General features: G+C 44.5%; 194 protein-coding genes and 9 pseudogenes. 180 read left to right on the top strand and 23 right to left on the bottom strand.

Annotated features, from left to right (window positions below):
• From I2H39_RS29610 to I2H39_RS06090, 4 genes are all read left to right on the top strand, one after another.
• On the top strand, positions 1 to 1,464 hold a 1,464-nt coding region (locus I2H39_RS29610; protein WP_347708569.1), incomplete at its 5' end, for a substrate-binding domain-containing protein.
• A 252-nt stretch (positions 1,465 to 1,716) separates the two neighbouring features.
• Positions 1,717 to 3,303 carry a response regulator gene (locus I2H39_RS06080; protein WP_195626089.1) on the top strand — a complete coding sequence of 529 codons (1,587 nt, stop codon included), beginning with the start codon at positions 1,717 to 1,719 and terminating at the stop codon, positions 3,301 to 3,303.
• Positions 3,296 to 4,378 (top strand): sensor histidine kinase, encoded by a 1,083-nt coding sequence (locus I2H39_RS06085; RefSeq protein WP_347708570.1) that lies wholly within the window; start codon positions 3,296 to 3,298, stop codon positions 4,376 to 4,378. Before I2H39_RS06080 ends, I2H39_RS06085 begins: the two co-directional genes overlap by 8 nt.
• Entirely contained in the window at positions 4,375 to 5,889 is a 1,515-nt protein-coding gene (locus I2H39_RS06090; RefSeq protein WP_195626091.1) for a sugar ABC transporter ATP-binding protein, read from the top strand. The genes I2H39_RS06085 and I2H39_RS06090 overlap by 4 nt, the downstream gene beginning before the upstream one ends.
• Before the next feature lie 62 nt (positions 5,890 to 5,951).
• Here I2H39_RS06090 and I2H39_RS06095 read toward each other — a convergent pair whose 3' ends face one another.
• Positions 5,952 to 6,956, bottom strand: a complete 1,005-nt coding sequence (locus I2H39_RS06095) for an ABC transporter substrate-binding protein (RefSeq protein ID WP_195626092.1) — start codon at positions 6,954 to 6,956, stop codon at positions 5,952 to 5,954.
• A gap of 357 nt (positions 6,957 to 7,313) precedes the next feature.
• On the opposite strand from I2H39_RS06095, the gene I2H39_RS06100 reads away from it, so the two are divergent.
• From I2H39_RS06100 to I2H39_RS06140, 9 genes are all read left to right on the top strand, one after another.
• Positions 7,314 to 7,910 (top strand): class I SAM-dependent methyltransferase, encoded by a 597-nt coding sequence (locus I2H39_RS06100; protein ID WP_195626093.1) that lies wholly within the window; start codon positions 7,314 to 7,316, stop codon positions 7,908 to 7,910.
• Positions 7,871 to 10,360, top strand: coding sequence for a DEAD/DEAH box helicase family protein (locus I2H39_RS06105; RefSeq protein WP_195626094.1), 2,490 nt, complete (start codon positions 7,871 to 7,873; stop codon positions 10,358 to 10,360). Before I2H39_RS06100 ends, I2H39_RS06105 begins: the two co-directional genes overlap by 40 nt.
• A 595-nt stretch (positions 10,361 to 10,955) precedes the next feature.
• Positions 10,956 to 11,687, top strand: coding sequence for a DUF5058 family protein (locus I2H39_RS06110; RefSeq protein ID WP_227146748.1), 732 nt, complete (start codon positions 10,956 to 10,958; stop codon positions 11,685 to 11,687).
• A 13-nt stretch (positions 11,688 to 11,700) separates the two neighbouring features.
• On the top strand, positions 11,701 to 12,390 hold the full coding sequence (locus I2H39_RS06115) for a hypothetical protein (protein ID WP_138307554.1): 690 nt from the start codon (positions 11,701 to 11,703) through the stop codon (positions 12,388 to 12,390).
• Between the two features lie 104 nt (positions 12,391 to 12,494).
• Positions 12,495 to 13,601: a M20/M25/M40 family metallo-hydrolase gene (locus I2H39_RS06120; RefSeq protein WP_138307556.1), complete on the top strand. Its 1,107-nt coding sequence runs from the start codon at positions 12,495 to 12,497 to the stop codon at positions 13,599 to 13,601.
• 24 nt (positions 13,602 to 13,625) lie between these two features.
• Positions 13,626 to 14,963 (top strand): amidohydrolase, encoded by a 1,338-nt coding sequence (locus I2H39_RS06125; RefSeq protein WP_195626095.1) that lies wholly within the window; start codon positions 13,626 to 13,628, stop codon positions 14,961 to 14,963.
• 49 nt (positions 14,964 to 15,012) lie between these two features.
• Entirely contained in the window at positions 15,013 to 16,317 is a 1,305-nt protein-coding gene (locus I2H39_RS06130) for a hypothetical protein (RefSeq protein ID WP_195626096.1), read from the top strand.
• 100 nt (positions 16,318 to 16,417) lie between these two features.
• The gene (locus I2H39_RS06135; RefSeq protein ID WP_138307562.1) at positions 16,418 to 17,227 is read left to right on the top strand and encodes a Cof-type HAD-IIB family hydrolase; all 810 of its coding nucleotides are present in this window, start codon (positions 16,418 to 16,420) and stop codon (positions 17,225 to 17,227) included.
• A gap of 177 nt (positions 17,228 to 17,404) precedes the next feature.
• The gene (locus I2H39_RS06140) at positions 17,405 to 17,725 is read left to right on the top strand and encodes a YerC/YecD family TrpR-related protein (RefSeq protein ID WP_002565896.1); all 321 of its coding nucleotides are present in this window, start codon (positions 17,405 to 17,407) and stop codon (positions 17,723 to 17,725) included.
• An 86-nt stretch (positions 17,726 to 17,811) separates the two neighbouring features.
• Here the strand turns inward: I2H39_RS06140 and I2H39_RS06145 are convergent, their stop codons facing one another.
• On the bottom strand, positions 17,812 to 18,429 hold the full coding sequence (locus I2H39_RS06145) for a DUF1836 domain-containing protein (protein WP_138307564.1): 618 nt from the start codon (positions 18,427 to 18,429) through the stop codon (positions 17,812 to 17,814).
• A 312-nt stretch (positions 18,430 to 18,741) separates the two neighbouring features.
• Between I2H39_RS06145 and pcrA the strand changes: the two genes are divergently transcribed.
• The 44 genes and pseudogenes from pcrA (at position 18,742) to I2H39_RS06370 (ending at position 54,342) form a co-directional block, all read left to right on the top strand.
• The gene (gene pcrA, locus I2H39_RS06150; protein ID WP_138307566.1) at positions 18,742 to 21,084 is read left to right on the top strand and encodes a DNA helicase PcrA; all 2,343 of its coding nucleotides are present in this window, start codon (positions 18,742 to 18,744) and stop codon (positions 21,082 to 21,084) included.
• 236 nt (positions 21,085 to 21,320) lie between these two features.
• Entirely contained in the window at positions 21,321 to 21,638 is a 318-nt protein-coding gene (locus tag I2H39_RS06155; protein ID WP_138307568.1) for a DUF4366 domain-containing protein, read from the top strand.
• 207 nt (positions 21,639 to 21,845) lie between these two features.
• The gene (gene rlmD, locus I2H39_RS06160; protein WP_195626097.1) at positions 21,846 to 23,246 is read left to right on the top strand and encodes a 23S rRNA (uracil(1939)-C(5))-methyltransferase RlmD; all 1,401 of its coding nucleotides are present in this window, start codon (positions 21,846 to 21,848) and stop codon (positions 23,244 to 23,246) included.
• A 415-nt stretch (positions 23,247 to 23,661) separates the two neighbouring features.
• A complete protein-coding gene (locus I2H39_RS06165; protein WP_227146750.1) occupies positions 23,662 to 24,321 on the top strand; it encodes a hypothetical protein in 660 nt (219 codons plus the stop codon).
• Between the two features lie 93 nt (positions 24,322 to 24,414).
• Positions 24,415 to 24,843, top strand: a complete 429-nt coding sequence (locus I2H39_RS06170; RefSeq protein ID WP_117634167.1) for a hypothetical protein — start codon at positions 24,415 to 24,417, stop codon at positions 24,841 to 24,843.
• A gap of 63 nt (positions 24,844 to 24,906) precedes the next feature.
• Positions 24,907 to 25,290 carry a hypothetical protein gene (locus I2H39_RS06175; protein ID WP_202883001.1) on the top strand — a complete coding sequence of 128 codons (384 nt, stop codon included), beginning with the start codon at positions 24,907 to 24,909 and terminating at the stop codon, positions 25,288 to 25,290.
• A 169-nt stretch (positions 25,291 to 25,459) separates the two neighbouring features.
• On the top strand, positions 25,460 to 26,155 hold the full coding sequence (locus tag I2H39_RS06180; protein WP_240305370.1) for a hypothetical protein: 696 nt from the start codon (positions 25,460 to 25,462) through the stop codon (positions 26,153 to 26,155).
• The gene (locus I2H39_RS06185) at positions 26,149 to 27,783 is read left to right on the top strand and encodes a hypothetical protein (RefSeq protein ID WP_117634164.1); all 1,635 of its coding nucleotides are present in this window, start codon (positions 26,149 to 26,151) and stop codon (positions 27,781 to 27,783) included. Before I2H39_RS06180 ends, I2H39_RS06185 begins: the two co-directional genes overlap by 7 nt.
• Before the next feature lie 67 nt (positions 27,784 to 27,850).
• Complete coding sequence (locus tag I2H39_RS06190) at positions 27,851 to 28,054, top strand: hypothetical protein (RefSeq protein ID WP_117634163.1); 204 nt, start codon at positions 27,851 to 27,853, stop codon at positions 28,052 to 28,054.
• A gap of 45 nt (positions 28,055 to 28,099) precedes the next feature.
• Positions 28,100 to 29,281 (top strand): hypothetical protein, encoded by a 1,182-nt coding sequence (locus tag I2H39_RS06195; RefSeq protein WP_117634162.1) that lies wholly within the window; start codon positions 28,100 to 28,102, stop codon positions 29,279 to 29,281.
• 15 nt (positions 29,282 to 29,296) lie between these two features.
• Positions 29,297 to 30,247 carry a DNA adenine methylase gene (locus tag I2H39_RS06200; RefSeq protein WP_333490851.1) on the top strand — a complete coding sequence of 317 codons (951 nt, stop codon included), beginning with the start codon at positions 29,297 to 29,299 and terminating at the stop codon, positions 30,245 to 30,247.
• On the top strand, positions 30,234 to 30,614 hold the full coding sequence (locus I2H39_RS06205; RefSeq protein ID WP_117634160.1) for a hypothetical protein: 381 nt from the start codon (positions 30,234 to 30,236) through the stop codon (positions 30,612 to 30,614). Before I2H39_RS06200 ends, I2H39_RS06205 begins: the two co-directional genes overlap by 14 nt.
• Positions 30,614 to 31,042, top strand: coding sequence for a hypothetical protein (locus I2H39_RS06210; protein WP_117634159.1), 429 nt, complete (start codon positions 30,614 to 30,616; stop codon positions 31,040 to 31,042). The genes I2H39_RS06205 and I2H39_RS06210 overlap by 1 nt, the downstream gene beginning before the upstream one ends.
• Positions 31,035 to 31,325, top strand: a complete 291-nt coding sequence (locus I2H39_RS06215) for an AbrB family transcriptional regulator (protein ID WP_117634158.1) — start codon at positions 31,035 to 31,037, stop codon at positions 31,323 to 31,325. The genes I2H39_RS06210 and I2H39_RS06215 overlap by 8 nt, the downstream gene beginning before the upstream one ends.
• Positions 31,315 to 31,890, top strand: a complete 576-nt coding sequence (locus tag I2H39_RS06220; RefSeq protein WP_117634157.1) for a hypothetical protein — start codon at positions 31,315 to 31,317, stop codon at positions 31,888 to 31,890. The genes I2H39_RS06215 and I2H39_RS06220 overlap by 11 nt, the downstream gene beginning before the upstream one ends.
• Before the next feature lie 164 nt (positions 31,891 to 32,054).
• Positions 32,055 to 33,212: a hypothetical protein gene (locus tag I2H39_RS06225; protein ID WP_227146752.1), complete on the top strand. Its 1,158-nt coding sequence runs from the start codon at positions 32,055 to 32,057 to the stop codon at positions 33,210 to 33,212.
• A gap of 131 nt (positions 33,213 to 33,343) precedes the next feature.
• Positions 33,344 to 33,901 (top strand): YodL domain-containing protein, encoded by a 558-nt coding sequence (locus I2H39_RS06230; RefSeq protein WP_117634171.1) that lies wholly within the window; start codon positions 33,344 to 33,346, stop codon positions 33,899 to 33,901.
• A 55-nt stretch (positions 33,902 to 33,956) separates the two neighbouring features.
• Entirely contained in the window at positions 33,957 to 34,187 is a 231-nt protein-coding gene (locus tag I2H39_RS06235; protein WP_118077430.1) for a DUF6133 family protein, read from the top strand.
• 41 nt (positions 34,188 to 34,228) lie between these two features.
• Entirely contained in the window at positions 34,229 to 34,573 is a 345-nt protein-coding gene (locus tag I2H39_RS06240) for a SpoVG family protein (protein WP_117634776.1), read from the top strand.
• Position 34,574: 1 nt separating this feature from the next.
• The gene (locus tag I2H39_RS06245) at positions 34,575 to 34,970 is read left to right on the top strand and encodes an A24 family peptidase (protein ID WP_117634778.1); all 396 of its coding nucleotides are present in this window, start codon (positions 34,575 to 34,577) and stop codon (positions 34,968 to 34,970) included.
• A gap of 258 nt (positions 34,971 to 35,228) precedes the next feature.
• Positions 35,229 to 36,098, top strand: a complete 870-nt coding sequence (cpaB, locus tag I2H39_RS06250) for a Flp pilus assembly protein CpaB (RefSeq protein ID WP_117634781.1) — start codon at positions 35,229 to 35,231, stop codon at positions 36,096 to 36,098.
• Positions 36,099 to 36,911 carry a ParA family protein gene (locus I2H39_RS06255; RefSeq protein WP_117634783.1) on the top strand — a complete coding sequence of 271 codons (813 nt, stop codon included), beginning with the start codon at positions 36,099 to 36,101 and terminating at the stop codon, positions 36,909 to 36,911.
• Positions 36,905 to 38,545, top strand: a complete 1,641-nt coding sequence (locus I2H39_RS06260) for a CpaF/VirB11 family protein (protein ID WP_117634785.1) — start codon at positions 36,905 to 36,907, stop codon at positions 38,543 to 38,545. Before I2H39_RS06255 ends, I2H39_RS06260 begins: the two co-directional genes overlap by 7 nt.
• Positions 38,542 to 39,471: a hypothetical protein gene (locus I2H39_RS06265; RefSeq protein ID WP_117634787.1), complete on the top strand. Its 930-nt coding sequence runs from the start codon at positions 38,542 to 38,544 to the stop codon at positions 39,469 to 39,471. Before I2H39_RS06260 ends, I2H39_RS06265 begins: the two co-directional genes overlap by 4 nt.
• Positions 39,472 to 39,476: 5 nt before the next feature.
• Positions 39,477 to 40,349, top strand: a complete 873-nt coding sequence (locus tag I2H39_RS06270) for a secretion protein F (protein WP_117634788.1) — start codon at positions 39,477 to 39,479, stop codon at positions 40,347 to 40,349.
• A gap of 28 nt (positions 40,350 to 40,377) precedes the next feature.
• Positions 40,378 to 40,707: a hypothetical protein gene (locus I2H39_RS06275; RefSeq protein WP_117634790.1), complete on the top strand. Its 330-nt coding sequence runs from the start codon at positions 40,378 to 40,380 to the stop codon at positions 40,705 to 40,707.
• Entirely contained in the window at positions 40,695 to 41,099 is a 405-nt protein-coding gene (locus tag I2H39_RS06280; RefSeq protein ID WP_117634792.1) for a DUF4320 family protein, read from the top strand. Before I2H39_RS06275 ends, I2H39_RS06280 begins: the two co-directional genes overlap by 13 nt.
• The gene (locus tag I2H39_RS06285) at positions 41,096 to 41,641 is read left to right on the top strand and encodes a hypothetical protein (RefSeq protein ID WP_117634794.1); all 546 of its coding nucleotides are present in this window, start codon (positions 41,096 to 41,098) and stop codon (positions 41,639 to 41,641) included. The genes I2H39_RS06280 and I2H39_RS06285 overlap by 4 nt, the downstream gene beginning before the upstream one ends.
• Before the next feature lie 105 nt (positions 41,642 to 41,746).
• Positions 41,747 to 42,364: a DUF6550 family protein gene (locus tag I2H39_RS06290; RefSeq protein WP_117634796.1), complete on the top strand. Its 618-nt coding sequence runs from the start codon at positions 41,747 to 41,749 to the stop codon at positions 42,362 to 42,364.
• Positions 42,365 to 42,449: 85 nt separating this feature from the next.
• A pseudogene (locus I2H39_RS06295) lies at positions 42,450 to 43,643 on the top strand (hypothetical protein); the annotation flags it as partial.
• A 778-nt stretch (positions 43,644 to 44,421) separates the two neighbouring features.
• Positions 44,422 to 44,898: pseudogene (locus I2H39_RS06300) on the top strand (hypothetical protein); the annotation flags it as partial.
• Between the two features lie 87 nt (positions 44,899 to 44,985).
• Positions 44,986 to 45,324, top strand: a complete 339-nt coding sequence (locus I2H39_RS06305) for a DUF3852 domain-containing protein (RefSeq protein ID WP_117634802.1) — start codon at positions 44,986 to 44,988, stop codon at positions 45,322 to 45,324.
• Positions 45,325 to 45,372: 48 nt separating this feature from the next.
• Positions 45,373 to 45,960, top strand: a complete 588-nt coding sequence (locus I2H39_RS06310; protein WP_117634804.1) for a DUF4259 domain-containing protein — start codon at positions 45,373 to 45,375, stop codon at positions 45,958 to 45,960.
• A 161-nt stretch (positions 45,961 to 46,121) separates the two neighbouring features.
• The gene (locus I2H39_RS29075) at positions 46,122 to 46,703 is read left to right on the top strand and encodes a hypothetical protein (protein WP_227146754.1); all 582 of its coding nucleotides are present in this window, start codon (positions 46,122 to 46,124) and stop codon (positions 46,701 to 46,703) included.
• 24 nt (positions 46,704 to 46,727) lie between these two features.
• On the top strand, positions 46,728 to 47,183 hold the full coding sequence (locus I2H39_RS29080; protein WP_227146756.1) for a hypothetical protein: 456 nt from the start codon (positions 46,728 to 46,730) through the stop codon (positions 47,181 to 47,183).
• Positions 47,162 to 48,064: a conjugal transfer protein TrbL family protein gene (locus tag I2H39_RS06330; RefSeq protein ID WP_195626098.1), complete on the top strand. Its 903-nt coding sequence runs from the start codon at positions 47,162 to 47,164 to the stop codon at positions 48,062 to 48,064. The genes I2H39_RS29080 and I2H39_RS06330 overlap by 22 nt, the downstream gene beginning before the upstream one ends.
• Positions 48,065 to 48,086: 22 nt before the next feature.
• Positions 48,087 to 48,488, top strand: coding sequence for a DUF4406 domain-containing protein (locus I2H39_RS06335; RefSeq protein WP_117634839.1), 402 nt, complete (start codon positions 48,087 to 48,089; stop codon positions 48,486 to 48,488).
• 22 nt (positions 48,489 to 48,510) lie between these two features.
• Positions 48,511 to 49,023, top strand: a complete 513-nt coding sequence (locus I2H39_RS06340; protein ID WP_117634808.1) for a hypothetical protein — start codon at positions 48,511 to 48,513, stop codon at positions 49,021 to 49,023.
• A 10-nt stretch (positions 49,024 to 49,033) separates the two neighbouring features.
• Complete coding sequence (locus I2H39_RS06345) at positions 49,034 to 49,294, top strand: hypothetical protein (protein ID WP_002565937.1); 261 nt, start codon at positions 49,034 to 49,036, stop codon at positions 49,292 to 49,294.
• On the top strand, positions 49,291 to 49,893 hold the full coding sequence (locus I2H39_RS06350) for a hypothetical protein (protein ID WP_092361610.1): 603 nt from the start codon (positions 49,291 to 49,293) through the stop codon (positions 49,891 to 49,893). Before I2H39_RS06345 ends, I2H39_RS06350 begins: the two co-directional genes overlap by 4 nt.
• Positions 49,894 to 50,033: 140 nt before the next feature.
• Positions 50,034 to 50,798: a Fic family protein gene (locus I2H39_RS06355; RefSeq protein WP_092361608.1), complete on the top strand. Its 765-nt coding sequence runs from the start codon at positions 50,034 to 50,036 to the stop codon at positions 50,796 to 50,798.
• Positions 50,799 to 50,947: 149 nt separating this feature from the next.
• Complete coding sequence (locus tag I2H39_RS06360) at positions 50,948 to 52,711, top strand: DUF87 domain-containing protein (RefSeq protein ID WP_333492608.1); 1,764 nt, start codon at positions 50,948 to 50,950, stop codon at positions 52,709 to 52,711.
• Positions 52,712 to 52,727: 16 nt separating this feature from the next.
• Positions 52,728 to 53,813 carry an amidoligase family protein gene (locus I2H39_RS06365; protein WP_117634814.1) on the top strand — a complete coding sequence of 362 codons (1,086 nt, stop codon included), beginning with the start codon at positions 52,728 to 52,730 and terminating at the stop codon, positions 53,811 to 53,813.
• A gap of 13 nt (positions 53,814 to 53,826) precedes the next feature.
• The gene (locus I2H39_RS06370) at positions 53,827 to 54,342 is read left to right on the top strand and encodes a gamma-glutamylcyclotransferase family protein (protein ID WP_117634816.1); all 516 of its coding nucleotides are present in this window, start codon (positions 53,827 to 53,829) and stop codon (positions 54,340 to 54,342) included.
• A 41-nt stretch (positions 54,343 to 54,383) separates the two neighbouring features.
• On the opposite strand, the gene I2H39_RS06375 is transcribed toward I2H39_RS06370, so the two are convergent.
• Positions 54,384 to 54,746: a helix-turn-helix transcriptional regulator gene (locus I2H39_RS06375; RefSeq protein ID WP_347708571.1), complete on the bottom strand. Its 363-nt coding sequence runs from the start codon at positions 54,744 to 54,746 to the stop codon at positions 54,384 to 54,386.
• Between the two features lie 179 nt (positions 54,747 to 54,925).
• On the opposite strand from I2H39_RS06375, the gene I2H39_RS06380 reads away from it, so the two are divergent.
• The 11 genes and pseudogenes from I2H39_RS06380 (at position 54,926) to I2H39_RS06430 (ending at position 66,499) form a co-directional block, all read left to right on the top strand.
• Complete coding sequence (locus I2H39_RS06380) at positions 54,926 to 55,930, top strand: C40 family peptidase (RefSeq protein WP_117634820.1); 1,005 nt, start codon at positions 54,926 to 54,928, stop codon at positions 55,928 to 55,930.
• Positions 55,931 to 56,355: 425 nt separating this feature from the next.
• Entirely contained in the window at positions 56,356 to 56,490 is a 135-nt protein-coding gene (locus I2H39_RS29450) for a hypothetical protein (RefSeq protein ID WP_264469643.1), read from the top strand.
• Positions 56,491 to 56,706: 216 nt separating this feature from the next.
• Entirely contained in the window at positions 56,707 to 56,982 is a 276-nt protein-coding gene (locus I2H39_RS06390; protein ID WP_117634822.1) for a DUF6103 family protein, read from the top strand.
• On the top strand, positions 56,979 to 57,242 hold the full coding sequence (locus I2H39_RS06395) for a hypothetical protein (RefSeq protein WP_117634824.1): 264 nt from the start codon (positions 56,979 to 56,981) through the stop codon (positions 57,240 to 57,242). Before I2H39_RS06390 ends, I2H39_RS06395 begins: the two co-directional genes overlap by 4 nt.
• 327 nt (positions 57,243 to 57,569) lie before the next feature.
• Positions 57,570 to 58,007, top strand: a complete 438-nt coding sequence (locus I2H39_RS06400; RefSeq protein ID WP_118077425.1) for a ribbon-helix-helix domain-containing protein — start codon at positions 57,570 to 57,572, stop codon at positions 58,005 to 58,007.
• Positions 58,008 to 58,575: 568 nt separating this feature from the next.
• Positions 58,576 to 58,938: a hypothetical protein gene (locus tag I2H39_RS06405; protein ID WP_147418943.1), complete on the top strand. Its 363-nt coding sequence runs from the start codon at positions 58,576 to 58,578 to the stop codon at positions 58,936 to 58,938.
• Positions 58,939 to 58,950: 12 nt separating this feature from the next.
• The gene (gene mobP3 / locus I2H39_RS06410; RefSeq protein WP_118077423.1) at positions 58,951 to 61,821 is read left to right on the top strand and encodes a MobP3 family relaxase; all 2,871 of its coding nucleotides are present in this window, start codon (positions 58,951 to 58,953) and stop codon (positions 61,819 to 61,821) included.
• 18 nt (positions 61,822 to 61,839) lie between these two features.
• On the top strand, positions 61,840 to 62,820 hold the full coding sequence (locus tag I2H39_RS06415) for a DUF3991 and toprim domain-containing protein (protein WP_118077422.1): 981 nt from the start codon (positions 61,840 to 61,842) through the stop codon (positions 62,818 to 62,820).
• Positions 62,821 to 62,902: 82 nt separating this feature from the next.
• Positions 62,903 to 63,928, top strand: a pseudogene (locus I2H39_RS06420) (type IV secretory system conjugative DNA transfer family protein); the annotation flags it as partial.
• A 1,548-nt stretch (positions 63,929 to 65,476) separates the two neighbouring features.
• Positions 65,477 to 66,229, top strand: a pseudogene (locus I2H39_RS06425) (TraM recognition domain-containing protein); the annotation flags it as partial.
• 12 nt (positions 66,230 to 66,241) lie between these two features.
• On the top strand, positions 66,242 to 66,499 hold the full coding sequence (locus I2H39_RS06430) for a helix-turn-helix domain-containing protein (RefSeq protein WP_118077420.1): 258 nt from the start codon (positions 66,242 to 66,244) through the stop codon (positions 66,497 to 66,499).
• Between the two features lie 196 nt (positions 66,500 to 66,695).
• Here I2H39_RS06430 and I2H39_RS06435 read toward each other — a convergent pair whose 3' ends face one another.
• Positions 66,696 to 66,842, bottom strand: a complete 147-nt coding sequence (locus I2H39_RS06435; RefSeq protein WP_156703686.1) for a hypothetical protein — start codon at positions 66,840 to 66,842, stop codon at positions 66,696 to 66,698.
• 73 nt (positions 66,843 to 66,915) lie between these two features.
• On the bottom strand, positions 66,916 to 67,470 hold the full coding sequence (locus I2H39_RS06440) for a putative ABC transporter permease (protein ID WP_118077419.1): 555 nt from the start codon (positions 67,468 to 67,470) through the stop codon (positions 66,916 to 66,918).
• Between the two features lie 1,289 nt (positions 67,471 to 68,759).
• Here I2H39_RS06440 and I2H39_RS06445 point away from each other — a divergent pair.
• The 11 genes and pseudogenes from I2H39_RS06445 (at position 68,760) to rpmG (ending at position 78,961) form a co-directional block, all read left to right on the top strand.
• Positions 68,760 to 69,080, top strand: coding sequence for an ACT domain-containing protein (locus tag I2H39_RS06445; protein ID WP_118077418.1), 321 nt, complete (start codon positions 68,760 to 68,762; stop codon positions 69,078 to 69,080).
• Positions 69,081 to 69,460: 380 nt separating this feature from the next.
• Positions 69,461 to 69,868: a transcriptional repressor gene (locus tag I2H39_RS06450; protein ID WP_118077417.1), complete on the top strand. Its 408-nt coding sequence runs from the start codon at positions 69,461 to 69,463 to the stop codon at positions 69,866 to 69,868.
• 472 nt (positions 69,869 to 70,340) lie between these two features.
• On the top strand, positions 70,341 to 70,652 hold the full coding sequence (locus tag I2H39_RS06455) for an AraC family transcriptional regulator (protein WP_118077416.1): 312 nt from the start codon (positions 70,341 to 70,343) through the stop codon (positions 70,650 to 70,652).
• Between the two features lie 182 nt (positions 70,653 to 70,834).
• Positions 70,835 to 71,929, top strand: a complete 1,095-nt coding sequence (locus I2H39_RS06460; protein WP_002571365.1) for a metal ABC transporter substrate-binding protein — start codon at positions 70,835 to 70,837, stop codon at positions 71,927 to 71,929.
• 23 nt (positions 71,930 to 71,952) lie between these two features.
• Positions 71,953 to 72,659: pseudogene (locus I2H39_RS06465) on the top strand (metal ABC transporter ATP-binding protein).
• Positions 72,646 to 73,443: a metal ABC transporter permease gene (locus tag I2H39_RS06470; protein ID WP_002565713.1), complete on the top strand. Its 798-nt coding sequence runs from the start codon at positions 72,646 to 72,648 to the stop codon at positions 73,441 to 73,443. The pseudogene I2H39_RS06465 and the gene I2H39_RS06470 overlap by 14 nt, the downstream one beginning before the upstream one ends.
• A 199-nt stretch (positions 73,444 to 73,642) precedes the next feature.
• Positions 73,643 to 74,968, top strand: coding sequence for a polysaccharide deacetylase family protein (locus I2H39_RS06475; protein WP_227146765.1), 1,326 nt, complete (start codon positions 73,643 to 73,645; stop codon positions 74,966 to 74,968).
• A gap of 43 nt (positions 74,969 to 75,011) precedes the next feature.
• Entirely contained in the window at positions 75,012 to 75,986 is a 975-nt protein-coding gene (locus I2H39_RS06480) for a GTP-binding protein (protein WP_022512821.1), read from the top strand.
• Positions 75,983 to 77,542 (top strand): permease, encoded by a 1,560-nt coding sequence (locus I2H39_RS06485; RefSeq protein WP_118077413.1) that lies wholly within the window; start codon positions 75,983 to 75,985, stop codon positions 77,540 to 77,542. Before I2H39_RS06480 ends, I2H39_RS06485 begins: the two co-directional genes overlap by 4 nt.
• Positions 77,539 to 78,492 (top strand): TIGR03943 family protein, encoded by a 954-nt coding sequence (locus I2H39_RS06490; RefSeq protein ID WP_118077412.1) that lies wholly within the window; start codon positions 77,539 to 77,541, stop codon positions 78,490 to 78,492. Before I2H39_RS06485 ends, I2H39_RS06490 begins: the two co-directional genes overlap by 4 nt.
• Before the next feature lie 319 nt (positions 78,493 to 78,811).
• The gene (rpmG, locus tag I2H39_RS06500; RefSeq protein WP_118077411.1) at positions 78,812 to 78,961 is read left to right on the top strand and encodes a 50S ribosomal protein L33; all 150 of its coding nucleotides are present in this window, start codon (positions 78,812 to 78,814) and stop codon (positions 78,959 to 78,961) included.
• A 504-nt stretch (positions 78,962 to 79,465) separates the two neighbouring features.
• On the opposite strand, the gene I2H39_RS06505 is transcribed toward rpmG, so the two are convergent.
• The gene (locus I2H39_RS06505) at positions 79,466 to 81,958 is read right to left on the bottom strand and encodes a clostripain-related cysteine peptidase (protein ID WP_118077410.1); all 2,493 of its coding nucleotides are present in this window, start codon (positions 81,956 to 81,958) and stop codon (positions 79,466 to 79,468) included.
• 69 nt (positions 81,959 to 82,027) lie between these two features.
• Complete coding sequence (locus I2H39_RS06510) at positions 82,028 to 82,612, bottom strand: class I SAM-dependent methyltransferase (protein ID WP_118077409.1); 585 nt, start codon at positions 82,610 to 82,612, stop codon at positions 82,028 to 82,030.
• Between the two features lie 233 nt (positions 82,613 to 82,845).
• On the opposite strand from I2H39_RS06510, the gene I2H39_RS06515 reads away from it, so the two are divergent.
• The gene (locus I2H39_RS06515; RefSeq protein ID WP_195626100.1) at positions 82,846 to 83,235 is read left to right on the top strand and encodes a tyrosine-type recombinase/integrase; all 390 of its coding nucleotides are present in this window, start codon (positions 82,846 to 82,848) and stop codon (positions 83,233 to 83,235) included.
• Positions 83,236 to 83,581: 346 nt separating this feature from the next.
• Here I2H39_RS06515 and I2H39_RS06520 read toward each other — a convergent pair whose 3' ends face one another.
• From I2H39_RS06520 to I2H39_RS06530, 3 genes are all read right to left on the bottom strand, one after another.
• The gene (locus I2H39_RS06520; protein WP_118077407.1) at positions 83,582 to 84,085 is read right to left on the bottom strand and encodes a DUF3955 domain-containing protein; all 504 of its coding nucleotides are present in this window, start codon (positions 84,083 to 84,085) and stop codon (positions 83,582 to 83,584) included.
• A gap of 809 nt (positions 84,086 to 84,894) precedes the next feature.
• Positions 84,895 to 85,413: a diguanylate cyclase gene (locus tag I2H39_RS06525; RefSeq protein WP_207746771.1), complete on the bottom strand. Its 519-nt coding sequence runs from the start codon at positions 85,411 to 85,413 to the stop codon at positions 84,895 to 84,897.
• Positions 85,414 to 85,773: 360 nt separating this feature from the next.
• A complete protein-coding gene (locus I2H39_RS06530; protein WP_227146767.1) occupies positions 85,774 to 86,268 on the bottom strand; it encodes an ABC transporter transmembrane domain-containing protein in 495 nt (164 codons plus the stop codon).
• 660 nt (positions 86,269 to 86,928) lie between these two features.
• On the opposite strand from I2H39_RS06530, the gene I2H39_RS06535 reads away from it, so the two are divergent.
• Entirely contained in the window at positions 86,929 to 87,342 is a 414-nt protein-coding gene (locus tag I2H39_RS06535; RefSeq protein ID WP_227146770.1) for a hypothetical protein, read from the top strand.
• Positions 87,343 to 87,356: 14 nt separating this feature from the next.
• Here I2H39_RS06535 and I2H39_RS06540 read toward each other — a convergent pair.
• The 4 genes and pseudogenes from I2H39_RS06540 to I2H39_RS06560 form a co-directional block, all read right to left on the bottom strand.
• A pseudogene (locus I2H39_RS06540) lies at positions 87,357 to 88,244 on the bottom strand (DUF4300 family protein).
• A gap of 19 nt (positions 88,245 to 88,263) precedes the next feature.
• Positions 88,264 to 88,590: a hypothetical protein gene (locus tag I2H39_RS06550; RefSeq protein WP_147418940.1), complete on the bottom strand. Its 327-nt coding sequence runs from the start codon at positions 88,588 to 88,590 to the stop codon at positions 88,264 to 88,266.
• Between the two features lie 124 nt (positions 88,591 to 88,714).
• Positions 88,715 to 89,752 carry a HAMP domain-containing sensor histidine kinase gene (locus tag I2H39_RS06555; RefSeq protein WP_182464869.1) on the bottom strand — a complete coding sequence of 346 codons (1,038 nt, stop codon included), beginning with the start codon at positions 89,750 to 89,752 and terminating at the stop codon, positions 88,715 to 88,717.
• Positions 89,745 to 90,443, bottom strand: coding sequence for a response regulator transcription factor (locus I2H39_RS06560; protein ID WP_117634835.1), 699 nt, complete (start codon positions 90,441 to 90,443; stop codon positions 89,745 to 89,747). Before I2H39_RS06560 ends, I2H39_RS06555 begins: the two co-directional genes overlap by 8 nt.
• A gap of 277 nt (positions 90,444 to 90,720) precedes the next feature.
• On the opposite strand from I2H39_RS06560, the gene I2H39_RS06565 reads away from it, so the two are divergent.
• On the top strand, positions 90,721 to 91,887 hold the full coding sequence (locus tag I2H39_RS06565; RefSeq protein ID WP_195626101.1) for an IS110 family transposase: 1,167 nt from the start codon (positions 90,721 to 90,723) through the stop codon (positions 91,885 to 91,887).
• Between the two features lie 1,714 nt (positions 91,888 to 93,601).
• On the opposite strand, the gene I2H39_RS06575 is transcribed toward I2H39_RS06565, so the two are convergent.
• The gene (locus I2H39_RS06575) at positions 93,602 to 93,871 is read right to left on the bottom strand and encodes a tyrosine-type recombinase/integrase (protein ID WP_117635004.1); all 270 of its coding nucleotides are present in this window, start codon (positions 93,869 to 93,871) and stop codon (positions 93,602 to 93,604) included.
• Between the two features lie 876 nt (positions 93,872 to 94,747).
• Here I2H39_RS06575 and I2H39_RS06580 point away from each other — a divergent pair.
• The 7 genes and pseudogenes from I2H39_RS06580 (at position 94,748) to I2H39_RS06605 (ending at position 102,078) form a co-directional block, all read left to right on the top strand.
• Positions 94,748 to 95,905, top strand: a complete 1,158-nt coding sequence (locus I2H39_RS06580; RefSeq protein ID WP_117635000.1) for a TlpA disulfide reductase family protein — start codon at positions 94,748 to 94,750, stop codon at positions 95,903 to 95,905.
• A gap of 82 nt (positions 95,906 to 95,987) precedes the next feature.
• The gene (locus I2H39_RS29615; protein WP_333490840.1) at positions 95,988 to 96,074 is read left to right on the top strand and encodes a CD1871A family CXXC motif-containing protein; all 87 of its coding nucleotides are present in this window, start codon (positions 95,988 to 95,990) and stop codon (positions 96,072 to 96,074) included.
• On the top strand, positions 96,074 to 96,916 hold the full coding sequence (locus tag I2H39_RS06585) for a 4Fe-4S binding protein (protein WP_118077283.1): 843 nt from the start codon (positions 96,074 to 96,076) through the stop codon (positions 96,914 to 96,916). The genes I2H39_RS29615 and I2H39_RS06585 overlap by 1 nt, the downstream gene beginning before the upstream one ends.
• A 78-nt stretch (positions 96,917 to 96,994) precedes the next feature.
• Positions 96,995 to 98,029 (top strand): hypothetical protein, encoded by a 1,035-nt coding sequence (locus I2H39_RS06590; RefSeq protein WP_117634085.1) that lies wholly within the window; start codon positions 96,995 to 96,997, stop codon positions 98,027 to 98,029.
• A gap of 142 nt (positions 98,030 to 98,171) precedes the next feature.
• Positions 98,172 to 99,497 carry a DUF3440 domain-containing protein gene (locus I2H39_RS06595; protein WP_117634086.1) on the top strand — a complete coding sequence of 442 codons (1,326 nt, stop codon included), beginning with the start codon at positions 98,172 to 98,174 and terminating at the stop codon, positions 99,495 to 99,497.
• A complete protein-coding gene (locus I2H39_RS06600) occupies positions 99,487 to 100,071 on the top strand; it encodes a ParB/RepB/Spo0J family partition protein (RefSeq protein WP_118077281.1) in 585 nt (194 codons plus the stop codon). The genes I2H39_RS06595 and I2H39_RS06600 overlap by 11 nt, the downstream gene beginning before the upstream one ends.
• 703 nt (positions 100,072 to 100,774) lie before the next feature.
• Positions 100,775 to 102,078: pseudogene (locus I2H39_RS06605) on the top strand (Na+/H+ antiporter NhaC family protein).
• 1,581 nt (positions 102,079 to 103,659) lie between these two features.
• Here I2H39_RS06605 and I2H39_RS06610 read toward each other — a convergent pair.
• Positions 103,660 to 104,598: a LysR family transcriptional regulator gene (locus I2H39_RS06610; protein WP_181988624.1), complete on the bottom strand. Its 939-nt coding sequence runs from the start codon at positions 104,596 to 104,598 to the stop codon at positions 103,660 to 103,662.
• 299 nt (positions 104,599 to 104,897) lie between these two features.
• Here I2H39_RS06610 and I2H39_RS06615 point away from each other — a divergent pair, with 299 nt between their 5' ends.
• The 13 genes from I2H39_RS06615 to I2H39_RS06680 all read left to right on the top strand — a co-directional run bounded on the left by I2H39_RS06615 (position 104,898) and on the right by I2H39_RS06680 (position 129,381).
• Positions 104,898 to 106,094: a M20 family metallopeptidase gene (locus tag I2H39_RS06615; protein WP_227146773.1), complete on the top strand. Its 1,197-nt coding sequence runs from the start codon at positions 104,898 to 104,900 to the stop codon at positions 106,092 to 106,094.
• Positions 106,095 to 106,105: 11 nt separating this feature from the next.
• Entirely contained in the window at positions 106,106 to 107,491 is a 1,386-nt protein-coding gene (locus I2H39_RS06620) for a YfcC family protein (RefSeq protein WP_117634090.1), read from the top strand.
• A 981-nt stretch (positions 107,492 to 108,472) separates the two neighbouring features.
• Positions 108,473 to 109,363 (top strand): tyrosine-type recombinase/integrase, encoded by an 891-nt coding sequence (locus I2H39_RS06625; RefSeq protein ID WP_117634091.1) that lies wholly within the window; start codon positions 108,473 to 108,475, stop codon positions 109,361 to 109,363.
• Positions 109,364 to 109,879: 516 nt separating this feature from the next.
• The gene (locus I2H39_RS06630) at positions 109,880 to 110,356 is read left to right on the top strand and encodes a transglutaminase domain-containing protein (protein WP_227146780.1); all 477 of its coding nucleotides are present in this window, start codon (positions 109,880 to 109,882) and stop codon (positions 110,354 to 110,356) included.
• Positions 110,323 to 111,402 carry a 3D domain-containing protein gene (locus tag I2H39_RS06635; RefSeq protein WP_240305378.1) on the top strand — a complete coding sequence of 360 codons (1,080 nt, stop codon included), beginning with the start codon at positions 110,323 to 110,325 and terminating at the stop codon, positions 111,400 to 111,402. The genes I2H39_RS06630 and I2H39_RS06635 overlap by 34 nt, the downstream gene beginning before the upstream one ends.
• Positions 111,403 to 111,552: 150 nt before the next feature.
• Entirely contained in the window at positions 111,553 to 113,181 is a 1,629-nt protein-coding gene (locus tag I2H39_RS06640; protein WP_330640811.1) for a hypothetical protein, read from the top strand.
• A gap of 35 nt (positions 113,182 to 113,216) precedes the next feature.
• Positions 113,217 to 119,516 (top strand): hypothetical protein, encoded by a 6,300-nt coding sequence (locus I2H39_RS06645; protein ID WP_117634094.1) that lies wholly within the window; start codon positions 113,217 to 113,219, stop codon positions 119,514 to 119,516.
• 11 nt (positions 119,517 to 119,527) lie between these two features.
• The gene (locus I2H39_RS06650; RefSeq protein ID WP_118077280.1) at positions 119,528 to 124,012 is read left to right on the top strand and encodes an InlB B-repeat-containing protein; all 4,485 of its coding nucleotides are present in this window, start codon (positions 119,528 to 119,530) and stop codon (positions 124,010 to 124,012) included.
• A gap of 122 nt (positions 124,013 to 124,134) precedes the next feature.
• Positions 124,135 to 124,689 carry a hypothetical protein gene (locus I2H39_RS06655; protein WP_117634096.1) on the top strand — a complete coding sequence of 185 codons (555 nt, stop codon included), beginning with the start codon at positions 124,135 to 124,137 and terminating at the stop codon, positions 124,687 to 124,689.
• A gap of 175 nt (positions 124,690 to 124,864) precedes the next feature.
• Positions 124,865 to 125,284, top strand: a complete 420-nt coding sequence (locus I2H39_RS06660; RefSeq protein ID WP_227146789.1) for a hypothetical protein — start codon at positions 124,865 to 124,867, stop codon at positions 125,282 to 125,284.
• Between the two features lie 165 nt (positions 125,285 to 125,449).
• Positions 125,450 to 125,878, top strand: coding sequence for a hypothetical protein (locus tag I2H39_RS06665; RefSeq protein ID WP_117634097.1), 429 nt, complete (start codon positions 125,450 to 125,452; stop codon positions 125,876 to 125,878).
• A 911-nt stretch (positions 125,879 to 126,789) separates the two neighbouring features.
• Positions 126,790 to 128,346, top strand: coding sequence for an O-antigen ligase family protein (locus tag I2H39_RS06675; protein ID WP_117634100.1), 1,557 nt, complete (start codon positions 126,790 to 126,792; stop codon positions 128,344 to 128,346).
• A 702-nt stretch (positions 128,347 to 129,048) separates the two neighbouring features.
• Positions 129,049 to 129,381, top strand: a complete 333-nt coding sequence (locus tag I2H39_RS06680) for a hypothetical protein (RefSeq protein WP_118077279.1) — start codon at positions 129,049 to 129,051, stop codon at positions 129,379 to 129,381.
• 684 nt (positions 129,382 to 130,065) lie between these two features.
• Here I2H39_RS06680 and I2H39_RS06685 read toward each other — a convergent pair.
• Positions 130,066 to 130,917, bottom strand: a complete 852-nt coding sequence (locus I2H39_RS06685; RefSeq protein WP_117634102.1) for an AraC family transcriptional regulator — start codon at positions 130,915 to 130,917, stop codon at positions 130,066 to 130,068.
• A 212-nt stretch (positions 130,918 to 131,129) separates the two neighbouring features.
• On the opposite strand from I2H39_RS06685, the gene I2H39_RS06690 reads away from it, so the two are divergent.
• The 8 genes from I2H39_RS06690 (at position 131,130) to I2H39_RS06725 (ending at position 141,151) form a co-directional block, all read left to right on the top strand.
• Positions 131,130 to 132,923, top strand: coding sequence for an L-fucose isomerase (locus I2H39_RS06690; RefSeq protein WP_117634103.1), 1,794 nt, complete (start codon positions 131,130 to 131,132; stop codon positions 132,921 to 132,923).
• Positions 132,924 to 132,935: 12 nt separating this feature from the next.
• Positions 132,936 to 134,405: a rhamnulokinase family protein gene (locus I2H39_RS06695; protein WP_117634104.1), complete on the top strand. Its 1,470-nt coding sequence runs from the start codon at positions 132,936 to 132,938 to the stop codon at positions 134,403 to 134,405.
• A gap of 37 nt (positions 134,406 to 134,442) precedes the next feature.
• Positions 134,443 to 135,147, top strand: a complete 705-nt coding sequence (locus tag I2H39_RS06700; RefSeq protein ID WP_117634105.1) for a class II aldolase/adducin family protein — start codon at positions 134,443 to 134,445, stop codon at positions 135,145 to 135,147.
• Positions 135,141 to 135,590 (top strand): RbsD/FucU domain-containing protein, encoded by a 450-nt coding sequence (locus I2H39_RS06705; protein ID WP_117634106.1) that lies wholly within the window; start codon positions 135,141 to 135,143, stop codon positions 135,588 to 135,590. Before I2H39_RS06700 ends, I2H39_RS06705 begins: the two co-directional genes overlap by 7 nt.
• 50 nt (positions 135,591 to 135,640) lie before the next feature.
• Positions 135,641 to 137,134, top strand: coding sequence for a sugar ABC transporter ATP-binding protein (locus tag I2H39_RS06710; RefSeq protein ID WP_112482572.1), 1,494 nt, complete (start codon positions 135,641 to 135,643; stop codon positions 137,132 to 137,134).
• Between the two features lie 16 nt (positions 137,135 to 137,150).
• Positions 137,151 to 138,167, top strand: a complete 1,017-nt coding sequence (locus tag I2H39_RS06715) for an ABC transporter permease (protein ID WP_117634107.1) — start codon at positions 137,151 to 137,153, stop codon at positions 138,165 to 138,167.
• Positions 138,168 to 138,214: 47 nt separating this feature from the next.
• Positions 138,215 to 139,363, top strand: a complete 1,149-nt coding sequence (locus tag I2H39_RS06720) for an ABC transporter substrate-binding protein (RefSeq protein ID WP_117634108.1) — start codon at positions 138,215 to 138,217, stop codon at positions 139,361 to 139,363.
• Positions 139,364 to 140,761: 1,398 nt separating this feature from the next.
• Positions 140,762 to 141,151 carry a hypothetical protein gene (locus tag I2H39_RS06725; RefSeq protein ID WP_092364881.1) on the top strand — a complete coding sequence of 130 codons (390 nt, stop codon included), beginning with the start codon at positions 140,762 to 140,764 and terminating at the stop codon, positions 141,149 to 141,151.
• A 229-nt stretch (positions 141,152 to 141,380) separates the two neighbouring features.
• Here I2H39_RS06725 and I2H39_RS06730 read toward each other — a convergent pair whose 3' ends face one another.
• The 3 genes from I2H39_RS06730 to I2H39_RS29620 form a co-directional block, all read right to left on the bottom strand.
• Positions 141,381 to 143,138 carry a S8 family peptidase gene (locus I2H39_RS06730; protein ID WP_117634109.1) on the bottom strand — a complete coding sequence of 586 codons (1,758 nt, stop codon included), beginning with the start codon at positions 143,136 to 143,138 and terminating at the stop codon, positions 141,381 to 141,383.
• A gap of 763 nt (positions 143,139 to 143,901) precedes the next feature.
• Positions 143,902 to 144,876 carry a choloylglycine hydrolase gene (gene bsh, locus I2H39_RS06735; protein WP_092364887.1) on the bottom strand — a complete coding sequence of 325 codons (975 nt, stop codon included), beginning with the start codon at positions 144,874 to 144,876 and terminating at the stop codon, positions 143,902 to 143,904.
• 394 nt (positions 144,877 to 145,270) lie between these two features.
• Entirely contained in the window at positions 145,271 to 145,561 is a 291-nt protein-coding gene (locus I2H39_RS29620) for a hypothetical protein (RefSeq protein ID WP_319638389.1), read from the bottom strand.
• Between the two features lie 430 nt (positions 145,562 to 145,991).
• On the opposite strand from I2H39_RS29620, the gene I2H39_RS06745 reads away from it, so the two are divergent.
• The 40 genes from I2H39_RS06745 to I2H39_RS06940 all read left to right on the top strand — a co-directional run bounded on the left by I2H39_RS06745 (position 145,992) and on the right by I2H39_RS06940 (position 196,414).
• Entirely contained in the window at positions 145,992 to 146,432 is a 441-nt protein-coding gene (locus tag I2H39_RS06745; protein ID WP_082082497.1) for a DNA starvation/stationary phase protection protein, read from the top strand.
• A gap of 178 nt (positions 146,433 to 146,610) precedes the next feature.
• Positions 146,611 to 148,356: an ABC transporter ATP-binding protein gene (locus I2H39_RS06750; RefSeq protein ID WP_092364890.1), complete on the top strand. Its 1,746-nt coding sequence runs from the start codon at positions 146,611 to 146,613 to the stop codon at positions 148,354 to 148,356.
• Positions 148,353 to 150,074 carry an ABC transporter ATP-binding protein gene (locus tag I2H39_RS06755; RefSeq protein WP_118077278.1) on the top strand — a complete coding sequence of 574 codons (1,722 nt, stop codon included), beginning with the start codon at positions 148,353 to 148,355 and terminating at the stop codon, positions 150,072 to 150,074. Before I2H39_RS06750 ends, I2H39_RS06755 begins: the two co-directional genes overlap by 4 nt.
• Positions 150,075 to 150,375: 301 nt before the next feature.
• Positions 150,376 to 150,921, top strand: coding sequence for a DUF6176 family protein (locus I2H39_RS29090; RefSeq protein ID WP_240305385.1), 546 nt, complete (start codon positions 150,376 to 150,378; stop codon positions 150,919 to 150,921).
• Between the two features lie 1,488 nt (positions 150,922 to 152,409).
• Positions 152,410 to 153,531 carry an ABC transporter substrate-binding protein gene (locus I2H39_RS06765; RefSeq protein ID WP_092364899.1) on the top strand — a complete coding sequence of 374 codons (1,122 nt, stop codon included), beginning with the start codon at positions 152,410 to 152,412 and terminating at the stop codon, positions 153,529 to 153,531.
• Between the two features lie 40 nt (positions 153,532 to 153,571).
• Positions 153,572 to 154,348 carry an AAA family ATPase gene (locus tag I2H39_RS06770; protein ID WP_092364902.1) on the top strand — a complete coding sequence of 259 codons (777 nt, stop codon included), beginning with the start codon at positions 153,572 to 153,574 and terminating at the stop codon, positions 154,346 to 154,348.
• On the top strand, positions 154,345 to 155,670 hold the full coding sequence (locus tag I2H39_RS06775) for a nitrogenase component 1 (protein ID WP_117634113.1): 1,326 nt from the start codon (positions 154,345 to 154,347) through the stop codon (positions 155,668 to 155,670). The genes I2H39_RS06770 and I2H39_RS06775 overlap by 4 nt, the downstream gene beginning before the upstream one ends.
• A gap of 39 nt (positions 155,671 to 155,709) precedes the next feature.
• Positions 155,710 to 156,894: a nitrogenase component 1 gene (locus I2H39_RS06780; protein WP_092364908.1), complete on the top strand. Its 1,185-nt coding sequence runs from the start codon at positions 155,710 to 155,712 to the stop codon at positions 156,892 to 156,894.
• Positions 156,894 to 157,940 (top strand): iron ABC transporter permease, encoded by a 1,047-nt coding sequence (locus tag I2H39_RS06785; protein WP_002565657.1) that lies wholly within the window; start codon positions 156,894 to 156,896, stop codon positions 157,938 to 157,940. The genes I2H39_RS06780 and I2H39_RS06785 overlap by 1 nt, the downstream gene beginning before the upstream one ends.
• Positions 157,937 to 158,749 carry an ABC transporter ATP-binding protein gene (locus I2H39_RS06790; RefSeq protein WP_092364911.1) on the top strand — a complete coding sequence of 271 codons (813 nt, stop codon included), beginning with the start codon at positions 157,937 to 157,939 and terminating at the stop codon, positions 158,747 to 158,749. The genes I2H39_RS06785 and I2H39_RS06790 overlap by 4 nt, the downstream gene beginning before the upstream one ends.
• Complete coding sequence (locus tag I2H39_RS06795) at positions 158,746 to 159,339, top strand: class I SAM-dependent methyltransferase (protein ID WP_117634114.1); 594 nt, start codon at positions 158,746 to 158,748, stop codon at positions 159,337 to 159,339. The genes I2H39_RS06790 and I2H39_RS06795 overlap by 4 nt, the downstream gene beginning before the upstream one ends.
• Before the next feature lie 36 nt (positions 159,340 to 159,375).
• Positions 159,376 to 159,606 (top strand): hypothetical protein, encoded by a 231-nt coding sequence (locus I2H39_RS06800; RefSeq protein ID WP_092364917.1) that lies wholly within the window; start codon positions 159,376 to 159,378, stop codon positions 159,604 to 159,606.
• A 2,656-nt stretch (positions 159,607 to 162,262) separates the two neighbouring features.
• Entirely contained in the window at positions 162,263 to 162,673 is a 411-nt protein-coding gene (locus I2H39_RS06805; RefSeq protein WP_048931283.1) for a sigma-70 family RNA polymerase sigma factor, read from the top strand.
• 934 nt (positions 162,674 to 163,607) lie between these two features.
• Positions 163,608 to 163,952 (top strand): type II toxin-antitoxin system PemK/MazF family toxin, encoded by a 345-nt coding sequence (locus I2H39_RS06810; RefSeq protein WP_048931282.1) that lies wholly within the window; start codon positions 163,608 to 163,610, stop codon positions 163,950 to 163,952.
• 94 nt (positions 163,953 to 164,046) lie between these two features.
• Entirely contained in the window at positions 164,047 to 164,457 is a 411-nt protein-coding gene (locus I2H39_RS06815) for a recombinase family protein (RefSeq protein WP_048931281.1), read from the top strand.
• Positions 164,458 to 164,603: 146 nt separating this feature from the next.
• Positions 164,604 to 164,765 (top strand): SHOCT domain-containing protein, encoded by a 162-nt coding sequence (locus I2H39_RS06820; RefSeq protein ID WP_181988625.1) that lies wholly within the window; start codon positions 164,604 to 164,606, stop codon positions 164,763 to 164,765.
• 77 nt (positions 164,766 to 164,842) lie between these two features.
• Positions 164,843 to 166,450 carry a recombinase family protein gene (locus I2H39_RS06825; protein ID WP_048931280.1) on the top strand — a complete coding sequence of 536 codons (1,608 nt, stop codon included), beginning with the start codon at positions 164,843 to 164,845 and terminating at the stop codon, positions 166,448 to 166,450.
• Between the two features lie 2 nt (positions 166,451 to 166,452).
• Positions 166,453 to 167,454: a recombinase family protein gene (locus tag I2H39_RS06830; RefSeq protein WP_048931279.1), complete on the top strand. Its 1,002-nt coding sequence runs from the start codon at positions 166,453 to 166,455 to the stop codon at positions 167,452 to 167,454.
• Positions 167,378 to 169,033: a recombinase family protein gene (locus tag I2H39_RS06835; protein WP_048931278.1), complete on the top strand. Its 1,656-nt coding sequence runs from the start codon at positions 167,378 to 167,380 to the stop codon at positions 169,031 to 169,033. The genes I2H39_RS06830 and I2H39_RS06835 overlap by 77 nt, the downstream gene beginning before the upstream one ends.
• A 157-nt stretch (positions 169,034 to 169,190) precedes the next feature.
• Positions 169,191 to 169,652, top strand: coding sequence for a hypothetical protein (locus I2H39_RS06840; RefSeq protein ID WP_048931277.1), 462 nt, complete (start codon positions 169,191 to 169,193; stop codon positions 169,650 to 169,652).
• 65 nt (positions 169,653 to 169,717) lie between these two features.
• Positions 169,718 to 171,328 carry an antirestriction protein ArdA gene (locus I2H39_RS06845; RefSeq protein WP_347708572.1) on the top strand — a complete coding sequence of 537 codons (1,611 nt, stop codon included), beginning with the start codon at positions 169,718 to 169,720 and terminating at the stop codon, positions 171,326 to 171,328.
• Between the two features lie 140 nt (positions 171,329 to 171,468).
• Entirely contained in the window at positions 171,469 to 171,912 is a 444-nt protein-coding gene (locus I2H39_RS06850; RefSeq protein WP_048931275.1) for an N-acetyltransferase, read from the top strand.
• A gap of 76 nt (positions 171,913 to 171,988) precedes the next feature.
• Entirely contained in the window at positions 171,989 to 173,494 is a 1,506-nt protein-coding gene (locus tag I2H39_RS06855) for a DUF3800 domain-containing protein (RefSeq protein WP_118077277.1), read from the top strand.
• 150 nt (positions 173,495 to 173,644) lie between these two features.
• On the top strand, positions 173,645 to 174,379 hold the full coding sequence (locus tag I2H39_RS06860; protein ID WP_048931273.1) for a DUF5131 family protein: 735 nt from the start codon (positions 173,645 to 173,647) through the stop codon (positions 174,377 to 174,379).
• Positions 174,380 to 174,678: 299 nt separating this feature from the next.
• A complete protein-coding gene (locus tag I2H39_RS06865; protein ID WP_048931272.1) occupies positions 174,679 to 175,101 on the top strand; it encodes a hypothetical protein in 423 nt (140 codons plus the stop codon).
• 183 nt (positions 175,102 to 175,284) lie between these two features.
• Complete coding sequence (locus I2H39_RS06870) at positions 175,285 to 176,172, top strand: phosphoadenosine phosphosulfate reductase family protein (RefSeq protein WP_048931271.1); 888 nt, start codon at positions 175,285 to 175,287, stop codon at positions 176,170 to 176,172.
• 813 nt (positions 176,173 to 176,985) lie between these two features.
• Positions 176,986 to 177,330, top strand: a complete 345-nt coding sequence (locus I2H39_RS06875) for a hypothetical protein (protein WP_002566037.1) — start codon at positions 176,986 to 176,988, stop codon at positions 177,328 to 177,330.
• Positions 177,331 to 177,405: 75 nt separating this feature from the next.
• Positions 177,406 to 178,776, top strand: coding sequence for a hypothetical protein (locus I2H39_RS06880; protein ID WP_002566036.1), 1,371 nt, complete (start codon positions 177,406 to 177,408; stop codon positions 178,774 to 178,776).
• A gap of 116 nt (positions 178,777 to 178,892) precedes the next feature.
• Positions 178,893 to 182,033, top strand: coding sequence for an SIR2 family protein (locus tag I2H39_RS06885; RefSeq protein ID WP_048931269.1), 3,141 nt, complete (start codon positions 178,893 to 178,895; stop codon positions 182,031 to 182,033).
• A gap of 206 nt (positions 182,034 to 182,239) precedes the next feature.
• On the top strand, positions 182,240 to 183,904 hold the full coding sequence (locus tag I2H39_RS06890; RefSeq protein ID WP_048931268.1) for a reverse transcriptase domain-containing protein: 1,665 nt from the start codon (positions 182,240 to 182,242) through the stop codon (positions 183,902 to 183,904).
• Between the two features lie 264 nt (positions 183,905 to 184,168).
• Complete coding sequence (locus I2H39_RS06895) at positions 184,169 to 184,528, top strand: hypothetical protein (RefSeq protein ID WP_240305388.1); 360 nt, start codon at positions 184,169 to 184,171, stop codon at positions 184,526 to 184,528.
• 215 nt (positions 184,529 to 184,743) lie between these two features.
• On the top strand, positions 184,744 to 186,759 hold the full coding sequence (locus I2H39_RS06900) for a P-loop NTPase fold protein (protein WP_117634117.1): 2,016 nt from the start codon (positions 184,744 to 184,746) through the stop codon (positions 186,757 to 186,759).
• Positions 186,760 to 186,771: 12 nt separating this feature from the next.
• Positions 186,772 to 187,623 (top strand): Qat anti-phage system associated protein QatB, encoded by an 852-nt coding sequence (qatB, locus tag I2H39_RS06905; RefSeq protein ID WP_048931265.1) that lies wholly within the window; start codon positions 186,772 to 186,774, stop codon positions 187,621 to 187,623.
• On the top strand, positions 187,620 to 188,888 hold the full coding sequence (gene qatC / locus I2H39_RS06910) for a Qat anti-phage system QueC-like protein QatC (protein WP_048931264.1): 1,269 nt from the start codon (positions 187,620 to 187,622) through the stop codon (positions 188,886 to 188,888). Before qatB ends, qatC begins: the two co-directional genes overlap by 4 nt.
• Positions 188,885 to 189,631 carry a Qat anti-phage system TatD family nuclease QatD gene (gene qatD, locus I2H39_RS06915; protein WP_048931263.1) on the top strand — a complete coding sequence of 249 codons (747 nt, stop codon included), beginning with the start codon at positions 188,885 to 188,887 and terminating at the stop codon, positions 189,629 to 189,631. The genes qatC and qatD overlap by 4 nt, the downstream gene beginning before the upstream one ends.
• Before the next feature lie 595 nt (positions 189,632 to 190,226).
• Complete coding sequence (locus I2H39_RS06920) at positions 190,227 to 191,651, top strand: hypothetical protein (RefSeq protein WP_048931262.1); 1,425 nt, start codon at positions 190,227 to 190,229, stop codon at positions 191,649 to 191,651.
• A 439-nt stretch (positions 191,652 to 192,090) separates the two neighbouring features.
• On the top strand, positions 192,091 to 192,696 hold the full coding sequence (locus I2H39_RS06925; protein WP_195626102.1) for a hypothetical protein: 606 nt from the start codon (positions 192,091 to 192,093) through the stop codon (positions 192,694 to 192,696).
• Complete coding sequence (locus I2H39_RS06930; protein ID WP_195626103.1) at positions 192,696 to 193,745, top strand: DUF262 domain-containing protein; 1,050 nt, start codon at positions 192,696 to 192,698, stop codon at positions 193,743 to 193,745. Before I2H39_RS06925 ends, I2H39_RS06930 begins: the two co-directional genes overlap by 1 nt.
• A 205-nt stretch (positions 193,746 to 193,950) precedes the next feature.
• The gene (locus I2H39_RS06935) at positions 193,951 to 194,973 is read left to right on the top strand and encodes a virulence RhuM family protein (RefSeq protein ID WP_195626104.1); all 1,023 of its coding nucleotides are present in this window, start codon (positions 193,951 to 193,953) and stop codon (positions 194,971 to 194,973) included.
• 409 nt (positions 194,974 to 195,382) lie between these two features.
• Positions 195,383 to 196,414, top strand: a complete 1,032-nt coding sequence (locus I2H39_RS06940; RefSeq protein ID WP_195626105.1) for a virulence RhuM family protein — start codon at positions 195,383 to 195,385, stop codon at positions 196,412 to 196,414.
• Between the two features lie 351 nt (positions 196,415 to 196,765).
• Here the strand turns inward: I2H39_RS06940 and I2H39_RS06945 are convergent, their stop codons facing one another.
• From I2H39_RS06945 to I2H39_RS06960, 3 genes and pseudogenes are all read right to left on the bottom strand, one after another.
• Entirely contained in the window at positions 196,766 to 197,302 is a 537-nt protein-coding gene (locus I2H39_RS06945; protein ID WP_195626106.1) for a hypothetical protein, read from the bottom strand.
• Positions 197,303 to 197,324: 22 nt separating this feature from the next.
• Positions 197,325 to 198,314, bottom strand: a pseudogene (locus I2H39_RS06950) (creatininase family protein).
• A gap of 898 nt (positions 198,315 to 199,212) precedes the next feature.
• Complete coding sequence (locus I2H39_RS06960; RefSeq protein WP_195626108.1) at positions 199,213 to 199,695, bottom strand: hypothetical protein; 483 nt, start codon at positions 199,693 to 199,695, stop codon at positions 199,213 to 199,215.
• Positions 199,696 to 200,258: 563 nt separating this feature from the next.
• Between I2H39_RS06960 and I2H39_RS06965 the strand changes: the two genes are divergently transcribed.
• From I2H39_RS06965 to I2H39_RS07110, 30 genes and pseudogenes are all read left to right on the top strand, one after another.
• Positions 200,259 to 200,975: a LytTR family DNA-binding domain-containing protein gene (locus I2H39_RS06965; RefSeq protein ID WP_227146801.1), complete on the top strand. Its 717-nt coding sequence runs from the start codon at positions 200,259 to 200,261 to the stop codon at positions 200,973 to 200,975.
• Between the two features lie 260 nt (positions 200,976 to 201,235).
• Entirely contained in the window at positions 201,236 to 201,922 is a 687-nt protein-coding gene (locus I2H39_RS06970) for a hypothetical protein (protein WP_195626109.1), read from the top strand.
• 348 nt (positions 201,923 to 202,270) lie between these two features.
• Positions 202,271 to 202,945 carry a response regulator transcription factor gene (locus I2H39_RS06980; protein ID WP_138307578.1) on the top strand — a complete coding sequence of 225 codons (675 nt, stop codon included), beginning with the start codon at positions 202,271 to 202,273 and terminating at the stop codon, positions 202,943 to 202,945.
• On the top strand, positions 202,933 to 204,072 hold the full coding sequence (locus I2H39_RS06985) for a HAMP domain-containing sensor histidine kinase (protein ID WP_195626110.1): 1,140 nt from the start codon (positions 202,933 to 202,935) through the stop codon (positions 204,070 to 204,072). The genes I2H39_RS06980 and I2H39_RS06985 overlap by 13 nt, the downstream gene beginning before the upstream one ends.
• 59 nt (positions 204,073 to 204,131) lie before the next feature.
• Entirely contained in the window at positions 204,132 to 204,806 is a 675-nt protein-coding gene (locus I2H39_RS06990) for an ABC transporter ATP-binding protein (protein ID WP_195626111.1), read from the top strand.
• Positions 204,803 to 207,283 (top strand): ABC transporter permease, encoded by a 2,481-nt coding sequence (locus I2H39_RS06995; RefSeq protein ID WP_195626112.1) that lies wholly within the window; start codon positions 204,803 to 204,805, stop codon positions 207,281 to 207,283. The genes I2H39_RS06990 and I2H39_RS06995 overlap by 4 nt, the downstream gene beginning before the upstream one ends.
• Positions 207,284 to 207,629: 346 nt before the next feature.
• Positions 207,630 to 208,127, top strand: a complete 498-nt coding sequence (locus I2H39_RS07000) for a hypothetical protein (protein ID WP_195626113.1) — start codon at positions 207,630 to 207,632, stop codon at positions 208,125 to 208,127.
• 1 nt (position 208,128) lies between these two features.
• A complete protein-coding gene (locus tag I2H39_RS07005; protein ID WP_243281781.1) occupies positions 208,129 to 209,181 on the top strand; it encodes an SMI1/KNR4 family protein in 1,053 nt (350 codons plus the stop codon).
• A 53-nt stretch (positions 209,182 to 209,234) separates the two neighbouring features.
• Positions 209,235 to 209,888 carry a hypothetical protein gene (locus I2H39_RS07010; protein ID WP_195626114.1) on the top strand — a complete coding sequence of 218 codons (654 nt, stop codon included), beginning with the start codon at positions 209,235 to 209,237 and terminating at the stop codon, positions 209,886 to 209,888.
• 307 nt (positions 209,889 to 210,195) lie between these two features.
• A complete protein-coding gene (locus I2H39_RS07015; RefSeq protein ID WP_195626115.1) occupies positions 210,196 to 210,738 on the top strand; it encodes a YcxB family protein in 543 nt (180 codons plus the stop codon).
• A gap of 60 nt (positions 210,739 to 210,798) precedes the next feature.
• On the top strand, positions 210,799 to 211,296 hold the full coding sequence (locus I2H39_RS07020; RefSeq protein WP_195626116.1) for a hypothetical protein: 498 nt from the start codon (positions 210,799 to 210,801) through the stop codon (positions 211,294 to 211,296).
• 25 nt (positions 211,297 to 211,321) lie between these two features.
• Positions 211,322 to 211,465: a hypothetical protein gene (locus tag I2H39_RS07025; RefSeq protein ID WP_171042572.1), complete on the top strand. Its 144-nt coding sequence runs from the start codon at positions 211,322 to 211,324 to the stop codon at positions 211,463 to 211,465.
• The gene (locus tag I2H39_RS07030; RefSeq protein ID WP_138307595.1) at positions 211,462 to 211,797 is read left to right on the top strand and encodes a PH domain-containing protein; all 336 of its coding nucleotides are present in this window, start codon (positions 211,462 to 211,464) and stop codon (positions 211,795 to 211,797) included. The genes I2H39_RS07025 and I2H39_RS07030 overlap by 4 nt, the downstream gene beginning before the upstream one ends.
• Positions 211,798 to 212,292: 495 nt before the next feature.
• Positions 212,293 to 214,305 (top strand): EAL domain-containing protein, encoded by a 2,013-nt coding sequence (locus I2H39_RS07035; RefSeq protein WP_240305391.1) that lies wholly within the window; start codon positions 212,293 to 212,295, stop codon positions 214,303 to 214,305.
• Between the two features lie 611 nt (positions 214,306 to 214,916).
• Positions 214,917 to 215,651, top strand: a pseudogene (locus I2H39_RS07040) (DUF4261 domain-containing protein); the annotation flags it as partial.
• Between the two features lie 109 nt (positions 215,652 to 215,760).
• On the top strand, positions 215,761 to 215,979 hold the full coding sequence (locus I2H39_RS28815) for a hypothetical protein (RefSeq protein ID WP_171042573.1): 219 nt from the start codon (positions 215,761 to 215,763) through the stop codon (positions 215,977 to 215,979).
• Positions 215,980 to 216,096: 117 nt separating this feature from the next.
• Positions 216,097 to 216,768 carry a response regulator transcription factor gene (locus I2H39_RS07045; protein WP_195626118.1) on the top strand — a complete coding sequence of 224 codons (672 nt, stop codon included), beginning with the start codon at positions 216,097 to 216,099 and terminating at the stop codon, positions 216,766 to 216,768.
• Positions 216,765 to 217,949 (top strand): HAMP domain-containing sensor histidine kinase, encoded by a 1,185-nt coding sequence (locus I2H39_RS07050; RefSeq protein WP_138307605.1) that lies wholly within the window; start codon positions 216,765 to 216,767, stop codon positions 217,947 to 217,949. The genes I2H39_RS07045 and I2H39_RS07050 overlap by 4 nt, the downstream gene beginning before the upstream one ends.
• A gap of 64 nt (positions 217,950 to 218,013) precedes the next feature.
• Positions 218,014 to 218,694 carry an ABC transporter ATP-binding protein gene (locus I2H39_RS07055; RefSeq protein ID WP_195626119.1) on the top strand — a complete coding sequence of 227 codons (681 nt, stop codon included), beginning with the start codon at positions 218,014 to 218,016 and terminating at the stop codon, positions 218,692 to 218,694.
• A 347-nt stretch (positions 218,695 to 219,041) separates the two neighbouring features.
• Complete coding sequence (locus I2H39_RS07060) at positions 219,042 to 220,913, top strand: ABC transporter permease (protein ID WP_347708573.1); 1,872 nt, start codon at positions 219,042 to 219,044, stop codon at positions 220,911 to 220,913.
• Positions 220,914 to 220,931: 18 nt separating this feature from the next.
• Entirely contained in the window at positions 220,932 to 221,579 is a 648-nt protein-coding gene (locus I2H39_RS07065) for a flavin reductase (RefSeq protein ID WP_195626121.1), read from the top strand.
• Positions 221,572 to 222,228: a nitroreductase family protein gene (locus tag I2H39_RS07070; protein ID WP_330640814.1), complete on the top strand. Its 657-nt coding sequence runs from the start codon at positions 221,572 to 221,574 to the stop codon at positions 222,226 to 222,228. The genes I2H39_RS07065 and I2H39_RS07070 overlap by 8 nt, the downstream gene beginning before the upstream one ends.
• Before the next feature lie 43 nt (positions 222,229 to 222,271).
• Positions 222,272 to 222,892 carry an NUDIX hydrolase gene (locus I2H39_RS07075; RefSeq protein WP_138307614.1) on the top strand — a complete coding sequence of 207 codons (621 nt, stop codon included), beginning with the start codon at positions 222,272 to 222,274 and terminating at the stop codon, positions 222,890 to 222,892.
• A 329-nt stretch (positions 222,893 to 223,221) separates the two neighbouring features.
• A complete protein-coding gene (locus I2H39_RS07080) occupies positions 223,222 to 224,043 on the top strand; it encodes a hypothetical protein (RefSeq protein ID WP_195626122.1) in 822 nt (273 codons plus the stop codon).
• A 141-nt stretch (positions 224,044 to 224,184) separates the two neighbouring features.
• Entirely contained in the window at positions 224,185 to 224,820 is a 636-nt protein-coding gene (locus I2H39_RS07085; protein ID WP_138307618.1) for a TetR/AcrR family transcriptional regulator, read from the top strand.
• Positions 224,817 to 226,112, top strand: coding sequence for an MFS transporter (locus tag I2H39_RS07090; RefSeq protein ID WP_138307620.1), 1,296 nt, complete (start codon positions 224,817 to 224,819; stop codon positions 226,110 to 226,112). Before I2H39_RS07085 ends, I2H39_RS07090 begins: the two co-directional genes overlap by 4 nt.
• A complete protein-coding gene (locus I2H39_RS07095; protein WP_195626123.1) occupies positions 226,087 to 228,399 on the top strand; it encodes an ABC transporter permease in 2,313 nt (770 codons plus the stop codon). Before I2H39_RS07090 ends, I2H39_RS07095 begins: the two co-directional genes overlap by 26 nt.
• A gap of 3 nt (positions 228,400 to 228,402) precedes the next feature.
• Positions 228,403 to 229,161 carry an ABC transporter ATP-binding protein gene (locus I2H39_RS07100; protein ID WP_195626124.1) on the top strand — a complete coding sequence of 253 codons (759 nt, stop codon included), beginning with the start codon at positions 228,403 to 228,405 and terminating at the stop codon, positions 229,159 to 229,161.
• Between the two features lie 60 nt (positions 229,162 to 229,221).
• Entirely contained in the window at positions 229,222 to 229,917 is a 696-nt protein-coding gene (locus I2H39_RS07105) for a DinB family protein (RefSeq protein ID WP_195626125.1), read from the top strand.
• A gap of 133 nt (positions 229,918 to 230,050) precedes the next feature.
• Positions 230,051 to 230,509, top strand: coding sequence for an ASCH domain-containing protein (locus I2H39_RS07110; RefSeq protein WP_195626126.1), 459 nt, complete (start codon positions 230,051 to 230,053; stop codon positions 230,507 to 230,509).
• Positions 230,510 to 230,686 lie beyond the last annotated feature (177 nt).

The following is a 230,686-nucleotide window of genomic DNA, read 5'->3' on the forward strand; positions in this document are numbered from 1 at the left end:
GTCAAAATCGTATATGTAGACTCCCCGGCCAACGTGGATGCAGAGGCAACCTTCTCCACGGACAACAAAGCGGCAGGCAGGACAGCGGGCGGAGAAATGCTTAAGGCCCTGAAGGATGCAGGGGTAGCATCCGGTTCCATCGGCATTATCAATGTAAATGCAGCAACTGATTCCTGCGTCATGCGTGAGGAGGGATTCCGTTCCGCATTTGAGGGAAGCGGCTTTACCCTGTTGGAAACGCAGTACGGCGAAGGCGATGCGGCCAAGTCACAGAGCATTGCGGAAAATTATATAACCCAGGGCGTTGTGGGTATCTTCGGCTGCAACGAGGGCTCCACAACAGGAGCAGGCAATGCAATCAAGGCCTCCGGCAAAGACGGAATCATCGGCGTCGGGTTTGACAAGTCCGATGCAATCCTGGGCCTGATTGACGACGGATACCTGCTGTGCACCATGGCCCAGAACCCGGATGTAATGGGATATGAGGGCGTAAAGGCAGCTGTGGCAGCTGTTGGGGGCGAATCGTTAGGCGGCAAGGTAACTGACACAGGCGTATCTGTTCTTACGGCACAGGGCAGCGCTGCGGGCCAGGCAGACGCCAATGCAGCAGGCGGTGCAGGCGCAGCCGTAAAGGCAAGCAAAGAATATAAGATTGCCCTGATTACCATGGATTCCATTGACCAGCACTGGGTGACCCTGAACGAGGGCGCGCAGAAAGAAGCAGAGGCACTGGGCGTGACCGTGACCTTCATGTCCCCCAATACAAAGGACGATGCGCAGCAGATTGAGTGTGTGAACAATGCAGTGGCAGGCGGCTATGAGGCCATTATGGTAGCGGCCAACGGCCCGGACGCCATTTCATCCGCATTAAAAGAAGCTGAATCCTCCGGTGTCAAAATCGTATATGTAGACTCCCCGGCCAACGTGGATGCAGAGGCAACCTTCTCCACGGACAACAAAGCGGCAGGCAGGACAGCGGGCGAGGAGATGCTTAAGGCATTTAAGGATGCAGGAGTGACATCCGGTTCCATCGGCATCATCAATGTAAATGCAGCAACTGATTCCTGTGTCATGCGTGAGGAGGGATTCCGTTCCGCATTTGAGGGAAACGGCTTTACCCTGTTGGAGACACAGTACGGCGAAGGCGATGCAGCCAAGTCACAGAGCATTGCGGAAAATTATATAACCCAGGGCGTTGTGGGTATCTTCGGCTGCAACGAGGGCTCCACCACAGGAGCCGGCAATGCAATCAAAGCCTCCGGCAAAGACGGAATCATCGGCGTCGGCTTTGACAAGTCTGATGCAATCCTGGGCCTGATTGACGACGGATACCTGCTGTGCACCATGGCCCAGAACCCGGATGTAATGGGCTCCAAGGGAGTGGAAGCATGTGTGAAGGCTCTGGAAGGCGAATCCTTAGGAGGAACTGTGACGGATACGGGAGTTTCTGTATTGAAGAAGTAAGGACATAGACAGGGAACGCCAGAAAGGAATCGTCAGGAAAGAGGCATTAGGAACGCAGTGCCGGGAAGAAACGTGTCAGGAAAGAAGCCTCGGGAAGGACAACACCCGCAGGGAATCATCAAGAATGGATATAACAGGAACGCCGCTCAAAGGAACGGCGTTCTTGTTGAAATGTAAAATAGGGCATGTTATGATTAAAGTCAGAGGAAGTGCACGGGTATGGCCCGGAAGCAGTCTTGGGGGGAGTGGCATATGTTAAAGGTAATAATAGCGGACGATGAGCGCCTGATATGCAGGCTGGTGCAGACGCTGGCGGACTGGGACTCGCTGGGCATGGAAGTGGTGGCAATGGCGGAAAACGGGCTGGAGGCGCTGGAGCTGGTGCAGTCCGAGCGTCCCGACATACTGATTACGGATATCCGTATGCCTGGCTGCGACGGACTGGAGCTGATACGGAGCGCCAAACAAATCATGCCGGACCTGGAAGTGGTAATCATCAGCGGCTATGCCCATTTTGAGTATGCCCAGAGCGCCATGCGGTATGGGGCCGGCTACTATCTGTTAAAGCCTATCAAACAGGCAGAGCTGATGGAAACACTGGAAAAAATCCGCGAAAAATGTGAATCCAGGCTGGAGACAATGGCATCCATCAGCAGGCAGCACCAGAACAGCCAGAAGGATTTAAGCCGTATCCGTGAGACACTGGTAAAGGATTTGATGGCCAGCCCCACGGAGCTGACAGCAGAAGCCCTGAGGGACATCTACCACGTGGAGACATACGGCGGCATGTACCAGGTATTTATGGTTAAAATGGACGGCAGCCCTGACCAGGTCAGCCGTTCCGGCCTGGAAATTATGCAGGAGAAGATAAAGGACATCTTCAGTAACTCCCTGGCCCCCATCTGTCATGATATGCTGCTGTATTTCCAGTCCTGCACCGGCTGCGGCGTCATGAATTACGACCCTGCCAAAAAGGATGAGGTGCGCAGGGGGCTGAGGGAGTGCCTGAACCACCTGGAAGTGAAGAAGAGCCTGCTGGGCCCCTTTGATTTTTCCGTTTCCCTGGGAACTGCCGTGGACGCGCCGGAGAAAATGCCCCTGTCCCTGGAATCAGCCAGGAACGCCATGACAGAGCGCCTGATTCAGGGAACCGGAAGGCTGCTGGATACAGTGCCGCCGGGCTCCGGCATAGAAAAGCAGAACCTGCTGGACAAATACATAAAGGTGATGGAGCATTCCGTGGACAGCCTGAGCACGGCAGAGGCAGGGGATGCCTGCCGTATGCTGGAGACAGAGGCTCTGGGGCTGGACAACATATGCGGAAGGGAGATATTGGAGCTGGTGCTGTCCGCAGGCCGTCTCTTCATTGCCCGCACAGCCCTGAGCAATGTGGAGGAAATCCAGCAGGAATTTGTGAACAGCTGCAGCCAGTGCAGGACAGCCGCAGAGCTCTTCGGCCGGCTGGCACAAATACAGGAGCGTCTGCTGTCTGAGGCCAGGGAGCTTCGAAGCAGCGAGGCAGCCAGGCCCATCCGCATTGCAAAACAGTATGTAATGCAGCATTTTGACGAGCCGATTACCCTGGAGACAGTGTGCGAGGACATAGGCTTCAGCGTCAATTATTTCAGTATGCTGTTCAAGCGTGAGACAGGGGAAGGATTTGCAAAGTACCTTACCAGGGTCCGGATTGAAGAAGCCAAGACACTGCTTCGGGAGACCGGCCTTCCCATTGCGGAGATATGCGAGAAGGTGGGATACAGCGACAGGAAGCATTTTACCCATACCTTCCATAAGGCCACGGGACTGAATCCGGTGGAGTACCGGAAACTGTATGGATAAAAGGAGCGGGAAGGGAGGCCGGGAAATGGAACAAAACAGGTTCAGATATCTGTCCGTGCGGGTCATGGCGCTGCTGATAGCAGCCCTGTGTTTAACGCTGTTTCTGACCGGGGTCTGCCTGGTCCAGGCGTTCCGGGGAAATGCACCCTTCTGGCCCGGCATCATGGGCGCTGTGCTGCTGCTCCTTTCCATATGGGCCTTCAGTACATGGATTCTCAGACCCTACCTCCAATTGGAACGGACCATGCACCTGTTCCTGGACGGATACACCACCACTGGCCTGACCCACCTGTGCCAGGTGCCCCCGACGCCCATGGTGTACCGGATGCTGGAACACATGATGAAAATTATGGACTCGTCGGAGCTTCTTAAGCTCAACAAGCGGCAGGCCCAGTATCTGGCGCTTCAGAACCAGATTAACCCTCATTTCCTGTACAATACCCTGGAGAGCATACGCAGCGAGGCCCTGATTGCAGGGCTTACCAGCGTGGCGGATATGACGGAAGCCCTGGCCACATTTTTCCGCTACACCATCAGCAAGGTGGAAAATCTGGTGTCCGTGGAGGAAGAGCTGGAGAACTGCCGGACCTATTTCCGGATACAGCAGTACCGGTTTGGTTCCCGGCTGAGCCTGTCCATAGAATGCGACCCGGAGGACCGGGAGGAAATATTCGGCTGCCGCCTGCCAAAGCTGACCATGCAGCCTATTCTGGAGAACAGCATCATCCATGGCACGGAGTGCAAGATAGGCACAGGACATCTGACCATCCAGCTGGAACGGAGCGGGAAACGGCTGCTGATATGTATTTCCGACGACGGGGTGGGAATGGATGAGGAGGTATTGTCCAGAATGAACGAGCGTCTGGGAAAAAGCGGTCAGGCATTTGCCTCCCAGGGCTCAGAAACGCGGGGCGGCATAGCCCTTGTAAATGTAAATAACCGGATTCATCTGCTCTTTGGAGAAGAATACGGGCTTCATGTATTCTCCATGCCGGGAGTTGGGACAGATGTGGAAATCAACCTGCCGGCCATTACCAATGACAGGGACTTGAAGAATAAAGAGGCGTTAAAATGAGGGAAGAGATACTGCGAATGGAGCGGGTGACTTACCGGGAACAGGGAGCAGCCCTGCTGGAGAATTTCAGTATGACTATCTGGGCAGGCGAGATACTGGGCCTGGTGCCGGTAAACCATCTGGGCCTGTCCGCCCTGGTGCGTCTGCTGCAGCAGAATCTTCCCCTGCATTACGGTTATGTGTATTACAAGGAAAAGCTGGTAAATGACTGGAGATTTCCATGTACAGGCGTGAATCAGACTGGTATAAACCGGACTTCCATGAACCGAATCAGCGTGATTCGCAACCGCAGCTGCCTGGCGGAGGGACTGACCGTGGCCGACAACATTTTCGTGCTCCGTCCCGGATTCAAGAAGCGGCTGATGCAGCCCCATATATTGAAGGAACAGCTAAAGCCCTTTATGGAGGACATCGGCGTGGAGATTCCGGCGGACGCCTATGTGGAGGAGCTGACCAACTTTGAACGGTTTGTGGTGGAACTGCTTAAGGCTGTAGTGGCAGGAAATCATCTGGTGGTGCTGGAGGACATCAGTACCTTTATCAGCGACGCGGAGCTGGAGCAGCTGAGCGGAATCCTGCGACATTATGCAAAACGGGGCATGTCCTTTCTCTACATTGCCGCCCATTTCGAGGAAGCGCGCCAGGTATGCGGCCGGACCGCCCTTATGCTGAACGGACAGATTACAAAATGCTTCCAGGCAGAGGACAAAGCGCCGGACCCATTTTTTCTGCACTGCACCGAGGACTTTGACCGCTATGTGCGGGAGCAGATGGAGCAGAGGCCAAGACCTGAGGAAAACCAGATTGTGTTCCAGGCAGAGGGAGAATGTACGTTTTCCGTGGCAAGGGGGGAATGTCTGGTGATGCAGGATTTGGATAACTGCATAATACAGGAACTGATTCCGGTCCTGTCCGGCGAAAAAAAGCTGTCAGCGGGACAAATTCTCATCGAAGGAACACCCCTGGGAGGGAAAAGTGACCGCCGCATTGCAGTTATCCAGGAACTGCCGGTGCACTCCATGCTGTTTTCCAACCTGAGCTATCTGGATAACCTGTGCTTTACGCTGGACCACCGGGTCCGCGGCGTGTGGGGAAGCAAGCGCATTAAGAAAAGCCTGCGCCAGGAGTACGCCGGACTTCTGGGGGAGGAGGTATTTGACCTGCCTGTGGACCGTCTGACGGAATGGCAGAAATACGACCTCATATACACCCGCATATACCTGCAGAATCCCAAAATCGTGTTCTGCGTGCAGCCTTTTAAGAGTGCTGAGGTGTCCCTCCGCATCCACATCATGGAACTGCTGGAGCGCTTCTTAAATAAGGGAATCCCGGTGGTCATCATGGCAGTAAATCTGGCTGATTCCCTGGCCCTGGCGGACCGGCTCCTCCGGGTGCGCCGGGGCGGGCAGGCGCAGGAGTATCACAGGGATGAGTTTGCGGCATTGCCGGTGAATACGCCGTGGCTGTATTTGTATCAGGAGAAGTTTTCGGACTGCCGAATATCTATATGAAATGAATCAAGCCTGTCATATTCCGGGACTTCCGGATACGGCAGGCTTGATTAGGAACAGGACTATTTTACTGCTGCCTCAGAAAATTCTGTGGTTACAAGGTCCTCATAAGGAACCCGTGCAGACAGCTCGCCTGCCTCTTCCAATATGTTTTCCAACAGCTCAAAGCTTTCCTTCTCAAATACAGTGTCATCTTTCCAGGTATCCTGGTCCTTATAACGGCCTACGATGACAGCAAGTTTATCTGCCGGCGTTTCCTTGAACTGAGGCTGAATGGTCTTGGCAATTTCTTCGGCTGAATGGGAGTTTACGTAGTCCATGCCTTTTTGGATGGCATTGGTAAACTTCTGAATGATTTCCGGATTCTGCTCTACATAGCTCTTTCTGGCGCAGTAAGCGGTGTAAGGGACATATCCGGATTCTGTTCCAAGAGAGGCCACCACGTATCCGCTGCCCTCGCTTTCCAGAGTGGTTGCAAAAGGTTCAAATTCCACGGTATAGTCCGCGTCATTGCTGGTAAATGCAGCTGCGGTCAGGCCAAAGTTAATGCTCTGGTCAATGGACAGGTCTGTCTTTGGGTCCATGCCGTGTTTCTTCAGGATATACTCAAAGACCATCTGGGGCATGCCGCCTGCGCGTCCGCCCAGGACCTTCCTGCCCTTCAGATTTTCCCATTTAAAATTGTCCTCAGGCTGGCGTCCCACCAGGAAGTTGCCTGCCCGCTGGGTCAGCTGGGCGAAGTTCACCGCATAGTCCTGGGAACCTTCCTGGTATACATAGATGCTGGCTTCAGAGCCCATGAAACCGATTTGGGCGTCCCCGGAGATAAGGGCGGTCATTACCTTATCTGCTCCGGCGCCGTTGACCAGGGTCAGGTCGATGCCTTCGTCTTCAAAATAGCCCAGCTCAATGGCTGCGTATTGGGGGGCGTAGAAGATGGAATGGGCTACTTCGTTGAGGACCAGGGGGGTGCTGCCGGAGGATGCACTGCCGGATGATTTTGAACAGCCGGTTAGGGCAGCGGCGGTCAGGGCTGCTGCCAAAAGAATGCTAATTGCTTTTTTCATCAATATGCTCCTTATATGATTTGATATAGTATAGTTTATTAGGGGCGGGTGGAATCGGTGAATAAAACCTTGGGAACCGAGAAATAAAATAACAGCATGAATGCCTGTTTTACATTGGTCTTACAGGCTGGCTATGTTCTAATTGCCTATGTTATCAAAAAATGGTATGATTAATTGTAATCCTGTTGAAAAAGATATGGCTGCGCTGGCGGGCGGATACCATGTTATTTTCGTTGCGGGTCAAAGAAAAACAGGTGAATAGCGGATGTTGACCTTCTGCTTATCTGTGCAGGCAATATGTATTTAAAAGTAAGAATTACAGCGTATGGATTTTTAGGAAAGGAAGCATTGGTATCCATGAATGATTCATTACAATACTATAACCAACATGCAAAAGAATTTTTTGACAACACAATAGATGTGGAGTTTAAGGAGATGCAGGAGCGTTTTCTTAAATATTTAAAACCAGGAGCCAGGATTCTGGATTTCGGATGTGGTTCCGGCAGGGATACGAGATATTTTCTGGACAGGGGTTTTAAAGCAGATGCCATAGATGGTTCTGAAGAACTGGTCAAAATCGCATCTGAATATACAGGAATTGTGGTAAAGCAGATGTATTTTCAGGATTTAGATGAAAATGAGGCGTATGATGGTATCTGGGCATGTTCCTCCATACTGCATCTGGCCTATGAGGAACTGGAGGATGTATTTGTCAAAATGGCCCGCGCTTTAACGCCTGGCGGAGTGCTGTATACCTCCTTTAAATACGGAACAGCAGAGGGGGAGCGGAATGGCCGCTATTTTACGGATATGACGGAAGAAAAGATGAATGAGCTGTTAAATGACGTAAATGCATTCAACATCATGGATATATGGGTAACGGCTGATGTGCGGCCGGGGAGAGCAGAAGAAAAATGGCTGAATATGATATTGAGAAAAAGACAGACGCGTTGAAACAACTACAAAAGGATACTGAGCCCTGTGAGGTTATTACCGGGGGAAGGGACACAAACCGTTTTCTGCTTTATCAGTTAGAACTCAGTATGTTAAAGGCTGAGCGGATTGATATGATTGTGTCATTTCTCATGGAATCCGGCGTGCGTATGATTCTGGATGATTTGGAGCAGGCGCTGAAACGCGGAGTGAAAATCAGAATTTTGACTGGAAATTATCTGGGGATTACACAGCCAGGGGCATTGTGTCTTATAAAGGACCGGCTGGGCGGACAGGTGGACCTTCGGTTTTACAACGAAAAGGGACGGTCATTTCACCCCAAAGCTTACATATTCCGAAGAAAGGATTTTGGGGAAATATATATTGGCTCGTCTAATGTATCACGCAGTGCCCTCACATCAGGGATTGAATGGAATTATCATTTTGATGACAGGAGGGACAGTCAAAGCTTTCACCAGTTTTGCAATACGTTTGAAGACTTATTTTATAACCACTCCATCATCATAAATGATGAGGTCTTGAAACAGTATTCCAGGGAATGGAAAAGGCCGGCGGTTGCCCGGGATTTGGAGCAATATGACAGTTTTGAAGCTGAGGCGGACACGGAGACAGAATATCAGCCAAGGGGGGCGCAGATTGAAGCGCTGTATGCGCTGAAAAACAGCCGTATGGAAGGTTCGGACAAGGCGCTGATTTGTGCTGCGACCGGTATAGGAAAGACATATCTGGCTGCATTTGATTCTCAGCCCTATAAGAAGGTTCTGTTTGTAGCCCACAGGGAAGAAATACTGAAGCAGGCAGCAGAGAGCTTCAGGAATGTGAGACATTCAGATGATTACGGGTTTTTTACGGGAAAAGAGAAAACAAAGGATAAATCTGTTATTTTTGCTTCTGTTTCCAGTCTGGGAAAAATGGACTATCTCAATGAGGCATATTTTGCCCGGGATTATTTTGATTATATTGTGATTGATGAATTTCACCATGCCGTGACGGACCAGTATAAAAAAATCATGGAATATTTTAAGCCCCGGTTTCTGTTAGGGTTGACAGCCACGCCGGAGAGGATGGATGGAAGAAATATATATGCGCTATGTGATTATAACGCGCCCTATGAGATTGGCCTGAAGGATGCCATTAATAAAGGAATGCTGGTACCATTTCATTATTACGGAATTCTGGACGAGACGGTGGACTATTCCGGAATTCGTATTGTAAAAGGAAAATACGATGAGGAAGAACTGACAAAGGGGTTCATAAAGGGCAGGCAGTATGAGCTGATTTATAAATATTATATGAAATACCAATCCAAAAGGGCGCTGGGATTTTGCTGTTCACGCAGACATGCGGAGCAGATGGCAAAGGAATTCTGCCGCCGCAAGGTTCCGGCTGCGGCTGTATACAGCGATTCAGACGGCGAGTATGCTGTTGAGAGAGGTGAAGCCATAGAGAAACTTAGGAGTGGTGAGATAAAGGTTATTTTTTCTGTGGATATGTTCAATGAAGGGTTGGATATCAGTGAAATTGATATGGTTATGTTTTTGAGACCCACAGAATCCCCGGTGGTATTTCTCCAGCAGCTTGGGCGTGGGCTTCGTAAAAGCAGAGATAAGGAATATCTGAACGTGCTGGATTTTATCGGGAATTATGAAAAGGCTGGCTCGGCACCGTTCTATTTAAGCGGAAGAAGTTATTCAAGTGAGGAAGCCGGAAGAATGCAGCCGCCGGATTTTGAGTATCCGGATGGCTGTCTGGTTGATTTTGACCTGCGTTTGATTGATTTATTCCATGAGATGGCAAAGAAGAGGGCGAAAAAGGAGGAACGGGTTCGCGGTGAATACTTCCGAATTAAGGAGATGCTGGGAGGCAGAGTGCCTGCACGCATGGATTTGTTTACGTATATGGAGGAAGAAATATTCCAGTTGTGCAGCGGATTGAAAAATAGTCCGTTCAAGCATTATCTGAGGTATTTGGAAAGCCTTGGTGAGCTGGAAGACAGAAATCGCGCAATTTTTAATAGCATTGGCAACGATTTTCTGGAAATGCTGGAGACCACGCAAATGAACAAGTCCTATAAGATGCCGGTCCTTTTGGCATTTTATAACAACGGAAATGTCAAGACCCAGATTGATGAGGATGATATATACCGGGGCCATAAGGAGTTTTATTATACAGCAAATAACTGGAAGGACCTGGAGAAGGATAAGAGCACAAGCGATTTTCGCACGTGGGATAGGAAACGCTGCACCAGTGAAGCCTTAAAGAATCCGGTGCACTTTCTGCTGCAGTCGGGAAAAGGATTTTTTGTGCGTAAAGAGGGGTATGTACTGGCCTTGAATCCGCAGCTGCATGAGGCGGTGGAGATGGACGGCTTTGCCGGACAGATGAAGGACGTAATAGATTATCGGACAATGGATTATTATCGGAAGCGGTATGAAGGGAAGACAAGGTAGTTTTCTCCGATTGCGTCTGCTCTAAACCAGAAGTTGATATCATTACTACAATAGGAAAATGAAGTAGTGATATCAACCCATTGTTTCAATTCGTCTGATTTTGTACCATATCCTATTTTTCGATTGTTCCCATGCACAGTTACGTCTTAAGCCGGACAATTCACAGAAAAACGGACAGCTTATGGGCATTGGATGGTATTATGATGGCACCTGCTATACCTTTTGCAGAAGCCATATTAAGAAATATTTTTCACTTGAATGTGCGGTAACGCAGACAGATTAATAGGTGGATACAAAGAGCCGGTATTATTGCTGTGATATGTTTATGCGGCAATAATACCGGCTCCTTTACGCTATATTCCACCTGCCCACCCCTCACCCCCCCCCCCAACACCCCCCCTCTTCTGATTATGATATTCTGCACTAAAACCACCCGTTTTTATTCCGTAATATATCCAAAAAACCAACAAAAACTCTTGACAATGCCGAGAATATGTAGTAAATATAAATATAAGGACATGTTATGGACATGACCGAAACTAGAAAATCCAAAAGACTGCAGCTTTTGGAAAGGGGAATAACCAAGGAGGTCAGAATGAACGAAAGTGTTAATTATTTGGATTATGCCAACAGCCCTCTGATGTGGGCGGCAGCGGCTTTGGCAGTAGCAGTGGTAGTGTTTCAGTCAATTCTGTTTATGAAGAGGTCCATGAAGGCAGCCAGTGAGTCAGCCCTTACCACGGACCAGGTACATAAGGCAATTAAGAGCAGCGTGATATCATCCATTGGCCCGTCCGTAGTCATATTGGTCACCATGATATCCTTGCTGGTTACCATGGGTGCGCCGGTGGCGTGGATGCGTCTGTCATTTATCGGCTCTGTAAACTATGAGGCCATGGCGGCTGGATTTGGAGCACAGGCCATGGGCAAGACACTTCAGACCATGGATACCATGGCATTTGCCTGCGGCGTCTGGACCATGGTGTGCGGTTCCCTGGGCTGGCTGATTTTCACCTTCCTGTTCTGTGATAAGATGGACAAGGTTAACCACCTGATGTCAAAGGGCAATGCCAAGATGGTCCCCATCATTTCCGCAGGCGCCATGCTGGGAGCATTTGCAAATCTGGCCTCCGGCAATTTCTTTACGGCCGAGGGTTCCCTGACCTTTACAAATGCACCGGCAATCGCTACCATATCAGGCTGTGTCATCATGATGGTGCTGGTGAAGCTGTCCAGGGCAAAGGATATCGGATGGCTTAAGGAATGGGCGTTCGCAATTGCAATGTTCAGCGGCATGTTCATCGGATATGCTGTCAGCGTAATCTAAGGAGGGTTAAAAGATGAAAAACGATTATTATTCTGGTACATACATCCCCGGAATCGTAAAATGGGGAAAGATTACCCTGCTGCTGGGCATTTTTGCAGGATTTCTTCCTGCGCTGGTAATGGCCTTCAGGGGCTACATGCCTCCGGTGTCCGCCATTATCGCAGGCACCCTGATGCAGATTAGCGTAAGCGGGGCATTTTACATTGTTGAGCCCATTTCCTATTTCCCGATACTGGGTATTCCGGGTACCTACCTGACCTTCCTTTCCGGCAATACATCCAACATGCGTGTGCCATGTTCTTCCGTGGCGCAGGAGGCAGCCGGAGTGGAGATGGGGACAGAGGAAGGCTCCATTATTTCCACCATCGGTATTGCCACATCCATTCTTGTCAATATCGTGATTCTTACCGTGGGAGCTGTTGCCGGAAGCGTTATCCTGAACATCCTCCCGGCACCGGTGAAGGAAGCGCTTAATTTCCTGCTTCCGGCACTTTTTGGCGCTGTGTTCGGACAGTTTGCCGCAACACGTCCAAAACTGGGCGTGGTAGCTGCCATCATCGCCATTGGAATGAACTGGCTCATGAAACTGGGCTTATTAAGCTTCATACCAGGCAATCCATCCTATGTGGTAATTCTGGTGGCTGTATTTGGCTCCATTTATGCAGGCAAGCTTCTCTATAAAAAAGAGCTGCAGGCTGACTGACAGGCGGAAACGGATAAGGAAACAGGGATAGAATATTTTTGCACAAGCGCCCAAAGCATGGGCGCTAAGTGCACATAAAGGCTTATATAATGAGGAGGATGATTATGCTGTCACGTGAACGGATGCAGGAACGTTTTTTGGAATTGGTTCAGATTTACAGTCCTTCCGGCAATGAGAAGGAACAGTGCCGGTGGCTGATGGACTATTTTAAGGAAAGGGGAATTGAGGCTTCCATAGATGAAGCGGGAAAGGCGTATGGAGGCAATGGAGGAAATATTATTGCCCATGTCAAGGGGGAGCCGTGCAATCCTCCCTTCTGTTTTGTGGCCCATCTGGACCAGATTGAACCGTGTAAGGATGTAAGACCGGTGGTGGACGGACATATCATCCGCACAGACGGCACCACTACCCTGGGGGGCGATGATAAAGGGGCAGTGGCCGCCATACTGGAAATCGTGGAGGACATTGTAGAGTCCGGCAGACCTCACAAGGAGTTCTACATCATGTTCACTGTCTCCGAGGAGACAAGCATGCTGGGAACCAAGCATATGGACCCGTCCCGTCTGCCATGCAAAGATATGGTCATAGCAGATGCAACCGGACCCGCGGGCATCATTGCCTACAAGGCCCCGGCCATGGAGGCCATAAAGTGTACGGTGAGAGGCCGTAAGGCCCATGCGGGCATTGAACCTGAAAAGGGAATCAACGCCGTTGTGGCAGCGTCCAGGGCAATCAGCCGGATGCATATCGGACGCATTGACCAGGAAACCACATCCAATATCGGACGGATTGAGGGAGGGTCGGCCACCAATATTGTGACCGATGAAGTGACTTTTACCGCTGAAATCCGCTCCCACAGTATGGATAAGCTTAAAAGCGAAGTGTCCCACATGGAAGAATGCCTGAAGGCAGCCTGCCTGGAGATGGGAGCTTCCTGTGAAATGGAACATGAACTGGCCTATCCCTCCCTGGAGGTAAGCCTTGACAGTGATTTGTACCGCATGACAGCCAGGGCCATGGAGAAGGAAGGAATCGAACCTGTGCCCATGGTGATTGGAGGAGGCAGCGACGGCAATATATTGGCCGGATACGGCTGCAGCAGCCTTATATTAAGTGTCGGCATGATGGATGTACATACCGTACAGGAAGCGCTGGACATGGACGAACTGTGGAAGGCTGCCAGGATTATGAGCCGTATGACGGAACTGTAAGTATAGACGACAAGGAATGATAATATGGACAAAGAAGAACTGAAACAAAAATGTCTCAAAGCAATTGAGGAACACCAGGAGGAAATTATTGCCCTGGGAATGGAAGCCTATAAGACGCCGGAGCTGGGATATAAGGAGTTCAGAACAGGAAAACTTATGGAGGATGCCTTCAGGAAGCTTGGACTGGAGCCGGAAACCGGCATATCCTACACGGGCTGCCGCGTGTCCTCAGGTCCCAAGGGAAATGGTCCCAGAGTGGCTGTGATGGGTGAGCTGGACTGTATTATGTGCGATTCCCATCCGGATGCAGCGGAGGGAGGCCTGATTCATGCCTGCGGGCATAATGTGCAGCTGGCAAATCTGTACGGTGCAGCCATTGGAATCCTTACATCAGGCGTAATGGAGCATTTGGACGGCGCAGCTGACTTTATAGCCATCCCGGCGGAGGAATGCGTGGATTATGAGTATAGAAACCGTCTCATAAGCCAGGGAACCATCCGCTATCTGGGAGGAAAACAGGAGCTTATGTACCGCGGCGGCCTGGATGACACGGATATGGTGCTCCAGTGCCATATGATGGAGATGGAGCCGGGAAAGTGCTGTATCCTGGACACAAAGGGAAATGGATTTATCAGCAAGACCGTTCATTTCCTTGGAAAGGCGGCACATGCCGGATTTGCCCCGGAACAGGGAGTCAACGCCCTGAATATGGCGGAGCTGGCCATGAACAATATACACGCGCTGCGGGAAACCTTCAGGGATGAGGATAAGGTGCGGGTAAGCATTGTAATCAAGGAGGGCGGCGGCCTGGTAAATGTGGTGCCGGAACGGGTCACCATGGAAATCATGGTCCGGGCCTTTACCATTGACGCCATGGAGGACGCTTCCCATAAGGTGAACAGGAGCATGAAGGCAGCTGCCATGGCGCTGGGAGGCAGGGTGGAGATTCACGATTGTATCGGATACCTTCCCCTGAACACGGACCGGCAGATAGCCCGGCTGTACCGGGATAACATGATGGCTTACGAACATGTGGGAAAGGACGCGTTTGTGGAGGACTGGGAGACAGCCGGCTCCACGGACCTGGGAGACATATCCCAGCTCATGCCCTGTATGCATATATGGGCCGGCGGCATAAAAGGCGGCCTTCACACGGAGGCTTACAGGATGGATGACCCCTACACCGCCTATATTGTGCCTGCCAGGATGATGGCCCTTACCATGATTGACCTGCTGTGGGACGCAGGCGCAAGGGGAAAGGAAATCATAAAGGAGTTCCGCCCTGCCCTGACAAAGGAAGAATACCTAAATCTTTTAAAAGACCATCAGGTGGTTGATTTATACGACGCTTCTGATTTATAATCGGTATAAGGCGCATTGTGCGCGGAAAATCGGGAGGTTGACAGTATAAATGATAGTGGGAGTAGTGGGGCCAAGGGAATCCTGCGGTATTATCAGGAAAGCGATTCATCAGATTGACCGGAGTCATGAGGTACGTTTATATACAAGAGAGCTGGTAAGGGAAGCTGTGGATGTCATTGACACCTGTGAGCAGGAGTGCGACGGTGTAATATTTACCGGAAGCGGCATCTGCGACTATGTGCTGGGTCATCACCAGATGCAGAAACCTTACACATACATCAAGCGGTCTGCCAGCAGTATAGCAGAAGTATTTCTGAAAATGGTCAGGGAAGGGCGGGAGATTGACACCTTCAGCATTGACGTGGTGGAGAAGCAGATTATCGAGGATATCCTGGACGCCTTTCACATACAGCCCAGGAATATATATACCTGTCCGCTGCTTGCAGGCGTGGCGGAGGAAGAGTATGTTGCATGGCATATGGGGCTGCTGGAGGAGAAGATGACCGATGTGGCGGTCACGGCTTATGTGGCGGTTTACCATATGATAGAGGAAAAGGGCGGCAGGGTCTTTTACCTGGAGCCCAAGCGCTCCCAGGTCAGGGATGCCCTGGCCGACCTGGAAAAGGGCTGGGCCCTTGCCCAGGCAGAATACTCCCAGATTGCAGTGGAATTGATTCAGATGTCCAACTTCCCTGAGAAGGAGGACCAGTATTACAATGCCATGGCAAGCAAGGCGGAATTTGAAGTGGAACTGATACGTTACGTAAGGGGAATCCAGGGCTCTGTATTCCCCTTTGGGCGTGATGAATATGTAATTTATGCCAACTCAGGCGTGGTGAAGGGCAAGAAAAATCATAAGGACCTGAGAACCCTTCAGGAGGAGGGAAAGAATTTGGGCCTGGTGGTGAACGCGGGTCTTGGCATGGGGGTGACGGCTTATCAGGCGGAGATGCATGCCAGGAAGGCACTGGAGTATTCCCTTGGAAAGGGAGAGGGAGGAATTTTCCAGATTGATGAGGATGAGAAGATCCAGGGGCCCCTGGGACTGGAGCAGCAGCTTCAGTACAGCATGATATCCTTTGACCCGAGAATCCAGACGATTTCCGAAAAAACAGGACTGAGCATGGAATCTATTTTAAAGATTCAGGCCATTGCGGATGTGAGGAAGAGCTACGTGTTTGACGCCTCGGAGCTGGCCGAATGCCTGGGCATCACAGTCAGGAGCGCCAGACGGATTCTCAGCAAGATTCAGGCAGCGGGCCTGGGAACAGTCTGCGCCAGGGAGAGCGCTGCCAAGGGCGGACGCCCCAGAGCTCTGGTGGAGCTGAAATTCGGACTCAGGGAAATGGAATAACACCTGTTCCGGTTGTCACTGCGCTGTATTTCTGATAAAATGGTTCCATGGAATTGACAATAGAACGAACTACAGAATCGGATACAGGAGAGAAAAACCAATGGACTACAAGATAATCGTACTGGACCTGGACGGAACGCTGACCAACCGTGATAAAATCATCACACCCAGAACAAAAGAGGCCCTGATGAAGGCTCAGGAAGCAGGAAACATTGTGGTGCTGGCATCAGGCCGTCCCACAGCAGGAGTGGAGCCTCTGGCAGGGGAGCTGGAGCTGTCCCGGTTCGGCAGTTATATCCTGTCTTACAACGGCGGGATGATAACCAACTGCAAGACAGGCGAAACCGTGTTTTCTTCCTTGCTGCCCGGGGAGTCCAACCGGAAAATCATCGGGCTGGCAGAGGAGCACAGGGTAGACATCCTTACATATGACGGAGGGGAAATCATCACCAACAATGCGGAATGCCCCTACGCCATTGCGGAGTCCAACATCAACCATCTTCCCCTGCGTCAGGTGGAGGACATGAAATCCTATGTGGATTTCCAGGTGCCCAAGTTTCTGATGCTGGATGACGGTGATTACCTGGTGACCGTGGAGCCTAAGGTAAAGGCCGCCATGGGGCGTGATTTCAGCGTGTACCGTTCCGAGCCTTATTTCCTGGAAATCATGCCAAAGGGAATTGATAAGGCACAGTCGCTGGCCCGTCTGCTGGAGGTAGTGGGGCTTGACCGTGAACAGATGATAGCCTGCGGCGACGGCTACAATGACCTGACCATGATTAAATACGCGGGCCTGGGTGTTGCTATGGAAAATGCAGTCCTTCCGGTGAGGCAGGCCGCTGATTATATTACTGCATCCAATAACCACGACGGTGTCGGACTGGTGGTTGAGAAATTTATGCTGTCCTGAAATGGGAGGGGAAAACAGAAGAAAAAATCCCCTTACAAAATCTCCGGCCATGTATGGACTTTCGGACTTTAATATGCTAAAATGAACAAGTATGGGGCTTATATGACCTGTAATCATTTTACAATACACATACGGTGGGGGAAGGCCGTATGAATTATAAGGAGAGAGAACCAGGACATGAACAAGAAAATCAAAACAGAAGCAGTGGACCATCTATTTGATGCCATACTGACCTTAAAGACTCCGGATGAATGTTATAAGTTTTTTGAGGATGTATGCACCATCAATGAACTGCTGTCGCTGTCCCAGCGCTATGAAGTGGCCAAAATGCTGCGGGAAGGCAAGACCTACCTGGAGATTGCGGAGAAGACAGGCGCATCCACAGCTACCATCAGCCGGGTAAACCGTTCGCTGAATTATGGCAGCGACGGATACGACATGGTATTCGCCAGGCTTACAGGGGGAACGCAGGCAGACAAAGGGGATAATGAAAGCTGAGTATGATAAAGGCTGTATTTAAAAAACGGATATTGCGGCAGGGATTTGCCGCGATATCCGTTTTTGGGTTTATGGAGTCATGAAACCTATTTTTTACGGGGAGCAGGAGCATCCTCCCGGAGCTGGTCCGCAATCATCTCAATCATCTGCGTCTTCAGATACACGTCAAAGGACAGCTCGCAGATAAAGGCAAAGAGCTTCAGGTATTCCCTGTCCTCATCGTCCACAGGCGCGTCCGAAAATGTATCCTGGGCCCGTTCAAACTTGGCTGCCACATCCGACTTCAGATTGTTCATCTCACCCTTTTCCAGAGTGAAGACCTCGTTATAGATGTCTTCCAGGGACAGCTGTGAGGTCTGTCCTGTGAAATGCTTGGACGTAATGGGGCGGAACAGTTCCTCGATATCGCTGAAGGACAGAAGGTTTTTAAAATAATATATGAACACAAGCATCAGCATGTGGTCCTTGGAGTACTTCTTCTTCACCGGAGGGGGAAGGAGGTTGTTCTTGGCGTAGTTGTTAATCATGGTTTTGGTCAGAACCTTATCACCCGGATGCCGCCTCATGTCTTTTAAATGGCTGTCCATGAAGGTGGTTACCTGGTCCATGTACAAATCAATATCAGGAATCTCGTCCGCCTTGACATGGGACAGGTTCCCCAGATAGGAAAACAGGTCCTGCAGACGTTCTTCATTTGTCTTCATCTATGTGTCACCTCTGTCATTCTTATCACATTACTATATCTATTATATAGTATTCAATACTAGATGACAAGGGGGAAATGAAATTCTGTATTGGACTCAGAAATAAAAGCCGGTATCAGCTGTAGGATGGTTAGGAACAGGGAGAGAGAAAAGAAAACGGAGAATAAAAGCGAAAAACAGGGAAGCCGTTGAGCTGGCGCCCATAATGCGCAGAAAGATACCCGGACATCCAAAAGGCAGGTCTTGCAGGATAGGATTCAGAATGGTATACTTAATAAACATAATTGGAGTTAAGAAGGCGGTACATAGTTTATGAGTATTTACGATTCATTGAATCCCATGCAGAAGGAGGCGGTCCTTCATACAGAAGGGCCTCTCCTTATTTTAGCTGGTGCAGGCTCCGGAAAGACCCGGGTGCTGACCCACAGGGTGGCGTACCTGATTGAGGAAAAGCAAGTGAACCCATGGAACATCCTGGCCATCACATTTACCAACAAGGCAGCCGGTGAGATGAGGGAAAGGGTGGACCAGCTGGTAGGCTTTGGGGCTGAGAGCATCTGGGTAAGCACCTTCCATTCCACCTGCGTGCGCATTCTGCGCAGACATATAGAGTATCTGGGATATACCACGAATTTTTCCATCTATGACAGCGATGACCAGAAGACGCTGATGAAGCAGGTGTTCAAGGCCATGGATGTGGATACCAAGCAGTTTAAGGAGCGCTCCGTACTGGGCACCATATCCTCGGCAAAGGACAAGCTCATCGGCCCGGAGGAATTTCTGCTGAATGCAGGTCAGGACTTCAGGCAGCGCAGGATTGGAGAGATATATAAGGAATACCAGAAGCGCCTGAAGAAGAACAATGCCCTGGACTTTGACGACCTCATTGTAAAGACCGTGGAGCTGTTCCAGAATAACAGCCAGGTCCTGAATTATTATCAGGAGAGGTTCAGGTATATTATGGTGGACGAGTATCAGGATACCAACCTGGCCCAGTTTAAGCTAATCAGCCTGCTGGCCTCCAGGTACAGGAACCTGTGCGTTGTGGGTGATGACGACCAGTCCATATACCGGTTCAGAGGGGCGGATATAGGGAATATACTGAGCTTTGAAGAGACATTTCCAGGGGCAAAGGTCATTAAGCTGGAGCAGAATTACCGTTCTACCCAGAACATACTGAATGCAGCCAACGGTGTCATACGCCACAACCGGGGACGTAAGGATAAGACCCTGTGGACTGCCAATGGCGAGGGGGATTTAATCCGCTTTAAACAGTTTGACACGGCCAGGGAGGAAGCTGACTTTGTGGCCAGGGAGATAAGGGACAGCAGCTATGCCTATCAGGACCAGGCCGTGCTCTACCGCACCAATGCCCAGTCGCGTCTTCTGGAGGAACGGTGTATATTTTACAATGTGCCTTACCGCCTGGTGGGAGGCGTGAATTTCTATCAGAGGAAGGAAATAAAGGATATCCTGGCCTATTTAAAGACCATAGCCAATGGCGTGGATGATTTGTCCGTGCTGCGCATTATCAATGTACCCAAGCGGGGAATCGGCGCAACCACCATGGGGAAGGTAACCATCTTTGCCTCTGAACATGGCATGAGCCTGTATGACGCTCTCAGGGAGGCACGGCAGATTCCGGGCATTGGAAAGGCTGCTGAGAAAATTACGAATTTCATAGGGCAGATGGAGAGCTTCCGGGCCAGGGCACAGTCAGAGGATTACACCATCCAGGATTTGATAGAGGGCATCATGGACGAGACAGGCTACCAGCAGGAGCTGGAGGCAGAGGGAGAGGTGGAGTCACAGACCAGGCTGGAGAACATAGAGGAACTGGTGAACAAGGCAGTGAGCTACGAGGAGGACAGCGAGCATCCTACCCTGGATGAATTCCTGGAGCAGGTGGCTCTGGTGGCTGATATAGACAACATGGATGAATCCGAGAACCGCGTAACCCTTATGACCCTGCACAGCGCCAAAGGTCTGGAGTTTCCCAAGGTGTATCTGGTGGGGCTGGAGGACGGGTTGTTTCCCAGCATGATGTCCATTAACTCTGATGACAAGACAGACATGGAGGAAGAGCGCCGTCTCTGCTATGTGGGTATCACAAGGGCCAAGAATGAGCTGGTGATTACCAGCGCCAGGCAGAGGATGGTCAACGGCGAGACCAGATACTGCAAACCCAGCCGCTTCATGGAGGAAGTGCCTGGTGAACTGCTGGATGAGGAGCGTCTGGAGCCGGTGCTGGGAAGCTTTGGCAGCCGCAACAATGCAGACAGTGCAGGCGGATTCGGCAAGTCCGGTATCTCCGGCGAGGCAGGTCTGCCGTGGAACCAGCCGGCCGGTGGAAGTGCCCGCACAAGCACCTTTGGAAAGGGTTACAATGCCTATGCATCCGGCACATCCCAGCCTTCATCCGGCCCCGGCGCCGGCAGGACAGGGGGAAATCCGGGATTTGGAAAGGCATTTACGGTGCAGAAGGCAGCCTCTCTGGATTACAGCGAGGGAGACCGGGTCAGACATATTAAATTCGGCGAGGGAACGGTGAAATCTATAAAGGACGGCGGCAAGGACTATGAAGTCACGGTGGTGTTTGACACCGCGGGACAGAAGAAGATGTTTGCATCCTTTGCAAAGCTGACAAAAGCCTGATGCAGGCCTGGCAGAAGGCACCGGTGCAGGTGATATCCGGTTGAAATGTTGCTCCGGCATATCGGATTTGTGTCTGGTTTGCATTTCCATTTAACTTCATTAAAACAATTGGAATTAAGACAATTGGATAAAATTTGAATAAATTGGGATAGTAAATCAAGAGCTTCCATGATATAATAATTAAAAAGTAAGCAAGAGGGCAGAGGTGCTTATATATAAGAAAGGACGTGGATAGAATGAACAGATTCGACAGAGACAGGTTTGACCAGATGGGAAAAGAGGCGTTAAGCCGTGTAGAAGAACTGATGAATTCCAGCAGAATCAATGAACTGCTTCACAAGAGAGAAGAGGACGAAAAGAAAAAGAACTGCATACTCTGGGTGCTGGCCATTATCGGTGCCGTGGCAGCTGTGGCCGGCATTGCATATGCTGTTTATCGTTTCTTTACTCCGGATTACCTGGAAGATTTTGAGGATGATTTCGACGATGACTTTGACGACGACTTCTTTGAGGATGAGGAGCCGGAGGAGAAGAAGACAGATAAGGCTGAATAGCAGTGGATGCAGGCCGGGTTATGTTGAATCCGGATTCAGCATCAGTTACGTTGATGGATAATATAACAGGATAGTTGTTGGGACCGCCGCGGATGTGGCGGTCCTTTTTGGGTCCGGCTTGATGTGAGCCCTATTGCATGATATAATGATACGGCAAAAGAGAACCATAAGAAAATGCCAATGCGGCAGACAGAACGGAGATATTTTATGAAAAAGGGCGATATTTACGAAGGAATAGTGGAGAAAATCGAATTCCCGAATAAGGGTATCCTGCATATAGACGGCGAGAGGGTGGTGGTGAAAAATGCCATACCTGGCCAGAAGATTCAGTGTGTTATCACCAAGCACAGAAAGGGAAAGTCCGAAGCCCGGACATTGGAGATACTGGAGCCTTCGCCGGTAGAACAGCCGGAGAAGGCCTGTCCTCATTTTGGGATATGCGGCGGCTGTATTTACCAGAGCCTGCCCTATGAAGAGCAATTGAATATTAAAAAGGAGCAGGTAAAATCCCTGTTGGACAGCGTGGTGGAGGACGGCACCTACGAATTTCAGGGAATCAAGGCCAGCCCAGCCCATCTGGGCTACCGCAATAAGATGGAATTTTCTTTTGGCGACGAGGTAAAGGATGGTCCATTGGCGTTGGGGATGCATAAGAGAGGAAGCTTTTACGATATTGTGACCACCCCGGAGTGCCGGATTGTGCACCCGGATTTTTGCAGAATACTGGTGGCAACCAAGGAGTATTTTGAGGAAATAGGAACCGCATTTTACAAGAAATTGCAGCACCAGGGGTATCTTCGCCATCTGCTGGTCCGCAGGGCGGTTAAGACAGGGGAGATTCTGGTAGACCTGGTGACCAGCACCCAGAGGGAGTATCTGGGCGGAAAGCCCGAGGAGGAGGTACTGTCAGCATGGAAGGAAAGGCTTTTAGGCCTTCCTCTGAAAGGCAGGCTGGCGGGAATCCTGCACACGGAGAATGATTCCCTGGCAGATGTGGTGCAGAGCGATGAGACCCATATCCTTTACGGACAGGACTACTTTTATGAGGAGCTGCTGGGACTGCGTTTCCGCATCTCGCCCTTTTCCTTTTTCCAGACCAATTCCCTGGGGGCAGAGGTTTTGTACGACACGGCCAGAGAATTTGTGGGGGACACAAAGGATAAGGTGGTATTCGACCTTTACAGCGGAACAGGAACCATTGCTCAGATACTGGCGCCTGTGGCCAGAAAGGTTGTGGGGGTGGAAATTGTAGAAGAAGCCGTCAGGGCGGCCCAGGTAAATGCTGAGCTCAATGGACTGGAGAACTGCCAGTTCCTGGCCGGGGATGTGCTGAAGGCGATTGATGATGTGGAAGATAAGCCGGATTTGATTGTGGTAGACCCGCCCAGGGATGGGATACATCCCAAGGCACTGGGAAAAATCATTGATTTTGGAGTGGACCGGATGGTGTATATATCCTGTAAGCCAACCAGTCTGGTGAGGGATTTGGTGGTGCTGCAGGAGAGAGGGTACCGGGTGGAGAAGGCTTGTGCGGTGGATATGTTTCCGGGGACTGGGAATGTCGAGGTGGTAATAATGATGCGGAATTGTGGTTTGAAGGGAAAATAGAGGGGTTAAACCACAAGATATAGTGGTTTTGGCGAAAAATCGAGGGAAAAATCGGGCAAAAAATGGCCGTTTTTGACCCCGATTTTTTGGCCTTTTCATAGATGTGAGACGAGTAAAAGAGGATATGGAGTGAAATTTCAGGTCAGCCAGATCAAAAAATGGCTGGCCTTTTTTAATAGAGTATCAAAAATAGAATCGGCTATGCGGAGGGATAGAGAGGGGAAATTAAATGTTTAAGATTTATTTGAGCCGGACAGTAAGCCCCGGTGTAGGTATCAGTTTGCCGGCTACAATTGAAGAAATGAGAGAAGCCTATTCTCTTCTGAATGGAACGGATACAGTTCCGTTGGAAACCGCTACCGCCTATGTGGAATCGTCCATTCCAAATCTGCGCCAGTACCTGTATGAGGTCCCGGTGACAGAAAAAAGATTGGAGGAACTGAACTACCTGGCCTATCGTGTGAAATGGATGGACAGCCAGGATGAGGCGGTATTCGGAACCGTGATTGAGATGATGAAACCGGAGACACTCCATGATATGATCAATCTTTCCTGCAACATGGATAAATTCAGATATCTGCCGGGGGTGACAACAGAAGCAAAATTAGGAGAATATTTGCTGAAGAGAAACGCTGATATGACTATGGAGGAGCAGCCAGCCAGATTTGATTATGAAGGGATTGGAAAAGATTATATAAAAAAACACGGTGGTATGTTTCATGCATTTGGCTATACCAGCGGGATTCAAGAAGAGCTGGAGCCCATCTATAGAGGGAATGAGTTACCAGATCCGGATTTCAAACAGACTTGTAGTTTTAAAGTATGGATCTATAAAGGGAATCCTTATGATAACTATACATTGAGCCTTCCGGCAACCGAAAGCAAAATGGATGCGCTCAAGAGCGCTATGGGAATTTCAAACTGGAGCGAATGTAAACAGTTAGCCATCCAGTGCAGAGTGCCAACGCTGTGGGATTGGCTGCCGGAGTATGGTTCCATAGAAGAGTTGAATGATTTGGTGACTGAGCATTGTCAGAGCATGGAGAATCAGCAGGCGCCAGTATTGGAGATGTAAATGAAAAGGTCATAGAATAAAAAATCCAGGTCAGCCAGATTAGAAAATGGCTGGCCTTTTTAAATAGATTATAAAAAATGAAGGAGGAATTTCATGCAGATCACAACCGATGAGTTACGCAGAATGACAAATCAGGAAGGTCTGATTCTCCAGGGCTGCGGAGGGGATGCGCAGGAGTGGATAGACGGAATCAACGAACTGTTAACACAGGAAGGCATTTTATTGGAGGGGACAGAGTTTAAGCATGTGAAGTCATTTTGCCATGAGGGATTGACCAACCTGCTGTTTCCGTTTGAGGGTGTGAAACTCGATCTTGGAAAGCTGGCGATATGGAGAATTAAGAGCCATGAGACGTTTGGGGGTACTTGGCTGTCTGATTATGTTCCGAACCGGTTGGGAGGTTTTCTGGACGAGGCGCCTGCACAAAAGACAGAGGAGATTCAACAGCCGGGTGAACACCCGTCTCATTCTGCATGGGAAGGCGAGGAAGCTGGTCTGGGCGGGATGTCGATGAAGCAGTGAATAGGTGGTTAATTAATCGGAATCCACACAGTCAATACATCAAGAGGGATAGTGAATTATAAATTGAAAGATTATACAGTGAACACAGCCATAACCTTTCATACCGGCTTTGATGACAGGGAGAATAACTGCCTGATGTATGAAGGGATGAAGGAAAAGATTAAACATGATATCCAGACCGCATTCTTAAATGATGAGAGCCTTAAGGGTTATATCACCAGCGATCTGACGCTGCGGTTTCTGGACGGCTACAAGGTACGGGTGGAGTATGAGTTTTCCTGTTACGATGAGAATAAACAGGAGGCGGAAGGATTTTCCAACTACTGTGTAAAAGGAGTCCAGAGCAGACTGGAAGAACTGGGGTACCGTATGGAGAGTATCAGTTCAAAAGCAGAAGAGATGGATATGGGGTGGCTGGATGAATTGGAATCCATGGTATTCCGTTAGAGAGAAGAGCTGGAAATTTAATCAGCCGGACTTTGGTAGGAACGTGTTGACGGCTGGTGAGACCGTGGAACCGCAGTTATGTCTTTTTAAATAAGGGCATAGCTGCTTTTTTTGTGTCAAAATTCCACTGATTTGAAAGAAAGGACTGAGAATCATGACTGTAAGATTTATGAAAGGGACGTCAATCGCAGAGCTGGAGCGGGAAATGCAGCAGGTGCCAGGGTTCAGGCCACGTAAAAGCGGAATCATCCGGAGCCGGCAGGCTGGAGAGACAGCGGGGATTGGAAGCTGCCGGTATGTCAATGTGTGGAGAGCAGAAAAAGAACAGGGTAGGGACGGCCATCTGTATACCGCAGCGGATGAGGAAATGCCTTCTGCATTCTATCAGATTTTACTCAGACTGTTGACAGAGGAGCTACCGGGATCAGCCCTGACGGTCCGGGTAGGGAAGCTCCGGGAGGAAGGGGAGAAAGGGATTATGTTTTTTAAAAGTGAGGAACACAGGCGGCGGTTTCGGGCGCTCATGCGCTGCGGTTTATATCCGGGGCTTGTGACGGAACCGGGATTCGCTGCCGCCGTGTTTCTATTGAGCAGCGAGGAGAGGCTTTGGGAAAAGGCCGGGCCATTTGTGCAGGAGCGGACGATTGACTACAGCCGATTCCGCCTTCGCGGGGCTGATTTGGACAGCTATGCAACGTTCTGTGTGGCAAAGGAATTATGTACTGGAAAACCTTATGTGTCTTTATCAGAGTTAGGGGATCCGGAGTTGTTCCATGACGGGCTGTTGCGTCTGATTATCCATGCGATCTTAATCAGCCGGCATGGAATAGGGACTGTCTTAAATGAGGAGGAAGTGGAATGTTAGAAATCCGGATTGGCTATGGGGATATGGTTTCAGAGCTGATGAGAATTCCTATGTCGGCTTCAGACTTTGAGGCTGCAAAAAAGATACTGGACGAGGGGAAAGCCGGGAATCAGACGGTGACGGTCCGTTCTCTGGTTTCACCGGTTCAGCCACTGTCAGAGATGATTACAGGGATGGATTACGGAGATGAGATGATGCGGAAGGAACTGGACTTCCTGGATTTGCGGCTGCGGCATATGACAAGGAAAGAACAGGACATTTTTTCTGTGGCGCTTAAATTGGAAGCGCCCGGAACGCTGAAGGAGATCATCAATCTTTCCTTTAACCTGGATTTCTATGATCTGTTGGAGGATATCAGTGATCCGGGGCGAATTGCGGCAGAGCTATTACGCAGGGGGAAACAGATTGAGATACCAGAGGTACTGTATCCTATGCTGGATTTTGGACGGATCCGAGATTCCTATTTTGCAGACCACAGAGGGGATTACTGTCCAAGTGGTCTGGTTCTAAAGCGTGAGGATACTGTTTATAAAGAAGTGTATCAGAACTACCTTCCGGATCCGGGATATGATAAAAATTCGCTATTTCTGCTTCATCTGCGCCGCCCCTCGCAAAATGGAATGGTAAACGTTTCTCTGGCAATCCCGGCAGATAAAGAAAAAATGGAACTGGCCAAAAAGGAACTGGGGATACTGGAGTTTTCCGAATGCCAATGGAATCAGTACGGAGGACCGCTTGATGAACTGCGTCATTATCTTCCGGTAGGGAGTGAGATAGAAGAACTGAACCGGTTTGCCTGGTTTTTAAAAGAAAAGGTGTTGGACGGCACGGAACAGATCGTGGAAAAGCTGAAAGCGGTGTTAACCGCGGAATGCCCCCGCAGCCTGGATGAGGCCACGGATGTTTTAAGTGACCTGGATCATTATCAGATCCTTTCAGAATTTAGAACACCAGAAGACTATGCCAGATGGCGGATGAAAGATGACGGTTCGCTGTATGTTTCCCGGTTTTGTGAAGCATACCTGGATTGGAACAGTCTGGGAAAGGCGCTGATGAAGCGGGATGGAACCAGGTGGTCGGAACAGGGAACCGTGCTGTGTGATGAGTGGCATTGCAATGAACTGTGCGAGAACGATTCCATTATCAGACTATACAGTCCACTGTTGGCAGAATTGGTGGATGAAGATGAGTATTCCTCTTCTCTTTCCTCTGTTGGATTGATTTCTTATGAGGAGGATATCCGGGAGGCGATTGCCGCAGATGATATCTTAAAAACAGAAAAAGGACTTGGAGAGTACCTGGATAATCAACTTTTAAAACAAAGGGTAATCAGTATGCGCCCAACCGTAGAACGTTATCAATATAATCTTTGGGGTGTGCTGGAAATCAAGAGCCATGGGGAGTTGAATCCAGAAGAACTGGAGGTCCTCAAACGGGAATGGGTCGGACAAGCTTGTGATGGCTGGGGAGAATGTTTTTCACAGGAAGGCATCGAGTGTGAGTCGGATTGTGATCTGTATGTCTATTTTGGCCATTCTAAATTTCGTGTACAGACGGAACAGGAGCTGAAGGGGATTGTCTCGGAGCAGGAACTGACAGGCATGGAGGGGATGGGCGGCATCTCATAAAAAGAAGGGAAGGAGCCAGTCGACAGCTGTGAAACGATAAATCTGAAAGAGGAGGTGAGGGAGATGGATGTATTATGAACGTGTCCGCAGCGATTTGCAGCAGGCAGAAAGGACGATCATCATAGCATTGCGATCAAATATAGATTTAGAGACAGAAAAGAGAGCTCTGGAGGAATCGCTTAATCTGGTACAGGAGGTAGCGGAGAAATGCCGCTTGGTGCAAGCTGAGTCTGTCCAGAAGACATTTTCGCAGGGAATGAGCATGGAGTGAACCATGCAAGAGGAAGAGGGAGAAAAGGAAAGGAGGATGAGAGGTATGAGTAAACCCATGAAGGTATGGATCTATGCCTTCCAGTTTGAGGAAGATCCTGCTTATCAGGGAAGTGTTCTTTCTCTGCCGGCTCACCAGGAGGCGGTAAAGGATGCGTTTCAGAGGGCCAGACTAAAGGAGGGGGAGCCTTATCTTTTGGACCGCGGAGGGTACTGGCCGGGTTTTATCGAATCGGTTCTGGAGCGCTACAATCATACACTGGAGGAATTAAATCTGTTAGCTTATAAGCTGTCACAAATGACAGAGCGGCAGATTGAAGTTTATGAAGGGGTTTTAAAGGTTCTTCCGGAGCAAAATATGAAGCAGGTTATCAATGGTCTGTATAACCTGGAGCGGTTTGAATTCCTCCCAGGGATCCGATGTGACAGTGATATCGGGGAAATGACCATTGAAAATGATCTGGATCCACTGTTAAAGGAGCTGCCAGGAGACATTTACCCGCTTTTAGATACTGAAAAGGTTGGAGCATATGTAAGAGAAACGGAAAACGGCGTGTTTACATCCAGGGGCTACTGCTACCGTGTTTCAGATCAGTGGCAGGAAGTCTATGACGGGAAGCAGCTTCCGGAACAGGTAGAGATTCACCAATCTCTGTTTTCTCTGTACCTTGTCCCAGAGGCAACGAACCCGGAAGATTTAGGAGTGGGAGTTTGGTTGGAACTTCCGTATGATGAAGCGACAAAAGTCCAGGTGTTCGAGAGTTTGGGACTGGAATCATTCAAGTATTGTAGGATTGCCAAAGTGCGTTCTGCTGCTCCGCTTTTTGAGCAGTTAACAGGGCAAGATCATGACATAGAACGGTGGAACTACCTGGCGGTGAAGGTAACGTCCATGACGGAGAAGGAGCTGCTGAAATACAAAGCAGTGGCTGAGTTTGAAAGCTGTTCCAGTTTAGAGCAGGCTACTGAGCTGACAGATAGGTTGGCTCAGTATGCGTTTGATCCGGCACAGGTGACTTATGCCACCTACGGCAGGGAATGTCTGGAGCAGATGGGAGCAGACCTGGAGGCACAGGCATTTCGGAGGTTTGACTTTGAAGGTTATGGGAAAGAACTGTATGTCCAGACCGGAAGGAAGCTCACAGCCTATGGGGCGGTCTCAAAGGAGCCCGACCTGGTGGAAGTTCAATCGGAGGACCATGCCATGATGACGCAGGAAATGGGATAGAGGAGGCGAGGTAGTATCAACAGTTTTATATCCTGGGTGGGGGGCAAAAAGGCGCTGCGGAACACGGTGTATGAATTGTCTCCGGCCAGTTTTGAACGCTATATTGAGGTGTTCGGAGGCGGCGGCTGGGTGCTGTTCGGGAGACCGCCGGATCCAAAGGTGATGGAGGTCTATAATGATTTCAATTCCAACCTGACCAATCTATATGCCTGTGTGAAGAACCACACCATGGAGTTTTTGCGCCAGCTGGGATTCCTGCCTTTAAACGGAAGGGACGAATTCCTTGTGCTGCGAAGGTTTTTAGAGGGACAGGAGTTTGCAGGAACTTTTCTTGCACAGGAATTGGAGCTGGCAAGGCATAACCTGCCGCCCCTGGAGTTCGAGGAACTGCGTTCCCTCTTTCTGGAACGCGCAGAGCCGGGGGATGTCCAGAGGGCGGCGGCATTCTACAAAGTAATCCGGTACAGCTATGGAAGCGGCTGCACATCCTTTGGCTGTCAGCCCTTTGATGTGAGAAAGACCTTCCACCTGATCTGGCAGGCGGCGGACCGGCTGGCGAATACGGTCATCGAGAATAAAGACTTTGAGGCGCTCATCCGGCAGTACGACCGGGAGAACGCCTTTCTTTATTGCGATCCGCCTTATTTTATGACGGAGGATCACTATGAGGTGGAGTTCCCGAGGCAGAACCATGTGAGGCTTCGGGAAACTCTGGCAGGCTGCCAGGGAAAATGGATGGTCAGCTATAACGATTGCGACTATATCCGGGGACTGTACGAGGGCTGCCACATCACGGCGGTCAGCCGGATCAATAACCTGGCCCAGCGCTATGACCGTGGGTGTGAATTCCCGGAGGTAATCATTACCAACTATGATCCCCAGGAGCGGAAGAAATGGGGCCCACAGCAGATGAACCTGTTTTCTGCCGGGCTGTTGGGAGGTGAGACGGAAGATGGAAGGAATTGAGAAACTCTGGTGGGCAAAGCATCGGCTGGAGGAACAGACAGAAGGAAAACAGCGCCTGATTATTGGAGCTGGAGGACACCTCTTCGTGAAGGTAGATGACAGCTGTCTGGCGGCTTGTTACTTTGCCATGGTCAGGAATCAGAAAACCGGGCAGTATCACGCGGACGTAAAGGGCTATTTGCGGACGTTCAGCGGGTACTGCAATGGAACACGGCTGGAACAACTGTCGGAGGAAATAAGCGGGCTGGCGGCGCTTGTGAAGGAACTGGAGGCCGCGCAGCTTAGTGTGAGTGAAGAGGAACTTTGCCGGTTCTGTTATGAGTTGGAAATACAGGAAACAGCAGAAGGAGAGGAAAGGGAGGCGTGATGAGAAACGTGAAAATCAATGGAAGAGTGGCGGAGGATGGAAGCATCATCCTGCCGCCAGGTGTATTGGAAAGCATGTGCCTGCCCCCGGGGAATCTGGTAACGCTGGAGTTTGCCCCCACCAGTCCGGTAAAAGAAGCTAACGGCTATGGGCCGCGGTTTCAGGTGGAAACGGGGATCTGTGAGACGGATATCATTGCCGATGAGGAGGAAGCAGCGTTAGTAGTCCCTCATGATTTACTGAACGATGCCCATATCCCAATGGATGCAGGGCTGGTGGTGCAGACGATTCCGGGGGCGATTTTAATCGGTGATACGGATCCCATGGCGGCGGTCCAGGCGCCGCTTCTGGAGATCCTGTCCCTGTTTGGGATATCTGCGGAGGAAGCGTACAAGACAATCGAAGAAGGAGGGTACTACGATGAGTAAGCTGGTATATAAGGTGATGGACAGTAAGGGAAGAGTGTTAATTCCGCGGGAACTGCGTCTGGCGGCCGGTATGTGCGGCGGGGATATCCTGGCCCTTCAGCTCCAGGATGGAAAGGTATCCGTGCGTAAGGTAGAAATCGTGGAGGTGGGGGACCAGTCACCGGAAGCAGTAGAAGCCTACGTCCGCGCCGCCATTAAAACCATGCCAGATGCGGTCCGCTTAAGCCTGATTTCAGACCTGTCCGGGCTGGTACGGGAGAAAGAGGAATACCATGTCGGATAGTCGGATTTATGCAGACAGGGATTGTGTGGAGACAGGAAGTGGCTGTTCTCTGAAGGGGAAGGTGATTGTCCTGAAAGAATCTGCCCAGGAGGCTGGCTTTGGCCGGCAACTTTATTACTGCACAGGCGGGAAAGGAGCCAATGCGAATGCCCTGGGAAAGTCTGTGTTTCTGGTGAATTTAAAGAACGGAGAGTTTGAACGCTGCATTCGGGATCATGTGCTTGGGGTGTTAAAGCCGGAATTGCTGCCGGATGAGGAGAAGCTGCAGCTTTCCCAGATCCGCCCACTTGGAGCCCTGCCTTTGGAGAACCATGAACCCCAGTACAGCGGATACAGCTTTCTGGAGGATGGAAGGTATGCGGCCGGGGTGTGGCTCTGCAATGAAAAGGAAGCCATGGAATATGTGGAAATGCAAAAATCCTATCAGCACCGGATCATGCTCTGTGACCGGAATGATTTCTGTGTTTGGGAGGTGCGGGATGGCAGGCAGGTTTACCCCACACAGGAAGAGTTGGATCAAATGCGCCAGGGATTGGAAGGCAGTCCGGGACCAATGCAGATGTAAGAAGAGAATTGCGATTTAGCACACTGAGCGGCCCATGGTTTTGCCAGGTCTGCTGCATGTTCTTATCCAATGTTTGTTGGTTTTTGTGAATCGCTTTCCGGCGTACAGCATGGTATGGTGTTGAGTTGATACAGTAGGTAGAAGTAGGAAAGTGAGGGCAGCGGATGTCTAAATACGTGGACAAAATGAACCTTCCCCAGTACCGGTTTTACAACCACATGGTGGGGGAAGGGGAGGAGCGGAAAGAACTAGTCAGCGACCTGTTGACAGCGGAAATGATACTGGAGAGGGGGAGCAAGAAAGAGCGCAGCCAGGCGTTAATAACGCTGGCAACCAAGAAAAAACGTCTGGCGGATTTTATTTACAGCCAGGAGGAGGACCGAAAACGCTGTCTGAAGGATCTGACAGGGCGGGACATGAAGCAGTTTCGGAAGCGCCTGGACCATTATCTGGATATGCTGCTCATGATCCCATTTTTTCAAGGACAGTCAGAGAAGAAACGGCGGTATGTGGATGAGAAGTCTGCCTCATCCATCCTGCCGGAGCAGAGAAGCCGACATTTTCAATACGATAGGGAGAAGGGAAAATATTATACCGAATATGACTGTGTTCCCAAGCTTCTGCTGATCAATGAGCGGCTCTATGAAGAATACGGTTACTATGAGATGACCCAAACAGATAAGGAGAGCCTGAACCGGCTGGTGGCAGATGATGTGCATTATATTATTAACATACAGGGAAGCAGTGGCGTAGATTGTGCCTATCTGGTAGAGAAGGATGAAGATCTCTGTATTAAAATCCTAGACCGGTTGAAGGGGAGCAGGAAAATTCCCATTGAAAACCTGGTCGGAAAGACGGACGGTGTGACGGCGGTGTTCTTAAGTCTCCTGGATTATTTGCAGGAAATGGAACTGGCAGAGCAGAGACGGCGCAAGTATCTGGAGGAGCATCCCAGAAAGTCGGAGTATGCAGGAAAGGCGATTCAAAGTCAGCGGTTTGTAGACAAAAACAGTATCAAGGTGTTCGATATGAAACAGGAAGGAGCAGCCCCGGATTCCATCGGAGCTGTCTATTTTTTTAGCAAGAAGAACAGCGGAAGAGGCGGATTTAGGAGAACGGGGTATGAAATGCTGCCTCACACCAGGAGAGGACATTACCGGAAATACAAAGACGGAAAAACCATCTATGTGAAAGCAGCCATTATCCACAAGGAGAAATATGAAGGGATCCAGTCAGCCCACCGGATGAACCAATCGGGAGGGAAAAACAGGATGGAACAGGAGGAGAGCGGTACCGCTCTTTCACAAGGCATGAGTCTGTAACTGTTAGGAGGAACTTGAGATGTGGCATGGTTTTTGAGCCAGGGACGCTGCAAATGGGAGTAATAACGCTTGGGAAAGACGCCGTTGGCAGTAAAGAAGTGATTGAAACAACAAGAAGGGAGTGAATGCCCATGCGTGGGATTCGGGTGGAAAACGGGAGGATTTTATACTTTGGAAACCCAGCCGGATATGTTGCCGGGAGCCAGGCGGTGGTGGACCCGATCTTTAAGGGAAAGGAACTGGAAGCCTATCTGGAACGGCAGGGCGGGATTGAAGCCGTGGTATGGAAGGGCGGCGTATACGATCGGCTGATGAATGGACAGGCAGAGACTCAGGGCTGTGAACCCTTGAAGAACTGCCGGATCTGGCAGTTGAAGTCCGATGTCAATATCCATATGAAATTCATTGGCTATGATACGCTGGTTACGAGATTCGGAGAACCGGCCCCACAGAATTACCACATGGTCTATGACGGGGAAATAGAGACCAATGAGTTGGATAGGATCTACGAGAAATTTGATGGAGGGCAGGAGGTTCCAGGCTATACGGGACATTCCCTCTCGGTGTCAGATGTGATTGAGCTATACGATGAGGACACCAGTGAATTCTATTACGTGGACTATAGGGATTTTAAACCGGTTGCATTTGGGGGACCGGAACCGATCCAGTCCCAGGTGCTTCAGTTGTAAAGATGGAAATCAGGCAGCGAAAGGCTGCCTTTTATCATGAGAGGAGGATTAATTTATGAGAGCAGGATTTGAGCGTGTAAAACGTGCGGCAGAGTGGAACATGTGTAAAGTACGGGCAGTCATTGCAGACCGTTCCGGTGAAAATTTCATCGATAGTGCTATCAAAATCTTGATGGCTGTGGTGATCGGTGCTTTGCTGCTGGCGGGTCTGTACGCATTATTCTCTGAAAATGTGTTACCCACGTTGTCCCGGCGCATTACCGAGATGTTCAACTATGCAGGCTGACAAAAAACGCAGAAAGATAAAGAAAGAAGGAGGAACTTTATATGCCTACTGTAGACGTAAGGATTACATCCATGTACCCGCCAGGAGAGGCGGGAAGTATCCGGGGATATGCATCCGCTACCATCGACAGTTGTATTGGAATCCGGGGGATCAAAGTAGTGGATGGAGGAGAGCGTGGACTCTTTGTTTCCATGCCCAGCCGGAAGACAACGGAAGGATATAAGGAAGTGTGTTTCCCGGTAACGGCAGAGTTCCGGGAACAGCTTCACAATGCAGTGTTATCGGCCTATCAGCAGGCGCTGGAGCAGTCTGTTGCCCAGCAGACTGGCACTACTCAGGCGGATGCGGCGGAACAGGCCGGGGAACAGCCGAGCCTACAGATGTAGGGTGCAGGGAGTTCTGTTTCTCTATCTGTTGCTGGCCGCTGCCTTTGTGGATCTGAAACGGCGGGAGATTCCGGACTGGGTGAGCGGCGGCATCGCCGCCCTCTTCCTTATGCACGCTCAACCGGAATGTCTGTTGGGGCTTATTCCAGCGCTGTTTTTCCTGGTAGCGGCAGTAAAAGGGGGAATCGGCGGCGGAGATGTGAAGCTGGCTGCAGCTTGCGGCCTTGTGCTGGGACTGCCGGGTGCCTTGATGGGAATGGTAGTAGGATTAATGCTTCAGCTTCTGTTTCATATGTGCTCAAAGTGCGTGTTGCTGTTTTTCAGAAAGCAGGTAAGCTCTGCGTATCCAATGGCTCCATTCCTGGCGATTGGATACGCTGCCGCCTATTATATTTAGGAGGAGTTGGAAAATGAAGAAGAGGGTTCTTAGGTTGTTTGTACTGATTGGCTGTGTGAGTGTTTTCTGTTTTCGGTTCAGAAAAAAGGCAGATTTATCTGCAGTAAGGTAAGGAGAATCAATATGGAAATTGAGAGAGCCAATGCATTCACCATGTATTATGAACCGTTTGAACTGGAGGAGAAGGCAGATGGCCCTGTAATATCCGAGACAGCTGAATTTTGTATGGTCCAAGGATAGAGAAGAAGGGAGAGAGATATGAATTTCTTTAAGAACAGAACCGTGATCGGCTTACTTTGCATTGTACTGTCCCTGGTGATCTGCTTTGCAATCACGCCGATGTTTAACCGGACGATCAGCGAGAAAACAGAGATTGTCCGGGTCACAAAAAACATCTGGATTGGGGATGAGATCACAAAGGATATGGTGAAATCCGTGGAGGTGGGAGCTTACAACCTGCCGGAGTCTGTTGTGCACAATCTGGATGAAGTGATTGGCAAGTATGCATCGGCGGATATGGCTCCTGGTGACTATATCGTCCGTTCCAAGGTGGCGGAGGAACCGGCAGCGGAGAATGCATATCTTTATAATCTGAATGGGGAAAAGCAGGCCATTTCTGTCAGTGTGAAGGCCTTTGCCAATGGGTTATCCGGAAAACTGATCAGTGGTGACATTGTATCTGTGATTGCGCCGGATTTTAGAAAGCAGGGTTCTACAATTATTCCGCCGGAGCTGCAGTATGTGGAGGTTATTGCAGTAACGGCAAACAGCGGATATGACGCCAATACCGGGGAACGGGGCGATGAGGAGACGGAGAAAGAACTGCCGGGAACCGTGACCCTTTTGGTTACACCGGAGCAGGGAAAGGTTCTTGCGGAACTGGAGGCGGAAGGGAAGTTGCATTTATCCCTGGTGTACCGGGGGACAAAGGAAAATGCCCGGAAGTTTGTGGAGGCCCAGGAAATCATACTGGAAGAACTATATCCGCCAGAGGGTGAGGGAACGGAAGAGAATACGGAGAAGGAAAGCGGAAACGAAGAAACAGAAACAGTAGAAGAAGCCGGTGGAGAAACAGTACAGGGAGAGGAGACAGGGGCAACCGCAGAAAGCGAGAGCGGGGTGGAGTAAATGCTGAATTTCAAAAAAGGAAGTATTTTCGACCGCTCGGCAAAGGCGCAGGAGGACTTCGTGGATGAGCCGGGGAATCAGATCCTGGCGGTCTGGGGGAGTCCGGGAAGCGGTAAATCCACAGTGGCTGTGAAGCTGGCAAGGTACCTGGCTGGAAAGAAGCGGAACGTGGTCCTCCTGACCTGTGATATGACGGCTCCCATGCTGCCCTGTATCTGCCCTCCGGCAGACCTTGAATGTGAACATTCCCTGGGGAGTGTGCTGGCGGCAGCCCAGGTGACACAATCCTTGGTCCGCCACAATCTGATTACCCATAAAAAGTATGACTACCTGACCCTGATGGGGATGCTGCGGGGAGAGAATGAATATACCTATCCGCCTTACAACGCGAAGCAGGCAACAGAGCTGATTACGTGTCTACGGGAAATGGCCCCTTATGTGATCATCGACTGTGGAAGCTACATTGCCAATGATATCCTGTCGGCCATTGCTCTGATGGAGGCCGATGCGGTTCTCCGCTTGGTAAACTGCGATTTGAAGAGTATCAGCTACCTTTCCAGCCAGCTGCCCCTGCTGCGGGACAACAAATGGGATGCGGATAAACAGTACAAGGTAGCCAGCAACATCAAGCTCAACGAGGCCAGCGAACATGTGGAGCAGGTGCTTGGAAGCGTGACATTTAAGCTGCCGTATTGTGCGGAACTGGCGGCGCAGAGTCTGGCCGGGGATCTTCTGGCGGATCTATCCTTGCGGGAGAGTAAAGGGTTCCGAAAGGCGATTGAAGCAATCAGCAGGGAGGTGTTTGGATGTTAGGGGAAAAGCGCTCCGGGGATATATTTGGGCCGGGATCAAAGCAGGAAGTTGGTGTACCGGCAGCAATGGCAGAAGTGGCTGGTGATGATCAGGAAGTAGAACTGCAGAAATATAGTGATTCCAAGAGACGCGAAATAGAATACAAGGACAAATCAGAACAGAGAGAAAAAAGCGAGGCAGTTGTGCCAGAAAAACAGCCTGCCCCGGGTGAAATGGAGCCAGAGGAATCAGATGATATAGAGGAGCCAGGAGATGATAGGGGACCTCTTCTTTCCGAGGTACGGGCTCCGCTCGCCCACAACCTGTTCTTTTCTCCAGAAGGAGAAGGCCGGGAATTTACGGATGTTTTAAAAGAAGTGCAGGAGTACATTTCCAGCAAATATTCCACGCTGATCATTGACCAGGGAAGCGAGGACGTGAAGGATCAGATTAAGCGCTATATCACCAAGTATGTGCAGGACTACCGGATTGCAGTAAAGGGAATGGACCGTCAGGACCTGGTGGATACCATTTATACTGAAATGGCGGAGTTCTCCTTCCTCACCAAGTATGTGTATGGGACAGGGATTGAGGAGATTGACGTCAACAGCTGGCGGGATATCGAAGTCCAGTATTCCGGAGGCGTTACGAAGAAACTGACCGAGCGTTTTGAGAGTCCTCAGCACGCAATCAATGTGATCCGCCGTATGCTCCATACGTCCGGCATGGTTCTGGACAATGCCAGCCCGGCAGTGCTGGGGCATCTATCCAAAAACATCCGAATTGCAGCCATGAAAACGCCGCTGGTGGATGAGGACGTAGGGATTGCAGCCTCAATCCGTATTGTAAATCCACAATCCATGAAGCAGGAAGATTTTATAAACGGGGGAACGGCCACCCAGCCGATGATGGACTTTTTGACCGAGTGTCTGCGATATGGGATATCCATCTGTGTGGCAGGGGCGACAAGTTCTGGGAAGACAACACTGCTCGGATGGCTTTTGACCACCATACCGGATAACAAGCGAATTTACACCATTGAGAGCGGTTCCAGGGAGCTGGCTCTGGTGCGCGAGAAGGAAGGTGTGGTAACGAATTCCGTCATCCATACCCTGACCCGGGACAGTGAGAATGAGCGCCAGAGGGTGGATCAGATTGCCCTGCTGGACATGGCGCTGCGGTTTAACCCGAATATTATTGTGGTGGGGGAAATGCGCGGGCCGGAGGCCAATGCGGCTCAGGAGGCGGCCAGGACCGGCGTGGCGGTGGTAACCACCATCCATTCCAACAGCTGTGAAGCCACATACCGGCGTATGGTGTCCCTGTGCAAACGTGCGGTGGATATGAGCGATGAGACTCTCCTATCCTATGTGACGGAGGCCTATCCAATCGTGGCATTCTGTAAACAGCTGGAAAACCGGGAACGGCGTCTGATGGAAATCCAAGAGTGTGAAATCCGTCTGGATGGAACCAGAAGCTACCGGCCGCTGTTCCAGTACAAGATCACGGAAAACCGGGTGGAAGACGGGAAATTCATCATTGAAGGTCACCATGAGCAGGTACATGCCATATCGGACGGGCTGGCGAAACGGCTGTTGGAGAACGGGATGCCGGGCGAGACGCTGAAACGATTGAGGGGAGGTGTGAATGTATGACATTGATGCAGCTTTTGGCCTGTGCCGGTATGATAACCGGCGCTTTTTTGATTCTGGGATTAAAACCGATGGAATTTACAGACGGCCTGTTTGGTTTTCTGATGCAAAAGCCCAGGACGATAAAGGAGGAAATCAACGAGGCCACCAGCCGGAAGAAGCCGGGGGTGTTTCGCAGGGAAATCCGCACAGCTCAGGAGATCCTGGCTATGACGGGCCGGGAAAGCCGTTTTTCCATGATTTGTGCAGCCAGCCTGTCCTTGTTCTGTCTTGGCGGCTCCCTGGCAATCCTGATGGGGAATTATTTTCTGGCCCCGGTCCTGGCGGTGGGCTTCCTGTTCTTCCCCTTCTGGTATGTGCGGCTGACGGCCGGCCATTACAAGAAGAACGTGGCGGCGGAGCTGGAGACCGCCCTGTCTATCATTACTACAGCGTATTTGAGAAATGAGGATATCCTGACTGCGGTGGAGGAAAACCTGCACTATTTAAATCCGCCGGTTCGCAACGTGTTCCAGGAATTTTCGACCCAGGTGCGGATGGTGAATCCTGATGTGGAAGCCGGGCTGCAGGCACTGAGAGGGCGGATTGAGAACGATGTGTTCGAGGAGTGGTGTAATGCACTGTGTGACTGTCAGTATGACCGTAGCTTAAAGACCACGCTGACGCCGATTGTGAGCAAGTTATCAGATATGCGGATCGTGAATGCGGAGCTGGAGCTGTTGGTGACGGAACCCAGGAAGGAATTTATTACCATGGTGATCCTTGTCATTGGAAATATCCCGTTAATGTATTTCTTAAACCGAAGCTGGTATGAGACTCTGATGTTTTCTTATGTGGGACAGATCATCCTGGCAGTATCAGCGGCTCTTATCTTTGTCAGCACGGCATGTGTGATCCGTCTGACTAAGCCGCTGGAATACAGGAGGTGACGGGGATGATTGGATTACTGGTTTGCTTTGGCGGACTGCTGGCTGCCGGATTATTTTTCTTGGCAGCGGACTTGCTCCGGCTGCCGTATTTAAAGACATCGAAGGCAATGATTAATACAGGGAGGGAAAACAGAAGGGCAGCAAAGAGCATGGAAACGTACTTCCTTTCCCTGGCAGTGAAGCTGGCGCCTTATATCCACATGGATGAATATAAACGGGGACGGCAGAAGAATATTCTGAAGGCCAGCGGGCTGAACATGGAGCCAGAGGTATATCAGGCTTATGTTATTTCCAAGGCAGGACTTGTGCTGCTGGGAGTCATTCCCTGTCTGCTGGTCTTTCCGCTGCTGGCTGTGATTGATGTGATTCTGGCGGTGATGGTGTATTTCAAGGAACAGGAGCGGGCGGATGATCTGCTGGCGAAGAAGAGGGGAGAGCTGGAAGGCGAGCTGCCCCGATTTGTGTCAACCATTGAGCAGGAACTGAAGAACAGCCGGGATGTGCTGTCCATTGTGGAGAACTATAAAAAGAACGCCGGGGAAGAATTCGCCAATGAATTGGAAATCCTGGCGGCGGATATGCGCTCCTCCAGTTACGAGGCAGCGCTCACCCGGTTTGAGGCTAGGCTCAACTCTCCTATGTTCTCCGATGTGGTTCGTGGGCTGATTGGCGTGCTCCGCGGCGATGATGGGGCCATGTATTTTCAAATGCTGTTTCATGATTTCAAACAGATGGAGCTGCAGCGGCTGAAAAAGGAAGCCCAGAAGATCCCGCACAAGATCCGTGTGTTCAGCTTCCTCATGCTGGTGTGTTTTATTATCACTTACCTGGCGATTATCGTATTTGAGATTCTAAAGTCCATGGAAAGTATGTTTTAGAAAAGAAAAAAGATGGAGGCGCGAGGACATGAGCAGCGTGGAGAATGAGACAGGAGCGACTGGGACGGTGCGGGAGTTTTTGGAGAGACATCCCGAAGAACCTGTATTTATGATGACGCCTGGTGGATATGTGTATTTGGTCCCGGAGCAGATAGGGAATCTTTTGGCGGGTCAAGCCGTCCAAGGAAATCCCTATAGTTGGAGGGAATGTGTCCAAATCAAGGCGGAGGAACTTTTACAGCAGAAGGTGAAGTCAATGAACCATGCGGATGGCACCTGGTATGTGTTGACGCGATTAAATGAGCCGGAAGTGATTCCTGCCAGAACCAGTGAGGAGGGAATGGTGTGTCGCATTTAAAGAAGATACTTGCCGGACAAGACGGGGAAGGGTACATTGATGTGGCAGTTTTAATCCTGTGTGTGATGCTGGTCCTTGCTCTTTCTGTAAAGATTCTGCCAGTATTTATAGCAAAACAGCAGCTGGATACCTTTGCGACAGAGCTTTGCAGGGAGGCGGAGATTGCGGGCCAGATTGGGAACGAGACGAACCGGAGGGCGGCTGCCCTCAGAGAGAAGACAGGACTTAACCCCGAGATCCATTGGTCAGCCAGTGGTCGGATTCAGCTCAATGAGGAAGTAACCGTGCAGCTGACCTGCCGCTATGATCTGGGGCTGTTTGGAGGACTTGGTTCCTTCCCCGTCACCCTGCGGGCTGCAGCAACCGGAAAGTCTGAGGTGTATTGGAAATGAAAAAATGGCTGGTGTGTTTGAAAGATAAACGTGGGACTGCGTTCCCTCTGGTAATCGCGGTGACTCTGGCCTGCCTTTTGATTCTGTGCGGAATCATGGAATTTTTCCGTCTGAGCCTGATTGCCTCTGGGGTAAAGGAAGCCCTGCAGGATGCAGTGGTTGTGGTGGTAAATGACAACTATGCCAATGTATATCATGGGGTACGGGAAGGATACTCAGGAGGATATTATACGGAAGGATACGGCTTTGAGGAATCGGTGGATACCGGGGATATTTATTACCACTTGGGTGAAACTCTGGGAACCCGGCGGGAGGGAGGAAAACGTGTAAAATATACCGGAGGTGCCCTGGAGTACAAAATAACTGGGCTGGACGTTACAATCCGCAATGCACCCCTGGCACCCTCCGACCCTGCAAATGCTCAACGGTTTGAAGCAGATGCCGTGGTCTGGCTGGAGGTTCCGGTGCGATTTGCAGGGAAGACATTTCCTCCCATGAAGATGAAAATTAAGGTACAGGCGGGTTATATTGAAGTATTCTGAAAAATAGGGGAGAAAGAGGGGGGAATGGGAAAAGTCGCTGGACTTTTAGAGAGGGTTACTGTATGCTATGTCGTACAAAGATAAAAGTATGAGGAGGCGTAATCAATGAAACTGAATGAGCGAATGAAGCGGCGGCTGGCTGTCCTTGGTTGCGTGGTCGTGGGAGCTGTATTGATTGCAGCAATCGGCAGCCAATTCAGAGGAAAGGCACAGGGAGGCAATCAGTCGGAGGAGCAGACAGAACAGACGGAAGCGGTGACAGTAGTGGTAATACCGACTGAGACAACAGAGGCAGCAACAACAGAGGAAGAAACAGAGACAAGCAAACCGCATATCATGGTGAGAACCGAACCGGCAACGGAACCTTCCAGAGCAGGGACAACGGAGCCAACAGCGGCTCTGCCGGCACAGACGGACCGGACGGAACAGGCTGTGCAGCCGGCTCCAGAAAAACCAACTGCTCCTCCAGAAGAGGTGTTAAAAAATCCTACCCAAAAGCCGGATGGAGAGTCCGTAGAAGGTACTCTGGAGGCCATGCCTCATGAGGAGGTGGTGCAGCCCAGCGAGGCACCCACACAAGCTGGGGAGCCGCAGTATGGAGACACACAAAATGGGAAGATTTATGTACCGGGATTTGGCTGGATTGATGAGATTGGTGAAGGGCAGGGAACGGTAGCTGAGGATATGTATGAGAATGGAAATAAGATTGGCATTATGGATTAAAAGGATTGTGACGAGACACCGCTTCGGCGGTGTTTTTTCTTTGAAAATGTGTAGGAATGGGGCAAAGATACTGGCTGTGCTGGCAATGGCTTTGATGCTTATGTCTCCTCTCACTGCATATGCAGTCGGGGAAGGGAATCTGGATGGAGGCGGCGGGTCCATGGGACAGGGAACCTCACAGAACAAGTGGACGCCCGGCATGGAGGGCGTGAGGGTGACGGTCATCTTGGCGGATACCAGGACCCCGGTGACACAGCCCATTGACTTTACTAATAAAAGGCCGACCAATATCCAGCTGCACTTTAGGAAGGTTAGCAAGCTGTCCTATAACAAAAGGACTGCGCTGAGTGCAAGCGGTGAGGCTTATACGTTCGTAAATCCGAGACAGTCCCTGCCGCGGATCATCAGCTCCCAGAGTCTTGGTGCGGCCAGTATTGAGGCGATAAAAAGCTATTTTACTGACGAGCAGGTCATCCGTAGCATTGCGAACCTGACAGGAATGGACTTTGAAGTGCTGACAAACGGCAAGTATAAGCTGATGCTGGAACCGATTGCCTACGTTGTGTTTCAGGGGGTGAACGTGGCAATGACTGCCACGGAAGCTGCCCTGTATGATCAGACGGTAAACGGCGCTATGCGGGCAATGCTCCCTACGGTTGCATTTCAAAATCTGCCTCTGTCCATGTTTTTGGAGACCGCAGATTTAGGCTATCCTGCCTGGAGCGGACCAAAGTCTGGTGTGCGCTCCAACCGGGAAATCATCACGTCCCTGGGGCTGGGAATTGTGCGTTTTAATGAGACAACCACGCCGCCAGCCGTGGATGCATTTGACTATGAGTACCGGGTGAATACGGAAGTTATCACCGCTGTGACTGTAAGAGGAGGCCAGTCAGATCCGGATCACCCGGTCTCGGTTACCTTCCGGGTGGCCGGAAAGACGATGCGCGTGGATCACGTATATTATCCGGATGGGGACAGTCAGATTGCCTGGATTCGCTGGACCACACCTTCCACACCGCAGACCATGACCATACATGTCACGGTATCCGGCGGGGGAAGGACCGACAAAAACACGATTACAGCCAATATCGTAGACTTGAGTAAGAATCCTCCTCCGGATCCTAATGCGGATGATCGGAATGACGGATTTACAATCCTATCAGTTCCAAGTAGGGAACAGGTGACGAGAGCCGATTGGGGTGTGTGGAGGCCATGGTGGTATTCTTACTGGGTCTGGCACAGTGGTGACGATGATGACGATGGATATTGGTGCGACCATGCGCGCTTCGTTTTCAGTTAATCTGTGTAGAAATGCACAATAAAGCTGAACAGATTTGCAAAGGAAATCTGAACTCTGTATTTGAATCGGCAGGTGTAATTCCTGCCTGACCTCGTGTGAGAGGTGACAAAATCTCTAATACTCCGACATGCGCTGGCAGGCAATGAGTCCAGTGTATGAAGCTCGGTGAAGAGCGGTAAAAACGCCTGTGATGGGGCAAGTAACCGCGGGGGCTAAAAAACAGTCATGCTTAGTATGTCGAAAGGCTGACGAATACTTGAACGTACAGCTCGTAACACCAAGGATACCAAAATAAGAAGGTATTTGCCCCGAATGGGGTACTGTCGTTGGACGGCATCTGTGGTCGTCCCGTCCAACAGAAAACCATAGGGAAACCGTGGTCGAATGTCTTTAGCAAGCGTCACACCGGTTAAAGATGGCAGTCGGGCTACAGAGTAGAGCTAAAACTGTTATATAAAGCTAGAATGCAGGGAACGAAGGAACCGCAGCAGAGAACGGTAAGTCGTTAAAAGAGTTATTGCACTCGCTCTAACAGGTAGGAAATGGCCTGTGAAGCTGTGGGACGGCAGCCCGTAGTAGTGAGGAAGCATCGTAATGGGTGTGGAGCGAAGGGGCATAGTCTGTACAGGAATCGCAACTGTATAGATGGAGCGCCGTGTGAGGGGAAACTCTCACGCACGGTGCGAACCGGGGGAAAAGCCCTCTGACTGCCTGTTCGCAATATGTGGACAGGTAAAAGATGTGGCTTACCTATCGGTACGGCTGGTGGGAATTCGATTATGACCGTTACCATGCCAGTCTATCTGCCGAGATGAAAATCCATCCAGATGAGAAATCCCCGACCGCTTCCGGAGATACACTGAAGTCAGGATATGGCATCCAGGAGACAGTGACAGCAGGGGTGAGCACCAATCAAAGCCATGCAGTGACAGAAGCCCAGAATGCTATCACATACTTTCCAGAATTTGATTATCAGAACTACTGGCGTGTACTGGAGCGGATGGGGCGGGGATACCAGACACGGTTTGGGTTTGAGGAAAACCCATTCAGTACCTATGGGCGGAGGACACATTTTCTGCCGATCTGGTATCCCGATGGCAGATACACGCCCTATACCTGGCTGATTGACTGCTGGACGCCGGCGGGGATGCTGTCTATGAATCTGACGGATTCGGTCCAGGTGCGAGGGAATCTTTGGCAGGATTGGCATATTTCGCCTCAGAAACCGAGGTAGGATAACGGTTTTTAGGGTATAAAAATAGGTAAATAAAGTGAGGGCTGCAGGATTTCTGCGGCTTTTTCCATATGAGAGGAGAGCCATATGAAAAAGTTTAAATGGATGATTGCACTGATTGTTGTTTTACTTCTGACTACCATGTTTGGAATGACTGCCTTTGCAGCTAACACTGGGAACGTAGCAGGAGCAGTGGAAAGCACCTGGAAAGCGGCCTCGTCCCAGATCAAGACGGTGGTCAACAACGTGGTGTTCCCGGCGATTGATCTGGTATTGGCGTTACTATTTTTCATCAAAGTAGCTACTGCCTATATGGATTACCGAAAGCATGGTCAGATTGAATGGACTCCGGCCGCTATTTTGTTTGCAGGGCTGGTATTCAGTCTATTTGCTCCGATGTATGTGTGGCAGATTGTTGGAATCTAAGAAGTGAAATAAGATTTTGTTTGGAATAAGGATATGGGAGGAAGAAGAATGGGGTGCTGGGGAATCACGGCATTTGAGTCGGATGAAGGTCTGGATGCGATAGATTTTATCAGGGAGAGTCTTCCGGAGAATGGTAAACTGGAGCTTGAAACATTGCTGGAAGCCCTGAAGCGAGACTCATGGAATGCGCCTCCGGATGTAGAGATGGCAGGGGCCCACACCAGTGTGATGGCGTTGGCGGAATTGATGTTGAAGTTTGTAGATAGGGCTGTCAAGAGCCTGGACGATGAGGAGGACTGGAATACGGAAGAGCATAAGTTTTGTTCAATCACTTCTTTCACCGCATCCAGAGAAACGGTCCATTGGATTCGGAACTATATTTTTGACACACTCCATGCTATAAAGAAATATGCTGAGTCCCAAACAGGGGATGGTGCGAAATGGGGAGGCTGGTTTGAGGAAAAGAATTGGATTGACTGGCAGGAGCATATGGCGGAACTGGTCAGCCGTCTGGATATATTTCTCGAATCTTCAGAGGCCGAAATAGAGCTGATTCCATTACAAAGTCCAGAGGATCAGGAGATGGAAAATAACAGAGAGGCGGAATGGCCTTTACAGAATAAACTTGGACTGTGAGGCACAATGGGATGTCAATTGCAGAAAATCAGGAGAAAGATATGGTATCAAATGACAGACAGGATAAGTTACTGATGGAAACGTGTATTAAGCATTTGACCCAATACGCAGCTATGATCAAAACGAACCAAGGAGCGCAAAGCGATGAGAGCATTGGTCGGTTGAGGAAAATGATCGGGGAGATGGAGGCATATTGGGATTTAAGTGATCGAAGGGACCGTGAAGAGCAGTTTGACAAAACGCTGCAGCGTGCAGTCCAGACGGGCAGGACGAATCGGATATCAGAGGAACAGAAAATTGCCGCTGTGAATGGATTATACCGTTATGCGAGTGAAATGGTTTCCGCACAAGGTGTGGAGGCGGCAGAGCGGGTGAAAGAGGTTCAAGCGGTTATCAGGGAATTGGCAGATGGATGGGACATGGATAAAGCATGGGCGGCTCATCTGTGTTCCCTCATTGGGAGTATGGCAGGATATAAAGAACAGCCGCCATCAGAAACAAGGGAAGAGAGCCGCTTTTTTAAAGACATTTCAGCCGTGGCTGAGAAAATGGGGTTTGAGGTAAAAGGAGTAGAGAACGGATTGCTGCAGCTGTATCTGGAGGGAAGCCGTGTGGCGGAGGTTGATGAAAGCGGGAGCATGTTGTACCGTCCTAATCCGAACGTATTCAAACTGATGGATGAGATCGAAGCATGGAAGAGCAGAGAAGAAAACCTGCATATGCAGGACGGACTCCAAATGTAACACAGGCAGGGAGGGACGCTGCTTATGAAATCATTAAACGAACACTTGGCGTATTATGACCCGATGAGGGAATCCAATGAGCGCTATCTGCCGGAGGATCAGGAAACGCTCCGGTACTCCCGGGTATCTGTAATTGCAGATGGAAAAGTAATAGGGGCATCCCTCTATCCGGATCACGTACTGGATATGGCATTTTTAGAAACACCTTTTATGAGGCAGATCTGTCGGGATTATCAGTACACAAGGAAGCTGGAAGTCAGGATTGAGTGTTATGAACACAGTGGAGAGGGAGAAGGTCGGGGACTGGTCGGCGGTGAATTTACGCTGTTCTGTCTGGGAGCGTTGGATTTGAAGATAGTATCCACCCGGAACATCTGCTTGTGGGAAGGAGGACGGATGTCCAGTCTGTTCGGGAAAGAGACCGGAAATATGAGGATTAAGAAAGAGGTGATGGTTCGATGTTTATCTGGGACTTCGTAGCGGATACGGTTCTCGGCCAGATCGTGGACTGGATCTATGGCCAGATGATTGGGGTTCTGGGAAATTTTTTCTCGCTCATGGGGCAGATGGGGGCAGAGCTGTTCGAACTGGATTGGATCCAGGCGATTGTCCTGTTTTATTCACAGCTTGCCTGGGTGCTCTATGTGGTGGGACTTGTGGTGGCGGTATTTGAATGTGCCATTGAATGCCAGAGCGGCAGGGGAAGCGTCCGTGATACGGCGCTGAATGCATTAAAAGGTTTTATGGCGGCCGGTCTTTTTTCCGTTGTGCCGGTAGAACTTTACAAATTCAGTGTGTCCCTCCAGGGAGAGATTACCAGAGGAATAACAGGGCTGGGTGGTGATTTCGGTTCCATGGCAGGGAATATCATTGACAGCCTGGCGAACTCGGGAACCCTGCAGGATGCGATGGTCAGCGGGGTGTTCGGTGGGATCAATACAATCACGAATCCAATCCTGATGATTTTTATCCTGTTTATGATGGGGTATTCCACGATTAAAGTGTTTTTTGCCAATCTGAAACGGGGCGGGATTCTGCTGATACAGATTGCGGTGGGAAGCCTGTACCTGTTCAGCGTTCCAAGGGGGTATATAGATGGCTTTACGAATTGGTGTAAGCAGGTAATTGGTATCTGTCTGACTGCTTTTTTACAGGCCACGATGCTGATTGCCGGCCTGATGGTGCTGAGCAAGAATGCCCTTCTGGGGCTGGGGATTATGCTGGCGGCAGGGGAGGTGCCGAGGATTGCCGGACAGTTTGGATTGGATACCAGTACCAGGGCAAACCTGATGAGCAGTGTGTATGCGGCCCAGAGCGCGGTGAATCTGACCAGGACCATTGTACAGGCAGCGGCGAAATAGGAGGAACTGATTGGAGAGCAGGATGATTTATATCTGTTCCCCCTATGCGGGGAATACAGAAGAAAATATAGCATTTGCAAGACAGGCATGCGGTTATGCCATCCGGCAGGGAGCGGTTCCTCTGGCACCCCACCTGTTATATCCACAGATACTGAATGATTCCGTGCCGGAAGAGCGGGAGACAGGAATCCGCCTTGGGCTGGAGATGCTGGAGCGGTGTGAGGAACTTTGGATATGCGGGGACCGGATGTCGGCGGGAATGAAGCGGGAAGCGGCATATGCCAAAGCCAGGGGGATTCCGGTGCGCCGGATTCCTGTATGTGAGATCATGGGAAATCAAACGGTTCAGGAGATGGGGGAAGCTATAAGGGAAGGGCCGGATACCAGCCAATCGCACCAGAAAAATGTCCAGTTTGGGATGTGACCGCGGGAAGGAGGTGGAGTTCTTGCACTTATATTTTCATACCAACACAGAGATGGCACTGTATTATATCAAGGCGTTATTGCGGGATGGGGATGAGCATCCCATGTCGGAAATCTATGATTATGTGATGGAAAACTGTAAAGGCCATGCCGTGATGGGGGAGCCGATGCGTGCAACGGTCATATCTTCGGCGCTCTGGCGGCTGGCGCATACGGACGGAAGCGGTTACTGCCGTCTGCGAAGAGGCGTGTATCAGATGGGGGACCCGAAAAAAACCATGAAGGAGACGCCGTCCATTTATGAACGGGCCATCCGAATTGTAAGCAGGGCGGAGCGGGAGCTGGCAGGCAGTTTCTATGTGAACCTGGACCAGGGATTGGATTTAAAAACATCCATCGAGGCCCAGAACACTGGCCGGGAGGTGCTTGACAAGTTGGGACAGATTAAGGCGGAACTGGCGGCCATGCAACAGGAATTTACAAACGAAATGGAGTGTGGACAGGACCAGACGTCCGGTATGTCCATGGAACTGTAGGAGGTGGAGGATGTATATTTACCCGGAACATTTGAAGGCAAGGGCTGTCATGTGGCTGTGGCAGCTTCGGGATCTGACCGTGATTGGGGTGGGAGTATTGTTTTCTGTGCTTGCGGCGGTCCAGACCGGGGTGATTATCCCGGCGCTGATTACGGCTGCCTATGCCTTTTTAACCATCCGTTTTGAGGATACCAGTATCCTGGATTTTATCAGCTATGCCTGTGCTTATTTTTTCAGGCAGCAATTTTTTGAATGGAGGATGACCAGATGAGCAGAAAAGGGAAACGGGAGGGGAAGACAACAGCTAAACAAAGGCTCTCCACCAGGCAGCTGATGAACACTAGGAGGATTACAGAGTACAGCCTGGAGACCTATGACGGGGATGAACTGGTGTACTTCATGATTCGCCCCACCAACCTGTCGGTCTTATCAGAATCCAGTGTAGGGGCAAGGGTGTATGCCCTGATGAATGTGCTCAAGGGTGTGGCGGAGATTGAGATGCTGTGCTTGAACAGCCGGGAAAATTTTGAGGAGAACAAGGGATTTCTGCGTAGGAGGGCGGAAGAAGAACGCAATCCGGTCATCCGCCAGCTGCTGGAGCGGGATCAGATTTTCTTAGACCGGATTCAGGTACAGATGGCAACGGCCCGTGAATTTTTAATCCTGATCCGGCTTAGGAATCAGAAGGGGAAAGATGTGTTTTCGTATCTGGACCGCATTGAAAAATCCCTAAAGGAACAGGGATTTGATTCCAGACGGGCGGATGAGGAAGACATTAAACGGATTCTGGCAGTGTATTACGAGCAGAACGTGACCAGTGAGAAGTTCGAGGATTTTGATGGGGAGCGGTGGATCATTCCGGATGATTAAAGGCGGGAGGCTGAAGAAATTTCAATAGGAATCGTAAAGCCAGCCTTGATGGGAACAGTAAATTGATGGTTACGATTCAATCAAACTGTGGTATACTGTAAAAGAAATGCAATTATCGTGAGAAGGAAGGAGTGGATTGTTTGAATTACCCGGAATTATTGAGAAAAAGGGATTTATACCAGTCTGGCAGGGCGTCCATCCCAGAGTTGACGCTGCAGTCCTACGAGCAGGCGTTTGAGATAGAATATACCCATAACTCTACCGCCATTGAGGGAAATACCCTGACTCTTATGGAGACAAAGGTGCTGTTAGAGGATGGGATTACCATAGGCGGAAAGAGGCTGCGGGAGATTTATGAGACCGTCAACCACCAGAAGGCATACCGCTATGTGAAGGAGTGTATCGCAAAGGAGCAGCTTCTGGATGAAAAAATCGTTAAGGATATCCATGCACTGTTGATGGAGAATATCTTTGTGGGAGGGATTTACCGGAACGTAGACGTGTACATTTCCGGAGCGCAGCATACCCCGCCATCACCTGGTGAAATGTACCGGCAGGTCAAAGATTTTTATGCCGATCTCATATGGAAGGGGAAAGAAATGAATCCCATTGAACTGGCGGCATGGACCCACGCTGAGTTTGTGCGAATCCATCCTTTCCCGGATGGCAATGGGAGGACCTCACGTCTGATTATGAACTATCAGCTTTTGGCAAATGGATTTCCTGCTGTGTCTATCGCAAAAGAGAACCGGCTGGATTATTTCAATGCCCTGGAAGCCTATGCGGTAGAGGGTAATCTGGTCCCGTTTGCAGAAATGGTTGCAGGTTTGGCCGACCAGCAGCTGGACCGCTACCTGGGCATGATGGAGCCTTCGCAGGACATGCAGCAGAATCCAAAGATGTAACAACAGAAGAACAAAACGGCATGACGCCGGATGCAGAGATGTGTCCGGCGCTTTTTTTGCGCCAAAATCAAGGAGGGAGAACGTTGAAACATGCAAAAACCACCCCGGTGGCGGAAAAGGAGGACGTACGCATCCAGGAATTTCTGGACATGATTGCGCCCTCCGTCATCAAGTTTGAAACTGACTACTTCATCTGTGGCAACACATACCGCTGTGTCTGGGCGCTGAGGGAGTACCCGACTTCCACAGAGGAGCAGGCAATCTTAAAACGGCTGGGAGAAAAGGATGGGGTCACTTTAAAGATTTATACCCGCCATGTCAGCGCAGCGGAGGAGAGGAAAATCATCAGCAATGCCGCCAGTAAGAACCGGCTGAATCAGTCCAGTACCAATGATTTGCAGCAGACGGTCCAGGCGGAGAGCAATCTCCAGGATGTGGCGATGATTGTGGCAAGGACCCACCGCAACCGGGAACCGCTCCTGCATACGGCTGTTTACATGGAACTGACCGCCAATGAATACGACCGCCTGAAGCTGTTACAGACGGAGGTGCTGACCGAGCTTATTCGTTCAAAACTGAACGTGGACCGGCTTCTCCTGCGTCAACAGCAGGGCTTTCAGTGTGTGATGCCAAGTGGGAGAAATGTGTTCCGGGATCAGTTTGAGCGGGTTCTGCCGGCCAGCAGTGTGGCAAATCTCTATCCCTTTAATTACAGCGGAAAGACGGATCCCCATGGTTTTTATGTGGGGCGGGATAAGTTTGGGAGTAACATTCTGGTGGATTTTAACCAGAGGGCGGACGATAAGACCAACGGTTCCATCCTCATCCTGGGCAACAGCGGCCAGGGAAAGTCCTATCTGTTAAAGCTGCTCCTGTGCAACCTGCGGGAAGCCGGACTGGATGTCATCTGCCTGGATCCGGAAATGGAATATGAGGACCTGACCAACAATCTTGGGGGCTGTTTTATCGATCTGATGGGCGGCCGTTTTTTGATTAATCCCCTGGAGCCAAAGGTATGGGATGAAGGGGAGGGCCCGGAGGATCCGGATGCGCCGGAAACCTTCCGGATCCGGAGCCGGCTGAGCCAGCATATCAGCTTTTTAAAAGACTTTTTCCGCTCGTATAAGGACTTTACGGACCGGGAGATTGACGTGATTGAGATTATGGTCCAGCGCCTCTACGCCAAGTGCGGGCTTACGGATGAGACGGATTTTCAGAGGCTGGGCTCAAAAGATTACCCCACCCTTTCCGAACTGTACGAACTGATTGAGGCGGAATATAAAGGATTTGACAGCAGGGAGCGGCAGTTGTATACCGCGGAACTGTTACAGAACATCCTTCTGGGGCTCCACTCCATGTGCAGGGGACCGGAAGAAAAGTTTTTCAACGGCCATACCAATATCACGGATTCCAGCTTCGTTACTTTCGGTGTAAAAGGGGTCCTGCAGGCCAGCCGGAACCTTCGTGATGCCCTGTTGTTTAACACCCTTTCGTTCATGAGCAACCGGCTTCTGACGGTAGGGGATACGGTGGCAGGACTGGATGAATTTTACCTGTTCCTATCCAACCTGACAGCGGTGGAGTATGTCCGAAACTTCATGAAACGTGTGAGAAAGAAAAACTCCTCTGTGATTCTGGCCAGCCAGAACCTGGAGGATTTTAATATTGAGGGGATCCGGGAATATACCAAGCCGCTGTTCTCCATTCCCACCCACCAGTTCCTGTTCAATGCAGGGGCTGTGGACGAGAAGTTTTATACGGATACCCTGCAGTTAGAGGCGAGCGAATTCAGCCTGATCCGCTATCCCCAGCGCGGTGTGTGTCTCTATAAATGCGGGAATGAGCGTTACAACCTAATGGTGACGGCGCCGGATTATAAGGCAAAGCTGTTTGGAAAGGCAGGCGGACGATGAGCCGGGAGGTGGTTCCATGGACATGAAACAGCAGCGGTTTGGGATTGAGATTGAGCTGACGGGGATCGCCAGGAAACGTGGGGCGGAGATTGCAGCTGCCTATTTTGGCACCCAGTCCTACTATGAAGGAACTTATTACGACACCTATGTTGCGCTGGATTCCCAGGGCAGGGAATGGAAATTCATGAGTGACGCCAGCATAAAACCGGAGAGAAAAGAGGGAAAGAGCCGCGTGGCAGCCAGTGACAGCTATAAAACCGAGATGGTGAGCCCCATCTGCCGTTATGAGGATATCGAGACCATACAGGAACTGGTGCGGAAGCTGCGGGAGGCAGGAGCCCTGGCGAATTCCAGCTGTGGGATCCATGTGCATATCGATGCCTCATCGTTTGACGCAAGGACTCTGCGCAACATCACTAATATCATGGCGGCAAAGGAGGATTTGATCTATAAGGCGTTGCAGGTATCTGTGGCCAGACAGAATCGCTGGTGTAAACCGGTGGAGGAGCGTTTTTTGGAGGAACTCAACCAGAAGAAACCGGGGACACTGGAAGAAGTGAGACACATCTGGTACAACGGGGCCAGCCGGCAGCGGGATCATTATGATGAAAGCCGTTATCATTGTCTGAACCTTCATAGTGTGTTCCAGAAAGGGACTGTAGAGTTTCGATTGTTTAACGGGACGACTCATGCAGGTAAAATCAAGGCATATATTCAGCTCTGCCTGGCTATCGGGGCCCAGGCCCTCAACCAGACCAGCGCCAGCCGGAGGAAAACGCAGACAACCAATGAGAAATATACCTTCCGTACCTGGCTGCTTCGGCTGGGATTAAACGGGGATGAGTTTAAGACAGCGCGGCTTCACCTGCTGAAACATCTGGATGGCTGTATTGCTTGGAAGGATCCGGCCCAGGCTGAGGCCCAGAAAGAACGTCTTAGACTGAAACGGGAGAAGGAACAGCAGATGCGGGAGGAGAGGGGGACCTTTGGATCAGAATCAGACAATGAATCAGAAATAAGGGAGCAAGTAATACAGGAAGAAAATATGCACATAGAGGCCGAGGCACAGTCCCCGGTCTTTTCTATGATGACAGGAATGTAAAGGAGAAACAGGAATGGCAAGAAGGACAGGAAAAAATGCAACACAGGAGCGGCTGTACATTGCTTACGGCAGCAACTTAAATCTTCCCCAGATGGAGCGGCGCTGCCCGACTGCAAAGGTGGTGGGAACCAGTGAAATCAAAAACTACGAGCTGTTATTCCGTGGTGTGGCTACTGTGGAGCCGAAGGAAGGAGCGAGTGTTCCAATTCTGTTATGGAAGATTGAGACTCTCGATGAGGCTGCATTGGACCGGTATGAGGGCTGGCCTCATCTGTACCGGAAGGAGATGATGGATGTAGAGCTGGAAGGAAAAAGTGTCTCCGCTATGGTTTACGTGATGAATGACGTGCGCTTTCTCGGGATGCCCTTGGAATCCTATTACAAGGTAATTGAGGAGGGATACCAAACAGCCGGATTCGATACGGCTGTGCTGGAACATGCCCTGGAGCGGACAGAGGAGCGAATGAAACAGGAGGAGTCCCAGTATCACCAGCAGCGTTTTCATGATCTGGACGGCTTTCATTTATAAGGCAAGCAAAAAAGCTGCTCATACAGCGGCAGCTTTGCGCGTTAATCATTCTGATTTTCAGCAATCGTAATCGTTTTAAGATAGGCACCCAAAAGTTCCTTGAGTTCCGGAAGATACTTTCCATCCAGACCGGAAAGCATGTCTGTGATGGCGCTGACATCGGTGACCTGTTCGGTTCCGAACAGGATATAGTCGGCAGAGAGTCCAAGTACACGGGCTAGCCTTCCCAGCAATGCAACGGAAAAGCCCCGGTCACCGCGCTCAATATCGGAAAGAAAGGAATTGGATATTTCGGAAAGCTCAGCCAGCCGTTCCCGGCTATAACCAAGGGCTTTCCTCTGGCGGCGGATGCGCAGGCCGATTTCCTTTGCGTTGTTTTCAGTCATATGTTCACCCCGTTTCATACACGATATCAACAGTTTAACCTACTTTATTGCACATATACAGCGTGTTAATCGGTTGAATAAAACCGATATAATGTATAACGGAGAACGGATATAGCGACACATGGAAGGAGCGTGCCGGTTTTATCCCTGCCATCTTAAAGCGAAGAAAAAAATAGAGTAGAAAGGAGAGAAACGATATGGCAGCTCCAGCGGCGCTTCTTGCTGTCAAGGCGGCAGTAGCTGTGGCGGTGGATAAACGTGGGAGGAATGTGATTGCCTCGGTTGTGGCGGCGGTTCTGGTACCGTTTGTTTTAGTGATCATTATGCTGTTAAGCATTATGGACGGGACCAGCTCCCATAACGTGTCTGCGGTTGACCAGGTGTTCCGGGACGGAATCATTTCCAGCCAGGTGCCTGAAGAATACCGGAAGTACATTGTGGACATGCGGACCAGCTTTACCTCCCTGGAGGATTTGATCGCAGGGATCGATCATGTGGAAGATGGGGAACTGGATACGGAACGAATCAAATCTGTTTTTTATGCCATGTATTTTGGCAGCGCACAGCCGTCACTCTTGGCACAGAAAGAATTTGTGGACTGCTTTGTGGAGTACGAGGAGCGGGAGGATGAGGACGGGGATTCCTACACGGCGGCTATCCCTATCACAGACCTCAGCACTGTGTATGATAACATCAGGCAGCGCCTGGGGCTGGAAATCGGGGCAGAGCAGGAGGCAAATGCCCAGAGAATCTATACCGTTGCAGTATACGGTTCGGCTGTTCCGGGAGGGATGATGGCCGGAGCTGCCATGGGAGATGGCAGCTACCAGGCACTGTTTACAGAGGCAAGCAAGTACATTGGATTTCCTTACCGGTGGGGCGGTTCAAACCCGCAGACTTCCTTTGACTGCAGCGGTTATATCTGTTGGATTTATACCCAGTCCGGAGCGTACCAGCTGCCACGGACATCAGCCCAGGGAATCTTTGACCAGTGCGCTGTGATTCCAAGGAAGGAAGCGAAGCCGGGGGATCTGGTGTTCTTCACAAAGACCTATGCTTCCTCTACTCCGGTCAGTCATGTCGGCTTGTATGTTGGCGGGAATCAAATGTTACATTGCGGGGATCCCATCGGTTATGCAAACATTGATTCCAGCTATTGGCGCAGCCATTTTTATGCATTTGCCAGACTTCCGGCCGCTTAGGTGTTGAGTAACTGATAAAGTTGCAAAAAAGATTGATAATTTACAATAAAAAATGATAAAAGCTGTTTCAACAAAAAAGTGACAAATGGCTTGATAAAAACAGTATGAAAAAGACAATTATGTTTGATAATGCAGGGCCGTTTCTGAAACGCATATCTGCTTGAAACAAATATTTTAGAGTGAGCACGTTTAAGTATAGCTTTGCTTTTATGCCGGATGAAATCAAACGGTATTTTATCAAACATAATTGTAAAAATTGTGCTGGAAATTATCAGTTTTAATTGTAAACAGACATTGGGTTTGATTGCTTTTCGCGAATATCTTTGGTGGTTTTATGTATCGACTTGTGAATCAGTATAAGATATGTTGGCTGGTAAAAGGAGGTGAGGAATCATAAATGAGCTGGAAGAGCAGGCAAAAAACTGATGGCAACGCGTGTTCGGGAAGTCAGAGATGAATACAGGATGAGCAGGTCCAAGACCTATGATTTACAGGTGAAGGAGCATGTGGCAAGAATGGACCGCATCCTTCATTCACTGTCAGATGAGGACCACGAATGACTGGACAATCAGCTGCTTGATAAGTTCTGCATATGCGAGACGGAATGCCGGGAGTTATATATGGCCGGTTTCCGGGATGCCATGCGTTTGCTCATGACGATTGGTCTTTAACAAACAGAATATGAATCGGAGTAGGGCCGCTATGGATAGTAGCATAGCGGCCTGTTCTGATTGTGAAAACTTTGAAGTCACATACTCATGAAAGGGGAAGTCGGAATGAAAAATACTACATTGACGCTGACCTTCAACACGGAGCGGCTAGATGCCCTGACCTATCATATGGGCAAAAAGGAAGCGGATCTGAAGGAGGAGTTAGGCGATTACCTGCAGAAGATGTATGAGAAATATGTGCCGCAGGCCACCCGGGAGTACCTGGATGACAGGATTTCCAGGGAAGGAGCAGCAAAGCCGGCCAGGCCGAGACGGCAGGCAGAAGAGAGCCATGCAAGGAATCAGACGTGCCAGGAATTGGGACAGGCGGGCAGTGTATGAGGTATCAGGATCAGCATGGCAATGAGATTACCGAGGGCATGTATCTCCGGTTTGAGGATGGCAGTGTAGAGCAGGTCTATGCCTGCCAGACAGGAGATGAGAGCGATCTTGGGATTAATGCCAGCAATGAAGCCTATCTGCAGGCTCACGGTTTGGGGGATTTTCCCCATGAATTATACCCGCTTTCCGAGTTTGATCTGTCAGAAGTGGAGATTTGCGAGCCGGAGCTGGAACTGCGGCAGCCTGGCATGATGGGATAGAGCATCCATTCCGGGAACGTGAGCCTGTATTTGGCCGTTTGTGCCGCTTTGGCAGGCGGAGTGGGACTGGGATACCCCGGCAGGAATGACGGCCTTGTTGGGCCTTTGTAGCCGGAGGTTATACGGACAGGTAGCTGCAGGACTGGTTGGGTCGAAAGTGGTGCAGGTTAAAGGGGTTATGCTGCTTTTGCAGCCTAACCCCGAGAAACACCGGCCGGCAAAGCCGTCCGGAGATTCTGGTTTGAATACTTTGTTGGCGATAAGAGGAAAATATGGTGCTGATGGGGCAAGAAAATGGCGTAAGTACAGGGAAGCTGCGGCATTTTTATGATTACCGAAGGAGGGGAGGAACTGGAGGAGGAAACAAAGAAGGTGCGCATAGGCGTTTACATGGAGAAGGAGTTGGTAGACCGGGCCGATGAGCTGTTGAATTTTGCCGGAGCCCGCTCCAGAAATGAGTTCGTGGCGGAAGCGGTAAAGTTTTATATCGGATATCTTCATTCTAGAAAAGCGGAGAACTATCTGCTTCAGACATTATCTTCCGTCCTCACCGGTACGGTACATGACAGTGAAAATCGTCTGGCCCGGATGGATTTTAAACTGGCAGTGGAGTTGTCCAAGCTGGCGCATGTGATCGCGTATTCCCATGACGTGGATGAGGAAGCGCTGCACAGACTGCATGTGAAATGCGTGGAGGAAGTAAAGCGGATCAATGGTGCGATTGAGTTCGAGGATGCTTATCGGTATCAGAAACGGGAAGTTTAAGTAATGATAAAATAAAAAGAATGATACGAGAGAAGATTCAATATGGCACAGGATCAGAGGATGGAGGTTATCATCCACCGGTTAGCGAGAGAGGCGTTGCAGAATCGGAGAGCCGAAGCCAAAGGATCGGGAGCTGCTGGATGAACTGGAGACATTGGGTACAGAGGTTAAAGCATTGATGGAACAGCTTCCGGCTTTAATCACTTTCAACAGGTCATAGTGGGAGGTGAAAATACAATGAAACAATGGAACTTTATAAGAGGCGGTGCCGGGCTTATGCTGTGCGTGATTCTGATGGCTGGATGTGCAAAATAAATGCCCCTATCCAATGGAAGCAGCGGCGCTGTGGTTCCGGAACATGTTCCGGAGCCGGCTTATATTTCTGATACCTCACCGTCAGACTGTTAGCTCTGCGGGGAGGGGAGGGACTCTGATTCCGGCATATTGGGAAGAAGATAACATTGGAATCATTGACTTAAATCCGTTCTGAATTTCTCATATCAGCATCAATGAATATGATGATCATGGCAGAAGAATTAAAAATGGCTGGAGCGGTTCTAGTTTCAACATGCTGACAACAGGAGAAGATGGTATGTCCGTGTGGGGAAGTACAGACAACAGCCGGGGCTACTATTCCGGGCAGGCCAGTATGAAAAGCCATATAGGTTTGGACTTGGAGGAGGTATCTGGGTTTCTCTGTACCGGCTGCCTCAATACACTGTTGGATGAGTGCTATGATGAAACGTATTACAATCTCGGAATTGTAAATTTTAAAACACGTGAAATCCTTCTGTTGGAGAAGAGGGTGACAGCATTTGTTTTTGATAACTTTTATATAGACTGCAACTATTATGAAGACGAACCGGGAGAGGGTGAATACGGCTTTGATTTATTGATATTTTATTGCCCACCGCGCTATAAGAGTTCATAGAAGGAACATGTTATGCCTAAAATCATTTTTACCAGCCGCTATATGAAGGCTGCACCAGCTGCTCAGCTTGCAAACTATGTGAAATACATCGCTACCAGGGAAGGGGTAGAAAAGATTGATGAGAGCAAGCGGGAACTCCCGGCAACCGTAGCACAGAAAAAACTGATTTCCCAGCTTCTCAAGGATTTTCCAGATGCCAAAAATATGTTAGAGTATGAAGATTTTAAAATACATCCAACAATTGGAACTGCGTCTGAATTTATTTCCACTGTGTTGGAATGGAACCAGGATCAGCTCTCGGACCGGGAGAACTATGTGGACTATTTGGCGAACCGTCCTCGTGTAGAACGTGTGGGAGAACACGGACTTTTTACAGATGTTGGGACTCCAGTGGTGATTTCCAAGGTGCAGGAGGATGTGAAACATCATAAGGGACCGGTATGGACACACGTGGTCAGCCTGCGGAGGGAGGATGCAGCCCGTCTGGGATATGACTCTGGAAAGCAGTGGCGGGAGCTTCTGCGTTCCAAGCGGGCGATGCTCAGCAAACACATGAAGATTGATAGTGAGAACCTGCGCTGGTATGCTGCGTTTCACAATGAAAGCCACCACCCGCATGTTCACATAATGGTGTTCTCTGCGAAAGATAATGATGGATATTTGACGGAGCCGGCGATTGAAGCCATGCGTTCCGAACTGGCTCATAGTATCTTCCGTCAGGATTTTGCAAACCTCTATGAAGAGCAGAACCTAGCTCGCACGGATTTGAAAAAAGAAGCGGAACAGCTGATGAAAGAACTGTTGAGTCAATTGGAACAGGGAGTGCTGGTGAATCCGGAGATTGAAAGACGGATCTGTCAGCTTGCCGACCGGTTGCAAAAAACAAAAGGGAAAAAAGTATACGGTTATCTGAAGGCGGATGTAAAAAAAATAGTAGATCAGATAGTCGATGAGCTGGAAAAAGAACCTGAGGTTGGGAAGCTGTATCAGACCTGGGGAGAATGGAACAATCAGATTTTACAGTTTTACTCCAACAACCCTCCGCCGCTTCCGCCCTTATCAAAACAGCCACAATTTAAAAGTATTAAAAATATGGTGATTGCCGAAGCATTACAGATCGGCAGTCACCATTTTATATTTGATGAGGAACCGGAGGAATTAGAACCAACAGAATTACCGCAAGAGAAAGGGCTGGATGAATTACTGGAAGAAGCGGAGACGTATGAAACATCGGTAGAAATCAACACACCGAAACGGGAAGCCGCTTCAAATACCTATGCCGGAAATCAATCTCATGTTACATGGGGGGATGAGTACCGGGAAGCGCGAAACTGCTTATACGGGAGTGAAGAAGTTGAGCCTGACTTTGCACGGGCATGCCAACTGTTTCAACAGGAAGCAGAAAAAGGAAATGCACTTGCCATGTATGATCTTGCCCGTATGTTTGCTGATGGACTTGGCAGGGAAGCGGATCCTAATGCCGCACAGAATTGGTATGCAAAAGCGATTGCTGCATTTATGGAAGCAGAGTTCTCGGCAAAAGAAAGGCAGAAGTCCTATCTGCAGTACCGGATTGGGAAAATGTATGCGGCAGGTCTAGGTACGGAGCAGGACTATGGAGAGGCAGCGGAATGGTTTGGGAGAGCTGTCAGACAGAATCATAAGTACGCTCAATATTCTCTGGCCGGTCTTTACTATAGAGGACAGGGAGTCGAGCAGGATTACCGGCAGGCACGAAATCTCTATCGCTGTTCCGCAGAGCAGGAAAACCCGTATGCAGGTTATGAGCTGGCAAAGATGTACCGTGATGGAATCGGAGCAGAACCGGATGGACAACAAGCGGCTACTTACTTTGAGGCGGCCTTCCGAGGCTTCCTTGCGTTGGAAAGTAAAAGCCATGATGACAAATTGCAATACCGCCTGGGGCAGATGTTTTATACGGGAACTGGAACTAAAAAAGAGGAAACAAAGGCGGTAGAGTTCTGGCAGAAAGCAGCCAGGCTGGGAAATGCAAATGCTCAGTATTCATTGGCAAGCCATTGGCTGAAAACAGGGACCGGAGATTTACAGCAGGCGTTAGAGTGGATTCAGAAAGCCGTAGAAGGAGAGAATACAGCGGCCATGTATTCCTTGGGGAAACTGTATCTGGAGGGCGAGATGGTTCCACCGGATATTAAACGTGCAATTGAATTATTTGAGAAGGCAGCCATGAAGGGACATGATTATGCAGCGTACCGTCTGGGACGTCTCTATCTGTCGGGAGAGAAGATCAAAAAGAATGTGGAGCTAGCAATGGAATGGCTTGGGCAGGCTGCGGGTGCCAACAATTTATATGCACTTTATACATTTGGCAAGTTGTTCCTTATGGGAGCGGATGTACCGAAAGACATTGAACGGTCCATCTATTACTTCAAACGAGCTGCGGAAGGCGGCAATGAGTATGCAGAGTTTCAGTTGGGGAAGTTGTATCTTCTGGGAGAGGATGTTCCGAAAAATGTAGAGGAAGCGATTACCTGGATTTCCAGTTGCGCGGACCGTGGAAACCAATTCGCCCAGTATGCGCTGGGTAAATTATATCTTTGCGGGCGGGATGTTCCGAGGGATCGGGAAAAAGCCATTTCGCTGTTGGAGGCAGCGGCAGCACAGGGAAATATTTATGCCCAGTTTTTGCTGGATCATCTGGACTCATTCCAGGATCCATCTGTTTTTCTGTCAGCAACTAGGCTTTTGAATCAACTGACTAAGATATTCCAGGAAGAAGAACGGAGAGAGAGAGCAAGGCATATCAGTGTGGATCGAAAAATGCGGCGTAAAATCCGGGAGAAAAAAGTGGCGCAGGGCCATAAGGGAGATGACCATGAGCCGCAGGAACTGTTGTATTAAAAAATAGGAGGTGGGCAGATGGGGTATGTGCATTTTACAGAAGATCAGAAACAGAGGGCCGGTTCCGTGGACTTGGTGGATTTTCTTCGGTTAAATGGAGAGAGACTCATTTCAGCCGGAAGGGAATGGCGTTTGAGCAGCGATCATAGTATCACGGTCCGGGGAAATACCTGGTATGATCATGCGGAAGAAAAAGGCGGAAGCCCAATCAGTTTTGTCCAATATGTTTACGGAAAAAACTATCCGGATGCGGTTACCATGCTGCTGAATGGAGAGCAGGGCGTAGCATACAAACAAAGCCAGAGAGAAGAAAGCACAAGGGCGCCGTTTGTACTTCCGCCGTCCAACAGCAACATGCGGCGGGTATATGCTTATCTGTTGAAAAACCGGTTTCTGGATCGGGAGATTGTGGATGCATTTGTAAGAAGCGGCCTGATTTATGAAAGTCTGGAGCCATCAAAGGATGGCGCAAAACAATTTCACAACGCAATTTTCGTGGGAAAAGATGAAGCTGGGACGGCCAGACATGCACATAAAAAGGGAATCTACACCTACGGGAAAAGTTACCGCGGGAATATTGAAGGGAGTGATCCTCGGTACAGCTTTCATTGGAAGGGAATCAGCAATACCCTGTATGTATTTGAATCGCCCATTGATTTGATTTCCTATATTTCACTTCATAAGGAGGGCTGGGAAAATCATAGTTATGTGGCGTTGTGCGGTGTTGGGCGTCAGTCCATGTACCAGATGCTGAAAGAAAATCCGAACTTGAAAACAATCTGTCTGTGTCTGGATTCCGATGCTCCGGGGATAAAGGCGATGAGGCGTATTACAGATGAATTGCTGGAGTTGGGATACCAGGATACGAAGGAGGAACGCTCCATTTATAAAGACTGGAATGAAGACTGTAAGGCCGTGCATGGACAGCCCGCACAAGCGGCTGAGGAGTTTCTGGTACAGCCCGCAATAGAAAGAGAATTAAATCTGGCCTACATCTAAGGCGTTGCGTACTTGTTCTTGGAAAAGGGGGAGTAACTTGTTAGAAAATCAACTTGTGCCACTTGTGTGTGTCGGCATTGGTATGCTTATCATGTTTGGAGTCATACCGCTTGTGGCAAACCATTATTCACTCAATGGTATTAAATCTAAAACCGTAGGAGATGGACAATACGGTACAGCCCGGTTTGCCAGCGAGGCAGAGCTCCGGAAGACATTTGCATATGTGCCATATGAACCGAAGCTGTGGAGGCAGGGGAAAAACCTTCCGGAGACACAGGGACTTGTGGTGGGCGCAAAGTTTACGCAGAGAGGAGTGACGGCACTGATTGATTCAGGGGATATCCATCTGCTAATGATTGGAGCGGCGGGCGTTGGTAAAACAGCCAACTTTTTGTACCCTTGTATCGAATATGCTTGCGCCAGCGGAATGAGTTTCATCTGTACCGATACAAAAGGAGATTTGTATCGGAATTATGCGGATATCGCAAGGAAATACTATGGGTACAATATCTCTATTTTGGATCTAAGAAATCCAACCAGATCGGATGGAGATAACATTCTTGGGATGGTAAATAAATACATGGACTTATACCTGGAGAATCCAGAAAACTTGGCAAACAAGGCAAAGGCAGAAAAGTATGCGAAGATTACAGCTAAAACTATCATCAGTTCCGGTGGAGGAGATTCGTCTTCCTATGGCCAGAATGCGTTTTTCTATGACGCGGCGGAGGGACTGCTAACCAGCGTAATCCTGTTGATTGCTGAATACTGTCCCAAAGAGCAGCGCCATATCATAAGCGTATTCAAACTGATCCAGGACTTGCTGGCTCCATCTCCGGTAAAGGGAAAGAATCAGTTCCATCTATTAATGCAAAAGTTGCCGCCAACTCATAAGGCGAAATGGTTTGCAGGCGCTGCGCTCAACTCTGCGGATCAGGCTATGTCTTCCGTGCTTTCAACGGCGATGTCCCGATTAAACGCATTTCTGGATTCGGAGATGGAGCAGATCCTGTGTTTTGACAGTGAGATGGATACGGAGACCTTTTGCAATTCTAAATCCGCCATTTTTATTGTTCTTCCGGAGGAGGATACCAGTGCGACACGTTTCTAACTGAAAAGGTTAGGCTCAAGGACAAATAAACGAAAAATTGAAAGGAGTTTCTGAAATACGAACTTGAAGAACTGATATTCCAAGAGGTGGAATGATGGTGTAACGCCCTGAAACGCCCCCTTGATACTGCGGCAAGAGGTGGGACTTTGTGATAATCCTGCTGTTTGAAGCCCGCAAAAGTCGGCAGAGAGTCACCCAAACAGGTCGAGCTGTGGAAAGCTGTTCAGAGGTGGACGGTGTGGCCTATATGCCGGAGGTCTAAAATATGCCTATGGTGAGTATGTAGTGTAAAAGACTACTGACGAACCTCAGATTGTAAGAGTCTAAACTTCCGCATAGCAGAAATGCTATGGTCTGCATGGCAGACGCAAGCCGGGGTAGAGTCAAAATTTGGTGTTATGAAATACCCTACGGTGTTACAGGCACCGGAGTAGTTTGCAGGCTTAGATGAGGCACCTAAGGGCATGAATGGAAAGATAGGAATATCGGAACGTGGTAAGGTCAGAACGTGGAGCCTGTCACAAGGCAGAGAAGCGTTAGAAAGGAAAATTCGATGAATATAACTTGCTTTTATCTGGCTGAAAGTGATGCCACAGTACCAGTGAAACGGTGATAACAAGCCGTGGAGGGATAGGCATTAGTCGCAAGAAAACTAAATAATAAAGATTACACAACATGTCATGGGCTCGAGTATGACTAAGAAAAGAAATCTCCATGTTGGAGGTTCTAACCATGACAAACTTGAAAACTCCCAAACGCCAAAAGCTTCGAAACAGTGAATATTATGATGTGTAAGGTGTGTTTAACGAATTATATGCCGTCAGCAAAAAAAGGGAAAAGTATTCGCCGATTTACAGGGGATAATTCAGTCAGAGAAAATATAAACTGGCATATAGAAATATGAAAACAAACAGGGGTAGTAGAACACCCAGAGTAGGCGATAAAACCATTAATGATTTGAGAAGATGGAGCGATACCGACCTTATCAGGAAACTTATGTGGAAGAGAAGTAATAGTAATAAGTATACACTGCAAGGGAGACAAGAAATTCACCAGAACTTGTTTGATATCAATGTAAAAATCTTGCGTTACCTTATGCGGAATTCTATTCTGAATTGGAGTATTGATTATAACGATGATCGAATCTTTCATTATTCCAGACAAATGGTGAAATGTGCAGTAACAGGTAAACGAATGATAGTGGAGGAAATTCACTGTCACCATAAGCTGTCTGTTATGTTTGGCGGTGATAGCCATGCACATTTGACGCTCGTATGCGCCGAAGTACATGGGTTGATTCGCGCTACCCTGAAAGAAACTATTACGACATGGTTAAAAGCGTTGTAGTTGATGGGCTATCAAATCAGGCGTGTAAGCAACCAGCGGAAGCTCTGTGAACTGTGGACGATTTGATAATAGAGTTTGAAAATGTGTAAATCATATTGAAGTTTTCTTGCGATGGAACGCCGGATGAGGTGAAAATCTCATGTCCGGTGTGAAGCGGGGGAAAATCTGGAGATAGTATCAAAGGGTTACCTATCGCTATCAAAGTATTTTATGGTAAGCCTGTTTTTGCAGCAGATCTACAGGGAAATGCTGTCAATCGCAGATGAACATGGAGGGAAACTTCCGAATCGTGCGGTGATTTTTGGAGATGAGCTCGGTACCATTCCCAAGATTGAATCTCTGGAGATGCTTTTTTCAGCTGGTCGATCCAGGCGGATCAGTATGATACCCATCATACAAAGCTTTGCCCAGCTGCAGAAAAACTATGGGAAAGAGGGAAGTGAAATCATCGTGGATAACTGTCAAGACGTTTTATTTGGTGGGTTTGCACCCAACTCGGAAAGTGCTGAGATTCTGTCAAAGGCATTGGGAAATAAAACGGTGTTGTCCGGCTCCATCAGCCGGGGGAAAAATGATCACAGCCAAAGCCTGCAGATGGTTGGGCGTCCGCTCATGACTCCGGATGAATTGAAGTCACTGCCCAAGGGACACTTTATCCTGGCGAAGACCGGCTGTCACCCGATGCGAGTAGAACTACGCTTATTTTTTAAATGGGGGATTGAATTTGAGGAAAAATATGAGGTGGAACAGCATGTGGCAAGGCAAGTGTCTTATGCGGACCGGCTGGAGTTGGAGCAGGAGATTGTTAGGAGACAATTTTGTGAGGATGAGGAGGCAAACTTTTATGAACCACCGGAAATAGAGGGGATTTCAGGCGGAGGTCTGGCGCATGTACCGATGCCAATCAGACAGGCAGTCTCGGGAACCAGACAACCACTTCGGACAGACTAAGGAGGGAGGTATGTGGGATATTACGATTCTGTTTACTCAGAGGAATTACCACACCGTGCGATTTCGGTGTATATGTATTTAAAAGAGCGAGCAGATAAAAACAGCCAGTGTTATCCGGCCATGAGCACCATCGCAGAAGAACTGAAGCTTTCGAGGAGAACGATCCAGCGGGCTGTAGCAGATTTAGAAAAGGCTGGATTTATTAAAACAGAACAACGCTTTAGAAGAAAGGGGGGTAAAAGTAGCTTACTATACACCGTTTTGAAATGATAGGATTACACCAAGGGGATACTCTGCATTTCCGGTGTCCTATGGTATGCGTCACTATGGCGCATGAAGGGAATATCCCATTGCGAGATAGTTTATTAAAACAGAAAAAAATAAGACCATTTAAAACCGCAGTTCATTCAGGGGTGTCTGGGAAGTGACCATTAAAATATTTATAATAGAGTGTTTACGAGTCATTCTAACTGAGTACTGGGTGTCCCTGCCGGAACAGTTCTTCTACTTCATAGAGATCACCGTGAATATAATCCGTTACCCAGTACCATTCACCGGTTCCTCCCCGCACAAGCTCCATACTGGTCATACCGCGTATGTCAACAATTCTCATGAACGCACCTTGCTCTCGCAAATATATCATGCTCTAAAATTTTTCTTTCACGGTTAGCTGGGATACATCATTTTTACACCAGTATGTAGCAAAGACAATCCAGCAGAAAAACTCCACCCAAAATCAGCGCGAGCACGTGTACGGTTCGATCCGCAGTCTTTGACACACAGCGTTGAAAGCAGGGATAAAGCAGATAGAGAAATACCATTCCGCCCGCACCAAATCGCAGACTTGGATTCAATGCAATTCGCCCCTGAAAGTTTGGCGTAAAACGATTATAATCCCACATCCAGCTTCCGGCAGTCCATTCCATCACATAGCTGGCCGCCAACTCAATCACGGTTGTGATGCCCACGATTCCAGCAAAAACCAGTACTGGCGTGATGGGAATTTTACAGACAAGGATACGTGTTTTCATTAGTCGGTACAAGCACAACAACAAAGCCATCGCACCAAAGCCGTACACTGGGCAGTATGGCCCTGTCAATACCCCCCGGTCGGAGTATCCCCACCGATAGATCACAACTTCTAAAAAAATCTCGTATCCCCATCCGATAAACGAGGTCAGCAGAAAAAACAGAAACAGTTCCTCGATTTTTCGCAAAATTTTCTTACTATCAACCAACATCTGGATGTACTCCTTTGTATTTCTTTTTGCAATTTATGGAGTGAAATAATTTTACCACATTTCGGCAAGCAATGCCAGTGTATAACACTGACAATTTTACTGCTTTGACAGGCCAGTAAAATGCTTTCCAGCCGCTTGTTAGGGCCGCCTATTTGCGGCCCCGCGCTATCGCTCTGGGCCTTATTTTCTACCACCCAACTTCTGGCTACCGTGACCATGAAAGAACATGGACATTTTGCTTCCGCACACTCTTTGATGTTGGTGGCTTTCAAATCGCTTAATCGTAACACTTGCCAATAATAAAAGCAGGGAGAAGTTATTTCGGCTGAATAATTACATCTATCCCTAACTTTTGTAACGAACGAAGATTTCTCTTGATTAAATTCTCTTGATTGATAACAGTATAATAATCTGCTCCTAAATCGCAGTATCGAACTTTCTCTTTTAGCATATGATAGATGGCTGTTAGCATGCTGTGCGCAATAGCTGTCAGTACTCGTTTCCCTCCTCTGCGCGCTGCAATTCGTTGGCATCGTGAATAAAAATAGCTTTGCTTATTCCTTATTCCAGCACGGGCGCATTCTACTAAACATGCTTTCAAATATCTATTTCCTTTTCATATTTGGCTACTCATCTTTTTACTGGCGATTTCTTTACATTCTGGCACAAGCCCTGCCCATGAACTAAAACGCAATTTATTTTGGAAGTGTTCCATTTCCACCCTGTTTCTGCCAGAATGCGTTCCACACTTTGCCTCCCGATTCCTGGAATCGCATCCAAAGCCTGAACAGCCCAGCTTATCGGCTCTGTTTTTTAATATTTTCATCTAAAACCGTGATGAGAGAAGTAAGAATTTCTATATGCATTTTTTTAAGACAGAAAAATATTGAGAGACATGCTGATTTTTATTGTGGCAGATATATTGGATTGTTATAATATGGATATGAAGAAAGCGATAAATTACATTTACGGAGGGATATTTGGTGGAATATGGAATTATAGTTGTGATGATAATTTGTGGAGTTTTACTTTTTATTGAAATTGATGAGTTGAAAAAGCAGGTAAAATCTCAGCAAAAACAGATTGATACTTTGTGAAAACAGACAGGAAATAAACAATTAGCAACATATTATATATCAGAAGAGGATAAAGAATATATCCTTCATCTTAAAAATAGTGGTAAGTATGTAGAAGCTGTAAAAAAAGTGAGAGAAGTGACTTCTATGGATTTAGTACAAGCAAAGCAATATGTTGATACACTATAAATTAGATTTGAGGGAGGTAATATCGTGGAAATAAGAAAGGTACATCAAGAATTTTCCGTATGCCAAGTAGAAGATTATTCGTTTGTAAATTTAGGTTCTGAGTATAGTTTCATTGGAAAAACTGATGAAGAAAAATCTCTTGTATGTATCACAAACGAAGTCCCACCAAATGTAATTCAGCGTGAGGACGGTTGGAAAGCTTTTCGTATTCAAGGTGTTTTAGATTTTTTGTTAATTGGGGTACTGTCTAAAATCGCCAGCAATTTGGCAGATAATGACGTTTCGATTTTTGCTGTATCTACTTACAATACAAACTATATTTTGATAAAAAAAGAAAATTATTAAAAGGCAATAAAAACGCTCAGTAAAGCTGGATATAAAATTATAGAGTGATAATTTCCAGTTTGACAATTTTATATCCATACATACAAAGCAGTTAGTCTTGGCAAGGACAGAGGACGGGCTGATGACGAAAAAAGGTAGGTAAGCGGCCCTTGACGTGATGGTAATAGTACTGGAGCCGAAAGAACCAGTGAACACAATCCTTTACCTGAGGGAAGGGGAACTGGGGGACGATGCGTTGTCTGGAATTAGCATAGTCACAATGTTGTGTGATTTTTTGAGAGGATGCTGGGTAGCTATAAATTAAATTGACATCTTGACATTATTCTGAAAATGTCTATAATATAAAAATAAAAATCAATTTCAAATTGGGGAGCGCTTATATGGCAGAACGAGGCAGATACAAGACGAAGCAACAAGATCTCATATTAGAGTGTCTGAAAAAACAAAAATTGCGTTTTCTCACAGTGAGCCAGTTCATGGACTGTCTTAGGGAGAAGGGAGTGGTCGTTGGACAGACAACGGTATACCGGGTATTGGAACGCATGGTCGATGATGGAAAGATGATGAAGCTTCCGATGGAGGATGGTACCAAAGTACGTTATTGTTTTGCGGGTGAAGAAGATTGGAACAAGTTGGGGAAATTGGTATGTATGGGATGCGGTCGTCTTATTCCACTTGAATGTTCTAAAATGGCAGATTTTCTGGAACATATTTATAAGGAACATGGCTTCGAATTGGATCAGAAACACACAATCTTGTATGGCTATTGTGAATGCTGTAAAAATTAAGAGGTCTGTCCTAAAGATTGATCTGTGATGGCAAAATGGCCTTTCGTACGAAAGTCTTGTTACGTAATGTATTTTTGCATGGATACTGACAAAACTTTGTCAATGCTACAAGCAAAATAGCTATTAGTCCCCCAAAAATTAGTTTCTTTTAGTAATGCGAGATAGGACGGGTTTGTGGTAAAGCTACCGTTTATCAGCTGTCTCTTACTTGGGATTATTGAGGATGCTGCAAACACATTCTGTGTCATTGTATTCTAACAAAATTCTGAATGATTGTAGAATAACGATAATGGAGGGGGACCTATATCATAGAATAAACGATTGACGTTTTGAAGCCTGAGGAGATGGCAGGTTGCGAGGCTTATGAAACAGGAAGATCATTGGCTTTAGGCAATGGAGAGTCCATAGGTTAAAAACTGATAGTGGAATAAGATAACATCCGTTCAGGATAAAAGAAAAAGGAGGAGATGAAGTGGATTATTTAGATAAGCATAAAAGAATCTTTGCGTTCGTGACAGCGTTTCTTGTAACCGCTGTGTTGCTTCTCTCTGGCTTTTTTATTGTCACACATATAGAACATGAGTGTACAGGTGAGGATTGTCCTGTCTGCGCGGAGCTTCAGGAATGCGCTGCTACTATCCGCTTGATAACAGAAGTAGCAGGAACAGGAGCCATCGTCATCTTTGCATATATCATTACTCAAAAACTCTTATCATCTTACCAGACTGGACTCTATCTGTGCCCGGTTTCTTTGGTCAGCTTAAAAATCCGATTAGATAATTAAAACTTTCTTTCAACAAGGCTGTTTTCTATCCATATAACCGTTATCCTCTGGAATGGTGTACTCTGTGTATCAGGATACACGGTTTGGCGGAGATACGTTTGGACTGGGAACACGCCTTGTTTTTTGTGTGCTTGTATACCTGCTATTACTGTAAAAAAACACATTTCAGGAGGATGATTATTATGAATAAAAAATTAAATTCTACATTCTGCACACTGGCTGTGACAGCAATGGTTTCTGTTGCTATGCTTTCAGGGTGCTCAGGTACCACCGCTGCACCAGGGGCTTCTGATACAGACCAGGCTTCAACCACCGCTGTGGCAGGTGGAGATAAGAGTATGGGCGAGGCGTCAATGGAGGCAGAGAACACCGATGCTGGGATTGAATCAAAGGATACGGACGGACAGAAGCTGAAGGTAATGGCCAGCTTTTATCCTATGTATGATTTTGCTGTCAAAATCGGCGGTGATAAAGCGGAGGTGACCAATATGGTTCCGGCCGGCACAGAGCCCCATGACTGGGAACCGGCCGCAGCCGATATTAAGAATTTGGAGGAAGCGGCTCTTTTTGTCTACAGCGGCGGGGGTATGGAGCATTGGGTGGAGGATGTGCTTGCTAGCCTGGAAACAAAGAAGTTGGTATCGGTGGAAGCTTCCGCCGGAGTTACACTCAGATCAGGACACATTCATGATGAGGAAGAACATAAGGGAGCGGAGGAACACACAGAGGAAGAAGAACATGGCCATGACCACGGCCAGTTTGATCCCCATGTATGGCTCAGCCCTGTGAACGCAAAGAAAGAAATGGAAAACATTAAGAATGCTTACGTTAAGGCAGACCCGGAAAACAAAGATTACTATGAAAAAAATTATCAGACCTATACAGCCGAGTTTGATAAATTGGATCAGGAATATAAAGATACGTTGTCTGCCCTGCCTAATAAGAGCATTGTAGTGTCTCATGAAGCGTTCGGTTATCTCTGCGATGCCTATGGACTGACTCAGATGGGCATCGAGGGATTGTCTCCTGATTCGGAACCGGACCCGGCAAGAATGGCGGAGATCATTGACTTTGTAAAGGCCAATCACGTCAAAGTTATTTTCTTTGAAGAACTGGTAAGCCCGAAGGTGGCCGAGACAATTGCGGCGGAAACAGGAGCCCAGACCCGGGTGTTAAATCCACTAGAAGGATTAAGCGATGAGGAACTAAAAAATGGCGCAGATTATTTCTCTGTGATGGAGGATAACTTAAAGCAGCTGAAAGCTGCACTTGAATAAAAACAGGAACAGGAGTACTGATGATGGCTGTCATTGCAGTGAAAGGACTGGATTTTTCCTATGGAAATACCCAGATATTAAAGAATATCAATTTTACTGTTCCCGAGGGCCGATTTGCGGTTCTATTGGGACCAAACGGGGCAGGAAAAAGCACCCTGATAAAGCTCATGCTGGGGGAACTTCCGCTAAATGGACAAACAGGTAAGATTGAACTTCTGGGGCAGGAGATTCGGCAGTTTAAAGACTGGAAGAATATCAGCTACGTTTCCCAAAACGGTATGGCATCCTGTCAGAATTTTCCCGCTTCCGTAGAGGAGTTTGTCCAAGCAGGTCTATACACCCAAATTGGAAAGTTCCGGTTTGCCGGAAAAGGGAGAGGGAGCAGGTTCGCCGTGTGCTGCATCAAGTCGGTATGGGAGATTTTGCAAAACGGCTGATTGGCCGACTATCCGGAGGGCAGCAACAGAGGGTCCTGCTGGCAAGGGCGCTGATAAACGCCCCGCGGCTTTTGCTGCTGGATGAACCCACTTCCGGTATGGACGAAGACAGTACTACTTTATTTTACCGGCTGCTGTATCAGATTAACCGGGAGCAGGGGGTGACCATCTGGATTGTAACTCATGATCGGAAACGGCTCATGGCTTATGCAGACGATATCTGGCTTTTAGAAGATGAGAAGATGAAATTGGTCCAGCCAGGCAGAGAGGAGGGAGAGCATGGAAATCTTTGAATATGCGTTCATGCAGCGGGCCTTTATTGTGGGCATTCTTCTGGCGGCCATTATCCCGTGTATCGGGCTAGTGATTGTATGTAAGCGTCTGTCCATGATTGGGGACGCCCTGTCCCATACCTCGCTGGCTGGGGTGGCGGCCGGGCTGCTCCTGGGGCTGAATCCTGTCTTGACCGCTGCGGCTGCCTGCGTGGTTGCCGCTATTGGGATTGAGGCGATACGCAGGAAGATTCCCAGATTTTCGGAAATGTCCATTGCTATCATTATGTCTGCCGGGATTGGCCTGGCGGGCGTTTTGTCAGGATTTATTAAAAATGCAGCCAATTTCAACAGCTTCCTGTTTGGAAGTATTGTGGCAATCAGTAACGGGGAGTTGTATCTGGTAATCGCCGTCAGCATGGCGGTTCTGCTTATGTTTCTGCTTATGTACAAAGAACTGTTTTATGTGTCTCTGGACGAACAAAGCGCCAGGCTGGCCGGGGTGCCCGTAAAGACAGTGAACTTTCTGTTTACTGTTTTAATCGCGGTGACAGTTTCTGTCGCTGCAAGGACGGTGGGGGCTCTCATCGTCTCATCCATGATGGTGGTTCCCGTGGCCTGCGCCATGCAGTTTGGAACGAGTTACCGTCAGACGCTTATTTTGGCGGTGGTTCTGGATATTCTGTTTATGATTACAGGCTTGTTCGCTGCGTACTACCTGGGATTGAAGCCGGGCGGCACGATTGTGCTAGTGGGAGTATTGGTTTTGATATTAGTGTTTGTAGGAAAGAGAATTCTGAGATGAAAATAATTATATGAAATTGCAAAAGAGAAAAAAGCAGTACGGAACAGTAGGAAAATATTGCGGCAGGGATTTGTATATTAAAAGAACAGTTAGAGGGAGACTACAGAGAAGGATAGGCCTAAGAAGAGGTAAGAACCGATACCTCTGCCTGGCTATAATTTGCGTCTGCCTGCTGGCTACAGGCGGTCTGTTGTTTAAAATGAGAATACTTCTGGGTGATAGGGAAATATCGACCACGGCATCTGCCGCAGAGTCAGCTTCGGCTTCTGGCAAGGAAGCTTCGTCATCTCCTGGTGAGAAAGCTTCACTATCCTTATTTGACAAGACGGATGAACTGCTGGCCCAGGTGGATAGAGCCGTTTCCCAGTATGACTATGACAGGGCTGTGGAGCTGCTTGTAGGAAACGGGGCTGATAAGGAAGATCCGAGGATTGGGGAAAAACTTTCTGATATTGAGGCGGTAAAGAAAACTCTGGTGGAACAGGACATTTACCAGATTACCCATATATTCTTTCATATTCTGGTAGAAGACCCAGGAAGGACATTTCTAGACACAGCCCAGGGCAAGGGCTACAATTCTGTGATGACCACGGTTCCGGAATTTGAAGCGATCCTGACTCAGATGTATCAGAGAGGTTATGTGCTGGTCGGCATTCACGATTTGGCGGAGGTGAGTGAGGACGAAACAGGGATGGAACAGATGAGAGCGAAGAAAATCCTGCTTCCCCCGGGCAAAAAAGCATTTGTTATGAGCCAGGATGATGTCAATTACTATGAATACATGGAGGAGTCTGGCTGCGCGCGTAAAATACTTTTGGATGATCGTAGGAAACCAGTTTGCGAATACATGGATCAGGATGGAACTGTCTGGATTGGGGAATATGACTTAGTTCCCATTCTCGACCGTTTCGTGGAGGAACATCCGGATTTTAGCTACAGAGGGGCCAAGGCAATCTTGGCCCTGACTGGATATAACGGTGTCCTGGGATACCGCACCGATGAAACGTACGATCCGGCCTCTCCAAACTATGATCCAGACATGAAACCAAATCCCAATATCGAGGAAGACCGGGCCTATGTAAAAAAACTAACACAGGCACTGAAAGAGGATGGTTATGAGTTCGCTTCCCACTCCTGGGGACATCGGGATTACGGGAAAATTGACCTTGAACATATGAAAGCAGATATTGAGCGATGGGAAAAGAATGTGGCTCGTCTGCTTCCCGATCCCTGCGACATCATGATTTATCCCTTTGGCTCCGATGTGGGGGACTGGAGGCCCTATACGGAAGAAAATGAAAAATACCGATACTTGCAGAGCCTGGGCTTCAGGTACTTCTGTAATGTGGATTCCAGACCATATTGGGTGGAAACAGGAGGCCAGTTCCTCCGGCAGGCCAGACGGAACCTGGACGGCTACCGGCTGTGGATGGATTATGGCTGCGGTGCAAATGGGCTGTCCGACTTAATTGATGTGAATACGGTATTTGATGCGCGCAGGCCAACACCGGTTGGATGGAAGTAAGCAATACCGGTTGGTTGGAAGCGGCCGGCAGAAAGGAGTGTATATGACGGATGTTTATGTGATATCTGGCTTTTTAGGAGCGGGAAAGACGACACTGATTAAAACCATGGTGCATTCCGCGTTCAAGAACAAGAAGCTGGTTGTGATTGAAAATGACTTTGGGGAGGCCGGGATTGATGCCGGGCTGCTCAAGGAATGCAACTTGGCGGTTACCAGTTTAAGCGATGGGTGTATCTGCTGCAGTCTGACCGGAGACTTTGAGAAAGCGATGGAACGCATATTAAAGGACTACATACCGGATGCCGTATTGGTGGAACCATCCGGCGTGGGCAGATTATCCGATCTGATTAAAATCTGTTTAAAACAGGAGGACAGGGGCCTTATCCATCTGAAAAGGACAATAACCGTGGTGGATATACGGTCATTTGATAAATATAGAAAAAATTACGGGGGATTTTTTGAGGATCAGATTGCTTATGCCGATTTGATACTGCTAAGTCACCAAGAGGAAGGGGGGCAGGAAATTCAATCAGTTAAGATTAAAATTCAGGAAATGAATCCCGAAGCCAGAGTCGAGGCGGATTTTTGGGAATCCATTCCTGCATCTGTATTCCGGTATGGCCCGCGAAACAGCAGCATTTTTAAGCTAGAAATGGAAGCAGCGGTCTCTATGAAACCTGTGCGGATTCGCAGCTGTAGGGAACCATCCCGTAGAACCGGTTTTATCAGGCGTCACTTCGCCAGAGATGTCTTTTCTTCTGTTACTATTGAGTGGAAAGAACCCATTACGGAGGAGCGGCTGGGGAAAAAGATTCTGCATGTTGTGAAACATGCAGAGGGGGAAATCCTCCGAGGAAAAGGGATTGTGGCAGATGGACGCCGGGGATTGGTATTCCACTATCTGCCTGGCAGTTTAAGCATTGAACCCGCAAACATAGTTGGGAACCAGGTTTGCTTCATAGGCACCGGCCTGGATGAACAGCAGATACATACATTATTCAGAGAGGAAACAACATGACAACACCGGTATGGGTCATAACTGGACTGCTGGATTCGGGAAAGACCACGCTCATCAACCAGTTGGCTGAACAGGAACTGGATGAACTGGATATCCTGGTCATCCAGTTTGAATCAGGCGAAACACCTCTGATAGAACAAGAACGTGTGAAGAAACTGGCATTCTCCAAGAGCCAGCTGGAACAGAGTCCATTCGGCATTGCCGATACCATCATTCACTACATTGATAAACACAGACCTGATTTAATTCTGATCGAATGGAACGGGATGGAGCATTTCCATAAACTGGAGGAAATGTTTCTCCAGTTTTCTGCAAAAGCAGTGCTGAGTATTGAAAAGGTGGTTTATGCAGCGGAGGGAGCCAGCTTTAAGACCAGGATTCCAGATGCAGGAGTGGCAACATTTTCACAGATTGCGGGCTGCGACTGCGCTTACGTGAGACTGAAGGGAAATCGGAAATCTCGGAATGGCATGGATGTTCTTTATGGCTGCAACCCAGATATCCAGGTCTATACCAGCTGGAACCGTTTTGTACGCGCCTTGTTCCGTTTCGGTATGAAGCCTCGGCATTGGTTCCTGATGCTTCTGACTGCGGTCATGTTGTATATGGCAGCTTTTTCCGTGCTAAATGATGCGGGGGCTTCGCCAGAACGGTATATAAGCATATTCCTTGGGGTTTTTCTTCAGGCAGCGCCCTTTTTGGCTGTTGGTGTCCTGCTTTCCTCCCTGATTCAGGTTTATTTAAAGCCGGACTGGATTCAGAGAAGATTCCCCAGAAAAATTCTGTCTGGCCAGCTCTTTGCAGTGCTTGCCGGTTTTTGCTTGCCGGTATGCGACTGTGCATCCATTCCTGTATTCAAAGGTCTGGTCAAAAAGGGGGTACCTATGCCGGCTGCTGTGACCTTTATGCTGGTATCCCCGGTGATTAACCCGGTAGTCATCCTCTCCACCTGGTATGCGTTTAATGGCAATTACAAGATCATCGCGGCCAGATGCGGCCTGGGTATCTTGTGCGCCGTACTCTGTGGATTGACCTATCTTTTTAAACCGCCTGTGAATTATCTGGTGGAATATGCCATGCCTATCCAGGCGGCGTGTGGGGATTACAGCCTTCTGGAAGAAAAGGGGACTCAGTTGTCCCGTTTTTCTCTGATGATGCGGCACGCGCAGAATGAATTTTTCTCAGTGGGCAAATTCCTGCTTACCGGAATCTTTGCATCCACCCTGTTTCAGGATATGATTCCACGGGCAGTTGCCGCAGGCGGCGCCGCGGCACCGTGGAAAGCGCTTCTGGTGATGATGGGGTTGGCCTTTGTGTTGTCCCTCTGTTCCTCCTCCGATGCGGTAGTGGCCAGAAGTATGGCCGGGAGCCTTCCGGTGGGGGCTGTCCTGGGATTTTTGGTGTTCGGCCCTATGATGGACATCAAAAATGCCGCCATGTTGCTTTCGGGTTTTAAATCCAGTTTTGTTATTCGTCTTTTTGCAACCACATTTCTTGTCTGTTTTCTTGTGATAGGTGTATTTATGACAGGGGGAAGCGGAGGAATCAGAATATGACGCTGCGGGGAAAAGGAATCAACCTTCAGGTATTGACAGAATGTATCTGTTATCTGTTGTTTGGATACCTGTTGTTTCAGCTTACTTATTCAGGCGGGTATTTAAATTATGTGACTCCAAGGATGAAGCCGTATCTTTACGGCATGTCTGCTTTAATGTTTTTATGGGCGGTGTTTACAGGAAGGTACTTACTGACACCCCGGTATCGGGTAAAGCTGGCCCGTTCTTTTGTTTTTATTATTCCGATTCTGCTGCTTGTCTTCCGTCCGGCCGATCCTGGGGGGAGCAGTATGGTCAGAAGCTATGAGAGCTCCGGTTTTTCCATGAGTTCCGGAAATGGCGGCGGCCAGATGGCGGGAAATCCGGGGCGGCAGACAGCGGGGAGTACTGTGAGACAGACATTGCCTGCGGCCGGAGGAGAATCCAGGGGGCCTTTCTCCGATGGAGAATCAGGTTCAGGGCTGCCGGACGGGGAAAATACAGAAACGGATGGATACAGCGGAACTGATGCTTATCCAGAAGATGATACCGGACAGTCCTTCGGAGAAGAAAATCCATGGTATGACTTAAATGGTCTGGACGAGGCGGAAAAAACCATTACGATTGCAGATGAAGATTACTACACATGGATGTATGAACTGAGTAACTTTTATGAAAAGTATGAAGGCTATACCATTGTAATGAAAGGGTTTGTCTACCGTGCTCCAGACATTCAAAAAAAGTGCGATTTTGCCCTGGTCCGGCTGTCCATGTGGTGCTGTGCCGCGGATCTAAGCCCAATTGGTTTTCTGGTGGATAGTGACAATGAAGTGACATTCAAGGATGACGACTGGGTGACGGTAAAGGGCACATTTGGAATCAGCGAGGATGGAGCCTCTCTGATTTTAAAGGCCCAAAATATAGAAGCGGCCGAAAAACCCGAAGAAGAATATGTTTATCCATATTTCTAATCGGAAAATAGGATGAGGGAGAATTGAAAGGAAAATCAAAGCTTGAAAAGTAAAACAGGAGCAGAATACAGTGGAGCAATACAGGAAACTGTGCCAGAAATTAAAAGGGGAAGGGGAACCATGCGGCTTTAATCAGCCTGCCAAAGAATGCCTCCCCAATCCGGCTGCATAAACGCTGCCGGATTATCGGTCATTATCATAGATATCTGCTCAAATAAAGAGGACAGATTGTATATTAGAAACCGGTCTACAGAGGCGGGGGGGGGGGGTAGAGAAATAAACATTTGACAGGGTAAAATCCGGAAAGGAAGATGTGCTCATGAGAGTCAAGGTAACATTGGCATGTATGGAGTGCCACGACAGAAACTATGCAACAACTAAAAATAAGCAGAAGCACCCGGAACGGATGGAGGTAATGAAATATTGTCCGAGGCTTTGGAAATATACGCTTCATAAAGAAACAAAATAAAACGATGGATTGCATTTGCTTTTAGAGTGTGTTTGAGAATTTAAAATTGCACAAAATATATGTTTTGCTACTCTTTTTCATGATACAAAAGTAAAAACATCCAAAATCACGAATCGAATCAAAAATAAAACAAAAAACGTGTGTTACGCATTTATTTAGAAAAAACGGGGCAGCTACGGAATCCGGAATTTCAAACGGTTCCGAACCCGGATACTTCACTGTACATCATAGGATAAAAAGGTCGGTAATGCGGAGGCTTATTTGGCATGCCCAAAATCAGTAAAACCTGGAACTAAACATAAAAAGGGCCCTTTTCATAGAATTGGGGCGGGATTTTAACAAATCCCACCCCAACTATTGACAAAGAGCCTATAAAAAGAGCCCTTTTCATAGAACTGGAGCAGGATTTTACAAATCCCACCCCAGCTATTGACAAAGAGCCTTAGATACATAACGCACGTTTTTTAACAATTTCTTATTTAATAAATGAAAACAACCGCAACATTATTTTGCTACCGTTATAGCATGCATATCACTTAAATTAGCATTATGAACGCGGCCCGTTTGAATTTCAAAATTTACAATCGGCGTATAATAGTAATCACCACGTGAATCACTTAAAGCGACCATTGCAAGGTATCCTCCATCAGGCAATATTTGCTCTCCGACTTTGCTGCTTACGCGATAAATAAACTTTTTACCATAAATTTTCTCATTTGTACTTCCCGTACTTTGACTGGTTTCATATATGACTTGAATTGCATCACCCGGTTCTACATTTTGTGTGTTTCTCATTAATGTATCACCGCCTTCTTTATAAGACGTCATATCATAAACTCCTAAAACGGAGAATTCACCGCTCTCGTATTCATAACCTATCACAAGGTAGGAGTCGGTTCCGTTATAAAGTACCGGAGCACGATAGCGGATTCTTTCTTTTGTGGTATCAATTACCTCCACTGCCAATGGCTGTCCGTCAATGGAAAGCCATTTTCCCGAAAAATTAGTATTGAGAATTCCTTGTTCGTTCAAAAAAACCAACCGATCTTCTCCAAGATAAGTAATCATACCATTTTCTGTATCCAACTGACAAAGACAAAATGTCATATCCTGCAAAAGATTTACAGCGGAACTGTCAAGCGGGATATGAAACTGTGCATTATCTGAAAGTTGTATATCCGCCTCGGTAAGCATTGACAACGGTGTAGTATCAAGAACCGGAAAGGTTCCGTAACCCTTGCTGTAGGCGTAGGTTTGCAGTTCACCATTGAGACATCCTGCCAACTTGTAATAATACAATGTTTTTATGTCATTATTGGAACAAATGTTGTTGATGTAATTCAGATAATAACTTAATCCTTCCATGTTTTTCAATTCGATGGGAAAATAAATCGAAAGCCCTTGGGATTCTCTCACATATGAGCTTGCCCGGTTGTAAAGCACGGTTTCATCCAACGTATCCAAAACAGCTTGTGTCTCAGCAGGATAAATCTCAGATAGTTCTCTCATGAACACCGCAAGGTCAATGGTGTTAAATACGCTGTAGGCATCACTGGCGTAACGTACCGATTGAGCCGAAGCCCTTCCAAGTTCAGACATAATCCAGGGTTCTTGCACGATATCTCGTAGTATTGCAGTCACCAGTTCTCCGTAACGGATATAAACTTCATTAGCTTTTCCTATGTCTGTGATGGAAAAAGTACAAGGAAAATCAATGCCAAAATCTTTCAACCGAATTGCCTGTTCAGTGTAGTAATCAATATAGCTGTCAGCAATAATCTGACCGATTTGCGCACCATTCATCGATGTATCATTGACAAATTTCTCTAACCAGGCTGCGTAATCCCAACCTTCGCCTGGTTCTAATTCTTCGCTGGCCGCCAAATATTTTCCGTATCCATGCAGTGAATGTGCCACTTCAACCGAGGCCATCAAGCAGGCATCAAATCCAATCAATTCAAATGGAGGTTCTGACTCATTCTGTTCATAGACCGCTCCAAGTGCAGCGGACATCTCACTGAGCGAAAGACTGTCCTGACCATATAGTTCATCGGACGCAACCCCAAATGCGCCGGCACCATGATTCCAAAAAAGAAGAACTTTGTGATCCGCGGGAAAGTTTTTGTTGCAGTAATTCAGAAAGTCGATAAGAGTTTCCTGTTCCCCCATATTTTGTGGCGGGTTATTTTCTGTAGTTTGAAAGCCTTTGCTGTCGTAAACAAACCTTTGGGAACGGTTAGGATTTACTTCCGGTGAACTCCATCTGCTAGCCCCACCCGTTTGGATAATAAATTTCACATTTTGGGGCAATGCAACCGAAAGGATTTCATCAATGTCAGCAGATGCATACCCAGGCTGCATATCTGCTACGACTTCATCAAATTCCCCTGCCGTTGTTTTAGAGGCCTCTATTGCGGGTGGTAGATACATATTCGTAGGAAGATCTATTCCTTTTTCTCGAATGTCTGTTACGAACTGCCAAAACTGAGTATCCATTTGTTCCTGTGTTTTTTGGATATAAGTAGCTGCTTCGGGCATTATTAGATACTTTGTGACATCAGAAAGCCGGTTCACATGGTTGCTTTCCAGGTCACTTCCGCACATGTAAATGTAAAATGCCCATGTATCATCCGCATGACAGGTGGGCAACGCTGCAATTCCTTCTGCACCGTCTGTATCAATCGGTACCTCAGAGTAAATTTCCTCCTTTGATACCGGCTTTTGGGAACAGTAATCGAAATACCATTCATCAACGAGCGTCAATATCGGGTTCATACAGAAAACGCCAATAATTAACACAAGACCACATACGGCAACAGCCCCAATTACTCGCATTCCCCAGTAAAGCGCCTTTTTTCGAAATGATAAGTCTTGATATGCCTTTCTTTTTGTGAGTTTGGCAGCCTGCCTCGCTTCCTTCTTTTGTTTTTTCAAATCTATTGTTGTAAACGAACTCAAATTATCTTTTTCAGAATCAGTTTCTTTTCTTATGTTCATTGCCTATCCCTCCATGATGTGGTTTAAAAGAAATCTCTATGAATCCTCATTTTGCATTGGCACTTCTGTTCACCGTATTTTCTCCGCCAGGAGAAAATGCCAATGATGTTCCCGGTTTATATGTGCGGCTATCCGGGAAAATCCTGCATCCTGTAAATATTGAGTCAACTGCTCCTGCGTAAAGATACGTATTCCTTCAATGATGCCAGTCCATTTTTCGTCTGCCTGTTTCGTCCTGTCTGATTCATTTACGATCATAAACTCCCCTCCCGGTTTGAGCACCCGATATACTTCTTGAAAACTTTCCATCGGCCCCGGCCAGAAATAGACCGTTTCAAAGGCGGTAATCCCATCAAATGTCTCTGCTTCAAACGGGAAGTGAGATACGTCCCCATGCACAATCTTACATCTCCCAGCTTGTACTGCATGCCGGTTGAACTGCTTTGTTTTGTCACAAGACACCTGGGAATAGTCCATGGCTGTAACCGTTGCAATAGGAAACCGTTTTAAAAGCTCTGCGGTATTGCGTCCTCCTCCACATCCAAAATCCGTAATCATAGAAGGGGCCACAGGAGCGACAGGAAAATGGGAAAGACCCCAATCTGAAACCGCAGCATGACCTTGATTCATGCCATTGACCATCATTTTTCCCATCCAGCCATTCGGCTTTCTGGTGTTGTTAAAAAACTGTTTGAAAATCCCTAGGGAATCACCGATCCTTTCCTACTGTATTAGCACGAGTTCCGTTCTGTTTGAATTACATCCTCATTTCCAAATAAACATAATAAGGTCAACCGTTATGAACACACCTGTGATGATATATTTTGTTTTTCGGGAGATATCAGATATCCATATTTCTCCCATCGTTCCCAAAACAAGACCAAGCCTTGCTATATCCCTTTGCATGGGAGAAAAGCGGAAATCGAAACAATTTCTTACTAAATAAAAATGGTGATAAACTCACCAGATCAGGTGTGCGTACTCGTATCAATACTTTTGTTACAAAAGCGGCAGATCACTCCCCAAGTCTGTTAGAGAAAAATATAACACCTCATACATTCAGAGACTCCGCATCTATGAATCTGCTAGTTTCGGGTGTTGACATTTCAATCATAGCGATATGGCTTGGCCATTCTAGTATCGGAACAACTCATAAATATATGGTTGCTGATATAGAATCAAAACGTAAAGCTATGGAAAAAGCAGGTGCTGCTGGAAATGATTCATACAGATATAAGCCATCCGCTGATTTACTCAGTTTTTTGAACTCATTATAGAACTTTAGTTATATGCTTATACAATGCAATGGTTTGGGCTAATTAACGGCTCGTAAACCATTGCTGCACAAAGCTTTGAACAGCACATAATTCCGGTTATGTCCTTAAGAACATAACCGGAAGAATTGGCTTTTCTCCGACATGATAGATGGGGCGGAAGCAAGTATGGGCATATATGCCATTGTAGAGATGCTGAAACTTCACAGTTCGGAACCGTATAAATACTAGCGCCAGGGTCGACCAGTGTTCAAGAAATATGCAGGCGACCATTATTATAGCTACATGTGCAGAATTACTCCAGGGCTAAACGCCCTGGAGTTTTTAGTTACACACTTAAATTAAGCGCTTACATTATGGCGGTGAGAGGTTCGTTGTTTTTTGCTTTAAATCTATTAATGAAACCTCTAATTCCTGTAACAACAAAAGTGATGAATCCGCTAAACATAAATAAAAATCCAATCGGAATTAAAAAGAAGTTCTCATGCAAAACACCCTCTGCGTCAATATATTCAACTGTCATACCTTTTAAAATAATACATCCCACACCAATTAGTAATAAAACAGCACCTATTGCAATTGATACCATGTTAAATTTAGCTCTTCTTGTTTCACTTCCGTCTTTAATTAGTTTTTCTGTCATGTTGTTCATATCATTTCCTCCTAATATCAATTGATCTAATGAAAGAGAAAACACTTGAGCTATCTGAATAAGTAATTCTAAATCCGGCAGATTCTTATCATTTTCCCAGTTAGAAATGGCTTGCCTTGTTACATTTAATTTTTGTGCCATCTGTTCCTGAGTTAATCCCTCCTTTGTACGAATCTGCTTAATCTGTTTTCCAAAATTCATTTTTTTTCTCCTCCATTTCATGATTTATTGTAGGACACCACATAAAATTTATCAAGAAAGCAGTGCTTGCATCCGTAAATAATGGACGCAAAAGTTGCTTGCATAACTAAACACTTAGAAAATCTCCCAAATTCCTTCATTACGTTGAAATAAAATCCCCATCTCTATACTCATTAGCCTTCCATCAAAATCTCTTAGTAATTGATCTTTTTATACACTCACAATCCTTTGTTAAATTCAAATTATCCTTTTCTCATTACAATCCATTATATAGCTTGAATATAAATAAATCTACTGAAAAACAAAAAAACCTGCCCTTTTTTGCGGTTATGCTGCTGTATTTTGTATCAAATAATAAGTATTAATTTCACAGTTTATTCCAAGAATGATGTGCGATTCACCTTCAAGAACGATACCGAGATAAAAGCATAAATCCAAAAACACGAACTCCTCACTACCATTAGCGGCAGCAAGGAGTTTTCGTTTTACATCTCAATAAAATTAAACTGATTCTTATCTTTGGCCTTTGCCTCATACAAAGCATCATCACAGCGCTTGAATACCTCAGCGGATACATGCGGTAGTTACTTAATCCTAAGAATGCCTATACTACCACCAAGGGGAATGACTTCTCCAGTTTCTCTCAATACGAAATTGTGACGCAGCCTATACAAATACTGATTCAAAGAGTCCTCCAGCTTGGTAATTTGCCCTGCATCATCAAGGATGAACAAAAATTCATCACCGCCGGTTCTGCCGCAAAGTTCACCAAAGGATTCCACCTTAATCTTAGATACAAAACGGATAACCTAGTCGCCTATTTGGTAGCCGTATGTGTTGTTAATGTTACAGAAATCATCCAAATCCAAGCAGCCAAGAACAAAAGGTTCGTTACCATTACAACAGATATCAAGTTGTTCCATAATGGCTTTGTGATTCCACAACTGTGACAGAGAATCACGAGTAGCAAGATATTCAAATTCCACGGCCATTTGTTCCGCTTTGGGTTTTTCTGCACTTGCTTTACTAACACGGTCCGTGATGGCCTTTTGGGAAAGACCCAAGCTGATGCTTATCAGCAAAAATAGAATAATGGTATCGCTGACAAACATATACGGTTTATAAATTTTGTTATACTTCGCAGAAACCGCCGGGGAGAAGAACATCACAACGTACATGATGTTGATAGCTACATTGAGCACATACGATGTTGCAATCAACCATATCCCTATTGACTTCTGCTTCAACGCATCTATGATCAAGCAGACTGCGGCGTACAATATACAAGCAACCATAACGAACATTCCGATGATGAACATGTCGTACATTCTGCAAATGCCAAGCAAGTACAGAGCAGGCTGAATCACTATCATTGCCGAAAGCACAACAGAAGGAATCGTCAGAACTTGCGATGCCGTTCTGCCATAAAACAACGAACAAAAGCAATAAACATAAGCGCACGGAAATACACAAGGAAATATCCCAGCACATCGGTGATTTCGTTGCTGATTGGGAAGATGTTGATAATGTCTGCATCTGTCAAGAAGACAGTGAAATATATATCAGCGGGGTCCCAAGTTCTGTTATAATATTCCGTTTTTCCGCATAGTCTATTTTTTGTTTAGTCCTTTTAGGTAGATTTCTTCCGCATTATTCGCCTTTAAGTCCTGTAAACTTTCGATACACTCCTACACACCGCTTTCAAGCGCGACATTTGCCTCTACAAATTTATGGTTAAAATATTCCTGGATGCGGGCTGAAAAGAATGTGATTGCAAATGCAATCGGTAAAACCCAAAGAGCCATGCGCCAGTCATAGGCAAAAAGGCAGATTGCAATCAGTGTTGTGGAAATGAGTGAACCTGCTAAAGCGAGTACATAATGGAAGAGCGCTATTTCCAGGGTGGCACAATCCCCCATAATAGAATTTGCCAAATCAGCACTGTCCTTTTTCCTGAAAAAGGACAGTGGGAGCTGTTCCGCTAAGGAAACACGCCTTACGCCGCTTTCCACATAAGTGGCATTGTATTGAAAATACGTTACAATGAACATGGGTACAAGACAAGCCAAAGTGTCAACCACATAGAAAGAAATGCGGCTTCCATTTACGCCCCCGTTCATGAGAACAATGACAAAGCTATAGAGAAGCCCAACAGGGATCATAAAGAATATCTCCTGAAACACACACACGATACACCCCTTTATCAAATCGACAGCCCCCTGCCTTGATAACGCAAAACACCTTTACAATGTCTGAATCATGCTCTTACCTCCTAGTGATAAATGATAAAACAACTAGAACAGCATTCCAAGTTGGGAGGGGGACGATAAAAATTTCAGATAATGCAGTTGTTTAGTTTAAAACCCATGATAATATAAGCATAGCAGTTGATGATATATGTAATTGTCGTGTGTGGTAACTCAACAATACAACATATATTCAAAAACTGCTACTTAAAAAAAGTGGTGGATTCACATATCTAGGGCTAGTCACCGCGCTAGAGCGTGTTTGATACAATAGCAAAAACGAATAATAATCCGGGCATAAAAAAGGAATTTTACATAGGGAAATCGGGCAAATAGCGGTTCTTGTATTGCTACTATATCTTGCTATCGTGATACTGATTGCATCGATACGGACATTGATAGCGCTCAGGAAAGGGCGGGAACACGCAAAGAAAACATGGAAAAACATTTTGGAAATGCTTTTTAGCATTCCTTGGAGAGATGCTTGATCCGTTTAATTGGCTGTGATTTTGATAGTGGTAAAGTCCTATTGAGCCAACAGACAAAGTGTATCTTGTTGGTTAACATAAACTAACCAACAAGGTAGGAGGATAGAAGTTGTTCCTATTGTTAAATCTTCTTTTGATATTTTTTGGAATAGGATTATTTGGACTTAGTTACTCGCTCGTGCGTAAAAGAAAAGGTGATACCGAGGGTCTTAAACTTTACGGTGCATTTGCCTATGGGAGCGTTGTTTTTATTGTTTCGGGAGTGGCTCAGATCATCGGGCATTATATATCTTTTTCTTGGTGGTATAGTTCTGTCATATTGATTATCCTGGAAATTGCAGACAATTTCTTAATCCGACCAGGATTTAATAAAAGCGGTAAAGCCGGTTTGAAAAAGAAGAACCTATTGGAAATTTTATTTTCTGTTGTTATCTGTTTGAGTGCTATATTGTTGAAACGAGATTTGTCAAGGGGGCTTTTTGCGAAAAAACAAGGATTATCAATCAAACGCAAGTATTTATAAAAAGAGTTTGAATTTTAGGATTTGTCGGGTTTTTGTCTGTACTCCTCCATCAGCTTATCATTTTCCATAATGAAGGGAGCTGCGGTAGGCTGACCGAAACTGACATCATATTTTGACATCAGGTAGTCATTTAACTCAACTCGACTTGCGAATTTGCTCAGCTGATATGGTTCTTGAAATGCGATCTTTTCCACAAAATACAGCGCGTCCGCAGAAACAGGAAACAATACCCCAATGTGCCCAATGAACAGATAATCTGCGTCATCCCATGAGTCATGGAAAACTACCGATATGAGCCGTGCTTTTGATTGTTTATCAAAGATAATACCACGTTTGGCCCAGTCGCCTTGCAGATTTTCCACATGGACGGAAGTTTCCTGAGTGCTCTCTGTAGGAACAGTGGAATAAAAGGCCAGAAAACGATCATAATCTCCTTCGTTAAGCAATGCGGAAGAGTCCTCTTCCAGAGAAGCCATGTCCTGCATGACCATATCCGATCGAATCTCGGCGTCTGTCGGGATTTCGATGTAGTCGCCAAAAAGGCTGAAGGCTGTAATGCGGCAGTTGTATCCTAAAAAGTATGGATATACCTCGTTTCATTCGTCCTGCATGGTATACGGATCATAGGTTGCCCTTGATACATCTTTCTGCACAAATTCTCCGGCGAGACCTTCTGTAGAAACTGTGCTGTTGAACTGATCGACATGCTCAAAGAATATTTCCTGGCGTTCATCGGAGATACCGGCACTTGACATAATGACAGACAGCTCCTCCTGAACAGAATCGTTCAGGAGGTTGCTGTATTCAATCGTTTCCGGACATGACCGGTCATTGCTTTGCTGACAGCCGGCCAGAAGTATAACCAAGCATAGTGAACTTAAGCTGAAAAGGATTTTTCTCATAAATATCCTCGCATTTTCCTTACATGAAGGTGTTGATGACGCCGATGATCAGCGCGGCTGCGGCCATAATACGGGCAAATTTAAATTTTCCTGCATTACCTTTACTGGTGCGTTCGAGCACGATTGCTGCAATGGCTACGGCACCAATGGCTACACCGATGGCAACCTGTACCGGGAATAATCCAAGGCCGATGCGAATGCCGACAGAAGCTGCGTAGATTGCAAGGGCTGCTACGATGTAGAAGCAGACCTGTTTCATACGGGGACGTCTTACCAGAAACATCAGGCACAAAGACAAAAGACTTGCAGCCACCATAACCATGTAAACAATTACCAACCAATCCAAAGAAGTTAACATATTCATTTCCTCACTTTCGTTTTTTGTGTTGTGTTGCTTTGTTGAGAATAGAATAACAGGAAGTTCTGAAGAAATTTGCAAGACATTTCTAAAAAATTCTGAAGAAACTCTGTTAAAACTCTGAAAGCGTAATCGTTATCTCAAATTCGGATTCGGCTCGCCGAACATCTACAGTTCCTGCGTAGTTGTGTGCAATGCGGCGGATACTGTTCAGTCCCATTTGGTAGCTTTCCTTTTGTTCATCGCCGGGAAAGATGTAATTTTTCTGATATATGACAAGCTGATCCGAATCGGAGCGAACCGATAAGAATACAGGTTGCAGCGGATCCGCATACTTTCGGATGTTTGAGCTGAGATTGTCAAAGATGCGGCGCAGCTCCTGTATGTCAAAACTGCCAGAAAAAGAGAAACAGCTTTTGAGATCAGTCAAAATTTGAAAATCCTCTTCCAACAACTCTTCAAATTCTGTTACAAGCTGTTCCATCAGCAATCGGGAATCTTCAAATCGTTCCGGGTTTCGCCTGCCGCCGTCCAGCAGAATATCGGTCAGCTCTTTGATTTGCTGCGCTTTTACCCGGATCAGTTCTGCATATCCCTGTTGCTCTTGTGCCGGTCGATCATTGTTGCCTGCCAGAAATTCCGAATAGGCCATGATGGAGGTCAGTGGTGTGCGGATATCGTGAGAGAGGGTGCGGATCAGCTGTTCCTTTTCTTCTGCCAATAGGCGTTCCTTCTCTTTTACCTGCTTCTGTGTGATGGAAAGATAGTTTACGGCCTCGGCCAGACGAGTCAGTTCGTTGTTTCCCTCCACGGAAACCAGATGATCCATTTCTCCTAAACGCAGGGCATCGATCCCCTTGATGATATCCCATATGTAGGATAAACGCTCCCCAAGCAGAAAGAGAAACAGGAAAGTAAAAAAGCATACCGATATAAGAAGGCTCAGATTGAACATCCAGCCTTCTAGAGACAGAACTTTGCTTTCTGTGAGGACGATACCCCGGATAACAAGAATGCTGTCGGCCACAGCAGTTGCACAAATGCGGAGCAGCAGAAACAGAATCAGTGTAATAACAAAAGAGAGCGACAACAAGCCAAGAATTTCACGAGGAAGCCTTTTTCCTCTTAGTCGTTTGCTTTCTTCAGTCAATATAATACCCCCTTCCCCATGCAGTCTTAATATAAGTGGGGTTGCGAGAATTGTCTCCCAATTTCTTGCGGATGTTTTTGATATGTACCATAATGGCGCTGTCGCCAACAGCATTGTCATCCCAGATGCTCTGATAGATGTTTTCTAGAGAATAGATTTTTTTCTTATGGGAAGCAAGCAGCTCCAATATCTTAAATTCCGTATAAGTAAGAGCGATTGTCTCACCGTTTTTTATGAACGATTGACTGTCCAAATTCAGCACCACATCCTGAAAGGTTAACTGGTTCGTATCCCGACACGTAGGGGGTGAGACGGTGTAGGCAGGGCTTCGTTTTAAGATAGCCTTGACACGCATCAACAGTTCCACATTGGAGAATGGTTTCACGATGTAGTCATCTGCACCCACAGAAAAGCCCATAACTTTATCCGACTCGCTTGAATAGGCGGTGAGAAAAATAATCGGCGCATCATAACTCTTTCGTATTTCAGCAGCGGCCATAATACCGGAAAGTCCGGGCATATTGACGTCCAGAATATAAAGGTCGATATCCTCTGATGCGGAATCAATGGCACTCTGACCGTCTTCTGCCGTTTCAACAGCATATCCGTTGCTTGTCAGCAGCAATGTCAGAATATCACGGATTTCTTTTTCATCATCAGCTATTAAGATTAGTTTTTTATCATTTTTCATATAGTCACTTGTATGATGTTTATAGAAGCGAAAACATCTACTTTCCTTTCGTTTTAATATCGTGGTTTAATACATTCAGATACTGTGGACTTTTGATTTTTTCCTGTAGCCTTGACTACTCAACAGGAGTGTATTGCCGCTGCCTTTATCTGAATTGTTTATTAGCTGGATGTACCGGAGCGTCTGTTCCAATGAGTACTTATTTCAATCAAGTCTACGATGATAATCACTGGTGGATATCACGGTATCAGACTTTTTGAAAGGGAGGTATAACCTCATGATTTATGTAGGCATTGATATTGCCAAACTCAACCATTTTGCCGCTGCTGTTTCTTCGGAAGGCGAGATACTCATCGAGCCGTTTCAATTCTCAAATGACTATGATGGCTTCTATCTGCTGCTGTCTAAGCTGGCACCACTTGACCAGCACAGCATCATCATAGGTCTTGAATCTACGACACACTACGGTGACAACCTTGTTCGTTTCCTAATCTGCAAGGATTTTAAAGTGTGTGTTCTCAACCCTATCATGACTTCGTCCATGCGTAAAAACAATGTACGCAAGACGAAGATCGATAAAGTCGACACTTTGGTGATTGCTAAAACCCTTATGATGCAGGACTCTCTCAGGTTTTCTACCCTGAAAGATCTGGATTACATTGAACTGAAGGAACTCGGCAGGTTCCGACAGAAGACCATGAAACAGCGTACCCGTTTGAAAATTCAATTGACTTCCTATATGGATCAGGTCTTTCCGGAACTTCAGTATTTTTTCAAATCCGGTCTGCATCAGAAAGCTGTCTATGCACTCTTAAAAGAGGCTCCTATGCCAAAAGACATTGCTTACCTGCACCTGACTCATCTCTCCAATCTCCTTGTCAAATCCTCCCATGGACACTTCACAAAAGATATGGCCAGAGAATTAAGAGTTCTCGCACAGAGGTCTGTCGGCTTAAATGACAGCTCTTTATCTATCCAGATAACTCAGACCATTGCACAGATCGAGTTATTGGATTCACAGTTATTCGAGACAGAACTTGAAATGGCGAATCTTGTCACCTGCCTGCACTCTGTACTCATGACCATTCCCGGCATTGGAACCGTAAATGGCGGGATGATACTGGGTGAGATCGGTGATATTCACCGTTTCTCAACACCAGGTAAACTGCTTGCATTCGCTGGACTGGATCCAACTGTATACCAGTCTGGAAACTTTCAGGCTAAAAGAACCCATATGTCCAAGCGAGGGTCACGTGTACTTCGTTACGCCCTTATGAACGCAGCTCATAATGTTGTAAAGAACAATGCGACTTTCAAGGTTTATTACGACACCAAGAGAGCCGAAGGCCGGACACACTACAATGCCCTTGGACATTGCGCCGGAAAACTTGTCAGGGTCATCTGGAAGATGCTCACTGACGAAGTGGAATTCAACCTCGAATAGAGGCCTGTATACTAATATCGATAGACTTTGAAAAAGCACCTTTAGGGAGTTCTATTAAAGTTACCCTTTTTTTCATCGATATAGAAACGGAATTTTTGGCTAATTTATACTTGACTTTTCATAGCTGGTCTCCTGTCGATGTCCATAATATAAGCAACAGACAGCCTGTTTCTCTATGTGTTGGATACAGACATTCTTATGTAGGTTTATAACCATTGATAAGCAGCTCAAGTCAGGTAGATTCGTATTTTTCTTAAACAGCATATTATTTTATATTAATGATACTATAATAGTGAGGATCCTTCAAGAACAGATATTTCAGAATTAAACTATCCACACAAGAACTTTTACAAAACTGATGGAACTCTATCATTTCTCCTTCAACGATTTCCGCCGATCCTCTCGGAGAGCGCACGACTGCCGCAAGGCAGTACCACCGCCCGCTTACGGGTGGTGAGTAAGTGCGCCCTATCCAAGAACTCGGATAGGGCGCATTATCCGAGATTTTCAATGATCCGAGGAAACTTGTGAATAGCCCCATTCTACAAGGCTTTCAAAGAAGTTTTCTCGGATAATTATTGCTGAAAAAATCACCGGTCATTTCGATAATTATCCGAGGTAATTGTTATGAAATGCTTGTATTCATTGGCTTTAGCTGATTTATCTCGGATAATGCGCCCTTGGTATAATCACACTAAAGGATTTGGACTGCGCCGAAAAAGACACTCCGCTTTTCTCCGAACTCCGTAACGCTCAGAAGGCTCAAAACAGGGCAGGCAGGGCAAACACATTACCCACATAGAATTAGCCTAAAAAACTCCTTGCCACACAAGGCTTTCAGAGGTCGAAACGGTTACTTTCTCTTTCGACTCGTAAAACCGAAAACACGATTTATGTTTCACTTGCCGAAAGCGTGTTTTTCGCTTATAATGCCTGTATCGTTCCTTTCTCATAACTGCTTTTCCATTCACCACAAATGAGCCGCAGTCACTATGTATTAGGTATCAGAAACTACCCTTTATATAGTAACTCTTATGAACAAATATCCGTCTTCATCAGTAGGACAATCTTTTTATATATTTATTGATATATTTGACAGTGTTTTTCCAAAGCGGTATTTCACGTTGTTTTCGGCCCTTTCCATATACTTTTAAATTGGCATGATTGATGGAGTCTGTTTTCTGGATATCAGTCAACTTTATTGCAAGTAATTCTGATACCCGTATGCCAGAATTATACAGAATCATAAGCTTCAGTTTATCTCTTGCACCAATGAATGTATTGGTATCACAAACAGTTATTAGAGAATCGAATTCTGCTCTAGTGAGAAAAACCATAGTTGGTTGCTTGTGCTTTTGAGCTGATAACATAAGTGCACGTTTTGTTATAGCACTATATTCGGGTTCCAGTTCCGAAACATAATGTATGAAAGATTTTATAGCATTGATTCTGTTATAATCGTAACAGGCTTATTGCATCTTACTTTTTCAAGATATTCGCAAAACCCTTGAAGATAACTGAGATCAAAATGCGCTATTTCTACTAAGGACATGCAGTTTAGCGTTGATATCTACTCCCTGCTTGTTCCATCTTCGAATAGCATTACATGCCATGGTATGCCGGAAATCGTATAGTCTGACATGAGGATATCCAGTTGGAGTCGCTTTGATACAAGGACGTATAAGTTTAAATGCATAAGCTAATGCGGATTCTGTTAAAGGAACGCCTTCCGTTGTATAAAAAACGCTTCGTAAGGCATCTTATAATCGAGTTTGTTACTAATCCGCTGCTTGTAAGATTGAAGTTTTGCAGAAACGGAATCATCAATAGGAATAATACGTTCCTTTGAAAACTTTGTTTTCTGTATATGAAGTAGCTGTTGTTCAAGATTTACATCTGCAATAGTAAGTTTTATTGGCTCGGATGGTCTCGATCTGGTTGACCATAGTAATCCGATAACTGTTTCAACTGTATAAGCACGTATTCCATCTGGAGAATAGTTTCTTTATATCATCCTTGCAAAAAAAATGGTACGGTTGAAATTGACAAGAACAAAAAGTAAATGAATTACAACAAATGAAAGAACGGGATTTTTCTTTTGTAAAAAAAGAATTTTGTAGACAAAGGTAATGTCGAAAGAAACGAGAAATTTTGTTAATTATTATCTTGATAAAAATTTTTATGGAGAAAAGGACCAAAACAGGCGTTTGATTTTGGATACAGATTCCAGATTAAAGACGTTCATAAATCTAATCATCCGCGGACAAGCAATGAAAAGTGGACAAATGTTTGGAAATTTAAAGTTTTACGAAAAAGAAGAGTATGGAAAGAAGCATAGAGTTATCTGTTTTGATAGTTTGTATGAAGAGAAAAATATGAACTAATCTCGGTGTTTTATTATCAGGTTTATAAACAAGCGAATGAGGTGTTTAAATATTACAAATTTTTTGAAACACATAATCAAGCTTATTAAAAAACTGGTATAAAAATATCGAGGAACTTTCTCTTTATGGCACGGAAGTGACAGCGAAATTTGGAGATAGATTTCTTACTTTATCCTGTTGTTCATATCATGTAAAGGATGGGCGATTCGGCGTTGTAATAAAAGGTGTAATTGATAAGTTTACACAAAATAGGTGTATTTAATTCATAAATATAAAAAACAAAAAGTAGCATAGCGCAAGCGATAATTGCCTAAAAAAGCGCGATGCAAGAGTTACTTGCTTGCCTTTTTCACTAAAATTGCCTATGGTTATTCAATGAAGTTTCTGATTTGTTTCTAGGAGGTAAAAAAACAGGTAGACGAAAAATCGGATTCATTCAAAAAAATTAACAAAAATAGAAAAGGAGAAAATGTAGTATGCAATTTTCAAAAAATGTAAAAATAACGATAGGAATTATGTGTCTGACCGGTGTGTGTGCGTTATCTTCACTGGTTGGATGCTCGGGCAACCATGGAACGAACAAGAAAACAGAAACAACGAATAAAGTGGCTAATGAAACAACCGGCGAAGTATTGAATGCAGGAATGATGAATCTTGAAGATGATATCTTTGGCAATGAAAGCTATGAACAGGATACCTATAAAACGGTAACAGGCGAAGAGGTTAAAAGTGATGATGAAAGAGTTGTATTTTATAATGCAACAGGATACATAACACCAGACGCATGGAAAGAAAAAGGTATTATGGCAAATTCGGACGGCACAGATTTAAATATTTCATTCTTTTCAACACTGTTTTTTGAAGAGATAAATGCAATGACAGAAGAAGAGGCTGCAAGTGTAACGCCAGAAGAATTTGAGGGTAGAGGCGTTTCCTTTGGAAAACTGTTTTACAGAGAAGGAAAGGGAGATGATACAGAAGCGAGTGAATATGGTAAAAAAAGTGGATTTGAAATTTGTGAGAGAGTCGGAACCTATGCTGGAAACACCTATTATATAGCTTACAGTAATGAAAAAACAAGAGAAGACTTCCCGGGATTAAAGGATGAAGAATATAAGGAATACGAAGAACTGACAGGTGAAATAAAAAATCTGAAAGAGCATATATTGGTGTTTAAACCTATGATGGACAGCATTGCAAAAGGATTTGCAAATTTTAAAGCAGAAGATTTAGAAGGAAATGAGATTACGCAAGATATTTTTAACCAGTATGATCTTACGATGATCAATGTTTGGGCGACCTGGTGCGGTTCTTGTTTAGCAGAAATGCCGGACTTGGTGAAACTTCATAACGGATTAAATGAAAACGTGAACATGATTTCGATCTGTATTGATGCAACAGAAAACAAAGAGACCGCACAAAAGATCATGAAAACGGAAAATGCGAAATTTACCACACTTATGGATAATGAGCAGCTTAAAGAAAGTATTTTAAACAACTTAGGCGCAGTTCCTACCAGTATTTTCGTTGACAAGGAAGGAAATGTGGTTGGTAAAATGGTTGAAGGCGCAAGAAGCCTTGAAGAATATGAATCAATCATTGAAGATAAGCTGACGGAATTACAGAACCAGTAGAACATAGTTGGAATATTGGAGAAGATATATGCGCAAGAATAATTTTATCGGAAACGGGATTTTAGGTATATCCGTAATATTGATGGCAATCGGAATTTGTAGAAAGGAGCATCTAATCGTATTTAAGAAGGCAATAAATATTTGTTTAGAATGCATCGGAATTGGGTAATGAAAAAAAATAGACATTACATACAAATTTTTTCGGCATTTCTTTTTAATAGTTATCTTTTAGGATTTCGTGATAAAACAATTTTTAAAGGAAAAACTAAAATGGCGTGTGTGCCTATATTAAATTGTTATTCTTGCCCTAGTGCACTTGGAGCTTGCCCTATTGGGGCGCTCCAGGCCTCGCTGGGGGACATTAACAATAAAACTGCCTTTTACGTATTAGGGACGATTATGCTTTTTGGAATTTTGGTAGGAAGATTGATTTGTGGTTTTTTGTGTTTGTTTGGTTTTATTCAAGATTTATTATATAAGATTCCGACAAAAAAGATATCTATTTCTGCTTGGTTAGATAAAAAGTTGCGTTTTGTGAAATACATAATATTCATTTCGTTTGTTATTATATTTCCGATGGTGCTTACTAATAAGTATGGATTGGGAGCTCCGTACTTTTGCAAATTAATTTGTCCTGCTGGAATGTTGGAAGGTGGGATACCTTTGGTTTTGATGAGCAGCACATTAAAAGAAACGATTGGTTTTTTATATTATTGGAAGTTTTGCATACTGGTTTTTGTTGTAATAATATCAATCTTTATTTATCGTCCATTTTGTAAATATATATGTCCGTTAGGGGCACTATATGGATTGTTTAATCGTTTTAGTTTTTATAGAATGGAAATAGATAAAAATAAATGCATCGACTGTAAAGTATGTGAACGTAATTGCAGAATGCAGGTAAAGGTTCTTGAAAACATTAATTCAGCGGAATGCATTAGATGTATGGAATGTAAAAATATTTGTCCAAAGGGTGCAATAGAAACTAATTTTTTTGAGAAAAAATTATAATATTTTAGTTTATATCAATTTCTTCATTGATTTCAATAATTGTTATATTGATTTACATAGTAAGAGGAACATATAAAAATGAAAAAAATTAAATGGGTTGTGATTTTTACAATAAGTGTTATTTGTATATTGATTGGAATAGTCATGTTTAATCGCTTTCGGATATCTTTTGAAGAGTTAAATGAAATTGATAAAAAAATGTTGACTGAAATGGATATGTATTGCAAGAAAGAAATTGAGTCTGAGTTATGGCCTGGATATAAATTAAGTGATAAAACAATATTTGCTTATGATGGGATATTTGGTTCGGCGTACATAATAAATCCTTCTTCTGAGATTAAAAGTATGTTTGCAACAAAAATCATCTTACCAGAAGAATGCAACTTAAATGTTTACAGGTTAGCAAAATTCACACTGCAAGTATTTATCAAAAGATTAATGCCTGGTTCTTTCAATGTGATTGGTGAAAAAATAAAAATATTTGGAAATGAAGTTTACTACATAAAGTACGATGAATCCAATTTTGAAAAAGAATTTTCAAGTAAACATTTTATGCCATTTCTTGTACATGAAGCATTTCATTATTTTATGCAAAACGAATGGTCTGGAGGAAGTCGATTTTATGGAGAGTTAACCGAATCGGATATTTCACTTATTGAAAAAGAATATGTAATATTAGAAAATATTCGAATCGAGTTAAAAAAAGAAAAACCAAGCAGAGATGAATTATTGAATTACTCAAACGAGTTGATTGTCGTTAGGGAAGAACGAATTAAAAATAATCCTGAATATTTGGAAAAAGAATTAAGTATGGAAACTGATGAAGGCACAGCTGAATATGTTGGAATAAAAGCTGCTGAAATTGTAGGATACAATTATAATGTTATGTATTTTGATAGTGGAAAAGACATTCCTTTTGATGGAGTAATACCTGTTTTGAAAGCAGGTGCGTTGGAAAAAAGCTTTTTAGCAGATAGTATGCCTTATGAAACAGGAGCATTATTATGTTTGTTGTTAGAAGAATTAGAGATTCCAAATTGGCAGGAAAAACTAAATGAACAAACGGAAACAACACCGGTATTTCTATATGAAATTTTGAAAGAAAATATATAGTGCGAAAGAAAGGAAAAGTGAAAGAGGTTTTAAGATAGAATGATAGCGTCAGTCATGGTCTGGGAAAATTAGAAGGATATCCAACTGTCAAACAGATGCTATTGTAAATTTTTACTTGAAAGATAAGGAGTTTATTAGAGATATGAAAAAAGAATACATTGAGATGGATGTATTCGATGCGTTGCAGAAGAGATTTGCGTTTTTGTTTCAGGAATTTAAAAATATTTATATCTCATTCAGCGGCGGCAAGGATAGCGGTGTTCTTTTAAATTTGCTGCTGGATTACAGGAATAAGCATGCTTCAGATCGTGTGATTGGCATATTCCATCAGGATTTTGAGGCGCAGTATACCGTGACTACGGACTATATTACCCGCACTTTCAAGCGCCTGGAAAACAAATCAGGCATAGACCTTTACTGGGTCTGCCTTCCTATGGCAACACGGACAGCACTGAGTAGTTACGAAATGTATTGGTATCCTTGGGATGATACAAAACAGGATACATGGGTACGTCCAATACCAGAGTATCCCTATGTCATTAATCTGACGAAGCCTTTTGCCCACTATCGTTACAGGATGCATCAGGAAGATTTGGCAAAACAGTTTGGCCGATTCTACAAGGAGGAACATGGGAATGGCAGGACGGTCTGCCTGCTTGGTATGCGGGCGGATGAGTCTCTGCAGCGGTACAGCGGATTTGTCAATAAAAAACATGGGTATCAAAATGAGTGCTGGATTTCCAAGCAATTCAAAGACGTATGGTGTGCTTCACCTTTATACGACTGGTCAAACTCTGATGTATGGTGCGCGAATTACCGATTTGATTATGACTACAATCATTTATATGACCTATATTATAAGGCAGGATTAAAGATAGATCAGATGCGGGTGGCATCTCCCTTTAATGACTATTCCAAAGATGCTTTGAATCTGTATCGGGTTATCGATCCAGAAATATGGGTGAAACTGGTGGGGCGGGTGTGCGGAGCAAATTTTGGAGCTATTTATGGTAAGACAAAAGCGATGGGTTATCGCAGTATTACGTTACCAGAGGGTCATACCTGGAAATCATACACTCAATTTTTGCTGGATACGTTACCTGCCCGACTGCGGAATAATTATGTGAAAAAGTTTAACACCTCCATCCGGTTCTGGCACGATAGCGGAGGTGGATTGTCTGAGGAAACAATCCGAGAGCTTGTGGAACATGGGTACCACATTCGGAGAAATGGTATATCTAACTATACACTCAACAAAAATTCTCGTATTATTTTTCTTGGACCAATTCCTGATCATACCGATGATATTAAGAGCACGAAAGATATACCAAGTTGGAAACGGATGTGCTGCTGTATTTTGAAAAATGACCATACCTGTCGGTTTATGGGGTTTGGGCTTACGCGGCAGGAACAAAAACGTGTGGATATTATTAGACGTAAGTACGGAGGGATGATAGATGGTAAATAAGGAATTCAGAAGCCCGGTATACCATATCAGTGCGGTACCATTTGAAAACATTGTACCCAATACATATAACCCGAATAACGTGGCCCCACCGGAAATGAGGTTGTTGTACGATAGCATCAAAGAGGACGGTTATACTATGCCGATTGTTTGTTATTATGCAAAAGGCAGTGATAAGTATGTAATTGTAGATGGCTTTCATCGTTGGAGAGTGATGCGGGATTACCCGGATATTTATGAGCGAGAGAAGGGGATGATACCGGTTTCGGTAATCGATAAACCGTTATCTGACCGTATGGCCAGCACCATCCGGCATAACCGCGCCCGTGGAACGCATGATGTGGACTTAATGAGTAATATCATTAAGGAACTGCACGAGTTGGGGCGTTCGGATGCGTGGATTTCCAAACACCTGGGAATGGACCGGGATGAAATTTTAAGGCTCAAGCAAATTACTGGCCTGGCTGCGCTGTTCCGTGATGTGAAATTTGGTCAGGCATGGAGGCCTGGAGAAGATAGGGTTCCGGATGATGAGTCCTCTGATAGTTTGCAAAGAAAATCTATCAAGGATTGTTAAAGAGGAAAATTTTTAGGTAATTGATTAAAAAATAGGAATAAGAAAAAGCCATCTAATTAAAATTCTTTAAAAACAGAGTCGATGAAAGTTTTTCTGTAATAAAAGATTTATAAGGCCTTTTACTATGCTCAAATAAGAACATAGTAGGAGGCCTTTATTATGGAAGGATAAATGTTGAATCTACCTAGTATAGTTCACTTTAATCATCTTTAGTTTCATCAGATCAAAGAGTACAATATCCCAATGATGTTGCGCCAGATAAGTAATAAGTTAGTTGGTATGAGTTATACTAGGATGTTCAAAAGGAAATGTCTTTCTACATTGATATTTTTTTGTTTTTTGTATTTTTTAATTTTATCAGATAATAATTATAAAAATGCACAAAATAAAACATTAAAATGCCAATTAATTGTTAAAAGTATATACCCTGTATTGAACATTTCCATTCGTAGATATAAAATTAAAATACAATATACAAGAAAGAGGGAAAGTATATGTTGAAAATTAGTTCAATATTCATGGGGGTGCAATATCAGGAGCGCATAGGAGAGCTTAGAGGCGCATGATATTTCACAAGGTATACAGTGCGTCTGCGTTCTTTTTCATAGGTCGGCGAAATCAGAAATCGGAAGAAGGGGAAGTAGGCTTTTATACTCTTGTTTAGTGTGTGTTGTAATTGAGAACGAAATAGGAGGTTATTGCAATGATTTTTACAAACCCTGTGGTAATTGCAGTTATTGTGTTGCTGGTTCTCTGTTTCCTGCGGGTGAACGTGCTGCTGGCCTTGATATGTGCCTCTGTAGTGGCTGGCCTGGTTTCAGGAATGGACATTGGAACCACTATGTCTACTTTCATCTCTGGCTGCGGTACTGCCCCGGAAACCGCTATTGCCTATGTGCTGTTGGGAGGTCTGGCTTCTGCAATCAGCTACACGGGTGTGTCCGATATTTTGGCGGTGAAGATTGCCAAATGGATCAGCGACAAACGGCTGGCTTTTATTTTCCTACTGGCTTTCTTTGCTTGTTTTTCCCAGAACCCTATTCCTGTCTATGTAGCTTTTATCCCAATCCTGATTCCTCCTCTGTTGCTCGTAATGAACAAGCTGAAGATCGACCGGCGGGCGGTGGCTTGCGCCCTGGGCTTCGGCCTGCGCGCACCTTATGTAACCATCCCTGCGGGTTTTGGAGCTTTGTATCACGGTATTTTGGCCACTAATATCACTCAGAATGGCATGGAGATCGGCGAATTGGATGTCTGGAAGTACACTTGGCCTCTGGGTTTGTCCATGCTGGCCGGTTTGGTCTTCGCTGTTTTGGTGTTATATCGCAAGCCTCGGGTATATAAGAACATTAAGGGAGTAGCGGCGGACCTGGATAGCGTGGACACCACTCTTACCTATAAGCATTGGATTGCTTTGCTGGCCGCCATTGCCACTATGCTCATCCAGCTATTTACTGGTTCCTTGCCTCTTGGGGCTATGGTTGGATTGAGCGTTATGTTTATCACCCAAGCCGTTAAGTGGTCCGACATGGACAAGATTTTGGATGGCGGCGTCAGCTGATGGGATTTATCGCCTTTGTCATGCTGGCCTCCAATGGTTTCAGCTTAGTGCTCAGCGAAAGTAATGCTGTGGCTGAACTGGTCAAGAGTTCCCTAGTATTCATTGACGGTAACAAGTTCCTGGGTGCTTTCGTGATGATGCTGGTGGGCCTAGTTATCGTTATGGGTACCGGCACCTCTTTCGGTACGGTGCCGGTTCTGTCTGTGCTATATGTGCCCCTGTGTTCCGAACTGGGCCTTAGCTTGGGAGCAACCCCCCTTTTGATCGCAGCAGCAGCCACCATAGGCGACACTGGTTCCCCGGTGTCCGACACTACTCTGGCACCCACAGCTGGACTGAATGCCGATGGCCAACACAACCACATATGGGATACTTGCGTGCCTACATTCATCGCATCGGATATCCCCATTTTTATCCTGGGATGCCTGTGTCCATTGTTCTTCTAAGGTACTAGGTGTACATACTTCCCCTTTTTCTTTATTGATCGGGCCGTCCTTTTTGATTTTTTTGTGCGCTCTATGGTAGAATAGATTGGTTGATCGATGGTGTCCTATCACCGTGGCGCGCTGTTTTGGAGCAAACGGTTTTCCGCTAAATATGCTTACCTGATTTTAAAGAGAGTGCTTGGTACACCGCTGGTTGTCGGACAGTAAAGCTTTCGAAATCGTATATTTGTAAACAGTATTAACGTTTGAGTAGTTTTCGAAGAGATGGGCTTATGAATTCATTCTTGTGTCAGGATCAAGCTTCAGCTGATATCGGAAATATGAATTGAAAAAACTTTCTAATTTTCTAAGTGGCCGATTGAACAATGTTTTGATGAATGCAAGAGCAATCTAGAAAATTTTTTGTTTTTATTTGGTTGGGGAGGGGGCATATGCTGTTTGTAATGATAAGCTATCTGTTTGTCACTCAGATACGGAAAATCTGTAAAAATGCAATCCCATTGACAATACCGATGGTAATAAAACTAATGCATGGAATGATCGTATATACAGTAACTGATATGAAAAAAGTAAGTTATCATATACGCAGGAACCATAATGCATATCTATCACATCGAAAAGCCAAAATTTCAAAAAGTTCACTGTAGCACCAGGTTCTAATTTTAAATTCTTCTTACTTTGGCTAGATATTGTAAGGATTTGATGTAATTTAACGAAGCAATTTTCCACATACTCACACTAAAATCTTAGTTCTATTTTTTATGAAGTCCTTGTGAAAATATCAAAACCAATGGGTAATATGTTGCGCAATGCCTGGTCAAATCTAAACTTTTCAGAGGGAATAGATTTAGCCTGGCTGCTCCAAGGGAAAGGCTGGAGATAATACAAGTTGATGATTTGTAGTTTGGTATATATAAACGTCCTTCCACCATCCCAGAATCTCAAAAAAATAAATGCTGTCAACCACTATTTTCCCCAAATCTACTAAGGTTTCCTATCTCTAAAAGCCTACCACAAGATTTTACAGTACTTCACCATTTATTTCACATTTATCTGCATTAGGTTATATATTTAGTTTATTATCACGGTGATGCTTTTAAGTCCTGTGTTTATCTGGGAGTGCAGCTGGAATATTGAGGGAGTAAAAGCAAATTTTAACAATAACAGATTAAAACAGTCGAAAAATGAGATTGGTGTTCCCTGACATTTGTTGGATGTATCAGACCGTTGCCCCATGGGGATCCACAGTTCCCGTACTAATCTTCTGCAAATATTGTTATCTACCGTAGTGTGATCGTGTAAGGTGGTTGACAGCATCCATTATGGAAAAGATTTGCTTCGCTATAACTGTATTTTCTTACATAGTAGATCCTCGAGGGTGAACTTTCGGATCTTGGTAAGCCGGTAATAATATCTTTTCAAAGAGATGTCATACTGTCCGCACCATGGCTGATTTGTCAGTTCAGAGGCATCCTATTGTCAGATTATATTGGGCCAGTATTAAAGTTTTACCTGTTTATCAGGCTCCAAAGAAGAAAGAAGCATGAAATAGGTTCTTTTATAAGCAAACTTCAAAAACTATCATTTTGAATCCAAAGCCTCAATCTCCTTTCCGCGTATAGACAACAGCTGAATAAAGTAATGAATGTATTTAGGAAGCTCTCTGTGTTTCTTATATCCGACAAAAACTCGGCTGATTTCGTTTTTTCCATAGGTAAAAGCATAGTACTTCACGTTGCTAAGGTCTACCATAGACTTTTTATACTGTTCACGGTTGAACGCAAGTCCGTAGCCTTCATTAACTAGCCGGATCGCAGTCTCGAAATTACGTATCTCCATCTTATTGTAGGTGTAAAAATGCTGCTCCAAAAATACTTTGTCTATGTACTGTCTCAAGCTCTGCCTAGCTGTTGGAAGAATGAAAAATTCATCTTGGCAGAAATTTAGGTCCAGATAGCGGTAGTGGGAACCAGGCATCTCCACTGCCCGGGCATTCAGAGAGTGATCGGCTGGTATGGCGATCAGAGGACGGTCAACATAGAGAATTTTATTAATTAAATCTTCCCGCGGCTGTTCTGCATTATATAGAAGAAGCTGAATCTGATTGGACTTGAGAAATTCTTCTAAATCAGTTTTGACGCCTTCTTTTACATCGATCCTAATATTGGGATAGCTCATTTTAAAACGGGCCATGACTGTGGGGAGAAGAAGCGGTGCTCTCCGGAGTTGGACACCAATGTGCAACACCCCATCTACATGGTTTTTCAGATCACCTAAGCTAGCCTCAAATTCTTGCTGAAGTGATAACATTTGCTTAGCTTTATCCACATACAGTTTCCCGGCGGCAGTGGGAATAAATTGTTTTTCAACCCGGTCGAACAACTTAACTCCAAACATTTTTTCAAGATTATTAATATACAGGCTTAAAGCGGGTTGGGTGATAAACAGTTTTTCAGCGGCTTTCGTTATGTTTCCGCATTCTGCAATGGTGCAGATATAGAGTTGTTCCTTCAGGTGCATAACGCCTCCTTTCTGAAATTTATACAGCATTTAATTCTTAAAAAGATTAACTATAATCATTTTTATTATGATAAAACAAAATTGTAGTATACAAAATAGAAAGAGTGATTTCTTTGCGGAAAATTAACGTTATAGTTTCTATTTGTTTTACTAATTTCCCAAAATAAACAAATTGAATTATAATAATCTCAACTCAATTAATATTTTTGTTTATTAATCTAATGAATTTATGAGATTAATAAATGAAATTAGCAGAACAGCAGTTCCGAAAGCTAGCCGGCGGTTTAAGGAGGCTGAACATGAAGGGAGAGATATCTATGAAAGAACGTTTATACGGCTATATTGACAATATTGGAGAAGAAATGTTCAAAATGGCCGATCAGATTTTCGATCATCCGGAACTGGGACTTGAGGAGGTCAATGCATGTAAATGGCTAACCGACTGGCTGGAGAAAGATGGCTTCGAGGTGGAAAGAGGAATAGCTGGCGTGGAGACCTCCTTTAGGGCGATATATCGTCATGGGGAAGGAGGGCCTAATATCGGTTTGCTCTGCGAATATGACGCCCTGCCTCAGATTGGGCATGCATGTGGTCATCACATGCAAGGCCCCTGTATTCTTGCATCTGCAGCAGCGCTTCGTCATTCGGGGATTGAAGGGAATTATACGATTACGGTTTACGGTACGCCTGCGGAGGAGAGTGTAAGCGGCAAAATCATGATGATTAAGGGAGGATGTACATTCGAGGAGTTGGATGTAGCTCTGATGATGCACGGGGGAAATTACACGCAGACGGATGTCAAATCCTTGGCGTTGTCTAAATTCCGAGTGGAATATCAGGGAATCAGCGCCCATGCTGCGCTTAAACCAGAAGCAGGACGAAGCGCGTTAGATGCGATGATTCTGGCATTTCAGGGAATCGAGTTCTTAAGAGAACACGTAGATAGTGATGTCAAGATTCATTACACCATACTGAACAGCGGTGGCACCCCTGCCAATATCGTGCCAGCCAGCACTACCGCTAGCCTGTATGTGCGCTCTTATAGTCGAACCTATCTGGATACGGTCATTGAACGACTAAGCAAGGTTCTGAGAGGGGCAGCTATGATGACGGAGACAGAGGTGAGAATCATGCCAGAAAAGGAAGTAGATAATAAGATTCCAGCTATCCGCTTGAACCGTCTTATAATGGATGAGGCAGAACGGGTTGGAGCACCCCGCCTGGCGCCGCCTAGAGAGAATACTGGTTCAACCGATTTTGGAAATATTCTTCATCGAATTCCAGGTTCTTGTATCCGAGTGGCTTTTGTTCCAGATGGAGTTCCATCCCATTCACAGGGCTTTGTGGATGCGGGGAAAACGCCGGAGGCCCACAGCGCAATTATTTACGGGGCCAAAATTCTTAGTGGGACAGCGGCAGAGCTTATAATGAATCCGGAATTGCTGAAAGAGATAAAAGAGGAATTTAAACAGAGAGTTGTGGAGGAGAAAAAATAGGGGAGATAGAAATGGAGACTATAAAAAAGAAAAAGGCTTTTAAAATGCCGCATGGCTATGTTGTTATTTTTGCTATTTTGCTATTTGTTTCGTTTATGACGTATCTAATCCCAGCCGGCGAATATCTGCGCGAGACAAATACGGCTGGACAGGAAGTAGTTATTCCGGATTCATTTGGATTTATTGATAAGACGCCAGTACCGTTCTGGGAGATCCCAAACTATATTATGAAGTCATTCACAAAGCAGGCTGATATCATATTTGGCATTCTGATTGTTGGGGCAGGCCTAGAAGTTTTGCTGTCAACCGGCATGTTCCATGCATTCTGCAACCGGCTTTCCAAAGCCTGTTCAGGAAAGGAAAAATGGTTTATTCCTTTATTCCTGCTTCTTTTTGCTAGCATTGGAATCACACAGTCCACAAACAAGTTTATTGGTTTTACACCACTCGGTGTTATGCTGGCGGCCACGCTCGGATATGACGCAATTATGGGCGTGGCGATTGTGATGCTGGGAATTGGAATCGGCTTTAGTTCTGGTATTTTTGCAGCTACTACAGCCGTTGCTCAAGGGCTGGTAGGGCTGCCCGCTTATTCTGGAATTTCGATGCGTATTGTAGCCTTCATTGTTCTTTACATTATCACAGTATTTTATCTGATTTGTTATGGAGAAAGATGTAAGAAGGATCAGACTAAAAGTGCCATCTACGGAGTCCCTGACATTAAACAGTTTGATGTCAATGATATGGACACTAAAGTAGAAAAACGACATTATCTTGTGTTAATTGTATTCCTAGCCTCTTTCGCCGTACTGATATATGGATGTCTTAAATTTGGTTGGACCCTACAGCAAAATGCTATTATCTTTATGTGGATGGGAATTTTGAGCGGCCTAGTATACGGATTTTCGCCCAGCAAGATTGCCTCCGAATTTGTAAGAGGAGCTAAAGGAATGATATCCGCAGCGCTGATCGTGGGACTTGGTGCTGCTTGTACATTGATTATGGATGAAGCCAATATTCTAGATACTGTAGTAATGGGAATGACCTTAACCATGGATTACCTGCCCACTCTTTTGAAAGCTCCCGCTATGTTAATCATCAATATGGTAGCTAGTGTGTTTGTAACATCAGGTACAGGCCAGGCAGCGGTTGTTATGCCGATTCTTGCTCCAGTGGCGGATCTTTCGGATATCAGCAGGCAGATTCTCGTATTGTCTTACCGTCTCGGAGATGGAATATGCGGTTACGTACAACCGCACGGTGGTTCTCTGATGCCGTTCATCGCGGCCGCGGCAATTCCCTATGACAGGTGGATGAAGTTCTTTGGAAAACTGTGGGGGTTTTGGGTGGGGGCCGCCTGTTTGATTATGGTATTCTGTCAAATCATCGGATATTAGAAAAGGTGTTGTGAATATTTAATTGAAAACGGAAGCATCGTTTTACCGTAAAAAGTATTTTATGGCTGAAACGGTGCTTTTCCGATTCTTGGATTGTCAGACACGATCAGAACATTAAACAGAACACCAATTGTACAGAAACTTGCACAAATGTTTAGTGGCATTAGATAACTAAAGTTTACTGTAATTAATCATGAATTTTTGTATGAAAGTGCGCCTGCTCTCGCTCTATGATGGGGGCACTTTTCTGTGTAGGGTTCCAATATTTACTGATTTTAGATATGCCAAATAAGTCTCCACATGACCGATTATTTTTACTATGATATACAGTGAAATATTTAGGAACGGAAACGCTTGAAGTTTCGGCTATTGTAGTTACTTTATTTTAATACCTTCATCTTGTTGTTAAATCCTTCTGTGGCCCATGGGGTAGCCTGTATTCAAAGGTATTCAGGATTTTATCTTGTCAGGAGTGGTAGCTCCTGGCACAGTTCTGAAATCGCTTAATCTCATAGCTCTGTGCATTCGCGATTCAGCTTTCAAACTCCTCCTTCTGACAGTAGGCCTTCATGGCAGATAACATAATACCATTCTTCCATACAGTGCACCAACTATATGGGGTTCTTTTGTGAATGCTCATCGAGTGAATGAATTCTCCAGGATTAAAGTGCTTTCGACTTTATCCTGGGAAATGTAAAAATGTTGATTTTTTTCTCAGATGACTTTTTCTCAGATAATGTTCTTACAAAGAAATTTTAGGCAGTAAATTATTGTGTATCTTTATATACATGGCATTTATCTTATTTTATTACTTACCAACTATGGTGACAGCACTGTCCAAAATCATGTTGACATGTGGACGATAAGCGTTTCATCATAAAAACCTTGTCTATGATTATAATTCAAGAGTTGGGATAATCATCTACAATTAGGGCATTATAAATACTTACAATTAATAAATGATAGAAGGAGTAGAATAAGATGAAAAGAAACGGAAAGATAAGAAAAAGAATTGTTACTCAGGAATCTGTGAGTAAATATTGTGAATGGCTTTATGGATGCGAAAAAAGCAGTGGAACCATTAAACAATACAGGTACTATTTAATGCTGTTTATGCAATACATGAGTGGGAAGAGTGTGGAGAAAAGGGATGTAATTATGTGGAAGGGGATATTGAGAGAAAGAATGGCTCCGGTAACGGTCAATAGTGCATTGGCAGCGGTGAATGGATTTTTTTCATATAACGCATGGCAGGATTGCCGGACTAAATTTTTAAAGGTAAGCCGCAGAGTATTTTGTCCGGAAAACAGGGAAATAGATAAGGATGAATATGAACGTTTAGTAAAAACTGCATACAAAAAGGGAGATGAAAGAATGGCTATGCTTCTTCAGACCATATGCGCTACGGGAATACGGGTTTCTGAAGTTCCCTATATTACGATAGAAGCGGTAAAGGCTGGAAAGGCAGAAGTTGAATGCAAAGGGAGAATAAGGACTGTTTTCTTGACTTCCCGTTTGTGCTATATGTTGTTGGATTACGCAAAGAAAAGTCATATTGATAGCGGGATGATTTTTGTGACAAGAAGCGGAAAGGCGCTTGACAGAAGCAATATATGGAGAACCATGAAAAAACTGTGTGAAGGAGCCGATGTATTATGGGATAAGGTATTTCCGCATAATTTTCGTCATTTGTTTGCCAGGCTCTATTATGAACAGGAAAAAAACCTGGTTAGGCTTGCGGATATATTAGGGCATAGCAATATTAATACAACAAGGATTTATACAATGGAAAGCGGACGCAACCATATGAGACAATTAGAAAAACTTGAAGTATTGTTTGACTTTTACAACAATTTTTCTCTTTTGTTGTAAAAACATTCATACAACCATAATTATTTTACTACATATTTTGAAAGAAGTCTACAGAAATTCTTAATAAATATTGTAACTATGATGTTTTTCGACATAATAAAATGGCCAACTGATTTTTTACGAGGTTGGCCTATTTGTATTGCCTGCATCTATAAATTTTAGATTCTAAAAAACTTTGTCTATTAGGTTTTCGCCTTCCTTCCACTGAATTTTGAAGTGACTTTACAACAAAAGAGAAAATTTGTTGTAAAGGGAGAATTATTTATGAAAAGAATTCATGGGCTATGTTTGTTGATTCTTTTTCTTTGCTTAGCAGTTACATGGAGTCTGCCGGCCTGCGGAATGAATGCTCAGACTCAGATGAAGGATATAGAGCTTGAAAAAAGAGGCAGACATGCTGAGGAAATGACCGGCAGAATTCCCGATTATGAGGTCTGCGGAGATAAAATGTAAGAACTGATTGAAAACAGCGAGGAACTGTCAGAATGGAAGGATTCAGGAGTTGTTTTTGGTACAATGGAGGATGCTTTGTCATTGGGCCGTTATTTTTATCGCTACACATATCTCGGAAAACAGGAGATCCGGCTGGCGGTGGGAGAGAATGGGGACAGGGCTGTTGTTTATGTGCAGTGTGATGATCCTCACCAGGCTGTGATACAGCATAGGCAGACAGAGGACAGGCTTTACGATATTGTAGCGGAAGGAGCCTACATGTCTGAAAGAGAGAAAGCCTTATTTTTTTACGAGTGGGTCTATAGCCAGGTGGAATATGACACGGAACTAAAGAGGAAAACGGTTTACGAGGCTGTAATGGAAGGGCGTTCCGTGTGTTGGGGTCACGTCTCTGCATATCTGATGTTATGCAGAATGGTAGGTATGGACTGTGAACAGGTCTACGGCGGGGGTCACGCTTGGAACCGAGTTTGGATTGATGGGGGATGGAAGCATTGCGATATTACATGGGACAAGAGTACGGGGCTAGGCCGATGGTAACTGGTGCCGGAGGCGAAAATGGAGGAGGGCCCCATGCACAGGACTTTTCTGTAGAAAATGGAGGACTCAGCCATAGGAGAGCTTCGCCAAAGCGTCAGCAGATGAATGAGTTTCGCAGGGTGGAAAAACGGCGGCGGACTCGAAGAAAAATGATACGGTATCTAACAGTGGCAGGTCTGACGGTTGTTGTGGGAATAAGAACTTATTTTTTTGTTTCGGAAGGGGCATCCGGTCAGGATTATATTCAGGTACCGCCGTTGACTGTGGTTTTGGAGAGCACAGAGGCGCTGGGAGGTTCCGAGAAAGTAACAGAGAACGCAGCACCTGTATATGTACCCAAGGACGATGCAGAAGCCGCAGATGCACTGCAGTTGGCAGATAGTTTGCAGACAGGAAACTGGAACGGAGATGCATTGTTTGCAGTAATAGGTGAAAATGAAGTCCAGGAAGCATACATAGGGGAATTGGCTGTGGCGGCCTACTGTGGCTGTCAGTACTGTATCGGAAGATCAGACACCTATGTCACTTGGTCTGGACGACTTCCGATACAAGGAACAACCGTGGCGGCTGACCTTAATGAGTTTGAGATTGGTGACATGCTCAGAATCGGACCGGACATATATCGGGTGGAAGACAAGGTGTCGCCTGGAGCCAGGGAAGCATTATGCCTGTATTTCTCCAATCATGCAGACGCCATTTCGTTTGGCAGACAGATACTGCCGGTTTTTAAAATAAAATCTAGAGAGGAACATTTGGGAGAGCCCTTAGGGATTTTTGAAGTGACTGGTTACTGTGGCTGTGAAAAATGCTGTGGATTGAAAGGTGGATTGACTAAGGCAGAGAAAATCCCGAAGGCCGGGCATACAATTGCGGCAGATCCAGAGGTGCTTCCTATGGGGAGTAAAGTGGAAATTAATGATATTATCTATGTGGTGGAAGATACTGGAAAGCTAGTGAAGGGAACAGTGATAGATATTTATTTCAATACCCACGAGGAAGCGGTGAGGTTCGGCAGGCAGAAAATAAACGTTTATTTAGTTCCATAATTGGACTGCAATGGAAGAATAGGGGGCGGTCAATGTAGCAGAAGTTTTGTGAATGGAAAGATTACCTGCTGGTGGGGTGCCTCAGCAGTTTATATATAGATACAATAGTAGAAAGGAAAGAATGAAATGAGAAAAAGCATGACAGCAATCATGGCTTTAACGTTGTCTGTGGGATTTTCAGCTGCTTTGGGAATGGGAAGCGTACAGGCGGCAGAAGGCTGGACCAAGATAAATGAGGAATGGCGATATTATGACCAGAACGACCAGCCAGTGACACAGGTTTGGAAGCAGTCGAAGGGGGATTGGTATTACCTATCATTGGAGGGAGCAATACTAAAACATCGCATTTTCATGGATCAGGATTGTAATTATTATGTAGATGAAGATGGGCGAAGGGTACAGAGCCGCTGGATTTATGTGGATTCCTCCAATTGCCCTAATGGAGAATTTGAAGAGGGGTGGTACTATTTCGGGGCCAGTGGAAAAGGTTATCGGCGTAAGAACAACAGCTTCAAACGAAACATAGGAGACAGTACCTACATATTTGATGACAATGGCAAGATGCTGTCTGGATGGTTTGACGAGGATGGGAACCCCATTGAGGATTCAGAGATCCCCTTTGTGGAAGGCGTTTACTATGCGAGGGAGGATGGAAGGCTCCTGACTGGGGAATGGCTGGATTATGAAGAGGTAGATGAGAAAATAGGAGGGATTGACCTTGATAGTGAGGTTGCGGGGAGAAACTACATGGATTACGATAAGATGTGGATTTTTTTTGACAGCAATTCGAAGAAGGTTAAAAGTAATGGAACCCGCCTGAGGCAGAAGACTATCAATGGCAACCAGTATGGTTTTGATGAAAATGGCATTATGATTCCTTGGTGGAGTAAGGTAGCCAGTATCAGCAATGCAGATAAGAGTAATCCTAGCAGCGATGTTTCAGCCCGATATTATTCCGGCTATGACGGTGGCGTGCTTCTGAAAGATAGTTGGTTTTGGATGTATCCATCGGAGAATCTGGATACGGAAGATTACTATGATCAGGAATGCAGTTGGTGGCATACAGATGAAAGAGGCGAGGTATATCGGAACCGTATTCGTAAAATCAATGGACGTTCCTATGCTTTTGATGGGATTGGCAGGATGCAGACAGGTTTTGTCCTCTTCGATGGAAAGTCTGAGTTTGTAGCCCGCTATGAAGTGGATGACTGGAGCTCAGAGGATTTTATTGAAGGAACTATATATGGTATTGAGAAATCAGATCTGTATCTGTTCTCTCCGGATGAACTTAATGATGGTTCCATGCAGATTGGAAAGGATATAGCGGTTGAATTGGAAGATGGGGTTTTTCATTTTGGATTTGCCTCCAATGGAAAGGCGTTCGGTAACCGAAATCGGCTTCAGAAAAAAGAGGGCATGTATTATATCAATGGTCTTCGTTTGGAAGCGGATGAGGAGTACGGATACGGGGTTGTAAAAGTAGAAGATGGTGCGGATACCTATTATCAGGTGGTGGACACCAAGGGAAAAGTGATTGAAGGAAAAAAGAAGATTGTAAAGGATAAGGAGGGAGGTTACCTGCTTATTATTCGAAACCGTTTGGTAGCTTGGTGCGGGGATGAGGATAAGCCGAGGTGGAGAAAAGGAGAGGAAGGAACCGGATTTTACCATTATGATAGGGGGAACAAGGAAGACCACTTTGCCGGAGGACTCATTGCGGCTGCGGGCATGGAGCCTGACATTGACGGTTTGCCGGAGGAAGAACGGCTGAATTTTTAAAAGGAGATGAAAAATGTACAAAGGAGATGAAACAAATGAATAGGGGTATTCATAGCTTCTATAAACGTCTGACCGCCATGCTGCTGGCTATATGCATGATAACAGGGATTGTTTTGGGGCAGTCCAGTATTCTTTCCTATGCATCCACGGAGCTGTTGGATGAAAACCTGGGAGAGGGGGCCAGCGAAGCAACGGCATATACTTGGAAGAATGGTTCTGTGACTGGCCAGGGAGGAGGAGGAAATTCCTGGCGTTTTGACCTTAGAGGCTTGCAGGCAGGACAGCATAATTATGCTCAAGCCGGTATTAAAACAACTTACAGTAACGGAGGATATGCAACCTGGTTTCAGGTTGGGGCCAATGCCAAACAGCTGATAGGGGGCAGTACAAACGGCGGGGTACAGTCTCTGGACACCTATGGCATAGAGGTCAAGATCGCCGTATCCCCGAGTCCGGATAATAAGTATGTGTTTGTTGATTACTATGTCTATGATAAAAATGGTCAGGGCGGCTCAACTGGCAGGACCATAAAAATGGGAACCGGAACCGATGTCATGATTGGAGGCACCCGGGAAGATGACTATGCAACGGTATATAAAAATGACCGGGGTTTTCACATGGTCAACCAGCATGTCAAAACCACCTTTGACTGTATCACAAATGACAGTAGCCTTGGGGTGACGCCTCCTGATACCAGGTGGATTGGTCATTACAATTCCTGGGGAAGCAATGTATTTAATGAGAGTTCCAATGATGTGGTAAGCAGCACTGATTCGGGAATGGCCTATTCGTGGGAGTTCCAGCTTCATCCATATGAGACGGTTCACAGGAGGGTTGCATTTGCCATCAGAGATACCTCCTACTATGTATCGGACCAGTACGGTCAGGATTCTTCCAACGCAGAAGGAACCTACAGCAGTCCTTTTAAAACTATTGAATATGCGCTTAATAAAATCGGAAATAATAAGGGATATATTTATGTAATGGATTATTCGGATATTTCGTCCGCCATTGATGTGTCGGGAAACAGCCAAAAGGATATTACCATTGCCAGTACGGATTATGACCATGAGGGTCATCCTATGAATGAGGATGGTGATTATATTAAAACCCTGACGCGCGCATCCGGGTATACGGGTCCGCTGTTTAACGTATCAGGCCCCACTTTAAAGTTTACTGACATTGTCCTGGACGGAAACAATGCGGAAAGTCAGGATCCCCTGATATCCGCTTCATCCGGAAAGCTGGAGATTAACAGCGGCGCGGTAATTACTAACTGCAGCGGCAGTGAGTCTAGCCAGGGAAGTGCGGTAAATGTAACGGGAAGCGCGGGACTGTCCATGAATTTTGGAACGGTTTCCGGAAATGTGTCTGCTGGAAAGGGAGCTGTTTATTACAATGGGTCAGGTGCATTTGAAATCAGAAACCGGAATCAGATATCGGACAACACAACTCCGTCCGGGAAGAAGGCAAACGTATATCTGGCTCAGGATAAATATATAACAGCTATGAGCGATTTGGACACGTCCCAGATAGGCGTTACAGCAGAGCAGCTTCCTCTGGCATCACCGGGAGGGATATCATCCCAGCCTAGTCAGGAAGTAAAGATAGCTGTGCCGTCAAGTAGTTATCCGGGGGCTGCAGGCTCCTGCCCCTTTGCGGATAATTTTAAAGCAGACCAAGAGGCGGGAAATTCCGGTGTGTATGTAAGCGCGGGAACGGAAATTCTTGGCAATGGGCGGAATGCAGTATTAAAGCGGAATGGATATACGGTGTCCTTTGTATACCGGGATTCTGCCACAGGCGGAACTGTGAATGGTGCGCCGGCAAGCGCCCCGCTGTCATATGCGGGAGGAGATGCGGTTGAGGTGAACGCGCCCGCCGCCATTACTGGATACGGCCTTACAGGTGTAACCATTGACCAGGGGACAGGTGGCACTCTGAGCGCCCAGGCAGATGCCGGTGTTGCAGATTTTGGCAAGGTAACGGGAACCATGCCGGGCCAGGATGTTGTTATCACGTATGAATATACCAGAAACAGCGGTTCCATTGTATTTGAAGCCAATGGAGGGACGCCGGAGCCTCAGGCTCTGACCGGTTCTGTTGGAGAAAGCGTCAATGCGCTGCTGCCTAATATCAGCCGCTACGGCTATCAGTTTGTGGGATGGAGCACGGTGAATGACAGGACGAATCCAAATCTCATAAGCGGATTGCCATCAGAATTCCCGGAGGATCCGGTTACTTATTATGCAATTTTCTCACCGGACAGTAATGTGAAGTTTGATTATACGGTTGACTATGTCAATGCGGACGGTTCCATCGTGTTCCAGTCGACCACGGCCGAGGATGCCTACAGCGTGGAGGCAGAGGTTCATTCAGGGAAGAAGAACATCCACGGCTATACCTGGAGTTTGGCAAATTCCTCCACGAACCCGGCCGTCTACAATTACGGTGATGGGAACGGGGCCGTTCCGTTTGGAACCTTTAATGGAAGTACCGGTGATTTCTCGGGGAAGATGCCAGGGCAGGATGCGGCCGTGAAATATGGTTATCAGGTAGACCGCAGCAATCCAAATGCGAAATCCGCATTTACAGTTAAATACGTGACTGCTAATGGTACGGTTGTCCATACAGCTGACATACAGGATGTTTTCCCGGAAGATACGATTGCAGCGGCTCCGGTGGATGTTTATGGCTTCCGGTACCTGTCAGGCAGCATCACAGCGGGAAATACTGCAGATGATACGGACGGGCATCTAGTAAGTGCTGTCCAGGGCGGTTTTGACAGCAATGGAAGGTTTACGGGAACCATGCCGAACCAGCCGGTTGAGATAACGTACCTATATGAAGCCACGGAAGAGGGCTATGAGTATAAGATTCATTATTTGGATAATGGCACGCAGGATGAAAGGCTGAGAAACATTACAGGATCGGACATCCAAAATGTAACAGCGGATACGCCTGTGACCGCTGAATTTAAAAATATGTATGGTTATGTGTTCCAGGATGAACGCTCGGTACCTGCATCTGCAGGAACCTTTGACAGCAGCCATAATTTTACTGGAACTATGCCAAATGACCGTTTGGCTGTCACCTATCGTTATGACAGAGACCCGTCAAAATGGGCGGATTTGATTTACCGGGCAGGAGAACATGGAAGCCTGAGCCGGGGAAGCAATACATCACCGGATGTAATCTCTATGACTGGAGGAGTTTATAAAACTTCCGTACTGATAAATGACGGAACCGTAGAAGGCACCTCGGGAAGCTATACATGGAATGACATACTGGAAAAGAGACTGGTTCCTGAAACGGCTGCAGACATCTATTACCGTTTTGAAGGCTGGTTTATCGACCAGAATGGAAACGGAATCAAGGATAATAGTGAGGAGCTGCTTTCAGCCGACAGCCGGTTTACAGGTTCGGCTACTGTGACTGCATACTTTGCGGAAGATCCTGACCAATGGGTTGATATTCATTTTACAGCAGGAGAGCATGGAACCATAGATGCGGGGGAAAACGTAAATCTCCATATCCAATATGACCGTACCTGGGCCGACATCACGGGAAATCTGCCCGCCTATACACCGGAGGTCAATTATCTGGTAGACGGTTGGTATGATGGCGGAATGCCTGTGGAAGATGAGAGCAGACTTGTGAATGGAAATACCTATACCATACGGTTCTATCCGGACCCGGCCATATTCGGCACGGATGTGAAAGCACCGGATGCATCAGCAGGTATTGATACGCAGGGAAAAGGCAGGATTACAGTCTATGGGACAACCCAGGGATATCAGTATATTATTACGGACATGGAAGGCAATATAATAGATGTGGTACTCGGGAATATATCAGGACGGGTATATTTTGAAGACCTGTATCCTGGTACGCGGTATTTAATATATGAAGCAACAGGTACGACACAGGCACAGACCGGGCGGCCCATAAACAGTGTGACTGGAATTATGAGCAGTGCCACTGAGGTTCTGGTCCCGGTAGTGGAGACCAATTACCAGGTTCTTTACGATGAGGAACATGAGGGGAAGACTGTTTTCGTGATTAAGCCGGCGGATGCGGATTCCGACTATGCTATTTTAGATAAGGACGGAAATGCGGTCACAACTCCTGAGACGGGAGATGGGGGCTGGCAGTCAGCTGGCGGCAGCCAACCGGCAAGCCTGACCTTCTCCGGACTGGATTACAATGAGGAATATGTGGTAGTGGCAAGGCCTCATGGGTCATCCGGCATCACTGCGGAAAGCAAATTGGAAGACGGGACTCACATCAGCACAGATCCGGGCGGCGAACTGGATATTCCCAACTATATAGTGGAGGCGATTAATGGCCAGGTCCACTCTGTTGATGGAGTAGAATTAGATATCCCCAGATATGATGAGGTCCATAAAGGCGATGAAGTGGTGCTTCACGCGGAAGAAACCGATGGAAATGGACAGAATTTCCTGTACTGGAAGGTGACAATCGGGGCAGTTCCGGGAATGACAGAAACCATACGCCGTCAGGATGTGACATTTACGATGCCGGATTCCAACGTGGTTATGACAGCTTATTATGAGCGTGCGTCAGCGACACCCAGCAATGCAACGGTGACGGATGAAGTACGGGGAGGTAATAAGCATGAGATGGCTCTGGACCCCAATGAAATTGAAAACCTGGAGGAGGAGCTTACCACAGACGCAGACCGGACCCTTATGGATGTGAACCATGCAGATGTGACCTATAAAGTAGTATATAAAAAGAATGTGGTAAAGGCGACTGAATCCAATGCAATTAAACGTTCGTCTTATTATGACAGTGACCATGAAGAAGCGTACCATGGAGCCTGGGGATTGAATGTAGATATTGAACGGTATGTGAACGGGCGGAGAGTAGGGGTAGCTTCGCCATCAGAAGCAACATTTAATACATATGTGCAACTGGATAAAGAAGATGTAGACATGATGGACTATCAGCTGTTTGCTATTTCCGAGGATGATGATGGGGAGCTGATCATTGATCCGGTTACTATGTCTGATGATCCGGAAGAGACCGGCGGTTTGTTTACATTTACGGCTCAGGCCGGAATGAGATATGTGCTCATCTATTCCAGGGCATACAGGATTTATTTTATCAATAATAAAGAAGAACCAAAGTACCGCTATTATTTTAAAGTGCGCCGGGGTGAGACACCGAATAGTGGAGACTATTCCTTTGAATACAGCCAAGTGGAGACACCAATCGATTCATTTATTGATAATGAGGGGGTTGAATTTAATTATATTGGCTGGAGTTACCGGGAAGACCGGCTAAAGGAATTTGACCCGGACAAGGAAATCAAGAGGAAGACGTATGTATATGCGTTTTACGATGATAACAGCGGTGAAGTGAATGATGCCAGAAAACAGATGGAGGATGCAATCGAAGCTGCAATCGAAAAATCAGACGATTACTTCCTGACGCTGAAGGAGACGGAAAAGATAAGGGAAGCCATAGAAGAAGCTATGGATGTATTCGACAGAACGGGCCCCCGGGCAACTCTTGATGAACTTTTGGAGGCCTTGAACCGTTTGGAGGAAGCCTGCAAACCTTTCGATAAGATTCTGGAAGACCGGTATGATCATTATGACAAAATCCAGAGTGGAGGAAACAGCGGAGGTACATCCGGCGGAGACGGCTGGGGAAGCGGAAGCCATGGCGGTTCAGGAAGCGGTTCGGGAGGAAGCAAAGGTGGCTCGAAAGGAGGCGGTGGCAGTTCCAGGTCTGCCGGCACAGGCGGGCCAGTCACAACTCCGGCGCCTTATGTTGCGGAAACCAGTAAGAGTTATGTGGTAGGCACCAATGGAAACTGGGAGCTGGTTGACCCAGAGAGTGATAAATGGGCTTTTGTACTCAACGGAGGAATCCGTCTCACCAGCATATGGGCCAAACTTGATTATGCCAACGGTGATGTGAATCGAAATGGCTGGTATCACTTTAATGCCAGCGGACTCATGGATTATGGCTGGTTCAGGGACGAGCATATGAACTGGTATTACTGTAATGCGAAAAAAGACGGCTGGCTGGGAAAGATGAAGACAGGATGGCATTATGATGAGATAGATAAGCATTGGTATTACCTGGATTTGATTACAGGCCAGATGGTAATGGGATGGAAGGAAATTGAAGGAAAATGGTATTTCTTTACACCTCAGAATACGGCACAGACATACTCATATGACCGCAGCACCGGGAAATGGGTGTTTATGCAGAATCAGGAAAGGCCGCTTGGCTCCATGTACAGCAACGAGAAGACACCGGACGGTTATCAGGTAGGCGCTGATGGAGCTTTACAATAGCAGGAGGTTTTATGAAACGAACAAATAAGATTAAGGCATATCTGGCCCGTGTCTTAGCCGCGGCCATGGTGATCACCATGGCCGCGCCTCCGGCGCCGGCGTATGCATTGAATTACGGGGATCCGGCAGTCATTCGGTTTGATCCCAAGGAGGGCCCGGATTTATCACATTCAAACTATATGAATGTTCCCAGAGATGGAAACCGGATTACGTATGCTACCGGACGGGCTGGTCATCCACTGGCTGAAGCAAGTGATTTCAATGGAATTGCCGTGGAAAATCTGGGTTCTGGTGACAGGCCGGTGCTGCCTACATTTGACGCGGATTTGAGTTGGCCGGGATATACCTTTGACGGCTGGTATAATGCAGATGGTAATAAGATACTGTATCTGCCCTTTGCGTTTCCTTACAATTCAACCACGGCATATGAGGCACGCTGGAATGGTGATGCGTCCAGTCAGTTTGATTTTACAGTCATGCATTACCGGGACCTGAATGAGGACAGAAATGGAAACATGAATGGAGAAGACCCGAATGCATGGCCCGGAGCGGATGACAGCCAGATATATAAGTTTTTTGATGACGGAAGCTGGACAACCCAGGTGACGGCCAATACAGCAGTATCCGCTACCTACAAACGGGATATACCGGGCTATAAGGTATCTTCTGTGATTATTAAGAACAACAAAACGCGCCGTTTTGATGACGCCTCAGGCCATGGGACGCTGGGGGAGGCCGCGACCATTAATGAGTCTACCCGGTCTGTCCGCGGAAATATGCCCAATGATGACTTGACTGTGGCATACAGATATGAGCCTGACAGTTCAAAGAAATTTGCCCTGCGTGTAGAATATGCAGATGGGAGTGGCCGTGCGATCCGTACCCCGGAAAGCTATCTCTATTCCGCGGAGTCGCAGGTTTCTGCCGCACCGGCACAGATTACGGCTTATACCCTTACCGGCGCTCAGATAAAAACAGGCAGCGGGGATATAGATGATTTGTCGGGAAGAGGGATATATTCGGCGCAGACAGCAGGATGCACATTTGATGCCCAAAAGAACTTTACCGGAAAGATGCCCAATCAGCCGGTAACCGTGGTATATACTTACGAGATTGACCCTTCCTATGTAACCCATGTAACCATTAACCGGATAGACAACCATAACAATGTGCTGGCTGAGCCGGAAACAAGGGAGGTGTCTCCGAATGAAACAGTGACGGTAAATGTAGAGCGAAAAGCCGGGTATACGTATCCGCCTAACATTGGATGGAATGGAACATTTACCGATATCAGTATGGACCAGACAGCAGCCACGCTGAGTTTTAAAACAGACTTTACAGGCGGCACTGTTACGATTACCTATAATGAAGATCTGAATGATACAGCACATTGGGCCAGGATAAACTATTACAACAGCGAACATGGAAGCTTGTCAGGAGACAGCAGCCCACGTTCCTTACGGCTTGGTACCCACTCCATTGATACAATCACAGAGGGAATCACGCCATCTCCTGAACAGCACTATATGTTTAACGGCTGGTATAAAGCCAATGCTTCCGGTACAGGTAAAGTAGGAACCGTGTTGACCGGAGATATTGAACTGACCGGTGACCTTAAACTTTACGCGGATTTTGTGGAAGATCCGGGACAATGGTGTGATATAAGATTTGAAAGCGGAAGCCGCGGCTCTATTTCAGGAACCAATTCCATGCATGTGCCGAAAGGGACTCTGTGGTCTCAGATTTCCCTGCCCCAGACCACACCGGACAGTAACTATATGTTTGCTGGCTGGTTTGATGAAAACGGGAATCAGGTTACAGACCCGAATATGACGATTCTGGCGGATCAGACTTACAGGGCACGCTTTACACCTGTGGGAGGAGATGATGGAATCCTGTGCATTCCAGATGGAACTGGAACGATAGGAAATGACGGTATGGGTAAGATTGAGATAAGCGGAGCAAATGAGGCGCGTAAATATGCCCTGACGGACAGTGACGGACGGCTTTTGGCAGTAATGACAGGGGAACAGCTTGGCAGCGGCTGCTTTGAACAACTGCCGCCCTGTGACAGCTACTACGTGTATGAGATGGCGGAAAGCGCAGCTCCTGTTGTTGGAGACATACTGACAGATTCAGTGGATCCATCCTTAATAAGTCAGCCAGCCCGTGTCATGGTACCTGCTATTGGAGGGAATTATTCCACCGCGGATGATACGACAGAGGGACTAAGGAAGATTGTTATCCGCCCGGCAGGAGAAAATACTGTGTATGCGGTTCTTGATATGGATGGAAATGTGGTCAGTCAGGATGGGAACGAAGACGGATGGGTAAGCCCGTCCGGCAGTCCGCGGACAGCGGAACTTGCAGGACTTGAACCCAATGTATCCTATACCATCGTGGCCAAACAGGCAGATAACGGCGATGCGCCTTCAGACCGTATGATAAACGGAAGCCAGATAATGGTAACAGGCACTTCGCAGCAGGACCGTGTTTATACCTTCCGTTTGCTGAACGGAGGTTATGTGGAATCGGTGACAAGAAACGGGGAAGCGCTGGATGTGGAAGAACATGCAGATGAAGTCCTGGTAAAGGCAGGGGACCAGATCAGGATATCTGCGGAGGATATGAATCCTGCTGGACAGGCATTTAAACAATGGGAAGTACAGATTGGTAATCTGCATATGTCATACCTGACCAGAAAAAATCAGACCGTGGAAATGACAGCGGGAGATGTAATCCTACAGGCCATGTATGAACCGTCTCCGGTAGCGACTGCATCCAACGCAACAGTGGATTATTCACCCAAAAACGGGATATTTGCCCTGGACAAGTCAGAGGAAGCGCTTCAGGAATTAAAGGAAGAACTGGTGGATAACGATGAGGATAGCACAGCGCTTTCAAACGGGCAGCGGATAGCTTATACAGTTAAGTTTGACCGACATGCACCGGTGGCATCTGCTTCGGAAGCTGTGAGGCAGGAAGTGGATGACGGGGAGAGCGTTAAGACACCATGGAGTCTGGATATCGGACTTACGCGAAAGGTGGATGGAACCAATAAACCACTGGTGGAGGACGCAAATCTGACTCCAGCGATTAAAGTGTTTGGAAAAATAGACACCAGTCTTTTGGGAAATCTGGAATACAGGTTATGGAAAATTGATTTTGGAGAGGCTGATGGTGATACGACCTGTGAAGAAGTCCTGATGACACCTGACCCGAATGAAAATGAAGACTTTACTGGAAGCTTTGCCTTTGAAGCTAATATCGGTGATACTCTGGTATTTAGTTATTATAAAGCGTATGAAGTGACCATTATAGATACCGGAAAGGGGCAGGTCCATACATTTAAGGTAAGGGATGGCAGGTCTTTGGATGATACGGAAGACTATATGGATTTAGATATTCATGAAGGCTATACGGATTCCGTTACAGGCATAGCGTATGAGTTTACAGGCCTGTCGAAACGTCAGTCTGGAGGAGGGATGTATGATACTTCAGATCCTGTGACAAGAGATTTGAAACTGTATGCTGTCTATGAACCTGAAGACGATACCCAATGGCAGGAAGCAAAAGAAAGGCTGCAGGAGGAGATTAATATCGCCAATGCCCTGAAGAATAATGGGTCTGTAAGCGCAGAAGACAGAGATGCCCTTACTGAGGCTGTGGATGAGGCTGTTGAAGTGCTGAACCGTCTGCCCAGACCTTCAGTTGACGACCTGGAAAGTGCCTTTGATACACTGAAAGCACTGGTAGACAGTATTAGCAGTGGCGGTTCTGGTGGTTCTGGTGGTTCTGGCGGTTCTGGTGGTTCTGGTGGTTCCGGCGGTTCTGGCGGTTCTGGTGGTTCTGGTGGTTCCGGCGGTTCTGGTGGTTCCGGCGGTGCCGGTGGCTCAGGCGGTTCAAAAGGTTTTTCCGGCGGAGGACATGGACCGGGCAGTGATGGCGCAGAAAACAGTTACCGTACGTATTTAGATGGCACCGAGGGCATATGGAATAATGTTGATCAGACTAACCATAAGTGGGCCTTTGTATTAAACAGTGGAACACGTATCAAAGACAGCTGGGCCAATATACGATACAATTATAATGGAAGCAGCCAGATTGCCACCTATCATTTTGACCGTGAGGGTATTATGGACAGTGGCTGGTTTTTGGACCAGGATACAGATAACTGGTATTTCCTGTCCAATGTACACGATGGCTGGTTTGGCCGAATGACAAAGGGATGGCACTATGATGATGACGATGGCAGATGGTATTATTTGAGTCCGTTTACCGGAGTTATGCTGATGGGTTGGCAGAAGATTGACGGAATATGGTATTATCTAACCGCTGATAGCCAGCAGAAGACCTGGACGTTTAATGAGGGATCGAAACGATGGGAATATACGAATCAGAATGGCCGTCCATTGGGGTCTCTGTACATAAATGAGATGACACCAGATGGATACCAGGTTGACGAAAACGGAGCCTGGACTCGGGAAACACCTTAAGTGAGATTCAATTCTGCCCTGTAGTGCTGTGATGGCATTACGGGGCAGAATTATCCTATGCTGTTATGCGATGAGGCATATGAAGCTATGACCGATGAAAGGAATATGATGAGGTGATCGATATGGAAGAAAGTGATTTTTATACACTGGAAAACACGGACCGTGTAGGTATATTTCTCATTTGTATTAAAAATAAACAGGGAGAATTAAGTGGGGACATTGTAAATTTTTATTTAAAGGAACCCGTGGCATTTACCGGCATACTGGATTTGGGACTGAAAATAGATACATTATGCGCGAAATTTCAACGGCCTATGGCGACAACAGAACCAAGGTTTTTGACCGCTTATATGAAAAGAGCATATGAGAAGCGAGAACTGGACAAAGAGCATATTCCAATGAAATACTGTACAAATATTCAAAATATGGATAGCTTTATGGCTTTAGGTATAAGCGCGTGTGAAACATTGATTATTGAAATTCATCAGCGTCAGTTTTCCAGTATGCAGGGACGCATAAAAGGAAAATGCAGCGGCGGAAACGGCGTTTCATTTCGGAGTGCATTGGAACTGATGAGAATGCTGCGTGAATATGAGTATATGCGAAATGAAAAGAATAAGAACAGAGGTTATAATGGGAATACCAGAAAAGAACAGGAAACAGTAGAGACACCATGATGAATAATGGCTATTTATAGTCATATGTAAAAATAGGATGGGACTGTATTGTTTGGTTTTCATAAATAGGATACAGAACTATGGATTATTCGTCAAAATATATCGCTTTGAGCAAGGAAGGGGATTTTTAATGAGAAAAGACAGATTTAATATTTGAATTTCTTTTTATGCAGTGTTGGCATTTGTATTAGCAATTTTAGGACAAACTTTATTATGCGGTATGTTGCTTGGTTTTGTTATTGTGATTCAAAAGGATGAATGGCTTACAAAACAGGTCATGCAGGCATTTTTTCTTGCTCTTGTGGAATGTATCATATCATGCGTAACGAATATTTTTTCAGGGCTATATGCTATACCTATCTTAGGAATTGCTTTCTCTGGAATCGTTGGTCTTATCAGCGGCATTCTCTCTTTTCTTTTGTTAATCATTGGACTTATCGCAATAGGGAAAGTGTCAAAAGACTCAGATGCAAGAATTCCCATAGCATCTAAATTGGTAAATAGGGCATTCGGTCTGACTTGTACGATACAATATAAGCCTGCTTCAGATGCATCTATGCAAGAGCCAGATACCTCAAACGATCATAAAGACTAAAATAATCAAATGTTATGATCCGGCTTCTCATGGACTGGTAATCAGAAATGATGGCTCCAAGTCAAAAGAATATGTTGCAAAACAGAGGTGTGTAGGTTGGAAGACTAACTGGTCAGGAAGGAGTGCATGCAGCGATTGCAAATTTTTATATAAGAGGTATGGTTTATGAGGTGGAAATCTACAGGAGAGGCAGAAATTAATATAGGGGTGCTTGGAAGCAGGAATGATGTTTTGTGGGAATTTAGAGATTTTTTGATTGGTCTTGAAGCTGAATTAGATTACAAGATTAGCATGATGTTGGCAAAAAATCAAGAAACGCTTCTGCGGGTGATGTCATTCGTTCCTGGAGGATTTGACATCATAATTGTGACGGACCATCTGCCTGGTTTCGTTTATTTGGAAATGACAGAAAAGGCATTTGCGTTTAATGCAGAAGTGAAAATCTTGTTTCAAATGGATAGGGGCATAGAATTTTCAGATAAACTGTACCCACATGCATTATTTGTACCTGGCAGGGAACAGCTAAAAAGCTTAGCGAAAGAAAAAATGGATGATATGATAACAAAAAATAGTGAAAAAGGAGCAGCAAAATGAATAGGAAGAACTGGTTGAAAAAGTTTCTGAGAAATCAGGCTTGACCATCTGTCAAAGTGAGAATGCACTAAATGGGATCATTGACTCTATCTTTGAGGAATTAAAAACAGGGGATGTGCGCTTGATGGGGGTTGGAACTTTTGCGGTTGCAGGACGTCAGGAAAGAAATCCCAGAACCGGAGAAGCAATCGAGATTAAACCGCGTAGGGTTCCCATAATCCGCGCGGGTTCCATATTGAAGAGGGAGGTAAATCAGGGAAATCAAGGATAGGTGTTGGCCGCATACCATATCATAGATTTTTGCAAGTGGAGAAGCAGAACGTAGTGCATATCGGTGACAAGGTGCTTTGCGTGAGCTGGTAAATACGAAACGAGTATCAATTTTTCAGTAGATTCTTTAGCCAAATAATAGATGCAATATTTAGAGTCATAGCAGTGACTTTAAATATTGCATCTATGGCATGGTATAGTAAGATGTGTCGGAAGCCTTCGTAAGACCGTAGAATTTGTAACGTAAGTTAATAAGGAGAGGGAATGAATATTAAGTGCCAATATTGTGGAAAAAATCTGGCAACGATAGAGGGAACGGGAAGAGATATTTTCACAAGTAAGATTGTATTTACATGTAGATTTTGCGGAAGAACTACATCATTGAACATTATACAAAATAAGAGAAGAAAGAATGAGAAAGAGAAATATAGCTGCTATAGAACTACAAGATGAAGGTGGCATGGTACATTGGCATACATAATGACAGGTGTAGTAGACAGAGGGAGTATAAAAAAGAAGATCATGGTATATCACGGGGCTACTCTGTAATGCAGCTGCATCCCTGGTTTAGGTGAATGAATTGGGACTATGAAACGTGTAGAAGGTGCGAGTTAGCGCCCGAATACTAGGAGGGTGTGTATATGAAGGATTTAATGAAACGATGGAAACTGGCAAATGAGGTGATTGCCTGTATAACTACAGTAATCATTATTTCGATACTACCTCTGGTATTTCATGATTACTATTTTGATATATTAGATACAAAATATTATTTTTATTGTGGCACAGTTATTTGCATGGCAACAGTCATGCTGCTATTGACTCTTATCGTTCTTTGGCTAAATAAAGGAACGATTGAAATGACGCCAAAGCTCAGAAAATCTGATTGGGCAATGATTAGCTTTTTGTTTTCGGTTGTGTTATCTTGCGTTTTGTCTGATTATCGTTTCGAGGCATTTTGGGGGACAGAGGGCCGTTTTATGGGGACTTTTTTGTATTTGATATGCGGTATTAGTTTCTTTACGCTTGGCCATTGTTTGAAATTTAAGAGATGGTATCTGGAGGCTTTTCTTGTTACGGGAATGGTTGTTTGCTCAATTGGAATTATGCAATATTTTCTTCTCGATCCATTTGGGTTAAAAAAAGATATTCATGCAAACCATTACACTTCTTTTATCTCTACAGTTGGGAATATTAATACATATGCCTCTTATGTAGCACTTATATTTGGTATGAGTACTACATTATTTGTAAGAGAGAGAAATATAGCCAGAAAATCATGGTATGTATTTACAGTTATTCTATCATTATTTGCATTGGTTACGGGGAATAGTGATAATGCATATTTGACAATAGGAGTCATAGTGCTTTTTCTTCCATTATACGCGTTTCGTGATATGTATGGCTTAAAACAATATATGCTTTTAATATCTATGATCAGTACAGAATTTATGGCAATTGGCGTGATTGATAAAATGTATGCATTGCATGTGTTGCCGATAGGTGGTTTATTCCGCTTGATAGTCGGGGGTGATTGGCTTGTTTTCGTAGTGGCAGCATTGTGGGGATGCACCATTTTCCTATATATATTAGAGAGATTTATTCGGAAGAAATACAAAGACGTGTGCGGAATATGTACATGCAGACGAATTTGGGGAATGATGTTAATCCTGGCGATAGCTGCACTTATATATATGACGTTCGATGCGACACGAATGGGGAATGGACAACAGTATGGGAAATTAAAGGATTATTTATTGATTAATGATGAATGGGGAACACATAGGGGTTACATCTGGAGGATTGGTATTGAATGTTACATGAAATACTTACCTCTTAGAAAGATGTTTGGCTCCGGTCCCGATACATTTGGAATTGTTACACAAAGCTATTATAGAGAAATGATTGCTCGTTATAATGAAATATTTGATAGTGCCCATAATGAGTATTTACAATATCTAATCACTATTGGGATAGTCGGGCTAGTTTCCTATTTTTTTTTATTAGTGTCTTCTATAATCGAAATAATAAAGGCTTCAAAAAGGGAGACTTCAGTTATGTCAATTGTATATGCCGTTAGCTGCTATGCGGCCCAGGCAGTTGTAAATATAGGAGTCCCGATTGTATTTCCAGTTACGTTTACACTTTTAGTGGTGGGAATATCCGTTCAAAACGGAACGGATAAAATATCAGAGTAATAGAGAGACTACAAGAGGAGTAGTGTGAAAGAAAGCAAATTGAGCCAAAATCGTGAAATAGACACAAAAAATAGGCTCACATAATGAACCGCATTAAAGAGTATTCCCACCTAAGTAGAGAGGCGCACCTGCACATCAATAAACAAACGGGTGGGTGCATCTGATACTGATGCCGGGATGCCTTTATAATCAAGTCTATTGTAACACGAAAACTTGGAGGTGTGAATCACTTTCATTATTATTTGTGCGCCAACTGAAGGGCGGCGGAATGGAGATTTAAATGGACAAAAACGCTCTGCAACAGAGTATGATTCGATGAAGTGGGGAAGGCTAATAGATTTATCGGTTAATACAAAAATGCGGGACGCGGTAGCCGGAAGGTGATCACTGCAGCTCGCATTTTTGTAGTATCTACGCATAGTATTCTTGTAATGTAATAAGTGTTACCATTGTTTCTGGTTGTTATATTACTGCCTGTATACAGCATGTACAGGTGAAATTAATAGCGCTTTCATTTTTTGCCTTCTCAGTCATAGCGGCTACCTCATTTTGGGCTTAATTTACAGCCCCCTATGGCGGTTCGCTTTCCTGAGAGGTTTTATAACCGCGTCTCGTGTTTGTTTAATAAGAAAAAATAAGCTGGATGACCGAATCAAATGGCTGAACAGACATACAGGTGAGTATCTGTGGATTCTGAAAGAAATGGATGAGAAGGAGGAATTAGAAGAAATCTACCAGAAAATCATGGAGGAAACGGGTGAATCTCAGATATTCGTGACGAATGCAGATGAAAGATTCATGAAAAATGATTTTGCGGTGTCATACAATCTCCCAAAAGCAGTAAACTTAGAAAACCATCTGATCCGGTATTTTAAAATGGCGAACCAGGTAACCGTTCATGAACTGCTGGGTCCAACCACGGAAGGGATCCTGAAAGAAAAGCCGGAAAGAATCCTTGAAATGACAGCGGACAAGGGCTATGAACAGGAGGAAGCCCTAATCTGCTGCCTGGAAAATGTGATTATCCCCACATAATGGAAAGATGGGAATATCCGATATGCTAACAAAAGTGTGTGTAAACACTGTAAGAATAGAAACAAGAGTTATAAGGGAAATGACGAATGGAAAAAAATTGTTTTTCCAAAGGGTAAGCTGAAAAAGCCATGTAGGGAGTGTAGAAGGCAGAGGAGCAGGAATGTAAGAAGGCTAGCCAGGAACCAAAAGTCGGTTCTAGAAAGGTAAAAGTAGTAAAGTTATTCCTGAAGCTCAGTATAGAATTGATGTATCAAAAGATGTGTTTTGTCGGATTATCTGTTTGGAACGATAAAAAGATCAATGGGAGCCACATACTTCCTCTTAAGAGGACTGAGGAAGGTAACAGGAGAGGTTGCGTTCTTTGGTGTGGGACACAATATAGAAAGAATACCCCCATCACCCCCAAAAATCAGGCTGTCCGAAAACTCCTTTTTAAAATTTTCAGACCACATCACTTCGTTGTTGTTTATATTACCTGTTACTATATTTTGTGATTCGATCTGTCTGATTTTTAGTTTTCGGACAGTCTCCCCTTTTTTGGGGATTTGGAAAAATGATGGAGTTAATGTTGGGGACAGAAGCCTCTTTTCTTTTAAAATATGTGTTTATTATGCTTGCAATGACACAAGGAGGAAAAGAGGCTTAACTTATGCTTAAAAAGAAGTTTTCGGACAATTTGGGGGGCTATCTAATATTCATGCAATACCGGTGTGGTGTAATTCCTTTATACCGTTTAAATGTTTTGATAAAATAGCATACATCGCTAAAACCACATCTATAGGCTACTTCTGTCAAGGTTAAATCAGAGGTACTTAATTCGCTGCAGGCGCGCTCAATACGATAGTAGTTCAAGTAATCAATGGGGGTTCTGTGAATGATAGAATGAAAATAGCTGCAGAAATATTTGGGAGACATCCCGGCGATTCTGGACAATTCATTCAGTGTAATGGTCTGCCCGTAATTACTGTCTATGTATTCCAACACAGGTTTGAGCTGCATCATCTTTCTGGAAGATTTTGTATCATCAACCTTATCCTGATAAAGCCTTTTCTGGTAGATGATTCCGAAAAGTTCGAATAAAGTGCCCATGGTTATCAATTCGCTTCCAGGCTCACTATGCTGCATGGATATGAAAAGATGGTTGACGATTCGATGTAAGGAATGATTGTTTTTTGTAAAATGATTCTGTACGATAATCTGGTGCTTTGTAATAAGGCGGATATAAAACCGACAGGTATCTGTGTGCATGAGGAGACGCTGGATATCGAACACAATACATTCATAAATGCAATTATGAGGCAAACCGCCATGAATAACCCCCTCATTAATAAAAATAATATCCCCTGCTTGAGCTTCAAATTCTTCATCATCTAACTTTAAATAGAGGATACCCTCCAAAATCCGGATGATTTCCAACTCTTTATGACAGTGGAATGGCATGTTATAACGGGGATGGTGCTTATCTACATGATAATATTCGATAGGAAAATCCAGAGTCCCATGTTGCTTTTTTTCATTATAGTCCAAATAGTGCATACTGCGCCCTCCTGAAAGTGTAAAAATAACTATAAATACAGAACGGTAAAGTAAATAGATGGATAAAATGACTAAAAAAATGAATATTATTATATTTTTTGCCATTATATCACAGCAAATAGGGGAATATCAATAGTATAATCCAATTATGTAAAAAGAGCGCAAAGAAATTAGAATAATAACAATCTAAAATTAAAAAGGAGGAAAACTCTATGGCAGCAAGCAGATTGGTTGGGTCTTATCCGGTTATCGGCATTAGACCCACAATAGACGGAAGACAGGGATATATGAAAGTAAGGGAATCTCTGGAAGAACAAACCATGAACATGGCCAAAAGCGCGGCGGCCCTGTTTAGGGAAAATCTTTTTTACAGCAATGGAGAACCGGTAAACGTAGTGATTGCGGATTCCACCATTGGACGGGCGGGGGAAAGCGCGGCCTGCGCGGATAAATTCCGCAGAGCCGGAGTGGATATTACCCTGACTGTGACCCCATGCTGGTGTTACGGTGCAGAGACCATGGACATGGATCCGCATACAATCAAGGGCGTGTGGGGATTTAACGGAACGGAGAGACCCGGTGCCGTATATCTCGCCTCTGTACTGGCTACCCATGCGCAGAAGGGGCTTCCGGCTTTTGGTATCTATGGACATGATGTTCAGGATGCTGATGATACAAGTATATCTGAGGATGTAAAAGAAAAACTTCTCCGTTTTGGACGCGCCGCAGTGGCTGCCGCTACCATGAGGGGAAAGTCATATCTCCAGATAGGTTCTATCTGCATGGGAATTGGAGGTTCCATCATAGACCCGGCATTTATTGAGGAATATCTCGGGATGCGGGTGGAATCCGTAGACGAAGTGGAACTGATCCGCCGTATGAGTGAGGAAATATACGATAAAAAAGAGTTTGAAAAGGCCCTTGCATGGACAAAGGCAAATTGTAAGGAAGGTTTTGACAAGAACCCTCCCGAAGTTCAGAAGACCCGGGAACAGAAGGATAGGGATTGGGAATTCGTAGTTAAGATGATGTGCATCATCAAGGATTTGATGAATGGGAATCCCAATCTGCCAGAGGGGCGGGAGGAAGAGCGGATCGGACACAATGCCATTGCCGCAGGCTTCCAGGGACAGAGACAGTGGACAGATTTTTACCCCAATGGTGACTTCGCTGAGTCCATGCTGAATTCCTCCTTTGACTGGAACGGCGCAAGGGAGCCATACATACTGGCTACTGAAAATGACACATTAAATGGGCTGGGTATGCTGTTCATGAAGCTGCTCACCAACAGGGCGCAGATTTTCGCGGATGTGCGTACGTACTGGAGCCCGGAGGCTGTTAAGAAAGCGTCCGGATATGATTTGGAAGGGGTCGCAAAGGAAGCAGGCGGTTTCCTGCATCTGATCAATTCCGGAGCGGCCTGTTTGGATGCCACGGGTAAAGCCCTGGATGAAGACGGACAGCCGGTCATGAAGCCATGGTATGAGGTGACGGCGGACGATCAGAAGGCAATGTTGGAAGCAACCACATGGAATGAGGCTGATTTTGGGTATTTCAGAGGCGGCGGCTATTCTTCCAGATATGTTACAGAAGCCCAGATGCCATGTACGATGATCCGCTTAAACCTGGTAAAGGGACTGGGGCCTATGCTGCAGATTGCAGAAGGCTGGACCGTAAAATTGCCGGACGATGTAACTGACATCTTATGGAAGAGAACGGACTACACATGGCCGTGCACCTGGTTTGCGCCCAGGGTGACAGGCCGGGGAGCATTTGCCTCCGCGTATGACGTGATGAATAACTGGGGAGCTAACCACGGTGCAATCAGCTATGGACATATTGGGGCGGACCTTATTACACTCTGCTCAATCTTAAGGATTCCTGTCAGCATGCACAATGTGCCTGAGGAAAAAATATTCCGTCCTGCAGCCTGGAACGCATTTGGAATGGACAAAGAGGGACAGGATTTCCGTGCCTGTGCGGCTTATGGGCCTTTATATAAGTAAGGCGGTGTGTCTATGAGCCATAAAAATGTACTGGCAGTGGATTTCGGTGCTTCCAGTGGAAGGGTAATGCTGGGAAACTTTGATGGGAACCGGATATCTATACAGGAAATCCATCGTTTCCCCAATGATCCGGTTATATTAAACGGAACCATGTACTGGGATTTCCTGCGGCTGTTTTATGAAGTGAAGCAGGGACTGATGAAAGCAAAGAAGTATGGAAAGATTGACAGCATCGGCGTGGATACCTGGGGCGTGGATTTCGGCCTGATTGATAAGGAGGGAAATCTTTTAGAAAATCCGGTGCACTACCGAGATGCGCGGACCGCAGGGATGCTTGAAAAGAGTTTTGGAAAGATGGATAAGGAACGCTTTTATCAGATTACGGGCAGCCAATTTATGGAGATTAACACGGTATTCCAGCTTTTGGCTCTGCTGGAAAAGCGGCCCGGGCTTCTGGAGGGAACTTCCAGACTTCTGTTGATGCCGGACTTATTTAATTATTATCTATGTGGGGCGCAGGTCAGCGAGTACTCCATTGCGTCCACCACGCAGATGCTGGATGCCCGTACTAAAATGTGGTCAAAGGAAGTGTTGGAAAGTCTCGGTATCCCGAAAAGGATCCTGGGCAGTATCGTTCCATGCGGAACAAGGCTTGGTCTCATGAAGAACGGGATTTGCCAGGAACTGGGGATTGAGCCTGCAGAAGTGATTGCTGTGGCAGGACATGACACGCAGAGTGCGCTTGCGGCTGTTCCTGCCAGGGATAAGGATTTCATCTTCATCAGCTGCGGGACATGGTCGCTGTTTGGCACAGAACTGGACGAACCTGTTATCAACGGGTTGTCAGAACGGCTGAATATTACAAATGAAGGTGGATGCCAGGGAAAGATTTCCTTCCTCAAGAATATTATCGGGTTGTGGCTGATCCAGGAAAGCAGGAGACAGTGGATTCGTGAGGGAAAGGAATACAGTTTCGGACATCTGGAGCAAATGGCGGCAGATGCAAAGCCATTTAAAGCTCTGATTGACCCGGATGCACCAGAGTTTGTTCCGGCTGGAAATATTCCTGAAAGAATTCGGCGTTACTGCCGTAAAAGCGGGCAAAAGGCACCTGAGAATGAGGCAGAGCTTGTGAGATGCATTAATGAGAGCTTGGCACTTAAGTACCGCATGGCATTGGAAGAAATTAAGATGTGTACCGGAAGAGAGTACCCTGCTATTCATATGGTGGGTGGTGGAACACAGAGCGAACTTCTCTGCCAGATGACGGCCAATGCGTGTCATTGTCCGGTGATTGCCGGACCGGTGGAGGCTACCGTACTGGGTAACGCGTCTATGCAGCTGCTTGCGACAGGAGAACTTAGGGATCTGGCTCAGGTGAGAAGTGTCGTAGGGGCTTCCGCCAAGGTAAATATCTATGAGCCGAAAGATGCAGCTCAATGGGAGCAGGTATACGGACAATATAAAAAAATGCTGGAATGACCAAAGGCCGGGGCAACCTGGAAAATAAGGAGGTATTATGGAATTAAGCTATATGGAACTAAGGGAACAGATTTGCGATGTGTGCCATAAGATGTGGCAGCTTGGCTGGGTGGCAGCCAATGACGGCAACGTGTCCGCCAGGCTGGATGACAGAACCTTTCTTGCCACTCCCACCGGAATGAGCAAAAGTTTCATCACACCGGAAAAACTGGTTCGTATCGATGGGAAAGGCGAGGTGTTGGAAGGCCTTCCCGGATACAGGCCCTCTTCAGAGATTAAGATGCATCTCCGCTGCTATAAAGAGCGTGAGGATGTAAATTCCGTGCTTCACGCCCACCCGCCTGTGGCCACCGGATACGCGGTAGCCAATGTGCCGTTGGACGAGTACTCTATGATTGAGACGGTAATTGCTCTGGGTTCAATTCCGGTAACGCCTTACGGAACCCCTTCCACTTACGAAGTACCGGATAACATAGCGCCTTATCTGGGGGAACATGATGCAATGCTCCTTCAGAATCATGGAGCTTTGACCGTGGGGGCTGATGTGATTACCGCTTATTACCGCATGGAAACACTGGAACTCTTTGCAAAAATCAGCCTTAACGCCAGAATGCTGGGAGGTGCACAGGAAATATCCAGGGAAAATATTGACCGCCTTATCTCAATGAGGAAAGGATATGGGGTAACCGGCAGGCACCCCGGTTATAAAAAATACAGTAAACAGGGGGAAAACAGATGCTAAGAGGAATACCCCATATATTATCTCCTGAACTGTTAAAGATATTATGTGAAATGGGTCACAGCGACCGGATTGTGATTGCCGATGGGAATTTCCCGGCAGAGTCCATGGGCAGGGATGCCCATGTCATACATATGGAAGGCCACGGCGTGCCGGAGATACTGGAAGCAATTCTCTCGCTTTTTCCCCTGGACACCTACACAGAACACCCTGTCTGCCTGATGTCGGTAACGGACGGGGATACGGTTGAAACACCGATCTGGGATCAATACATGACATTGGTGGAAGCGTGTGACAGCAGGGGCAGAAGGGCCATTGGCCATATAGAGCGGTTCGCGTTCTACGAGGAGGCAAAGAAAGCTTATGCAATTATCGCCACCAGCGAGAAAGCGCTTTATGCCAATATCATGCTGCAAAAAGGGGTAGTTACCGACCAGGGCCTGTAAATGGGTTCCGTCAAAACAGTGCAATTAGTAAAGAAATGGAAGGTGATGATGTGGGAGAAGTAATTCTGACCATGAAAGACATTGATAAGTCCTTTGTAGGGGTGCATGCGTTAAAAAATGCCTGTCTGGAACTTAAAAAGGGCGAGGTCCATGCACTGATGGGTGAGAATGGTGCCGGAAAATCCACCCTCATGAAGATATTGACGGGAATCTACAGCAAAGACAGCGGTACTATTGTGTATGAGGGGCGCCAGGTGGAGTTTAAAAGTCCCAGGGAAGCGCAGGACGCCGGCATTGTGATTGTGCATCAGGAATTAAACATGATGAACCACTTAACGGTGGCCCAGAATATCTTTATCGGCAAAGAAAAAATGAATGGAAAGCTGATTAATGACCGCAGGATGGTAGAAGAGGCAGAAAAGCTGTTCGGATTACTGAATATCAGGATTGACCCAAGGGAAACAATGGGGAGGCTGACGGTGGGGCGCCAGCAGATGTGTGAGATAGCCAAGGCAATCTCAACAGATGCCAAGATAATCGTATTTGATGAACCGACTGCCGCGCTGACAGATTCAGAAATCAGCGAGCTGTTCAAAATCATCCGTGACCTAAGAGCCAAGGATATCGGAATTGTATACATTTCCCACCGCATGGATGAGATTAACCAGATTACTGACAGGGTAACGGTTATGAGGGACGGGGAATATGTGGGTACGCTGACAACCAAGGATTCCACGAAAGACGACATCATCCAGATGATGGTAGGACGCACGGTGTATGAGGAGCCTAAGAGTTTCAGCAATGTAAAGCCGGATGCCCCGGTGGTGCTGAAGGTTGAACACCTGAATGTTGGGAAAACAGTAAAAGATGTAAGCTTTGAACTTCGCAAAGGAGAAATCCTGGGTTTTTCAGGACTCATGGGAGCCGGAAGGACGGAGACAGCCAGGGCTATCTTTGGTGCTGACAGGAGAGACAGCGGTGATATTTATGTGAATGGAAAACGGGTGGATATCAAGAACCCACAGGACGCGGTTGACGCCGGGATTGGATATCTGTCGGAGGACCGCAAGCGCTATGGTGTGATCATTGAGAAAACGGTAGCCGAGAATACGACAATGGCTTCTCTGAAAGCATTCTGCAAAGGCCTGTTTATTGATAAGAAAGCGGAAAAAGAAACCGCGGAACAATATGTGGAGGCATTAAAGACCAAGACACCATCCGTAGAACAGCAGGTGCGCAACCTGTCGGGAGGTAACCAACAGAAAGTGGTCATTGCAAAATGGCTTACCAGAAACTGCGACATCCTGATATTTGACGAACCCACAAGGGGTATCGATGTAGGAGCAAAAAGCGAGATTTATACATTGATGAATAATCTTGTAAAGCAGGGGAAGTCCATTATCATGATATCCTCTGAACTGACGGAAGTGCTGCGAATGAGTGACCGTATCCTGATTATGTGTGAGGGCCGTAAAACAGGAGAAATTAGCATAGAAGAAGCTACCCAGGAAAAAATCATGCATGCCGCTACACTGAGAGATTAAATGGGAGGTTAAAGACATGTCAAATAATGGGAATCAGGTAAAAAAGGAGCCGAATGGATTGTTCAAAGCCATCGGTACTCAGAAATTGGTGGCAGTCATTGCGCTGATTGTATTATTCATGTTCTTCTGGATTTTCGGGGACAATTTTGCAAAATACAGCACACTGGTCAGCATTTTTGATTCGTCCTATTATATTGGTTTTATGGCCATAGGTGTAACATTTGTAATCATCACCGGAGGAATCGACTTATCCATTGGTACGGTCTGTATCTGCTGTTCCTTGATTTCAGGAACGCTGTATACAAAACTGGGACTGCCTATGCCGCTGTGCGTTATCCTGGCCATATTGATGGGAGGCCTGTTCGGACTTGCCAATGGACTTATGGTATCTGTCATGAGGCTTCCGGCCTTTATTGCCACACTGGGAACTATGATGATTACCAGAGGCCTGGGTTCGATTGTGACAAATACGGCAACCGTGACCTTTCCGCAGGCTTCGGCGCCGGGCGGCTCATTCAGAGGTATTTTTAAATTAAAAGGGGCAGGGCTTCCGCAGGCAGGTATCCCCACGGGATTCATACTGCTGATTATACTTGCAATCCTGATGGCAATCCTTCTCAACAAGGCGCGTCCGGGACGCTATATACTGTCTCTTGGGAGTAATAAGGAGGCGACCCGGCTTTCCGGTGTAAATGTGGTAAAGTGGGAGACTTTGGCTTATGTCATAAGCGGTCTGTTTGCCGGGCTGGCAGGTGTGTCTTATGCAGCTGTATACTCCACACTCATGCCTGGAACCGGAAATGGATTTGAACTGGATGCAATCGCCGGAGTTGTAATCGGCGGAACATCCCTGGCAGGTGGCGTGGGTTCCATATCGGGGACTTTAATCGGTGTTTTTATTATGTCCGTTTTGAAGACAGGCCTTCCCTTTGTGGGAGTACAGCCACATTATCAGCTGCTGATTACTGGATTTGTGTTGATCATAGCCGTATTTGTAGATGTTTTGAATAGAAGGAAACAGGGGAAGGATTGATACACACTAATAACCCGCAAAGTGGGATAATAAAAGGAGGTTTATTCATGAAGATAAGATTATTAAGTACAGTCATCTGCGCAGCAATAGTTTCCACGATGGTAATGGGCTGCTCCAGTGGAGCCAGCGCGCCTGCCACGACAGCTGCAGCAGCGGCCGCTCCGGAGACAGAGGTAAAAGACACAACGGCAGGGGATACGGAGGCAGCCAAGGCAGATGGGGCTGTGGACTACAGTGATGTCACGGTTGAGATTGTGGCAAAAGGCTTCCAGCATGATTTTTGGAAAGCGGTAAAGATGGGATCAGAGCAGGCTGCAAAGGATTTGGGGCTTAAGTCCACCAATTTTGTAGGGCCAGCCAGTGAGAGTGCAGTCGCTGAGCAGATTGAGCAGTTAAATAATGCGGTCAACAAGGCTCCAAGCGCCATCTGCCTGGCGGCTTTGGATACACAGGCGTCCCTGGATGCAATTTCCAATGCTCAGGCAGCAAATATTCCGATTGTAGGGTTTGATTCCGGTGTGCCGGATGCCCCTGTAGGTTCCATTGTGGCTAATGCTGCTACGGATAACTATGTAGCGGGCGGTCTGGCCGCGGAGAAATTGTATGAAATGATTAAGGATAAGGTAACAGATCCAGCAGAAGAGGTCAGAATCGGCGTTGTCTCCCAAGATGCGACATCCCAGTCTATAGGAGAACGGACGGGCGGTTTCATAGACAAAATGCGTACCGTGGTTGGCGAGGATAAATGCATGGTAGTAGGCCATGATAAATATAATAAGGCAGTTGACGGAGCAAAGGTGATTATCGATGTAGGCATTCCGGCAACTGTGGATGATGCGGCTTGTGTGACTGTGGCCAATACCCTGTTGAATAAAAATGATCTGATTGCCATTTATGCGTCCAACGAATTTACAGCCAAGAATCTGGTGACAGCTAATGAGAGTCTTCAGGTGCTGGGGGTAGATAAAGTAATCGGCGTTGGATTTGACTCAGGCGCCATCCAGCTTGATGCTATCAAGAGTGGTGTCTTAGCAGGTTCCATCACGCAGAATCCGGTACAGATTGGATATCAGGCGGTTACCCTGGCAGCCAAGGCAGCCAAAGGAGAACCGGTAGAGGATGTTGATACTGGTGCACTGTGGTATGACAGCACTAACATGGATTCAGCGGAAGTAGCTCCGTGTCTCTATAAATAAGTAAAATTGTATTAGCCAGCTGTTTAATCATAAATTGATTAGACGGCTGGCTGTACCGTTTGGTATATAGCGGTATTCTAAGTGTTCGAATTTTTCAGATAATCGTCCTATGTGAAGAAACGTTTTATTAGAGCTAAAGATAGAATAGATAGGGTTATAGTAAGCTATCAAACAAGGAAATGAAATGTCTTGAGCAGATTGCGGAGAAATCAGATTTGCTAAAAAACATGAATCAACAATGTGGATGAAAAATACAATAAAACAAAAAGAGAGAGCAGGGATACTATCGGATTATTATTGCCTTCTCAATTTTTAATAATTATCTTAATTCGATAGGGCCAAGTTCAAATAGGCGGAAATTTACATTATAGTTGTCAACTGGAGTCTGTTTCAATTTTGAGCTGTTAACAAATAAACTTTTTCTACTTACAGCAATAGAAACTGGAAATCTCATAAAGAGGATTGGCGTAAGTATTTTTGCTGACAGTACGCTGATAATGCAGAATCAATGAACCGATATTCCTGTATACGTAGCATAGAATTTTTCATTGATTAATTTTTATAAGAAAAGTGCAAAGGAAATTTTTATAATTGCCAACCGCTTGCTTCCACACGAAATTTAAGGAAATTCTTGTAAATACCATCCTCTTGTCTAAGCCGTTTGTGAGTGCCCTTTTGTCTGACTTGCCCATTATAAATTACAATGATTTGATCAAGTCAACACTGGAAGTATCTTCATCAAAAATGACGATGGGTTCATTTTTTTAAATTGCCTGGGCAATAGAAAGTCTCTATTTTTACCGCAAGATAATGTAGCTTCACTTTCTCCAATCACGGTCTGATATTCATCAGGCAAAGACATAATGAAATCATAGCAGCAAGCTTTTTTGCTGCTTCCATTACTTCATCAAGTGTTGCTTTGGGCATATCGAATTTAATATTATTTTTGATTGTGTCATTGAATAGATAAATCTTATGAAAGACCATATTAATACAGTCAAGCACACTGTCAGCAGTATAATTTTTCACACTTTGTCTACCAATGCAAATAGAATCTTCTTGAACATCTCAGAAACGTGCGAATAGATTGCATAGTGTTGTTTTCCGACTCCTGACGGGGCTACAATTGCACATGTAGTATGCTTTGGTATGTTTAAATAAATGTTTTCAATAATTTTGCGGAAACCATAGCCAAATGATACCTCATAATTGGCAGGATTCAATTTATCTGCAACGGCTCCATTTTGGAGATATTTGTAACGCCTTCCAAACGACCTAATTCAGTAATGATTTTTAATTTATTAATTTTATAGTTTTCAATTCAAAACAAAAAGGTTGCAACTTTTTAAATATATATTTCGTCTAATAGTATGAAACTCAAAAGGGAGGTCGTAGACTATGAAAAAAAGAAATGTATTTTTCACAATTTGTGCAACCTTAATGCTAGCTACAGGGTGTTCAGGGCAGGGAAGTGTAACTCCTTCTATCGAACCATCACAGATGATTAATTCTCAGAGCCCGGAAGATACATCCGCTGTTCAACCATCTGGTAGTGATGCCATGACAGAGGAAGAGTCTGTAATAACAGGAGAAATTAGCGATATTAAGGATTTTATGTTTGTTATTACTGATAAGGATGGAGTAGAATATGCACTTACTTTTGAAAGTAAAAAACCAGAGGGACTGTCTGCGGTTAAGGACGGAGACATGGTTTCGGTAGTTTATACAGGAAATCTGGAACAAGTAGAAGCATTTACAGGAACTATAGTTTCTGTTACAAAGGAGTAATGGATGCTAACTCTGAATGATCGCTTGTAGCCTGTCTTACATCATAAATGTGATGAAAATGTGGAAGGTGTATTCGGTGTCTACAATCGGTTGTTTTTGGAGGGGGATGATTTTCAAATACACTCTAGGATGGGAATACAAGGAAGTCAATCAAACATGAGAGGGTTGACTTCCTTAAAGGTTATGCTCGTTTCCCCTAGTGTCCAATCATTCCATTTAATAAAAGGACTCACCTTACTTCTCTTAACCGTAAAAATGTTTCATATAAATCCAGAGCCCCATATCCCCATTCCCTGTTGGGATATGATAGGGCTGGATTTCGTTTTGCTCCTCGTATTAAAAAAGCTTTAACAGATGCTTCGCTCATTGTTGTGTTATGTCTTTCTACAATACCCCAGCTTAAAAGATTAGCGACTGCCCCAGCAACATGGGCAGCAGCGACCGAGGTTCCTGTTCTGGTAGTCATGGGGATAGAGGTTCCGTTTCTATATCCAATATCTGGTCCGTTCACATTAACTCCGGGAGCCGCTAAATCTGGTTTAATTAATCCACCTATTGTGTACCCACGGCTGGAATGAATGTAGATGCTGTTATTAGAATGATTGTAGGCGCCTACTGTGATTGGAGAGGGAGAATCTCCTGGTAGAGTTAAGGTAGTATAAGGGTTGGGGGACAGAAACGTGGTTTCGTCAGAAATTAGGTTATGGGCTGGAAGCCACATATTAAATTGTCCTGTTAGAGACTGGGTACTATATACGCGTATTTTCCAAATTCCCTTCGTAGGGGCTTCAAAACGCATAAAAACAAGCTGTTTACCGGCCCCCGTCTCAATTAATTGATAATTAACCGTAATGACCGTAGGTTCTAAAAGGAAATGGATAGAAGTTTCGTTTCTGCCTATAATAGGAATACGGATTATGGATTCACCACTGGGTGAGATAAATCCTACGGAATATGTATCAGCGGTACCAGCCCAGAGTTCAGCTACAAATCCTCGCTGAGATTCCAGATTTCCAACTCGGATTTCCACGTCAATGGACGATTCACTCGTAGGTATAGAGCCCATGTAGTGATGACCTCGGCCAGTTTCATTGCCTGCTGCCATTACTGTGGACATTCCCAGATTTCTGCTAATATCCTGAATCATCATGTTAAGCGGAGATGTTCCCTCATGACTACCCAGGTTAGACCCGATTCCCAATAGAATGACCAGAGGTTTTCTATGTCTAATTGCCTCCACACGCAGGTACTTAATGCCCATCATAATATCATTTTCTTGATAAGCATCAGCGTCACTACTGATAAGGTAAAAATCACGCAAATATTGCTTGGCTGGTTTTAATTTGACGATTATTAGTTCGCATTCTGGGGCAGCTCCAGTAAAAACCTGCTGGGGCAGGGTTCCTCCGGCGGCAATACCTGCCAAAAAAGTTCCGTGTCCGTTGGTATCAGTAGAAGGCACCACGGTAAGAGGAAAATCAGATTCCAATGCCTCGTTAATTTGTTTCTGAATATATTCCGTGCCGTAGATTGCCCCGCTGGTATGATAGCGATTAGGTACGCCGGCAGGAAGAGTGCTTTTATTATTTGGAAGACTCTGATCCCAAATACTGATAATTCTAGTGGTACCATCTGAATTGCGAAAAAGGGGATTGGTATAGTCAATTCCCGTATCTATGATGCCGATTATAACGCCTCGTCCTCGATTGCTCAGGGCAGGCGATGCGTGGGTTGCCATAATACCGGAAGCATCTATGCTGGTACTGTCTAAAAGTGTGTACAGACCAGGGATACTGTAATAGGTAAACTTGCTCAGTGAGAGGGGCTTTACAGTATCTAGCGGAGTGTATATAATACTAAAATCAGTACTTACAAAATCCATGCAGAAATTATTTTCAGAATCGACAGGAAATTGCTGCTGACTCCCGTGACGGTAAATAAAGTCAGCGATGGTCTCTGAAGCCGAGTTAAAAGGACAACTTGCCATGATGTACCTCATTCAGGTATTTGATAATAGTATATGCTGAATTTAAAAAACCTTTCATAAGTTAACAATATGAGCGAACAAGTAATAGAGTTTACCTGCAAACTGCCATCTGGCATTACTGCCCAATGGCCTCCAGTGTTTCTTTTGCCGCAGAGATCCATCTAATAGCCAATATTTCTACTGCTAATTAAAGACTTATTTTCTGTAGTACAACTTATGGATTACAGTGGGGGATTCTTATCCATCATACTTCAAGTTCTCGTTGGAGTTTCTGAAGTGAGGAATGGGGATGCGCGAAACAAAAAACCACCTGTTTCGCATGGTGTCATAAACTTAAAATCTGATGTAGTTTTGCGTCAAAATACGCCTTTTTAGAGGTATCTGTTGATAAATCCATTTCATGAGGTATTTTTGCATTCCTCCTCTCACGGAACAAAATAGAAAGACTGGCAAAACAAGGTTACTTATACCGTTTTATCAGTCTTTTAAGGCCTAATGATGTTACCGATAAGAGGCATTCTTTCATCGCTTTTTGAAAGCCCCTTTTCTGTATATTATTCAGTTTGTGTTCTCGTTTTTAGAATAACAAATGTTTCTTTCCGCCCATATCTGTCTGAGTCGCAGTACTCTCAGATAAGTGCTGGTTCTTGCCTTCTGATTTTATAGAATCAAATCAGAAGGCAAGCTTGAAGAGAAAGTGGCGCTTAACCTTTCCTATCACTTGTTTGCGGGCTTTGCTCTCTTCTCGATAAACTGGAATCTATCAATTTTGCATTTCCAACGCTTTGTCCGTCATAAGCTTATAGCTAATGAGTGCCTCACCGTTAAGCTCCTCCCGATTCATATCTACACCAACAATGCTGTGATGATCATAAGTTTTATAGTAGTAAATACCCTTGTCGGCATTGCAGCAAGAAGTGTAAATGGAAATTTCATATTTCTCGTTAGCCAAACGGCAACATCCTCTTTGCTGTTCAACGGAGCCTAATATATGGAAAAATTGGCTTACGCTTGATTTTTCATCATTCTCGGATAGTGAATTCATTTTTGTAAAAGCCACACGTACAAATCTTGACATAGATGACAAGTCTCCGGGGAGCCCGATAGCGCCCATGCCCCTGCTGTATGCATTTAGACTGAGATGTTCGGAAAAACAATTTTTAGGGGTGTCGATGGATAATCCCATATAGTTGTTCAAGTTGAAAATTTGAACCGGAAAAGGCGGATTATTGGTGAGAACACCTACAGGATTATCATAAACAAAGATACCGTCCTTAACACTTTCTACCGTAATGGAGCTGTTTTTATCCGAAATGATCCAATGGAGCTGTGCTATAGGAAAATGTGGACTAAACGGTTCAGCCAAGAAGTTGATTCTGTCAAGCAGTTTTCTCGCCTCATTCACCGTTGTACACTGACCCATGATCCAAGGAATAAATTCCCATTGGGCAATGTTGTCCTTACCTTTTTCTTTTTCACAATAATGTGCATTTTCCACAAAATTTAGACCGGCAATACACAGACCCTTTTCGTTTACAGCATCGTAATACAGTGGATAATTTTCTGTTATATGAGCCATTCCTATAAAGGCAAAATGATGCTCCATTGTTGCCACACTTCGAAACATCAATTTGAAATTTCTTGGTGTGACTGTAACAGTCTCACCGTAGGAGATTTCGTAATCTAGTGTCCGTCCAAAATAGAAATCTTTTGTTTTATAAGTTGCTGCTGTACACATAATTCTTCCTCCTTCATTGCGTTACATAATATTTCATCATAAGATTCGTATGCCTAATTATCGCAAATCCTGACTTGTTTGCCTCACTGAATTGGAAATTGTTTAACTCGTTTTATCGAATAGTGCCCCACGGTTTTTAGTTTCACGGTTGCTAGCTTGCGAGGATTGGACAAATCAATCTCATGGTGATAGAGTATCCGTAATGTCAATAGTATAATCATATTTCCCGGTATATTCAAGCTTAGCGGAAATGGTTTCGGATTCATCATCATAAGAACTGAGGTGAATACATTACACACACTAACCCTCGTCATAGGTAAAAACTCAATCTTTGTAAGATCTTGTTTGTTCTTCTAAGCTGTTTCTTCAATCTCCCAATCAAAATCCGCCTTTGTTACGAAATCAGGCAAACAAATGATAAAAATAAAATAAATTCAAAATTACCCTTGTGGGCATAGTCAATTCTGGTAATGGCGTTCTGAAACCAAAATCCATCAAGGGGAAGAACAATGGTAAATGCAATATCGCACAGCAAACTGCGGGATGCTACACACTCACCGTTTTCATCGCTGAGATTATCTTTGCCCCTCACAGCCATACAGTTTATTTTCGCAACCGTTACGATAGATGATTTGTTCTGCAGTATATAAAAATATTTATACTCTTTTTTATAGTCAAATGACATAATTGCCTCTTCATAAAGGATAATTTTTCAATTGCTCAACTTTGGTCAAACATAAATTTCTATAGAAAAGGCAGGCATACATGATACCACAGAAGGCAGGATTGTCACAATAAATCATCTTTTTTACATTTTCGATAGCAGTTTCACGAGTACGAAAGTGTGGACGGGGAAAGTGATGGATAGCGGTATGAATCAAGGTAACGCTGCTATTTTGGATTGGGGACGTTCACCTTTCCTGACCGTTCCTACTGTGGCCCATTCTATAAAATTATTTTAGCGAATAAAAGGTGAAAAACTTGCCCCAATATGGATAATAGGGTAAATAGCGTGAATAGGAAAATGAATTGACATTTTCTTTTGGTTAGTTTATACTAACTTCATAAGAGCAGTTAGACTAACCATGTATTTCAAATCAAAGGAGGCTGTTATTTTGAAAAAAGAACTTGCAACTCAGGTGAATGCATATCTTGCAAACATTGGTGTCTCATACATCAAATTACACAATCTTCATTGGAATGTAGTAGGGAGCCAGTTTAAAGCGGCACATGAATATCTGGAAACCTTGTATGATGCCCTTGCAGATGTGCTCGATGCTATCGCAGAACTTTTAAAAATGAACGGAGAAGCCCCTTTGGCAAGTATGAAGGGTTACTTGTCAGTTGCCACAATTCCAGAGTTGGAAAGTGTCGAGTTGGATGTCAAGAGTGCGATGCAGACGGTTCTGAAAGATATGGAATCTCTCAGAACCCAGGCTTCTTTCATTCGTGAGCAGGCCGACAAGGAGAATCAATTTGATGTGGTTGCCCACATGGAAGACGATGTGGCAAATTACAACAAAACAATTTGGTTCATTCAATCTATGTTGAAGTAATAAGCAAATGTTCAAATAGAGAACTATCGTAGAACGTGAATAGTTCTCTATTTGATTGTCAATGATTGAATCTTGCATCTAGTTCTTTTTTTTCTTTAAAAATAAATGAGATAATATTATACGTGAGTTATCCTTAACTAACATTGATTTCAGCATCCATCTAGAAAGGAGAGTATCTATGTTTGGGGTATACAAAAAACTGCTATATTATGTACCAAAGCAGCGACCTTTGGCCTATTTTGCAATCGGCCTGACGGTGGTATCCACATTGTTCAATGTAGGCGCTTATTACTACCTCTATGAGTTTTTGAAACGATTGGTGGTAGACGAAGATATGGGGCATGCTCAATATAATGTGTTCCTGATTGCGGGGCTGTTGATTGGCGGTTCGCTCTTGTATTTTGCAGCCGTGCTTTTAACGCATATGTTGGGCTTCCGACTGGAGACCAACTTGCGCAAGCGTGGAATTGACGGCCTGACCAATGCCAGCTTCCGCTACTTTGATCTGAACTCATCGGGAAAGACACGTAAACTCATTGATGACAACGCAGCCCAAACTCATTCTATTGTAGCCCATCTGATTCCTGACAATGTCGGAGCAATTCTGACACCGCTTTTGGCGCTTGTGGTGGGCTTTTTGATCAGTCTGAGGGTAGGCATTGTTCTATTGGTTCTGTTCATGCTGAGTGGCGTGCTCCTTGTCCTGATGACCGGGGAAAAGAAGTTTATGGAAATCTACCAAAAGGCGCTGGAGACAATGAGCAGCGAGGCCGTGGAGTACATACGCGGGATACAGGTGCTCAAGATTTTTGGCATAGACGCTACATCTTTCAAGACGCTGCATCGGGCAATCACGGATTATGCACGACATGCCTTGAACTATTCTATGAGTTGCCGCAGGCCATATGTGTTATTCCAGATGATCCTATTTGGCTCTATTGCCATACTCGTTTCAGTGACAGCCTTAACGCTGAATCGGATTCAAGACCCTGCCGTGTTGGCGGTGGAACTCATTATGACATTATTCCTGGGTGGAGTACTGTTTACCGCCTTTATGAAAGTGATGTATGTAGGTATGTATGCATTCATGGGAACTTCGGCGGTTGAGAAACTGGAGCAAGTGTTTTCGGATATGCAAAAGGATCGGCTTACATTTGGAAACAAGAGCACATTCAAAAACTATGACATTGAATTTGAACGGGTATGCTTTGGGTATACAGACCAGATGGTGTTGGAGGATGTTAGCTTCACTCTGAAAGAAGGCCGGAGTTATGCTCTGGTGGGATCTTCTGGAGGAGGAAAGTCCACGATTGCCAAATTGATTTCTGGTTTTTACAAAGTGGATGGAGGAGAGGTCAAGATTGGGGGAGAGCCCATCGAAGCCTATACAGAGGACGCCTTAATCCGCAATATCGCCTTTGTGTTCCAGAATGTCCGTTTGTTTCACATCAGTATTTACGAGAATGTCCGTCTGGCGAACCCAGGCGCTCAAAGAACGGAGGTCATGGAAGCGCTGCATCAGGCAGGTTGTGACAGCATTCTGAATAAGTTCAAAGATCGGGAAAATACGGTGATTGGCTCCAAAGGCGTATACCTGTCGGGCGGTGAGAAGCAGCGGATCGCAATCGCACGGGCAATGCTAAAGAATGCGAAGATCGTGATCCTTGACGAGGCCAGCGCGGCAATCGACCCGGAGAATGAGCATGAGCTGCAAAAGGCGTTTGCCCACTTAATGAAGGGGAAGACTGTCATTATGATTGCACACCGGCTGTCCAGCATTCGAAATGTGGATGAAATTCTGGTTTTGGAGGACGGGAAAATAGCAGAGCGAGGAACGGACGCGGCGTTGATGGCGACCGATACCAAGTACAGAAAATATCAAACGCTCTATGAACAGGCAAATGAATGGAGGGTTGTGAGATGAGAGAACTGTTTAAAAAGCATTTTGCCCTGACCGACAAGGGGGCCAAAGATTTGCAAAAGGCGAGCGCGGCCTCCTTCTTTGTCTATGTGATCAACTTTTTCCCCGCAATGCTGCTGCTTCTCCTGGTGGATGAGTTGCTGTTGAACAATGTCAAGGAAATGGGGCTGTATTTGTGGGGATCCGTTCTGGTTCTGGCCGCGATGTGGATTCTGCTCCGAATTGAATATGATGCACTGTATAACACCACTTACCAGGAGAGCGCGAATCTTCGCACGGAGATTGCAGATGTTCTGACCAAGTTGCCTTTATCTTACTTTTCCAGGCATGACCTTTCGGATCTGGCGCAAACCATCATGGCGGATGTGGCAGCTATTGAGCATGCTATGAGCCACGCTATGGCAAAGGCGGTGGGATTCCTGTTCTTTTTTCCGTTGCTTTCGGTTCTGCTGCTCCTTGGCAATGTTAAATTGGGGCTTGCTATCATTCTACCGATTCTGCTTGGATTCGGGCTTCTTTTATTGTCGAAAAACCTTCAGATTCGGGAGTCATTCAAACATTATCAAAAGCTCCGGGACAATTCTGAGAGTTTTCAGGAGGCCATTGAAAATCAGCAGGAAATCAAGAGTTTTGGCTTGACTCAGAAGATTCGGCAGACTCTTTATCAAAAGATGGAAGAAAGTGAGAAAATCCATCTTCGTGCAGAGATTTCAGCGGGCTTTCCTATGTTGTGTTCGAATGTCATTCTGCAATTTGCCTTTGTGATTGTAATCCTGACCGGTGTTCAAATGCTGCATACAGGAGAGATCGATATCCTGTACTTTTTGGGATATGTACTGGCCTCCATTAAGGTGAGGGAGAGTGTAGAGTCGGTCAATATGAATGTGGAAGAGTTGTATTATCTGGATTCCATGGTCAAGCGTATCCGGGAGATTCGGGAGACAAAGATACAGCAGGGCAAGGATCAGACAATCTCAAGTTATGATATTGAATTTGATAAGGTGTCTTTTTCTTACGATAAGGATACAGAAGTGCTCAAGAACGTCAGTTTCACCGCGAAGCAAAACGAAGTGACTGCCTTAGTGGGTGTGTCCGGTTGCGGGAAAACCAGTATCCTGCGTCTGATGTCAAGACTTTATGATCATGACGGCGGAAGCATCCGGATTGGCGGGCTGGATATCAAAGAGCTCTCTACAAAATCCTTGTTTGAAAAGTTATCCATCGTGTTTCAGGATGTAACGTTGTTTAATACATCTGTTCTGGAAAATATCCGCATTGGGAAAAAGACGGCCACAGACGAGGAAGTCATCCGGGCGGCACGATTGGCCAACTGCGAAGAATTTATCCGGAGGCTTCCGGAGGGGTACAAAACGATGATCGGAGAAAACGGAGCAACACTCTCCGGAGGAGAACGTCAACGGTTATCCATCGCCAGAGCCTTTTTGAAAGATTCACCTATTATCATTCTGGATGAAATTGCAGCCTCTTTGGATGTGGAAAACGAAAAAAAGATCCAGGACAGTTTGAACCGCCTCATTCTGGATAAGACTGTTATCATTATTTCCCACCGTCTCAAATCCGTTGAAAATGCAGATAAAATCGTGGTGATCAACTGCGGGAGAGTGGAAGCGTCCGGTACTCATCTTGAACTGCTCAAAACTTCTCCAACCTATAACAATTTGGTGGAGAAAGCAAAACTGACGGAAGAATTCCAATATTAGCGTAAAGGGGACAGGGTGACTGTTTTTGAACACGGCGCTTATTAGTATTTAGTTCGTTGTGGATACCATCTGCATAGTGAATGGTTTTCTAAACAGGGTGCTGTCCGTTAAAATTCTCATGTTCCTCAGTACTCCGGTTTACATGCGGATGGTTAGCGGGGAAAATAAAAGATTTTGTATGTTTATCGGGTTACTCAGTGAAACATTTTATGGAAACAGAGGCATTGTCATAATACCAAGAAATTTGATGCAACCTTTGTAGGAGGAGCGAGTAGAGAAGATACGGTTGCTATTAAAGAATATGGGGCTGTACGAATATCACATTGTACATCTGGCTATTTTGTCTGATGCATTGAAAGTGGCTAGTAGAAATGAAAAACTGTGCTCATACATGCTCCGAGGGTTATGGAAGAGCGCTGTAAATATTGTTTTTCATTCTGAGGGAAGAAAACATATCAAACAAAGAGTTAAAACCAATATAGAAAGAGGTGTTTCCATGGATATTGTGTTATGGCGTATGAGAATCAAAGATGGCAAGGAAGAAATGGCCCAGGAGTGGATTGCTTTTCTTCAAGAACATCAGGAGGAAGGAAATAAAACACTAAAAAATGAAAAAGAGCATTTGGAGATTTATTTTTTAAATCAAGAAAATGGGGCCGCATATGCCTATATGTTTGTATTGGCCGATGACTTGGACTATGCCGCTAAGACTGCAGAAAACAGCGGCAATCCATTGGATGCAAAACACATGGAATACATGAGCGTTTGTGTCGATTTGGAGGATTGTACACAATTGAGTCCTGTCTTGGTTTTGGGAGATTTTTCTGTGTTTCATTCGAAAAAATGATAAAAACAACGGATCATCCTTTTTTGCGATGGTCCGTTGTTTAATTATATGCAAAAGCTACTACGGTAATTGATGCGAAAATGTCATTTAGAAGAGTTTATACCGTTGCCAGATATCCTCAGAAAAATAAACACACTCTACTCTTTGGAACATTGTAAAAGTACCTTTCAATTGCAGTTGAAGTCTGGAGATAGCATACCCATTATAATTCAAAAAACAGTCAACAAGTTTAGCGCTAAACTTGTTTGACTCATTTTGGAGTATAGGTTATGACAACTACTCATAACAAACGTGTTCTTATGCAGGAACAGATAAAACTTATTAATGAATGCCGCACTGACTGGTGTCATAAAAAAGGCATTGTGCTAAGTACTTTTTACAACTGGGTTAGCAAATGCTGTAAAGAATCCACTGATATCCTGGAACCTAATTATGGCCACCATGAGACTCCTCTGCCTAAATAGGATGTAGTCTTGATATAGTTTCGGATGTAGTTCTGGAATCGGCTGCAGCATTTCAGTAGCAGACTCCATTGAACTTTGACAATTCACATATGATCGAGGTTATTGTAAATGGTATTATAATCTGGCTCACGAATAATACAGATCCCATTCTCCTTACACATACAATAAAGTTACTGAAGATGCTGCCGTGTTAGGAGATATCTACGGTCTGTAAAGATCTGCATTGTCTGTGTCTGCATCTACATGATGAAGTCCATTGATGGTCTCTGTGCTATTGTGCAAGAGCACAGAAAGTTGGATACAAAAAAGAGAATTGTGCTGTTCTTGGCAACCTATATAATGTTTGGAAATCGCATTTTTGTGAGGACCTTCTCGTAGTACGGTATTTTCCACTACCACATCTTCGTACCTTTGGGCTATGAAACACTAACCCTTCTTTTAATAAACGTGGCCGACATTAGCATCGGTAATAAAAAAGCAATTGCCAACATGATTGATGGAAATACCTATATATCAGACATAAGAGACTTGAGAGCACAGAGAATGAGCGCTGTGTTTGTCAATGACAGAGCTAACGCAGTAAACATAAAGAAACTTCAAAGAATCATACAATTGTTGCCAACCACATATAAGTAAAACTACTCACCAGTATAAGTCTGGAGTTTTTATGGCTGCTCTGGTTTGTATATTTTGCTTTGCTGAAATCAATAAAAGTAAGCAATTTTTATATAATCTGACAACATGATAATTTTTCTCGCAGAGATGCCACGTTCTTAAATGTTGCCATCCCGAGTTTTTTGACGGTTCCGGGATTGTTTTGTAGAATTAATTCGTGCGCCGGTATACTAGATATTTGGTCAAAAATGAAATTAGGTATTGACATTTCTGGATGGAAGTGGTAAAGTCGAAAAAGGTTAGTATAAACTAACTGACGGGGTTTATATTTCGCATTCCAAGTGAGAGACTTTTTTAACAGAATGGTTAGTTAAAACTAACTGATTAATTGACAGAAGGAGGACTATAGATGAAAACAAGAGTATTATCTCTGTTATTGGCGTGTGTACTGGGACTATCTCTGTGTGCCTGCTCCAATGGAGGACAGATGGAAACTTCGACAGCAGAGGATTTGTTCACTCAGACAATTGATAAAGAGGACAGGTCCGCGCAAGAGAGTGATAAAATTGTGATCACTGATCAACTGGGACGCACCATTGAATTTGATGAACCACCCCAGAGACTGGCTACAACGATCATGCCATTCCCTTATATCTTCTACGCTGTAATGGGGAATAATGATTACATGGTCGGTTGTAATCCTTCTTCCGTGATTGCTTACGAAGATAGTGCGCTGCGGCATATGTATCCTACTATGGCTAAGGTTGACACAAGTTGGGTGGACACTAGCTTCGTAGTCAATATAGAGGAGTTGCTGAAGCTGAAACCCGATGTGGTTTTTCAGTGGAACTATATGACCGAAGAGATCGAAAAGATGGAAAACGCAGGTCTGAAAGTCATTGCACTCCAATATGGCACTATGGACGATCTGGAAACCTGGATTCGCATTATTTCCTCTCTGTATCAGCAGGAAGAACGCGGAGAAGAGTTGATCGATTATTTCTATGCTCAGGTGGCGGAGGTAAGTGATAGAGTTGCCACTCTGAACACTTCTGAATTCAGAAGCATCCTACAGCTTTCCGACAATCTGAAGGTTGCTGGTCAGGGATTCGGCTATTACTTATGGGACAACAGCGGTGCTATCAACCCTGCGGGAGACCTGTCTGGCGAAGAGCTGAATGTTGATATGGAGCAGATCTATTTGTGGAACCCTGAGATCATATATATCGGTAACTTCACCGATCTGCAGCCCTCCGACTTGTTGGAAAACAAGCTGGAAGGTCAGGACTGGTCCCTTGTTCGGGCTGTCAAGGATGGCGAGGTCTATAAAATTCCTATCGGTGGATACCGCTGGGATCCCCCTGGAGTTGAAACTCCTCTGACGATCAAATGGATGGCCAAAATTCAGCATCCTGAGCTTTTTGGCGATATGGATATGGAGACCGAACTGCGTGACTTTTATCAGGAGATGTACGGATTCACGCTGACAGATGAGATGGTAGCTGAGATTTTGGGTGATACTCAGAGTTAAATAAAACTTAATGAAAATTTATGCAGGGAAGTGTGAATTTATGAGAAAGATTGCGTTTTACGGAAAAGGCGGTATTGGGAAGTCTACCCTGACCTCATCCATTGCCGCGGCGATTGCAGGAATGGACAAACGGGTCATGCAGATCGGCTGCGATCCCAAAGCGGACTCCACTTTAAATTTGAGAGCAGGTCAGGAACTTACCTCGGTAATGGACGTACTGCAGGCATACGGCGGACTTTGCCCCAGTCTTGATGCAATTTCTGTCAAGGGGTATCGGGGGATCGTCTGCGTAGAAGCTGGTGGCCCCACACCCGGAAGCGGTTGTGCTGGTCGCGGCATTATCAAGACCTTTGATACTCTGGACGATTTTAATGCATTTCAGGTTTATGCCCCGGAATATGTGTTCTTCGATGTGCTTGGCGATGTGGTATGCGGTGGGTTTGCAGTTCCCGTTCGACAGGGATATGCTGATGAGGTGGTGATTGTGACCTCTGGCGAGAAAATGGCGCTATATGCCGCTGCTAATATCAAGAAGGCCTTGGACAACTTCCAGGAACGCGGTTACGCTAAGCTTCGCGGAATCGTTCTTAACTGTCGAAATGTCCCCGATGAGATTGCCATTGTTGAGGATTTTGTGCAACGGATCGGAACAGAGATCATTGGTGTTGTCCCGAGAGATTCCGACATTCAGCGAGCCGAGGAGCAAAATATGACCGTGGTCCAGATGGATTCTGAACTTCCTGTTTCTCAAACCATCATCGACATCGCCAAACGCATTATGGTACCTGTGGAGGAACAGAAGGAAGGTGCTGTATGAAAAAAGAACTATATCACCTGACGATCGCGAATCTTGACCCCGCCGCGCCGGAATTAGGCACTAAAGGAAAAGTGGTCAGTGGACCCTGCCTTCATTACAGCGCACCCAGTGCGGGAGGATGGGGAATTGTCCGAACCGCGATGCTGGTACCGGAAAGTGTATTGTTGTTCGTGGCGCCGCATGGTTGTGGCCGACATGGCTCCGTTTCCAGCATACAGCTGGGATTGCGCAGCCGCATTCGTTACATGGATATTACCGAGGAAGATTTGGTCTTGGGTAGCCATATGGACCGCATTCCTGCTGTTGTAGAAGACATTCTGAGTTGTCTATCGAAGCGTCCTCCTGCATTCTTTATCTGTGCCTCCTGCATCGATGATTTATTGGCCTCTGATTACAAAAATCTGTGTCGCCGTCTAACTGAACGGTATGGGATGCCCTTTGTGGATTGCCACATGAATCCCATCACAGCCAATAGCAGTATGCCGCCAGCTCTGAATATACAGCGCAGTCTTTATGATTTTCTCTGTAAGGAGAAGAATACGCGTGTTCCCAAAGACACGCTCAATGTGATTGGACACTTTTCGCCTATTAATCCGAACGGTGAGTTTTTCTCCCTGATGAATGAGGCGGGGTTCGAAAAGGTGCTTCAGCTCAGCGCTTGCCAGACCTTTGAGCAGTTTATGGAAATGCGACATAGCAGTCACAATTTGCTCATCAAGCCCTTTGGTCGGGTCGCCTGCCAGGAGATGGAGCGTCATCTGGGTATTCCCTGGCATAAAGAGTTCATCCGCTACCATCCGGAAGGGATCCGCCGTGGCTATGAAGGGCTGGAAGCCTTCCTGGAACGAAAAGTTTCCTGGCAGTCCTGCTACGAGAGTTGCATGGATAGTATCTCTCAGTGGCGGAGGCGTTTGAAAGGCTTGCGGGTAGGCGTTGGAATTGGAGTTAACGGCTCTCCCTTTGAAATCGCCATGGCACTGGCTCTATGTGGAGTGGAGATCAGCTTCCTGCTCAGTGATGCTATTATGGAATATGAATGGGAATCGATCGCTCAGTTGAAGCAGAGTTTTCCCGATGTGCCAGTATATACCAGCTATCATCCGAGTATGTCTATGGCGGAAGCTGTCCCGGAAGAAGCAGATGTTACAATTGGTTTTTCCGCCTCCTATGTGTGCCCGTCTTCAAAATTGTTTACGTTGGACGCTGATGACCAACACTACGGTTTTGAAGCGTTTACTGCTCTCCTTCAGGGCGTGGAGGATGCTTTGAACAGTGATATTTCTGCCCGGGCTTTGCTCTACACCAAGGGACTTGTGGTGTAAAGCCATTTGTTTTCATAAACAATTGTTAGGAGGTTCTCTATGCGAGGTTTTTATTCGATTTTACCCACGCTGTCTCCGGATTTTTCTGGCGTATGTAGCACTCTGTTTGAATTGGGTGGTATTTTAGCTATCCATGATGCGGGTGGATGCACAGGCACTTACACTGGTTATGATGAACCTCGATGGTTTGACCAGCGCAGCCGGGTGTTTACATCTAATTTAGATGACGCCGAGGCAGTATTCGGAGATGATAGCATCTTTTTAAATAAACTTCTTTCTGCAGATGAATGGTTGGACAGCAAGTTTTTTGCACTGCTAGGTAGTCCTTCTCCTGCCGTTCTAGGAACGGATTATCGTGCTCTTGCCAAATTGGTTGAAAACAGAACAGGCAAGAAAGCAATGAGTTTTCCTACCAAAGGGACGGATTTTTACGATCGCGGCGTTTCAATGGCGCTTCTGAGGTTGGCTAAAACCTTTTTGCCTGAACACCGGACAGACGTGCTTCCTCGCTCAGTAAATCTCATTGGAGCCACTCCTTTGGACCTGACCCATCAGCGGAATGTGGATGTCCTTCGCAAGGTTTTGGAAGATGCAGGATTCACTGTTTGCTCTGTATGGGCTATGGGTAGCACTTTGGAGGAGATTAGCGGTAGTGTAAGTGCGGCCTGCAACATTGCTCTTACGGTTTCAGCCTTGCCCGTCTGCCGATACTTGGAGAGCAAGTATGCAATGTCTTGGCTGGCGGGAAGTTTCTCTGGCCGGAAACCCTTGCAACGGTTCCTGATTCAGTTGGAAAATCTCTTATCCGAGGTTCCTGTTCTGGAAGAAGAGGAGAAGACTGTTGAAAAATATGAAGGACTTTGTGCATTGGTCATCGGTGAACAGCTCTTGGCAAACAGTGTGCGGGAATCCCTAGAACTGGATAGAGAATTTACTTCCGTGGACGTTTGCACCCTGTTTGACGCAGACCAGCAGCTGATGCGTTCTGGAGATCAGGCTCATATCAGCGAAGCGCAGCTTGAAGAAAGAATTCGTTCTGGGCGCTATGATTTGGTTATCGGTGATGGCTTTTTCCGAGAATTGGATTGGGCCGACAGCCCCACCGGTTATGTGGAACTTCCTCATGTTGCAGTCTCCAGTCGCCTTGGATGGACCAGTCAGGTCTGCCCCTTTGGTGATAAGTTCCTGGAACTGCTGGATGCCGCTTTACGGGAGGGCGTGTGATGAGAAGTGCGCAACTGAGTCGAGCGAAACAATGTGCTATGGTATTGCTGTTGGCGATGGCATTGACCGGCGTGTTTCTGATTTTGTTATGTGTGGGGCGCTATTCGGTGCCTCCTTTGGAAGCCTTCCGAATTATGGGAGTAGCCCTCTTTCGGGATGGACAGGCATTGGAGGCGTTGAAGGCGGAGAATCCTTTTGGGGTTAGTGTTATTCTGGGCTCACGCCTTCCACGTCTATTGATGGGGATGATTGTTGGCGCGGGGCTTTCTGTGGCGGGAGCTACATATCAGGCTATTTTCGGGAATCCGCTGGTTAGCCCGGACATTCTGGGTGTCTCCTCCGGCGCGGGTTTTGGAGCTTCTTTAGGTATTCTCCTGTCTACCAGCACCCTCATTATTCAGGGATCCGCTTTAACGTTTGGACTGCTGGCTGTACTTATGGTTTTTCTGGTTTCAAAAGTAAATGGTCGGACGGAGTTGTTTACTCTGGTACTCTCGGGTGTTATTATTCAGGCATTGTTTGACGCACTGGTTTCCCTTATTAAATATGTTTCGGATCCCCAGGAAAAATTGCCAGCCATTACAGTTTGGTTGATGGGAAGTCTGGCCAGTTCTTCTTATAAAGATATCATCGTTTCGTGCGTGATCATCCTGCCCTGCATTGCAGTACTTCTGACGCTGCGCTGGAAAATGAATCTTCTGTCTTTGGATGAAGAAGAGGCTCGTTCGTTGGGGGTCAATGTTCATCGTCTGCGCTCTGTTGTTATCGTGCTTTCCACACTGATGACCGGTGTGACGGTTTCTCTGTGCGGTGTGATCGGATGGATCGGTTTGGTTATTCCTCATGTTGGACGGATGCTTGTTGGCAATGACCATCGTGCATTATTACCAGCCAGCGCGCTTCTTGGTGCGCTCTACCTGCTATTGATCGACACTATTGCCCGTACTGCCACCGCGGCGGAGATCCCGCTTTCCATTCTAACCGCGATCATTGGAGCGCCTTTTTTTGCGTGGATGCTACGAAAGACTTCAGGAGGTTCTACATGATTTTAGAGGTAAAAAATGGTTGCTTTTCTTACAACAGCCGGTCTATATTGTCCGATATCTCCTTCGAGCTGGAAGAGCATAAGGTCATGACGGTTCTGGGGCCAAACGGAGTTGGAAAAACCACGTTGCTCAAATGCATTATGGACTTTCTCCATTGGAAGCAAGGGGAAACCTTTATTGCGGGCCAACCCCTGCGGACTTATAAAGAAAAGGAACTTTGGCAAGTGATCAGCTATGTACCGCAGGCGAAGCGGAGCGTGTTTTCTTACCGTGTGCTCGACATGGTGGTAATGGGCCTGAACGCGAGCCAAAACTTTTTTAAGGTTCCTGATCAATCGCAGTACGATCAGGCAGAGGAGCTTCTGAACTTGCTAGGGTGTCGGAAACTTATTGACCGATACTGCAATCAGCTCTCGGGAGGAGAGCTTCAGATGGTGATGATCGCCAGAGCGCTAATTTCCAGACCTCAGCTTTTGGTGTTAGATGAGCCGGAATCCAATCTGGACATGAAAAACCAACTTCGCATTCTGGATGCCATTGAGCGTGCTTCGCGTGAAATGAACGCCGCCTGCCTGATCAACACGCATTTTCCAAATCATGCCCTTAATATATCGGATCAGACTCTAATGCTGGGACTGGGACAGAAAAAACTGTTTGGTGCGACAAAGGATTTGCTTAACGAGGAAAATATTGAGCGATTCTTTTCTGTGCGTTCCAAAATTGTTTCTTTTCAAGCAGATGGCCAGGAACACCAGAACATTTTTCCTTACCGTATTGCTTCTCACAGCAGAGGAGGTGGCATAACATGATTCCGTTTAGCTATGATTTTATGCAACCAATGTATCCGCTCCTGATCCAGCAATTTCTGGACGATTACAATCTGTCTGCCGGTGTGGCTTTAGATATTGGAACAGGACCTGGAAATCTGGCGGTTGAGCTGGCAAAAGTAACAGCAATGGACCTGATTTTGGTGGATATTGACGGAGAAGCGCTTCGGACCGCACAGAACCGCCTGTGTGAATTGGGGGTGGATAACCGAATTTCTACCCTGTGCGCTGATGTGGAAAAACTGCCTTTACGGGATAACCTGGCGGATTTTATCATGTGTCGTGGTTCTATCGGCTTTTGGCCGGTTCCCGTCCAGGGAATAACTGAAATTTATCGGGTACTGAAGCCTGGTGGATGTGCCATTGTCGGCGTGGGCGCCGGACGGTATATGCCGGAAACCATGCGCCGCAGGATCTATGGGTCCATGTCTGCTTCAGATAGAACAACTTCCCCCCGCCAATATACTCTTGAAGATTACGATGCCTTTGCCCGGCAGGCCATGCTGTCGGATTACCGCATCATTCTCGAGGATGATATATCCAAAGGGTGTTGGTTGGAAGTAAAAAAATAGAAAATTCCATCGTTTCAGGAGCTCTGTCCGACACCGATGGAGTTTTTTATTTTTTATTACAAGATAGGAGATATTGTATCAAATATCCGCGATCATGCTCGTCAGGAGAAGTGGGAACGCGCGATTGATAAATTTGTGATGACCAGTGCTGAAGAGCGGCAACAGGATAAGAATACTACAGGATGCATATCTGTACCGTTAGTGCCTGCTATCAAGGTATCCAATATCATAGAAAGCTCCGTTAGCTATGCTCACACTAAACAGTGATGTTTTGGCTCCTCGTAAAATTGCTTGGAACGGTCGTTTTGTGATCCATTCCCGTAGCGCTGAAGCCACGATTAGCAAGTTCAGAAAAGAGGGAAGAACAATAACCAAAGTGGTGCAGATGAATCCAGGTAATCCTGTTACTGACCGCTTATATATCTGGCAATATTGATCACAATGGAGACGGGAGAGTTTGGCTGAGCACGATCAAATCTATTAACACAGCCTCACTGAACTATCCGTTTCCCATGATCACGTCAGTATGCTCCTTTAAAGGCAAACACTCCGATTTTTAAAATTACACGAATAGTTTCCAATAAATCATATTCTGGGGAAGCTCTGATGTTCATTTTACTTCAAAACGTTATGGCATGAAAATTGATGGAGCTGCATATGTAACGGTGGCTTCGCAGAGCGCGTATGCAATGGCTTCTCTTTGGTATTTTAAGCGAAAAAATAAGAATTAATACAATTCGCATTGAAAAAACGCTTTTCTCGGGAATCATTTGGAGTAGGTTTTTCTGCGATGCTGATGCAGGTGACGATACTGGTATAGCAAACTGTACTTTATAATCTTGCGGCGCAGCATGGCGGAGATACATGGCAGATTATACTCGGCGTGGCATACCGGGTAGTGCCTTTTGCATTTATTCCTTTATAGGACTTTCTCAGGTATATCAGCCAGCGTTCGGAACCAATTACAATACAAAACAGTGCGACCGGGTAAAGGATATTACGAAAGTATTTGCAATCACAGCAATTTTATTAGTGTTTATTTGCTAACTGACGATTATGTTAGTACCGAAGACAATTCTCTCTATGTTTATTACAACGCCGTCCGTAGTGGAACTGGGTGTAGGGGATTTCCGTCTGTTTCTACTGTAATATATTTTATTGGGAGTCTGAACTGTGATTCTGCCTCTGATGCAGTCTCTTGGCAGAGCTACGCGAGTGTTCTGGTTATTTTTCGCCAAATAGCCATCTACAACCTGCGGCCTATCATCATGCCTTATATTGCCGGATTTGGTGTATATAGCGTATTTTCCATAACGCTTATTATTGATATGACAGTTTTTATTGTTGTGGATGGTATGATGCTAACTGAATTTAGAAGAATGGATGTTTTAAAATCTATTGGAAGATAAAAAAATTTATGGAATCATTTATACAACGTTACGAATTTTTATGGTCGAAACAAGTACATAAAAAGGATGATTGTTTTATGTGCGGAATAAAAGGTTTTAGATGATTTGGAGAGCAAGTGTAGTGCTGGTTTGGTCAATGTACAAGGAGTATTATCCCATAATAGTAGGGAAGGTTATACTGTTTTTCTTGATAATTACCAGGTTGCTCTACAAAAATTATTTTTATCTATGAAGACATTGGTATGAGTAAAAAGGTTGATATATACATAATTTTGAGATTTTATACATTTATATATTGCGCAACAAATATTATTATTAAGTATAATGATTTATAAGCGCCTTGCTTAACAAAATACTATTTTGCCACTCCATAGCCAGAGAAAGTTTCTGGGCTGGAAATGTATCTGGAATGATTCTAAAATAAAAAATTATAATTACGTATTTGCATTTAGCTTTGGGAATGCAGGATAAAATAATCCGTATAATAACTACAGACCTTATCAAATTTTTAAAAGAGCAATTGTTAAATAAAAGACTATCCTCTACAGGGATAATGAAAGGTACACTACCCTCCAATAACCCATTAGATGGTGAGTAGGCATTAAGAAAAGACTTAAAAAGCTCCGTGATAAAACTAAATTTTTGTTATATGAGGTTGTAGGCCCCTTCACTTTTTCCTTTATAGGAGTGAAGGGGCTTGTTTAGTTCCTGTTGTTCCTTGAAAACTTTATATTCAACGATTTCACTACGTTAGCTGTCTAGCGCGAATACGGCAATTGGTATAGAAAAAAAGACTTCTCTGTCAGCTTACAGGAGCTATGGTGTCCTGTTACTCTATTTATATGTGTAGATTGAGACAGAATAATTTCACTACGAAAAGTTATGCCATTTGTTAAAAAGTAATATGAAAATATAGAATTCGTCATCTTATTATGAAGATTATATAGTAGTTTGCAGAGATGCATTATTTGTTAATATTTAGTCTGAGCGATCGTTATACCGTTATTCAAGTTTTATAAATAACAGATTAGAGTAAAAAACAGGTTTTTTAAATGTTAATGAATGTGATTTTGACATATAAAAGAATCGATAATAAGTAGGAAATATAATTAGGTAGGTGGCTTATTTATATAGTAGTTAAAAAAGTTTAATTTGAGCTCCTTACCTTATTTGTAATGATTGGTCATTTTTCATACATTGGATTTAGTAGATAAAAAACATGAAGAACAGGTTTTACTGACATGGTCATAAAGAACAGATCTCCTTGAGTACAGCTGATGTACGGGAAGTTTGATATGTTGGTTTTTCGCTGCTTCTGTTAGATATAGAGATGTCTAATGTTTGAAAATTGAATGTATTTAAAACAGACAAAAGATAAGAAAAAAAGGCAGGAATCCAGGGCTGATAATTTACTCAATCAGCATTTTCTTTGCATTTTTGCTCAAAATACCAGGTGTCGTTCACCTCCGGATTTGTTCTTCATTTCATATTTTAAGAATTGGAGGACAAGCCCTATGGCGGAAGAAAGGAATTATACCATTATTGTACAGAGAGAACGTGTGGAAGTGAGCAGAGAAGTTTATTATGCCTATCATAAAGCCCGTGAGGCGGAACGATATCAGAATCGTGTCATCCGGCAGATCGAGATGTCGCTGGAACGGTTCCAGGAGGAAGGGGTGAACACGGAATACCGTGTGGTCCGTTCGGCTCCGGGAATTGAGGAGGAAATGATCCGGGCCGAAGATAACCGCAGACTGTATCAGGCGCTGGAAGAACTGAACGTAGAAGAACGGCTGTTGATTGATGCTTTGTTCTTTTCTGGGATTACGGAAGGCGAACTGGCAGCCCGTCTCGGAGTTACCCAGCAGGCAGTGAGTAAGCGGAAGAAACGGCTTCTGAGAAAGCTCCGTGAAAAAATAGAATAAATTTTTTGTTTTCTGAGGTTGTGGGCCCCTTCACTTTTTCCTTTATAGGAGTGAAGGGGCTTATTCAGTCCCCGTTGTTCTTTGAAAACTTTATATCCAGCGATTACGATACGTTAGTTGTCCAGCGCGAAAGCGAAAGCGGCATAGAAAGATACGCCACGACCACCTGCAGGATCTCTAGTGTCCTGTTAATCTTATCATATCGAAGGTGCAGAGCGGTTTTTTCTGTTCTTTAAATGGCCCGTGGCCGGGCCATACCGCCATGACCTGGGCAGCCTATGATGATACTTCCGTCTAGTCACAGCCCCTCTTGACCGAGGGATCACGCAATGAGGGCGGCAGCCGGAGATCCCGGCTGAGGCAGCAAAAGAAGCTGTGCCTATGACGGCCTTGCCAGGGCTGGTTGTAATCGACTGCCAGGCTCCGGGGAGGTGTGCCGAATAGGAGCATAAAGTATTTAATAAAAATGAAATGAAGAACAAGTACGTTTTTATATTGTGTGGCGGCAGCTGTATCTTAAGCGCCGCCATCAGATATATTTTTACTGAAACGCTGAATCTTTGTCAGATTGGCAAAGCGTACTTATTAGATATGGTGATAGCTGTTTTATGATAAGCCAGATATGATGTGGTACAGAAAGAATAGACCATCAGAGGAGGAAGCGATCATGAGAAATGATAGCAAAAAGACAGTAGCAATGTATATCCGATTTGGGAGAGCAGAATCGGTCCATCACAACCCTTGCAAGCATGACAGCATCGACTGGAAACAGCAGTGAGAGGATTACCAAAAGGAGCAGGAAAACTATCCCTTGAGTAAAGTCTGGTTTTAAAAGAGAACGGGATAAAACTACATAGAGTTTCATCCCCTTGCTAAATACAAGTGAGGGGATTTTTTGTTTTCAGAAAAACAGACATGAGAGAGGATAACCAAAGTGAATATTTTAAGAGGCGATTTATACTATGCAGACCTGACACCGGTAACCGGCAGCGAACAGGGCGGCATAAGGCCGGTGCTGATGATCCAGAATGACATGGGCAACCGGTTCAGCCCAACCGTGATCGTAGCGGCCGTAACTAGCAGACAGGACAAGCATCCGCTGCCGACTCATGTCCTAATCAGTCCAAGCCACTGCGGCCTGAAAGAACATTCCGTTGTACTGTTAGAGCAGATCCGGACCATTGACCGTGTCCGCCTGAGAGAGTGCATAGGCCGGTTACCGGAAGAGGATATGGAGCAGGTAGATCATGCGCTGCGGATCAGCATCGGCCTTAGTTAGACGGAAAACAACGAAACCACAGAAAGAGCCGAGCCGTATATATATTTAAAGTTCGATTGAACGTTGTAGTCCAGAATAGGAGGGAGAGGATCTTATGAACGAAAAGCAAAAAGCATGGGTATATACCCGGATCGATGCACCGGAGGACCGGTATGGGAGCTTGAAGCGGCAGGACCAGAAGCTAACCGAATATGCCTCCCGCATGGGGTGGGAGGTAGTCGGTCATTCCCAGGACATTGGTTCCTGCCGGGATATGAACCGGCTCGGACTCCAGGCATTGACCGATGCGGTATCACAAGGGGGTGTGAATATCCTGGTGGTGAGCGGTCCCGACCGTCTGAGTCGCAATGCAAAGGACATCATTGTCTATGCAGAGTTTTTACAGAACTTTGGTGTGGAGGCTTATTCGCCGAAACAGGGGAAGATTGAAGTGCTTTGCACTTCTGTGTTAAAGGACTCGGCATTAGCGGTACCGGAAGATAGTCCGAATTTATCCATTCATTAGGAGGCAGGCCATGGAACAGAAGAAAGAAACGAACGAGGTCCGGTATAGTGTGGCCCGGAAATGCTTTGCACTTCTGTGCTAAAGGATTCGGCATTAGCGATACCGGAATACGGTCTGAATTTATCCATTCATTAGGAGGCAGACCCATGGGACAGAAGAAAGAAACAAACGAAGTCCGGTACAGTATAGCACGGAAACTGCTGAATTTGATGCTGGAAAATGGCTTTATTTCAGAGGAGGAATACAAAAAAATCGATGCCTTGAATCGGGAAACATTTTCTCCGGAATTGTCGAAAGTATATGGGTAAAAACACTGGATATATCTGAAAACTTGTGGTATTGTGTGGTGCTAACAGGAGAACAAAGAAAGGAAGGAGAGAAGCCTATGGAGAAGAAGGTTGTAAAGAAAATCATAAAAATCGAGCCTGTTAGCAGCGGTTCCGCCGCCAATGCGGTGGAAGTCAAACGTGTCTGCGCCTACTGCCGCGTCAGTACGAACTCAGCGGACCAAAAGAATTCCTTTGAAGCCCAGGTAGACTATTATACCCGGCTGATTGGAGAGAAGGAGGGCTGGGTGCTGGCCGGTATCTATGCAGACGAAGCCAGGACCGGCACAAAGCTGTACCGGAGAGATGACTTCCAGCAGATGATGGAGGACTGCCGGCAGGGAAAAATTGATTTGATCCTGACAAAATCCGTGACCCGGTTTGCCAGAAACACGTTGGACAGCATCAAAGCTATCCGGGAACTGAAGGCCCTTGGGATAGGCGTTTACTTTGAGAAGGAGAGGGTCAACACCCTTATGGAAAAGAGCGAACAGATGATAACCATCTTGAGCTCTATCGCCCAGGGAGAATCCGAGAGTATTTCCACCAATAATAAGTGGTCGGTAGTACGGAGATTCCGAAATGGTACATTCATTATAAGCAGTCCACCGTATGGTTATGAGAATAATGAGTATGGAGAGCTGGTTATCAAAAAAGAAGAGGCAGAGATCGTGCGCTGGATTTTTGATGAATACCTGGGAGGAAAAGGGTCCTACACCATTGCCGCAGAACTGGAAACAGCAGGGATTCCCACGATCCGTGGAGCAAAGGAATGGCTGGACAGTGTGGTAAAGGGGATTCTTCAGAACTGTGCATATGAAGGGGATCTGCTGCTTCAGAAAACCTATACGACCGATGGAGTCCCATTCACTCGCAAAAACAATCGGGGAGAATTGCCCCAGTATCTGATAGCGGATGACCATGAGCCCATCATTACCAGAGAGGAGGCTGCGGCTATCCGCCAGATTTATGAGTATCGGAGGGAACAGCAGTGTGTGGAGGATACCAGTGTATATCAGAAGCGGTATGCATTCAGCAGCCGGATTCTCTGCGGGGAGTGTGGGACAAAATTTCGCAGGCAGAAAATCTACATCGGAAAGCCATATGAAAAAATCCAGTGGTGTTGCTACCAGCATATTAAAGACAGTAAGAAATGCAGCCAGAAGGCAGTCCGTGAGGACGTCATCCAGGCTGCATTTCTTAGGCTCTGGAACCGGCTAGCCAGCAATTATGAGGAGATCCTGATCCCCATGCTGGCGGCGTTGAAGGCAATCCAGGGCAACCCAGAGCAAGACAGGGAAATGCAGGAGATAGAACAGAATATTCAGGAACTAAAACGGCAGGGCTATAGGCTGGGCAGGGTATTAACCGAAGGCAGCATAAGCTCTGCCATTTTTATTGAGAGACAGAACCAGATTGAGGCACAGCTGGAAGCGGACCGGAGGCGGCTGCGGCAGCTGCAGGGGCAGAAAGCCTTTGAATGGGAGATATCCCAGACCGAATATCTGATAAGCGTCTTCCGCAACCGTCCTGCCATCCTGGAAGCGTATGACGAGGAACTCTTCCTACTGCTGGTGGAACGTATCACAGTGCTGCCCGGACGCCGGCTGGTATTCCGTCTGAAGAATGGTCTGGAACTGGAAGAAAATGAACAGGAGGTGAGCTAAGTATGAGACAACGCCATATGCCGCTGGGGTATCGGATGGCGGAAGGAAAAATAGTAATTGATCCAGAAACGGCAGAGATTATAAATCGAATCTTCCAGGAGTATTCAGAAGGAGCTTCCCTGTACCAGCTTGCGAGAAAACTTACAGAACAGGGGGCACTCAATGCAAACCATAAGCCGGTGTGGAATCATGGGACGGTTGGAAAAATCCTGGAGAATCGAAAGTATCTGGGAGACGAATTTTATCCAACAATGATAGAACTAGAACTGTTCACCCAGGTACAGGAGCGCAGGAAAGAAAAGAGCAGGGAGCTGGGGCGTGTCATGCAGCCTAACAGCTTCGGGAATCGCTCTATGTTCGCAGGCAGTCTGATCTGCGGAGTCTGCGGGCAGCCCTACCGCCGGTACGTGGAGCACTGCGGACAGCCGGGAGAAAAAATCGTCTGGAAATGTAAGCACTACATAAATGAAAACAGGGTGTGCTGCCGGAACATATTCCTGGTAGACAGCCAGATCATCCAAGCATTTATGGAACTGATGAGAGGGGTGAAGGAGGGGAGGTTCCAGATAGAGCCGGAAACCATCGTGCAGGGCCTGCCATATAGCCGTGAGGCGGCAGAACTGACCAGAAAGCTGCAGGAATTGGAGGAAAAGCCGGAGTATCCATCCGAGGAGATGGTACGGCTGATTTATGAGCGGGCCAGATTACAGTACCGGGTGTCCAGAATTCAGGACCAGAATTACCAGACAGAAAAACTGAAAACAGTCCTGGAAGAAAATCCACTCCAAAAAGAATTTAATAGTGAACTTTTTAAGGCAACGATACATCGGATTACCGTTCACAAGGACAGACGGTTCGAATATGAATTAATGAATGGTGTAAAAATTGAGCTTCCTATCCAGGAAGCAGCAGAAGGGAGGAAACCGGATGAGACGGGCCAGAACAGCAACCGTTGTAAAGAAAAACATCTCTGTAATTCCAGCCAATCCGGAATTCAGCCGTGATACAAGGGCTCAATATAAGCGGCTGCGGGTAGCCGCCTACTGCCGGGTCAGTACCTTGCAGGAACAGCAGGAGACCAGCTATGAAGCACAGGTGAATTATTATACAGAAAAAATCAACAGCAACCCGGAATGGGTGTTTGCAGGAATCTATGCAGATGACGGGAAGAGCGCCACCATGACCCGTAAGCGGAATGACTTTCAAGCAATGATTGATGACTGTATGGCAGGGAAAATTGATATGGTCATCACAAAATCCATCAGCCGCTTTGCCAGGAACACGGTAGACTCCCTTACCCATATCCGAAAATTAAAGGCAAAGAATATTGCCGTGTATTTCGAGAAGGAGAACATCAATACCCTGGGGGATGGCGGGGAAATGCTGATTACCATCCTTAGCAGCCAGGCCCAGGAGGAAAGCCGGAACTTAAGTGAAAATGTCCACTGGGGGTATGTGAGGCAGTTTGAAAACGGAGTGGTGTATGTAAATCACAATAAATTTCTGGGATACACCAAGGATGAAGAAGGAAATCTGGTCATCGTGCCGGATGAGGCAAAGCTGGTCCGCAGAATCTTCCGATTATACCTGGAAGGAAACAGCATTAACAAAATTGCAGAGACGCTTACAAAGGAAGGAATTCGGACTGTGACAGGAAACACCGTGTGGCATGCCACGGTGATTTCCAAAATGCTGATGAATGAAAAATATATGGGGGATGCGCTGCTGCAAAAAACCTATACCGTGGATTTCCTGGAAAAGAAGAGGGCGGTCAATAAAGGAATCGTACCGCAGTATTACATCGAGGGCAACCATGAAGCGATTATCCCTCGGGAACTGTTTTACCAGGTACAGGAGGAACGGGCCCGCCGGGCGAATGTTTACCGCCCGGCAAAAAAGAAGGGAACCACCATCCGGGGAAAATACAGTTCCAAGTATGTGCTGGCCGACATCATGTACTGCAAAGAGTGCGGACAGCCTTACCGCAGGCAGGTATGGGTGAACGGCGGTACAAAGAAGCCGGTGTGGCGCTGTTACAGCCGCTTGAAGAGCGGAACCAAGAAGTGTAAACATTCCCCCAGCCTGGAAGAAAAAGCGCTCCACGAAGCGATTATGGAGGCCATCAACTCCGTGGTAAAGGATGAAGGGGAGTTCATCGATGCCTTCCGGGATAATGTCATCCGGATCCTGGGCAGCTACTCGGACAACGTGGAGCCAACCGAATATGATGAGAAGATCGATGCACTGCAGAAACAGATGCTGGCCCTAATCGAGGATAGTGCTAAAACGGAGAGCGCCGATGAGGAGTTCGACCGGGCGTATCGGGAGATCACGGACCAGATCCGGGCCTTCAAGAAAAAGAGGACAGAGCTGAGCCGGGAAAAGCAGCTGGCCGAAGCCTACGACCAGAGAGTGGAAGGTATGGGTCAGTACATCCAAAAGACCAACTACCTAAAACGCCAGTTTGATGACGAACTGGTCAGGCGACTGATTAAGGCCATCATGGTAATCAGCGAAGATAAGATTGAAATACAGTTCCACTCAGGGATTGTGATGACCCAGAGAATCAATGAATATGACTAAGACCGGCGGCAGAATCAACGGATTCCTGCCTGCCGGGATCCTGACAGTGGCAAGAATAAAGTCCCCAGACACCGTGTGATATCCTTATCACAGCTGGGGGTTTTATTGTTGGTATTACAGGGAGGAGTAAGAACGATAGACGGGGAGGAACAGCGGAATGATATCGGAAGAGCTGAAAAAGATGTTTGAAGGGCGGATTGCGATGCAGGATATGCATTATGTGGGGAAAGCCTGCTATGGGAGACTGGAGGAGAATCTCAGAGGGAAGATTGAGCTGGGACAGGGCTTTATGGACAGTGGGTATACCAGGCTTACCGTCTCAGTGCTGGAGCGGACCAATGGGCTGGTGGATCAGATGAAGTTTTTGATCAGTGATGTGACTGGTCTGAAACAAGAAACGGAAGGGGAACGGATGGCAGGGCCAGAACTGAGATCGTATAAAGATTCTGTCTGGTGGAATTGTGAGATGGAAGAGGAGGACTACCAGAAGATAGCGGAGGTGGTCAATGGATATCTGTCTCTGTTTCAGTCGGAAGAACTGGTTCAGGGACAGAAGGAGGACGAGTCTCAGGGGCAGGAAGTACAGTCGGGAGCGCTGCCGGGTAATATCCTTACTTAAATCATCGGAACCATGTTTAATATAGAAGGAATAAGGAAGGGAGCGGGGCTTAAATGGAAGTGTTTGTGAAGCGTGAAAACTGGGATGGCGGAATTTGGATGAAGCTGCCGGCTTCGGAGGAACAGGCAGAACAGGTCCAGGAGGAACTGGCCGGGTACCATCCTTCCAGGATGATTCCATTCATAGGAGATGTGAAAGCGCCGGTGTCCGGTCTGGCACATCTGTTAATTGGAGAATTTGTGTTTCAGGATTCAAACCTTGGACAGTTAAACTACCTTGCCGCAAAGATTGGTTCCTGGACGGAACAGGAGCGGGCTGTCTTCGAGACTGTGCTGCAGAATGAAAAGCCGGATTCTTTGATACGGATTGTGGAGGTAATGGAGCATTTAGACCAGTACGAATGCCATCCAGAGATAAAATCCCTAGAACAGTATGGACATGATCTGTTTGAGCGGGAAGGGAGAACGCTGCCGGTGGAACTGACCGGCTATTTTGATTATGAGGCGTATGGCCGTTTCCATATGAAAGCCAGTGAGAGGTTGACAGATGAGGGGCTTATTACAAGAATCAAGGCACCAAAACCGGAAGTAGGAAAGACGCAGAATCCAGAAGTGGTGCAGCCTGGGACAGCAGTATTCCGGGTGTATCTGGTATTTGATAAGAAGTATCCGGAAAAGAACTGTTATTATTTCCCTATGACGGAGAAACAGCTGGAGGCCCTTGAGGAGAAATGCAGAATATATGACGTTTATGAGGTGGCAGACTATCTCAGCAATATCTGGGAGTTGGATCAGTTCTTACCTCCACGGCTCACATTTAGGGAGCTGAACCAGATTGCAATGGAGATACAGAACTTGGCGGATAAAACCACTGTGTCGAGAAAGAAACTTCTGGCTTCACTAGAAGCTGAGGTTCCAAGGGATGCAGATGCAGCAAGTCAGATTATTCGTAATTATAAGGACTATGAATTCCTCCCGGTTCAGGAGTTGTCAGCGGAGTGCTATGCAAAGTATCTGCTGAATTTACATCAGATTTATATCGAGAAGGAACTGGAACCATATGTCCGTCTCGAAGAATTTGGTTTGCAGAAAATGAAAGCGAATGGGCCGGTGGAGACAACATTTGGCACGCTCATCTATAAGGGACATCCGATACAGGAACTGAGTCCGTCTGTTCATGAATTCCGCCTATACAATTCATTGGCTGTAACCGCCTATTGGAGTGGAAGTGAATCCTTTGTGCCGGAGCTTTTAAGAGGGAAGGAACTTCTCTCGTATGAAAACATGATCCGGGAAAAGATTCAGGCCAGCTTAAAAAGCTACCCCGAGAAAGGTCTGGCGGAATATCTGTTTTCTGAACTGCTTAAAAAACGGGTTGCATCTATGACGCCAGATGTAGAGGCATATGCCGGCAGCCTTTGGGGTGTGCTTACAGTAAGAACATACGGAGAATTAAATGACCGGGAGTTGGCGGCTGTGATGGAAGAGTGGAAGGCGATGGCAGATAGCGGCTGGGGAGAAGAACTGTTTTACCGGCCTATTCAGACGGAGATGGGTGAGATTTATATTGGGTTCTGGGATACAGACAATAATGACAACCTGTTTATAAAAACAGAGGAGGAGTTTCGGCGGGACTACCTGGGCGGAAGTCAGATTGGGCAGGAGCTGCAGCTTTAAAAGTAAGTCTTTGAATACAAGTTTTCAATGCAAGCCCAGAACAGTGGTTAAGCACGAAAAGAACAAATGTTCTGAAAACATATTGCGCTATCATGTCTGCTCCTGTATAATAGCAGTAGAACGAGGAGGCGTCAGATTAGATGATTCGGTTATTTGAGTTTCGGGATTTGGATAGGATTATGGAGATTTGGCTGGAGGGAAACTTAAATGCTCATCCATTTATAAAAGAGGAGTATTGGAGACAGAATTTCGAGACAGTCCGCTCCGTGCTGCCAAATGCAGAGGTGTATGTGTTTGAGGAAGACGGGGAGGTCCAAGGCTTCATTGGCATGGACGCAGAGTATATTGCCGGAATATTTGTAGCGGAGGGACACCGGGGGCAGGGGATCGGCCATCAGCTGATTTCAGAGGTAAAGAGGAAAAAGCGCCTGTCATTGCATGTATATGAGAAGAATACAGGCGCTGTGGCATTTTATCAGGCGGAAGGATTCCGTGTTGAAAACAGCATGACAGAGAAAGGAACTGGGGAGCAGGAGTACCTGATGGTGTTTCATGAGGACAGCGAATTAAATGAGGGAACATAGCTTGATAAGGTGGATGAAATAACTTTTTGGGCAGTTACTTATAAATTGTCATTTATTATGAAGGAGGAGTTACAAAATGTCTAAATATAATTTCTACTATGATGAGTCTGAGCATAGTCGAAAAATCAACTATCAGACAGTAAGTGCCTCTAATTATTATGATAATTTCGTAACCATGATTGTAGGATGGTCAGCCGAGAAGGATGATATTCTGCAACGGCATGCTTCTTTTGAGGCTAAGTACGCAGATAGAAAAGATCGTAATGGTGAAATCAAAAGTACGATGTTTCAGCAAAAACAATTTAAGTATGGTTTTGCCTCCCTTAATAAGCAGAATGCTCAGTTTATAAATGATTTTCTGTCGCTTTTTGACGAGGAAATTCATATTTACTTTTCTGTTTCCAGCAAGATCGAATACCTTATGTTGCAGGTTTTTCAAGGGTACGAGAACAGTTTTCTCTTTGATGCAGACTTTATGAAGTATTCCATTACAAAGGCTCTCGTTATATATCACCCGAGGGAAATCATTAAATGCCTCTACGAATCACCCAAAGACTTTTTAGAGGAACTAAAGAAGTTTTTCCGAGATAGGGTTGAATTTAATAAAAACGATTTGGAATTGAAACAAGCAGAGACGACGGCATTTCAAGAAATTTTACTCGTATTAGATGAAATTTCAGATGCTCCAGAGCTTGATTGGGATTATCATATGCCTTTTGATGGGGTCTATAAGTATCTACAGGAGAAAAATTTACAGAACTATTCACTTATTATTGATAAAGAAGGTAAAGCGGAGGAAGAAAGCAAAACTCTAAAGTCTGCCCGTGAAATAGGACTGGATAATTCAGATGAAGCCGGTTCTATGGAACATTCAGGTCTTCGTATGGCAGATATGATGGCGGGAATAATTTCTAAGCTGTTGAAGGGGTTATGCGATTCCTTACGATACCAATCTCTTGATGAAAGCACCAACAAAAAGATTCTGGACGTAGGTTGGTTTTGCTTGAGTGAAGTTCAATTAGAGCTTTACAAAAAGCTATATCGTCTTATTTGCGAATGGCAACCAGCTTGGTACAAATCGTACTCTGGCATTTATTCTGATAATTTGGTTGTATTCAATGCTTTGCTTAATTTTATGAACCATTTTGAATCTGTCGAACAGATCCGGGCTGATATAGATATGCAGGGCGAATACTTTAATGCGTTTGCTTGTGAGCAGTTGGCAAGGTATTTTGAGCGGAGAAGATGCAAACTGCCCATTGAGCCTGTAATTCCCTTTGATGAAGAATCATATTTGAACTCAAGGGGTGGGAAGGTATATTTTGATTCGGTGAACCAACTTCTTTTGCCGTTGCATGAAGGTTCTCAGACTTTTGATGTATTATCGGTTGGGGTGGATCAGAAATTCACTCCAATAATAACAATTCTAAAAGATGGAGAATCTGAGTGCTTTCGACTTCCAAATGAACTAAGTGAGTGGGTTTGTAGTGTTGTTGGAATGGCTGCCAGGGGAATGAACCTTTTCCCTACCAAAGTGACTTTTTCTAATATTAATGGAAGATATTATGTGGATATACTTTGAATATAAGGCAAAAAAAGAAGAAAAGAAAAAAGCAAAGGAAGATAATGAAAAGAAATTCTATAACTTCCAGTTATAGAAAAGGGAGATGTTATCGGATCAACCATTTTTGAAACATACCATAAGGCTTCTAAATATGCGGGAGGTGGCATTATGGCAACCTGGAATCCATGGCACGGATGTAGAAAAGTAAGTTCGGGGTGTCTGAACTGCTATGTGTACCGCAGAGACGCCGAATTTGGAAAAGACAGCAGCATCATAGCCAGGACATCCAGCTTTGCTCTGCCGGTAAAGCGGAATCGAAAAGGTATATATAAATTACAGCCGGACGAGGGGGCCGTGTATACTTGCATGACCTCAGACTTTTTTGTAGAAGAAGCGGATGAATGGCGGCCTGAAGCATGGAAGATGATTCGGGAGAGGGATGACCTGCATTTTGTAATCATTACAAAACGAATCCATCGATTCCAGGTTGGACTTCCAAAAGACTGGGGAGAAGGATATGACAATGTAACAATCTGCTGTACCTGTGAGAATCAGAATATGGCCGACTATCGGCTCCCCATTTTTCTGAATTTACCAATCAGACACCGGACGATTATTCATGAACCAATGCTGGAATGGATTGAGATTCGTAGGTATCTGGCAACCGGATTAATTGAACAAGTTACTTGTGGCGGGGAGTCTGGCCCAGAGGCCAGGATTTGTGATTACGCATGGATCTTAGAAATCATGCAGCAGTGTGTGGAGTATGATATTCCTTTCTGGTTCAAACAGACAGGTGCTAAATTCAAAAAAGGAAACCGTATCTATCATATTGAGCGGAAAGACCAGATGCACCAAGCGGAAAAGGCTGGGGTGAATTACAGATACGAAAGAAATAATTAAATAAGAGATACAAGCTTGCATAAATTTAAGGAGTAATTAAGCATCATAATACATAATAAAAATGACCGATAAAATTGGACTTGACTGGTCATTTTTGTTAATTACAAGCTAGAAGGCTGTTATGATAGGGCGTTGGTTAGTAAACGTTGTTTATCGTAATAGCCTTTATTTTATTTGTTCGAAAAAAACGATTAAGAAAAAATGGCGGAGGTGGTTGATAAATATGCAGACTTGGTTCAAGAGCTAGAAACCTTACAGGGGCCGCGGATTAAATTGTAAAAAGGGACAGAGGAGGTTAAATGGTGAATTTTTTACGAATGGAGTTAAAAAAGGTGCTTGGTGTGACCCGATACAGCGAAGATGCAACATATATCGGAAGCTGTGGCTATGTGAGAGTAAATGAGGAAGTTCGTATGCGTCTGGAGTTTTCCAGATCCTCTACTACAACATATGACGGAATCGTTATGACAATGTTTAACCGAAAAGAGGGAATGATTGATACCAATGCGTTGAAATTCCGGGATATTTGGGGCAGGAAGGCGGTCAGCAATCCCAATTTCAAGGAAGGGATTATCCCGCATATTTGGGAAAACAAGGAGAAGGAGTGGTATGTCTATAAGCCGAACCAGAAGGATTACCAGATATTGGCGGATGAGATTAGTCAATATGTCGGACTGTTTCAGGAGGCAGAAATAACTCAGGGACCGCAAATTAATATGTAAATCCAGGAATATGGTGGGGCTTTGCTGTAAAGGAGGTGATGGTGTTCACTGTGTAAATAGAAAAGAGCAGATTGTTATGACAGGGAGAGACTGATGAAAATCAGTGTCTTTTTTCTTTTGCAAGAGAGACAAAAAGAAGGAGGCAGAGTTCCGGCCGGGAAAAGATATCTGACTCTTTTTTGAATGGATTTAGAACAGAAAGCGATAGAAAGGGTGAAGATGGCGTCCGAGATGTCCTTAAGACTATACGGACGCCCCTTGGTTGTAACAGACAGTGGAGGGAAAGACAGCGCAGTATGTAGGGAAATTGTCAGACGTGCCAGGATACCATTTGAGATTCATCACAACCTGACTACAGCAGATGAACCTCAGACCATTTACTATGTGAGAGATATTTTTCGCAAGTTGGAACTGGAGGGGATTACCTGCTGTGTGAATTATCCGATTTACAAAGGCCAGAGAGTTACCATGTGGTCTCTGATCCCTATGAAAAAATTCCCACCGACAAGGCTGCAGAGATATTGCTGCCAAATTTGTAAAGAGAACTCCTGCCAGGATCGCTTTATTACTACCGGTGTGCGATGGGCGGAGAGTGCGAAGAGGAAGACTAGCCGGGGAGTTTTTGAGAACTTTGTCTCGGATCCCAGTAAGAAGATTATCCTGAATAATGACAATGATGAGCAACGGATGCTGTTTGAGAACTGCACATTAAAAGGGAAAAGAACCTGCAACCCGATTGTGGACTGGCGGGACTCAGATGTGTGGGAATATATACGCAGCGAGCGTCTGGAGATTAATCCGCTTTATGATATGGGATTCTACCGAGTCGGCTGTTTGGGATGCCCTATGGCAGGGAAGAACCGTTGGACAGAGTTTCGGCTATTCCCGACCTACCAGCGGGCATATATAAGATCCTTTGGAAAAATGCTTGATGTAATTCATGCTGGCGGGGGCAAGACAAAGTGGAAGACGGCGGAGGATGTTTTTTCGTGGTGGATGGAGGAGGAGACCATCAAGGGTCAGATGAGTTTGTTTGATATTACGGAATGGAAAAATGTAAATGAAACATAGAATGAGATAACAGGAGTTGCAGCAGTCAACCTTGGGGCATGGGAATTGACACCAGCTAGACAGTAAGGTTGAAGAAATATCTGTCCCTGCATGTATACGAAAGAAACACTGGAGCAGTATCATTTTATCGAGCAGAGGGTTTTAAGGTTCAACAGAGCATGACGGAAAAAGAGATAGGTGAGAAAGAATTCCTGATGGTCTACGGAGAATCGAAACAGACAGCAGTATCATAACAAAAACGTCCAGCTTTCATATGCTCGTCAAACGCAGCCAAAGCACTGAGTATGAACTCCAACCAGTAGGAGGAGAATGGGTTTATAATGAGATGATATGAATTTATAAAGCTTTGTGGGAAAATAATCCATTCCATGTTATAATAACCTTAATATAGTTAAGTGGATTATATGCAAATCTAGTAGGTTAAAAAAGAGTAGTTTACTGGGCTACTCACCCTATATTTATGAAGGCGTTGTTTGGTAGCTTACTGTCCTCGAAGGAGATTTGCTTATTTCTATTTGACATTTACAAATCCTTTGTACACCTTTAATTTTGCTTAGCAATTTGCTTTGGAGTAGCCCCTGATATATAAATGATATATGTAGATATATGTTCCTAATGGTAGTCAAAGGACATTTGCGAATGCTACAAGAACAGGTTGTTAAAATGAATAAAAGATTATATTGAATCTGATGGTAGGCTTTAAGTTGAAATGGTACTATCAGAATATAATTATGTATGTATAGCTTTGCAATGGTGTAAGTGTTTTAAATCAATATTTATTGCTATTAAAAAGGTGGATGGAAGGAGTAAACTATGGCGAAATATACGGATGATGAGATACGTGGTATATCGAAAATAACTTGCAAGATTGCTGGTGAATATTTGGGGATATCATCAATGGCAGTAAGCATTGGTATGAGAAATGGTGTTTTGCCAATTGGTTTTGCCATTCATAATGAGGAGCGTGACAGAAGATACTCAGAAAGTTGGTCATATCATATTATTGCTGAACGGTTAATTGCATATAATCATGGAAAAATAAATGAAATCCAGGTTCAGAATATCGAAAAGAACCTAACCACAATAATTGAAAAGTTTGAAGAAATGAAACAAGACCTGCTTTTTATATTAAGCGAAGACGCAGAACCGAAGAAATAGAGCTGTTTGAGTACGCGTTTTCGCTGTCCAAGTATAAAGATGAAGAGAAAAAATACGAAGGGGGGAGGAGTTGGCATGAAAGGTAAGGAAGTGATTTCCTTAACGAGGCAACAGCTTTATGATGAAGTTTGGAAACAGTCACTTGTAAAGGTTGCCCAAAAATATAATCTACACTATGGACGGTTAATTAGCAGTTTAAAACAGGCGAACGTCCCATATCCTCCTTCTGGATATTGGACAAGAGTGGATTTTGGAAAGGATGTATCAACAGATTTAGTACCTTTATCAGGTGATGTAGATGTGTCTGTAGAGTTGACGCTGGCAGGTGCTGTAGTAACCAGAAAACGGAAGAAAAGCTTTGTAGAGGAAGAAAAAGTTGAAAAAGCAGTACAGCCAGAAGAGAGATGTATAGAAGCGATGGAGAGGCTTAAAGAGGAAGCGCCAACTGTGATACCATTTTCTACAAATTTAGATATACCGGATACGGTTTTATACTTTTTAACGACTGATGAAAAAGCGAAGGTAATTGAAGCAATCAATAGTTTGGAAATTAAACAAAATGCTCACCTACATAAGAATTTAGTTGTATATAAGAGAGCAATAAAAGAGTATAAGGATTATCTCAAGGAACATAATTTCTCAGCAAGGAATCGAAATTATTATGATAGAGGAAAAACAGTTGAGCCACCTCGATTTATAAATGATGTTTCTGAGGATGGATTAAGCCGGGCTATTTTAATTATGGATGTCATATTTAAAACAGTAGAAAAACTGGGAGGAGAGGTGCAGCAAGACTTGTCTGTAAAGATACGACAAGATGTTGTGCATTTTAAGTTTGCAGAGGCCCAGGATAAGGTACCCCATGAAATAACAAAGCAGGAGGCAAAAGAATTACTGGAGTATAAAGAGGCCAAACGATATAAAAGATATGCAAGCGAACCTAAAATAAAAAAATACGATAATGTATACAATGGTAAGCTTCGTATTGTGTTTGACGACAGCTCGTATATTAAAGATAGTGTAGAGTTAAAATTAGAGGAGCACTTGGATGAAATAATAATTCGTCTTTATGAAATTTCCAATGTACACAGAATCGAACGGGAAAAGAGAGAAGAGCAGCATCGTTTATATTTGGAGGCGAAACTCCGTGAAGAGGAAGTGAAAGAAAGACGGCAGCAGGAAGCGGTAAAAACGCAGGCACTGGAGAATATAGCAAAAGATTATCGGATTGCTTGTGAGATTAGAAATTACATAACTGCAATACTGAATAAAGGAGAGCTGACCGAAGCTGATTTTGAATGGATTGAATGGGCGAAGAAGAAGGCTGATTGGTATGATCCAATTGTCGCTAGGGAAGATGAGTATTTGGGGAAAAGGGACCATTCACGGTCAGATGAAGATAAGATGATAATCAAGAAAAAACAGAGCAGTATTTATGGTTGGTAAATGTGTCATCTACTAATATTAATAATTAAAGATAATGTGAAGATTGTTAGTTATATAATAGTATCATAATGTGAAATATTATTTATAATTTTTTGAGAGAGAAGGAACAGAGATATATGGACTATATTTTAGAGTTTGATGAATTTATTCGTTCTATTAAACAAAATATAGATACAAAGTATTCATTTTTGTTGGGTGCTGGTGCATCAGTTGAATCAGGGATACCTTGTGCTAGCGAATGTATTTGGGAATGGAAAAGAGATATATTCATTTCTCAAAATCCTACATTGGCAGAAATGCATAATAATATCAAATCACAAAATATAAAACGGTCAATCCAAAATTGGTTAGATAATCAGGGTACATATCCTAAAGAAGGCGAAGATATTGAATACTCTTATTATATTGAGAAAGCATTTAGAATTCCAGACGATAGAAGAAAATATTTTGAACGAAACATAACAGGAAAGACGCCAAGTTTGGGATATCATATATTATGTTTGTTAGCAGAGCGAGAGATAATTAAAAGTGTTTGGACTACCAATTTTGATGGCTTAATTATTAAAGCTGCGCATAAATATCAACTAGTTCCTATTGAGGTTACGTTGGAATCACAAGACAGGATATATCGTACTGATGCTAATAAGGAGTTGCTATGTATTGCTCTACATGGCGATTACAAATATGGTCCTCTAAAAAACAGTAAAGAGGAATTAGATAGCCAGAGTGATATTTTTGTTAATGCCTTATCATTTGAAGCATCAAAACGTTATTTTGTTGTAATGGGGTATAGCGGAAGAGATAAATCACTAATGCAAGCAATAGAGCGTAGCTTTTGTAGAAGTGGTGCTGGAAGGCTTTATTGGTGTGGATATGGTAGGAATATTGCACCAGAAGTGAGAGTTCTGATTGAGAAACTCAATTTGTATGGGCGAGAGGCGTTTTATATACCTACAGATGGTTTTGATAAAACAATGCTTAATATTGCGCATATGTGTTTTGAAGACAAGGAACTACAAGAAGAAGTTGAAAAATTAAAAGCTGATCTGGGTGCTGGGTATGAGTGTAGAACAACAACGTTTTCACCGTATAAGGAGGGTGTAAACAAAATTGTAGATACAAATGTTTATCCAATTAAATTTCCAGATAAATGTTACCAATTTGAGGTGAAAAACAGTTCAGTTATGAACCTATGGGATTATTGCAAGCAGCTGATTGATTATAACATAGTTGCAGTACCTTATAATGGAATGATTTATGCTTGGGGAAATCGAAATTCGATTAGTAACATGTGTGGCCCTAACGTTAATGGAACGATAGAACTAGTACCATTGACAAGAAAAATTTTTTTTGACAATGGCACTTTAAAAAGTATGCTTTTAAAAACATTGCTTATTGTTATTGGAAAGCATAGCAATTGTAAATATAATAGAAACAAAATATGGAGAGAGTCAAAAAAAATAAACTACACTATAAACGGAAAAAATATTGAAGCATATCAGGGCATACGGTTTTCATTATTCATGGATTGGAAGTACTCATATTTGACACTAACGCCTGCTTTTTATTATAAAGATCGAAATAATGTTAGCAAGGAAGAAAATAAAGAATTTTCGGATAGATTTATGGAACAAATATGTAAAATGCAAGCGAATAAGAATTATGCGGCTTATATTAAACATTGGATAAATATAATTTTTCCAGATGGTAAATCGATTATTTCAATGTATCCATGTAATTCTGAATCAGGGTTCGAGTTTACAATTGTCAATAAAAGTCTACTTGTTGGGTTGAGATCAAGACAGGCATTACACAATCCTGATGATGATATGAAAAAAAGAATATGCATTGGAGGCGCAGAACTTGCAGATACAGAATTAAAATTTTATAATCCTGCCCAGAATGCGATGCATACAGATTTTCATCCTATGCGAGGGTTGATTAATAATAAACCGTATGATTTCTATATGAATAATAGATTGTTTAAATCAAACATATCTTTAGGAGTGATAAGCCCAGTAGGATCCGAAAAAAAATTAGAGGATTTTTTGGATCGACTTAATAAAAAACACAAAGTTAATTATAATGTTGATTACGTTATTGATTATCCTGGATTTCAGTCCGTCTATGGGGTTGGACTCAGTGTTCCGCTAATTGCGGAATGGGCTCTATTAGATGATAAAATGCTAAATAAAGCCAACTTATATCAGTCATGCTTGAATTTTGGTGATCAGATTAAGAAGAAGATTGAATATCTAAAATCACGTGATAGTGTAGATGTTATTATTATTTATATTCCCAAAGAGTATGAGTTATTTACTTTTTTTAATGATGGAAATATTCATTATGATTTGCATGATTATGTAAAAGCTTTTTCTGTTCAAAGACATATCTCGACACAGTTTATTAGAGAAAAAACAATTGATAGTGAGTTGGATTGTCAAATTGCCTGGGCTTTATCTCTTGCAATTTATGTAAAAGCTGGAAGAACACCTTGGATTTTAAGTGGCTTAAGAACTGACACCGCGTTCGCGGGAATAGGTTACAGTGTTGATCATATTAAAACGGATAACCAAACACTTATAGGGTGTAGTCATATTTATGGAGCAGACGGCCAAGGGCTCCGATATAAATTATCAAAAATTAAGGATGTAACATTTGATTCAAAAAATAATCCATATTTATCAGAAAATGAAGCTTATCAGTTGGGCTTAAATATTAAAGAACTATTTTTTGATTCATTTAAAACGCTTCCTCAAAGAGTGGTTATACATAAAAGGTTCCCATTCCAGAAACAAGAGATTGATGGATTAACAAAATGTTTAGGAAGTGCTGGGGTTAAAGACATTGATTTAATAGAGATAACTCTTGAAGATAGATTTCGATGTTTTGAATATGATAGAAGATTACAAATTGATGGGTACCCAGTAAGAAGAGGCGTGTGTTTTGCTATTAATGAAAATACGGCATATCTCTATACTCATGGAATAGCCCCTTCGGTAAAAAACGCTAACCTGCGATATATTCAAGGTGGAAAAAGTATACCGGCTCCTTTAAAAATTGTTAAACATTATGGTAATGGTGATCTGGCTCAAATAGCAACAGAAATATTGGGGTTATCAAAAATGAATTGGAATAGTTTTGGATTGTATTCAAAGTTACCATGTACAATTCAGTCATCCAATGCTATAGCAAGAGTTGGCTGGCTATTATCGCAGTATGAAGGTGTGGTATATGATTATAGGAATTTCATGTAGAGATTATAGTTAGTATTTGATATTTCAAAAAATTATGATATAGTTATTACATAGGAGAATTTATATTCGTTAGTGTTACTGCAACGATGTACTATAATGTTAGGGGGATATCCCTCTGACTATCTCACTTTACTATATGTGAATTATAATAATCACAATGTGGGCATGGATAAGGTAGAATTCTCCTATTTTATTTGGAGGAAGTTATGCTTGAAGAACCTAATATGGTAAGAGAAAAATTCTTTAATATGAAAAGCCGCGAAGATGTGGCTGACATATTGGGTATAAAAGAAAAAAGTTTAAGATATTTTTTATATAGCATAAAACCAGATAATATGTATGTCGAGTTTTCAATCTCAAAAAAGAATGGCGGGGAAAGAGTTATTTGTGCGCCAAATGATAAACTCAAAGCTATTCAAAGGAAATTAGCAGTTATATTGAATATGGTATATAAAACGAAGCCAGCAGCTCATGGATTTGTTTTGGACAAAAATGTGGCGACTAATGCCAAAGGACATGTAAAAAAGAAGTATGTTTTCAACATTGATTTGGAAAATTTCTTTGACCAAATTCATTTTGGTAGAGTCAGAGGTATGCTAATGAAGCCGCCATATAATTTGGGTGAAGAAGCTGCCTTAGTTATTTCGCAAATTGCTTGTTATAAAGGAAAACTTCCTCAAGGAGCCCCTACATCACCAATTTTAACAAATATGGTATGTGCACCGTTAGATACTCAATTGACTAAGCTGGCAAAGAAATATAATTTGCAATATAGTAGATATGCAGACGATATTACATTTTCAACATATAAAGCTGATTTTCCAGTGGAAATTGCTTATGTGGATTTTAATGGGGTTCATGTGGGCACTGTCTTGGAAGAACTTATTAAAAAAAATAATTTTTTGATAAATTACAATAAGGTTAGAATATCTGATTATCGACAGAGACAGATAGTAACCGGTTTAGTTGTTAATCAATTTGTTAATTTGAGACGAGATTATATAAAGGAAATTAGGGCATTATTATATAGCTGTAAAGTTAAAGGTCTTTTAGAGTCTGCGAAGCTATATGTTGAGAAAGGAAAATGCAAAAATCCTAAAATTATTGAAGCGGTCAATTCAGGAAAGAGTGAAAAAGAAGATGAGATTATTAATTGGTTTTTACAAGTATTAAAAGGGAAAATTGAATATATAAAAAGTATTAGGGGAGATAATAATCCTACCTATCTTAAATATGCTTCTGAGTTGAATCGAGTTTCGGGCAAAATATTCTTTCGTGTAGATGAATACTTGGATTTTATAAAGCAGATAGAAAAATCTGTATTCATAATTGAAATTAATGCTCTTGATGATTACATACAAGGCAGTGGTTTTTTGCTTGATCCGGACTTACTTCTTACTAATCACCATGTAACAAAAAAAGAAGGCTTCTATAAGGTAACAACTTTTAAAGAAGACCAAATAGGCATTATATCTAATGATATTAAGTTCCTAAAAAGAAATGAGAATATAGATTATGCTTGTTATAATGGGTTTGGTAGAGAAGATTTAATTCCATGGGAGTTGGGGGATTCGGATGATATAAAAATAGGTAGTAAAATTATTATGATTGGCTATCCCGATTATAATTTAGGAAATACACCAGATGTTCAAACTGTATATGTTACTGGAGAGCGAACTTTTATGGGACAAAAGTTAATAACAGTAAGTGGCAGAATTGTGCATGGCGCAAGTGGGGGTGTTGTATTAAACGAAGAGCATAAGGTGATTGGAATGATAAGGTGTGGTGTTGTGTCTTATTGTGAAACTGATACAACTAATAACCACGGTTTTATACCTATAAATGACATTATGAAAGATATAAAGAGTTAATAATGATGCGGAATTGTGGTTCGGAAGGGAAATAGAGGGATTTAACCACAAGATATAGTGGTTTTGGCGAAAAATCGAGAAAAAAATCGGGCAAAAAATGGCCGATTTTGACCCCGATTTTTTGGCCTTTTCATAGATGTGAGATGGGGAAAAGAGGATATGAGGTAAAATTTCAGGTCAGCCAGATAAAAATGGCGGGCCTCTTTTAATAGAGTATCAAAAATAGAAACGGCTATATGTGAAAGGACAGAGAGGGGAATTTAGATGTTTAAGATTTATTTGAGCCGGACAGTGAGCCCTGGTGTAGGTATCAGTCTGCCGGCTACAATCGAAGAAATGAGAGAAGCCTATTCTCTTCTGAATGGAACGGATACAGTTCCGTTGGAAACAGCTACCACCTATGTAGAATCATCCATTCCAAATCTGCGCCAGTACCTGTATGAGGTCCCAGTGTCAGAAAAAAGATTGGAGGAACTGAACTACCTGGCCTATCGTGTGAAATGGATGGACAGCCAGGACGAGGCGGTATTCGGAACCGAGACGGAGATTGTGACAACAAAATCTGGGAAATTATGTTTGAATATGATTAGAGTTAGTATTATAAAATGTCGAATATATTTTTAAATAGGTGTTAAGAGCAAGACATTTTACACAAAATTTGATATAATGAGGAAAGTGGTTGAGGTTGAGAACAAAGTAGTAAAAGGTCTTAAAAGTAAATTAATATCCAGGGAATGCAAATTTTCGTTGTGTCGAATGGAAGTTATAATGACTATATTTCTTTAACTGATATTGCAAAATAAATAGGTGAAGATTCGGCCGCCACAATCCATAACTGAATGCGAAGCCGTTACATCATTGAATTTTTAGCACTATGGGAGACGTTACATAATCCGGATTTTTTCAATAAAAATAAAAAAGTAAACTTTGAACTATCTATCAAAGATTTAGGAGAAAAGTATATGTGGAATGATATTGAAACTACTACAGACTATTTGCATTTCTCAGTTGTATCTAAGACGGTTGCAGATTTAATAATTGAGTCAGGGGATAATCCAATATCTATAGGAATATCTGGAAGCTGGGGGGCCGGGAAATCCTCCATGGTAAAAATGATTGGTAAAGATTTGAATGACCAGTCCAGTGATAACAAATATATTTTTCTTGAATTCAATGCATGGTTATATCAGGGATATGAAGATGCGAAATCCGCCTTGCTCCAGTCGGTGACGATGAAATTGACTGAAGAAATGAAAAAACAAGGAATTGATGAAGATGGTGAGCTTGGAAAGAAATTCAAGAAATTCCTGAAACGTATTAATTGGTTTCAGGTATCAAAACTGGCATTACCTTTGTTGGCTGGCTTTATTCCAGGAGCAGCGCCTGTCGGCGTGATTGCAAATTTTGCAAATGTCATAAAAAGCAGTTGGAATAATCGTGATAAAAAGTCTGAGAACAGTGAAGCGATAGATACTGCGATTGAAGGACTGACTCCAGAATTGGAAAATCTTTTAAATGATAATGAAGAGATGTCAGAGCCGGCAACAAAGCAGATTGAGGAAATTAGGAAGGAATTTGAAGAAATACTTAAACAGCTAAAAGTGAAACTTGTTGTTTTGGTAGATGATTTAGATCGGTGCTTACCTGAAACAGCGATTTCGACTCTTGAAGCAATGAGATTATTATTATTTGTAGAGCGAACAGCCTTTATCATCGCAGCAGATGAACAGATGATAAGAAATGGAGTACGTGCCCATTTTAATGGAGTTGAATTGTCAGATGAGTTAGTTACAAGTTATTTCGATAAGTTGATTCAAGTTCCAATAAAAATACCGCATTTGGGGATTGCAGAAGTAAAAGTGTACATAGTTCTCTTGTTCATGGAATTAGAAGTTAAAAGAAACGGAGTGAGACAAGAAGCATTTTTAGAGGCGCAAAATAAATTAAGCAAGCTTTTGAATAAAGCATGGGAAGATGATGTGACAGCAGAAAAAATAGAAGGGGTTTTTGATGATGATACAGAAAGAACCATGAAGGAATATGTAGCAATTGCAGATCAATTAGCAGGTATTCTTGTAGGTGCGGATAATATTAAAGGTAATCCTAGATTAATAAAACGGTTATTAAATGCTCTTGAGATAAGAAAAAAAGTTGCAAAAATTAATGGAATGATGTTAGATTCCGGTGTGTTAATAAAGATGTTATTGTTTGAGAGATGTGCATCAGAAGGGGCATTTGATTATCTGGCTAAAGAAGTTGCAAACGCAGAGGAAGGAAAACCGGAATTTATACAAAAGTTAGAAGATAGCTTAATAAGTGGTGAAAAATATGAATTTCCAGATGTTACATGGAACAATGATTTTGTACAGAAATGGGTATTAATTGAACCGAAACTAGGTGGACTTGATTTGCGTCCACTTTTGTATCTTAGCAGAGATAAGGCGCTTTCGTTTGCTGCATATGACGAACTTTCTATTAAAGGCAAAGAATTGTTAACTGCGTTAAAGAAAGTAAAGAATGGTACATACCTTAGGGAACTTGTTGAATCAATTAAATCTCTAGGAATAAGAGAGGCTGAGAAATTGTTGAAAAGAATAATTAGTTTGGGACGTAATGAACAATGGAATGTAAATGCTTTATTTGCAGCAGTACATATTACGGAAGCTTTTCCCGAATTAGGTCGTAATTTAGCTTTGGCTTTGTGTGAGATACCGGCAAAATCTAGAAAAGCTCCCATTATTCCTGTTATTGCTGAAAAGGAATGGGCTAAAGATATGTTGAAACAATGGGCTGACGATTCAGAAACACCAGATAGTGTAAAAAGGGCCATAACACAAAATACACAAAAGAAGTAGGGGTGAAAACATATGGGAACATCAGCTTCAAGTATGGGACCAGGTGCAGGGGTTTCACTAGATCCGGAGTGGTTAGATGACATTAAGTTGCCTAATCAAGATAATGAGCAACCGGATTGTCAAAATGATGACGATAGTGAAAATGATAATCAATCTGATGAAAAAGAACCGGATGATGATGAAAAACTTGTTATTGCACCCAAATTCCGTTTTGCAAGTGCTAGACGAGGAATGGGTGAATACGTTCATTCTGGGAGTAAAGACTCTTTGAGAAAATCGCTGGGGCATTATTCTAAAACAGGAATGGGCGGAGCGAAAAATCTCTCCAAACGCATGCGTACTTCAACCAAAGCAGCTGCGAATTTCTTCCAGACATTTCAGTCCTTAAGGGATAACGAGAATTTCCCATTGGGTAAAATTTTATCAGAATTGCAAGGACGAGGTGCTAATGCGAATGAAATTATTGATACAATAATTGATAATGTATGCCCAACTGGTGGAAGCTTAGACGAAGTATCTTGTAGAGATTCAGGAAGATTTGCATTGAGCGAGTTTATGAGTCAAAATCCTGATACAGATATTAGTAAATTGACTGATGATCAGATATGGTCTCTCACCGGTACATTTCTTGGCAATGAGGCATTTAGTCGTATCCAATTGGACATAGGACAAGCTTTTGAAAAACAAGAAGTATCAGCTGTAGAACGTGTTAATCGTATGAACGAAATGAAAGATTATTTACAATCAGAAATATCATCGCAGTTAAATAGGCTTAGAAACTCTGGTAGTAAGACGATTGATATGCAGAAATTATTTCAAACAGCTATAAAAAACACGTTTGAAGTGTATGAGGTTGAAGTATGAATAAAGTGATTTGTTATCCACGATGCTGTACCCCAAAGTATTATAGTGATGATGATTATTATTTTGAAATGTTTACAGTTCCTGAACAGAAAATAAACAATGTAGGGCATGTGGGAGTACAACTATTTAAAGAATTGAGAAAATCAAAAATAGCTCCAACAGTAGAGGCATTGGATTTTACAATTATTGCTATGGCTGTAGTTGCAGCAGATAAAGCAGTATTGAGGAAAAAGAGTGCTGATGGTTGGACAAGAAAAATTGAGCTTTGCATATATTTGCATGATGCGCCTAAATGGAGACAGGAAAAAAGGAAGTTAGAGGAAATGCTTCGTTTCCTCAGCGGAGATTTTTGGGTTTTAAATATAAATGCTTTACCAGAATCGCTGGTTCCGCAGAAAAAATATGATTTAAGGCAGCAGGATTGTATTTGTTTGTTGTCAGGAGGTATGGACAGTTTAGTGGGAGCAATTGATTTGCATGAAGAAGGAAGAAATCCTTTATTTGTATCTCAAACAGTTAGGGGAGATGCTGAACATCAAAGAGAATATGCCATGCAGTTTGGAATAAATAATTTGTGCCAATGGAGCAATAATATAAAGAAAAAAGGAGAATCGGAAATTTCGACCAGAGCAAGATCAATGGTCTTTTTTGCTTTTGCATTATTGGCATCTTGTGGCATTGATTGCAATGCTCAAGGCAGGAAAGAATTATTCGTACCTGAAAATGGATATATTAGTTTGAATATGCCATTAGATCCACTTAGAACAGGTAGTCTTAGTACAAAAACAACCCATCCTGTATATATGAAAGCAATGCAGGAAATTTGGAATGATGTGGGAATAAATATTGATTTTGTATTACCATACAAATATAAAACAAAAGGTGAAGTTTTGATGGATTGTAAGAATCAGGATTTGATGAAAAAACTTATTTTTGGTTCGACAAGTTGTGGAAAATATCAACGGAAATTACAGCACTGTGGGGTCTGTGTTCCTTGTTTAGTAAGGAGAGCAGCTTTTTTGAAAAATAATTTGTGTGATGTTACAGAAGGCGGGTATTTTAAAGAAAATTTACAATGTTCGTATTCAAAAGATGTAGCAGCTGCAGCATTGGCTGTTGTTCAATTGAAAAAAAATGGCATTGAAAGTCTTGTGAAAGGTATGTTGTCTTTTGCAAAAGGAGAAGAACGAAATTTATATTTAGGTGTTATTGAACGTGGGGTGCTAGAAATAGGAGCATTGTTAAGGGAGCATAGTGTTATATGATAGATTTCCATTGTCATTTGGATTTATACAAGAATCCGTTAGCAGTATTTGATGAAGTCAAGCAAAGAAATGTAAAGGTGTTAGCGGTTACGACAAGTCCGCGCGCCTATCTAAAAACATCCCAGTATTTTAATAATACAGATAATGTGAGAGTTGCGTTAGGATTTCATCCGGAATTAGTGGCAGATAGAAGGAATGAAATTGATCTATTTATGGAACAAATTTCAAAGTCCAGATATATTGGAGAAGTAGGTATAGATGGTACTAGCAGAAATAGGCATTCATATTCTGTACAAAAAACCTTTTTCTATGGTGCATTAAGTGAAGCTGAGAAGCACCATGGAAGAATAATCAGTATACATTCAAGATGTGCAGTTAAAGATGTATTAGAATGTATAGAAAAAACTTTAGATAAGAATGTGCCTATAATGCATTGGTTTACCGGAAATATAAAAGAACTTCAAAAGGCTTTATCGTTAGGTTGTTGGTTTAGTATAAATCCTAAAATGTGTTATTCAAAAGCAGGAAGAGATATAATCATGCAAATGCCATTAAATAAAATATTGCCAGAAACAGATGCACCGTTTACTGAAAAGAATGGAATGTTGTATATGCCATGGGATATGGATGTGATAGAGTTTTTAGCTGTACAATATGGGAGGTCTATAATTGAAATTAAAAAACAGATGGAAAACAATTTATTAGAAGTAATCAATGGTACGACAGCATTAAAAAAAGTCTAAGAAAAATTCTAGTAAAAACAACGATTTTACTATTTAGTCAAGTGCTTACTATACTGTTTTTTGAAAGAGTCTTGGTGTAAGAATATTATGACGATAACAAAGCGGCTTTGGACAAATAATAGTTTTAAAGTCGCTTTAAACAAAAAATATTTTTTGTAATGGGATTGACATGAGGGTGATTGAGATGATGAAATCGGAGACACTCCAAGATATCATAAATCTTTCCTGCAGACTTTTCTTCACACACTCGATATTCCAGAACTATTAGTAGTAACGATGGTTGCAACGATAACATTTTTATGGATATCAAGTCCACAGCAGATGGGGGAGATGAGCCTCATCATAAGTATCACCACCTTAACTAAAGATAGGAATAGCAACATTGACTGTCATCTTACGACTAAATAAACATGGTTTATTACCCGTGATAAGAGTCCGGGTTCAAAGTCCCACTTGTTTGTGCTTGTAAGGATGACGGCACATATAAATATACGGGGCCGAATAAACTTCGCCACTCCTCCTCCCATGCTCTGTAGTGTATTGCTATTCCATAATAACATTTTAAAACTAAAAGAGGAGGGGGACAAGACTTTTCATGACTTGTTCGTGCCTGAGCGAAGCGAAAGGAATGACTAAAAATATGAATAAAATATCTGAGGTAACAAGACAAGATATTATAGATATTATCAGAGAGGGGTTTACAGTAATACTCGATGAAGAAGAATATGATGATAAGTCTGACGAGTATGTTACAGAGCGTACTATAAAAATGCCGTACTATGGACGTCTTGATGAAATTGATTTCCTTTCAAGAGTATACAATCTAAAGGAATTACCATCTCATGATAGTCGTTATAAAAATGCTCTTGATGATATTAGTTGCCATCTTAGATGGGACGATTATGAAGAGGAATGCTGGTTTTTTCAAGATGAGCGATTCAAGCTGCAACAAAAAGATGGAGATGAACCTTTACTGCGATTTATATGTGAGATGGTTCATCCGGCGGTACGGAGAGAAAAATCGCCTTGGAAACAGTATTTAGATAAATTTAATGAGTTGCTTCGAGTAGATGGCTATGAATTATATCCGGCACATCATATTTCTGGTCGTGATATTTATAAAGCTAGAGAATATAGCGTGCCGGATAAACCGTTATTACCAGATAATTTATTTTCAGAGCGATATAAAGACCTTATTGATTATGGCCATGGAGAAGCAGTTGATAATATTAGCAATAATATTGATTATAGGGCTAAAAAGCATATCTGTAGAATTATGCAGAATTTCAGAGAGCCTATACAGTATCAACCCAACCGATATCATAATTGGACAGAAAAAACAGATGCATTAGATGTTGCAATTAACAGACTAAATGAATTTATGGATACTCCTGTCATTGATTTAAAAAGCGCAATGTTCTCTTTATCTTCTGAGGAAGAAATATTTGCAAATTATTTTACACCGTTTATTTTTGATGTAATAGAATTTCAGTATGATGAATTATCTGAAGGTGAAAAATGTGGATTTCAAGAAGAAATTAATGCATCGTTGCAGAAAGACAATGTATCTTTTCGCCTTATCGATAGAGGGCTTATTGAGCAATTGCCAGATCATGAGGTGTTGACTTCAGAACTCATATCAATGACTGAACAAATAAAAGAACCTGGTTTAAGAGAATTGTTTGATATAGCAGTAGAGAAACATATGCAGCCAAGTTCACAATCTCATAAGGATGCGGTTGAAAAAATTTGGGGTGTATTGGAACGCTTGAAAACATATTATACTGGTTTGGATAAGAAGAAATCAGTGGAGAGAATTATTAATGACATGGCGGGCGGACAAGAAGATTTTGTAAAGCTATTTGATACGGAATTTAAGGCACTTACAGATATTGGAAATAGCTTCCGAATTCGTCATCATGAAACGGATCGAACAGATATTACAGACATCCGCTATTACGATTATTTTTTTAACCGTTGCCTGTCTTTAATTGCGCTTGCTATTCAATATTTGGAGTGAAAAATACAGTGTTAAGAATAAAGCTCTTGAGAGACTAAAACTCGAGGGCTTTATTGTTGGCAGTTTTTTTACCAACGATAACATTTCTTTTTAGGCATTTCTTAATATTATTCGTGAATGTATTAGCATATCAAAATTTTGGAATTTGTAGTATAATCTTAGTATTGTTATAGGTGGCTTGAAAAATGTCTATAGAGGCCATGGACAGAAACGGGTGTAATAGTGTTTACGCCAAGGGGAAAACATACCTTTCTGCCATCATTATTATCCCCACAACAAACTGCGAAGTATGTGTCGAATTGTGCCGGAATGAGAGAGGTGCTGCAAAATAAGAAAATCTAGTGATTGAAACCAGATGTAGAAAATATATACCATAATATAATGATGATTTTGAAAAGTCACTTTAAAGAAAATTTAGAGAAGTTTGGAAAAATTGACAATGGATAAAGCTAAAAATATAGACGAAATTTTAGAAGAAATTAAAAATGATATAATTAGAATACCGCCAGATGTATTCGTTTCCAAGTGGATAATGGAGGGGATTCCCAATATTTTTGAAGGTGATAGTATGAAATACTATGATTGGAAACATAAATTAGCATCGGGTATTCAGGTAGATGCTAGGGATATTATAATTACTGGTTCAGCATGTGTGGGATATAGTTTGAACCCCAGGAAAAATTTTAGAAAGTTTAGAAAAACTTCGGACATTGATGTAGGAATAATATCAAATTATTATTTTGATATAGCTTGGCATGAACTTCGCAACCAGAAGTATTATAAACTAGATAATAATATGAAAAATGCTTTAGAAGAGCATAAAAATAGATTGATTTATTGGGGAACTATAGCTACTGATAAAATATTGCCACTTTTATCTTTCGGAAAGCAATGGAATGCTATCATTACTGAATTAAGGAATTTCCCACCTATAGACAGTAGAGAAATAAACTTTAGAATTTATAAAGATAATAAATCATTTCGGGACTATCAAATTAATAGCATAAAAGAATGCCAAAGTATAATTTTAGGAGGAGATGCATAATGAAGGATTATTTGGGAAGTACCCAGCAAAACATTGCATGGTTTAATCAAAGGAGTAAGGAAGTAGATGGTTTAATTATTAAGCCAACGTTCCAACGAAATCCCGTTTGGACGGTTAACCAAAAAAGTTATTTAATAGATTCAGTTTTAAGAAGTTATCCAATACCTGAGATATATCTTCAAGAAAAAGTGAATGACAAGGGAGAAAGCCAATTTGTAGTTGTAGATGGACAGCAAAGATTGCGGGCAGTATTAGATTTTATTAACAATGAGTTTTCGCTTGTTCCTTCGGAAACAAGCGAAGAGTGGGGGAATCTAACATTTGATGAGTTATCCCCAAATGATAAAAAGAAGTTCTTTGAATACAAATTTGTTATAAGATTATTACCGGATATAGATGAAGAAACTATACGAAATATATTTAAACGAATTAACAAAAATAACGAAAGGCTAAATCAACAAGAACTTAGACAGGCCACCTACTCTGGTGAGTTTATTATAATGATAAATGAGATTGCTGATAGAACATATTGGGAAGATATAGGGTTATTCACTCCACAAAAAATACGTCGAATGTTAGATTCAGAATTTATAAGTGAATTAGCTATAGCATTTTTAAATGGTCATCAAAATAAAAAGGCAAAATTAGATTATTACTATAAATTGTATGAAGAAGAGTTTAGTGAAGGTGATGAGGTAAAGCATGTTTTTGATAGCGTGATAGGAGAAATATTACAAGTATTACCTAATATAAAAAAAACCAGGTGGCGTAATATGACAGATTTTTATACGCTTTTTTTAGTAATGGCTCAATATAATAATAAAGTGCCATTTTCTTCGGATATAAGGGAAAAGTTAAACACTGTATTAATAGATTTTAGTAATAAAGTCACTAATCTTCAAAAAGCAATTAAAGAGGATATAGCAAGTGATGAAAAAGATATGAATATACGTAACTACTCATCTGGGATAAGAGCTTCAACAGACTTGGGAAGTAGAAAGTTGAGATTCGAAGCATTAAATAATATCATAAAAAGTATAACGGTTTGATGATAAATATAATCTGTGAGTAAATTGAAAAGTTTACACCAGCGTTTAATTGACATAAAAGCGAATTATTCGGAAATCCCGGATAGTTCGAACTTAAGGTTTTCGATAGTTGAATTTTGAAATGAATCATCATTATAATCTGCAAGTGATGATATATGCTGGTCAAGAAGTAGACAATATTAAATGATAAAAGGCAGGTGATTGAATGGAGAATCAAAGTGAATTTATTATTTATCAAACAGAAGATGGTCTAACACACATAGAAGTAAAATTTGAGGATGAAACCGTCTGGTTGAGTCAACAGCAAATGGCAGACTTGTACCAAACCTCCAGAACTAATGTGGTTGAGCACATAAAACATATTTACGAAGAGGGTGAACTGGATGAGCAGTCAACCTGTCGGAATTTCCGACAGGTTCGCCAAGAGGGGAGTAGAGAGGTTGCAAGGAATATACCGTTTTATAATCTTGACATGATTATATCTCTTGGATATAGAGTAAAATCATCGATTGCCACGAGATTTCGGCGTTGGGCGACAGAGCGCTTAAAGGAATACATGATTAAAGGCTTTACCATGGATGATGAAAGGCTAAAAGGTAATGGCGGTGGCAATTACTGGCGTGAATTGCTTGAACGCATTAGAGATATACGCTCATCCGAAAAGGTATTGTACCGACAAGTACTTGATTTATATGCCACAAGTGTAGATTACGATCCTCGTAGTGAAGATTCAATAGAGTTCTTTAAGATAGTGCAAAACAAGCTGCATTTCGCGGCTCATGGTCATACAGCGGCAGAAGTGATATACGAACGGGCAGATTCAGAAAAGCCGTTTATGGGACTTACTACATTTTCGGGAGAACTTCCGGCATTAAAGGATATTAGTATTGCAAAAAATTATCTGAATGAGGAAGAATTAAAAGTTCTGAATAATCTTGTTTCTGGTTATTTTGATTTGGCCGAAATTAATGCAATCGAGCATAAGCCAATGTACATGAAAGATTATGTTGACCAGTTGGATGCTATTTTATTATCAGGTAATAGAAAGCTGCTTGCGGGATATGGAAAAGTGAGTCATGATCAGGCAGTGAAAAAAGCAAAGGAAGAGTATAGAAAATACCAAAAAAATACACTCTCACCAGTGGAACAGGCATATATGGAAACTATTAAGGACGTTGGTGAGAATGCGAAAAAGAGAATAAGAAAAGAAAGAGGAAATAGAAAGTAAATATTTAGTAGGTTATGCAGTGGCTTGCTGCGTATTTGAGCGGGCAGTTATTATTGGAAATCCGCCAAGGGGCAACTATATATTTCCGCCATCATTATTATCCACTCAACAAATACGGAAAGTATTGTACGGTTGAAGAAAAGTGTAAAATAGTGAAACAATAAACAGATTTAATGGGCTGGTTGGGATTTGTAGGAGTATATATTTGCAGAATTTTTAATAACTGGAAATTAGAGCGGAAGGTAACTGCTTAAGAATTTCGAGTAGTTGAAAAAGAAGGTGTCTGGTTCGTGAATCGTGAGATTGAATATGTTAATTTGGATGTAATACGATATAAGGATATTTAATGGACTAGGGAATATTTAAACCTATAATTTTTTGAGGAAATAAAGATTGAGGAAAAGAAATTATGACAAACAAGAAGAAAGAGATTACAATCCACAGTTCAGCCGCAGAGTATTTAACATATGTAGCATCTACAGGTAGTAGCTCAGATAGTTTTGAGATGCGCTATGAGGACGAGAATATCTGGCTGACGCAGAAAATGATGGCAACCTTATATGATGTTTCTGTATCGGCAATCAATCAGCACCTTAAAAGGATATTTGGAGATAATGAGCTGATAGAAGAATCAGTTATTAAGAAATACTTAATAACTGCCTCGGATGGTAAATCCTACAGTACGAAGCATTATAACTTACAGGCAATCATTGCCGTTGGCTTTAAAGTGAACAACGACCGTGCCGTAAGATTCCGCAAATGGGCTGGTCAGATTGTCAAGGATTATACAATTCAAGGATGGACGATGGACAAAGAGCGCCTGAAAAAAGGGCATATGTTCACCGATGAATACTTTGAACGTCAGCTTGAAAATATTCGTGAGATACGCCTGTCCGAGCGAAAATTTTATCAGAAGGTTACAGATCTCTATGCCACAGCGTTTGATTACGACAAAGATGCCAAGACTACCCGGCAGTTTTTCAAAATGGTACAGAATAAGATGCACTGGGCTGTACATCGGCATACAGCAGCGGAATTGATTGTAGAGCGTGCAAATGCCGAAAAAGAACATATGGGCCTGACAACGTGGGAATCAGCGCCGGATGGGAAAATTGTTAAGGCAGATGTTACTGTGGCGAAAAACTATCTGAGCGAACAGGAAATGTCTTATTTACAGAGAATCGTTTCACTGTATCTCGACTATGCAGAGTTACAGGCGGAACGAAGAATACCGATGAGTATGGAGGACTGGGCAAAGCGACTTGATGGTTTTTTGGAGTTTAACGGGAACGAACTGCTAATGGGACCGGGAAAAGTCAGTGCGGAACAGGCTAAGCTTCACGCAGAGACTGAGTTTGAAAAATATCGTATTGTTCAGGATCGATTATTTATGTCAGACTATGATAAATATTTAATAGAATTAGAACATCAAGCGGATTAAAGTGACGTGTAAAGATAAATATACCGTTTCCGCTTGGGGAGAAGTGCGCTTTCCCGCCATCATTATCATCCACTCATCAAATGTCGAAGTGGTAATAATGATGCGGAATTGTGGTTCGGAAGGGAAATAGAGGGATTTAACCACAAGATATAGTGGCTTTTGGCGAAAAATCGGGGAAAAAATTGGGCAAAAAATGGCCGATTTTGACCCCGATTTTTTGGCCTTTTCATAGATGTGAGGTAAGCGCCTAAATTTCGGACGGTAGTTCGGCGCCTAAATTTTCCTAGTTAAGTTTCACAGGACCTATGTATACCAAAATTTTATATATAATCTTGTAACATTACCTTTATCCTACTCCTGTCTATTTCCATTCACTTTTTTGGCAAACTCTTTGATATAGGGCTTAAAGTTCTTATGCTCTGCAGGCTGCGTTGCAAGAGGGATGGCGAAATCAGTTACCGTCATTACAAAAAACTGGCTGCTGTCTTTAAAGTAAAAAGCAACTTTGCCCATCGCTCCAAGTTTTACTTCTTTCAACATGCTGGCCGTGATATGTAAGATAAAATCCGGATCTACTTCCATCTTTGTCATGGACGGGCAGGGAACAGCCATGATATACATCTCATCCTCCCGGTATCGGACGATCAGATTGGGCATATGGGAATATCCGGACTGTATCCGGTCATAACCTTTCACCGTAGAGACCGCGTCTTTCGCCCCCTGTGCCATAACAATCTCAAAGCCCGCTGTTTCCGGAACCGCGCTCTCGGAACCTTCAATGATTGACTGAATTAGCATCGCATGTTTCCGCTGTGTTTTCTTGTCCGTGAGCTTAATGAGTACAAGCGCTAATATGAGTGGGACACAAAAAAATAAAATCAGATACATCGTTTTTCTCTCCTTTTTCTTATCACTTCTTTGAAATGAATTCGTCAATTTTTTTTGCAATATCGTTCACCTGTAAACAGATCATATCTTCCACATGGTGGCTGACATCCTTGTAACCGGCTGGATTTCCTGCATAGCCGAGGGGGACGGTATTTTTTATTTCCTCGCCTCCCTGAAGCCATTTTTGCAGTTTTGCCTGATCCAGAGATGTGGACTTTAACGTTTCGGCGGTCTCTAAATCCACCAGCTGGGGATAAAAATAATTCAAAACCGCTGTTTCAAACGCTCCGGCATGAATATCTAACAGACCAGACTCCGTCGGCTCCGTTTCTGTAAACCATTCCATTGGATAGTCAGGATTTACTACCAGCAGAAAATCTTCATGCCCCTGCCAACCATACAGTTCTAAATCCATGGAATTTAAAACGAGTTTGCAGGACAGCCCCAGCTCGGAATTAGCCCTTTTTATCGCATCAATAAGTGCCTGTACGTGGGCGGCATCTCCATGATAGTTAAAACAAAAAATATCGCGGAATGTAAAACGGCTCATATTTTCAAAAATTTCAAACAGGACCTGTGAAAATGTTTCCGGCCGAAGGGAAAAGGTACCCGGAAAACTGCCAGTACAGTGATTGATTCCTCAATAGTAAGGCGGCGCAATCACGCTCTCCCTATTCATTTCAGCCAGTTTTTTCCGAACCAGCCTGCACATGGCATAGCTCCAGTAGATGTCGGAGCCAAGAGGGAGATGTGGGCCATGTTCCTCGATAACGCCGAGTGGAAACAGAAGCGCTGTGGTTTTCAGCGCTGTATTTTGAAATTTTGTCCAGTTTTCCTCTGCCATCGTTTCCTGAAAAATAGATGTAAACATATCTTTTTTCCTCTCATTTAATTGATCTACCCGGGTGGGGGCATTTGTTAGATTGACCTTTTCGCAGCACACGCCGCCGAAATGCAATGACGCTAATTTTTTTATTGATATTTGCCCGCAAAACGACTTGAAATCGCTCATTTCTCTTTAAGGGATAGGGACGGAACCCCTGATAGAATGGGACTTGGAGGGCTGTCGTTCCATTCTGTGTTAAAACTTCTCGCAAGGTTTTTTCTAAGGTAGGGCGGGATTTTGCCCACCGAAAAACAGGGAGGATATCATGCAACAAGCCTTACGCTGATTGAGGAGCGCCGTTTTATCCGACGTTGAGCCAGACCATGTACAGCCCCCGGTGGTATGGGAGAAACGAAAAAAGGCCGCCGAGCAGAAGCGCCAACAGAGGAAACGCGTCACATTTTAGGCTCGAAAAAAGCCTTGTAAAGATGGGGCTTTACGGACGCTGAACCAAAAATGGGAGGGTTATACGATTTCACCTGAATCCCCGTAAGCAGGCCCTATCGTTCCGCCCAACCGCCTCAGCGTGAGAGTTTGTCCTCTCCCATGTCGGGGCGGTTTTCTTGCGCGGCAGGAATTCGGATTTGTCAAAACAGTAGTGGCAAGCATTTTGCAGGAGTATATCCACTCTTGTAAAATGCTTGTTGGAGTCCGTAGTTTACCCCCCGGAAAAGGACCACTGCTGGCGGTTCTTTCATCGCTTCTTACGGGGCGGTTGCGTGTCCTGCGGACACTTCTAACCCAGGAGGACAACCTTTCCCAGCCGGTAAAGCTCCCTTTATTTAGCGCACGTAAGGGCGCGTGGCCGCTCCACCTGTGGAACGTTCGCAATGCAAGCGGCCCTTGCCGGGGGATTGGGGGAGCCCCCAACAAGCGGTTTGAACCGTTTTCGCAAAGCGGAAAATGGGCAAACGCACAACGGTGTGTACCGTTGTGCCCTGCTTGCCAGTATTGAAAACAGCAAAATAAGAAATGTGCCTTTTATCAAGAGGGCATAGGTAAATCAGTCCTACAAAATGGAATTTTACTTTAATCTGAAAGGATAAACATGAATAGTATGTCTGCTTAGTTCAATAGTTTCGATATCAAACAGATTCAGTTCACCAAATTCATAGTATATATCTCCCTTCTTATCTGTTTTCGCATTTTCCTTATACCATGCGCCAGTACGAAAAGTTTGAATTAAAATTTTTTCGTCATTAACGAAGCTATAATCAGCTTCCTCTCCATAGAAGTATCCAGAATCATATAGAAGATTTATCTGTTCATTCTCAATTTTAAGCAAGGCAAATGCTTCTTCACTTTCACCTGAGAAATAAGAAAAAATTAGGTATTTCTTAGATGGGGAAAGTTGCAGTGAACCTCCACCATAACCCCCAGAAGCATAAGAAATCTCGAATCTGTTCTCTACTGTATCGTTGGAAATTAAAGATAGAATAATTTCATCATCATCCTCTAAAATAACTTTTTTCCCGTCTGATAAGAATACAACTTTTGTTTCTTCCATAAAAATCCCTTTCTACAACTCCAAATTTGTCGAATACGCCTTCTCCGCCAAAGGAAACACTCTTCTTCCTTTTACTCGTTGGATCTGTCAAGTTATTCTGCGTATCATTATATCGTGTTTCAAGTCTTTATAAAATCCGGGCGGGATTCTGGGTAGTTTATACTTTGAAAACACATAAAAAATACAAGCTGGATAAACTTTAAAATCCCTATTCACCGGTGTTCCCGGCATTGCCGCACCTTTAATAAAGTCGAAAAACAATTTGAACCCAATACTATTTTTTATTATGAAGCATGATGTAAGCTTCCGGTCAAATCACAGCTTAATGTTTTGTATGAGTGTGTTCCGTCAGGTCAGGCCGGACATAATAAATATATCACAGTTATTGGTAGGTCTTGCTTCTATTTCATTACATTACCATAGGCGTTTCATGACATTCTCTTTGAATTGGTTTAGAATTATGGTAAAATTATACCCATTCGGGCCCCGCGTAACTGAATGCTACGCATGGGCGCGCTCTGCGCGATAAGGTATAACAATTTAACAAACGGATTAGGAGAACGATGATGTTGCGGATTGGTATTTGTGACGATGATCCTCATATGCTTAACTATCTCTCGGCTTTGTGTACGAAAATTCTGCCTGAAGCAGTCGTTACAGAGTATCGAGGCGGTATGGAGTTTTTAAGCAGCACCGGAAGTTTTGAAATTATTTTAATGGATGTGCGTATGGAGGGGCTGGACGGCTTAAACGTAATCAAACAGCTCCAAAACAGAATTTCAAAAAAAACGCCGAACTCGCCGGCCGTGATTTTTATTACGGCTTATGATGAATATGTATTTGAAGCGCTGGATTTATTTCCGTTCCATTATTTATTAAAGCCTCTCGATGAAGAAAAATTTGAGATGATACTGAAGCGTGCGGCAGAAAGGTATGAAAAAAAGGAAAAAGAAGAAGCTGTTTTTTTTCACACAAAAACTCGCCATTTGCATATTTATCCCAGGGATATTTACTTTGTGGAGAGTAACCTGCGAAAGGCCGTTATTAATCTACAGCACGAGCAATTTGAAGTGTATTCTACGATGGCGGAGTTGGAAAATTTGTTTGGGGACTCTTTCTTTCGCTGTCACAGGGGGTACCTGGTGAATCTTGGAAGGGTCCAAAGCTATGACAGGGCTACGATCACACTGATTAATGGGAAGCGTGTAATTTTATCCAAGACGAAATATGCGGAATTCGTAGACGCGTATATGCGTTATTTAAAAATCAATGAGGGGTAGAATGGGCTGCTGTTACAATTCGGCAGCCCTGTGTTTTTTGTGAGCGCTCTTTTCGTTACATAATCAATATAGTTTCATGGCAGTTCTGATAAACATCTCCATGTATGTGAGAAAATAAGATAAGACTGCATGGAAAAAAATTGTAACGTATGCCGGGGGCCAGGATAAGAATTTTACTATTATGAGATAAGGGGAAAATGTTTTTTGTAGAAAATTTCGAGGATAATACGATATAGAGCTATAGATAGTCAGGAGAAAATATGGAATGGTATGGGAAACTGAGAAAAAGTTTTTTTGTCAATAATTTCAGCCAGTACCTGCTGAAGTTTCTGGAGGACAAGGCAGGCCTTGCCGGACGAAGTAATTCCGATAAGTGGAGTCTGTTTTTTGAAAAAGTGGAGCATTGGAAAAATCGATACTGTATTTCTTCAGAACTGGTGACACTCTATGGAGTAAATGGCTGGTATGTGGATTTTAGGTTCAGCCGCTTTAAGCTGCCTGACAGCAGGGAATATCAGATAGAGGAATATGCAGCGATTCTGTTGTTCATCGATTTAGTAATCTCCTGTGATGGCGATGCAATGGAATTCGAGTGTTTAAAGAATACAGAATTTGAAGAATATTTTCAATATTATGATTATCCTGTGGAGGAGGATGCTGTGTTATCCAAAACGCAGTTCTGTGATGAATTACAGCACTTGTACAACAGCTCTTTTGAACGGTTTCAGTATTATGTGAATCAGCCGGCAAAACAGAATCCGAACGTGATTGAAAAATTAGAGTTACAGTATCCAATCTATATAAACTATATGGATTTTTTTAGGAGTAATATACGAGAAAACAGCAAAATAGTGCGGTTAAATTCATTTGGATGCGATGAAGATATATGGTATGTGGTACCCGTTGATTTTGCTGTATTCTTGATTGCTGTGAGAGAAATTATCTAATGGGGAGATAATGAAGCCAGTAACAGATTTGAAACAGGTGAAATTCGTTTTCGCTATTCGAGAAAAATGTCAGATGACAGCACTAAATGGATACGGCACGGGCTATTTACAGAATATCATCAGAACAGCAACATATTGTCAACAGGGATGTATAATGAAGGCTTAGAAAATGGGCGCTGGAAAGATTATCATGAAAATGGAAACTTAGAAAGTGAAGAGATCTTTGAGTAATTATACAAATTCCAGATCAAGCAATTGATTGACATTTTTGAAACACCAACATTATAGTATGAGAAAATCTTGAGATTTACGCGCTATACTATTCTGTGTGATAAGGGGGATCTTCAAGTGACAAATAAGATACTATTGGTCGATGACGAAAAAGGCGTTGTCGATGTAATGAAAGATTATTTTCAACTATCGGGTTATCAAGTAATGACGGCATATAGTGGGACTGAAGCTCTTACAAAAATTCAAAGACAGCCGGACATTATTTTGCTGGACATTAATATGCCCGATATTGACGGGCTGACAGTCTGCCAGACTATTCGGGAACATATTACTTGTCCAATCCTGTTTCTAACTGCACGGATTGAAACAGCGGACAAAATTAAAGGCTTCTCTGTGGGGGCGGATGACTATATTGTAAAGCCGTTTGACCTCGATGAATTGGGGGCAAGAGTTGCGGCACACTTGCGACGAGAAAACAGAAAGCAAGAACACTCTATGCTCCGTTTTTTTGGAGATATGGCGATAGACTACACGAAGCGAGAGGTCACGATCAATGGGGCTCCCGTTGTCTTATCTAAAAAAGAGTTTGATATTGTAGAGCTGCTGTCTGTCAATGCTGGGCAAGTTTTTGACCGTGAACGGATTTACGAAATCGTCTGGGGGATTGATGGTGATGGAAACAGCGATACGATTATGGAGCATATTCGTAAAGTGCGGAGCAAATTTGCTATGCTGACAATGCACAGCTATATTGACACTGTTTGGGGGATGGGCTATAAATGGAACGGATAAAACAAATGAGTTTGAAAAAAGCCTTATTCACCTTAACCGTTATTAACCTTTTGGCAGCAATCGTCCTTTCGGCATTGGCTTTTGGGGTATGTCTGGAAATCAGATCGCAGATTGCACCGCAAGGTATTGTCATCTATACCGGCGCACCTTCCATGACAACTGCTCTGGAGCCATCCGGGCAAGCGATATTTTGGGCAAGGGCTTTGGAAGTCATGCAATTTGCTTTACCTGTTTTGATTTTTATATGCTCCTCATTTTCAACAGCGGTATTGTTCTATAATCTAAAGTTGAAAAAGCCTGTTGAAGTTCTAACAAACGGAGCAAACCGCATAATAGCCAATGATTTAGATTTCACCGTGGAAACGGATACTTCCGATGAACTGGGCCAGCTCTGCGTTGCGTTTGAAACTATGCGGCAGGCTTTGGTTGCAAATCATAAAGAACTGTGGAGGCAGGCAGAGGAACGCAGACGGCTGAACGCTGCTTTTTCCCATGAGTTGAGAAATCCTGTTACTGTCTTAAAAGGTGCCGTAAAACTGGCAAACCAGAGCATTAAAAGTGGAATGGCAAGCCAGGAGCAGGTTTCGGAAAATCTGCAGCGCATGGAAGGATATACACAGCGAATTGAAAAATATGTAGAGATTATGAGTGGCGTTCAGCGGTTAGACCAAATCCCTCTCGGAGCTAAAACGATTGGCTGGGACACTCTCCTTACCGAACTCAAACAGACGGTTCAATTGGTTGGCTTGGATAGCGGAAAAGAAATTGAGTTTGAAACTGGTGGCTCCACAGACGAGCTCGTGATAGATCAGTCTGTACTACTCCAAATAGCAGAAAACCTTGTTTCCAATGCGTTGCGATTTGCACGGCAGGTTATTCACTTTACCTGTGCCGTAAGCGATGAAACCTTGGAATTGTCTGTTCTGGATGATGGAAATGGGTTCCCTCCGGCTCTCATACAGAAGGGCATCCAGCCTTTTCAAAAGGGACATGATGGAACAGACCATTTTGGTATGGGGTTATATATCTGCAATCTGCTCTGTCAAAAGCATGGTGGAGCCTTAAAAATCGAAAATACTTCCAACGGTGCTTTTGTGCGGGCAACAATAAAAATCAATAAACCTTGAGGAATTCTTGAGAATTACCTTTTATACTCTCCTTATCAAAGCGATAAGGAGAGTATTTTATGGATATTCAAATGAATGATATTTCAAAAATCTACGGAGCGAATGAAAATAAAGTCATCGCACTCGATCACGCAAGTATGACGATCCATGAGGGAGATTTTATTTCTATCATGGGGCCGTCCGGGAGTGGGAAAAGCACCTTGCTCCATATTATCAGCGGATTGGACAGACCGACAAAAGGGTGCGTCCTCTACGGTGATACCGATATTCACAACGGAAGTGACAAAACGCTGTCTGCTTTCCGCCGTCAAAAGATCGGCTTCATTTTCCAGCAGTTTAATCTGCTCCCGGTACTAACCGCCCGTGAAAACATAATTATGCCGTTGCTTTTGGATAAGCGGCAGGCAGACGAAGGTTATTTGCGGGAGCTTGCAGCTCTCCTGGGCTTAGAAAACCGCCTGTCTCATTTGCCGCATGAGCTTTCTGGGGGACAACAGCAGCGTGTGGCGATTGCCCGTGCGCTGATTTCAAATCCCGACATCATTTTTGCCGACGAGCCGACTGGCAACCTGGACAGCAAAAGCGGTGGCGAAGTGATGAAAATGCTGTGTGGCATTCAGAAAAAATTGAAAAAGACCTTGGTTGTTATTACCCATGACCCACGGATTGCTGAAATGGCCAACCGCCGTTTTACCATTGTTGACGGGGTACTTTCGGAGGTGCAGGCAAAATGAAATCCTATCTGTCCCTGGCGCTCAAAGAGATAAAAGCACAAAAGATAACGGCCATTCTTGTTTTGATTGCTGTAATTCTGTCCAGCGTGATGACCACCGCCATCGGGCAGTCCCTTGGTATTTTACAGGGAATGAGAGTAGAGCAGGCGTCATCCCTTAACGGAGACCGATATGCAACATTTCATCAATTATCAAAAAAACAGGCTTCAGAACTATCGGCTGATCCCCGGCTGGTAGATGTGGGCAGTCTAATCAATCTCGGTTCTGCAAAACTTGGAAATAGCGGACTGTCCCTGTTTTTGCGGGAATACCTGGATGGAGCTCTGGCCGCCTATCCCTCTATCAACAAAGTCAAAGCAGGCCGATTGCCAACAGCTCCCAACGAAATTGCACTACCTGAAAGTGTGCTGCAGTATTTGCCCGAAGATATTCAAGTAGGAGGTCAGGTCACATTGGACGTGAGCATTTCTCTCCTGTATGATACGGAGGAGTCCTACAAATACACTGCAACATTTGATGTCTGCGGTATTTTGGAAAGTATTTATATTGGCTATGCAACGGGAAGTGTGGAGGCCATAGCAGGCGCAGGTACGGCTTCCATGTATTTGCCGGATCGCTATATGCTCTATTCCACCGATTTCAAAACCCGCAGCACAAAGCAATTCAAGGCTATTGTGGATGATTTGGCACGGGCCCTCAATATGGAGGACAGGAGTATTCAATACAACTGGGTCTTGCTGGATGCCCTTGGGGTCTCCTATGCTGAGAGTGGTGCGTCTGATACAGATACAGGCTTTTCCTTTATGACGATTGCCTGCGTGATGGTCGGTGCGCTCGTTCTGCTTGCGGCTGGTCTGGTGATCTATAATGTCCTGAAAATCGCTGTTACAAAGCGTATCAGAGAATATGGAACGCTTCGGGCTATTGGCAGTGAAAGAAAGCAAATTTATCGTCTTGTTTCTCTTGAACTGCTCATTCTCTGCGGCGTGGGCATTCCCATCGGCCTGCTGTCAGGTGTGCTATCTGCAAAGGGAATTTTGATTGCTGCTACAAGCGTTCTCAATCCCGATTTGTTCATGGCGGATACCACCGCAGAATTGCATAACTCAATTAGTGGTGCAAGTGTATCAAATGGAGGATTTCTCCTTGTAAGCGTTGTTATTACTTTGCTGTTCGCCATGCTGGCGGCTTATCCTGCGGCCCGGTATGCAGCCCATGTGTCCCCAACGGTTGCTATGTCCGGGCAGTCTGCAAAAATTAAACGCCGTGTACGGAGAGAGAAGAAAATCCGAAACTTTGAAAGCTATTATGCACGACTGAACTTAATGCGTGGGCGTGGCAGAACAGCAATCACTATTCTTTCTTTGGTTATGAGTATCACAGTCTTTGTAGCCCTGCAAAGTTTTACGGCGATCCTTGATACCAGCAGCAGCGTAAAGGAAATACACCTGGGTGATTATGCGATTACAAATGAAACGGTTGGGATTCCGCCTCAAAGTGTCAACCAGCTTCGGGAGCAGGATCAATTGGCGTCACTCGCTACAACAAAACTATCCGTGTATGTGCAAGACGAGGACGGCAGGCTTCCTCTGGAATTGAATGTCCCTTTGCAATCCTGGGAGTCTATGCAAATTGCAGGGCTTGATGATGAGCGTTTGACCTCTTATGTGAAAGACTTAAGTGAGCAGGATATTCAGGATTTGCTGTCCGGTTCTGCTTGCATTGTCAAAAATCCGATAGCTTTTTCTTATGAAGGCCAGACAGTTGAAAGTACGAACTTTGAAATTGGCGATACCCTATCGGTAAACGGTGTAGATTTTCAAGTGGTTGGCGTTGCCGATCAACCTGTCACAATCAATAACGGCGGCTTCATAAACGGTGTGCAGATTATCGTGTGCGATACTGCTTATGATAATCTGACCGGGCATTCGCAGTATTCTGAAGTATATCCTACACTGAGAGAGAACTCCGATACCGGGCAATTTGAGACATGGCTGAATCGCTGGTGCGACAAAAATCCGGGAAGTCATTGGCTCTCCTATCTTCAGAGCGACGCTCAACTGGAGGAAAGTTTTGGACAGATCAAAATGCTGTGCTGGGGACTGATCCTCTTTATCGGGTTGATTGGAGTACTGAATATTATCAATACTGTTTACAGCAATATTCATACCCGTGTATCTGAGATCGGTATGCAACGGGCTATTGGCATGAGTACGAGAAGCCTGTATAAAACATTCCTTTGGGAAGGGGCGTATTATGGAATTTTCGCTGCTGTGATTGGTGGCCCATTAGGCTATATCTGCACAGTCTTTGTAAGCGCCGCCACAACCGACACCTTACAGTTTGTAGCTATCCCGTATTTTTCCATCATAGAGGCCGCTGCATTTTCTATTGCTGCCTGCCTGCTTGCGACGGCTGTTCCTCTGCGCTCTATTGCCAGACTGAATATTGTTGAGTCGATTGAAGCAGTAGAGTAATGAGAGGAGAATCGTTTGAAAAAGCTGAACATACCAAACAATCTGAAATACGAAAGAGGTGTAATGAATCATATATGGAAATGTAATGAAAAAAACTGCGGACTTTTCTGGCAGACGGTATAATTACCATATGAAATTCTGTCGGAAAGAAGAAAACTTGTGATGAAATACAATCGGCCATCCGGGAAAGTTCTTCCGGGTGGTTTATTTGTACTTTTAGTATGCATGTAAGCATGAGGCACTGTATGCTTGCTTTTTTGCTATGCTTTATGAAAGAACCTGCATTACGGTAAAAATTGCCTGAGGAAGGCGGTGCTTTTTGTATATGGTGTGGGAGAAAAGATATATGTGTATAGGCAAAATCATAAAAAATGTATTTGTATTCTTGAAGTTCGGCGGCTTGGGGATTCTGATTTTCGTCTATTTTATTGTATCTAAAACATGGCAGGACCTAAAAAAGCCGGTTCCGGTTGAATCAGCAGAGGAGTTAAGCGAAGGAGAAATTGTTACATTTTATACTATTCTTCGTGGTGACAAAGAGATATCGGGGGATTGGGATGGGCAGGCAGAATTGTACTTTTACGAAGGAACAATTGGAAGCGATTCGGTAACCCTGGCAATCCCTCAAGATGTTATCTGGCAAATCAAACTGATGTCGGTTAACCATTTTAAAGTAATCGGTAAAGTGAGAAAGACGGATGACAGAAATAAGTCCATGTATGTTGAAGTTCTCCGAGAGGATTATAAAAATTCTGCCACACGTTTGTTTGGCATGGGAGCTTTTTTTATGGTATCAGGAGCTTTGATAATGCTCTATACATACAGGATGAAAACAGAAAAATGAAATGGGAAAGTTGGGAATGGATATGGATTTAATAGATAAGAAGATAGAAATGCTGGAACAGATAACAGACGGCGTCGCTGCGTACAATGCAATTTCTTATATTGCGAAAAGAATCAATGAAGAGAAACGGGAAAAAATCATGGGAGCTCTTATGCGGTATGGTGATAAAGGACTGGTTGAATTTCACCGTGGTTTTGCGGTGGAGAGAGTTGCAGCGCTGATGAAGCAGGGGGACATTCAATACCGTGATTTTTTTATGTCCTGTATCCAGTCTGGGGACAGCAGCAAGGTGTACTGGGCAATCAGGGGATACGTCAAAGCAGTTGGTAAAGCGGCCTGTGATGCGTTGACTCCATTTATATTTCATGATGACTTTCCTCTGGAGTGTAAAGCAAATATTATTTTGCAGCTGTCAAAGGCAACCAATAATTCGTTTGAACAGGGCAAATCTTTGGATCCCGGATTATGGAAAGAGAGTGATATCGATTATGAGGCGATACGAAACTGGGCAGAACAGGGATTTCCCTGCGGGAACGGATATGCGGAGCCAGTCCGCCATGTTTGCCTGGATTTCCCGGAAACAGCTGCAGAAGAGGTATATGCAAAAATTGAAAAAAAGCTGAAACTGAAACGGGAGAAGGAACAAAATCTGGCTTGTCCCACAAACTGGTTGGTCAAAGCGGAACTGACCGACTTGGAGCAGATTAGCCAGAATTGGCATTTGCCAGAAGATTACAGGGATTTCCTTTCAAAGGCTTCGCCTCTTAGAGCGGATTTTAAGCTGAGAGGATATCATGGGCCTGTTACAGTATATGGAGCCCAAAATCTCATTTATTATCAGAGGGGCTACAGCTATAATCCGGTTGAAAAAAAGAGTATTGCCAGTTGGAATAAAGACTATCTTGTGATTGCGGACAGGGAATCCGATCCTTTTTGTATTGATCTTACACTGGAAAAATCGCCCGTCTACTTTGCACTGCATGGTATGGGCAAGTGGGAGTTTTCAGATGTATTCGGGGATTTTATGGATTTCATGAAGCACATCACGGTCTGACTATCAGGAATCAACAGCGCAAAGCTGTGTGGCGTGGCATGAGGGGGACTCTTATGTTGATTAACGCTGTTAAGAATGTAATCTATATTGTTTTTTGCTTTATCAGTATAATCTATCTGCCTGTTAAACCTGGCATGTTTGAACTGGGGTTACTGGCGGTGTTCTTGTTCTTCTTTGCCCTCCCCGTATTGCTTGAGGGGTGGTTGAACAGATATGAAAGAAAAGGCAGTAGAAAGAGCCGAAAACGGAACTATGATGAAGCAATCCTGTATTTCAGGAAGAGCTATGCATTTTATGAGCGTCATGCCTGGGCAGAAGTATGCCGGCGCTGGTGCTGGCCTTTTCGGAAAAAGAATACGGGGCAGGAGGAGGCCGTTGCCCAGATGCTTCTGTGCTATTTAAACTTAGGGCAGCGCAGCAAGGCTCTTGAATGTAGAAAAGAACTGCAGGAAAAATGGCCCGAAGGTCTGACCGGGAGTGAGGATTTTTCATTTTTAGCGGTTTTGGAGGATGGAAATTACCAGGAGTTCCAAAGAGAAAATGAAGAACAGATGATGGCTGCTCTGTCGGGCTTATTGAAGCCGGGAGAAGAATTGGAGCTTTGTTTTTATGGCATCACAGACAGACGTGGGAAAACGGGCAGAAGGTGGAAAAAAGGCCCAGTTTTGTGGGACTTAGCGGAAGTAATCTATTCATTGCCGTCTTAAAACGGCCGTCAATGGAAGAGACAGCGTGGACAGAACGGTATTCGCTTGATGTCAGGCATGTAAAAAAGGAAGTTCGTTTTTCAGATTGGTGTATCTTTGAGATCCTGTGTGTGAATGGGGATTGATTAAGGATTCAATGCCTAAAGATGCTGGCAGCGAATCAGTATGCGGGGCAGGAGGAGAACTTCAGACGGTTTGAAGATGCTCTGCGCCGCCTGGAGATACGTCCGAAGGACTGTTCAACATGAGATGGAAAAGCAGGAGTTTGCAGAGCGTATGAATGGAAGAAAGGAGCAGGAATCATCATATGGAGTTATTTAAAACAACAGGAATTCTTGATGAACCGATACTGAGAGAGGTCGCTAAATGGGGAATTCCTAAATTAGAAAATAGAGCAGCAATTATTTGTTTCATAGTCAGTCTCGTCCTCAGTGCGGCAAGATACCCTGCACTTGCGGCGGTTTTCTTTTCTGTCGGTTTGTTTTTTGTATTATGGCAGTACGTCCTGTTCCGCTGGATAACAGTAAAAAGGAATCTGCGCGATATGCAGGACTTCAATGGGGTAATGGGCTATCAATATACCAGCTGGTTTGATGAAGAAGGACTGGCAGTGATAAATCAAACCAACCATGGGGAAGGAAAATTCAAGTATGCCTTTTTGAAACGGGCTTTTGAAACAGAACATATTTTGGCTTTACAGACGAAACGCAATCAGTTTGTTCCGATTTTCAAAAACGAGCTGAGCTTGGAAGAATTAGACGAGCTGATGGTATTTTTAAAATCGCGGAACAAAAAAATTAAAATTTGCCGTTTGAAGAAACAAAATGATAAAGGAGCATCGGGAAATTAAAGCCAGGGAGAATGGGCTGATGGAACTTCTAAGAAAGGAATGATTAGGGAGGAATGTTGTATGAGTGCAAGAAAAATGATAAAGGGTATCATTCTATTAGTGAAGTACGGCGGCCTGGGTATTTTTATTTTTATCTATTTATTCGCATCCAAAATGTGGCTGGATTTTAAAGAGCCGGTTCCGGTCTCATCGGCCTGGCAATTGACTGAGGGAGAGATCGTAACATTTGATACGCCTCTCAATGACACAGGGAAAGTATCCAGGTATTCAGATGAAACGGAAAATATGCACTTCTACGAAGGGACCCTTGGAGGGGAATCAGTTACCCTCGGAATCCATCATAATTTTGTCCAACAGATTGAAAAGATAACGTCCAGCCATGAACCGATAATCGGTAAAGTGAGAAAAATGGACGGAGAGAGCGATTCACTGTATGTTGAGATACTCAGAGAGGATTATAAAAACTCTGCTATCGGGCTGCTTGGGATGGGGATCTTTTTCCTGGCATCAGGTGCACTGATTATGGTTTATACATATAAAAGGAAAAGACATAAGTGATTCAGGAAATAGGAGAAAATCATATATGGACAATAATTATGAGGCAGCGGTATCTGATACCATGTCTGAGAAATTTATAAAATATAAATATATCACGGCGGGAGGAAAAGAAAATGGCAGGAACAGGGATGTCAGAGAGCAAATGGTTAATGAGGAGGAACACCCATGAAGGATTTTGATTTACTCCCTGGTGAGGAGTGTGTAAAGGAAACAGGAGGAGATTGCTGGGAGACTCCCGGAACGTTTAGAAGTCAGGTTCCGGGAAAGTATTTATTTACCAATCAACGTATCATTTTTGTTGGAAATGGAGTGATTGAAAAGCTGCGTGTCAAGTTTGAAATCTCGTATTCGGAAATTCAATCGGTGACTCCCTATCGGGTTGTGTTTTTCAGCACGGGCATACTCATTCGAATGAAAAATGGGGACAGTTACCGCCTATCGTTGAGAAAGAGAGATCAGTATATTGCCATGATTCAGAACTATATGGAAGGGACGGCCTAAGATGGAATTGTTTAAAACAACAGAAGTTCTTGACGAAACGGTACTAAAAAAAGTTGGGAAAAAGGGCGGTATGATCATTTGAATAGCCAGACTGCTTTACATAATGATTACAATGGGTTTTGGGATATGGTCAGAGCATATTTTGATAAGAACTTAAATTAAAGGGCCTCCAGTTTGGTGGACGGAAAATTTAAAAGTGCATGATTGCTGTCTTGCAGGGAAAAGGACTTTTAAATACCATTACACCTGTTTTATTTGTGTTGGGAAGGTTAGAGGCATATTATGAAAAGAAGAAAATCATATATTATACCGGTAGGGTGTATCCTTGCATTTATGCTTCTGGCCGTAATTGGGATTATGTGTGATGGCAGCCTGGGTCTTAAACGTATGCTGTCGGATTCCATTCACCAGACATTAAATGAGACGGCGGGACAGCAGACCTTTAATCTTCATCAGAAGATAGAAGCAGATATCAGCGCGCTGAATAATATTGCCTTGCAGCTGGAAAAACTCCCACAAAAGGAATTAGATTCCTATTTGGATCAGGTTATACAAAATACAGGGTTCAGTGTTCTTGCGCAAGTAGGTACAGATGGTGTTGGAATTGATAATAAAGGAAACAAGCTGGAGGTTTTTGACGATGCCCTCTTTCGACAGGTCATGAAGGGAGAAACTGTAGTTGGCGATGTGGAGGACACTCTTTTTGCAGATAAAACAGTTATCCCTGTTATGGTTCCTGTTATATCAGATGACGTGGGGACGCCAATCGCTGTCCTGATTGGAGGTTATACTCCTCAAAAATTGAATAACCTTTTCCTCCCTTCCTTCGATGGAAAAGGGGTAACCTACATGGTCAGTATGTCTGGCAGTGTAGTTCTCCCAACGGATGATACCAGCAGCCAGGACGTCCCGTTTAAAAATGCAAGGGATTATATGAAGGTGATAAAAGGGAGCAATCAGGAATGCGTGTTGTCGGATATCCAGCAGGGAAAATCCGGGCATATGGTATTTGATATAAACGGAATAAGATGGCACTGCCACTACAATCCGGTAGGATATGGCGGCTGGTACATATTCACCCTGTTACGCCATGACATTGGAACGGCCTATGCCACGGAAATCACCTCCAGGCTTGCAGCCGCATCGGGGCTGGTTCTTATTTGCTTGCTGGTTTGCGGTCTGCTGATTATGCGGCAGCAGAGAAGATATATGGCTATTCTGGAGAAAGTGGCGTATTATGATGAGTTGTGTAAATGCCCCAATCTTTCCAGGTTTAAGCTGGATGTCCAGAAATTCATAGATGACCATCCGGAAGATATGGTTTTAATGACCAAATTTGATATCAGGGGATTTAAACTTCTCAATAAAATATTAGGGGAAGAGGTTGGAAATACGGTTCTTATAACGATTGCCGCCACTTTAGAGCAGGAAAGAAAAATTAAATGTTATTGCAGGGCTCACGATGATGAATTTTATGTATTTTTATGCTGCCCTACTCCAGAAGAACTGGATATAGTCAGGTCAAATGTCTGGAATCAATTTTATGAGCGTATGGGAACGGGGTTTTCATATCCGATAGAAGTAATAGAAGGCCGCTATTTTATATCGTTTGATAACTGCAGGAGTGCAGTTGAGGCCGTGGAAAAAACAAATATAGCCCATGGCAAAGCAAAAGAACTCGGGGAAAAAGTCTGTACATATGATGAGGAGCTTGTCAAGCAGGCATTATGGAAACAGCAGGTTGAACATCAACTGGATGCCGCGCTTGAAAATGGTGAATTCAAGATCTATTTACAGGCTCAGTATAGTCTGAGTGATGAAAAGCTGGCCTCGGCAGAGGCACTGGTACGCTGGGAAAAGGAGGGAATTTTAATTCCTCCGAACGATTTTATTCCTATCCTGGAGCAGAAGGGCTTGATTACAAAACTGGATTTCTATGTATTTGAACAGGTGTGCAGAGTGATGCAGAAATGGGAGAATGAAGGGAGAACCCCAATAGAAATTGCAGTGAATTTTTCCCGCAGGCACCTGGAAAATTTGGATTTTATTCAGGACTTATGCGGTTTGGCGGATCAATATGGAATCCAGCATCACTTATTGGTTGTTGAGCTGACGGAAACTGCCATGTGGGATAATGAGAAAATCATAATCCAAATGGTTGAGCAGCTTCATAAAAATGGATTTCTGATGGCAATGGACGACTTTGGCACAGGTTATTCTTCCTTAAGCCTGCTGAAAAACCTGCCGGTAGATATCATGAAAATAGACAGAAGCTTCTTTTCTGATAATCAATATAGGGACCGGGCCAGGATATTGATTTCTAATGTCATGAACATGGCAAAGCAACTGGGGATGGTTACGGTGGCAGAGGGGATAGAGGAGAAAAGGCATATTGAGTTTCTGCGGCAGGTGAGCTGTGACAAAGTGCAGGGTTACTATTTTGCGAGGCCGGTTCCTGCTGAAAGCTTCTGGACAGGAAGGGAGGAAGATACGGAAAAGGGAAAATAACATGCTGTCTCTGCCGGCGACGGAGTTTATTATGCTTGAGCAGTTAAATAACTTCCAGTTGTTGGGACTGAAAAAATGGAAGTTGTCAAGTTGAATCATGAAAGGCAGATGTCAAAAGTAACTAAAATATGCATGGGAGGTTTTATAGATGGATATTGTATCAAGTAGTCAATCGCGATACTATAATGCAGACATATTATATTCCCCGCAAGGTGGTTTTATCTGATAAAATACAATTTGAGTTGGGAAAAGGAGAATCATAAATTATGAGAATAGCACAGATGGAAGCGGCAAAAAATTCAATGGTGGAGTGGTTATCCCACCCACAGGTACTCGGTAAAATTCCCACGAAGATTGAATGTACAGGAACATTTGACTTGCATGGAATGCGATATTACATATTTAAATATAAAAGAAGCCTCCTGGGAAAATGGCTGCTGGGGGTATGCGGCGGCTATGAGGGAGAGACGCTGGAACACTGCGGCCATGTCTACAGTAATATGGAGGAATACCATGAGGCGGCTTCCGTTAAAGCGGCCACAGAGATTGTGGAACAGCTCCGAGTCTATTGGATGGAGCAAGCAAAACAGGAGGAAAGGCGCAAGGAGAGCAGTGGAAAATTTGCTGGTTTTGTCTTATTATCAGAGCCTTGCTGGGATAAGCGGCAGCTGATTTTGGACCTGAAAGAAAAATGGGATTTAGAAGTGGCGGAGGATGAAGATGAAAAGGGAAACGATGTCCCCCTGGTGTTTTATATTGGTAATATGACCGCTGCGGTCAGCCTGATGCCTGCTCCAGTTCCCGATGGTGAAGCAGAGAAAAATGCGGAAAACAATTATATGTGGCCGGAAGCTGTGAACACAGCCAGAGCGCATAAGGCACATCTCTTAGTCGCTGTGCTGGGCAAGGAAGAAAATCTTTTGGAACGCGGCAAGCTCTTTACCAAGATTGTCTCCTGCTGCTGCAGGCAGAAAAATGCTACCGGTGTCTATACCAGCGGAGTTGTGTTTGAGCCGCGCGTTTATGAGGGGTTTGCGGATATGATGAAGGAGGATGAACTCCCTGTCTTTAACTGGATCTGGTTTGGACTTTACCGAAGTGAGAAGGGCGTATGCTGCTACACCTATGGCATGGATATCTTTGGAAAGGACGAGATGGAAGTGTTGGACGCCAAAGCCGAGCCATCAGAGGTGAGGGACTTCCTGGTCAGTCTGGTATCCTATGTTCTGGAATATGATGTAATCCTGCGTGACGGGGAGACCATCGGCTTTACAGCGGACGATAAGCATACCATTACCTTAAACGAGGGGGTTTCCCTGCCGGGAATGACCTTGAAAATCGGTTTTCAGGAGTCATGACAGCAGTACAGGCGTCGAAACCACGGATATACAATGTGATGCAGGCGATATTGAAATAGCAGGAGATATTCAGGGCAAAATAAATCTGAACAATGATATGGGGCATGTTATAATCAAAACAACAACGGCTGCTGAGTCCATCAACTACAATCTGACTATAGATATGGGAACATTGCTGGTAGATGGCAGGGAATATAAAGAGTACTTCACCCAAAATGGAGCGCCGTATTCGCTCTGGGCAAGGACTAAAGCGGGTAATATGGAAGTCTATCATTTGACGGCTATTGATAAAGAAGCTACAGTCAGAAACCCATAAGGTGATTGCTAGCAGTTGGAGTGATTGTAGCTTTTGCAAATAAACAAAAAGTCAAAGCCTTTGCAGGCATACTAAGGAGGGGAAGGTAGATGATAGAGATAGCGGAGGTACAAAAAAATGACAGAAGTTTACTATATTGAGGATGATGAAAATATTGCACAGGCAGTAAAAGACTATCTTGAGCAGCGGGGATGCAGGGTGAAAATTCTGGAAAGGATTGCAGACGCACAGCAGGCGCTGCGAGACGATATTCCTGCCATTGTTTTAGTAGACTGGAATATGCCGGATGGCCGAGGAGATAACCTGTGTCAATGGATACGAAGAAACTGGAGAGAGCTTCCGATTATTTTTATTACAGCAAGAGGGGATTCCTGTGATATTGTTACAGGGTTTCAAAGCGGTGCGGACGACTATGTGGTAAAACCCTTTGATTTAGAAGTATTATACTCACGGATATTGGCGTTGCTTCGCAGAAGCGGTAATGTTGCAGAGCAGTATCTTTCTTGTGACGAAATCAGAATAGACCAGAACCGGCGAGTCGTTTCTTACTGTTCAGAAGAAATAAATGTAAGTGCTGCGGAGTATCAACTGCTCTTGTACTTGATGCAGAATAAGGGAAAAACGGTTACCCGGGAAAAAATATTGCAGCAGGTATGGGATGTGAATGGAAATTATGTGAATAACAACACACTTACAGTGACCATGAAGCGCTTACGGGATAAACTGCATCAGCCTTCTTGTCTGAAAACGGTCAGGAGCATTGGATACCGCATGGAGGACACGAAATGAGTGGGCGGAAGAATGTTTTGACAACGATAGGGTTTGTTCTGTCTGTCAGTCTGATTGCTTCTGCGATTGCTGTGATGCTGACTTCTCGTTATTACAGCCGGCTTCAATTTGATTCATTAAATGAAATATGCGGTGTAATGCTTCAGCAGGAACCGGAAGCAGAGAAAATAATTTTTAGAGCATTGAAAGAATATACAAGTGGAACTGTTAATGGTGCATGGGGACGTAATGTTTTGTCTGAATGGGGATATGGTATCGCTGACTTTTCCGGTTTTTCTTTTATGCAAAATCTGTGTTTTGCGGCCATAGGATTTCTGGCAGGTAGTATTCTGTTTGTGATTACTTTTTTATACCGGAACAGAAAGGAAAATTTGCGTATTCGTGCATTAGCCGATTATTTGGAACAGGTTAATATGGGAAAAGCAGAGATTTTATCGGCCTCTGGGGAGGATGATTTTTCTAAACTGGAAGATGAAATTTACAAGACGGTGACATTCTTATATCAAACAAAAGATAAAGCGGTTCAGGTGAGAAATGATTATGCTGAAAATTTATACAATATAGCACACCAGATAAAGACGCCAATCACTGCCATTTCTTTGTCTGTGCAGACCATGCGAAAAGGAAATAAACGAGAACAGACGGAAAAAATACAAAAGCAGCTTTTAAGACTAACCCGATTAGAGGAAGGTTTGCTTGTTTTATCCCGGTTTGATGCAGGTACACTGGTTCTTCAAAAAGCGGAAATAGATGTTCTGACGGTACTTGTTCTTGCCGCCGATAATTTACAGGAATTGTTTACGGAATCCGGGACATCGATTGACATTCCAGAGCTAGGAGAAATGGCGATCACAGCCGATTTGGAGTGGACGATGGAGGCAGTCATAAATTTGATGAAAAACTGTATGGAACATAACCGGGGAGGTCTCATACACTGTACATATGGACAGAATCCATTATATACGGAAATCTTGATTTGGGATGAAGGAAATGGATTTGCCAAAGAGGATATTCCACACCTTTTTGAACGATTTTACCGGGGGAAAAATGCCTGTGCCGGAGGAATCGGCATAGGGCTGGCATTGGCAAAAGAGATTATTGAGAGACAAAACGGAACGATACATGCTAAAAATATGCCAGACGGTGGTGCTTGCTTTGAAATTCGCTTTTATTGTCACTGAGTTGTAATTTTCGTTTGCTATAATAATAGGGAACTTCAAAAGCCCCATAGGAGGAAACAACGAAATGGACATTTTAGTGTGCGAAAAAGTTCGCAAGGTATACGGCTCTGGCAATAATCAAGTGACCGCATTGGATGGAATTGACCTGACAGTCAGGAAGGGGGAATTTGTGGCGATTGTTGGAGCATCCGGTTCAGGAAAATCCACACTGCTGCACATTTTAGGAAGCGTTGAAAAACCTACAAGTGGAAAAGTTACAATAGACGGCACGGATCTTTCCAGGCTGAATCAGACACAGGCTGCAATTTTCAGAAGAAGAAAGGTAGGCCTGGTGTACCAGTTTTATAACCTGATTCCCACGCTTACTGTGCGGAAAAATATTCTTATGCCGCTTGCACTCGATAAGAAGAAACCCAACAAAGACTATTTTGAAAAAGTAGTCCATTCTCTTGGGATCTCTGATAAGCTTGAATTTTTACCAAATCAGTTGTCTGGTGGGCAGCAGCAACGAGTGGCGATTGCCCGTTCTTTGATTTATCGTCCTGCACTGCTTTTGGCGGACGAGCCGACGGGAAATCTGGATCAAAAAAATACGAAAGAACTGATTGATATGGTAAAGCTCTCCAATCGAAATCTGGGGCAGACGATTCTGTTGATTACTCATGATGAAAAGGTAGCTTTAGAGGCAGACCGTATTATAACCATAGAAGACGGTACCATTAAAAGTGATGAATGTCGGAGGTAATGAATATGTGGAGAGATTATTCATCCGGCTATATTAAAAATAATCGTTCGTCTGGCATTACCATTATGATTGCTGCATTTATTTCAGCACTGCTTTTGTCATTATTATGCGGGTTATTTTATAATACATGGAAATACGAGGTTGAAAGAATTGAACTGGAAGAAGGCAGTTGGCAAAGCCGGATTACAGGAGCATTTGATGCAGAAGATGTGGAAACCATAAAAACCTTTGGAAACGTAAAGGATGCAGTGGTAAATGAGAAAGAAACCAGAAACCAGGAAATGACCATAGACATTTATTTTAATGATATGAGGAAGGCGTTTGAAGATACGTCCCGAATTGTCACATTGATTGGAGAAAAATCGGAAACGGTCATTTATAATCATGAGCTTCTGGCCATGTATTTCATACGTGATCCGCAGGATACGGCGCCAAGGCTACTGTTTCCTCTGTTCCTATTAATAACGATAATGGCATCCGTTTCCCTGATTGTTATAATACATAATTCCTTTGCGGTATCTATGAATGCAAGAATTTACCAGTTTGGTATTTTTTCCAGCATTGGAGCTACTCCAAAGCAAATACGGTCATGTCTTTTACAGGAAGCATTTGTTCTGTGTGCCATACCCGTTATGACAGGAAATATATTGGGGATTGTTATTAGCAGGGGGCTGCTGAACTTTATAAATATGCTGTTGGGAAGCAGTATAGAAGGCAGACATGAGGCGGTTTTCGGCTATCATCCATATGTGCTTTTTATTACCTTGCTCGTAACGATTCTGACCATATGGATTTCTGCATGGCTGCCTGCCCGAAAGCTAAGCAGGCTGACACCACTGGAGGCGATTAAAAACACAGGTGAATTGCAGCTGAAGTGTAAGAAAAAATCGCCGTTTCTCACTCTTTTATTTGGAATGGAAGGAGAACTGGCAGGACAGGCATTGAAATCGCAGCGGAAAGCTCTGCGAACAGCGTCACTTAGTTTGATACTTTCTTTCATGGCATTTACAATCATGCAGTGCTTTTTCTCGATGTCGGAAATTAGTACAAGGGAAACCTATTTTGAGCGTTATCAGAATGTATGGGACGTGATGGTGTCAGTCAAAGATACAGATGTGGATTCTTTTGAAAAAATAAAGGACATACAAGACCTTTCCGGTGTAAAAAGTGCCATTGCATATCAAAAAGCGGCAGCGAAAAGAATGATTACAGAAGCTGAATTAAGTGAAGAGATGAAAAGCTTTGGTGGTTTTTCCAATGCTTCTAATCATTCCGTTGCACAAACAGAGGATGGCTGGCTGGTAAACGCCCCGCTTATCATATTGGATGATGCAAGCTTTCAGCGATACTGTGAACAGATTGGCATTACTCCACGGCTTGATGGGGCAGTTGTCAGAAATCAGATCCGGGATATGACAAATCCGGATTTCAGGCATCCGGAGTATATGCAATATATAAAGGGAGAAAAAGACACCAGCATAATAAAACCGTCCGAAAAGGGAGAAGCGATGGTGGAACTCCCTGTTTTAGCGTATACAGAGGAAGTGCCTGCTTTAAGGGAGGAGTATGGGAAGTCCGATGATTATGAGTTGGTTCATTTTATGCCGGCGTCTCTGTGGAGGGAAATAAAGGAAAAAATTGCAGGGGGTGAAGACGATACGTACATTTGCATTCTTGGCAACAAAAATGAAACGTTAGAGGAATTAAATGAACTGCAGACAGCAATGATTCAGACCATAGGGGAAACATATACAGTGGAAAGTGAGAATCGCATTCAGGAACTGGAGACAAATGACAGAATGATTCAGGGAATGATGGCTATTTTCAGCGGCTTCTGTGTTTTGCTTGCAATCATTGGGATCGGTAACGTGTTTTCCAATACACTTGGTTTTGTGCGCCAGAGAAAGAGGGAATTTGCCAGATATATGTCTGTCGGAATGACACCGCAGGAAATCAGGAAAATGTTCTGTATTGAGGCACTGGTCATTGCCGGCCGTCCGGTATTGTTTACAATTCCGCTGGCCATTCTTGCGGTGGGCGCTATGCTGCGGAGGAGTTATCTGGAAGTGAGTATTTTTATTGCTGAAGCTCCATTTATTTCCATTGGCGCTTTCCTGTTTACTATTTGGGGAACCGTAACATTTGCATATTATCTTGGCTGGAAAAAGATACGGAAAATAAATTTGGCTGAGGTTTTGCGAGACGATACAATGATTTAGAGGGGAGGCGGTGTTCTAATGAAAATAGAAATAGGGAAAGCATTTCCACAGTATTTCAAACCCTTATACCCAGAGGAATTTGAATTATTTTCACATTTTGAAACGACAGCAGGCATACCAACCGTTTTATTTGCAATCACGACATGGAAAGAGAACGGAAAGCCGAATGTCTGTTTTCATGCATGGAGTTGTTTTCATGGCGATAAGACAGCTTTTTTTGCTGTCATGGGAAACCTTTATCAGCATACCCATACCTATGCAAATATCCAAAGAGAAAAGTGCTTTTGTATCAATTTTTTGCCGATAAGCTATTATGATAAGCTGGTAGATACCATTAACCATAACGATTACGACGCAGATGAATTTTCAGTGGGAAGTTTTTCTGTTGTAAATGCCAAAACCATTTATGCCCCCATGATACAGGAAGCATTTTTAAACATAGAGTGTACCTTGAAAGAAACACAGGATTTAAGCGGCGCAGGTATTACGTCGATGATCATCGGACAGGTACAGCATATTTCTGTTGAAGAAGAATATGCACAGGGTTATGAAAAACGATATAGAAAAGATGGTTTTATGATGTTAATTCCTGCCCCACAGGACCTAAAAACCGGAGAACCTAATCGATCAGCGATTGCAACGGTAAACATTGAAAAGTATGATTGATAAATTACAGGTTGTCGGGCAGAACAAATTAGAATTTGAAAGGACAAGAGTAAAAATGATTTCTGCAATTTATGATAGACGAAGTATAAGAAAATTTATAGATAAACCTATATCTGAAAAAGATATGACAGACATTATCCAAAGTGGAATAAAAGCACCTTCTTCTAAAAACAGACAACCGTGGAAATTTATTGTGATACAAGGAAATGCTAAAGAGGAAATGCTAAAAAATTTTCGTCAAGGAATCGAAAGAGAAGAAAGCGTTAGTACCTTGTTGTCACAGAGCAAACAACACATAGCTGCTGCAAAACACACGATTGATATAATGGCAGAAGCACCAGTGATAGTTTTTGTTGTTAATTCATTGGGGAAAAGTATTATGGAAAAATTATCAACGGAAGAACGTGTTTATGAAATCTGTAATATTCAGTCTATAAGTGCTGCTATACAAAATATGCTTCTTGCTGCTACTGAAAAAGGAATAGGTAGTCTTTGGATATGTGACATTTATTTTGCATATTCAGAATTGTGTAAGTGGTTGGATAGTGACGGACAACTTATTGCAGCGATTGCATTTGGTTATCCAAATGAATTTCCTAAAGAAAGACCACGCAAGAATATTGATGATGTAGTGGAGTGGAGAAACTAATTTGTCAAAGTGACAACTTTGAATTTGACGAGGTAATTGATATATGAACACAAATGAACAATGGTTAAAATGGGCGGTAGAATTACAGAGTTTGGCACAAGCAGGGCTATTCTATGCAAAAGATAATTTTGATACGGAAAGATATGAGAGAATTAGAGAAATTTCCGCTGAAATGATTAGTCATAAAACAGGAATTCCTTTAGAAAAAGTAAAAGATTTATTCTGTAATGAAATAGGTTACCAAACACCTAAAATTGATACGCGAGCTGCTATTTTTCAACAAGATAAAATTTTGTTAGTACATGAAAAAAATGATACATGGTCACTACCAGGTGGATGGTGTGATGTTGATGTGTCAGTAAAGGAAAATACAATTAAGGAAGTCAAAGAAGAAGCAGGTTTAGATGTGTCTGCTGATTTGGTCATAGCCGTACAAGATAGAGAAAAACATAATTTGCCTATTTATGCTTACAAGGTATGTAAAATTTTTGTACTTTGCTCTGTTGTTGGTGGAAGTTTTTTAGAAAACATTGAAACAATAGAAAGTAAATATTTTGGTATTGATGAATTACCTCAATTAGCATTAGAAAAAAATAATGTAGAACAAATACAAATGTGTTTTGAAGCATATCATTCAGAAAACTGGAAAACAATAATTGATTAAATTCCAGTTTGTGGGATTAGAAAACTTTAATTTATTAATGCACCGTATTCATGTAGAAAACTACTATGCGATATAGTTATTTTTAAAAAGTTGAATAAAAAGCATTATTAAAAATGTTTTTGGAGAGGAATATGGTAGTAATCAATGAGAAATTTAAAAGAAATATTATTTCCTAAAGAAGTAAAACCAATAAGACTGTTCGGATTTCGTGTTTTTAATATAGGCGGCCGAATAAGATGGCTGCTAAATTTGTTTAAGAAATAGCCAAGTGATGGTAAAAATAAATCTCAAGTTGTACCGTTGCGAAGATAAATAGGAGGAAAGTTCAGATGGAAGATTTCAATGATGCTGCTAAAAGTATTGCGGAGAACGCGGTGCAGTATGCCATGCACAGTGGAATAACCCTTGATTACACAAGAGAAAGCGCTAAAGATGTCGATGATTTTCTCGGAGACTGCCATGACTGTCTTGACAAGTACGACAGTGACGACGGCGCAAAAACTTTGTGGAATGTTGCGGTTCTGTTCGGATCATATATTGGGGAGATGCTTTTGCGCTCCGGGCTGGCTGAAAAGGGATTTGTCTGGATTGAGGACGATGGACTTCCGATCCTCGGTATTCCCGGCAGCGGAACTACCGTTTCACCGCTTACCAAAGCTCACAAACGGATTCTTAACGGTGCGGACGATGGTATTGAAAGCTTTGTTGACGTGGTGTTCTCTGTCGCAGAAGGTGAGATGCCGAAAACAGGAGTGCTGCGAGTGCCTGATGTCGAAACGGCAAGCGGTGAAAAAACTGAAAGAATTACCTTTGAAGAAGCGGATTATTACATATCTCTTGTGGCGGAGGGCAAAGAAAATCATGTGATTTTTGAATCCCATGACGGATTTTTTCAGTTCTACGGTGTCGGAGATCAGTTCATCTGCGAGGCCTGGTTCAATCTGGGAGGACGCAGGGCGTATGCACTGATAAATCCCGACTGCACGAATACCGAACGCGTCGATCTTGTCACACCGTTCGGTAAATATACCCCAAGAGAACGGGATATTATTTCTCTTGAACAGCTTCAAATAGCTGTGCGGGAGTATTTTTCCAATCTTGAGGAAGCGGACTTTCTCGCCAAAATTCCGCATGAGGTAATAGAAATGTAGATTTTCGTTTCCTGATAGAAGGGATAACGCTCTGCAGTAAAATTACTCCTCTGCAAATAAAATTCCCTGCTTGACAGGTAGATGAAAAGATGCTATCCTTCAATAGACAGACAGTCGGTCTGTAGAAAGGAGACGAAAAATATGAGAATTGTCAAGGAAGCAACGGAACGGAAAAATGAAATATTGGATGCGGCGGCGGTTTTGTTTATGAAAAAGGGTTTTGACAATACCAGCACCAATGATATTTTAGACGCAGTGGGAATTGCAAGGGGCACCCTTTATCATCACTTCAAGTCCAAGGAGGATGTGATGGATGCGCTCATTGACCGGCAGATGGAGAAAATTTTGTCAGCGGCCCGTGAGGCAGCGGCAGATCAAAGCGTCCCGGTGGAGGAACGGATTGTCCGCACGATTACTGCGCTCCACATCGGTGAGGAAGGCGGCCCCATGACGGAACATCTCCATAAGCCACAAAACGCGCTCATGCAGCAAAAAATTAATCAGATCACGATGCAGCAGGTTCCTCCTATACTGGCGGGCATCATAGAAGACGGTATTAAAGAGGGGCTGTTTGAAACGCCCTACCCCCTTGCGTGTATGGAACTGGCGGTCATCTATCTGAAAACGGTTCTTGACGATGGTGTTTTTGAGCTGACGGAGCCGGAAACTACTGCCCGTATTGAGGCGTTTACGTTCCATTTGGAACGGATGTTGGGTGTGGAGCAGGGGCGGCTGAGCTTTTTCACGAAACTGTTTGAAAGAAAGGAGGAACTTTGAACCAATTCAGAAAATTTTTGCTGCTCTGGTCCGGCGACTTTATCTCCGCTATCGGGAGTGGGCTGACCTCCTTCGGTTTGGGAGTCTATATATTCCAGCAGACCGGGCAGGTGTCTTATATGGCCCTTGTCACATTACTTGCCTTTTTGCCCTCCCTGCTTTTAAGTGTCCCCGCCGGAGTGCTTGCCGACCGCTATGACCGCAGGCTCCTGATGGTGATTGGAGACAGCTTCTCGGCCATCGGTCTTTTGTATATCCTTGTCTGTCTGACGCGCGGCCAGGCACAGGTTTGGCAAATCTGCGCGGGAGTCGCTGTCAGTTCGGTGTTCACTTCTCTTTTGGAGCCTTCTTATAAAGCGACCATCACCGATCTGCTCACACCGGAGCAGTACAGCAAGGCCAGCGGTCTGGTTCAGGTGGCGGGGAGCGCCAAGTATTTAATCTCTCCCATTTTAGCGGGTTTCCTTCTGACCATTTCCGATATCCGGCTGCTGCTTGTTTTGGATATCGGCACCTTTTTCGTTACCGTCACCACCACTCTGGCGGTACGCAAAGGGCTTCCAAGCAAAAAAACAAATCAGGCATCGTCCTTTGTTTCGGAGTTTAAAGACGGCTTCCGGGCCGTCACAGGAAAAAAAGGCGTTATGACGCTGGTGGTCATGGGTTCTGTCGTTACACTCTGCCTGGGTATCATCCAGACACTCGCCTCACCGATGATCTTAAGCTTCACGGGCAGCGATACACTTGGAACGCTCATGACCGTCATCGCTCTGGGGATGCTGGCGTCCAGCATCGTACTGGGCGGGCTTTCCATCAAAAAAGGCTATGCCCGGATGCTCAGCCTCTCCCTGTTCGGGTCGGGTGTCTTTATGGCGGTATTCGGCCTGCGGGAAAACATCTGGATGATTGGGATTTCCGGCTTCCTGCTATTCGCCATGTTTCCTTTCGCCAACGCAAGCCTTGACTTTTTGCTTCGGACGAATATTGACAATAACCTGCAGGGCAGGGCGTGGGGGCTGATCGGGTTCATCTCCCAGCTTGGCTATGTGGCGGCCTATGCCCTATCCGGGGTATTGGCGGATTACTTATTTACGCCTCTGCTGCTCCCCGGCGGCGCGCTGGCGGGAACGGTGGGAACGGTTTTCGGAGTCGGCGCCGGACGAGGAATCGGCTTTCTTATCACAATGGCGGGACTGTTTCTTTGTGTAACCGCAGTATTCCTTTTTGGAATCAAATCGATTCGGGGACTGGAGAAAGGGAGCGTTTATGAAAAGCAGAATGATTTGGAATGACATCGCCAGAAACAAAGCGGTAGCGCTCATGCTCCTGCTGTTTGTCAGTGCGGCGGCCATGCTGCTGTCGTCAGCGGCCGTTCTTGGAGCGAACCTGTCCGGTTCCATCGACCGGCTGATGCAGGACGCCAGGACGCCGCACTTTATGCAGATGCACACCGGCGAACTGGAGCTTGACAGGCTCGAAGCCTTCGCCGCCGAGCAGGCGCAGGTTTCGCAGTTTCAGGTGGTCCGATTCCTCAATATGGACAATGACAGCATTGAAATAAACGGAGGAACACTTTCCGGCTCGCTGCAGGACAACGGATTCTGCACACAGAGCGGGCAGTTCGATTTTCTCCTGGACGCTGACGGCGTCCCGGTCCGCCCTGCGGACGGTGAAGTGTACGCCCCTGTTTTCTACCGCAAGGACGGAGTGATGAAGCTGGGCGATACCATCTCCATCCACGGGCTGCGGTTTACCATTGCCGGTTTTGTCCGGGATTCCCAGATGAACTCCGCCCTCGCGTCCTCCAAACGGTTTGTGGTAAGCGAGGCGGATTACGCCCGTCTGGAGCCGTTCGGCGCGGTGGAATACCTGATTGAATTCTGTCTCGACGATCGGTCCCATTTAGGAGCGTTCACTGCCGCCTACAGCGCGGCCGGACTTCCGGCCAATGGCCCCGCGCTTACTTGGCCGCTGTTTCGCATGATGAGCGCCATTTCGGACGGTATCATGATTGCGGTGGTTCTGCTGGTGGGCATCCTCGTAATCCTGATTGCGCTCCTGTGTATCCGGTTTACGCTCCTCGCTAAAATTGAGGATGACTACCGGGAAATTGGCACTATGAAAGCGATCGGTATGCGCGTGTCGGACATACGCAGTCTGTACCTCTCAACCTATGGGGCGATTTTGGCGGCGGGATGCGTCCTGGGATTTGGGCTCTCCCTGCTGTTTGTTCGCCTGATGACCGGGGGCATCCGCCAAAACCTTGGCAGCAGCGGCAACGATACGGCCGCGTTTCTGCTCGGTTTGGCCGGTGTCCTCCTCCTGTTCCTTTTTGTGCTGCTCTACGTGAGCGCCAATCTGCGGCGCTTTGGCAGGATTTCCGCCGCAGAAGCCATTCGATTCGGAATGGCGGGGCAGAACCAGGCGGGCGCGAAAACCGTCCGGCTGGGCGGAGGTATTCCCCTCAACCTGTCTCTCGGCATGCAGGATGTATGGATCAGGAAGCGGCTCTATGGGACGATGTTCATTGTCGTGATTCTGGCGGTATTTATCATGATTGTGCCGCAAAACCTGTATTACACCATCTCCGCGAAGGATTTCATTACCTACATGGGGGTAGGGCGCTGCGATCTGCGCATGGATCTGCAGCAAATTGACCGGATGGGGGAAAAGGTGGCGGATATTGCAGCCTGTCTGGAAGCGGATTCGGCGGTTTCCGAGTTTGCCGTGCTGACGACGAAAACCTTTGGTGTCAGGCTGGAGGATGGAACCACGGAAAACAGTAAAGTGGAGCTGGGCGACCATGCGGTGTTCCCGGTAGCGTGCGTAAGCGGGCGGATGCCGCTCGCGGAACAGGAGATTTCTCTGTCGGTCTTGTGTGCGGAGGAATGGGAAAAAGAGGTCGGCGACGAGTTGACCCTGCTGACCGCCGATGGGGAGAAAACCCTGACGGTCTGCGGGATCTACTCGGACATCACAAACGGCGGAAAGACGGCGAAAGCGGTTTTCTCCGACGATTCTACCAAGGCGGTATGGAGCACCGTCTGCATAAGCCTTAAGGATTCGAACCAGCTTGACAGCAAAAAAGTGGAATATGGGAGCCGCTTCCCGTTCGCCAAGATATCAGGCATCGAGGACTATATCGCGCAGACTTTTGGGCAGACGCTGCGCAGTGTGCGAACCGCGTCGCTGGTGTCCGTTCTTGTTGCCGCAGCAATCACACTGCTTGTCACGCTGTTGTTCTTGAAGATGCTGGTGGCAAAGGACCGCTATTCCATCGCGGTGACGAAAGCCATGGGCTTTACCGATACAGACGTTAAAAAACAGTACCTGTGGCGGGCCGTCACCGTGCTGGCCGCTGGGATTGTCTGCGGCACGGTTCTTGCTGGAACGCTGGGCGAAAAGCTGGCGGCGGCAGCGATATCCATGATCGGGGCGGCGGCATTCCGGTTTGTCGTGAACCTGCCTGCAACGTATCTGTTTTGCCCGCTGGTTATGCTGCTTACGGCGCTCATCGCCATTGCGGTGGGAACCGCGGCAATCCACGATATCCGGATTTCACAGGCCATAAAGGAGTAGACCATGGGTAAATTATTAGTGAGTGAAAAAATTGAAAAATCATTTGGAAGCGGGGACGAGCGCCGCAAGGTGCTGGACGGCGTTTCGGTGGAGATAGGGGGCGGGGAATTCGTGGCGGTGATGGGGGCCTCCGGCTCCGGGAAATCGACGCTGCTCTACGCGCTCAGCGGGATGGACGGGATTGACATGGGAGAGGTCACATTCGAGGGGAAACCGCTGTCCGGGCTTTCAGACGACGCGCTGACGGACCTGCGCAGAACGAAGATGGGCTTCGTTTTCCAGCAGCCCACCCTGCTGAAAAATCTGAACATACTCGACAACATTCTTCTGCCCCAGATGCGGGATCACCGCAGGAATGTGAAAAAGCTGACTGTCCGGGCCAGGACTCTGATGGAGCAGGTCGGCATCGCGGAGCTGGAGCAGCGGGACGTCACACAGGTTTCCGGCGGCCAGCTCCAGCGGGCGGGCATCTGCCGTGCGCTGATGAGCAGCCCGAAAATCGTGTTTGCGGACGAACCGACAGGCGCGCTGAACTCGAAGTCCTCCGATGAAATCATGACGCTTTTTTCGGGAATCCATCGGGCTGGCACAGCCATTCTATTGGTAACGCACGATGCGAAGGTCGCGGCGAGGGCGCAGAGGGTGTTGTTCATGCAGGACGGCAAAATCGTGCGTAGCCTTGCACTGTCAGGGGCTGGTTCAGGGAACCTCGCATGGAACACGGAAAAAGTTCTGTCGGAAATGAAGTGTTTGAACATTTAATGTAAAATACCTGATCCAACCACAATGAGATGAAGAAATTTATATACAAGGAGGCCGCCTATGGTTGATATAGAGAATGATTACAATACTAGATTAGATGAATTGCGGAGGCGAATCAAGTCTCCCAGGAATTTTCAATCTGCGATGGAGCTGGCGCTTGAAATCCATGCAATGACTCACACCGGCGAGGTTTCTTCCAGTTCTGTACCTACGTTTTGTGACGAATTATTGGATGGACTGGAGGACGAGGATTACAGCATCATGCCTACCGAAAAGGATGAAACCATTGCGTGGCATTTATGGCATATCGCAAGAATCGAAGACCTGGTGGGTAACCTTCTAATTGCAGAAAAGCCGCAGATATTTAGTGATGAATGGATGGAAAGGCTGAACGTTTCCGTAAAGGACACCGGGAATGCCATGACGGATGATGAGATTATCGGCTTTAGTAAACAGGTAAAAAAGCAGGAGTTAATCAATTACCGGAACGCAGTAGGGCGTCAGACTCGTGAACTGTTAAAATCACTCACGCCCGGTGATTTGAAACGGAAGCCTTCTGACGAGTCTTTGGCACGTCTGGTCAGTGAGGGTGGCCTGCTGGAGGTGAAAAAATCCATATGGCTTAAGAAGTTTTGGGGGAGTTATACCGTTACGGGACTCATTCTTCTGCCATTGACATATCATCATATGATTCATTTACCGGACAGTGTGAGGATTAAGGAATTTGTTGAAAAATCACGCAGTGGAACTCTATGATACAATGGCTTCAACAAAGTTTGTGACATCAGAGGACACAAAATATTCTGCCTTTTCGTGCAGAGCACGCCCATGTGGAGCATTTAAGTTACGGTGTGCCCGGATGGGTATGAATTACTATGGAGGAAATACAATGACTGAAAAAGAAATGTGGGCAGCCTATATTCGGGAAAACCCATCTTACAAGGAACAATGTTATGAAGCGTGGTGTTATAGCAGCAAAACACCGGATTTACTGGCAGAATTGACGGTATCGGGAGCGAAAACGGCTACTGCATCTGCCTATCCATTTTATGAATATGAAAAATGCGAATTGCCCAAAGTAGGAGAGCACAATGTCATACTGCGTACCAATGGGGAAGCTGTGTGTGTCATAAAGACGACCCGCGTTTCTGTAGTACCTTTTATGCAGGTGAGTGCGGAACATGCCTATAAGGAGGGAGAAGGAGATCGGAGCTTAACATACTGGAGAACGGTCCACGCGCAGGCGTTCGCGGATGAACTGGCAGAGATCCATATGAATTTTTCAGAAGATATGCTTGTTGTCTGCCAAGAATTTCAAGTGGTTTTTCTACCCATTAAGGGAATCTAATGGCTATGAGATATATCATGGGCGTGTATAGAAAAAATACTAATAAACAGGGGTTTTCAGTACCCTGTTGGAAATCTATAAAGATGGATATTTCCCTTGTGCATGGATAGGGGATTATCCTAATGGGCAAGCTGTAGTGCTATAACTTCCAGATTATCGAGCTGGAATATTGAAAAT

This window comes from Clostridium sp. 1001283B150225_161107_B6 (genome assembly GCF_015556325.1).
GTDB lineage: Bacteria > Bacillota > Clostridia > Lachnospirales > Lachnospiraceae > Enterocloster.

Bases quoted from the DNA above. Each gene is read 5' to 3' on its own strand.
- I2H39_RS06080 (WP_195626089.1), top strand. From the start codon at position 1,717: ATGTTAAAGGTAATAATAGCGGACGATGAGCGCCTGATATGCAGGCTG.
- I2H39_RS06085 (WP_347708570.1), top strand. From the start codon at position 3,296: ATGGATAAAAGGAGCGGGAAGGGAGGCCGGGAAATGGAACAAAACAGG.
- I2H39_RS06090 (WP_195626091.1), top strand. From the start codon at position 4,375: ATGAGGGAAGAGATACTGCGAATGGAGCGGGTGACTTACCGGGAACAG.
- I2H39_RS06095 (WP_195626092.1), bottom strand. From the start codon at position 6,956: ATGAAAAAAGCAATTAGCATTCTTTTGGCAGCAGCCCTGACCGCCGCT.
- I2H39_RS06100 (WP_195626093.1), top strand. From the start codon at position 7,314: ATGAATGATTCATTACAATACTATAACCAACATGCAAAAGAATTTTTT.
- I2H39_RS06105 (WP_195626094.1), top strand. From the start codon at position 7,871: ATGGCTGAATATGATATTGAGAAAAAGACAGACGCGTTGAAACAACTA.
- I2H39_RS06110 (WP_227146748.1), top strand. From the start codon at position 10,956: ATGAACGAAAGTGTTAATTATTTGGATTATGCCAACAGCCCTCTGATG.
- I2H39_RS06115 (WP_138307554.1), top strand. From the start codon at position 11,701: ATGAAAAACGATTATTATTCTGGTACATACATCCCCGGAATCGTAAAA.
- I2H39_RS06120 (WP_138307556.1), top strand. From the start codon at position 12,495: ATGCTGTCACGTGAACGGATGCAGGAACGTTTTTTGGAATTGGTTCAG.
- I2H39_RS06125 (WP_195626095.1), top strand. From the start codon at position 13,626: ATGGACAAAGAAGAACTGAAACAAAAATGTCTCAAAGCAATTGAGGAA.
- I2H39_RS06130 (WP_195626096.1), top strand. From the start codon at position 15,013: ATGATAGTGGGAGTAGTGGGGCCAAGGGAATCCTGCGGTATTATCAGG.
- I2H39_RS06135 (WP_138307562.1), top strand. From the start codon at position 16,418: ATGGACTACAAGATAATCGTACTGGACCTGGACGGAACGCTGACCAAC.
- I2H39_RS06140 (WP_002565896.1), top strand. From the start codon at position 17,405: ATGAACAAGAAAATCAAAACAGAAGCAGTGGACCATCTATTTGATGCC.
- I2H39_RS06145 (WP_138307564.1), bottom strand. From the start codon at position 18,429: ATGAAGACAAATGAAGAACGTCTGCAGGACCTGTTTTCCTATCTGGGG.
- pcrA (WP_138307566.1), top strand. From the start codon at position 18,742: ATGAGTATTTACGATTCATTGAATCCCATGCAGAAGGAGGCGGTCCTT.
- I2H39_RS06155 (WP_138307568.1), top strand. From the start codon at position 21,321: ATGAACAGATTCGACAGAGACAGGTTTGACCAGATGGGAAAAGAGGCG.
- rlmD (WP_195626097.1), top strand. From the start codon at position 21,846: ATGAAAAAGGGCGATATTTACGAAGGAATAGTGGAGAAAATCGAATTC.
- I2H39_RS06170 (WP_117634167.1), top strand. From the start codon at position 24,415: ATGCAGATCACAACCGATGAGTTACGCAGAATGACAAATCAGGAAGGT.
- I2H39_RS06180 (WP_240305370.1), top strand. From the start codon at position 25,460: ATGAAAGGGACGTCAATCGCAGAGCTGGAGCGGGAAATGCAGCAGGTG.
- I2H39_RS06185 (WP_117634164.1), top strand. From the start codon at position 26,149: ATGTTAGAAATCCGGATTGGCTATGGGGATATGGTTTCAGAGCTGATG.
- I2H39_RS06190 (WP_117634163.1), top strand. From the start codon at position 27,851: ATGTATTATGAACGTGTCCGCAGCGATTTGCAGCAGGCAGAAAGGACG.
- I2H39_RS06195 (WP_117634162.1), top strand. From the start codon at position 28,100: ATGAGTAAACCCATGAAGGTATGGATCTATGCCTTCCAGTTTGAGGAA.
- I2H39_RS06205 (WP_117634160.1), top strand. From the start codon at position 30,234: ATGGAAGGAATTGAGAAACTCTGGTGGGCAAAGCATCGGCTGGAGGAA.
- I2H39_RS06210 (WP_117634159.1), top strand. From the start codon at position 30,614: ATGAGAAACGTGAAAATCAATGGAAGAGTGGCGGAGGATGGAAGCATC.
- I2H39_RS06215 (WP_117634158.1), top strand. From the start codon at position 31,035: ATGAGTAAGCTGGTATATAAGGTGATGGACAGTAAGGGAAGAGTGTTA.
- I2H39_RS06220 (WP_117634157.1), top strand. From the start codon at position 31,315: ATGTCGGATAGTCGGATTTATGCAGACAGGGATTGTGTGGAGACAGGA.
- I2H39_RS06225 (WP_227146752.1), top strand. From the start codon at position 32,055: ATGTCTAAATACGTGGACAAAATGAACCTTCCCCAGTACCGGTTTTAC.
- I2H39_RS06230 (WP_117634171.1), top strand. From the start codon at position 33,344: ATGCGTGGGATTCGGGTGGAAAACGGGAGGATTTTATACTTTGGAAAC.
- I2H39_RS06235 (WP_118077430.1), top strand. From the start codon at position 33,957: ATGAGAGCAGGATTTGAGCGTGTAAAACGTGCGGCAGAGTGGAACATG.
- I2H39_RS06240 (WP_117634776.1), top strand. From the start codon at position 34,229: ATGCCTACTGTAGACGTAAGGATTACATCCATGTACCCGCCAGGAGAG.
- cpaB (WP_117634781.1), top strand. From the start codon at position 35,229: ATGAATTTCTTTAAGAACAGAACCGTGATCGGCTTACTTTGCATTGTA.
- I2H39_RS06255 (WP_117634783.1), top strand. From the start codon at position 36,099: ATGCTGAATTTCAAAAAAGGAAGTATTTTCGACCGCTCGGCAAAGGCG.
- I2H39_RS06260 (WP_117634785.1), top strand. From the start codon at position 36,905: ATGTTAGGGGAAAAGCGCTCCGGGGATATATTTGGGCCGGGATCAAAG.
- I2H39_RS06265 (WP_117634787.1), top strand. From the start codon at position 38,542: ATGACATTGATGCAGCTTTTGGCCTGTGCCGGTATGATAACCGGCGCT.
- I2H39_RS06270 (WP_117634788.1), top strand. From the start codon at position 39,477: ATGATTGGATTACTGGTTTGCTTTGGCGGACTGCTGGCTGCCGGATTA.
- I2H39_RS06275 (WP_117634790.1), top strand. From the start codon at position 40,378: ATGAGCAGCGTGGAGAATGAGACAGGAGCGACTGGGACGGTGCGGGAG.
- I2H39_RS06285 (WP_117634794.1), top strand. From the start codon at position 41,096: ATGAAAAAATGGCTGGTGTGTTTGAAAGATAAACGTGGGACTGCGTTC.
- I2H39_RS06290 (WP_117634796.1), top strand. From the start codon at position 41,747: ATGAAACTGAATGAGCGAATGAAGCGGCGGCTGGCTGTCCTTGGTTGC.
- I2H39_RS06305 (WP_117634802.1), top strand. From the start codon at position 44,986: ATGAAAAAGTTTAAATGGATGATTGCACTGATTGTTGTTTTACTTCTG.
- I2H39_RS06310 (WP_117634804.1), top strand. From the start codon at position 45,373: ATGGGGTGCTGGGGAATCACGGCATTTGAGTCGGATGAAGGTCTGGAT.
- I2H39_RS29080 (WP_227146756.1), top strand. From the start codon at position 46,728: ATGAAATCATTAAACGAACACTTGGCGTATTATGACCCGATGAGGGAA.
- I2H39_RS06330 (WP_195626098.1), top strand. From the start codon at position 47,162: ATGTTTATCTGGGACTTCGTAGCGGATACGGTTCTCGGCCAGATCGTG.
- I2H39_RS06335 (WP_117634839.1), top strand. From the start codon at position 48,087: ATGATTTATATCTGTTCCCCCTATGCGGGGAATACAGAAGAAAATATA.
- I2H39_RS06345 (WP_002565937.1), top strand. From the start codon at position 49,034: ATGTATATTTACCCGGAACATTTGAAGGCAAGGGCTGTCATGTGGCTG.
- I2H39_RS06350 (WP_092361610.1), top strand. From the start codon at position 49,291: ATGAGCAGAAAAGGGAAACGGGAGGGGAAGACAACAGCTAAACAAAGG.
- I2H39_RS06360 (WP_333492608.1), top strand. From the start codon at position 50,948: ATGATTGCGCCCTCCGTCATCAAGTTTGAAACTGACTACTTCATCTGT.
- I2H39_RS06365 (WP_117634814.1), top strand. From the start codon at position 52,728: ATGGACATGAAACAGCAGCGGTTTGGGATTGAGATTGAGCTGACGGGG.
- I2H39_RS06370 (WP_117634816.1), top strand. From the start codon at position 53,827: ATGGCAAGAAGGACAGGAAAAAATGCAACACAGGAGCGGCTGTACATT.
- I2H39_RS06375 (WP_347708571.1), bottom strand. From the start codon at position 54,746: ATGAAACGGGGTGAACATATGACTGAAAACAACGCAAAGGAAATCGGC.
- I2H39_RS06380 (WP_117634820.1), top strand. From the start codon at position 54,926: ATGGCAGCTCCAGCGGCGCTTCTTGCTGTCAAGGCGGCAGTAGCTGTG.
- I2H39_RS29450 (WP_264469643.1), top strand. From the start codon at position 56,356: ATGGCAACGCGTGTTCGGGAAGTCAGAGATGAATACAGGATGAGCAGG.
- I2H39_RS06390 (WP_117634822.1), top strand. From the start codon at position 56,707: ATGAAAAATACTACATTGACGCTGACCTTCAACACGGAGCGGCTAGAT.
- I2H39_RS06395 (WP_117634824.1), top strand. From the start codon at position 56,979: ATGAGGTATCAGGATCAGCATGGCAATGAGATTACCGAGGGCATGTAT.
- I2H39_RS06400 (WP_118077425.1), top strand. From the start codon at position 57,570: ATGATTACCGAAGGAGGGGAGGAACTGGAGGAGGAAACAAAGAAGGTG.
- I2H39_RS06405 (WP_147418943.1), top strand. From the start codon at position 58,576: ATGCTGACAACAGGAGAAGATGGTATGTCCGTGTGGGGAAGTACAGAC.
- mobP3 (WP_118077423.1), top strand. From the start codon at position 58,951: ATGCCTAAAATCATTTTTACCAGCCGCTATATGAAGGCTGCACCAGCT.
- I2H39_RS06415 (WP_118077422.1), top strand. From the start codon at position 61,840: ATGGGGTATGTGCATTTTACAGAAGATCAGAAACAGAGGGCCGGTTCC.
- I2H39_RS06435 (WP_156703686.1), bottom strand. From the start codon at position 66,842: ATGAGAATTGTTGACATACGCGGTATGACCAGTATGGAGCTTGTGCGG.
- I2H39_RS06440 (WP_118077419.1), bottom strand. From the start codon at position 67,470: ATGTTGGTTGATAGTAAGAAAATTTTGCGAAAAATCGAGGAACTGTTT.
- I2H39_RS06450 (WP_118077417.1), top strand. From the start codon at position 69,461: ATGGCAGAACGAGGCAGATACAAGACGAAGCAACAAGATCTCATATTA.
- I2H39_RS06460 (WP_002571365.1), top strand. From the start codon at position 70,835: ATGAATAAAAAATTAAATTCTACATTCTGCACACTGGCTGTGACAGCA.
- I2H39_RS06470 (WP_002565713.1), top strand. From the start codon at position 72,646: ATGGAAATCTTTGAATATGCGTTCATGCAGCGGGCCTTTATTGTGGGC.
- I2H39_RS06475 (WP_227146765.1), top strand. From the start codon at position 73,643: ATGAGAATACTTCTGGGTGATAGGGAAATATCGACCACGGCATCTGCC.
- I2H39_RS06480 (WP_022512821.1), top strand. From the start codon at position 75,012: ATGACGGATGTTTATGTGATATCTGGCTTTTTAGGAGCGGGAAAGACG.
- I2H39_RS06485 (WP_118077413.1), top strand. From the start codon at position 75,983: ATGACAACACCGGTATGGGTCATAACTGGACTGCTGGATTCGGGAAAG.
- I2H39_RS06490 (WP_118077412.1), top strand. From the start codon at position 77,539: ATGACGCTGCGGGGAAAAGGAATCAACCTTCAGGTATTGACAGAATGT.
- rpmG (WP_118077411.1), top strand. From the start codon at position 78,812: ATGAGAGTCAAGGTAACATTGGCATGTATGGAGTGCCACGACAGAAAC.
- I2H39_RS06505 (WP_118077410.1), bottom strand. From the start codon at position 81,958: ATGAACATAAGAAAAGAAACTGATTCTGAAAAAGATAATTTGAGTTCG.
- I2H39_RS06510 (WP_118077409.1), bottom strand. From the start codon at position 82,612: ATGGGAAAAATGATGGTCAATGGCATGAATCAAGGTCATGCTGCGGTT.
- I2H39_RS06520 (WP_118077407.1), bottom strand. From the start codon at position 84,085: ATGAATTTTGGAAAACAGATTAAGCAGATTCGTACAAAGGAGGGATTA.
- I2H39_RS06525 (WP_207746771.1), bottom strand. From the start codon at position 85,413: ATGTACGACATGTTCATCATCGGAATGTTCGTTATGGTTGCTTGTATA.
- I2H39_RS06560 (WP_117634835.1), bottom strand. From the start codon at position 90,443: ATGAAAAATGATAAAAAACTAATCTTAATAGCTGATGATGAAAAAGAA.
- I2H39_RS06565 (WP_195626101.1), top strand. From the start codon at position 90,721: ATGATTTATGTAGGCATTGATATTGCCAAACTCAACCATTTTGCCGCT.
- I2H39_RS06580 (WP_117635000.1), top strand. From the start codon at position 94,748: ATGCAATTTTCAAAAAATGTAAAAATAACGATAGGAATTATGTGTCTG.
- I2H39_RS29615 (WP_333490840.1), top strand. From the start codon at position 95,988: ATGGCAATCGGAATTTGTAGAAAGGAGCATCTAATCGTATTTAAGAAG.
- I2H39_RS06585 (WP_118077283.1), top strand. From the start codon at position 96,074: ATGAAAAAAAATAGACATTACATACAAATTTTTTCGGCATTTCTTTTT.
- I2H39_RS06590 (WP_117634085.1), top strand. From the start codon at position 96,995: ATGAAAAAAATTAAATGGGTTGTGATTTTTACAATAAGTGTTATTTGT.
- I2H39_RS06595 (WP_117634086.1), top strand. From the start codon at position 98,172: ATGAAAAAAGAATACATTGAGATGGATGTATTCGATGCGTTGCAGAAG.
- I2H39_RS06600 (WP_118077281.1), top strand. From the start codon at position 99,487: ATGGTAAATAAGGAATTCAGAAGCCCGGTATACCATATCAGTGCGGTA.
- I2H39_RS06610 (WP_181988624.1), bottom strand. From the start codon at position 104,598: ATGCACCTGAAGGAACAACTCTATATCTGCACCATTGCAGAATGCGGA.
- I2H39_RS06615 (WP_227146773.1), top strand. From the start codon at position 104,898: ATGAAGGGAGAGATATCTATGAAAGAACGTTTATACGGCTATATTGAC.
- I2H39_RS06620 (WP_117634090.1), top strand. From the start codon at position 106,106: ATGGAGACTATAAAAAAGAAAAAGGCTTTTAAAATGCCGCATGGCTAT.
- I2H39_RS06625 (WP_117634091.1), top strand. From the start codon at position 108,473: ATGAAAAGAAACGGAAAGATAAGAAAAAGAATTGTTACTCAGGAATCT.
- I2H39_RS06630 (WP_227146780.1), top strand. From the start codon at position 109,880: ATGGAGGATGCTTTGTCATTGGGCCGTTATTTTTATCGCTACACATAT.
- I2H39_RS06635 (WP_240305378.1), top strand. From the start codon at position 110,323: ATGGGACAAGAGTACGGGGCTAGGCCGATGGTAACTGGTGCCGGAGGC.
- I2H39_RS06640 (WP_330640811.1), top strand. From the start codon at position 111,553: ATGGCTTTAACGTTGTCTGTGGGATTTTCAGCTGCTTTGGGAATGGGA.
- I2H39_RS06645 (WP_117634094.1), top strand. From the start codon at position 113,217: ATGAATAGGGGTATTCATAGCTTCTATAAACGTCTGACCGCCATGCTG.
- I2H39_RS06650 (WP_118077280.1), top strand. From the start codon at position 119,528: ATGAAACGAACAAATAAGATTAAGGCATATCTGGCCCGTGTCTTAGCC.
- I2H39_RS06655 (WP_117634096.1), top strand. From the start codon at position 124,135: ATGGAAGAAAGTGATTTTTATACACTGGAAAACACGGACCGTGTAGGT.
- I2H39_RS06665 (WP_117634097.1), top strand. From the start codon at position 125,450: ATGAGGTGGAAATCTACAGGAGAGGCAGAAATTAATATAGGGGTGCTT.
- I2H39_RS06675 (WP_117634100.1), top strand. From the start codon at position 126,790: ATGAAGGATTTAATGAAACGATGGAAACTGGCAAATGAGGTGATTGCC.
- I2H39_RS06680 (WP_118077279.1), top strand. From the start codon at position 129,049: ATGGATGAGAAGGAGGAATTAGAAGAAATCTACCAGAAAATCATGGAG.
- I2H39_RS06685 (WP_117634102.1), bottom strand. From the start codon at position 130,917: ATGCACTATTTGGACTATAATGAAAAAAAGCAACATGGGACTCTGGAT.
- I2H39_RS06690 (WP_117634103.1), top strand. From the start codon at position 131,130: ATGGCAGCAAGCAGATTGGTTGGGTCTTATCCGGTTATCGGCATTAGA.
- I2H39_RS06695 (WP_117634104.1), top strand. From the start codon at position 132,936: ATGAGCCATAAAAATGTACTGGCAGTGGATTTCGGTGCTTCCAGTGGA.
- I2H39_RS06700 (WP_117634105.1), top strand. From the start codon at position 134,443: ATGGAATTAAGCTATATGGAACTAAGGGAACAGATTTGCGATGTGTGC.
- I2H39_RS06705 (WP_117634106.1), top strand. From the start codon at position 135,141: ATGCTAAGAGGAATACCCCATATATTATCTCCTGAACTGTTAAAGATA.
- I2H39_RS06715 (WP_117634107.1), top strand. From the start codon at position 137,151: ATGTCAAATAATGGGAATCAGGTAAAAAAGGAGCCGAATGGATTGTTC.
- I2H39_RS06720 (WP_117634108.1), top strand. From the start codon at position 138,215: ATGAAGATAAGATTATTAAGTACAGTCATCTGCGCAGCAATAGTTTCC.
- I2H39_RS06725 (WP_092364881.1), top strand. From the start codon at position 140,762: ATGAAAAAAAGAAATGTATTTTTCACAATTTGTGCAACCTTAATGCTA.
- I2H39_RS06730 (WP_117634109.1), bottom strand. From the start codon at position 143,138: ATGGCAAGTTGTCCTTTTAACTCGGCTTCAGAGACCATCGCTGACTTT.
- bsh (WP_092364887.1), bottom strand. From the start codon at position 144,876: ATGTGTACAGCAGCAACTTATAAAACAAAAGATTTCTATTTTGGACGG.
- I2H39_RS29620 (WP_319638389.1), bottom strand. From the start codon at position 145,561: ATGTCATTTGACTATAAAAAAGAGTATAAATATTTTTATATACTGCAG.
- I2H39_RS06750 (WP_092364890.1), top strand. From the start codon at position 146,611: ATGTTTGGGGTATACAAAAAACTGCTATATTATGTACCAAAGCAGCGA.
- I2H39_RS06755 (WP_118077278.1), top strand. From the start codon at position 148,353: ATGAGAGAACTGTTTAAAAAGCATTTTGCCCTGACCGACAAGGGGGCC.
- I2H39_RS29090 (WP_240305385.1), top strand. From the start codon at position 150,376: ATGGGGCTGTACGAATATCACATTGTACATCTGGCTATTTTGTCTGAT.
- I2H39_RS06765 (WP_092364899.1), top strand. From the start codon at position 152,410: ATGAAAACAAGAGTATTATCTCTGTTATTGGCGTGTGTACTGGGACTA.
- I2H39_RS06770 (WP_092364902.1), top strand. From the start codon at position 153,572: ATGAGAAAGATTGCGTTTTACGGAAAAGGCGGTATTGGGAAGTCTACC.
- I2H39_RS06775 (WP_117634113.1), top strand. From the start codon at position 154,345: ATGAAAAAAGAACTATATCACCTGACGATCGCGAATCTTGACCCCGCC.
- I2H39_RS06780 (WP_092364908.1), top strand. From the start codon at position 155,710: ATGCGAGGTTTTTATTCGATTTTACCCACGCTGTCTCCGGATTTTTCT.
- I2H39_RS06785 (WP_002565657.1), top strand. From the start codon at position 156,894: ATGAGAAGTGCGCAACTGAGTCGAGCGAAACAATGTGCTATGGTATTG.
- I2H39_RS06790 (WP_092364911.1), top strand. From the start codon at position 157,937: ATGATTTTAGAGGTAAAAAATGGTTGCTTTTCTTACAACAGCCGGTCT.
- I2H39_RS06795 (WP_117634114.1), top strand. From the start codon at position 158,746: ATGATTCCGTTTAGCTATGATTTTATGCAACCAATGTATCCGCTCCTG.
- I2H39_RS06800 (WP_092364917.1), top strand. From the start codon at position 159,376: ATGGAGTTTTTTATTTTTTATTACAAGATAGGAGATATTGTATCAAAT.
- I2H39_RS06805 (WP_048931283.1), top strand. From the start codon at position 162,263: ATGGCGGAAGAAAGGAATTATACCATTATTGTACAGAGAGAACGTGTG.
- I2H39_RS06815 (WP_048931281.1), top strand. From the start codon at position 164,047: ATGAACGAAAAGCAAAAAGCATGGGTATATACCCGGATCGATGCACCG.
- I2H39_RS06820 (WP_181988625.1), top strand. From the start codon at position 164,604: ATGGGACAGAAGAAAGAAACAAACGAAGTCCGGTACAGTATAGCACGG.
- I2H39_RS06825 (WP_048931280.1), top strand. From the start codon at position 164,843: ATGGAGAAGAAGGTTGTAAAGAAAATCATAAAAATCGAGCCTGTTAGC.
- I2H39_RS06830 (WP_048931279.1), top strand. From the start codon at position 166,453: ATGAGACAACGCCATATGCCGCTGGGGTATCGGATGGCGGAAGGAAAA.
- I2H39_RS06835 (WP_048931278.1), top strand. From the start codon at position 167,378: ATGAGACGGGCCAGAACAGCAACCGTTGTAAAGAAAAACATCTCTGTA.
- I2H39_RS06840 (WP_048931277.1), top strand. From the start codon at position 169,191: ATGATATCGGAAGAGCTGAAAAAGATGTTTGAAGGGCGGATTGCGATG.
- I2H39_RS06850 (WP_048931275.1), top strand. From the start codon at position 171,469: ATGATTCGGTTATTTGAGTTTCGGGATTTGGATAGGATTATGGAGATT.
- I2H39_RS06855 (WP_118077277.1), top strand. From the start codon at position 171,989: ATGTCTAAATATAATTTCTACTATGATGAGTCTGAGCATAGTCGAAAA.
- I2H39_RS06860 (WP_048931273.1), top strand. From the start codon at position 173,645: ATGGCAACCTGGAATCCATGGCACGGATGTAGAAAAGTAAGTTCGGGG.
- I2H39_RS06865 (WP_048931272.1), top strand. From the start codon at position 174,679: ATGGTGAATTTTTTACGAATGGAGTTAAAAAAGGTGCTTGGTGTGACC.
- I2H39_RS06870 (WP_048931271.1), top strand. From the start codon at position 175,285: ATGGATTTAGAACAGAAAGCGATAGAAAGGGTGAAGATGGCGTCCGAG.
- I2H39_RS06875 (WP_002566037.1), top strand. From the start codon at position 176,986: ATGGCGAAATATACGGATGATGAGATACGTGGTATATCGAAAATAACT.
- I2H39_RS06880 (WP_002566036.1), top strand. From the start codon at position 177,406: ATGAAAGGTAAGGAAGTGATTTCCTTAACGAGGCAACAGCTTTATGAT.
- I2H39_RS06885 (WP_048931269.1), top strand. From the start codon at position 178,893: ATGGACTATATTTTAGAGTTTGATGAATTTATTCGTTCTATTAAACAA.
- I2H39_RS06890 (WP_048931268.1), top strand. From the start codon at position 182,240: ATGCTTGAAGAACCTAATATGGTAAGAGAAAAATTCTTTAATATGAAA.
- I2H39_RS06895 (WP_240305388.1), top strand. From the start codon at position 184,169: ATGTTTAAGATTTATTTGAGCCGGACAGTGAGCCCTGGTGTAGGTATC.
- I2H39_RS06900 (WP_117634117.1), top strand. From the start codon at position 184,744: ATGCGAAGCCGTTACATCATTGAATTTTTAGCACTATGGGAGACGTTA.
- qatB (WP_048931265.1), top strand. From the start codon at position 186,772: ATGGGAACATCAGCTTCAAGTATGGGACCAGGTGCAGGGGTTTCACTA.
- qatC (WP_048931264.1), top strand. From the start codon at position 187,620: ATGAATAAAGTGATTTGTTATCCACGATGCTGTACCCCAAAGTATTAT.
- qatD (WP_048931263.1), top strand. From the start codon at position 188,885: ATGATAGATTTCCATTGTCATTTGGATTTATACAAGAATCCGTTAGCA.
- I2H39_RS06920 (WP_048931262.1), top strand. From the start codon at position 190,227: ATGACTTGTTCGTGCCTGAGCGAAGCGAAAGGAATGACTAAAAATATG.
- I2H39_RS06925 (WP_195626102.1), top strand. From the start codon at position 192,091: ATGGATAAAGCTAAAAATATAGACGAAATTTTAGAAGAAATTAAAAAT.
- I2H39_RS06930 (WP_195626103.1), top strand. From the start codon at position 192,696: ATGAAGGATTATTTGGGAAGTACCCAGCAAAACATTGCATGGTTTAAT.
- I2H39_RS06935 (WP_195626104.1), top strand. From the start codon at position 193,951: ATGGAGAATCAAAGTGAATTTATTATTTATCAAACAGAAGATGGTCTA.
- I2H39_RS06940 (WP_195626105.1), top strand. From the start codon at position 195,383: ATGACAAACAAGAAGAAAGAGATTACAATCCACAGTTCAGCCGCAGAG.
- I2H39_RS06945 (WP_195626106.1), bottom strand. From the start codon at position 197,302: ATGTATCTGATTTTATTTTTTTGTGTCCCACTCATATTAGCGCTTGTA.
- I2H39_RS06960 (WP_195626108.1), bottom strand. From the start codon at position 199,695: ATGGAAGAAACAAAAGTTGTATTCTTATCAGACGGGAAAAAAGTTATT.
- I2H39_RS06965 (WP_227146801.1), top strand. From the start codon at position 200,259: ATGATGTTGCGGATTGGTATTTGTGACGATGATCCTCATATGCTTAAC.
- I2H39_RS06970 (WP_195626109.1), top strand. From the start codon at position 201,236: ATGGAATGGTATGGGAAACTGAGAAAAAGTTTTTTTGTCAATAATTTC.
- I2H39_RS06985 (WP_195626110.1), top strand. From the start codon at position 202,933: ATGGAACGGATAAAACAAATGAGTTTGAAAAAAGCCTTATTCACCTTA.
- I2H39_RS06990 (WP_195626111.1), top strand. From the start codon at position 204,132: ATGGATATTCAAATGAATGATATTTCAAAAATCTACGGAGCGAATGAA.
- I2H39_RS06995 (WP_195626112.1), top strand. From the start codon at position 204,803: ATGAAATCCTATCTGTCCCTGGCGCTCAAAGAGATAAAAGCACAAAAG.
- I2H39_RS07000 (WP_195626113.1), top strand. From the start codon at position 207,630: ATGTGTATAGGCAAAATCATAAAAAATGTATTTGTATTCTTGAAGTTC.
- I2H39_RS07005 (WP_243281781.1), top strand. From the start codon at position 208,129: ATGGGAAAGTTGGGAATGGATATGGATTTAATAGATAAGAAGATAGAA.
- I2H39_RS07010 (WP_195626114.1), top strand. From the start codon at position 209,235: ATGTTGATTAACGCTGTTAAGAATGTAATCTATATTGTTTTTTGCTTT.
- I2H39_RS07015 (WP_195626115.1), top strand. From the start codon at position 210,196: ATGGAGTTATTTAAAACAACAGGAATTCTTGATGAACCGATACTGAGA.
- I2H39_RS07020 (WP_195626116.1), top strand. From the start codon at position 210,799: ATGAGTGCAAGAAAAATGATAAAGGGTATCATTCTATTAGTGAAGTAC.
- I2H39_RS07025 (WP_171042572.1), top strand. From the start codon at position 211,322: ATGGACAATAATTATGAGGCAGCGGTATCTGATACCATGTCTGAGAAA.
- I2H39_RS07030 (WP_138307595.1), top strand. From the start codon at position 211,462: ATGAAGGATTTTGATTTACTCCCTGGTGAGGAGTGTGTAAAGGAAACA.
- I2H39_RS28815 (WP_171042573.1), top strand. From the start codon at position 215,761: ATGGGGCATGTTATAATCAAAACAACAACGGCTGCTGAGTCCATCAAC.
- I2H39_RS07045 (WP_195626118.1), top strand. From the start codon at position 216,097: ATGACAGAAGTTTACTATATTGAGGATGATGAAAATATTGCACAGGCA.
- I2H39_RS07050 (WP_138307605.1), top strand. From the start codon at position 216,765: ATGAGTGGGCGGAAGAATGTTTTGACAACGATAGGGTTTGTTCTGTCT.
- I2H39_RS07055 (WP_195626119.1), top strand. From the start codon at position 218,014: ATGGACATTTTAGTGTGCGAAAAAGTTCGCAAGGTATACGGCTCTGGC.
- I2H39_RS07065 (WP_195626121.1), top strand. From the start codon at position 220,932: ATGAAAATAGAAATAGGGAAAGCATTTCCACAGTATTTCAAACCCTTA.
- I2H39_RS07070 (WP_330640814.1), top strand. From the start codon at position 221,572: ATGATTGATAAATTACAGGTTGTCGGGCAGAACAAATTAGAATTTGAA.
- I2H39_RS07075 (WP_138307614.1), top strand. From the start codon at position 222,272: ATGAACACAAATGAACAATGGTTAAAATGGGCGGTAGAATTACAGAGT.
- I2H39_RS07080 (WP_195626122.1), top strand. From the start codon at position 223,222: ATGGAAGATTTCAATGATGCTGCTAAAAGTATTGCGGAGAACGCGGTG.
- I2H39_RS07085 (WP_138307618.1), top strand. From the start codon at position 224,185: ATGAGAATTGTCAAGGAAGCAACGGAACGGAAAAATGAAATATTGGAT.
- I2H39_RS07095 (WP_195626123.1), top strand. From the start codon at position 226,087: ATGAAAAGCAGAATGATTTGGAATGACATCGCCAGAAACAAAGCGGTA.
- I2H39_RS07100 (WP_195626124.1), top strand. From the start codon at position 228,403: ATGGGTAAATTATTAGTGAGTGAAAAAATTGAAAAATCATTTGGAAGC.
- I2H39_RS07105 (WP_195626125.1), top strand. From the start codon at position 229,222: ATGGTTGATATAGAGAATGATTACAATACTAGATTAGATGAATTGCGG.
- I2H39_RS07110 (WP_195626126.1), top strand. From the start codon at position 230,051: ATGACTGAAAAAGAAATGTGGGCAGCCTATATTCGGGAAAACCCATCT.